General features: G+C 63.4%; 172 protein-coding genes, 1 tRNA gene and 3 pseudogenes. 66 read left to right on the top strand and 110 right to left on the bottom strand.

Going from position 1 to position 214,021, the window contains the following annotated elements:
* Positions 1 to 72: 72 nt before the first annotated feature.
* From hisC to IAE39_RS01645, 10 genes are all read right to left on the bottom strand, one after another.
* On the bottom strand, positions 73 to 1,119 hold the full coding sequence (hisC, locus tag IAE39_RS01690) for a histidinol-phosphate transaminase (protein WP_201198805.1): 1,047 nt from the start codon (positions 1,117 to 1,119) through the stop codon (positions 73 to 75).
* 2 nt (positions 1,120 to 1,121) lie between these two features.
* Positions 1,122 to 2,447 carry a histidinol dehydrogenase gene (gene hisD / locus IAE39_RS01685; RefSeq protein ID WP_201198804.1) on the bottom strand — a complete coding sequence of 442 codons (1,326 nt, stop codon included), beginning with the start codon at positions 2,445 to 2,447 and terminating at the stop codon, positions 1,122 to 1,124.
* A gap of 126 nt (positions 2,448 to 2,573) precedes the next feature.
* Entirely contained in the window at positions 2,574 to 3,209 is a 636-nt protein-coding gene (gene hisG / locus IAE39_RS01680) for an ATP phosphoribosyltransferase (RefSeq protein WP_201198796.1), read from the bottom strand.
* A 93-nt stretch (positions 3,210 to 3,302) separates the two neighbouring features.
* Positions 3,303 to 4,568 (bottom strand): UDP-N-acetylglucosamine 1-carboxyvinyltransferase, encoded by a 1,266-nt coding sequence (gene murA, locus IAE39_RS01675; RefSeq protein ID WP_201198789.1) that lies wholly within the window; start codon positions 4,566 to 4,568, stop codon positions 3,303 to 3,305.
* A gap of 23 nt (positions 4,569 to 4,591) precedes the next feature.
* Positions 4,592 to 4,831: a BolA family protein gene (locus tag IAE39_RS01670; RefSeq protein ID WP_003255121.1), complete on the bottom strand. Its 240-nt coding sequence runs from the start codon at positions 4,829 to 4,831 to the stop codon at positions 4,592 to 4,594.
* Between the two features lie 117 nt (positions 4,832 to 4,948).
* Positions 4,949 to 5,251: an STAS domain-containing protein gene (locus tag IAE39_RS01665; RefSeq protein WP_201198778.1), complete on the bottom strand. Its 303-nt coding sequence runs from the start codon at positions 5,249 to 5,251 to the stop codon at positions 4,949 to 4,951.
* Complete coding sequence (locus tag IAE39_RS01660; RefSeq protein ID WP_201198775.1) at positions 5,248 to 5,895, bottom strand: MlaC/ttg2D family ABC transporter substrate-binding protein; 648 nt, start codon at positions 5,893 to 5,895, stop codon at positions 5,248 to 5,250. Before IAE39_RS01660 ends, IAE39_RS01665 begins: the two co-directional genes overlap by 4 nt.
* A gap of 9 nt (positions 5,896 to 5,904) precedes the next feature.
* Positions 5,905 to 6,390 (bottom strand): outer membrane lipid asymmetry maintenance protein MlaD, encoded by a 486-nt coding sequence (mlaD, locus tag IAE39_RS01655; RefSeq protein ID WP_201198762.1) that lies wholly within the window; start codon positions 6,388 to 6,390, stop codon positions 5,905 to 5,907.
* A complete protein-coding gene (gene mlaE, locus IAE39_RS01650; protein WP_201198760.1) occupies positions 6,390 to 7,187 on the bottom strand; it encodes a lipid asymmetry maintenance ABC transporter permease subunit MlaE in 798 nt (265 codons plus the stop codon). Before mlaE ends, mlaD begins: the two co-directional genes overlap by 1 nt.
* Positions 7,187 to 7,996 carry an ATP-binding cassette domain-containing protein gene (locus IAE39_RS01645; protein WP_201198759.1) on the bottom strand — a complete coding sequence of 270 codons (810 nt, stop codon included), beginning with the start codon at positions 7,994 to 7,996 and terminating at the stop codon, positions 7,187 to 7,189. The genes mlaE and IAE39_RS01645 overlap by 1 nt, the downstream gene beginning before the upstream one ends.
* Before the next feature lie 246 nt (positions 7,997 to 8,242).
* On the opposite strand from IAE39_RS01645, the gene IAE39_RS01640 reads away from it, so the two are divergent.
* The 10 genes from IAE39_RS01640 to IAE39_RS01595 all read left to right on the top strand — a co-directional run bounded on the left by IAE39_RS01640 (position 8,243) and on the right by IAE39_RS01595 (position 15,242).
* Entirely contained in the window at positions 8,243 to 9,217 is a 975-nt protein-coding gene (locus IAE39_RS01640; protein WP_236548340.1) for a KpsF/GutQ family sugar-phosphate isomerase, read from the top strand.
* Positions 9,217 to 9,741: a KdsC family phosphatase gene (locus tag IAE39_RS01635; RefSeq protein WP_201198754.1), complete on the top strand. Its 525-nt coding sequence runs from the start codon at positions 9,217 to 9,219 to the stop codon at positions 9,739 to 9,741. The genes IAE39_RS01640 and IAE39_RS01635 overlap by 1 nt, the downstream gene beginning before the upstream one ends.
* 8 nt (positions 9,742 to 9,749) lie before the next feature.
* On the top strand, positions 9,750 to 10,322 hold the full coding sequence (gene lptC / locus IAE39_RS01630; protein WP_201198750.1) for an LPS export ABC transporter periplasmic protein LptC: 573 nt from the start codon (positions 9,750 to 9,752) through the stop codon (positions 10,320 to 10,322).
* Positions 10,309 to 10,833 (top strand): lipopolysaccharide transport periplasmic protein LptA, encoded by a 525-nt coding sequence (lptA, locus tag IAE39_RS01625; RefSeq protein ID WP_029887549.1) that lies wholly within the window; start codon positions 10,309 to 10,311, stop codon positions 10,831 to 10,833. Before lptC ends, lptA begins: the two co-directional genes overlap by 14 nt.
* The gene (gene lptB, locus IAE39_RS01620) at positions 10,834 to 11,559 is read left to right on the top strand and encodes an LPS export ABC transporter ATP-binding protein (RefSeq protein ID WP_027595607.1); all 726 of its coding nucleotides are present in this window, start codon (positions 10,834 to 10,836) and stop codon (positions 11,557 to 11,559) included. It abuts the gene before it with no gap.
* A gap of 175 nt (positions 11,560 to 11,734) precedes the next feature.
* On the top strand, positions 11,735 to 13,228 hold the full coding sequence (locus IAE39_RS01615) for an RNA polymerase factor sigma-54 (RefSeq protein ID WP_201198748.1): 1,494 nt from the start codon (positions 11,735 to 11,737) through the stop codon (positions 13,226 to 13,228).
* A gap of 79 nt (positions 13,229 to 13,307) precedes the next feature.
* Entirely contained in the window at positions 13,308 to 13,616 is a 309-nt protein-coding gene (gene hpf, locus IAE39_RS01610) for a ribosome hibernation-promoting factor, HPF/YfiA family (RefSeq protein ID WP_003255135.1), read from the top strand.
* 12 nt (positions 13,617 to 13,628) lie between these two features.
* Positions 13,629 to 14,093, top strand: coding sequence for a PTS IIA-like nitrogen regulatory protein PtsN (gene ptsN, locus IAE39_RS01605; protein ID WP_201198746.1), 465 nt, complete (start codon positions 13,629 to 13,631; stop codon positions 14,091 to 14,093).
* 2 nt (positions 14,094 to 14,095) lie between these two features.
* On the top strand, positions 14,096 to 14,950 hold the full coding sequence (gene rapZ, locus IAE39_RS01600) for an RNase adapter RapZ (RefSeq protein WP_201198743.1): 855 nt from the start codon (positions 14,096 to 14,098) through the stop codon (positions 14,948 to 14,950).
* 19 nt (positions 14,951 to 14,969) lie between these two features.
* Positions 14,970 to 15,242, top strand: a complete 273-nt coding sequence (locus tag IAE39_RS01595) for an HPr family phosphocarrier protein (protein WP_056795941.1) — start codon at positions 14,970 to 14,972, stop codon at positions 15,240 to 15,242.
* 158 nt (positions 15,243 to 15,400) lie between these two features.
* Here IAE39_RS01595 and IAE39_RS01590 read toward each other — a convergent pair whose 3' ends face one another.
* The 6 genes from IAE39_RS01590 to pmbA form a co-directional block, all read right to left on the bottom strand.
* Positions 15,401 to 16,294 carry a ZIP family metal transporter gene (locus tag IAE39_RS01590; protein WP_201198814.1) on the bottom strand — a complete coding sequence of 298 codons (894 nt, stop codon included), beginning with the start codon at positions 16,292 to 16,294 and terminating at the stop codon, positions 15,401 to 15,403.
* Positions 16,295 to 16,305: 11 nt separating this feature from the next.
* Positions 16,306 to 16,917: a superoxide dismutase gene (locus tag IAE39_RS01585; protein WP_201198740.1), complete on the bottom strand. Its 612-nt coding sequence runs from the start codon at positions 16,915 to 16,917 to the stop codon at positions 16,306 to 16,308.
* Position 16,918: 1 nt separating this feature from the next.
* Positions 16,919 to 17,380 (bottom strand): hypothetical protein, encoded by a 462-nt coding sequence (locus IAE39_RS01580; RefSeq protein ID WP_201198738.1) that lies wholly within the window; start codon positions 17,378 to 17,380, stop codon positions 16,919 to 16,921.
* 27 nt (positions 17,381 to 17,407) lie between these two features.
* Positions 17,408 to 18,784, bottom strand: coding sequence for a class II fumarate hydratase (locus tag IAE39_RS01575; RefSeq protein ID WP_201198736.1), 1,377 nt, complete (start codon positions 18,782 to 18,784; stop codon positions 17,408 to 17,410).
* A complete protein-coding gene (locus tag IAE39_RS01570) occupies positions 18,777 to 19,178 on the bottom strand; it encodes a FagA protein (RefSeq protein ID WP_201198733.1) in 402 nt (133 codons plus the stop codon). Before IAE39_RS01570 ends, IAE39_RS01575 begins: the two co-directional genes overlap by 8 nt.
* 242 nt (positions 19,179 to 19,420) lie before the next feature.
* Positions 19,421 to 20,767, bottom strand: a complete 1,347-nt coding sequence (gene pmbA, locus IAE39_RS01565) for a metalloprotease PmbA (protein ID WP_201198731.1) — start codon at positions 20,765 to 20,767, stop codon at positions 19,421 to 19,423.
* 90 nt (positions 20,768 to 20,857) lie between these two features.
* Here pmbA and yjgA point away from each other — a divergent pair, with 90 nt between their 5' ends.
* A complete protein-coding gene (yjgA, locus tag IAE39_RS01560; protein WP_201198730.1) occupies positions 20,858 to 21,379 on the top strand; it encodes a ribosome biogenesis factor YjgA in 522 nt (173 codons plus the stop codon).
* 57 nt (positions 21,380 to 21,436) lie between these two features.
* Here yjgA and tldD read toward each other — a convergent pair whose 3' ends face one another.
* The 8 genes from tldD to mreB form a co-directional block, all read right to left on the bottom strand.
* On the bottom strand, positions 21,437 to 22,876 hold the full coding sequence (tldD, locus tag IAE39_RS01555; protein WP_201198729.1) for a metalloprotease TldD: 1,440 nt from the start codon (positions 22,874 to 22,876) through the stop codon (positions 21,437 to 21,439).
* A gap of 2 nt (positions 22,877 to 22,878) precedes the next feature.
* The gene (locus tag IAE39_RS01550; protein WP_201198723.1) at positions 22,879 to 23,730 is read right to left on the bottom strand and encodes a carbon-nitrogen hydrolase family protein; all 852 of its coding nucleotides are present in this window, start codon (positions 23,728 to 23,730) and stop codon (positions 22,879 to 22,881) included.
* Positions 23,731 to 23,744: 14 nt separating this feature from the next.
* Positions 23,745 to 27,566: a YhdP family protein gene (locus IAE39_RS01545; protein ID WP_201198721.1), complete on the bottom strand. Its 3,822-nt coding sequence runs from the start codon at positions 27,564 to 27,566 to the stop codon at positions 23,745 to 23,747.
* Between the two features lie 88 nt (positions 27,567 to 27,654).
* Positions 27,655 to 29,112 carry a ribonuclease G gene (gene rng, locus IAE39_RS01540; RefSeq protein WP_201198720.1) on the bottom strand — a complete coding sequence of 486 codons (1,458 nt, stop codon included), beginning with the start codon at positions 29,110 to 29,112 and terminating at the stop codon, positions 27,655 to 27,657.
* A gap of 54 nt (positions 29,113 to 29,166) precedes the next feature.
* Positions 29,167 to 29,778: a Maf family protein gene (locus tag IAE39_RS01535; protein ID WP_201198719.1), complete on the bottom strand. Its 612-nt coding sequence runs from the start codon at positions 29,776 to 29,778 to the stop codon at positions 29,167 to 29,169.
* A gap of 32 nt (positions 29,779 to 29,810) precedes the next feature.
* Positions 29,811 to 30,299 (bottom strand): rod shape-determining protein MreD, encoded by a 489-nt coding sequence (gene mreD, locus IAE39_RS01530; protein ID WP_201198718.1) that lies wholly within the window; start codon positions 30,297 to 30,299, stop codon positions 29,811 to 29,813.
* Entirely contained in the window at positions 30,299 to 31,291 is a 993-nt protein-coding gene (gene mreC / locus IAE39_RS01525; protein ID WP_236548339.1) for a rod shape-determining protein MreC, read from the bottom strand. The genes mreD and mreC overlap by 1 nt, the downstream gene beginning before the upstream one ends.
* Positions 31,292 to 31,517: 226 nt before the next feature.
* Entirely contained in the window at positions 31,518 to 32,555 is a 1,038-nt protein-coding gene (gene mreB / locus IAE39_RS01520; protein WP_003255163.1) for a rod shape-determining protein MreB, read from the bottom strand.
* Between the two features lie 205 nt (positions 32,556 to 32,760).
* On the opposite strand from mreB, the gene gatC reads away from it, so the two are divergent.
* The 5 genes from gatC to IAE39_RS01495 all read left to right on the top strand — a co-directional run bounded on the left by gatC (position 32,761) and on the right by IAE39_RS01495 (position 37,578).
* A complete protein-coding gene (gatC, locus tag IAE39_RS01515; protein ID WP_201198716.1) occupies positions 32,761 to 33,048 on the top strand; it encodes an Asp-tRNA(Asn)/Glu-tRNA(Gln) amidotransferase subunit GatC in 288 nt (95 codons plus the stop codon).
* Positions 33,049 to 33,063: 15 nt separating this feature from the next.
* A complete protein-coding gene (gene gatA, locus IAE39_RS01510) occupies positions 33,064 to 34,515 on the top strand; it encodes an Asp-tRNA(Asn)/Glu-tRNA(Gln) amidotransferase subunit GatA (protein ID WP_201198714.1) in 1,452 nt (483 codons plus the stop codon).
* Between the two features lie 11 nt (positions 34,516 to 34,526).
* Positions 34,527 to 35,972: an Asp-tRNA(Asn)/Glu-tRNA(Gln) amidotransferase subunit GatB gene (gatB, locus tag IAE39_RS01505; protein ID WP_201198712.1), complete on the top strand. Its 1,446-nt coding sequence runs from the start codon at positions 34,527 to 34,529 to the stop codon at positions 35,970 to 35,972.
* Positions 35,973 to 36,099: 127 nt separating this feature from the next.
* Positions 36,100 to 36,474 (top strand): septal ring lytic transglycosylase RlpA family protein, encoded by a 375-nt coding sequence (locus tag IAE39_RS01500; RefSeq protein ID WP_201198710.1) that lies wholly within the window; start codon positions 36,100 to 36,102, stop codon positions 36,472 to 36,474.
* Positions 36,475 to 36,534: 60 nt separating this feature from the next.
* Positions 36,535 to 37,578: a calcium/sodium antiporter gene (locus IAE39_RS01495; RefSeq protein ID WP_201198811.1), complete on the top strand. Its 1,044-nt coding sequence runs from the start codon at positions 36,535 to 36,537 to the stop codon at positions 37,576 to 37,578.
* Between the two features lie 122 nt (positions 37,579 to 37,700).
* Here the strand turns inward: IAE39_RS01495 and IAE39_RS01490 are convergent, their stop codons facing one another.
* The 4 genes from IAE39_RS01490 to IAE39_RS01475 all read right to left on the bottom strand — a co-directional run bounded on the left by IAE39_RS01490 (position 37,701) and on the right by IAE39_RS01475 (position 42,090).
* Complete coding sequence (locus IAE39_RS01490) at positions 37,701 to 39,059, bottom strand: amino acid permease (protein WP_201198708.1); 1,359 nt, start codon at positions 39,057 to 39,059, stop codon at positions 37,701 to 37,703.
* A gap of 56 nt (positions 39,060 to 39,115) precedes the next feature.
* Positions 39,116 to 40,057 (bottom strand): AEC family transporter, encoded by a 942-nt coding sequence (locus tag IAE39_RS01485; RefSeq protein WP_201198706.1) that lies wholly within the window; start codon positions 40,055 to 40,057, stop codon positions 39,116 to 39,118.
* Between the two features lie 216 nt (positions 40,058 to 40,273).
* Entirely contained in the window at positions 40,274 to 40,834 is a 561-nt protein-coding gene (locus IAE39_RS01480) for a response regulator transcription factor (protein ID WP_201198703.1), read from the bottom strand.
* The gene (locus IAE39_RS01475) at positions 40,834 to 42,090 is read right to left on the bottom strand and encodes an ATP-binding protein (RefSeq protein WP_201198700.1); all 1,257 of its coding nucleotides are present in this window, start codon (positions 42,088 to 42,090) and stop codon (positions 40,834 to 40,836) included. The genes IAE39_RS01480 and IAE39_RS01475 overlap by 1 nt, the downstream gene beginning before the upstream one ends.
* 202 nt (positions 42,091 to 42,292) lie before the next feature.
* On the opposite strand from IAE39_RS01475, the gene IAE39_RS01470 reads away from it, so the two are divergent.
* The 9 genes from IAE39_RS01470 to IAE39_RS01430 all read left to right on the top strand — a co-directional run bounded on the left by IAE39_RS01470 (position 42,293) and on the right by IAE39_RS01430 (position 54,078).
* A complete protein-coding gene (locus IAE39_RS01470; RefSeq protein WP_201198697.1) occupies positions 42,293 to 43,009 on the top strand; it encodes an SIMPL domain-containing protein in 717 nt (238 codons plus the stop codon).
* Between the two features lie 420 nt (positions 43,010 to 43,429).
* Entirely contained in the window at positions 43,430 to 45,055 is a 1,626-nt protein-coding gene (locus IAE39_RS01465; RefSeq protein WP_201198686.1) for an ABC transporter substrate-binding protein, read from the top strand.
* A 146-nt stretch (positions 45,056 to 45,201) separates the two neighbouring features.
* The gene (locus IAE39_RS01460) at positions 45,202 to 46,794 is read left to right on the top strand and encodes an ABC transporter substrate-binding protein (RefSeq protein WP_201198684.1); all 1,593 of its coding nucleotides are present in this window, start codon (positions 45,202 to 45,204) and stop codon (positions 46,792 to 46,794) included.
* A 229-nt stretch (positions 46,795 to 47,023) separates the two neighbouring features.
* Positions 47,024 to 48,403 (top strand): OprD family porin, encoded by a 1,380-nt coding sequence (locus tag IAE39_RS01455; RefSeq protein WP_201198682.1) that lies wholly within the window; start codon positions 47,024 to 47,026, stop codon positions 48,401 to 48,403.
* Positions 48,404 to 48,481: 78 nt separating this feature from the next.
* Positions 48,482 to 50,092 (top strand): ABC transporter substrate-binding protein, encoded by a 1,611-nt coding sequence (locus IAE39_RS01450; protein ID WP_201198681.1) that lies wholly within the window; start codon positions 48,482 to 48,484, stop codon positions 50,090 to 50,092.
* Between the two features lie 91 nt (positions 50,093 to 50,183).
* The gene (locus tag IAE39_RS01445; RefSeq protein WP_201198680.1) at positions 50,184 to 51,194 is read left to right on the top strand and encodes an ABC transporter permease subunit; all 1,011 of its coding nucleotides are present in this window, start codon (positions 50,184 to 50,186) and stop codon (positions 51,192 to 51,194) included.
* Positions 51,195 to 51,204: 10 nt separating this feature from the next.
* Positions 51,205 to 52,131, top strand: a complete 927-nt coding sequence (locus IAE39_RS01440) for an ABC transporter permease subunit (protein WP_201198679.1) — start codon at positions 51,205 to 51,207, stop codon at positions 52,129 to 52,131.
* A 10-nt stretch (positions 52,132 to 52,141) separates the two neighbouring features.
* Positions 52,142 to 53,110 (top strand): ABC transporter ATP-binding protein, encoded by a 969-nt coding sequence (locus IAE39_RS01435; RefSeq protein ID WP_201198678.1) that lies wholly within the window; start codon positions 52,142 to 52,144, stop codon positions 53,108 to 53,110.
* Positions 53,110 to 54,078: a peptide ABC transporter ATP-binding protein gene (locus tag IAE39_RS01430; protein WP_201198677.1), complete on the top strand. Its 969-nt coding sequence runs from the start codon at positions 53,110 to 53,112 to the stop codon at positions 54,076 to 54,078. Before IAE39_RS01435 ends, IAE39_RS01430 begins: the two co-directional genes overlap by 1 nt.
* 51 nt (positions 54,079 to 54,129) lie before the next feature.
* Here the strand turns inward: IAE39_RS01430 and IAE39_RS01425 are convergent, their stop codons facing one another.
* Together IAE39_RS01425 and IAE39_RS01420 are read right to left on the bottom strand one after the other, a co-directional pair.
* Positions 54,130 to 54,390 (bottom strand): hypothetical protein, encoded by a 261-nt coding sequence (locus IAE39_RS01425; RefSeq protein ID WP_201198676.1) that lies wholly within the window; start codon positions 54,388 to 54,390, stop codon positions 54,130 to 54,132.
* A gap of 32 nt (positions 54,391 to 54,422) precedes the next feature.
* Positions 54,423 to 55,322: a hypothetical protein gene (locus tag IAE39_RS01420; RefSeq protein WP_201198675.1), complete on the bottom strand. Its 900-nt coding sequence runs from the start codon at positions 55,320 to 55,322 to the stop codon at positions 54,423 to 54,425.
* 212 nt (positions 55,323 to 55,534) lie between these two features.
* Between IAE39_RS01420 and IAE39_RS01415 the strand changes: the two genes are divergently transcribed.
* From IAE39_RS01415 to IAE39_RS01400, 4 genes are all read left to right on the top strand, one after another.
* A complete protein-coding gene (locus IAE39_RS01415) occupies positions 55,535 to 56,335 on the top strand; it encodes an AraC family transcriptional regulator (protein WP_201198673.1) in 801 nt (266 codons plus the stop codon).
* 64 nt (positions 56,336 to 56,399) lie between these two features.
* Positions 56,400 to 57,806, top strand: a complete 1,407-nt coding sequence (locus tag IAE39_RS01410; RefSeq protein WP_201198671.1) for an NAD(P)/FAD-dependent oxidoreductase — start codon at positions 56,400 to 56,402, stop codon at positions 57,804 to 57,806.
* 33 nt (positions 57,807 to 57,839) lie between these two features.
* Positions 57,840 to 58,181: a cupin domain-containing protein gene (locus IAE39_RS01405; protein ID WP_201198669.1), complete on the top strand. Its 342-nt coding sequence runs from the start codon at positions 57,840 to 57,842 to the stop codon at positions 58,179 to 58,181.
* A gap of 52 nt (positions 58,182 to 58,233) precedes the next feature.
* Positions 58,234 to 59,313 (top strand): polyamine ABC transporter substrate-binding protein, encoded by a 1,080-nt coding sequence (locus tag IAE39_RS01400; protein WP_201198667.1) that lies wholly within the window; start codon positions 58,234 to 58,236, stop codon positions 59,311 to 59,313.
* Positions 59,314 to 59,450: 137 nt separating this feature from the next.
* Here IAE39_RS01400 and IAE39_RS01395 read toward each other — a convergent pair whose 3' ends face one another.
* Entirely contained in the window at positions 59,451 to 61,034 is a 1,584-nt protein-coding gene (locus tag IAE39_RS01395; protein ID WP_201198665.1) for a peptide chain release factor 3, read from the bottom strand.
* 548 nt (positions 61,035 to 61,582) lie between these two features.
* Here IAE39_RS01395 and IAE39_RS01390 point away from each other — a divergent pair.
* From IAE39_RS01390 to IAE39_RS01375, 4 genes are read left to right on the top strand one after another with little or no spacing between them, the layout of a single operon-like run.
* Positions 61,583 to 62,296 carry an ABC transporter permease gene (locus tag IAE39_RS01390; protein WP_043196954.1) on the top strand — a complete coding sequence of 238 codons (714 nt, stop codon included), beginning with the start codon at positions 61,583 to 61,585 and terminating at the stop codon, positions 62,294 to 62,296.
* Between the two features lie 13 nt (positions 62,297 to 62,309).
* On the top strand, positions 62,310 to 63,224 hold the full coding sequence (locus tag IAE39_RS01385; RefSeq protein ID WP_201198663.1) for a glycine betaine ABC transporter substrate-binding protein: 915 nt from the start codon (positions 62,310 to 62,312) through the stop codon (positions 63,222 to 63,224).
* Positions 63,221 to 63,874 carry an ABC transporter permease gene (locus IAE39_RS01380; protein ID WP_201198661.1) on the top strand — a complete coding sequence of 218 codons (654 nt, stop codon included), beginning with the start codon at positions 63,221 to 63,223 and terminating at the stop codon, positions 63,872 to 63,874. The genes IAE39_RS01385 and IAE39_RS01380 overlap by 4 nt, the downstream gene beginning before the upstream one ends.
* A complete protein-coding gene (locus tag IAE39_RS01375; protein WP_201198659.1) occupies positions 63,871 to 65,028 on the top strand; it encodes an osmoprotectant ABC transporter ATP-binding protein OsmV in 1,158 nt (385 codons plus the stop codon). The genes IAE39_RS01380 and IAE39_RS01375 overlap by 4 nt, the downstream gene beginning before the upstream one ends.
* A 109-nt stretch (positions 65,029 to 65,137) precedes the next feature.
* Here the strand turns inward: IAE39_RS01375 and IAE39_RS01370 are convergent, their stop codons facing one another.
* The 3 genes from IAE39_RS01370 to IAE39_RS01360 form a co-directional block, all read right to left on the bottom strand.
* Complete coding sequence (locus IAE39_RS01370; RefSeq protein WP_201198658.1) at positions 65,138 to 67,567, bottom strand: TonB-dependent siderophore receptor; 2,430 nt, start codon at positions 67,565 to 67,567, stop codon at positions 65,138 to 65,140.
* Between the two features lie 108 nt (positions 67,568 to 67,675).
* On the bottom strand, positions 67,676 to 68,638 hold the full coding sequence (locus IAE39_RS01365) for a FecR family protein (protein WP_201198656.1): 963 nt from the start codon (positions 68,636 to 68,638) through the stop codon (positions 67,676 to 67,678).
* Between the two features lie 20 nt (positions 68,639 to 68,658).
* On the bottom strand, positions 68,659 to 69,156 hold the full coding sequence (locus IAE39_RS01360; RefSeq protein WP_201198654.1) for a sigma-70 family RNA polymerase sigma factor: 498 nt from the start codon (positions 69,154 to 69,156) through the stop codon (positions 68,659 to 68,661).
* Positions 69,157 to 69,650: 494 nt separating this feature from the next.
* Between IAE39_RS01360 and IAE39_RS01355 the strand changes: the two genes are divergently transcribed.
* Entirely contained in the window at positions 69,651 to 70,814 is a 1,164-nt protein-coding gene (locus IAE39_RS01355) for a type III PLP-dependent enzyme (protein WP_201198652.1), read from the top strand.
* Between the two features lie 32 nt (positions 70,815 to 70,846).
* On the opposite strand, the gene IAE39_RS01350 is transcribed toward IAE39_RS01355, so the two are convergent.
* The 3 genes from IAE39_RS01350 to IAE39_RS01340 all read right to left on the bottom strand — a co-directional run bounded on the left by IAE39_RS01350 (position 70,847) and on the right by IAE39_RS01340 (position 72,950).
* Positions 70,847 to 71,404 (bottom strand): hypothetical protein, encoded by a 558-nt coding sequence (locus IAE39_RS01350; RefSeq protein WP_201198650.1) that lies wholly within the window; start codon positions 71,402 to 71,404, stop codon positions 70,847 to 70,849.
* A 112-nt stretch (positions 71,405 to 71,516) separates the two neighbouring features.
* The gene (locus IAE39_RS01345; protein ID WP_201198648.1) at positions 71,517 to 72,266 is read right to left on the bottom strand and encodes a tetratricopeptide repeat protein; all 750 of its coding nucleotides are present in this window, start codon (positions 72,264 to 72,266) and stop codon (positions 71,517 to 71,519) included.
* Between the two features lie 3 nt (positions 72,267 to 72,269).
* Positions 72,270 to 72,950, bottom strand: a complete 681-nt coding sequence (locus IAE39_RS01340) for a Fe2+-dependent dioxygenase (protein WP_201198646.1) — start codon at positions 72,948 to 72,950, stop codon at positions 72,270 to 72,272.
* A 222-nt stretch (positions 72,951 to 73,172) separates the two neighbouring features.
* Between IAE39_RS01340 and IAE39_RS01335 the strand changes: the two genes are divergently transcribed.
* Both IAE39_RS01335 and IAE39_RS01330 read left to right on the top strand, forming a co-directional pair.
* Positions 73,173 to 75,413 carry a TonB-dependent receptor gene (locus IAE39_RS01335; RefSeq protein ID WP_201198644.1) on the top strand — a complete coding sequence of 747 codons (2,241 nt, stop codon included), beginning with the start codon at positions 73,173 to 73,175 and terminating at the stop codon, positions 75,411 to 75,413.
* Positions 75,414 to 75,515: 102 nt separating this feature from the next.
* Positions 75,516 to 78,071, top strand: coding sequence for a PepSY domain-containing protein (locus IAE39_RS01330; RefSeq protein WP_201198642.1), 2,556 nt, complete (start codon positions 75,516 to 75,518; stop codon positions 78,069 to 78,071).
* Positions 78,072 to 78,179: 108 nt separating this feature from the next.
* Here the strand turns inward: IAE39_RS01330 and IAE39_RS01325 are convergent, their stop codons facing one another.
* From IAE39_RS01325 to trmJ, 21 genes are all read right to left on the bottom strand, one after another.
* The gene (locus IAE39_RS01325) at positions 78,180 to 78,971 is read right to left on the bottom strand and encodes an amidohydrolase (protein WP_201198640.1); all 792 of its coding nucleotides are present in this window, start codon (positions 78,969 to 78,971) and stop codon (positions 78,180 to 78,182) included.
* On the bottom strand, positions 78,959 to 80,107 hold the full coding sequence (locus IAE39_RS01320; protein WP_201198638.1) for a pyridoxal phosphate-dependent aminotransferase: 1,149 nt from the start codon (positions 80,105 to 80,107) through the stop codon (positions 78,959 to 78,961). Before IAE39_RS01320 ends, IAE39_RS01325 begins: the two co-directional genes overlap by 13 nt.
* A 211-nt stretch (positions 80,108 to 80,318) precedes the next feature.
* On the bottom strand, positions 80,319 to 81,782 hold the full coding sequence (gene der, locus IAE39_RS01315) for a ribosome biogenesis GTPase Der (RefSeq protein ID WP_201198636.1): 1,464 nt from the start codon (positions 81,780 to 81,782) through the stop codon (positions 80,319 to 80,321).
* A gap of 116 nt (positions 81,783 to 81,898) precedes the next feature.
* On the bottom strand, positions 81,899 to 83,041 hold the full coding sequence (bamB, locus tag IAE39_RS01310; RefSeq protein ID WP_201198634.1) for an outer membrane protein assembly factor BamB: 1,143 nt from the start codon (positions 83,039 to 83,041) through the stop codon (positions 81,899 to 81,901).
* Positions 83,042 to 83,683, bottom strand: coding sequence for a tetratricopeptide repeat protein (locus tag IAE39_RS01305; RefSeq protein WP_201198632.1), 642 nt, complete (start codon positions 83,681 to 83,683; stop codon positions 83,042 to 83,044).
* A 38-nt stretch (positions 83,684 to 83,721) separates the two neighbouring features.
* Complete coding sequence (hisS, locus tag IAE39_RS01300) at positions 83,722 to 85,011, bottom strand: histidine--tRNA ligase (RefSeq protein WP_201198630.1); 1,290 nt, start codon at positions 85,009 to 85,011, stop codon at positions 83,722 to 83,724.
* A gap of 25 nt (positions 85,012 to 85,036) precedes the next feature.
* Positions 85,037 to 86,146, bottom strand: a complete 1,110-nt coding sequence (gene ispG / locus IAE39_RS01295; RefSeq protein WP_201198628.1) for a flavodoxin-dependent (E)-4-hydroxy-3-methylbut-2-enyl-diphosphate synthase — start codon at positions 86,144 to 86,146, stop codon at positions 85,037 to 85,039.
* Between the two features lie 3 nt (positions 86,147 to 86,149).
* Entirely contained in the window at positions 86,150 to 87,187 is a 1,038-nt protein-coding gene (locus IAE39_RS01290; protein WP_201198627.1) for a RodZ domain-containing protein, read from the bottom strand.
* A complete protein-coding gene (gene pilW / locus IAE39_RS01285; RefSeq protein ID WP_201198626.1) occupies positions 87,184 to 87,945 on the bottom strand; it encodes a type IV pilus biogenesis/stability protein PilW in 762 nt (253 codons plus the stop codon). Before pilW ends, IAE39_RS01290 begins: the two co-directional genes overlap by 4 nt.
* Positions 87,946 to 87,959: 14 nt before the next feature.
* Positions 87,960 to 89,105 (bottom strand): 23S rRNA (adenine(2503)-C(2))-methyltransferase RlmN, encoded by a 1,146-nt coding sequence (gene rlmN, locus IAE39_RS01280; protein ID WP_201198622.1) that lies wholly within the window; start codon positions 89,103 to 89,105, stop codon positions 87,960 to 87,962.
* 28 nt (positions 89,106 to 89,133) lie between these two features.
* Positions 89,134 to 89,559, bottom strand: coding sequence for a nucleoside-diphosphate kinase (ndk, locus tag IAE39_RS01275; protein WP_023533373.1), 426 nt, complete (start codon positions 89,557 to 89,559; stop codon positions 89,134 to 89,136).
* An 88-nt stretch (positions 89,560 to 89,647) separates the two neighbouring features.
* Positions 89,648 to 89,848 carry a Fe-S cluster assembly protein IscX gene (iscX, locus tag IAE39_RS01270; RefSeq protein ID WP_003248529.1) on the bottom strand — a complete coding sequence of 67 codons (201 nt, stop codon included), beginning with the start codon at positions 89,846 to 89,848 and terminating at the stop codon, positions 89,648 to 89,650.
* A gap of 10 nt (positions 89,849 to 89,858) precedes the next feature.
* Positions 89,859 to 90,200 carry an ISC system 2Fe-2S type ferredoxin gene (fdx, locus tag IAE39_RS01265; RefSeq protein WP_110735783.1) on the bottom strand — a complete coding sequence of 114 codons (342 nt, stop codon included), beginning with the start codon at positions 90,198 to 90,200 and terminating at the stop codon, positions 89,859 to 89,861.
* Positions 90,201 to 90,203: 3 nt separating this feature from the next.
* Positions 90,204 to 92,066 carry a Fe-S protein assembly chaperone HscA gene (gene hscA / locus IAE39_RS01260; RefSeq protein WP_201198614.1) on the bottom strand — a complete coding sequence of 621 codons (1,863 nt, stop codon included), beginning with the start codon at positions 92,064 to 92,066 and terminating at the stop codon, positions 90,204 to 90,206.
* A gap of 42 nt (positions 92,067 to 92,108) precedes the next feature.
* The gene (gene hscB, locus IAE39_RS01255) at positions 92,109 to 92,630 is read right to left on the bottom strand and encodes a co-chaperone HscB (RefSeq protein WP_003248535.1); all 522 of its coding nucleotides are present in this window, start codon (positions 92,628 to 92,630) and stop codon (positions 92,109 to 92,111) included.
* An 8-nt stretch (positions 92,631 to 92,638) separates the two neighbouring features.
* Positions 92,639 to 92,962, bottom strand: a complete 324-nt coding sequence (gene iscA / locus IAE39_RS01250; RefSeq protein WP_060511418.1) for an iron-sulfur cluster assembly protein IscA — start codon at positions 92,960 to 92,962, stop codon at positions 92,639 to 92,641.
* A 28-nt stretch (positions 92,963 to 92,990) separates the two neighbouring features.
* Entirely contained in the window at positions 92,991 to 93,377 is a 387-nt protein-coding gene (gene iscU, locus IAE39_RS01245) for a Fe-S cluster assembly scaffold IscU (RefSeq protein ID WP_003248539.1), read from the bottom strand.
* A 47-nt stretch (positions 93,378 to 93,424) separates the two neighbouring features.
* Positions 93,425 to 94,639 (bottom strand): IscS subfamily cysteine desulfurase, encoded by a 1,215-nt coding sequence (locus IAE39_RS01240; RefSeq protein ID WP_201198613.1) that lies wholly within the window; start codon positions 94,637 to 94,639, stop codon positions 93,425 to 93,427.
* Between the two features lie 45 nt (positions 94,640 to 94,684).
* Positions 94,685 to 95,176, bottom strand: coding sequence for a Fe-S cluster assembly transcriptional regulator IscR (gene iscR, locus IAE39_RS01235; protein WP_008092572.1), 492 nt, complete (start codon positions 95,174 to 95,176; stop codon positions 94,685 to 94,687).
* A gap of 179 nt (positions 95,177 to 95,355) precedes the next feature.
* Positions 95,356 to 96,141 carry a serine O-acetyltransferase gene (gene cysE, locus IAE39_RS01230; RefSeq protein WP_201198612.1) on the bottom strand — a complete coding sequence of 262 codons (786 nt, stop codon included), beginning with the start codon at positions 96,139 to 96,141 and terminating at the stop codon, positions 95,356 to 95,358.
* A gap of 3 nt (positions 96,142 to 96,144) precedes the next feature.
* Positions 96,145 to 96,900: a tRNA (cytosine(32)/uridine(32)-2'-O)-methyltransferase TrmJ gene (gene trmJ / locus IAE39_RS01225; RefSeq protein ID WP_201198611.1), complete on the bottom strand. Its 756-nt coding sequence runs from the start codon at positions 96,898 to 96,900 to the stop codon at positions 96,145 to 96,147.
* Between the two features lie 151 nt (positions 96,901 to 97,051).
* On the opposite strand from trmJ, the gene suhB reads away from it, so the two are divergent.
* Positions 97,052 to 97,870, top strand: a complete 819-nt coding sequence (gene suhB / locus IAE39_RS01220) for a type III secretion system regulator SuhB (RefSeq protein ID WP_003248548.1) — start codon at positions 97,052 to 97,054, stop codon at positions 97,868 to 97,870.
* Between the two features lie 168 nt (positions 97,871 to 98,038).
* Here the strand turns inward: suhB and IAE39_RS01215 are convergent, their stop codons facing one another.
* From IAE39_RS01215 to queA, 6 genes are all read right to left on the bottom strand, one after another.
* Positions 98,039 to 98,581, bottom strand: coding sequence for a glycine zipper 2TM domain-containing protein (locus IAE39_RS01215; protein WP_054887558.1), 543 nt, complete (start codon positions 98,579 to 98,581; stop codon positions 98,039 to 98,041).
* Positions 98,582 to 98,702: 121 nt separating this feature from the next.
* Entirely contained in the window at positions 98,703 to 99,611 is a 909-nt protein-coding gene (gene secF / locus IAE39_RS01210; RefSeq protein WP_201198610.1) for a protein translocase subunit SecF, read from the bottom strand.
* A gap of 10 nt (positions 99,612 to 99,621) precedes the next feature.
* Positions 99,622 to 101,484 carry a protein translocase subunit SecD gene (gene secD / locus IAE39_RS01205; protein ID WP_201198609.1) on the bottom strand — a complete coding sequence of 621 codons (1,863 nt, stop codon included), beginning with the start codon at positions 101,482 to 101,484 and terminating at the stop codon, positions 99,622 to 99,624.
* Between the two features lie 63 nt (positions 101,485 to 101,547).
* A complete protein-coding gene (gene yajC / locus IAE39_RS01200) occupies positions 101,548 to 101,883 on the bottom strand; it encodes a preprotein translocase subunit YajC (RefSeq protein ID WP_027595530.1) in 336 nt (111 codons plus the stop codon).
* Positions 101,884 to 101,925: 42 nt separating this feature from the next.
* Positions 101,926 to 103,041, bottom strand: coding sequence for a tRNA guanosine(34) transglycosylase Tgt (gene tgt, locus IAE39_RS01195; protein ID WP_014589748.1), 1,116 nt, complete (start codon positions 103,039 to 103,041; stop codon positions 101,926 to 101,928).
* 14 nt (positions 103,042 to 103,055) lie between these two features.
* Positions 103,056 to 104,105, bottom strand: coding sequence for a tRNA preQ1(34) S-adenosylmethionine ribosyltransferase-isomerase QueA (queA, locus tag IAE39_RS01190; RefSeq protein ID WP_201198607.1), 1,050 nt, complete (start codon positions 104,103 to 104,105; stop codon positions 103,056 to 103,058).
* Positions 104,106 to 104,211: 106 nt separating this feature from the next.
* Here queA and IAE39_RS01185 point away from each other — a divergent pair.
* Positions 104,212 to 104,296, top strand: a tRNA-Leu gene (locus IAE39_RS01185).
* Between the two features lie 408 nt (positions 104,297 to 104,704).
* Here the strand turns inward: IAE39_RS01185 and IAE39_RS01180 are convergent.
* The 5 genes from IAE39_RS01180 to IAE39_RS01160 form a co-directional block, all read right to left on the bottom strand.
* Entirely contained in the window at positions 104,705 to 105,202 is a 498-nt protein-coding gene (locus IAE39_RS01180) for a RidA family protein (protein WP_201198605.1), read from the bottom strand.
* A gap of 80 nt (positions 105,203 to 105,282) precedes the next feature.
* Positions 105,283 to 106,698 (bottom strand): NAD(P)/FAD-dependent oxidoreductase, encoded by a 1,416-nt coding sequence (locus tag IAE39_RS01175; protein ID WP_236548337.1) that lies wholly within the window; start codon positions 106,696 to 106,698, stop codon positions 105,283 to 105,285.
* Between the two features lie 538 nt (positions 106,699 to 107,236).
* Positions 107,237 to 109,759, bottom strand: coding sequence for a TonB-dependent siderophore receptor (locus IAE39_RS01170; protein ID WP_201198604.1), 2,523 nt, complete (start codon positions 109,757 to 109,759; stop codon positions 107,237 to 107,239).
* A gap of 74 nt (positions 109,760 to 109,833) precedes the next feature.
* Positions 109,834 to 110,775, bottom strand: a complete 942-nt coding sequence (locus tag IAE39_RS01165; RefSeq protein ID WP_201198603.1) for a FecR domain-containing protein — start codon at positions 110,773 to 110,775, stop codon at positions 109,834 to 109,836.
* Positions 110,775 to 111,281 carry a sigma-70 family RNA polymerase sigma factor gene (locus tag IAE39_RS01160; RefSeq protein ID WP_201198602.1) on the bottom strand — a complete coding sequence of 169 codons (507 nt, stop codon included), beginning with the start codon at positions 111,279 to 111,281 and terminating at the stop codon, positions 110,775 to 110,777. Before IAE39_RS01160 ends, IAE39_RS01165 begins: the two co-directional genes overlap by 1 nt.
* 525 nt (positions 111,282 to 111,806) lie before the next feature.
* Here IAE39_RS01160 and IAE39_RS01155 point away from each other — a divergent pair.
* Both IAE39_RS01155 and IAE39_RS01150 read left to right on the top strand, forming a co-directional pair.
* Positions 111,807 to 112,454 (top strand): trypsin-like peptidase domain-containing protein, encoded by a 648-nt coding sequence (locus IAE39_RS01155; RefSeq protein WP_201198601.1) that lies wholly within the window; start codon positions 111,807 to 111,809, stop codon positions 112,452 to 112,454.
* 175 nt (positions 112,455 to 112,629) lie between these two features.
* Positions 112,630 to 113,109 carry a GNAT family N-acetyltransferase gene (locus IAE39_RS01150; RefSeq protein ID WP_201198600.1) on the top strand — a complete coding sequence of 160 codons (480 nt, stop codon included), beginning with the start codon at positions 112,630 to 112,632 and terminating at the stop codon, positions 113,107 to 113,109.
* Here the strand turns inward: IAE39_RS01150 and IAE39_RS01145 are convergent.
* Positions 113,106 to 113,402, bottom strand: coding sequence for an addiction module antidote protein (locus IAE39_RS01145; RefSeq protein WP_201198599.1), 297 nt, complete (start codon positions 113,400 to 113,402; stop codon positions 113,106 to 113,108). The two genes, IAE39_RS01150 and IAE39_RS01145, sit on opposite strands and share 4 nt — an antisense overlap.
* Positions 113,399 to 113,692: a type II toxin-antitoxin system RelE/ParE family toxin gene (locus tag IAE39_RS01140; RefSeq protein ID WP_201198806.1), complete on the bottom strand. Its 294-nt coding sequence runs from the start codon at positions 113,690 to 113,692 to the stop codon at positions 113,399 to 113,401. Before IAE39_RS01140 ends, IAE39_RS01145 begins: the two co-directional genes overlap by 4 nt.
* 224 nt (positions 113,693 to 113,916) lie before the next feature.
* Here IAE39_RS01140 and IAE39_RS01135 point away from each other — a divergent pair, with 224 nt between their 5' ends.
* Positions 113,917 to 114,810 (top strand): bestrophin family protein, encoded by an 894-nt coding sequence (locus tag IAE39_RS01135; RefSeq protein ID WP_201198598.1) that lies wholly within the window; start codon positions 113,917 to 113,919, stop codon positions 114,808 to 114,810.
* A gap of 121 nt (positions 114,811 to 114,931) precedes the next feature.
* Here IAE39_RS01135 and phnE read toward each other — a convergent pair.
* From phnE to IAE39_RS01115, 4 genes and pseudogenes are all read right to left on the bottom strand, one after another.
* Positions 114,932 to 115,695: pseudogene (gene phnE, locus IAE39_RS01130) on the bottom strand (phosphonate ABC transporter, permease protein PhnE).
* A complete protein-coding gene (locus IAE39_RS01125; protein ID WP_201198597.1) occupies positions 115,692 to 116,519 on the bottom strand; it encodes a PhnE/PtxC family ABC transporter permease in 828 nt (275 codons plus the stop codon). Before IAE39_RS01125 ends, phnE begins: the two are co-directional and overlap by 4 nt.
* Entirely contained in the window at positions 116,513 to 117,322 is an 810-nt protein-coding gene (locus IAE39_RS01120) for a phosphonate ABC transporter ATP-binding protein (RefSeq protein WP_201198595.1), read from the bottom strand. The genes IAE39_RS01125 and IAE39_RS01120 overlap by 7 nt, the downstream gene beginning before the upstream one ends.
* Positions 117,319 to 118,173 (bottom strand): putative selenate ABC transporter substrate-binding protein, encoded by an 855-nt coding sequence (locus IAE39_RS01115; RefSeq protein ID WP_201198587.1) that lies wholly within the window; start codon positions 118,171 to 118,173, stop codon positions 117,319 to 117,321. Before IAE39_RS01115 ends, IAE39_RS01120 begins: the two co-directional genes overlap by 4 nt.
* Before the next feature lie 127 nt (positions 118,174 to 118,300).
* On the opposite strand from IAE39_RS01115, the gene selD reads away from it, so the two are divergent.
* Entirely contained in the window at positions 118,301 to 119,335 is a 1,035-nt protein-coding gene (selD, locus tag IAE39_RS01110; RefSeq protein ID WP_201198585.1) for a selenide, water dikinase SelD, read from the top strand.
* Positions 119,335 to 120,447 (top strand): tRNA 2-selenouridine(34) synthase MnmH, encoded by a 1,113-nt coding sequence (mnmH, locus tag IAE39_RS01105; protein ID WP_201198583.1) that lies wholly within the window; start codon positions 119,335 to 119,337, stop codon positions 120,445 to 120,447. The genes selD and mnmH overlap by 1 nt, the downstream gene beginning before the upstream one ends.
* A gap of 115 nt (positions 120,448 to 120,562) precedes the next feature.
* Here mnmH and IAE39_RS01100 read toward each other — a convergent pair whose 3' ends face one another.
* The 18 genes from IAE39_RS01100 to hmpA form a co-directional block, all read right to left on the bottom strand.
* Positions 120,563 to 120,949 carry a lysozyme inhibitor LprI family protein gene (locus IAE39_RS01100; protein ID WP_201198581.1) on the bottom strand — a complete coding sequence of 129 codons (387 nt, stop codon included), beginning with the start codon at positions 120,947 to 120,949 and terminating at the stop codon, positions 120,563 to 120,565.
* 20 nt (positions 120,950 to 120,969) lie between these two features.
* Positions 120,970 to 121,509 (bottom strand): hypothetical protein, encoded by a 540-nt coding sequence (locus IAE39_RS01095; RefSeq protein ID WP_201198579.1) that lies wholly within the window; start codon positions 121,507 to 121,509, stop codon positions 120,970 to 120,972.
* Between the two features lie 66 nt (positions 121,510 to 121,575).
* A complete protein-coding gene (locus IAE39_RS01090) occupies positions 121,576 to 124,101 on the bottom strand; it encodes a TonB-dependent siderophore receptor (RefSeq protein ID WP_201198577.1) in 2,526 nt (841 codons plus the stop codon).
* A 76-nt stretch (positions 124,102 to 124,177) separates the two neighbouring features.
* Complete coding sequence (locus tag IAE39_RS01085; RefSeq protein ID WP_201198575.1) at positions 124,178 to 125,149, bottom strand: FecR domain-containing protein; 972 nt, start codon at positions 125,147 to 125,149, stop codon at positions 124,178 to 124,180.
* Positions 125,146 to 125,673, bottom strand: coding sequence for a sigma-70 family RNA polymerase sigma factor (locus IAE39_RS01080; protein WP_201198573.1), 528 nt, complete (start codon positions 125,671 to 125,673; stop codon positions 125,146 to 125,148). Before IAE39_RS01080 ends, IAE39_RS01085 begins: the two co-directional genes overlap by 4 nt.
* Before the next feature lie 56 nt (positions 125,674 to 125,729).
* The gene (locus IAE39_RS01075) at positions 125,730 to 126,293 is read right to left on the bottom strand and encodes a GNAT family N-acetyltransferase (RefSeq protein WP_201198571.1); all 564 of its coding nucleotides are present in this window, start codon (positions 126,291 to 126,293) and stop codon (positions 125,730 to 125,732) included.
* 177 nt (positions 126,294 to 126,470) lie between these two features.
* Positions 126,471 to 126,722 (bottom strand): DUF3077 domain-containing protein, encoded by a 252-nt coding sequence (locus IAE39_RS01070; RefSeq protein ID WP_201198569.1) that lies wholly within the window; start codon positions 126,720 to 126,722, stop codon positions 126,471 to 126,473.
* Positions 126,719 to 126,940: a hypothetical protein gene (locus tag IAE39_RS01065; protein WP_201198816.1), complete on the bottom strand. Its 222-nt coding sequence runs from the start codon at positions 126,938 to 126,940 to the stop codon at positions 126,719 to 126,721. Before IAE39_RS01065 ends, IAE39_RS01070 begins: the two co-directional genes overlap by 4 nt.
* A gap of 430 nt (positions 126,941 to 127,370) precedes the next feature.
* Positions 127,371 to 127,754 (bottom strand): YkgJ family cysteine cluster protein, encoded by a 384-nt coding sequence (locus IAE39_RS01060; protein WP_201198567.1) that lies wholly within the window; start codon positions 127,752 to 127,754, stop codon positions 127,371 to 127,373.
* Between the two features lie 129 nt (positions 127,755 to 127,883).
* The gene (locus IAE39_RS01055; RefSeq protein ID WP_201198565.1) at positions 127,884 to 129,011 is read right to left on the bottom strand and encodes a hypothetical protein; all 1,128 of its coding nucleotides are present in this window, start codon (positions 129,009 to 129,011) and stop codon (positions 127,884 to 127,886) included.
* Between the two features lie 214 nt (positions 129,012 to 129,225).
* Complete coding sequence (gene alaC, locus IAE39_RS01050; protein WP_201198563.1) at positions 129,226 to 130,434, bottom strand: alanine transaminase; 1,209 nt, start codon at positions 130,432 to 130,434, stop codon at positions 129,226 to 129,228.
* Between the two features lie 336 nt (positions 130,435 to 130,770).
* The gene (cyoE, locus tag IAE39_RS01045; RefSeq protein WP_012270561.1) at positions 130,771 to 131,658 is read right to left on the bottom strand and encodes a heme o synthase; all 888 of its coding nucleotides are present in this window, start codon (positions 131,656 to 131,658) and stop codon (positions 130,771 to 130,773) included.
* Between the two features lie 11 nt (positions 131,659 to 131,669).
* On the bottom strand, positions 131,670 to 132,002 hold the full coding sequence (gene cyoD, locus IAE39_RS01040) for a cytochrome o ubiquinol oxidase subunit IV (RefSeq protein WP_003248599.1): 333 nt from the start codon (positions 132,000 to 132,002) through the stop codon (positions 131,670 to 131,672).
* Positions 132,002 to 132,628: a cytochrome o ubiquinol oxidase subunit III gene (gene cyoC / locus IAE39_RS01035; RefSeq protein WP_029886722.1), complete on the bottom strand. Its 627-nt coding sequence runs from the start codon at positions 132,626 to 132,628 to the stop codon at positions 132,002 to 132,004. Before cyoC ends, cyoD begins: the two co-directional genes overlap by 1 nt.
* Before the next feature lie 3 nt (positions 132,629 to 132,631).
* Entirely contained in the window at positions 132,632 to 134,650 is a 2,019-nt protein-coding gene (gene cyoB, locus IAE39_RS01030; RefSeq protein ID WP_201198561.1) for a cytochrome o ubiquinol oxidase subunit I, read from the bottom strand.
* Between the two features lie 3 nt (positions 134,651 to 134,653).
* Positions 134,654 to 135,595 (bottom strand): ubiquinol oxidase subunit II, encoded by a 942-nt coding sequence (gene cyoA / locus IAE39_RS01025; protein WP_201198559.1) that lies wholly within the window; start codon positions 135,593 to 135,595, stop codon positions 134,654 to 134,656.
* 559 nt (positions 135,596 to 136,154) lie between these two features.
* The gene (locus IAE39_RS01020; RefSeq protein ID WP_201198557.1) at positions 136,155 to 136,661 is read right to left on the bottom strand and encodes a disulfide bond formation protein B; all 507 of its coding nucleotides are present in this window, start codon (positions 136,659 to 136,661) and stop codon (positions 136,155 to 136,157) included.
* A gap of 460 nt (positions 136,662 to 137,121) precedes the next feature.
* Positions 137,122 to 138,300 (bottom strand): NO-inducible flavohemoprotein, encoded by a 1,179-nt coding sequence (gene hmpA / locus IAE39_RS01015; protein WP_201198555.1) that lies wholly within the window; start codon positions 138,298 to 138,300, stop codon positions 137,122 to 137,124.
* A gap of 154 nt (positions 138,301 to 138,454) precedes the next feature.
* Here hmpA and norR point away from each other — a divergent pair, with 154 nt between their 5' ends.
* The 15 genes from norR to IAE39_RS00940 all read left to right on the top strand — a co-directional run bounded on the left by norR (position 138,455) and on the right by IAE39_RS00940 (position 182,806).
* Positions 138,455 to 140,011 carry a nitric oxide reductase transcriptional regulator NorR gene (norR, locus tag IAE39_RS01010; protein ID WP_201198554.1) on the top strand — a complete coding sequence of 519 codons (1,557 nt, stop codon included), beginning with the start codon at positions 138,455 to 138,457 and terminating at the stop codon, positions 140,009 to 140,011.
* Positions 140,012 to 140,201: 190 nt separating this feature from the next.
* Positions 140,202 to 165,314, top strand: coding sequence for a BapA/Bap/LapF family large adhesin (locus IAE39_RS01005; protein ID WP_201198552.1), 25,113 nt, complete (start codon positions 140,202 to 140,204; stop codon positions 165,312 to 165,314).
* 63 nt (positions 165,315 to 165,377) lie between these two features.
* The gene (locus IAE39_RS01000) at positions 165,378 to 166,814 is read left to right on the top strand and encodes a TolC family outer membrane protein (protein WP_201198542.1); all 1,437 of its coding nucleotides are present in this window, start codon (positions 165,378 to 165,380) and stop codon (positions 166,812 to 166,814) included.
* Entirely contained in the window at positions 166,811 to 168,979 is a 2,169-nt protein-coding gene (locus IAE39_RS00995; RefSeq protein WP_201198540.1) for a type I secretion system permease/ATPase, read from the top strand. The genes IAE39_RS01000 and IAE39_RS00995 overlap by 4 nt, the downstream gene beginning before the upstream one ends.
* Entirely contained in the window at positions 168,976 to 170,160 is a 1,185-nt protein-coding gene (locus IAE39_RS00990) for an HlyD family type I secretion periplasmic adaptor subunit (RefSeq protein ID WP_201198538.1), read from the top strand. Before IAE39_RS00995 ends, IAE39_RS00990 begins: the two co-directional genes overlap by 4 nt.
* 214 nt (positions 170,161 to 170,374) lie before the next feature.
* Positions 170,375 to 171,274 carry a chemotaxis protein gene (locus IAE39_RS00985; RefSeq protein WP_201198536.1) on the top strand — a complete coding sequence of 300 codons (900 nt, stop codon included), beginning with the start codon at positions 170,375 to 170,377 and terminating at the stop codon, positions 171,272 to 171,274.
* An 88-nt stretch (positions 171,275 to 171,362) separates the two neighbouring features.
* Positions 171,363 to 171,674, top strand: a complete 312-nt coding sequence (locus IAE39_RS00980) for a hypothetical protein (protein WP_201198534.1) — start codon at positions 171,363 to 171,365, stop codon at positions 171,672 to 171,674.
* Complete coding sequence (locus IAE39_RS00975; protein ID WP_201198532.1) at positions 171,671 to 172,405, top strand: YkgJ family cysteine cluster protein; 735 nt, start codon at positions 171,671 to 171,673, stop codon at positions 172,403 to 172,405. The genes IAE39_RS00980 and IAE39_RS00975 overlap by 4 nt, the downstream gene beginning before the upstream one ends.
* Before the next feature lie 294 nt (positions 172,406 to 172,699).
* Positions 172,700 to 173,863: an efflux RND transporter periplasmic adaptor subunit gene (locus IAE39_RS00970; protein WP_201198530.1), complete on the top strand. Its 1,164-nt coding sequence runs from the start codon at positions 172,700 to 172,702 to the stop codon at positions 173,861 to 173,863.
* The gene (locus IAE39_RS00965; protein WP_201198528.1) at positions 173,860 to 176,952 is read left to right on the top strand and encodes a multidrug efflux RND transporter permease subunit; all 3,093 of its coding nucleotides are present in this window, start codon (positions 173,860 to 173,862) and stop codon (positions 176,950 to 176,952) included. Before IAE39_RS00970 ends, IAE39_RS00965 begins: the two co-directional genes overlap by 4 nt.
* Positions 176,953 to 176,961: 9 nt before the next feature.
* Positions 176,962 to 177,636 carry a heavy metal response regulator transcription factor gene (locus IAE39_RS00960; protein ID WP_201198526.1) on the top strand — a complete coding sequence of 225 codons (675 nt, stop codon included), beginning with the start codon at positions 176,962 to 176,964 and terminating at the stop codon, positions 177,634 to 177,636.
* Positions 177,611 to 179,014 (top strand): heavy metal sensor histidine kinase, encoded by a 1,404-nt coding sequence (locus tag IAE39_RS00955; RefSeq protein ID WP_201198524.1) that lies wholly within the window; start codon positions 177,611 to 177,613, stop codon positions 179,012 to 179,014. The genes IAE39_RS00960 and IAE39_RS00955 overlap by 26 nt, the downstream gene beginning before the upstream one ends.
* A 278-nt stretch (positions 179,015 to 179,292) precedes the next feature.
* Entirely contained in the window at positions 179,293 to 179,517 is a 225-nt protein-coding gene (locus IAE39_RS00950) for a hypothetical protein (protein WP_201198522.1), read from the top strand.
* Between the two features lie 205 nt (positions 179,518 to 179,722).
* Positions 179,723 to 181,057: an OprD family porin gene (locus tag IAE39_RS00945; RefSeq protein ID WP_201198520.1), complete on the top strand. Its 1,335-nt coding sequence runs from the start codon at positions 179,723 to 179,725 to the stop codon at positions 181,055 to 181,057.
* Between the two features lie 258 nt (positions 181,058 to 181,315).
* The gene (locus IAE39_RS00940) at positions 181,316 to 182,806 is read left to right on the top strand and encodes a sensor domain-containing diguanylate cyclase (RefSeq protein WP_201198518.1); all 1,491 of its coding nucleotides are present in this window, start codon (positions 181,316 to 181,318) and stop codon (positions 182,804 to 182,806) included.
* Here IAE39_RS00940 and IAE39_RS00935 read toward each other — a convergent pair.
* The gene (locus tag IAE39_RS00935) at positions 182,803 to 183,279 is read right to left on the bottom strand and encodes a ferritin-like domain-containing protein (protein WP_201198517.1); all 477 of its coding nucleotides are present in this window, start codon (positions 183,277 to 183,279) and stop codon (positions 182,803 to 182,805) included. The two genes, IAE39_RS00940 and IAE39_RS00935, sit on opposite strands and share 4 nt — an antisense overlap.
* Before the next feature lie 202 nt (positions 183,280 to 183,481).
* Between IAE39_RS00935 and IAE39_RS00930 the strand changes: the two genes are divergently transcribed.
* Positions 183,482 to 183,703, top strand: a complete 222-nt coding sequence (locus tag IAE39_RS00930) for a DUF3820 family protein (RefSeq protein ID WP_201198516.1) — start codon at positions 183,482 to 183,484, stop codon at positions 183,701 to 183,703.
* Between the two features lie 121 nt (positions 183,704 to 183,824).
* On the opposite strand, the gene IAE39_RS00925 is transcribed toward IAE39_RS00930, so the two are convergent.
* From IAE39_RS00925 to ptsP, 3 genes are read right to left on the bottom strand one after another with little or no spacing between them, the layout of a single operon-like run.
* On the bottom strand, positions 183,825 to 185,564 hold the full coding sequence (locus IAE39_RS00925) for a PTS fructose-like transporter subunit IIB (protein WP_201198515.1): 1,740 nt from the start codon (positions 185,562 to 185,564) through the stop codon (positions 183,825 to 183,827).
* Complete coding sequence (gene pfkB / locus IAE39_RS00920; protein WP_201198514.1) at positions 185,561 to 186,508, bottom strand: 1-phosphofructokinase; 948 nt, start codon at positions 186,506 to 186,508, stop codon at positions 185,561 to 185,563. Before pfkB ends, IAE39_RS00925 begins: the two co-directional genes overlap by 4 nt.
* Positions 186,509 to 189,361, bottom strand: a complete 2,853-nt coding sequence (ptsP, locus tag IAE39_RS00915) for a phosphoenolpyruvate--protein phosphotransferase (RefSeq protein ID WP_201198513.1) — start codon at positions 189,359 to 189,361, stop codon at positions 186,509 to 186,511.
* 284 nt (positions 189,362 to 189,645) lie between these two features.
* Between ptsP and cra the strand changes: the two genes are divergently transcribed.
* Complete coding sequence (cra, locus tag IAE39_RS00910; protein WP_201198512.1) at positions 189,646 to 190,641, top strand: catabolite repressor/activator; 996 nt, start codon at positions 189,646 to 189,648, stop codon at positions 190,639 to 190,641.
* Between the two features lie 2 nt (positions 190,642 to 190,643).
* Entirely contained in the window at positions 190,644 to 191,420 is a 777-nt protein-coding gene (locus tag IAE39_RS00905; RefSeq protein WP_201198511.1) for a TatD family hydrolase, read from the top strand.
* Between the two features lie 723 nt (positions 191,421 to 192,143).
* On the opposite strand, the gene ampE is transcribed toward IAE39_RS00905, so the two are convergent.
* The 3 genes from ampE to IAE39_RS00890 form a co-directional block, all read right to left on the bottom strand.
* Positions 192,144 to 192,974: a regulatory signaling modulator protein AmpE gene (ampE, locus tag IAE39_RS00900; protein ID WP_201198510.1), complete on the bottom strand. Its 831-nt coding sequence runs from the start codon at positions 192,972 to 192,974 to the stop codon at positions 192,144 to 192,146.
* Positions 192,971 to 193,543 carry a 1,6-anhydro-N-acetylmuramyl-L-alanine amidase AmpD gene (gene ampD / locus IAE39_RS00895; protein WP_201198508.1) on the bottom strand — a complete coding sequence of 191 codons (573 nt, stop codon included), beginning with the start codon at positions 193,541 to 193,543 and terminating at the stop codon, positions 192,971 to 192,973. The genes ampE and ampD overlap by 4 nt, the downstream gene beginning before the upstream one ends.
* A gap of 273 nt (positions 193,544 to 193,816) precedes the next feature.
* Positions 193,817 to 195,946, bottom strand: a complete 2,130-nt coding sequence (locus tag IAE39_RS00890; RefSeq protein ID WP_201198506.1) for a DUF1631 domain-containing protein — start codon at positions 195,944 to 195,946, stop codon at positions 193,817 to 193,819.
* Between the two features lie 242 nt (positions 195,947 to 196,188).
* Here IAE39_RS00890 and nadC point away from each other — a divergent pair, with 242 nt between their 5' ends.
* Positions 196,189 to 197,037 (top strand): carboxylating nicotinate-nucleotide diphosphorylase, encoded by an 849-nt coding sequence (gene nadC / locus IAE39_RS00885; protein ID WP_201198505.1) that lies wholly within the window; start codon positions 196,189 to 196,191, stop codon positions 197,035 to 197,037.
* 192 nt (positions 197,038 to 197,229) lie between these two features.
* Here nadC and trxB read toward each other — a convergent pair whose 3' ends face one another.
* Positions 197,230 to 198,192 carry a thioredoxin-disulfide reductase gene (trxB, locus tag IAE39_RS00880; RefSeq protein ID WP_201198504.1) on the bottom strand — a complete coding sequence of 321 codons (963 nt, stop codon included), beginning with the start codon at positions 198,190 to 198,192 and terminating at the stop codon, positions 197,230 to 197,232.
* Between the two features lie 321 nt (positions 198,193 to 198,513).
* Between trxB and cysZ the strand changes: the two genes are divergently transcribed.
* Positions 198,514 to 199,242, top strand: coding sequence for a sulfate transporter CysZ (gene cysZ / locus IAE39_RS00875; protein ID WP_201198503.1), 729 nt, complete (start codon positions 198,514 to 198,516; stop codon positions 199,240 to 199,242).
* A 166-nt stretch (positions 199,243 to 199,408) separates the two neighbouring features.
* Here cysZ and IAE39_RS30045 read toward each other — a convergent pair.
* A pseudogene (locus IAE39_RS30045) lies at positions 199,409 to 199,768 on the bottom strand (methyl-accepting chemotaxis protein); the annotation flags it as partial.
* Between the two features lie 228 nt (positions 199,769 to 199,996).
* Positions 199,997 to 200,596: pseudogene (locus IAE39_RS30040) on the bottom strand (PAS domain-containing protein); the annotation flags it as partial.
* 299 nt (positions 200,597 to 200,895) lie between these two features.
* On the opposite strand from IAE39_RS30040, the gene IAE39_RS00865 reads away from it, so the two are divergent.
* Positions 200,896 to 202,086 carry a glycosyltransferase family 4 protein gene (locus IAE39_RS00865; protein WP_201198501.1) on the top strand — a complete coding sequence of 397 codons (1,191 nt, stop codon included), beginning with the start codon at positions 200,896 to 200,898 and terminating at the stop codon, positions 202,084 to 202,086.
* Between the two features lie 64 nt (positions 202,087 to 202,150).
* Here the strand turns inward: IAE39_RS00865 and IAE39_RS00860 are convergent, their stop codons facing one another.
* Together IAE39_RS00860 and IAE39_RS00855 are read right to left on the bottom strand one after the other, a co-directional pair.
* Positions 202,151 to 202,633 carry a glutathione peroxidase gene (locus tag IAE39_RS00860; RefSeq protein WP_201198500.1) on the bottom strand — a complete coding sequence of 161 codons (483 nt, stop codon included), beginning with the start codon at positions 202,631 to 202,633 and terminating at the stop codon, positions 202,151 to 202,153.
* Positions 202,634 to 202,777: 144 nt separating this feature from the next.
* Positions 202,778 to 203,263, bottom strand: coding sequence for an FKBP-type peptidyl-prolyl cis-trans isomerase (locus IAE39_RS00855; protein WP_119368847.1), 486 nt, complete (start codon positions 203,261 to 203,263; stop codon positions 202,778 to 202,780).
* Here IAE39_RS00855 and IAE39_RS00850 point away from each other — a divergent pair.
* Both IAE39_RS00850 and pta read left to right on the top strand, forming a co-directional pair.
* Positions 203,262 to 203,564 (top strand): DUF3565 domain-containing protein, encoded by a 303-nt coding sequence (locus IAE39_RS00850; RefSeq protein WP_201198498.1) that lies wholly within the window; start codon positions 203,262 to 203,264, stop codon positions 203,562 to 203,564. The genes IAE39_RS00855 and IAE39_RS00850 overlap by 2 nt on opposite strands.
* Before the next feature lie 31 nt (positions 203,565 to 203,595).
* Positions 203,596 to 205,683 carry a phosphate acetyltransferase gene (pta, locus tag IAE39_RS00845; protein ID WP_201198496.1) on the top strand — a complete coding sequence of 696 codons (2,088 nt, stop codon included), beginning with the start codon at positions 203,596 to 203,598 and terminating at the stop codon, positions 205,681 to 205,683.
* A gap of 199 nt (positions 205,684 to 205,882) precedes the next feature.
* On the opposite strand, the gene IAE39_RS00840 is transcribed toward pta, so the two are convergent.
* The 5 genes from IAE39_RS00840 to IAE39_RS00820 all read right to left on the bottom strand — a co-directional run bounded on the left by IAE39_RS00840 (position 205,883) and on the right by IAE39_RS00820 (position 213,861).
* Positions 205,883 to 206,605, bottom strand: coding sequence for an OmpA family protein (locus tag IAE39_RS00840; RefSeq protein WP_201198494.1), 723 nt, complete (start codon positions 206,603 to 206,605; stop codon positions 205,883 to 205,885).
* A 108-nt stretch (positions 206,606 to 206,713) separates the two neighbouring features.
* Positions 206,714 to 207,358 carry an MBL fold metallo-hydrolase gene (locus tag IAE39_RS00835; RefSeq protein ID WP_201198487.1) on the bottom strand — a complete coding sequence of 215 codons (645 nt, stop codon included), beginning with the start codon at positions 207,356 to 207,358 and terminating at the stop codon, positions 206,714 to 206,716.
* 1,329 nt (positions 207,359 to 208,687) lie between these two features.
* Positions 208,688 to 209,380, bottom strand: a complete 693-nt coding sequence (locus IAE39_RS00830) for a sensor histidine kinase (protein ID WP_201198485.1) — start codon at positions 209,378 to 209,380, stop codon at positions 208,688 to 208,690.
* On the bottom strand, positions 209,377 to 210,984 hold the full coding sequence (locus IAE39_RS00825; protein WP_201198483.1) for a tetratricopeptide repeat-containing response regulator: 1,608 nt from the start codon (positions 210,982 to 210,984) through the stop codon (positions 209,377 to 209,379). Before IAE39_RS00825 ends, IAE39_RS00830 begins: the two co-directional genes overlap by 4 nt.
* A 159-nt stretch (positions 210,985 to 211,143) precedes the next feature.
* Positions 211,144 to 213,861: a LuxR C-terminal-related transcriptional regulator gene (locus tag IAE39_RS00820; RefSeq protein WP_201198482.1), complete on the bottom strand. Its 2,718-nt coding sequence runs from the start codon at positions 213,859 to 213,861 to the stop codon at positions 211,144 to 211,146.
* Between the last annotated feature and the right edge of the window lie 160 nt (positions 213,862 to 214,021).

The following is a 214,021-nucleotide window of genomic DNA, read 5'->3' as shown; positions in this document are numbered from 1 at the left end:
GGCCGCTTTGCGGCCCTTTCGCGACACAAGGCCGCTCCTACAAGGACCGCGTAACAGCAGTAGAGGTTGCCGTCAGTTCAATGCATCCAGCAGCGCCTGGTTCATCTCCGGCGTGCCGATGGTGATGCGCAGGAACTGGGCAATGCGTGCCTGCTTGAAGTGGCGCACGATCACGCCCTGCTCGCGCAGGCGCGCTGCCAGTTCGGCGGCGTCCTGTTGCGGGTGGCGGGCGAAGATGAAGTTGGCTGCCGATGGCAACACTTCAAAGCCCTTGGCCTGCAACTGCCCAACCAACGCCTCGCGGCTGTCGATCACCTTGCGGCAGGTGTCCTCGAAATACGCGCGGTCTTCGAACGCGACAGCTGCACCGACAATCGCCGCGCGGTCCAGCGGGTAGGAGTTGAAGCTGTTCTTGATCCGCTCCAGCGCCTCGATCAGGTCGGGATGGCCGACTGCCAGGCCAACCCGCAGGCCTGCCAGCGAGCGCGACTTCGACAAGGTCTGGGTAACCAGCAGGTTGTCGTAGCGGTCCACCAGGCTGATGGCCGTTTCGCCACCGAAATCGATGTAGGCCTCATCCACCACCACCACTGAATCGCGGTTGGCCTGCAGCAACTGCTCCACCGCCTGCAGCGGCATCAGGCAGCCCGTCGGCGCATTGGGGTTGGGGAAAATGATGCCGGCGTTGGACTTGCTGTAATCCTCAATGCGGATCTGAAACTGCTCGTCCAGCGCCACCTGCTCGAAGGCAATGCCGTACAGCCCGCAATAGACCGGATAGAAGCTGTAGCTGATGTCCGGGAACAACAGCGGGGCATCGTGCTGGAACAAACCGTGGAAGATGTGCGCCAGCACCTCGTCCGAACCGTTGCCGACAAACACTTGCGCCGGGGTTACGCCGTAGTACTCGGCCACAGCCTGCTTCAACCGGTCACCGTTCGGGTCCGGGTACAGGCGCAGGTTGTCGTTGAGCTCGGCACGCATGGCTTCCAGCGCCTTGGGCGACGGGCCATAAGGGTTTTCGTTGGTGTTCAGCTTGACCAGGCGGGCCAGTTTCGGCTGCTCGCCCGGCACGTAAGGCACCAGGTCCTTGACGAAGGGGCTCCAGAATCGACTCATGCTCAGTTCCCCTTCTCTTGGGTCAGGATACGGTATTCAGCGCTACGGGCGTGGGCAGTCAGCGACTCGCCCCGCGCCAGGACCGAAGCCGTGTGGCCCAGTTCGGACGCGCCCTGCTCGGAGCAGAAAATGATCGACGAACGCTTCTGGAAGTCATACACCCCCAGCGGCGACGAAAACCGCGCGGTGCCGGAGGTGGGCAGCACGTGGTTGGGGCCAGCGCAGTAGTCACCCAGCGCTTCGCTGGTGTGGCGCCCCATGAAGATCGCGCCGGCGTGGCGAATCTGCGGCAACCAGGCCTGCGGGTCGGCCACCGACAGCTCCAGGTGCTCCGGGGCGATGCGGTTGGCGACGTCCATGGCCTGCTGCATGTCGCGCACCTGGATCAGTGCGCCACGGCCGTTGACCGACTTCTCGATGATCTCGGCGCGCTCCATGGTCGGCAGCAGCTTGTCGATGCTGGCGGCAACGCGGTCGAGGAACGCGGCATCCGGGCTGACCAGGATGGCCTGGGCGTCTTCGTCGTGCTCGGCCTGGGAGAACAGGTCCATGGCGATCCAGTCCGGGTCGGTCTGGCCGTCGCACACCACAAGGATTTCCGACGGGCCGGCGATCATGTCGATGCCGACCTGGCCGAACACATGGCGCTTGGCGGTGGCAACGTAGATGTTGCCGGGGCCGACGATCTTGTCCACCTGTGGCACGCTTTCAGTACCATAAGCCAGTGCCGCCACGGCCTGGGCACCACCGACGGTGAACACCCGGTCGACACCGGCGATGCAGGCAGCCGCCAGCACCAGCTCGTTGACCTCGCCACGCGGGGTCGGCACCACCATCACCACTTCAGTCACGCCGGCAACCTTGGCCGGGATGGCGTTCATCAGGACCGAGGACGGGTAAGATGCCTTGCCGCCCGGCACATACAGGCCGGCACGGTCCAGCGGGGTAACTTTCTGGCCCAATACGGTGCCATCGGCTTCGGTATACTGCCAGGAATCCTGCTTCTGCCGCTCGTGGTAAATGCGCACACGGTTGGCGGCCTTTTCCAGGGCTTCGCGCTGGGTCGGGGTGATACGGGTCAGCGCCAGCTCCAGGCGCTCGCGATTGAGGATCAGGTCATCAATCGACTTGGCATCGACACCGTCGAAACGCTGGGTGAATTCCACCAGCGCCGCATCACCGCGCTCGCGCACGGCCTTGATGATGTCTAGCACGCGCTGGTTGACCGCGTCATCGGACACACTTTCCCAGCTCAGCAGATGATCCAGATGTCGGGCGAAATCCGGATCAGCAGCGTTGAGACGGGCAATTGCAGTGGACACGGTCATGGCGAGGGCCTCGATTATTAGCGAATGCTCAGGCGCCCTAGGCTACCAGTCCATCCGCGCGGGCACCCGAGAAAAATGGCTATGACGCGGATAGACGGGCGCGACAGCGAAGGCCGCGCGCAGGACTTAACCGCGGTGTCGCGAATCGACCGCTTTGCGCAGCGTGTCGATCAGGCTCTGGATGCGGGCGTGCTGCATCTTCATGGAGGCTTTGTTGACCACCAGGCGCGAGCTGATCGTGGCGATCAGTTCCTGGGGTTCCAGGCCGTTGGCGCGCAGGGTGTTGCCGGTGTCGACCACGTCGATGATCTTGTCGGCGAGGTTGATCAGCGGTGCCAGCTCCATCGAGCCATACAGCTTGATGATGTCGACCTGGCGGCCCTGCTCGGCGTAATAACGCTTGGCCACATTGACGAACTTGGTGGCGACGCGCAGGCGGCCCTTGGGCTCCGGCGCACCGACCGCACCGGCGGTCATCAGCTTGCACTTGGCAATCTGCAGGTCCAGCGGTTCATACAGGCCCTGGCCGCCGTACTCCATCAGCACGTCCTTGCCAGCCACACCAAGGTCAGCGGCACCATGCTCGACATAGGTCGGCACGTCGGTGGCACGCACGATCAGCAGGCGCACGTCATCCTGCGTGGTAGGGATGATCAGTTTGCGGCTCTTGTCCGGGTTCTCGGTCGGCACGATGCCGGCCTCGGCCAGCAACGGCAAGGTATCGTCGAGAATACGGCCTTTGGAAAGCGCGATGGTCAACATTGGAACGTCGGTCCTTAAGCGGCTACTGCCGGCCGGGCTGCTACAGCCCGACCGCATTCAATTCGAATGGCACATCCTTGTGCCAGCGGGCTACTAGCCCGGTACACGGCGGATTTTCGCGCCGAGCATCTGCAGTTTCTCTTCGATGCACTCGTAACCACGGTCGATGTGGTAGATGCGATCGATCAGGGTATCGCCTTCGGCAACCAGTGCCGACAGTACCAGGCTGGCCGAAGCACGCAGGTCGGTGGCCATGACCGGAGCACCCTTGAGCGTCGGGACGCCGGTGACGATGGCGGTGTTGCCTTCAACCTGGATCTGTGCGCCCATGCGGTGCATTTCGTAAACGTGCATGAAGCGGTTTTCGAAGATGGTCTCGATCACTGCGCCTGTGCCTTCGGCAATGGCGTTCAGCGAAATGAACTGCGCCTGCATGTCGGTCGGGAATGCCGGGTACGGCGCGGTACGCAGGTTGACGGCTTTTGGCCGCTTGCCGTGCATGTCCAGCTCGATCCAGTCTTCACCGGTGGTGATGTCGGCACCGGCTTCCTTGAGTTTTTCCAGTACGGCTTCAAGGATGGTCGGGTCGGTGTCCTTGACCTTCACGCGACCACCGGTCACGGCAGCGGCGACCAGGTAGGTACCGGTCTCGATACGGTCCGGCATCACGCGGTAGGTGGCCGAAGCCAGGCGCTCGACGCCATCGATGGTGATAGTGTCGGTACCCGCGCCTTGAACCTTGCCGCCCATGGCATTGATGAAGTTGGCCAGGTCGACCACTTCCGGCTCACGCGCAGCGTTCTGCAGCACGCTGCGGCCTTTGGCCAGGGCAGCGGCCATCATGATGTTCTCGGTACCGGTCACGCTGACGGTATCGAAGAAGAAGTGCGCACCGCGCAGGCCACCTTCAGGCGCCTTGGCCTTGATGTAGCCGCCTTCGACCTCGATCTTCGCGCCCATGGCTTCGAGGCCACGGATGTGCAGGTCGACCGGGCGCGAACCAATGGCGCAACCGCCAGGCAGGGCCACTTCGGCCTCGCCGAAACGGGCAACCATCGGGCCCAGCACCAGGATCGACGCGCGCATGGTCTTGACCAGTTCGTAAGGCGCGACCAGGGTCTTGATGGTGCGTGGGTCGATCTCCACCGCCAGCTTTTCGTCGATCACAGGCTCGATGCCCATGCGCCCGAACAGCTCGATCATGGTGGTGATGTCGTGCAGGTGCGGCAGGTTGCCCACGGTGACCGGGCCATCGGCCAGCAGGGTCGCCGCCAGAATCGGCAGGGCTGCGTTTTTCGCGCCCGAAATGCGGATCTCGCCATCAAGACGAGGGCCGCCAGTAATAATCAGTTTGTCCATTGGAGTCTCGCCGCCACGTTGGCTCAGGTGCGCTCAGCCCAGGCTGCGCTGCTGAAAAATTTCATGGTTACCGCATGGATGCTGCCATTGGCGATCCACGGATTCAGGTGAGCATAGATCGCCTGCTGACGTTTGACCGGGCTCAGGCCGGCCAACTCATCGCTGATCACGTTCAACTGGAAGTTGCAGCCTTCGCCTTCAACTTCGACCCGGGAACCCGGCAATTTCTCTTCAAGGAAGCTTTTAACTTCTACGGCCTGCATGCTCAACCTCAATCGGCGCCCGATGCGCACGGGTCGGCCATCATACAAAAAAGCCCCTCGCCTGCGAAGCCCAACGAGGGCTTCGCTGACCGAGGGGCCATCATCCGTGCCTAGCCATTAAGTTGCCAGCACTTCATCGAGGTCGTAGACCTCGGCAATTTCCCGCATGTCGTCAGGCATCCCGCGTACTTCGCACGCTTTGCCGGTGGCCAGGCCATCGCGAATGTACGCAAGCAACAACGACAGGCCGACGCTCGACGACTTTTCGACCGCCGAGCAATCAAGCACCAGGCGTGGCTCGCGCGAACTGTCGATCAGTGCCTTGCCCTGTTTGCGCAGGGCCGGGCCGCTGCGGTAGTCCAGCACACCGGCCAGGCGCAGCACGCCCGGCTCGGCCATGCTCACGGCGGCCTCACTCATTTGACGGTCTTCTCTGGCGAGCTGTCGGCAGCCTGCTTGGCCTTGGCCACTTCGCCGGCCCAGCCGTCGATGGTCTTGTCCAGGTTGTTGCCGTTGCGCTGCATGGCATCGGCGAACTGGTCGCGGAACAGCTTGCCGATGTTGATGCCGTTGACGATCACGTTACGCACTTTCCATTCGCCACCCAGGTTTTCCAGGGTGTACTGCACCGGGTACACGGCGCCATTGTTGCCGGTGACCTTCATGCCTACGGAGGCGCGCTTGCCGTCATCGGCCTTGGCCGGGTCGACGGTGATGCCCTGGTTGTTGTACTCCAGCAGCGCGTTACCGTAGAACTGGAACAGGCTGCGCTTGAAGTTTTCCTGGAAGCGCTGCATCTGCTCGGGCGTGGCCTTGCGCGAGTACTTGACGGTCATGATGCTTCTGGAAATACCGTCGGCATCGACCACCGGCGCGAGGATCCGGTCAAGGGTGTCGTAGAACGCTTGCGGGTTGGCCTTGTACTGTTCCTTGTTGGCCTTGAGCTCACCCAACAGCTCGGTGGTGGTGCTCTGCACCACGTCGTGCGGCGACTGCGCGGCCAGTGCCATCAAGGGGAAAGCCGCCAGCAGAACCAGCAGGCCACGTCGCAGGATCGAAATCATGGAAACTCCTTAATTAGCCGGTTGCGCTTCTTTCGGTTCCTTGCCAACGGAGTTGAGCAGGAACTTGCCAATCAGATCTTCCAGCACCAGTGCCGACTGGGTGTCATGGATGGTCGCACCCTCCTTGAGCACCTCTTCTTCACCGCCCACGCTGATGCCGATGTACTTCTCGCCAAGCAAACCGGCGGTCAGGATCGAGGCCGTGGAGTCGGTCGGCAGGTTGTCCACCGACTTGTCCAGCTGCAACGTCACCCGACCGGTGTAGGAATCACGGTCCAGATCGATGGCGGTGACCTTGCCGATGGTCACACCGGCCATGGTCACTTTAGCTCTGACCGTCAAACCGGCGATATTGTCGAAGTAGGCATAAACTTTATAGGTATCGCTGCTCGGGCTGGCCGACAGCCCGCTGACACGCAGGGCCAGCAGCAGCAGCGCCAGGATCCCGGCCAGGAGGAACAGGCCGACACCGATTTCCAGGGTGCGGTTTTGCATCAGAAATCTCCAAACATCAAGGCGGTCAGAATAAAGTCCAGACCCAGCACTGCCAACGAGGCATAGACCACGGTCTTGGTGGTGGCACGGCTGATCCCTTCTGAGGTGGGCTCACAGTCGTACCCCTGGAATACGGCAATCCAGGTCGAGACGAAAGCGAACACCAGGCTCTTGATCAGCCCATTGAGCACGTCGTCAGTGAAAGAAACACTGTTCTGCATGTTGGCCCAGAACGAGCCTTCGTAAACGCCCAGCCAGTCCACTGCGACCCAAGAGCCCCCCCAGATACCGACCACGCTGAAAATCAGCGCCAGCAGCGGCAGCGAGATGAAACCGGCCCACAGGCGTGGCGCAACGATGTACTTGAGCGGGTCGACGCCGATCATTTCCAGGCTCGACAGCTGCTCGGTGGATTTCATGTTGCCGATTTCGGCAGTCAGCGCAGAACCGGCACGGCCGGCGAACAGCAACGCCGTCACCACCGGGCCAAGCTCACGCAGCAGGGTCAGGGCAACCATCTGCCCTACTGCCTGCTCGGAACCGTACTTGGTCAGGATGCTGTAGCCCTGCAGCGCCAGCACCATGCCGATGAACACCCCGGACACGACAACGATTGCCAGCGACAGCACACCTACCGAGTACAGCTGCTTGGTCAGCAGCTGGAAGCCGCCGCCAATGCCACCGCGACCGACCAGCGCATGGAACAGGAACAGGCAGGAACGACCCAGCACCGCCAGCACGTCGATGGCCGAACGGCCCAGCAGGCGGACGCGTTCGAGTAAGGATTTTCTGCGCATCAACGCGCCCCCAGCAGGTCGGCGCGGTAATCAGGCGCGGGAAAGTGGAAGGGTACCGGGCCATCCGGGTCGCCCTTCATGAACTGGCGAATCCGTGGGTTGTCCGAGCCCATCAGCTCATCGGGCGTGCCCTGGCCCAGCACCTGGCCGTCACCTACCACGTAGATGTAGTCGGCGATGCTGGCGGTTTCTGCCAGGTCATGGGAAACCACGATGCTGGTGATACCCAGGGCATCGTTGAGCAGACGGATCAGGCGTACCAGCACCCCCATGGCGATCGGGTCCTGGCCGACGAACGGTTCGTCGTACATGAGGATCTGCGGGTCAAGCGCAATTGCCCGTGCCAGCGCCACGCGGCGCTTCATGCCACCGGACAGCTCGTCGGGCATCAGGTCGATAGCACCGCGCAGGCCCACGGCCTGCAACTTCATCAACACGATGTCACGAATCATTTCATCCGACAGCTGGGTATGCACGCGCAGCGGGAAAGCGACGTTCTCGAACACATCGAGGTCGGTGAACAGCGCGCCGCTCTGGAACAGCACCCCCATCTGCTTGCGGGCATCGAACAGGTCACTGCGCGACAGCGTCGGCAGGTTCTGGCCGGCAACCCATACCTCACCGCTGGTGGGGCGCAACTGCGCACCCATCAGGCGGAGCAACGTGGTCTTGCCGCAACCCGATGGCCCCATGATGCCGGTGACCTTGCCGCGCGGGATGCGAATGTCGACGTTGCTGAAAATGCTGCGCGAACCGCGTTTGAAGGTTACCCCCTTCAACTCGACCGCGTAGGCGCTATCCACACTCATCTAGACTCCTTGCTAATGCAGCCTCGTCCTTATGGACGCCGGCCTCCATCCGGAAGGCACACACGCCCCAGGCAGGCCGAATAGCGGCGAACTATAGCACCGCTCAGCACGCCTCCCCAAGGCCATGCAGGCTTCGTTCAGCTCTGAGACAGGCATTGGGGGCATTGCGAGGCTAATGGAAAAGGTGAGGGTTTCTTTCATTGCGGCTATAATCGCCGCCTTTTCATCAGGCATTGCTTTATCGACATGAGCCAATCCAGCGAGCTGATTCAATCCGCGCAGCGCACCGTGCGCCTGGAACTCGAGGCCGTCGAGGGCCTGCTGGCGCGCATCGACAAGCATTTTGTCAAAGCCTGCAAACTGATCCTGGCCAGCCAGGGCCGGGTGATCGTGCTCGGCATGGGCAAGTCCGGGCATATCGGCAACAAGATCGCCGCCACCCTGGCCAGCACCGGCACACCGGCATTCTTCGTGCACCCGGCCGAAGCCAGCCATGGCGACATGGGCATGATCACCCGCAACGATATCATCCTGGCGCTGTCCAACTCGGGCAGCACGGCCGAGATCGTCACGCTGCTGCCGTTGATCAAGCGCCTGGGCATCACGCTCATCAGCCTCACCGGCAACCCGGATTCCACCCTGGCCCAGGCGGCAGAGGTCAACCTCGATGCCCGGGTCGCACAGGAGGCTTGCCCGCTGAACCTTGCCCCCACCTCCTCGACCACCGCAGCTCTGGCGCTGGGTGACGCGCTGGCCATTGCCCTGCTCGAAGCCCGCGGCTTCACGGCCGAAGACTTCGCCTTTTCGCACCCGGGCGGTGCACTTGGGCGGCGCCTGCTGCTGAAGGTCGAGCATGTCATGCATGCCGGCGACGAGTTGCCCAAGGTGCTGCGCGGCACGCTGCTCAAGGACGCACTGCTGGAAATGTCACGCAAGGGCCTGGGCATGACCGCCGTCCTCGAAGCGGATGGCAAGCTGGCCGGGATTTTCACCGACGGCGACCTGCGCCGCAGCCTGGACCGCAACATCGACGTGCACACCACGCTGATCGACCAGGTGATGACCGTACACGGCAAGACTGCCCGCGCCGAGATGCTCGCCGCCGAGGCCCTGAAAATCATGGAAGACCACAAGATCAACGCACTGGTGGTCGTCGACCAGGAAGACCGGCCAACCGGCGCCCTGAACATGCACGACCTGTTGCGTGCCGGAGTAATGTGATGAGCCAGAACCTCATGCAACGTGGCAAGGCCATCAAACTGGCGGTGTTCGATGTCGACGGCGTCCTGACCGATGGCCGCCTGTACTTCCTTGAAGACGGCAGCGAGTTCAAGACCTTCAACACCCTCGACGGCCAGGGCATCAAGATGCTCATGGCATCGGGCGTGACCACCGCGATCATCAGCGGGCGCAAGACCCCGGTGGTCGAACGCCGGGCCAGAAACCTCGGCATCCCGCACCTTTATCAGGGCCGCGAAGACAAATTGGTGGTGCTTGACGGCCTGCTCGCTGAACTCGGCCTAAGCTATGAACAAGTCGCCTACCTTGGCGACGACCTGCCAGACCTGCCGGTGATTCGCCGGGTCGGCCTGGGCATGGCAGTGGCCAATGCCGCGCCCTTCGTTCGCCAGCACGCCCATGGCGTGACCCAGGCACGTGGCGGCGAAGGCGCTGCCCGCGAATTCTGCGAACTGATCATGCAGGCCCAGGGCACCCTGGATTCTGCCAACGCCAACTACCTGTAAGGCTGCCCATGTTCAGCAAGAAAGTCCGCAATATCGCGCTGCTGGCGGTCATCGCCGCCGTGCTCGCAGCCATCGGCTACTGGAATGTCAGCCCGGAAAGTTTCCTCGACCAGCCTGTGGCGCAGGTCGATGAAAGCGCCATCGACTACTATGCGATCAACGCGCATAGCGTGCAGTTCTTGCCGGACGGCAAGCTGCAGTACGAAATGACCGCTGACAAGGTCGAGCACCTGAAGGCCACTGAAGTGACCCTGGTGACCACGCCGAACCTGCACATGTACCGCGGCACCGAGTACCCCTGGCACGTCCAGAGCGAGCGCGCCGAGGTAAGCCCGGACGGCAGCGAAGTCGAACTGATCAACCAGGTACGCGTTGCCCGCACCGACGAAAAGCAGCGCGATACCATTATCACCAGCTCACGCATGACCGTATTCCCGCAGAAGCAATATGCGCAGACCGAGCAAGCCGTTAGAATCGACGGCGCCGGTGGCACAACCACGGGCAAGGGCATGAAAGCGTATTTGAAAGAAGGCAAGATGGACTTGCTCTCTAACGTAAGAGGACAGTATGAGGCTCGTTAAAACCCTCCCCCTTTTGCTCAGCCTGAGCGCAGCACTGGGAAGCGCGAGCGCCTTCGCCCTGCCGAATGACCGTGACCAGCCGATCCGCATCCAGGCCGACAACGCGCATCTGGACGACAAGCAGGGTGTCGCGACCTACACCGGTGACGTGATCATCACCCAAGGCTCGATGATGATCAAAGGCAACACCGTGACCATGACCCGCGCCGCCAACGGCGACATCGACGTGGTCACCTCGGTTGGCAACCTGGCCTACTTCGAGCAGCAGCAGAGCGCCGCCAAGCCCGACAAGATGAAAGGCTGGGCCGTGACCATCCAGTACCAGGCGCAGAAAGACACCGTGATCCTCACCGACCGCGCCAAGGTCGAGAACGAGGGCAACACCACCGAAGGCGAGAAGATCGTCTACAACACCAAGTCGCAGGTGGCAACCGCCGGCCGTGGTGGCAACGTGACCCAGCCACGTCAGCGTATCGACATGGTGATCCAGCCCAAGAAGAAGGCCGAGTAAATGGCAACCCTCAAAGCCCAGCACCTGGCCAAAAGCTACAAAGGGCGCCAGGTCGTGCGTGATGTCAGCCTGTCGATCGACAGCGGCCAGATCGTCGGCTTGCTTGGCCCCAACGGTGCCGGCAAGACAACCTGCTTCTACATGATCGTCGGCCTGGTCCAGGCCGAGCAGGGTCGCGTACTGATCGACAACCTCGACGTCAGCCACCAGCCCATGCATGGCCGCGCCCGCGCCGGTATCGGCTACCTGCCGCAGGAAGCCTCGATCTTTCGCAAGCTGTCGGTGGCCGACAACATCATGGCCATCCTCGAGACCCGCAAGGAGCTCGACCGCGACGGCCGGCGCAAGGAACTGGAAAGCCTGCTGCAGGAGTTCCACATCAGCCATATCCGCGACAACCTTGGCATGAGCCTGTCCGGTGGCGAACGCCGCCGCGTCGAGATTGCCCGCGCCCTGGCGACCGCACCCAAGTTCATCCTGCTGGACGAACCGTTTGCCGGTGTCGACCCGATCTCGGTCGGTGACATCAAGCAGATCATCCACCACCTCAAGGCCAAGGGTATCGGCGTACTGATCACCGACCACAACGTGCGCGAGACCCTGGATATCTGCGAAACCGCCTACATCGTCAACGATGGCCGGCTGATCGCCGAAGGTGACGCCGAAACCATTCTGGCTAACGAACTGGTCAAAGAGGTTTACCTGGGTCACGAGTTCCGGCTCTGACCCGGCACGCGCCTGGAGTACTGGCTAAAAGCCCCGACACCAGGGGGTAAAGTTGTTACGTACTCTAGGCAAACGCTACAATTTAAGGCATAAAACTTGCTTGATCTGGCGCTTCGGCGCCCTCGTGTAGTGGATGGCGCATGCGCGCCGGCGAACAAGGTATTAAGCCCCAGCCATGAAACCATCGCTCGTCCTAAAAATGGGCCAGCAACTGACGATGACACCGCAGTTGCAACAGGCCATCCGCCTGCTCCAGCTTTCCACCCTGGACCTCCAACAGGAAATCCAGGAAGCGCTGGAGTCGAACCCGATGCTCGAACGTCAGGAAGACGGCGACGACTTCGACAACAGCGACCCGATGGCGGACAACGCCGAGAACAAGCCGGCCGCCGAAGTCCAGGACAACAGCTTCCAGGAAAGCACTGCCAGTGCCGACAACCTGGAAGACGGTGAATGGAGCGAGCGCATCCCCAACGAGCTTCCGGTCGATACCGCCTGGGAAGACATCTACCAGACCAGCGCCAGCAGCCTGCCGAGCAACGATGACGACGAGTGGGACTTCACCACCCGCACATCGGCCGGCGAAAGCCTGCAAAGCCATCTGCTGTGGCAGCTGAACCTGGCGCCGATGTCCGACACCGACCGCCTGATCGCCGTCACCCTGATCGACAGCATCAACGGCCAGGGCTACCTCGAAGACACCCTCGAGGAAATCTGCGCCGGCTTCGACCCGGAGCTGGATATCGAGCTGGACGAGGTCGAGGCAGTACTGCACCGCATCCAGCAGTTCGAACCGGCCGGTGTCGGTGCCCGCACCCTCGGCGAATGCCTGTTGCTGCAACTGCGCCAGCTGCCCGCCAGCACCCCGTGGATGGCCGAGGCCAAGCGCCTGGTCAGCGATTTCATCGATTTGCTCGGCAGCCGCGACTACAGCCAGCTGATGCGCCGCATGAAAATCAAGGAAGACGAGTTGCGTCAGGTCATCGAACTGGTGCAAAGCCTCAACCCTCGGCCCGGCTCACAGATCGAATCCAGCGAACCCGAGTACGTGGTGCCTGACGTCATCGTGCGCAAGGATAGCGAGCGCTGGCTGGTGGAGCTGAACCAGGAAGCCATCCCGCGCCTGCGCGTCAACCCGCAGTACGCCGGTTTCGTGCGTCGCGCCGACACCAGCGCCGACAACACCTTCATGCGTAACCAGCTACAGGAAGCGCGCTGGTTCATCAAAAGCCTGCAAAGCCGTAACGAAACCCTGATGAAGGTCGCCACGCAGATCGTCGAGCACCAGCGCGGCTTCCTCGACCATGGCGACGAAGCAATGAAGCCGCTGGTACTGCATGACATTGCCGAAGCGGTAGGCATGCACGAGTCGACCATTTCGCGGGTAACCACGCAAAAATACATGCACACGCCGCGTGGCATCTACGAACTGAAATACTTTTTCTCCAGCCACGTCAGCACCTCCGAAGGCGGAGAATGCTCGTCTACGGCGATCCGCGCGATCATCAAGAAACTGGTTGCAGCGGAAAATCAGAAAAAGCCATTGAGTGACAGCAAGATCGCTGGTTTACTGGAGGCACAAGGCATCCAGGTAGCCCGTCGCACCGTCGCCAAGTACCGCGAGTCCCTCGGCATCGCACCGTCGAGCGAGCGCAAGCGACTGATGTAGCCCCTGAGATGTGCCACAGCGTTTGTGGGGCAGGTGCAAGACCTGCCTCTTTATGCACGGGCAACAAAGGAGAAGCTGTATGCAAGTCAATATCAGTGGACAGCATGTAGAAGTCACCCAGCCACTGCGCGATTACGTGCTTGAAAAGCTCGCCCGCGTGGAGAGTCACTTCGACAAGATCACCAACGTGCAGGTCATCATGAAGGTCGAGAAGCTGCAACAGAAGGTCGAGGCGACCCTGCAGATTCCCGGCGGCGAAGTGGTAGCCAACGCCGAACACGAAGACATGTATGCAGCGATCGACGCCTTGGCCGACAAGCTCGACCGCCAACTGAAAAAACACAAGGAAAAACAGCAAAGCCTGCTGCAAGGTGCAGCTGCCCGCTGATCCCCCTCATCCATGATCCGACTTGAAACCATCCTGACCCCCGGCCGTTCCCTCGTGAACGTGCCGGGCGGCAGCAAGAAGCGCGCCCTTGAAAAGGTCGCCACCGTCATCGCCGAACAAGTGCCCGAACTGGAGATGCAAGACGTCTTCGAAAAACTGGTCGCCCGGGAAAAACTCGGTTCGACCGGTTTTGGCAATGGCATCGCCATTCCGCACTGCCGGCTTGAAGGCTGTTCCGCGCCAGTCAGCGCCCTGCTGCACCTGGAAGCACCCATCGATTACGATGCCATCGATGGCGCACCGGTAGACCTGCTGTTCGTCCTGCTGGTGCCTGAAGCCGCCACCGATGCCCATCTGGAACTGCTGCGCCAGATTGCCAGCATGCTCGATCGCAAGGACGTCCGTGATCGCCTGCGTGCGGCCACCAGCAACGAGGCCCTGTTCCAGGTAGTCCTGGACGTACAGAACGAGCACTGAACATGCACCTGATCATCGTTAGCGGCCGGTCCGGCTCCGGCAAGAGCACCGCCCTCGATGTCCTGGAAGACAATGGTTTCTATTGCATTGACAACCTGCCCGCCGGGCTGCTGCCGCAGCTGGCGGAAAATGCGCTGATCAACACCGAACTGCTGCAACCCAAGGTGGCCGTCTCGATCGACGCACGCAACCTGCCCAGCCACCTGTCGCGCTTCCCCGAGCTGCTCTCGGAGGCCCGCGCCCGCCACATCAAGTGCGACGTGCTGTACCTGGATGCCGATGAAGACACCCTGCTCAAGCGTTTTTCGGAAACCCGCCGCCGCCACCCGCTGACCAATGCCGACCGCTCGCTGGCAGAGGCCATCCGTGTTGAAAGCGAGCTGCTGGGGCCGATCGCCGACCTGGCCGACCTGAAAATCGACACCACCAGCCTGAACCTTTACCAGCTGCGTGATTCGATCAAGTTGCGCCTGCTCAACAAGCCCGAGCCCGGCACCGCGTTTCTGGTCGAGTCGTTCGGTTTCAAGCGCGGGATGCCGGTCGATGCCGACCTGGTATTCGATGTACGCTGCCTGCCCAACCCGTACTGGAAGCCCGAACTGCGTGAACACTCCGGCCTGGAACAACCGGTGATCGACTACCTGGCCACGCAACCGGATGTCGAAGACATGTTCAACGACATTTCCAGCTACCTGCTCAAATGGCTCCCCCGCTTCGCCGCCAGCAACCGCGCCTACGTCACCATTGCCATTGGCTGTACCGGTGGCCACCACCGCTCGGTGTACATCACCGAACGCCTCGGCCAGTTGCTGCAACAGTCCCTGAAAAACGTCCAGGTTCGCCACCGCGACCTCTAGCCCAAGGATCCGCCCCACCATGCCCGCCCGCGAAATCACCATCATCAACAAGCTGGGCCTGCATGCCCGGGCGGCAGCCAAGTTCGTCGGCGTGGCCGGCCGCTTCCCCTGCCAGGTGCGGGTGGGTCGCGCGCCGGACAAACTGGTGGATGGCAAGAGCATCATGGCGGTGATGATGCTGGCAGCAGGCAAAGGCACCCAGGTGCACCTGCATACCGAAGGTGAACAGGACACCGATGCCATGGATGCGCTGGTCGAGCTGATCAACAACTTCTTCGACGAAGGCGAATAAAACCCTGCACGGTCCATGTAGGAGCGGCCTTGTGTCGCGATAGGGCTGCAAAGCAGCCCCAGGATTTCTGCAACAAATCACCTATTGCTGGGGCCGCTTTGCGGCCCTTTCGGGACACAAGGCCGCTCCTACAGGAAGCGCGCAAACCTGATGAAAAATCAGGACATCGCCGTATCCATCACCATCATCAGGCAGAAGCCGATACACAGCCCCAGGCTGGCCAGGCGGTGATGGCCGTTACTGCGCGATTCGGGGATGATTTCCTGGGTCACCACCAGCAGCATCGCCCCCGCCGCGCAGGCCAGGCCCAGCGGCAGCAAGAGCTCGGCAACATTCACCAGCCAGGCACAAATCACCGCAGCCACCGGCTCGACCAGGCCTGAAGCCGCGCCGATCAGGAAAGCCTTGAAGCGCGGCATGCCCGCCCCCGCCAGCACCAGTGCTATCACCAGCCCCTCGGGAACATCCTGCAAGGCGATGCCCATGGCCAGGCTGTCGGCGTCGGCCATGCCACCACCGGCCGACACGCCGATGGCCATGCCTTCGGGGATGTTGTGGGCAATGATGGCAATGACGAACAGCCAGATGCGCGCGGCAATCACCGGCTGGTTCTCGCTGCCGACCAGCGCTTCCGGCGAGGCGCCGGAGACCTTGAGGTCGACCAGGAACAGGCACAGTGCACCGAACATCAGGCCGAAACTGATCAGGCCACCCGCCCCCCATGGGCTGAAGCCGATGGCCTGGGCTGCATCCAGCCCCGGAATGATCAGGGAAAACGCGGTCGCTGCCAGCATCACCCCGGCGCCGAAGCCCAGCAGGGTATCGGCCAGCGCCACCGGCATGTTGCGAATTACCAGTACCGGTACTGCGCCCAGCGCCGTGCCCAGTGCGCATAAAGCGCCGCCCTCCAGGGCGCGCAGCATGCGCGGCTCCAGGTCCAGCCAGGCGAGGCCACGCGCCGCCAGCAGCGCGGTGCCAGCCAGCAACAGCAAAGTCCCAAGCGCCAGACGGAACAGGCGCACACTGCTGACAGACATCACCTCTGAGCGCATACCGGTCCGACTCACTTCAGGGCTTCGAGGTAACGGCGTTCCACTTCCGCCCAGTCAATGACGTTGTAGAAGGCGCCAATGTATTCCGGCCGGCGGTTCTGATACTTCAGGTAGTAGGCATGCTCCCAAACGTCCAGACCGAGGATCGGCGTGTTGCCATGCATCAGCGGGCTGTCCTGGTTGCCGCTGCTCTCCACCACCAGGGTTTTCTGCGGGGTCACGCTGAGCCAGGCCCAACCGCTGCCGAAACGCGTCAGTGCGGCCTTGGTGAAGGCCTCCTTGAATGCCTCGAAACCACCCAGTTGCGCCGTTACGGCTTGTGCCAGCTGACCTACAGGCTCACCGCCGCCCTGCGGCGACATCACGGTCCAGAACAGGCTGTGGTTGGCGTGCCCGCCGCCGTGGTTGGTCACCGCGCCACGGAGGTTTTCCGGCAGCTGTTTGACGGCACCAACCAGTTTTTCCACCGGCCATTCGGCCCATTCGGTGCCTTCGACGGCAGCATTGAGGCCGTTGACGTAGGTCTGGTGGTGCTTGGTGTGGTGAATTTCCATGGTCTGGGCGTCGATGTGCGGCTCCAGCGCGTCATAGGCGTAAGGCAATGCAGGCAAGGTATGGGGCATGTCAGTGAATTCCGTAGGTTTGGGTTCCAGGTGCCACACCCGGCTGGGCAGCGAGTTCGCTGGCCCCGGCACTGTGGCGGTTGAGCAGGCGTTCGGTACGCGGGTACTGGCCGTACTCGGCGATGAAACTGAGCAGTTCGGTGTAGGTACGCCCACTGTGGCGCAAGGCGGCGTCACGCAGCGCCTGCGGCAAGCGCGCCTCCTGGCTGGCCTGCAGCAGCCGCTGATGCGCGGCGCACAGGTAATCGGCGCTTTCCTGCGGCTGGTTGAGGCGCAGGTGCAGGTCGGCCAGGTTGTGGTGGGCGATGACGAAAGCCGCCACCGCTTCGTCGACGTCATGCCAGCGCTCGAACAACACCTGGGCCAGCGCCAGGGCTTGCAGGTAGTGTTCCCGGGCATCGACCAGCTCGCCCTGTTCGAACAGGCGATTGGCGGTTTCCGTGGTGCGTTTCCAGTGCTGCATGGTTGCCTCCTCAGCGGTGACGCAGGGTCAGATACCGCCGGCGGTGAGTTTCTCCGGGTCCAGCAGGGCTTCCAGCTGGTCACGCGACAGGTCGGTGTGCTCCAGCGCCACATCGATGATCGGGCGGCCCTGCTTGTAAGCGGTCTTGGCGATTTCGGCGGCCTTCAGGTAGCCGATGATCGGGTTCAGTGCCGTAACCAGGATCGGGTTGCGTGCCAGGGCTTCCTTGAGCTTGCCCTCGTTGACCTTGAAGCTGGCAATGGCCTTGTCAGCCAACAGGCGGCTGACGTTGGCCATCAGCTCGATGCTTTCCAGCAGGTTGCGGGCAATCACCGGCAGCATCACGTTCAGCTCGAAGTTGCCGGACTGGCCCGCAATGGCGATGGTGGCGTCGTTGCCGATCACCTGGGCGGCGACCATGGCGGTGGCCTCCGGGATCACCGGGTTGACCTTGCCAGGCATGATCGAAGAGCCCGGTTGCAGCCCTTGCAGTTCGATTTCACCCAGGCCTGCGAGCGGGCCGGAGTTCATCCAGCGCAAGTCGTTGGCGATTTTCATCAGCGCCACGGCGGTGGTCTTGAGCTGGCCGGACAGGGCCACGGCGGTGTCCTGCGAGCCGATCAGGGCGAACAGGTTCTGCCCTGGCGTGAACTCGACCTTGGTCAGGCCGCTGAGCTGGCGGGCGAAACCGGCAGCGAACTGGGGGTGGGCATTGATGCCGGTCCCCACGGCGGTACCACCCTGGGCCAGCGCCTGCAGGCTCGGCAAGGTGGCTTCGATATGTGCCTTGGCACCGTTGATCTGCGCTGCCCAGCCATCCAGCACCTGGCTCATGCGCACCGGCATGGCATCCATCAGGTGGGTACGGCCGGTCTTCACGTACTGATGTACCTGCGCCGATTTGGTCTCGATCACCTGTACCAGGTGGCTCAGCGCCGGCAACAGTTGCTCGTGCAAGGCCAGCGCGGCACTGACGTGAATGGTGGTGGGGATAATGTCGTTGCTGCTCTGGCCACAGTTGACGTGGTCATTGGCATTGACCGCCTCGCCCAGCACACGGCTGGCCAGGGTGGCGATCACTTCGTTGGCGTTCATGTTCGAGCTGGTGCCGGAACCGGTCTGGAACACATCCACCGGGAAGTGCTGGATGAAATCCTCGGCCAGCAGTTGCTCGACGGCCTTGACGATGGCCTGGCCCTGCCCGGCAGACAGTTGCTCCAGCTCAATGTTGGCTTTGGCCGCAGCGGCCTTGGCCAGCAGCAAGGCGCGAATGAACTGGGCCGGCATGCGCTGGCCGCTGATCGGGAAGTTGTCGACCGCGCGCTGGGTCTGGGCGCCGTACAGGGCCTGGGCCGGCACCTGCAGTTCACCCATGCTGTCGCGCTCGATACGGGTATCACTCATCATCAAATCCTTGCATCAGTTCATCGGGGGAAATCGACGGCAGCAGGCGGCAATTGGCCAACTGCAGGGCGTAGGTCTGCCAGCGGTCGTTCTGTTCCTGGCGGTCGAGGTTGCGCAAGTCCAGCAACGGGCGCCAGGCCTGGTCCAGGCACAGGCAGCGCCAATGCCAGGGCAGCATGCGGTCGCAGGCGGTATCCAGCAGCAGGCGGAAAGCGGTCAGTGCCACCGTCCATGGCGAGGTTTCGGTGCAGCACACCAGGTAGCGGCCTTCGGCCAGGTAATGCTCGATCAGGCGCGGCTCGTCGGGTTCGAGCGCGCAGCGGATGCGCCGGCTGAGCCAGCGCCAGTTTTCCAGGTAGGGCAGTTCGCGGAGGACGGGTTTCATGAACATCATCGCCGGGTTACTGGATAATGATATTCATTATTAAGTGATAAACAGAATCACTTCAAGAGAAAGGTGATGAATAAAAAACCCGGCGTGGGGGCCGGGTCTTCGATATTGCAGAAAAATTTGCGGTGTCAGTGCTGGCCTCTTCGCGGGTAAACCCGCTCCCACATGGGCCGCGCAAGGTCTGATGCCTGTGCGGTACCTGTGGGAGCGGGTTCACCCGCGAAGAGGCCAGAGCAGGTTAACGATCAGCTACCTGCCACCGTCATCCGCTCGATCAGGACCGAACCTGTATGGATATTGCTGCGGGTTTCAAGATCGCTGCCAATCGCGACAATCTGCTGGAACATATCCTTCATATTGCCGGCAATGGTCACTTCCTGCACCGCGTGCTGAATCTCGCCATTCTCGACCCAGAACCCTGCCGCACCCCGGGAATAATCCCCGGTCACCATGTTCAGCCCATGCCCCATCAGCTCGGTCACCAGCAGCCCTCGGCCCATGCGGCGGATCAGTGCAGCCTGGTCTTCGACACCATGGCTGACGAACAGGTTGTGCACACCGCCCGAGTTGGCCGTGCTCGGTAGCCCAAGCTTGCGCCCGGAATAAGTGCCCAGCAGGTACGACACCAGCTCGCCTTTGTCGACGAACGGCTTGGCGTAGGTGGCAAGGCCATCGCCGTCGAACGCGGCGCTGCCCAGCGCGCGCGGAATGTGAGGGCGCTCGTCGAGGGTCAGCCAGGAAGGGAACAGGCGCTGGCCAATGGTGCCCTCAAGGAACGACGACTTGCGGTACAGGTTGCCGCCGGAGATGGCCGACAGGAAGCTGCCGAACAGGCCACCGGCCAGCTCGGCCGAGAACAGCACCGGCACCTCGCAGGTCGGCACCGGCCGCGCGCCAAGGCGGCTGGCGGCACGCTGGGCAGCGCGCACGCCAATGCTGCGCGGGTCGGCCAGCAGGTTGCCCTGGCGGTTCACGTCGTACCAGTAGTCGCGCTGCATCTGCCCGTCGCCTTCGGCGATCATCACACAGCTCAGGCTGTGCCGGGTCGAGGCGTAGCCGCCGATGAAACCGTGGCTGTTGCCATACACGCGGCAGCCCTGGTGGGTATTGAGGGTGGTGCCATCGGCATTGAGGATGCGCGGGTCGGCGTCGAACGCCGCCGCCTCGCAGGCGAGGGCCATTTCGATGGCCTTTTCGGGCTCGATATCCCAATCGTGATACAGGTCCAGGTCCGGGATTTCACGGGCCATCAGTGCCGCGTCGGCCAAGCCTGAACATTCGTCCTCGGAGGTATGCCTGGCTATCGCCAGGGCGGCGGCGACGGTTTCGCGGATCGCTTCCGGGCCACTGGCCGAGGTGCTGGCCGAGCCTTTGCGCTGGCCAGCGTAGAGGGTGATGCCAAAGCCCTGGTCGCGGTTGAACTCGACCGTTTCGACCTCGCGCTGGCGTACCGTGGTGGACAGGCCCTGCTCCAGCGACACGGCCACTTCGCAGGCACTGGCCCCCTGGCGGCGCGCCTCGGCGATGATCGCCTCGACCTGCTCCTGCAATGCTGGCAGGTCTTTCGGACCTACGCTCTGGACTGCACTCATGGTTCTCTCCACTCAAATTCTGCGCTCGGCGGGCCGGACAATTGGCCCCCGACTGGTTATCATGGCGGCGATTTCTAGCGGACTGCCACCATGGTTGATTCAAACGACGACGCCTTCGACGGCGAAAAAAGCAAAACCCAGATCAAGCGCGAGCTGCATGCGCTGGTCGAACTCGGCGAGCGCCTTACCACGCTCAAGGCCGACACCCTGGCGCGCCTGCCGTTGACCGACGAGCTGCGCAAGGCCCTGGCCGAGGCCAGCAAGCACACCGCTCATGGTGCCCGCAAACGCCACATGTCGTTTGTCGGCAAGCTGATGCGCGTACAGGACCTGGATGCCATCCACGCCTTGCTCGAGCAGATGGACAGCTCGACCCGCCAGTACAACGAACGCTTCCACGGCCTGGAGCGCTGGCGCGACCGGTTGATCGACGGTACCGACGAAGACCTTGAGCGCTTCGTCAACGAGTACCCCGACACCGACCGCCAGCAGCTGCGCTCGCTGGTGCGCCATGCCCAGCACGAAAAGGCACGGAACAAACCGCCGGCTGCCGCGCGCAAGGTGTTCAAGTACATCCGCGACCTCGACGAGCTGCAGCGCGGCTTGCGCTGACAGACCGGGACCCTGTGGGAGCGGGCAAGCCCGCTCCCACAACGGCCCCCAGGATCATCACGCCCCGGTACCGCCCACGGTAATCGCATCCAGCTTCAAGGTAGGCTGCCCCACCCCGACCGGTACCGATTGCCCGTCCTTGCCACACGTCCCTACCCCGCTGTCCAGCGCCAGGTCGTTACCGACCATCGATACCCGGCTCATCGCCTCCGGACCATTGCCGATCAGGGTCGCGCCCTTCACTGGTGCGGTGATCTTGCCGTCTTCGATCAGGTACGCCTCACTGGTCGAGAACACGAACTTGCCGCTGGTGATATCCACCTGGCCGCCACCGAGGTTGGCGCAGTAGATGCCTTTTTTCACCGAACGGATGATTTCCTCCGGGTCGCTTTCGCCTGCACGCATGTAGGTGTTGGTCATGCGTGGCATCGGCAGGTGCGCGTAAGATTCGCGGCGGCCGTTGCCGGTGACTGCCATGCCCATCAGGCGCGCGTTCAGCTTGTCTTGCATGTAGCCCTTGAGCACGCCGTTTTCGATCAGCGTGGTGCACTCGGTCGGGGTGCCTTCGTCGTCCACGCTCAGCGAGCCACGGCGGCCTTCGAGGGTGCCGTCATCAACGATGGTGCACAGGCTCGATGCCACTTTTTCGCCAATGCGGCCACTGAACGCCGAACTGCCCTTGCGGTTGAAGTCACCTTCCAGGCCATGGCCGACGGCCTCGTGCAGCAGCACGCCCGACCAGCCCGAACCCAGCACCACCGGCAAGGTACCGGCCGGTGCCGGGATCGCTTCCAGATTCACCAGTGCCTGGCGCAATGCCTCGCGGGCATAGCCCATCACCCGCTCTTCGGTGAAGAAGCGGTAGTCGGTACGCCCGCCACCGCCCTGCCCGCCGCGCTCGCGGCGGCCGTTCTGCTCGACGATGACGCTGACGTTGAAGCGCACCAGCGGGCGCACATCGGCGGCCAGGCTGCCATCGGCGGCAGCAATCAGGATGCGCTCCCAGACCCCGGCCATGCTCACGCTGACCTGCTGGATACGTGGGTCGAGCGCGCGGGTGGCAGCATCGACACGCTTGAGCAGCTCGACCTTTTCGGCACGGCTGAGCACATCGAGCGGGTTGTCCGCGGCATACAGCGCGGTCACTTCCTGGCTGCGGAAAGCCTGTACCGTGCCATTCTGCCCGGCACGGGAAATCGAACGGGCAGCGCGGGCTGCCGAGGTCAGCGCTTCGAGGTTGATGGCATTGCTGTAGGCGAAGCCGGTTTTTTCACCGGACTGGGCGCGCACGCCAACGCCTTGGTCGAGGTTGAAACTGCCCTCTTTGACGATGCCGTCTTCCAGGGCCCAGGTTTCCGAGATCTGCCCCTGGAAATACAGGTCGGCAGCATCGATACCGGGGCCGGCCAACTCACCCAGCACGCTCTGCAGGCTGTCCAGGGTCAAGCCGCCTGGGGCCAGGAGCTGCTCACTGACGGTGGATAACATCTGGCTCATAGTCACTCCGAGGTGTGCGCAGGCCGCAACGCGCCCTGCGAGAAAAAGCGCCGGTGCGATACCACCGGCATGCGCGCCCGGATGGACGCCTGTTCATCAATGTCGCGCTCGGCGAGCAATACCGCTTCGCCTCGCGCCTGTTCTGCCACGATACGCCCCCAAGGGTCGACGATCGCCGCATGGCCATGGGTTTCCCGTGGGCCTGGGTGGGTGCCGCCCTGTGCCGCCGCCAGCAGGTAGCACTGGGTTTCGATGGCCCGGGCGCGCACCAGCACCTCCCAATGTGCCGCCCCGGTCACTGCAGTAAAGGCCGCCGGTGCGGTGATCAATTCCGCGCCGGCTGCACGCAGCGCGCTGTAAAGCTCGGGGAAGCGCAGGTCGTAACACACGCTCAAGCCCAGCCGCCCGACTGGCGTGTCCGCCACCACCACCTGCGCGCCATGGGCGTAGTCATCCGACTCACGGTAGCGACCGCGGTTGTCGGTTACGTCCACGTCGAACAGGTGCAGCTTGTCATAGCGTGCCACCACCTCGCCGTGTTCATCGATCAGCAGCGAACAGGCATGGGCCTTGGCGTCGGGCTGGCCGACCGGCGGCAAGGGCAAGGTGCCGGCGACTATCCATAACTTGAGGTCGCGGGCGGTGCGTTTCAACCATGGCAGGATCGGCCCTTCACCCAAGGCTTCGGCACGGCCTATGGCGGCGGCGTCCTTGCGGCCCATGGCGGCAAAGTTTTCCGGCAGCACCGCCAGCCGCGCACCGCCCAGTGCAGCCTGCTGCAACAGGGCGCCGGCACGTTGCAGGTTGGCCAGCACATCGTCCTGGCTGACCATCTGGATTACCGCTGCCTTCATGGGCGCTCCTGGCACTATTTCTCGAAAGGTTTCACAAAGGTGATTCTAGGCTCTTTCCACGGGCCTTCGACACGGTAGTGCACACTGGCAAAGCGCGACACACGGTCACCGATCAATCGGTCGACGAGGAACAACGCCCCGCCAACTGCTGGCGCGCCAACGATCAGCGCGGCCAGCGGCAGGTTGTTGGTCACCGGCAGGCTGACCTGCAGGTTGGCGTTGACCTGGTCACGCACCATGTCCAGCGTGCCCTCCAGCTCGAAGCTGCTCGACGGGCCGGTCATGGTGATGGGTTCGCGGGTCACGTAAACGCCATTACTGGCCACCAGCAGGCCTTTGACCCGGTCATAGGCCAGGCCCTTGTCGAACAGGTCGGAGAAGTCCAGGCGCAAGCGCCGGCCAATCGAGTTGAAGTTGAGCAGGCCGAATACCCGCAATGCCTGGGCGCTGCCCTCGACCTCGACAAACTGGCCGGTGCGCAACGCCGCATCCATGCTGCCCGAGAAGCGCGTCAGGCTCACCGCGGCCGGCGAACCTGGCCAGCGGCCGTCCACGTCCAGGCGGAAGTCACGGCTGGTCACGGTAGGCGCAAAGCCCCAGGCCTTGAGGACATCGGCGAGGTTCTTGCCGTCCAGGCGCCCTTTGTACCAACTGCTGGTCTTGCCCGTTTCGCCCTCCCAGCCACCGCCACCGTCAATGCGCAGGCCCTTGAAGTCGAGGTCGATATCGCTGGCAGCAACGCCACGGGCGGTTGGCCGCAGCTTGATCGAGGCACTGCCGAACAGGTCGTCACCGCGGTAGAGCTTGTCGATGCTCAGGTCCAGTGCCGGGACCTTGCGCGGGTCGAAGGAGGCCAGTGGATCAGGGCCGTCCTCAGCCCGCTCCTCGGCCTGTTTTTCGGCCGGGCTGGGCGCTGGCAGGCGCAGGGTCTGCATGCGCACCACCATTGGCGCGCCCTTGGCATCCGGCAACCGGGCATTGCCGATGACTTCCTTGCTGTCCAGGCGCAGGTCCCAGGCTGGGCCGCCTCGGGCCAGCCGCACCACAGCCTGGTTCAGGTCCATGCCAAAGGCTTTCAACTGGCCGATGCTCAGGTCGACGCTCTGCAGGTTCTGCCGTGCACTCCCGCCCGGGTCGTCACCGCCCAGGCGCGCCGCCTGTTCTTGCCACGGGGCCAGGTCCAGCGTGTCCAGACGCCCACGTACCCTCAGGCCCTGACCGGCCGGCACCTGGGCATCCCCTGCGCCCAGCAGCAATTCACCACGCCCCTGCAGCAACTTGTCGGCCGGCGCAGCGTAGGCAAAGCGGGCCAGATCGCTGTAACCCGCATCGAAACGCCGCTCCGGCCCCTGCAGGCTCATGCTGAAACGGCTGTCGCGGGTTTCTGCGGCAGCCTTGCCGAACGGCGCAGGCAGGTCGATGGCCAAGCCCTTGAGGCCGGAGGTGACGCTCAGGCGGTTGTCCCGGCTGCCCAGGCTCAGCTGCAACTGATACGGCAGGTCACCGGAAGCCGGCAGGGCCTGGTTGAACTGCAGCCACTCGGTCAACGCCTTGAGTGATACCTGGCCATTGGCATCGATGCGGGTCTGCATCTGCCCAGGCTGGCCTTCGGCAGTGATTTGCGCCGTTACCGGCTTGCCAAAGGCCTGCAGGCTGATGCCTTTGCCGCTCAGGCCCTTGTCGAAGTCGAAGCTGAAGTCACCCTTCAGGCGGCTCAACTCAAGGCTCGGCGGGGCAACCTTCAAGCGCGCATCCAGGGTGGCAAAGTCCACCTGCACTTTCGGCCGTTGCCCATGTTCCAGCGGGATATCGAGTTTGACCTTGCCCTTCAGCGGCCCCTCGCCCTCCCAGCCGGCGAATATTTCACCGGTGCCGATTGGCGCCTCCTTGAGAATTTTCAGGCCGTCGCCCAGGCTGCCATCGAAATCGCCATCGAGGAACAGGTGGCTGTGCTGGCCCTCGTCGACATGTGGGATATCAACCTTCACATCGCTGACCTTGGTGTCCAGTAGCACACCGCGCTGGGCCTTGATGCGCACGCCACTGTCTTCGATGAACACATCGCCATCCACATGCTGTACCTGCGGCCAGCCAGGCTGGAAGTCCAGCGCAGCGTCATGCACCTTGAAGAACAGGCTGATGCTGCGCGCCTCCGGTGCAGCGCCATGGTTCAGCGAGCCCTGGTACTGGAAGTAGCCTTCGTCCACCGCACCTTTGACGATGGCGCTGCGCAGCCACTCGTCAAGCGCCGGGCTGAGCACCTCGGGCAGGTATTTGGCGGTGTAGCGACCATCGCCGTCGGTCAGGCCGACGCGCAGGTCCATGTAGTCCTCGCGGCCTTCCTCGAACAACAGGCGGATCAGGAAGTCACCCGCGATCTTGCCCTCTTCGCCCAGCACCTTGAGGTAGGGCGCAACCAGGGTGAAACCCTCCTTGTCCAATGCCCAGGTCAGCCGAGCATTGGCCTTCTGGTAATGCCAGGGTTTGGCGAAGATCGGGTACAGGTGCAGCATGAACGCATCGGTATCCAGGCGCAGCTCGCCGTGGCCCAGGTCGCCACTGATGCTGCCACTGACGTTACCGGCTGCCGGGGCACTGTGATAGGCATCGAAACCGACCTTTTCCAGGTTGGCTTCGAACTGCAGGCGCTGGTCACCTTCGGCCTTGGGCCGGGCCTCCAGCCGCACATTGCGCAGCGCCCCCGTCACCTTGAGGCCATCGACCACGGCCATGACCTTATCCGGCAACGGCGCCAGGGCGTCGATCAACGGGGTCAGCGGCGTCAGGTTGAGCCGATCGGCCTGCACCTTCCAGCTTTCCTCGGCGGCGCTCTCGCCATTGCGCTGCTGCAGCTGCAGGTGCGATTCCCAGCGGGACTTGCCGATGTCCATGGCCAGGGAGTCGACAACAACATCGAAACCTTGCTCCCGACGCTGGAACCAGGCGCCCAGGGCCAGGTTGTTCAGGGTGGCGGCCTTGCGCCCACTGTAGGCGCCCTTCAGTTCAGGCGCATTGAGCCGGACCACGGCCTGCTGCAACTGCCCCTTGCCCCAGTCGACCCAGAACTCACCGCCGGCACGCAAGGCATCGGCGTGCCATTGCCCCAGCAAACCGGGCGGTAACCAGTGCGACCAGTCACTTTGCGGCAGGCTCAGGTAGGCCTCGACCTGGCCATCACGCCAGGCCTTGGCTGATACGCGACTGCGCAGGTTCAGCGCCAAGGGCTGGCCGTCGGGCAGGGTTGCCCGCAAGTCCAAAGCCTGGCGCGAAGCCCCGGCGTGCAGGCCGGCACTCACATAAGTCAGGGTCAGGGGATCGCGCTGCCAGGGATGCAGGGTGACCTGGCTGTCGAACACATCAACCCGGCCCAGCTGGCGCAGGCGCTGCAGCAGGTCGGCAGGGTCCAGCGGCGTGTCGTCCTTTTTCGGCAGCCCTTCAAGGTTCCAGGCGCCCTGCTCGTTCTCACGCAGAATCAGTTGCAGGCCGCCCAGCTGAATGCGCGCCAGGCGCACCTCACGGGCGGTAAGACTGGCCCAGACATCGGGGACCACCATGACCTCGTCCAGGCGCAGCGCTGTGGCACCCTCGCCCAATTGCAGGTCGCGCACTCGCAGCACCGGCGCCAGCCCGCTCCAGTGCCCTTCCAGCGCACCGACATGCACGGGCAAGCCCAGCGCCTGCTCGGCCTTGCTTTCTACGTCGGCACGGTACTCGGCGACCAGCGGCGCCAGTTCGCGGCCAAGGCTGACATACAGCGCCACCAATACCGCCAACAGGGCACATATGCCCAGCCCCCAGCGGGTCAAGGCGACAAGAACGCGGGTCAGACGTCCCATGGCCGTGGCCCTCCAAGTCGTTTATCCATGATGGCCCGTCGCGCAGGTTTTGCCAGCGCGACGATGCAGCAGCGTGTTTCAGAAGGCCTCAGAGCAGCACCACGTCGTATTGTTCCTGCGAATACATCGACTCGACCTGGAAGCGAATGGTTCGACCGATGAAGGCCTCCAGCTCCGCGACGTTGCCCGATTCTTCATCCAGCAGGCGGTCGACCACCTTCTGGTTGGCCAGCACACGATAACCTTCGGCCTGGTAGGCACGGGCCTCACGCAGGATTTCGCGGAAGATTTCGTAGCAGATGGTCTCGGGGGTTTTCAGCTTGCCGCGGCCCTGGCAGGCAAGGCACGGCTCGCACAGCACCTGCTCCAGGCTTTCCCGCGTGCGTTTGCGGGTCATCTGCACCAGGCCCAGCTCGGTAATGCCGATGATGTTGGTCTTGGCGTGATCGCGCTCCAGCTGTTTTTCCAGGGTACGCAGCACCTGGCGCTGGTGCTCTTCATCTTCCATGTCGATGAAATCGATGATGATGATGCCGCCAATATTGCGCAGGCGCAGTTGCCGGGCGATGGCAGTGGCGGCCTCGAGGTTGGTCTTGAAGATGGTCTCTTCGAGGTTGCGGTGGCCGACGAAAGCCCCGGTGTTGACGTCGATGGTGGTCATCGCTTCGGCCGGGTCGACCACCAGGTAGCCGCCGGACTTCAACGGTACCTTGCGCTCCAGGGCACGCTGAATCTCGTCTTCGACCCCATATAGGTCAAAGATCGGGCGTTCGCCAGGGTAATGTTCGAGGCGGTCGGCGATTTCCGGCATCAGTTCGCCAACGAACTGCGTGGTCTTCTGGAAGGTTTCCCGCGAGTCGATGCGGATCTTCTCGATTTTCGGGTTGACCAGGTCGCGCAGGGTACGCAGGGCCAGGCCCAGGTCTTCATAAATGACCGTGGGTGCACCGCAGGTCTTGATCTGGGTGCCGATCTGCTCCCACAGGCGACGCAGGTAGCGGATGTCCTGAAGGATCTCCTCGGCACGCGCGCCCTCGGCAGCGGTACGCAGGATAAACCCGCCAGCATCCTTGATGTTTTCGCTCTCCATGCAGTTGCTGACCACCTGCTTGAGGCGCTCGCGCTCGGCTTCGTCCTCGATTTTCAGCGAAATGCCGACATGGCTGCTGCGCGGCATGTACACCAGGTAGCGCGACGGGATCGACAGCTGGGTGGTCAGGCGCGCGCCCTTGCTGCCGATCGGGTCCTTGGTCACTTGCACCACCAGGGCCTGGCCCTCGTGCACCAGTGCCGTGATGTTCTCGACCGCCGAACCTTCGCGCTGGGAGATTTCCGAGGCATGGATGAACGCTGCGCGCTCCAGGCCAATGTCGACGAAGGCCGCCTGCATGCCTGGCAGCACACGCACCACCTTGCCCTTGTAGATATTGCCGACGATGCCACGGCGCTGGGTGCGCTCGACGTGCACTTCCTGCAGTACCCCGTTTTCCACCACCGCCACGCGTGACTCCATCGGGGTGATGTTGATCAGGATCTCTTCACTCATGGCAGGCTCTCGTCAAAGGTTTTTTCTAATGATGGATGGCGTAAGCAGTGCTGGCTACTGCGGGTTTGTTACCTCAGGCGTATGCACGAGCGACTGCCAGCAGGCGATGCCGAACTGGCCAAGCAAATCGGCCGTTTCACTGAGTGGCAAGCCGACCACCGCCGAGTAGCTGCCGACAAGGCCGGTGACGAACACCGCACCCAGGCCCTGGATGGCATAGCTGCCGGCCTTGTCGGCAGGCTCGCCGCTGGCCCAGTAGCGTTGCGCTTCGTCAGCGCCGATCGTGCGGAAACTTACCTTGCTGGTGACACACAGGCTGTGCACCCGCTGGCCATCGTCAAGGGCGACCGCCGTCAGTACCTGATGCTCACGGCCTGACAGGTCAGCCAACATGGCCAGGGCAGCTTCGCGGTTTTCCGGCTTGCCGAGAATACGACCATCGAGCACCACCGCAGTGTCTGCGCCGAGCACTACAGCCTGGCCAGCGAGGCTGGCCAGGCCGGCGGCAGCCTTGGCCCGCGCCAGGCGTTCGACGTACGCCGGGGCGCTTTCGCCGGGCAGTGGGGTTTCATCGATGGGTGCGCTGATGACACTGAACGGCACGCCGATCTGAGTCAGCAGTTCACGACGGCGGGGCGAGCCGGAGGCCAGGTATAGCGAATTCATGCAGACATCTCCCTGTCAGTGGCGCATCGCCGTCAGTTGATACGCAAGCGGCGGCGCAGGTCGCGCAGGGCGAAGCTGATCCACGGCCAGAGCAAGGCGCTGATCACCGCCGACCAGACCAGCGCCAGGGTCGGCAGGCGGTTGCCGGTCAGTGCGCTGAGCCACAGCTGGATCAGTTGGGCGATACCGAAGATCACCAGGATGACCAGGCTTTGCTGCCACATGGGGAACATGCGCAGGCGCTGCTGCAGCGACAACACCAGGAAGGTGATGAGGGTAAGGATCAGCGCGTTCTGCCCCAGCAGCGTGCCGTACAGCACGTCCTCGGCCAGGCCCAGCACGAACGCCGTGGTCATGCCGACCTTGTTCGGCAGCGCCAGGGTCCAGAACGACACCAGCAAGGCCAGCCACATGGGCCGGAACACTTCCATGAACTGCGGCATGGGCGAGACGCTGAGCAGCAGGCCGATGGCGAAAGTCAGCCAGATGACCCAGCCGTTGTTGCGGCGTGAAGCAGCCATCATTGTCTCCGAGGGGGAACGGGGGCAGTCGGTGCGGCAGCCGGGGCTGCGGGCTGCGCAGCGGGGGTAGCCGGGGCAACCGGAGCTGCCGGGGTGGCCGGCGCGGCAGGTGTAGCCGTCCCTGGCGTTGCCTGCTCGCCATTGGCGGCCGGCTGGCCGGCAGTCGTGGCGCCCTTGCGGTCGGCCTCTTCCTGGGCGATGGCCGCATCGGTGGCGCGCTGCTCCGGGGTACGCCGGTCACTGAACACCAGCAGCATGTAGCGGCTGCGGTTGAGCGCGGCGGTGGGGATGGCGCGAACGATGGCGAACGGCTGGCCGGAGTCGTGGATCACCTCGTTGACCGTGGCCACCGGGTAACCCGCCGGGAAACGCTGGCCCATGCCGGAGCTGACCAGCAGGTCGCCTTCCTTGATGTCGGCAGTATCGGCCACATGACGCAACTCCAGGCGCTCCGGGTTGCCGGTGCCGCTGGCGATGGCCCGCAGGCCGTTGCGGTTGACCTGCACCGGAATGCTGTGGGTGGTATCGGTCAGCAACAGCACCCGCGAGGTATAGGGCATCAACTCGACCACCTGGCCCATCAGGCCACGGGCATCGAGCACCGGCTGGCCGAGGAACACGCCATCACGCTCGCCCTTGTTGATCAGGATGCGGTGGGTGAACGGGTTGGGGTCGACACCGATCAGCTCGGCCACTTCGACCTTTTCGTTGACCAGGGCCGAGGAGTTGAGCAACTCGCGCAGGCGCACGTTCTGCTCGGTCAGGGCCGCCAGCTTTTGCAGGCGCCCCTGCAACAACAGGGCCTCGGTCTTGAGCTTCTCGTTTTCGGCGATCAGCTCGGTGCGGCTACCGAACTGGCCGGCCACGCCCTGCCAGGCACGCTGCGGCAGGTCAGTGATCCAGTACGACTCCATCAGCACCAGGCCCATCTGGCTGCGCACGGGTTTGAGCACGTCGAAGCGCGCGTCGACAACCATCAACGCGACCGACATCACTACCAGAACGAGCAGGCGAACGCCCAGCGAAGGGCCCTTGGAGAAAAGCGGTTTAATGGGCCGTTCCTCGTGGACGACTCAGGAGGTCATTGGACATGGAACAACGCACCAGCCTGGTTGCGGATTGATGGATACGGCGCCCGGAACGGGCGCCAGCCCGGCACATACAGGTAGCACTGTGCGTACTACCTGTAAACCGGGCGCTCGTGAACAGCGAGCGGGATCACTCGCTGGAGAGCAGGTCCATCGCGTGCTTGTCCATCATCTCCAGGGCGCGACCGCCGCCACGGGCGACACAGGTCAGCGGATCTTCGGCGACGATCACCGGCAGGCCGGTTTCCTGGGCCAGCAGCTTGTCGAGGTCACGCAGTAGCGCACCACCACCGGTCAGCACCAGGCCACGCTCGGCGATGTCCGAGGCCAGCTCTGGCGGCGATTGCTCGAGGGCGCTCTTGACCGCCTGGACGATGGTCGCCAGCGATTCCTGCAGCGCTTCGAGCACTTCGTTGGAGTTCAGGGTAAAGGCACGCGGTACGCCTTCGGCCAGGTTACGGCCACGCACGTCGACTTCACGGACTTCGCCGCCCGGGTAGGCAGTACCGATTTCCTGCTTGATGCGCTCGGCGGTGGATTCGCCGATCAGGCTGCCGTAGTTGCGACGCACGTAGGTGACGATGGCTTCATCGAAGCGGTCGCCGCCAACGCGGACGGATTCGGCATAGACCACGCCGTTCAGCGAGATCAGGGCGATTTCAGTGGTACCACCACCGATATCGACGACCATCGAACCGCGGGCCTCTTCAACCGGCAGGCCGGCACCAATGGCAGCGGCCATCGGCTCTTCGATCAGGAACACTTCACGGGCACCGGCGCCCAGGGCCGACTCGCGAATGGCGCGGCGCTCTACCTGGGTGGATTTGCACGGCACGCAGATCAGCACGCGCGGGCTTGGCTGCAGGAAGCTGTTCTCGTGAACCTTGTTGATAAAATATTGCAACATTTTTTCGCAGACGCTGAAGTCGGCGATGACGCCGTCCTTCATCGGACGAATGGCTGCAATGTTGCCAGGCGTACGGCCCAGCATGCGTTTGGCTTCGGTACCGACGGCGACGACGCTTTTCTGGTTGCCATGGGTACGGATGGCAACAACCGAGGGCTCATTCAGGACGATACCGCGCTCACGCACGTAAATAAGGGTGTTGGCAGTACCCAGGTCGATGGAAAGATCGCTGGAAAACATGCCACGCAGTTTCTTGAACATGGGAAAGTGACCCTGGGGAAAGCGTGGGTAAAAAAGTGCGGCAAACTCTAACAATGGCAGGGATTTTGGGCAAGGAGCCAATATGTTAAATTGGCTGTTTTTCCGAGCACGCCAGCAGGAATTCGCGGCCGTTAGACCGCCAGAAAGCTGACATGTTCCTCACCGCGGACCCAAATTCCGTTCTTTGTTTCCCTTGGAGATCCCCATGGCGCTTGAACGCAGCGACGTGGAAAAGATCGCCCATCTGGCCCGCCTGGGCCTGAATGATGGCGATCTGCCACGCATTACCGACGCCCTGAACAGCATTCTCGGGCTGGTCGACCAGATGCAAGCGGTCGATACCGCTGGCATCGAGCCCCTGGCCCACCCGCTGGAGGCCAGCCAGCGCCTGCGCCCCGACCAGGTTACCGAAAGCAACCAGCGCGACACCTACCAGGCGATCGCGCCATCGACCGAAAGCGGTCTGTACCTGGTTCCCAAAGTCATCGAGTAAGGGATAGAGCCTGCCATGCATCAATTGACCCTGGCCGAGATCGCCCGCGGACTCGCCGACAAGTCGTTTTCCTCCGAAGAGCTGACCGGCACCCTGCTGGCGCGCATCAAGCAGCTCGACCCGCAAATCAACAGCTTCATCAGCGTCACCGAAGACCTGGCCCTGGGCCAGGCGCGTGCCGCCGACGCCCGCCGCGCCGCCGGTGAGACCGGCGCACTGCTGGGTGCGCCCATCGCCCACAAGGACCTGTTCTGCACCAACGGCGTACGCACCAGCTGCGGCTCGAAGATGCTCGACAACTTCAAGGCGCCGTATGACGCCACCGTGGTCGCCAAGCTGGCAGAAGCCGGCATGGTCACCCTGGGCAAGACCAACATGGACGAATTCGCCATGGGTTCGGCCAACGAATCCAGCCACTACGGCGCGGTGAAGAACCCGTGGAACCTCGAGCACGTGCCAGGCGGTTCGTCGGGTGGTTCGGCTGCCGCCGTGGCTGCGCGCCTGCTGCCGGCCACCACCGGCACCGACACCGGCGGCTCGATCCGCCAGCCGGCAGCACTGACCAACCTCACCGGCCTGAAACCGACGTACGGTCGTGTTTCGCGCTGGGGCATGATCGCCTACGCCTCCAGCCTCGACCAGGGTGGCCCACTGGCCCGCACTGCCGAAGACTGTGCGCTGCTGCTGCAGGGCATGGCCGGTTTCGATGCCAAGGACTCCACCAGCATCGAAGAACCGGTGCCGGACTACAGTGCCAACCTCAACGCCTCCTTGCAGGGCCTGCGCATCGGCCTGCCGAAGGAGTACTTCGGTGCCGGCCTCGACCCGCGTATCGCGGAACTGGTCCAGGCCAGCGTCAAGGAGCTGGAAAAGCTCGGTGCCGTGGTCAAGGAAATCAGTCTGCCGAACATGCAGCACGCCATTCCGGCCTACTACGTGATCGCCCCGGCTGAAGCCTCCTCCAACCTGTCGCGTTTCGACGGCGTGCGCTTCGGCTACCGCTGCGAAGAACCGAAAGACCTCACCGACCTGTACAAGCGTTCGCGCGGCGAAGGTTTCGGTGCTGAAGTGCAGCGTCGCATCATGGTCGGCACCTATGCCCTGTCGGCCGGCTACTACGACGCCTACTACGTGAAGGCGCAGCAGATCCGCCGCCTGATCAAGAACGACTTCATGGCGGCCTTCAACGACGTCGACCTGATCCTCGGCCCAACCACGCCAAACCCGGCCTGGAAGCTTGGCGCCAAGAGCAGCGACCCGGTCGCCGCCTACCTGGAAGACGTCTACACCATCACCGCCAACCTGGCGGGCCTGCCGGGCCTGTCGATGCCAGCCGGCTTCGTCGACGGCCTGCCGGTCGGCGTGCAGCTGCTGGCGCCGTACTTCCAGGAAGGCCGCCTGCTCAACGTCGCGCACCGCTACCAGCAAGTGACCGACTGGCACACCCGTGCCCCCAACGGCTTCTGAGGAGTTCACACATGCAATGGGAAGTTGTGATCGGGCTGGAAATCCACACTCAGCTCGCCACCCAGTCGAAGATCTTCTCCGGCAGCGCTACCACCTTCGGCTCCGAGCCGAACACCCAGGCCAGCCTGGTTGACCTGGGCATGCCTGGCGTACTGCCAGTGCTGAACCAGGAAGCCGTGCGCATGGCGTGCATGTTCGGCCTGGCCATCGATGCCGAGATCGGCAAGCGCAACGTGTTCGCGCGCAAGAACTACTTCTACCCGGACCTGCCCAAGGGCTACCAGATCAGCCAGATGGACCTGCCGATCGTCGGCAAGGGCCACCTGGACATCGCCCTGGAAGACGGCACCATCAAGCGCATCGGGGTTACCCGTGCGCACCTGGAAGAAGACGCCGGCAAAAGCCTGCACGAAGACTTCAGCGGCTCCACCGGCATCGACCTGAACCGTGCCGGCACCCCGCTGCTGGAAATCGTCTCCGAGCCTGACATGCGCAGCGCCAAGGAAGCCGTGGCCTACGTCAAGGCGATCCACGCCCTGGTGCGCTACCTGGGCATCTGCGACGGCAACATGGCCGAAGGCTCGCTGCGTTGCGACTGCAACGTGTCGATCCGCCCGAAAGGCCAGGCCGAGTTCGGCACCCGCTGCGAGATCAAGAACGTCAACTCGTTCCGCTTCATCGAGCGCGCGATCAACAGCGAGATCCAGCGCCAGATCGACCTGATCGAAGACGGCGGCAAGGTTGTGCAGGAAACCCGCCTGTACGACCCGAACAAGGACGAAACCCGCTCCATGCGCAGCAAGGAGGAAGCCAACGACTACCGTTACTTCCCCGACCCGGACCTGCTGCCGGTGGTGATCGAGGACAGCTACCTGGCCACCATCCGTGCCGGCCTGCCCGAGCTGCCGCCACAGAAGGTCGAGCGTTTCCAGAGCCAGTACGGCCTGTCGGCCTACGATGCCAACGTGCTGGCTTCCAGCCGCGAACAGGCAGACTACTTCGAAGAAGTGGTGAAGGTCGGTGGCGACGCCAAGCTGGCCGCCAACTGGGTCATGGTCGAGCTGGGCAGCCTGCTGAACAAACTGGGCGTGGAAATCGACCAGGCGCCGGTTAGCGCGGCGCAACTGGGTGGCATGCTGCTGCGCATCCGCGACAACACCATCAGCGGCAAGATCGCCAAGACCGTGTTCGAGGCCATGGCTGCCGGTGAAGGCGATGCCGACAGCATCATCGAGAGCAAAGGCCTGAAACAGGTCACCGATAGCGGTGCGATCGACAAGATGCTCGACGAAATGCTGGCTGCCAACGCCGAGCAGGTCGAACAGTACCGTGCGGCTGATGAAGCCAAGCGTGGCAAGATGTTCGGCTTCTTCGTCGGCCAGGCCATGAAAGCCTCCAAAGGCAAGGCCAACCCGGGGCAGGTGAACCAATTGCTCAAGGCCAAGCTCGAAGGGTGATTGTTTTACCCCCGTAGCCCTGCGAGGGCTTTGCCCTCGTTCGCGGCTAAAGCCGCTCCTACAGGGTTGCGCTGTACCTGTAGGAGCGGCTTTAGCCGCGAATGGCCGCACCATGAGAGCACCTGACTTGCTAAAACGATCCCTCGGCACCCTCGCCCTGTTTTCCTTCCTGGCCGGCTGCGCCAGCCACGACATCGACCCGCGCGGCTACGACCGGACGGGCACCGCTTCCTATTACGGCTCGCGCCACCACGGCAAACGCACTGCCAGCGGCGAACCGTTCAACCAGCACGGTCTGACCGCCGCCCACCGCAGCCTGCCGTTCGGCAGCCGCGTCCTGGTTACCAACATGGCCAACCAGCGCAGTGTAGTGGTGCGCATCAACGACCGTGGCCCGCATACCCGCGGCCGCCTGATCGACCTGTCACGCGCTGCCGCAGAAAAAATTGGCATGCTCCGTAGCGGAACGGCGCGCGTGCGAGTACAAGGGCTTAGCGACTGACGCGACAGGAGTTCGACCATTTTCGACCTGGCCACCCTCCCCACCTTTAGCCTGCTGCAACTGGGCATTGCCCTGCTGTTGCTGGTCGGCGGCGCCGAACTGCTGGTGCGCGCCGCCTTGCGCCTGGCGCAGCGCCTGCACGTACGCCCGCTGATCATCGGCCTGAGCCTGGTGGCCTTCGGCAGCACCGCGCCACAACTGACCGTGAGCCTGCAAGCCGCCTACCAGGGCGCGCCAGATGTGGCGGTCGGCAGCGTGGTCGGCAGCAATATCTTCAACGTACTGGTCATTCTCGGCCTGGCCGCACTGATCATCCCCTTGCGGGTGTCACGCCAACTGGTACGCCTGGACATACCGCTGATGATCGTCGCCAGCGGGCTGGTCTATGCGCTGTCCGCCAACGGCCACCTGGGCCGGGTCGAAGGGGTACTGCTGCTGCTTGGCCTGGCCGGTTACCTGGCCATGCTCTGGCACCAGTCGCGCCACTATGCACGTACCTACCCTGCCCCGAATGCTGCAAGGGCCAGTGCCGGGCGTTTCTGGACTGGCACGCTGCTGCAGGTACTGTTCGGCCTGGGCCTGTTGAGCCTGGCGGGCCACTTGCTGCTGGAGGCCGCCATCGAAGTGGCCACCGACCTGGGCCTGTCCGAGCGCATCATCGGCCTGACGGTGGTTGCCATCTGCACGTCACTGCCGGAGCTGGCCGCCGCGCTGATCGCCGCTCTGCGCGGGGAACGGGAAATTGCCGTGGGTACGGTGATCGGCAGCAACCTGTTCAACTTGCTGGCCGTACTGGGCCTGACTGCACTGGTCACCCCCGAGCCGCTGTCGATTTCACCCAATGCGCTATCTTTCGATCTGCCAGTGATGCTCGGCGTTGCCGTGCTAAGCCTGCCGGTGTTCTATTCGGGTTACCGGATCACCCGGGCCGAAGGCCTGGTGTTCCTCTGCCTGTACCTGGCCTACGGGCTGCACGTAGCGGCGTTTACCATGGGCATGCCGCTGGCAGGCCGCCTGGAACGTTTGATGCTGTTCTACGTGCTGCCGGTGCTCGCAATGGTGTTGCTGTACACCACCGTGCGCGCTTGGCGGCGGCAGCACTAGACAAGTTGCCTGTACCGGCCTCTTCGCGGGTAAACCCGCTCCCACAGGGACCGCACTACCCTCTGGACTTGTGCAATACCTGTGGGAGCGGGTTCACCCGCGAAGAGGCCGGGCCTGCTTTACTACTTCGCCTGGCGGGCCTTTTTCAGCTTGAAGGCCACCCACAGCACGGCAATCCACGCCGGGATCAGCATCACCGAGATGCGAATCGGCGGGGTCAGGTACATCACCACCAGGATCAGCACGATAAAGGCCAGGCACAGGTAGTTGGTCAGCGGGTGCCCCAGGCTCTTGTAGAACGGGGTAATGCCGGCGGCCAGCTTGGCCTTGCGGAATTTCAGGTGGGTAATGCTGATGCTCGCCCAGTTGATCACCAGCGCCGACACCGCAAGCGCCATCAACAGGCCAAAGGCCTCACCCGGCATCAGGTAGTTGATCACCACACACAGGCCCGTGGCGAACGCAGACACACCCAGCGCGGTCAGTGGCACGCCGCTGCGGCTCACCTTCAGCAACTGGCGTGGCGCATCGCCCTGGCTGGCCAGGCCGAACAGCATGCGGCTGTTGGCGTACACGCAGCTGTTGTACACCGACAGCGCAGCGGTCAGCACCACGATGTTGAGGATGGTTGCCACCAGGTCGCTGTCCAGTTCATGGAAGATCATCACGAACGGGCTGCCACCCTGTACCACCTTCTGCCATGGGTACAACGACAGCAGTACCGCCAGCGCGCCGATGTAGAAGATCAGGATGCGGTACACCACCTGGTTGGTGGCCTTGGGGATGCTCTGGCGTGGGTTGTCGGCCTCGGCAGCGGTGATGCCCACCAGCTCCAGGCCACCGAACGAGAACATGATCACCGCCAGGGCCATCACCAGGCCGCTGACGCCGTTAGGGAAGAAGCCGCCGTACTGCCACAGGTTGGCCACGCTGGCATCCGGGCCGCCATGGCCGCTGCTCAGCAGCCAGGCACCAAAGCCGATCATGCTGACAATCGCCACCACCTTGACCAGGGCGAACCAGAACTCCATTTCGCCGTAGACCTTCACCTGGGTCAGGTTGATCAGGTTGATCACCACGAAGAAGATCGCCGCCGTGGCCCAGGTCGGAAACTCCGGCCACCAGTACTGCACGTAGATGCCCACAGCGGTCAGTTCGGCCATGCCGACCAGCACGTACACCACCCAGTAGTTCCAGCCCGAGACAAAACCGGCGAACTCGCTCCAGTATTGGTGGGCAAAGTGGCTGAAGCTGCCGGCGACCGGCTCTTCGACCACCATTTCGCCCAGCTGGCGCATGATCAGGAAGGCCATCAGGCCGGCGATGGCGTAGCCCAGCAGCACGGAGGGGCCGGCCAGCTGGATGGTCTGGGCAATGCCCAGGAACAACCCGGTACCGATGGCCCCGCCCAGCGCGATCAGCTGGATATGGCGATTCTTCAGCCCGCGCTGTAACTGCTCGGGCGTACTCTGGTCTTGCATGAAGTGTCCTTTGGCTCAGTGAGGCAATGTTGTTGCTGTTATTTGCAGTCAAGGATCTAGATCCATCCGCCCCACTGCAAGATGAAAATACCGATGTTGGTGGTGATCGCCGCCATTAGCGTGGTAATCACGATGATCGACGCCGCCAGCTGGTGGTTGCCGTTGGCCGCCCGCGCCATCACATAGCTGGCTGCTGCGGTCGGGCTACCGATGTACAGGAACAGGATGCCCAGCTCCGCACCGCGGAAACCGCACAACCAGGCGCCAAGGGTACCCACCAGCGGCAACCAGACCATCTTCACCAGGCTGGCATCGAAGGCGAGCCGGCCACTGTCACGCAGCGCCGCCAGCGACAACGTGCCACCGATGCAGATCAGCGCCAGCGGCAGGGTCATCTGCGCCAGGTAGTCGCCTGAAGTCAGCAGCCAGTTGGGCAGCGGCACCTGGCCGTAGGCCATTGGCGTGGCCACCAGCACGCTGATGATCAGCGGGTTGCTGAAGATGCTCTTGCAGATGCTCCACGGGTCGGACTTGAGGTCCGGGCTGTACACCGCCAGTACCACCGCCGACAGCGAGTTGTACATGAGGATGACCAGGCCGGCGAGCACCGCCCCCAAGGATATACCGTAGTCACCGTACAGGCTGGCAGCCAAGGCCAAGCCGATTACGCCGTTGTTGCCGCGAAACGCGCCCTGGGTATAGATGCCCCGGTCGGCCAGCGGGCTGCGCCAGATGGCCAGGCCCCAGGCGATGGCAAAGCCGACCAGGGTGGCGACGATGAAATAGAGGATCACCCCGGGTTTGACCGCGGCGGCCAGGTCAGCATGGTAGATGCCAAGGAACAACAGCGCCGGCATGCACACGTTGAACACCAGCTGCGAGGCAACGCGGTTGAAGTTGTCGTCGATCAGGCGGATGCGTTTGAGCAGTATGCCCATGAACAGCATGGCGAAGACCGGTGCCGTGATGTTCAGCGTCTGGATAAGAAGGGCGAGCATGCGCAAGCGATCCTGAAGGGGTTGCCGTTAGGGGGCTAATGATACGCCAACAGCCGGGATTTGCGGGGATCGCGGGGTGTTATGGAGAAATTTCTGTCAGTACCGGCCTCTTCGCGGGTGAACCCGCTCCCACAGTACCTTCACAAGGCTCAGGACCTGTGCAATACCTGTGGGAGCGGGTTCACCCGCGAAGAGGCCGGTACTGGCAGTTAAGATTCAGCGCCGAACCGGCCGCTTCTGCAGTTTGCGCTGCAAGGTCCGGCGGTGCATGCCCAGCGCCCGGGCGGTGGCCGATATATTACCCTCGTGCTCGTTGAGCACGCGCTGGATGTGCTCCCACTGCAGGCGGTCAACCGACATCGGGTTTTCCGGCACCAGGGTATCCAGGTCGGTGTGTTCCGACAGCAGCGCCGCCAGCACATCGTCAGCATCGGCCGGCTTGCACAGGTAATTGCAGGCACCGCGCTTCACCGCCTCCACCGCCGTGGCAATGCTCGAGTAACCGGTCAGGATCACCACGCGCATTTCCGGGTCCAGCTCCAGCAGCTTGGGCAGCAGCACCAGGCCGGAGTCGCCATCCATCTTCAGGTCCAGCGTGGCGTAGTCCGGCAGGTCCTGCTGGGCCAGGATCAAGCCTTCTTCGGCCGAACTGGCCGTGCTCACGCGGAATCCGCGGCGGCCCATGGCCCGGGCCATGACCCGGGTAAAGGTGGCATCGTCATCCACCAGCAGCAGGTGCGGCAGCTCTTCGCTTTCGACCTGGTTTTCTTCGCTCATCATTCATCTCCTCGCTTGCCATAGGGCAGGCGCAGTTCGGTCAGGGTGCCACCCTGTTCATGACTATAGAGTTTCACCGAACCGCCCGCACGGGTCACGCTGGCCTTGCTCAAGAACAGGCCCAGGCCGAAGCCTTTGCCTTTGGTGGTAATGAAGGGTTTGCCGATGGCTTCGGCAATGGCCGGCGGCACGCCGGGGCCATGGTCGCGGATACTGATGACGATGTCCTGGGCGTCCCAGTCCAGGCGCACTTCAAGGTCATCGGGGCAGGCATCGGCTGCATTGTTCAACAGGTTCAGCAGCGCCTGGGTCAGGTCGGGCGGCGGGGTCAGGCGTGGCACCTGGCCGTCGCGCAGGCGCTGGAAGCGGTAGCTGGCTTCCGGGCGCATCAGGTGCCAGCGGTTAAGCGCTTCGTCCAGCCAGGCGGTCACGTCCTGCTCCACCACCGCCAGGCGGCGGTTGGCTTCGGCAGCGCGCACCAACTGCTGCAGGGTCTCTTTGCACAGTTTTACCTGGTCCTGGAGGATCTGCAGGTCTTCTTGTAGCAGCGGGTCGGTGTGGTCCTGGCGCATTTCGTTGATCAGCACGCTCATGGTCGCCAGCGGCGTGCCCAGTTCATGGGCGGCGCCGGCGGCCTGGGTGGCCACGGCCAGCAACTGCTCGTCGCGCAGGCTTTCTTCACGCCGCTCGGAACGCAGTTGCTCCTGGCGGCGCAGCTCTTCGGCCATACGCGCGGCAAAGAAGGTGATCACCGCTGCAGCCAGGGCAATACTCAGCCACATGCCGTAGACCTGCATCTTGTCCCGCGCCATCGGCAGGCCTTCAAGCGGGTAGAACTGCACCAGCAGCAGGCTGTAGGCGGTCAGGGCGATGCCGGACAGGATCAACGAATACAGCCACGGCAGGGTTACCGCAGCAATCGCCAGCGGTACCAGGTAATACGACACGAACGGGTTGGTCGACCCACCGGAGTAATACAGCAAGGCACTGTGGATCAGCAGGTCGCAGGCCAGTTGCAGGGCGTATTCCATTTCGGTGACCGGCACCGACAGGCGCAGGCGCAGGGCCGTGAAGGCGCACAGCAGCGAAGACAAGGCCAAGGTGCCTGCCAGCGACAGCCAGGGCAGCGGCAGCAGTTCGGTCCAGTAGGCAACGCCCACCGAGCCGGCTTGGGCAGCCAGGACCAGAACCCGGATGACGGTCAGGCGCCAGAGGTTCTGGCGGGTAGCGGACAGCGGTTGTACGGCAGCGAGCATGAGCTCTCCTGATGAGTGCTCCAGAAAAATCGGCTGGAGTATACCGAAGCCGGGCGCCCTGCTGCAGCGATGCGGCAAAGCGCCACACTTTGTCACACAGTGATGATGGCACTTTTGAACCCACTACACTGTTCCCGGTCTGATGGGCCATGCGTGGCATGGATGACCAGTGCCCACGCCTTTTATTGCCAAGGAGTAACCCATGCAAATCCCACGTCGCGGCGCCGCCCTGATCATGTCCTGCGGCCTGCTCGCCAGCCTGCCGGCACTGGCTGCCGATGAACCGCGCTACAACCAGGTATCGCTGCGTGCCGAAGTCAGCAAGGAAGTGGCGCGCGACCTGATGGTCGTGACCCTGTACAGCGAAGCGCAGAACACCGACCCGGGCAAGCTTGCCAAGCAGATCACCGAAACCATGAACAAGGCCGTGCAGCAGTCGCGCCAGGTCAAGGATGTGAAGATCAGCCAGGGCAGCCGCAACAGCTACCCGGTGTATGACAGCAAAGGCCAGAAGATCACTGGCTGGCGCGAGCGTGCCGAGCTGCGCCTGGAAAGCGCCAACTTCCCGGCCCTGTCGCAGTTGACAGCCGACCTGCTGCAAGAGCTGAAAATGGGTGGCATGGACTTTTCCATCGCCCCCGCCACGCGCAAGTCCAGCGAAGACGCACTGCTCAAGGATGCAGTGGATGCCTTCAAGGCACGCGCGCAACTGGCCACCGAGGCGCTGGGTGGCAAGGGCTACAAGGTGGTCAGCCTGAACCTGAACAGCAGCGGTTACCCGCGCCCGTACATGCGTAGTGCGCCGATGGCGATGAAGGCCATGGGGGCGGATGAAGCGGCGCCGGCGCCGGATATCGAGGCAGGTACCAGCGAAGTCAGCATGAATGCTGATGGGTTGATTGAAGTGCAGATGCCTTAAAGCCACGAAGCACCTGTAGGAGCGGCCTTGTGTCGCGATGGGCTGCAGAGCAGCCCTGGGATTTCAGCTGTACCTGATAAATTGCCAGGGCCGCTGTGCGGCCCATCGCGACACAAGGCCGCTCCTACAGGGACCGCGTCAACGCCAAATCAAGTGCTTTCAGACCTTTCCTACGCACCACCAAGGTGCCTCCTACAAATATCCCCGCCTCGAAACATCCAGCAAAAAGCCATCATTTTGCCTGCGCAAACGTTTAACTTCGCCAAAAGTTACACCGATGCGACATCCATGTACGACCGTACCACTTTTCTGGCGCCAACTATCCTTGTGTGTATTGCATTGGGAACATCCCCTGCATAAGTATCCGCAGGTCGGCTCACGAGGCCACCTCATCCGAAAAATGACAACAATGAGGCCACCATGCTCAAACACGCAGTCATTCCGTTCCTGCTAGGTGCAGGTTTGCTCACCGGTGCACCGTCGGCCCTTGCCGCGTCCAACCTGGTGTTCTGCTCCGAAGGCAGCCCGGCAGGCTTCGACCCGGGGCAGTACACCACCGGCACCGACTTCGACGCCTCTGCCGAGACCGTGTTCAACCGCCTGACCCAGTTCGAGCGCGGCGGCACCGCAGTGATCCCGGGCCTGGCGACCAAATGGGAAGTGTCCGACGACGGCAAGACCTACACCTTCCACCTGCGCGAAGGCGTAAAGTTCCACACCACCGACTACTTCAAGCCGACCCGCGCATTCAACGCCGACGACGTGCTGTTCACCTTCAACCGCATGCTCGACAAGGACCACCCGTTCCGCAAGGCCTACCCCACCGAGTTCCCGTACTTCACCGACATGGGCATGGACAAGAACATCGCCAAGCTGGAGAAGCTGGACGAACACACGGTCAAGTTCACCCTCAACGAAGTCGACGCCGCGTTCATCCAGAACCTGGCCATGAGCTTTGCCTCGATCCAGTCCGCCGAATACGCCGACCAGTTGCTCAAGGATGGCAAGGCAGCCGACATCAACCAGAAGCCGATCGGCACCGGCCCGTTCGTGTTCAGCAAGTACCAGAAGGACGCGCAGATCCGCTTCAAGGGCAACAAAGACTACTGGCAACCGGCTGACGTGAAGATCGACAACCTGATCTTCGCCATCACCACCGACGCTTCGGTGCGCATGCAGAAGCTGAAGAAGAACGAGTGCCAGGTCACCCTGTTCCCGCGCCCGGCAGACATCGCGCCGCTGAAGGCCGACAAGAACCTGCAGATGCCGCAGCAAGCAGGCTTCAACCTCGGCTACATCGCCTACAACGTGATGGACAAGATCAAGGGCAGCAACGAGCCCAACCCCATGGCCCAGCTGAAAGTGCGCCAGGCGCTGGACATGGCCGTGGACAAGAAGAAGATCATCGAGTCGGTCTACCAGGGCGCCGGCCAGTTGGCGGTCAACGCCATGCCGCCGACCCAGTGGTCCTATGACGACAGCATCAAGGACGCCCCCTTCGACCCTGAGAAGGCCAAGCAGCTGCTCAAGGAAGCCGGCGTCAAGGACGGTACCGAAATCACCCTGTGGGCCATGCCGGTGCAGCGCCCGTACAACCCCAATGCCAAGCTGATGGCCGAAATGCTGCAGTCCGACTGGGCCAAGATCGGCATCAAGGCGAAGATCGTCAGCTACGAATGGGGCGAATACATCAAACGCTCAAAAGGCGGCGAACAGGGCGCCATGCTGATCGGCTGGAGCGGTGACAACGGTGACCCGGACAACTGGCTGGGCACCCTCTACGGTTGCGATGCCATCGACGGCAACAACTTCTCCAAGTGGTGCTTCAAGCCCTACGACGACCTGATCAAGCAGGCCAAGGCCACTTCCGACCAGGCCAAGCGCACCGAGCTGTACCAGCAGGCACAGCACATCCTCAAGGAGCAGGTACCGATCACCCCGATCGCCCACTCCACCGTGTACCAGCCCATGAGCGCCAAAGTGAAGGACTTCAAGATCAGCCCGTTCGCGCTGAACTCCTTCTACGGCGTCAGCGTGGACAAATAGGGTAGCCCCGGCACCCGTCAAGCGGCGGGTGCCCTTCACCCTCACCACCTCTTCATGTCGTCCTGCGGCCATCCGCTGCGGGGTAGGCGAACTGTTGCCGCCATTCGTACCCCGAAGCGGTGCAAACAGATGAAAAAGGATTTGCCATGCGCCACGCTACCCACCTTTCCGCCCTGCTGGCCCTGGGCCTGCTCAGCCAGTCTCCAGCCGTGTTGGCCAACAACCTGGTGTTCTGCTCCGAAGGCAGCCCCGCCGGTTTCGACACCGCTCAGTACACCACTGCCACCGACAACGACGCCGCCGAGCCCATCTACAACCGCCTGGTCGAGTTCGAGCGCGGCGGCACCGCCGTGCACCCTGCCCTGGCAAGCCGCTGGGACGTGTCCGACGACGGCCTGCGCTACACCTTCCACCTGCGTGAAGGGGTGAAGTTCCACAGCAACAAAATCTTTACCCCTACCCGCGACTTCAACGCCGACGACGTGCTGTTCACCTTCAACCGCATGCTCGACAAGGGCCACCCGTTCCGCCAGGCCTACCCCACCGAGTTCCCCTACTTCATCAGCATGGGCCTGGACAAGAATATCGCCCGGGTCGAAAAAGCCGACCCGCTGACCGTAGTCTTCACCCTGAACACGGTCGATGCCGCGTTCATCCAGAACCTGGCCATGAGCTTCGCCTCGATACTGTCTGCCGAATACGCCGGGCAACTGCTGGCCAGCGGGCGCCCCAGCGATATCAACCAGCAACCGATCGGCACCGGGCCATTCGTGTTCCAGCGCTACCAGAAGGATTCGCAGATCCGCTACAAGGGCAACAAGGCCTACTGGGCACCGGACCAGGTGAAGCTCGACAACCTGGTGTTCTCGATCAACGTCGACCCCTCGGTGCGCATCCAGAAGCTGCGCCGCAACGAATGCCAGGTCACCCTGCACCCGCGCCCGGCCGACCTGCCGGCGCTCAAGGCCGACAGCAAACTGCAGGTGCTGCAGCAACCGGGCTTCAACCTCGGCTACATCGCCTACAACACCCAGCATCCACCGTTCGACCGCCTGGAAGTGCGCCAGGCGATGGACATGGCGGTGAACAAGAAAGCCATCATCCAGGCGGTGTACCAGGACTCAGGCCAGCTGGCGGTCAACGCAATGCCGCCGACCCAGTGGTCCTATGACGAAAGCCTCAAGGACGCCCCTTACAACCCGGAAAAGGCCAAGCAGCTATTGCAACAGGCCGGGGTGAAACCGGGTACCGAGGTCACACTGTGGGCCATGCCGGTACAACGCCCCTACAACCCCAATGCCAAGCTGATGGCTGAAATGCTCCAGTCCGACTGGAACAAACTCGGCTTCAAGGTGCGCATCGTCAGTTATGAATGGGGTGAATACATCAAGCGCATGAAAAGCGGCGAGCACGACATTGCCCTGATCGGCTGGACCGGTGACAACGGCGACCCGGACAACTGGCTGGGCACGCTCTACAGCTGCGACGCCATCGGCAGCAACAACTACTCGCTGTGGTGCGACCCGCAGTACGACAGCCTGGTCAAACAGGCCAAGCAGGTCACCGACCAGGCGCAACGCAGCGCCCTGTACCAGCAGGCCCAGCAGCGGCTCAAGCAGCAGGTGCCGATTACCCCGGTGGCCCATTCCACGGTGAACCAGCCGCTTAGCGTCAAGGTTTCCCAGTTCAAGGTCAGCCCGTTTGGGCGCAATGATTTTTCCGGTGTGAGTGTTGATTAAGCGTTAACCGGTAGCGGCCTCTTCGCGGGTAAACCCGCTCCTACAAGGATCTCCACACGCCAGGGGCTACGCGGCCCCTGTAGGAGCGGGTTTACCCGCGAAAAGGCCGGCACAGCCAACACAACTCCCCCAATTTTGCCCGGCGATCCCGCGGCAACCCTGGCAACACCGCAGCAAGCACCCGGCCCACAAGGCCGGCCATAACTAGAAAAGAAAGGGAGCTTCAACCTTGAGAGTATTCACCTTGACCGCACTGGCCTTATCCATCAGTGCCTTATCCACCGTGGCCCAGGCCGATCCGCAAAGCCAGGCCTTCATCCCCATCACCCTCAAAGGCACCAGCGAACAAGCCCAGGCCAGCGGCTTCATCGACGGCCAGAGCCTGACCGGCAGCACCCGCAACTGGTACGCCCGTGAAAGGGCCGCGCGCGCCCCGCTGTGGAAGTACTACAAGAACGACGGCACCCGCCACGACACCCATAGCCGCGAGAACTGGGTGCAGGGCTCCATCCTCAACTACAGCTCCGGCTTCACCGAAGGCACCGTCGGCATCGCCGTCGAAGCCGCCGGCTATAACGCCATCGCGCTGCAGCAAAGCCGCCAGGCTATTGCCGGCCCCAACAACCGCACCCTGACCCACAGCGATGGCGACCCCATCGGCCAGTGGAGCAAGCTGGGCCTGGGCAACATCAAGGCGCGCGTGTCCAACACCACCCTTACCCTGGGCCGGCAATCGGTGGACACACCGATGATCGCCTACATCGGCAACCGTGCCCTGCCATCGAGCTTCCAGGGTGCGTTCCTGCACAGCGCCGAGTTCGACAACCTCAGCTTCGACCTGGGTACCTTCGACCGCGTCTCGCCACGTACCGAACAAAGCCTCAGCAAGTTCCGCAGCGAGTACAGCGCCACGGGCGTGGAAACCGACCGCGCCAGCACCGCCGGCATCAACTACCAGCCGCTCAAGAGCCTGAGCACCAGCCTGTACGCCACCAAGGTCGACGACTTCTGGAACCAGTACTACTTCGGCGCCAACCATGTGCTCGGCGACAGCGCAGTGCTCAGCCTGAGCACCGGCCTGAACTACTACAAGACGGTCGACGCCGGCAGCCAGAAGATGGGCAAGATCGACAACGACACCTACAGCCTGTCGCTCGACCTGACCCACCAGGCCCACACCCTCGGCGCCTCCTGGCAGCAGGTCAACGGCAACGAGTACTTCGACTACCTGCACGAAACCAACGGTATCTACCTGGCCAACTCGCTGCTGTCGGACTTCAACGGCCCCAACGAGAAGTCGCTGAAGATCTCCTACGTGCTGAACATGGCGCCCTATGGCGTGCCGGGGCTCAAGTTCAACCTGTACAACGCCCGCGGCTGGGGCATCGACGGCACCCACTACCGTGGCACGGCCTATGACGTGAAAGGCCTGGATGGCGAAACCCACTACGAGTGGGGCATCGGCACCAGCTACGCGGTACAGAGCGGGCCGCTGAAAGACACCAGTATCCGTGCCACCTACACCACCCACCGCGCCAGCAAGGCGCAGGGTGACGGCAGCCTGGATGAGTTCCGCGTGGTCACCACCATTCCATTCAACATTCTCTGACCGTTGACGCCACGGCCCGCTTCACCGCGGGCCGTGGCGGCTACGCTGAAACCCATGCAAGCAGGGAGACTTCACCCCATGCAGAGAGCTTTCATCAAACGGCTACCGCTACGCCTGGCACTGGCCGCACTGGTACTCGGCAGCGCCGCGCAGCTGGCGGCCAAGCCGCTGGTGGTGTGCACCGAAGCCAGCCCGGAAGGGTTCGACGTGGTCCAGTACACCACCGGGGTCACCTTCGATGCCGCCGCAGAAACGCTGTTCAACCGCTTGGTCGACTTCAAGCCCGGCACCACCGACATCGAGCCGTCCCTTGCCGAACGCTGGGACATTTCAGCAGACGGGCTGACGTATACCTTCCACTTGCGCCAAGGCGTGAAGTTCCATAGCACCGACTACTTTACCCCCACCCGTGAACTCAACGCCGACGATGTGTTGTGGAGCCTGCGCCGCCAGCTCGACAAGGCACACCCGTGGCACGACAAGACCAGCGTCGGCTACCCCTATTTCGAAAGCATGGCCTTCAGGGGCTTGCTCAAGTCGGTGGACAAGGCCGACGACCACACCGTCGTGATCACCCTCACCCGCCCGGAAGCGCCGTTCCTGCGGGACATGGCCATGGCATTTACCTCGATCTACTCAGCCGAATACGGCGACCAGCTGCTCAAGGCCGGCAAAACTGCCGAACTGAACAGCAAACCCATCGGCACCGGGCCGTTCATTTTCCAGCGCTACAACAAGGACGCCCAGATCCGCTTCAAACCCAACCCGGACTATTTCCGTGGCAAGCCACCCGCCGATGCCTTGGTGTTCGCCATCGCCACCGACAGCAATGTGCGGCTGCAAAAGCTGCGCGCCAACGAATGCCAGGTTGCCGTGTACCCCAAACCGGAAGACGTGCCGTCGATCAAGGCCGACGCCAGGCTCAAGGTTGCCGAGACCGAAGCACTGGTGACTGGCTACATCGCCATGAACACCCAGCACAAATACCTCAGCGACGTGCGCGTGCGTAAAGCCATCAACATGGCCTTCGACCGCCAGACCCACGTCGACCAGCTGTTTGGCAAAGGCAACGCGCTGGTGGGCGTAAACCCCTACCCGCCGACCATGGTCGGCTACAACAAGGCCAACCAGAACCCGCCGCAAGACCTCGACAAGGCGCGCGCCCTGCTCAAGGAGGCTGGCGTACCGGAGGGCACGGTCATCACTCTGTTCACCCGCAACGGCGGCGGCATGACCAACCCTAACCCGCGTCTGTCTGCCGAGATGCTGCAAGCCGACCTCAAGCAGATCGGCCTGAAGCTGGATATCCGCGTGATGGAATGGGCCGAAATGCTGCGCCGCGCCAAGAAAGGCGAAGCCGACCTGGTGTCCACCGGCTGGGCCGGCGACAACGCCGACCCGGACAACTTCCTCACCCCACTGCTCAGTTGCGAGGCGGCCAGGAACGGCGAGAACTATGCGCGCTGGTGCAACCCTAAGTTCCAGGAGCTGATCAGCCGCGCCCGCGAGGTGATCGACAACGACGAACGCGCAAGGCTCTATAGCGAGGCATTGAAGGTGTACGATGACGACCAACCCTGGATCAGCATGGCCCATCCGAAGATGTTCACCGCCATGCGTGACAACGTGGAGGGCTACGTGATCAGCCCTCTGGCCAAAAACAACTTCGCCACCACCAAGGTGAAGTAGAACAACAACGACCGCCGGCAACCCTCACGGGAACCGGCGGCATTGCCGTCGCGCGCTGTTGGCCGCACGGCCTGATGAGGTAACCCCGACAATGTTGAGTTTTATTGCCCGGCGCCTTGGCCTGCTGATACCGACCTTTTTCGGCATCACCTTGCTTACCTTCGCGCTCATACGCCTGATCCCCGGCGACCCGGTGGAAGTGATGATGGGCGAGCGCAGGGTCGACCCCGAAATGCATGCCCAGGCCATGGAGCGCCTGGGCCTGAACAAGCCACTGCCGGTCCAGTACCTGGACTACGTCGGCAAGCTGGCCCAGGGCGACCTCGGTGAATCGCTGCGTACCCGCGAAAGCGTGTGGACCGAGTTCCTCACCCTGTTCCCGGCCACCCTCGAACTGGCCTTCGCCGCCCTGCTGTTTGCCGGCATCGTCGGCCTGCTGGCCGGGGTGATCGCCGCGCTCAAGCGCGGTTCGCTGTTCGACCATGGGGTGATGGGCATCTCGCTGGCCGGCTACTCGATGCCGATCTTCTGGTGGGGCCTGATCCTGATCATGTTCTTCTCGGTGAGCCTGGGCTGGACCCCGGTGTCCGGGCGCATCGACCTGCTCTACGACATCGAGCCGAAAACCGGCTTCATGCTCATCGACACCCTGCTCAGCGATGAGGAAGGGTCATTCAAGGACGCGGTGATGCACCTGATCCTGCCGGCCATCGTGCTCGGCACCATCCCGCTGGCGGTGATCGCACGCATGACCCGCTCGTCGATGCTCGAAGTGCTGCGCGAGGACTACATCCGCACCGCCCGTGCCAAAGGCCTGTCGCCAGCCCGCGTGGTGTTCGTGCATGGCCTGCGCAATGCGCTGATCCCGGTACTGACCGTGTTCGGCCTGCAAGTCGGCACGCTGCTGGCCGGTGCGGTGCTGACCGAAACCATCTTTTCCTGGCCGGGCATCGGCAAATGGCTGATCGAAGCCATCGGCGCCCGTGACTACCCCGTGGTCCAGAACGGCATCCTGTTGATCGCCTGCCTGGTAATCCTGGTCAACTTCGTCGTGGACATCCTCTACGGCCTGGCCAACCCACGCATCCGTCATCAGCGCTGAGGCCTTTGCCATGACTAGCCCGATTCCAAAATCCGTGTCACCGGCCAGCCCGGTGGACCAGAGCCTGCTCTACCCCTCGCCGTACAAAGAATTCTGGCAAGCCTTCGCGCGCAACAAAGGCGCGGTAATGGGCCTGGCCTTCATGAGCCTGGTGGTGTTCTGCGCGCTGTTCGCGCCGTGGGTCGCCCCGCATGACCCAAGCGAGCAGTACCGCGACTTCCTGCTGACCCCCCCGGTGTGGCTGGAAGGCGGCACCTGGCAGTTCATCCTCGGCACCGACGAACTCGGCCGCGACCTGCTGTCGCGGCTGATCCAGGGCGCGCGGCTGTCGCTGCTGATCGGCTTGTCATCGGTGGTGATGTCGCTGATCCCGGGCATCCTGCTGGGCCTGCTGGCCGGGTTCTTCCCACAATTGCTCGGCCCGTCGATCATGCGCCTGATGGATGTAATGCTGGCCTTGCCGTCGCTGCTGCTGGCGGTCGCCATCGTCGCCATTCTCGGCCCTGGCCTGATCAACACGGTGATCGCCATCGCCATCGTGTCGCTGCCCTCCTACGTTCGCCTGACCCGCGCCGCCGTGATGGTCGAGCTGAACCGCGACTACGTCACTGCCGCCCGCCTGGCCGGTGCCGGGCTGCCACGGCTGATGTTCGTCACCGTGCTGCCCAACTGCATGGCACCGCTGATCGTGCAGGCCACCCTGAGTTTTTCCTCGGCAATCCTCGACGCCGCCGCGCTGGGCTTCCTCGGTCTTGGCGTACAGCCACCCACCCCGGAGTGGGGCACCATGCTGGCCTCGGCCCGTGACTACATCGAGCGCGCCTGGTGGGTGGTGAGCCTGCCCGGCCTGACCATTCTGCTCAGTGTGCTGGCAATCAACCTGATGGGCGACGGCCTGCGCGATGCGCTGGACCCGAAACTCAAGAACGCCGCCTGAGGAGAACGCCATGTCACTGTTGCAGATCAACAACCTGAACGTGCGCTTCGGCGACGCCAACGCAGTACCGGTGGTCGATGGCCTGGACCTGACGGTGGAGGCCGGCGAGATCCTGGCCATCGTCGGCGAATCCGGCTCGGGCAAATCGGTCACCATGATGGCCCTGATGGGCCTGATCGACGCCCCCGGGCGCATCACCGCCGATGCCCTTACCTTCGACGGCACCGACATGCTCAAGCTCAGCGGCCGGCAGCGGCGCAAGGTGGTGGGCAAGGACATCGCCATGGTCTTCCAGGACCCGATGACCGCGCTCAACCCCAGCTACACCGTGGGCTACCAGATCGAAGAAGTACTGCGCCAGCACCTCGGCCTGAAAGGCAAGGCTGCGCGCCAGCGGGCCCTGGAGCTGCTGAAAAAAGTCGAGATCCCGGCTGCGGAAAGCCGCCTGGATGCCTACCCGCACCAGCTGTCTGGCGGCATGAGCCAGCGCGTGGCAATTGCCATGGCGATTGCCGGCGAACCCAAGCTGCTGATCGCCGACGAGCCGACCACCGCGCTGGACGTGACCATCCAGGCGCAGATCATGGAACTGCTGGTGAACCTGCAGAAAGAGCGCAACATGGCGCTCATCCTGATCACTCACGACCTCGCCGTGGTTGCCGAAACCGCCAGGCGGGTGTGCGTGATGTACGCCGGCGAAGCGGTGGAAGTGGGCCAGGTGCCGGAGCTGTTCGACGTCCCCGCCCACCCTTACAGCGAAGCGCTGTTGGCGGCGATCCCCGAGCACAGCATCGGCGCCGAACGCCTGGCCACCCTGCCCGGCATCGTCCCCGGGCGCTACGACCGCCCCGTCGGCTGCCTGCTGTCGCCGCGCTGCCCGTATGTGCAGGACAATTGCCGGCGCCAGCGCCCGCCCCTTGAGCCACAGGCGCACAGCCTGGTGCGTTGCTTCTACCCGCTGAACCAGGAGGTGGCGTAATGGCCGTCGTTCTATCTGCCCGGGACCTGACCCGGCATTACGAAGTCTCCCGCGGGCTGTTCAAGGGCCATGCCCTGGTGCGGGCGCTGAATGGCGTGTCGTTCGAGCTGGAGGCCGGCAAGACGCTGGCCGTGGTTGGCGAGTCTGGCTGCGGCAAGTCGACCCTGGCACGCGCCCTGACCCTGATCGAAGAGCCTTCGTCTGGCTCGTTGCAAATTGCCGGCACCGAGGTGAAAGGCGCCAGCAAGGCCGAGCGCAAGCAACTGCGCCGCGACGTGCAGATGGTGTTCCAGAGCCCCTACGCCTCGCTCAACCCGCGGCAGAAGATTGGTGACCAGCTGGCCGAGCCGCTGCTGATCAATACCTCGCTGAGCAAGGCCGAGCGGCGCGACAAGGTGCAGAAGATGATGGAGCAGGTCGGCCTGCGCCCCGAGCACTACCAGCGCTACCCGCACATGTTCTCGGGTGGCCAGCGCCAGCGAATCGCCCTGGCCCGGGCGATGATGCTGCAACCCAAGGTGCTGGTGGCGGACGAGCCGACTTCGGCGCTGGACGTGTCGATCCAGGCGCAGGTGCTGAACCTGTTCATGGATTTGCAAAAGGAGTTCAACACCGCCTACGTGTTCATCTCGCATAACCTGGCGGTGGTGCGGCATGTAGCCGATCACGTGCTGGTGATGTACCTGGGGCGGCCGGTGGAGATGGGGCCGAAAGAGGACATCTACGAGAAGCCGCTGCACCCGTATACCCAGGCACTGCTGTCGGCGACTCCGGCGATTCACCCGGACCCGCTGAAGCCGAAGATTCGTATTGCCGGGGAATTGCCCAACCCGTTGAATCCACCGGCTGGGTGTGCATTTCACAAGCGTTGCCCGCATGCGACCGAGCGGTGTGCCAAGGAGGTGCCGGGGTTGCGGCAGGTGAGTAGCCGGCAGGTGGCTTGTCATTATGCCGAGCAGTTTCTCTAGGCTTTAGATCGCCGGGGCTGCTGCGCAGCCCATCGCGACACAAGGCCGCTCCTACAGGTGATCGCATTCCCCTGTAGGAGCGGCCTTGTGTCGCGATGGGCCGCAAAGCGGCCCCAAAAATCTCAATGCATAAACAACCAGATCAGGATGATCACCGGAATCGGTACCCCGATCATCCACAGCAATACCGAGCGCATGCTCTTCTCCTTCTGCCAAAAAGAAGTTAAGGGCGGCCAAAGCCGCCCCTACTTCAGTCAATGCATGAACAGTGCAATCAGGATGATCACCGGAATCGGTACGCCAATCATCCACAGTAATATCGAGCGCATGTCAGTTCTCCTTACTTAACGTTGAAGGGTGCGATGGGCCACGTAGTCGCCTTCAAGCCACTGCACGCGGTCGCGCTGACGACCACCGTAAAGGGCCGCCACACTGGCGAAGAATGCGCCGCACAGCAGGGCAATGAATGTCCACAGCGCCGTCCAGGCAGCCACCTTGGCAGCAGTGTCCGCCGCCTGCCTGGCCTCGGTTTTCAGTTGTTGCACCTGCGCCATCACCTGGTCGACGCGGGCTTCGGCTTCGGCCTGGGTCAAACGCGTGCGCTGGGCTACCAGCTGCGCCAGGTAGGCGCGGTCTTCCGCTGGAAGTGCGCCGTTGCCCGCAACGCCTTTGGCCAGAATGCGCGCGGCTACACCGTTGGCCGCATCGTCGCTGACCGGCGCCGGACCCTCGCCACGGAACAGGCTATCGACGAAATAGCCCATCGAGTCGTTATTGCCGCCCGCTGCCGCAGCACCGCCCGCCGCTACCGAAACGGTAGCCGCCTGGGAAGCGGCGCTGGCGCCGGCACCTATCAGGTTGCCCGCAGCACCGAGTACCAGCATCGCCGCGACCAAGGTCGCCACGGCCCACGACAGGAAGCCATGCGCGGTATCGCGGAAGTACACTTCATCGCCATGCAGGTTGGCCCATTTCACCCGCAACCGCCCGGCAATGTAGCCGCCCAGGCCCGAGGCGATGATCTGCGTCACCAGCAACCAGATGATGGTAGAAACGCCCAAGGCTTTTGCACTCGCACCCTCGTCAGCCCAAGGTGAGGTAGCCGCAAAGCCCAGCCCGGCACCCAATACCACAAGAATCAGGGACACCGACGCAGCGGCGGCCGCGCCAGCGAAGATTGCCGCCCAGGAAACACCTGAGCGGCTTTGCGTATCGACAACGGGATAATCGGCAGGGGTGATCATGATGTGTGCGCCTTATGTTGTGGGCGAGAATTCCATTCGCGCAGTAACCATTGCAGCGGCTGTGCCAGTTGTGACAAAAAATGACACCCTTGAAAATCAATGCCTTGGAAAACCTTGCTGATTCGGGACCGTGCAAAATGCGCGACTGCCGCCAATCCATCAGGTGTTCTGCATTCTTGTAACGGGGCCAGCCGGCAAGGCATGATTCGGTCATGACGCTTGCCGACGACGCTGCCCAGACACCCCTCACCGCCGACACCGTGCTGCGCTACCACCTGTGCTGGAAGCATCGCGACCTCGACGGCGTGATCGCGCTTTACCACCCCGATATCCAGTACCACGACTTTTTCCAGAACCGCGTGCTCGGTTACCAGGAACTGCGCGACTACGTACGCGCCTGCCTGCCCCATGAAGCTGGCGAAGACATCGTCCACAGCGACCGCATCCGCGTCGATGGCTGCACCGCGTTCATCCAGTACCAGGTCACGGTGCAGGGCGGCGACGGTCTGGTGGCGTTCCAGTCCAGCGAGGCGATCACCGTCAAGGACGGGCTGATCTGGCGGGTCAACGAATACGCCACCCTGGTGCGCCAGAACGGCAACGGCCGGGCCAGCAGCGGGCCGCGCCCGGCCACCAGCCGCCTGGGCCTGTCACCCCGGCAGCTGTCGACCATGGCCCAAGACCTGGAGCACTACTTCCAGCGCCAGCGCCCGTACCTGGACCCGGAGCTGGACCTGCAGCAGGTAGCAGCGGCCAGTGGCTATAGCCGTAACCAGATTTCCTACCTGCTGAACCAGGTGCTGGGGCAAAGCTTCTACCGCTACGTCAACCAGGCGCGCCTGCAGCACCTGATGGCCAGCCTCGACGATGACAGCGTCGAAGCGCCGATCGACGACCTGGCCTTCAGCGCCGGCTTCAACTCGCTGTCGGCGTTCTACAAATGCTTCCGCGAACACACCGGGCTCACGCCCAAGGCCTACCTGAAGCAAATTTCCCTGCGTGCACGCACGTAAGACAGCGGCCCACTCACACCACTAGGATCGCCCACAGACCTTGACGGATGTGGAGCCGAACCCGATGCAACCCCTGCGCACGCTCAGCTTGTGGATGGACCAGCTCGACGAGCCGTTGTGTGCCCGCCCGGCGCTGCGCGACGATCTGGACGCGGACGTGTGCATCATCGGTGCCGGCTACACCGGCCTGTGGACCGCCTACTACCTCAAGCGCCAGGCGCCACAGCTGAACATCGCGGTCATCGACGCAAACATCGCCGGCTTCGGCGCCTCCGGGCGCAACGGCGGCTGGCTGATGGGCAACCTGCTCGGCGAAGACCGCCTGCTCGCCAGCCTGTCACCGCAACAACGCCGCGCCAGCATCGACCTGCTGCACGGCATTCCCGATGAAGTGCACAGCGTGCTGCAGCGCGAAGGCATCGGCTGCGACTACCGCAAAGGCGGCGTGCTGTACTGCGCCGCGCGCTACCCGGAACAGGAACGCAGCCTGCGCGCCTACCTCGACGACCTGTATCGCCAGGGCATGACCGAGGACGATTACCGCTGGTTGCGCCCCGAGCAACTGGACGCCCAGCTGCGGGTCAGCAATGCCTATGGCGCCATCTACAGCCCGCACACCGCAACCATCCAGCCGGCCAAACTGGTGCGCGGCCTGGCCCGGGCGGTGGAAGCGCTGGGCGTGCCGATCTACGAGAACACCCCGGCCATCGACTGGCAACCCGGCGAAGTTCGTACTCCGCTGGCGCGCATTCGCTGCCAGTGGAGTGTGCCCGCCGTCGAAGGCTACGCCGCCAGCCTGCCGCCACTGGGCAAACATCAACTGCCGGTACAGAGCCTGCTGGTGGCCACCGAGCCGTTGCCGGAATCCACCTGGGAGCAGATCGGCCTGAACCAGGGCCAGGCCTTCAGCGAGAGCAGCCGCCAGGTCACCTATGGCCAGCGCACCGCCGACAACCGCCTGGTGTTCGGCGCCCGCGGTGGCTACCGCTTCGGTGGCCGCCTGCGCGAAAACTTCAACCTCGACGAGCAGGAAATCGAGCTGCGCCGCTACCTGTTCAGCGAGCTGTTCCCGCAACTGAAACACGTGCGCATTACCCACTCGTGGGGCGGCAACCTGGGCATGGCACGGCGTTTCCGCCCGCATATGCTCTGTGACCGCCAGCGCGGCATTGCCCTGGCCGGCGGCTACGGTGGTGAAGGTGTCGGTGCCACCAACCTGGGCGGGCGCACCCTGGCGGCGCTGATCCTTAACCAGCACAACGAACTGACCGCGCAACCCTGGGTACTCGACAACCGACCTGTTTCGAGCCTGGCCAGCTGGCCACCCGAGCCCTGCCGCTGGCTGGGCTACAACGCGATCATCCAGAGTTTCGTCCACGAGGACCGGACCCTCGCCAACCCCGCCAGTGCGCCGTGGAGGCGGCGGCTGGCCAGTAATCTTGCGGACTTCATGGAAGGCTTCATGCACTGACTTCCCTTTTTCCCGACACAGGATTTACCGGCCATGAGCATCACCCAGTTCAAGAACACCGACAGCGCCGTGCTCGATAGCTCCAACCCCGTTGCGGTACCGCTTGGCGAGCCCGTGGCAGTGACTTCGGTCACCTGCGTGGAACGCAGCGACGGCGTCGAAACCGGCATCTGGGAGTGCACCCCCGGGCGCTGGCGGCGGCAGATCGTGCAACAGGAGTTCTGCCATTTCATCAAGGGCCGCTGCACGTTCACCCCCGACGGTGGCGAGCCCCTGCTCATAGAAGCCGGAGACGCATTGATGCTACCGGCCAACAGCACCGGCACCTGGGACATCCAGGAGACCGTGCGCAAGACCTACGTACTTATCTTCTGATCCGCTGATCGCCTGCCTTCGATAACAACAGACAAAGCAAGGTAACCCCGACATGCGCACGCTTCTTCTCGCCCCCCTGATGCTGGCCGCAAGCTTCGCCGGCGCCGCCGAAACGGTGAAGATCTACAACTGGTCCAGCTATGTAGCCCCTGACACGCTGAAGAACTTCCAGCAAGCCAGCGGCATCGTGCCCACCTACGACGTGTACGACAGCAACGAAACCCTCGACGGCAAGCTGATGACCGGCAACTCCGGCTACGACGTGGTGTTCCCCTCCAACCACTTCATGGCCCGGCAGATCCAGGGCAAGGCCTTGAAGCGCCTGGACAAGTCGCAGCTGCCCAACTGGCACAACCTCAACCCTGTGCTGCTCAAGGCGCTGGAGGTGAACGACCCGGGCAACCAGTACGGCTTCCCGTACCTGTGGGGCAGCACCGGCATCGGCTACAACATCGACAAGGTCAAGGCGGTGCTGGGCGACAACGCGCCGCTGGATTCGTGGGACCTGATCTTCAAGCCCGAGTACATGAGCAAGCTGAAAAGCTGCGGCGTCGCCGTGCTGGACAACGGCCCCGAGCTGCTGCCGATCGCCCTGCACTACCTGGGCCTGCCACACCACAGCCAGAACCCGGCGGACTACGACAAGGCCAAGGCGCTGCTGATGCAGGTGCGGCCGTACATCAGCTACTTCCACTCATCGAAGTACACCGGTGACCTGGCTAACGGCGATATCTGCGTGGTGGTGGGCTTCTCGGGGGATGTGCTGCAGGCGAAGAACCGTGCTGAAGAAGCGAAGAACGGGGTGAAGGTGGGTTACTCGATACCCAAGGAAGGTGCGCCGATGTGGTTCGACATGGTCGCCATGCCGGCCGATGCGCCGGATGAGAAGGCCGGGTATGCCTACATGAATTACCTGCTGCAGCCGGAAGTGATGGCCAACATCAGCAACCACGTGCAATACGCCAACGGCAACCTCAAGGCGGACGGGCTGGTGGAGCCGGCGATGAAGGGTAATACGATGATTTACCCGAGCGAGGAAGTGATGGGCAAGCTGTATGCGCTGGAGGCAATGCCGGCGAAGATCGACCGCATCAGGACCCGGATCTGGACCAGTATCAAAGCAGGGAACTGAGCGCGGCCGTAGTGCAGTCCCTGTGGGAGCGGGTTCACCCGCGAATGCGTTGGTAAATTCAACATCGCATTCGCGGGTAAACCCGCTCCCACAGGGGTCAGGAGCAGGCCCTGAAAATCAGGAGCAGACTTCCCGAATCAGTGGTGCTCGCGGGTAGCGCGGAACTTGATGTCCGGCCAGCGCTCTTCCATCAGCGCCAGGTTGACCCGGGTCGGCGCCAGGTAGGTCAGGTGCCCGCCACCGTCGATGGCCAGGTTTTCCATCGCCTTGTTCTGGAATTCCTCAAGCTTCTTCTTGTCGTCGCAGCTGATCCAGCGCGCCGACCACACGGTGATTGGCTCGTAGGCACACTCGACCTTGTACTCTTCCTTCAGGCGGCTGGCGACCACGTCGAACTGCAGCACACCGACCGCACCCAGGATGATGTCGTTGCTGCGCTCGGGGAAGAACACCTGGGTCGCACCTTCTTCGGCCAGCTGTTGCAGGCCCTGGCGCAGCTGCTTGGATTTGAGCGGGTCTTTCAGGCGTACGCGGCGGAACAGTTCCGGGGCGAAGTGCGGGATACCGGTGAAGCCCAGCGCCTCGCCTTCGGTGAAGGTGTCGCCGATCTGGATGGTGCCGTGGTTGTGCAGGCCGATGATGTCGCCGGCAAAGGCCTCTTCCAGCTGCTCACGTTCGGACGAGAAGAAGGTCAGCGCATCGCCGATGCGCAGGTCCTTGTTCAGGCGTACATGGCGCATCTTCATGCCTTTTTCGTACTTGCCCGAGCAAATGCGCATGAAGGCGATGCGGTCGCGGTGTTTCGGGTCCATGTTCGCCTGGATCTTGAACACGAAGCCGGTGAACTTCTCTTCCACAGGCTCCACGGTACGCTCGTGGGCCACGCGGCCAAGCGGGCGCGGTGCCCAGTCGACGACCGCGTCGAGCACGTGGTCGACACCGAAGTTGCCCAGTGCAGTACCGAAGAACACCGGGGTCAGCTGACCGTTGATGAACTCATCCTGGTCGAACTCGTGGCAGGCACCCTGCACCAGCTCCAGCTGCTCAACGAACGCGTCGTACTGGTCGCCCAGGTGGGCGCGGGCTTCGTCCGAGTCCAGCTTCTGGATGATCTTGGCTTCGGTGCGCTCGTGGCCGTGGCCCGGGGTGTAAACGATGATGTAGTCACCGGTCAGGTGGTACACACCTTTGAAGTCGCGGTAGCAACCGATCGGCCAGGTGATCGGCGCGGCCTTGATCTTCAGCACGGCTTCGATCTCGTCGAGCAGTTCGATCGGGTCGCGGATGTCACGGTCGAGTTTGTTGATGAAGCTGACGATTGGCGTGTCACGCAGGCGGCACACGTCCATAAGGGCGATGGTCCGCGGCTCTACACCTTTACCGCCGTCGAGCACCATCAGCGCCGAGTCCACCGCGGTCAGGGTGCGGTAGGTGTCTTCCGAGAAGTCTTCGTGGCCGGGGGTGTCGAGCAGGTTGATCATGTGCTCGCGGTACGGGAACTGCATCACCGAGGTGGTGATGGAGATGCCGCGCTGCTTCTCCATTTCCATCCAGTCGGAGGTGGCGTGGCGGTCGGACTTGCGCGACTTCACGGTACCGGCGACAGCAATGGCCTTGCCCATCAGCAGCAGCTTCTCGGTGATGGTGGTCTTACCGGCGTCGGGGTGGGAAATGATTGCGAAAGTGCGGCGCTTCGCGACTTCGGCGGCCTGGTTGGTCATGGGAAATCGCCTGACTGGGGGATTTAAAAGGGGCGATATCATACCTGAAGTTGAGCCTGGACCAAAACCTGAGGAATGAATGGCGCCTGTACCGGCCTCTTCGCGGGTAAACCCGCTCCTACACAGATTGCGAATGCCATGCGGTCCTTGTAGGAGCGGGTTCACCCGCGAAAGGGCCGGACCTGCCGCAACAAATTCACCAAACAATCGCTTTATCACGATAAAAGGCCACAGGGCAGTTAATTCAACGCCTGCAGCGAATTAACCCGCTGTTTTTTCTCGCCAATTTCCCACCCGCCCAGTGATTAACGCTGGCCAAATGCCGCCTTAGATGGGAACCTTTACGCCCACGGAGACGTCCACTCCCCTGCAACCCGCTTCGGTTGGGGACTGGTTTCATCAGCAATTTCGGGCCCGACGGGGTTTGGCTCATGGCCTGATCGCAGCCTTCGGCATGCATCACGCTGCTACTCGCGAACACACCAACCGCCGCCAGCACTGGCCGGCAAAAAAGAAGTGTGCTCGCCGACAACACAAGGAGTCCGCCTGTGGCTAAACGCTACGGTAAAGGGCTGTTGGGATGCGCCACCGTGCTCGTCATCCTGGCCCTGCTGATCCACTGGATCGGCATCGACACGATCGCGCGTTATCGCGACGATCTTGGGTTCTATCTGCAAGCGCACCTGGTACTGGTGCTGGCTTCGATGGCGGCGGCGCTGGCCGTGGGCATCCCCGCCGGCATTGCACTCAGTCGACCGCACCGGGTCGACAAAGCCGAGCGCTTCATGCAGTTCTTCAACGTTGGCAACACCATTCCCCCCCTGGCCGTTCTGGCCATCGCCCTGAGTATCCTGGGCATCGGCGCCGGGCCTGCGATCTTCGCGTTGTTCCTCGCCTCCCTCCTGCCCATCGTGCGCAACACCTACGAGGGCCTGAAAAACGTCCCCGCCTCGCTCAAGGAAGCCGCCACCGGCATCGGCATGACCCCGCGCCAGCAACTCTGGCAGGTGGAGCTGCCCAATGCCGTGCCGATCATTGTCGGCGGTGTACGCGTGGCCCTGGCGTTGAACGTGGGTACCGCGCCGCTGGCATTCCTGATCGGTGCCAACAGCCTGGGTAGCCTGATCTTCCCCGGCATCGCCCTGAACAACCAGCCACAGTTGCTGCTGGGTGCCGCCTGCACCGCGCTGCTGGCACTGGTGCTGGATGCGGCGGTGAGTTTCTCCAGCAAGCGCTGGCTGGAACGTGGCCTGGCCCAATAAGGATAGGGAACGTATGAAGAAGAGAATCGCCTTGCTGCTGGGCGCGGCCCTGCTGTTTGCAGGAGTTGCCCAGGCAGCGGAAAAACCGCTGGTGCGCATCGGCGCCCGGGTATTTACCGAACAGACCGTGCTCGCCGAAATCACTGCGCAATACCTGCGTGCCAACGGCTTCGATGTGCGCGTTACCACCGGCCTTGGCAGCAACATCGCGCGCCAGGCCCAGGAAACCGGCCAGCTCGACCTGATGTGGGAATACACCGGCGTGTCGCTGGTGTCGTATAACCACATCGACGAGCGTATGCCCAATGCCGAAGCCACGTTCGCCCGGGTGAAGGCGCTGGATGCGAAAAAAGACCTCATCTGGCTGACCCCGTCGAAGTTCAGCAATACCTATGCGCTGGGCCTGCCCAAGCAGGTGGCCGAGGCCTACCCGCACATCAATACCATCAGCGACCTCAACCAGGTGCTGCGTGACGAAAGCCAGCGCACCCACCTGGTGGCGCTGGACACCGAGTTCGCCAACCGCCCCGATGGCCTGGTCGGCTTGCGCGAGATGTACGAACTGCCACTGGACCGGCGCAATATCCGCCAGATGGACGGCGGCCTGGTCTACACCGCCATGCGCAACAACCAAGTGTTCGCCGGCCTTGTCTACACCACCGACGGCCGCCTGAGTGCGTTCAACCTCAAGCTGCTGGAAGACGACAAGCACTACTTCCCCGACTACACCGCAGCGCCAGTGGTACGCAAGGCCGTGCTCGACGCCAACCCGCAACTGGCCGGCCTGCTCAAGCCGCTGGCCGAGCAGCTGGACGACGAAACCATGCGCCAGCTCAACGCCAAGGTCGATGTCGAGCACCAGAACCCGACCGCCGTGGCCGCCGCCTTCTTGCGTGAGCACCCATTGAACAGTGAGGGCCAGCCATGAACCTGATCGATACCTTCAACCACCTGGACTGGGCCCAGGTGCTGCACCTGACCTGGCAGCACATCATGCTGGTTGGCGTGGCCGTGGGCCTGGCGATTCTGGTCGGGGTGCCGCTGGGCATCCTCATGACCCGCTTCCCGGCCTTTGCCGGCCCGTTGCAGGCCAGCGCCACGGTGCTGCTGACCATCCCTTCGATTGCCCTGTTCGGCCTGTTGCTGCCGTTCTACTCGAAGTTTGGCCAGGGGCTTGGCCCGCTCCCGGCGATTACCGCGGTGTTCCTGTATTCGCTGCTGCCGATCATGCGCAACACCTACCTGGCCCTGACCAATGTCGAGCCCGGCATCCGTGAAGCCGCACGCGGCATCGGCATGACCTTCGGCCAGCGCCTGCGCATGGTCGAGCTGCCCATCGCCGTGCCGGTGATCCTGGCCGGCGTGCGCACCGCCGTGGTGATGAACATCGGCGTCATGACCATTGCCGCCACTATCGGCGCCGGCGGCCTTGGCGTGCTGATTCTTACCTCCATCAGCCGCAGCGACATGTCGATGCTGCTGGTCGGCGCCGTACTGGTCAGCCTGCTGGCGATCATTGCCGACCTGCTGCTGCAAACCCTGCAACGTGCCCTGACTCCAGAAGGACTGCGCTCATGATCGAACTGAAGAACCTCAGCAAAACCTTCAACGTCAACGGCAAGGACGTCAAAGCCGTCGACTCGGTAAGCCTCACCGTCAACGAAGGGGAAATCTGCGTGTTCCTCGGCCCTTCGGGCTGCGGCAAGAGCACCACGCTGAAAATGATCAACCGCCTGATCGCGCCCACCTCCGGCCAGGTCTTCATCAATGGCGAAGACACCACCGGCCTGGACGAAGTGACCTTGCGCCGGCACATCGGCTACGTGATCCAGCAGATCGGCCTGTTCCCCAACATGACCATCGAGGAAAACATCACCGTGGTGCCACGCCTGCTCGGCTGGGACAAGCAGAAATGCCACGAGCGTGCCCGCGAGCTGATGCACATGATCAAGCTGGAGCCCAAGCAGTACCTGCAGCGCTACCCGCGCGAGCTGTCCGGTGGCCAGCAGCAGCGTATCGGCGTGATCCGTGCCCTGGCCGCAGAAGCGCCAGTGTTGTTGATGGACGAGCCGTTCGGTGCGGTCGACCCGATCAACCGCGAGATGATCCAGAACGAGTTCTTCGAGATGCAACGGGCGCTGAACAAGACCGTGATCATGGTCAGCCACGACATCGACGAAGCGATCAAGCTGGGCGACAAGATTGCCATCTTCCGTGCCGGCAAGCTGCTGCAGCTGGACCACCCGGATACCTTGCTGGCGCACCCGGCGGATGAGTTCGTGAGCAACTTCGTTGGCCAGGACAGCACCCTGAAGCGCCTGCTGCTGGTACGCGCCGAAGATGCAGCAGACAACGCCCCGGCGGTAAGCCCGGAAACACCGGTAAGCGATGCGCTGGAGCTGCTCGACGAGCACGACCGCCGTTACGTGGTGGTGACCGATGCACAGAACAAGGCGCTGGGCTATGTACGCCGGCGTGACATGCATCGCCAGCAAGGCACTTGTGGCGATTTCCTGCGCCAGTTCAATGCCACGGCTTCGCACGATGAGCATTTGCGCATCCTGCTGTCGCGCATGTACGAGTTCAACCGCGCGTGGTTGCCCGTGCTGGATGCCGAGCAGGTGTTCCTGGGCGAGGTGACGCAGGAGTCGATTGCGGCTTACCTGAGCTCGGGGCGCTCGCGTGGGGCCAAGACCAGCATTGTCTCGCCGGCTGAGGCGGTCGTGTCCTGATCCGAAGGCCTCTTCGCGGGTAAACCCGCTCCCACAGGGTCTGCGCAAGGCTCAAGACCTGCTCGGTACCTGTGGGAGCGGGTTCACCCGCGAAGCAGGCGATACGGTGTCAGAACCCTACACTGGCCTGCACATAAAAGGTCCGCGGCTCACCCACATAAATGCCGGCATTGTTGTCGCTGGAGCGGGTGAAGTACTGCTTGTCGAACAGGTTCTTCACCCCCGCCGCCAGCTTCAGGTTGGACATGTCTGCCCCGAACTCATACCCACCACGCGCATGCCAGGTCACGTAACCCGGAATGTCACCATACTGCCCATCGGCACTCGGCTCGGTAATGTAGTCTCCATTGAAGCTGCCATCGGCATTGATCCCGGTCCCCGGCGCACGCTGCTTGGATTGGGCGTAGGCATCCAGGTTCCAGGTCCAGCGGTTGACCGCGTAACGCACCCCGGCAGTGGCCACCTGGCGTGAATAGAACGGCAGGTCACGGCCCTTGAAGCCCGGAATGTCCCCTTCATAAGTGGCACGGGTATAGGTGTAGCCACCGCTCACCGACAACCCGTCCAGGCGCGGGTCCAACCCGGCCAGGTCATAACGCACCGAGGCTTCGATACCCTGGTGCTTGGTTGCGCCAAGGTTGGTCCAGCCGACGTCGTTGCTGATGTATTGCAGCTCGTCATCGAAGTCGATGTAGAACGCAGTCAGCTCGCCGGCAAAGCCGCCATCGTCATAACGGGTACCGATTTCGTAGGTCTTGGCCTTCTCCGGCTCCAGGCCGTTGGCCGTACTGTCGCCAGCACCGCCCTGGCCCAGCTGGAAGTACTGCAGGCTGCCGAACGAAGTCTCGTAGTTGGCGAACACCTTCCACGCATCGGAGATGTGGTACATCACGCTCAGCGCCGGCAGTGGCTCGTTGCTGGTGATGCTGCGGTTTTTCTCCGGCACCGGGCGGTTGTTGGCGTCCAGCACCGGGCGGTCGCGCCAGTCGGTGTTGATGTGCTCGAAACGAATGCCCGGGGTAATGGTCCAGTTGCCGACGTCGATCTTGTCGTCGATGTAATAGGCGCTGGCCTCGGTGCCGCCACTGCGGTCCTGGAACACGTGGCCATCGGAAGTCGGGGTAGGCGTCGGTACGTTGTCGATCAGCGCCAGGCGGGTCGACTGCTCGCGCATCGCTTCCTTCAGGTAGCGGTAACCGACGCTGACTTCCTGGGTGGTCGGGCCGGCGAAAAAGATTCGCGACAGCCGTGGCTCGATGGCGAAGGTGTGGTAGTTGCGCGGGTACGACGACAGGGTCTTCATGTCACGCGCAGCAATGGCGCTGCCGCGGAAACTGTCGGTGTAGTAGGTCAGCACTTCGAACTGGGTGGCATCGTCGAGCTGGCGTTGCCACTTGAACGACACGTCCTTGCGCCGGCCAGCGAAGTAGTCGTAGTCGCGCAGCGACTGGTACGGGCTGCTGTCGTACTGGGCCTGGGTCAGGCCACCGGGCATGTCGGCACGGCCATCGTAGTAGTGGAAGTTGAGCCAGAACTCGTCGACATCCGTCGGCGCCCAGTGGGTCTTGAGGATGACGTCGTCGATGTCGTTGCCGTTGTTGCTTTCGCGGTAGCCGTTACCGTTCACACCGGTGTACAGCAGCGCCACACCCATGCCGTTGTCTGCCGTGCCGCCAACGAAGGCCGACTCGGTGTGCTTCCAGCCACCACGCTGAGACGTTTCCAGGGTGGTGGACAGTTCCGCCGAGGCTTTCTCAGGAATCGCCCGGGTAACGAAGTTGATCACCCCGCCGACGTTCTGCGGGCCATAGCGCACGGAGCCTGCGCCACGCACCACGTCGATGCTGTCGAGGTTGCCCGAGGAAATCGGCGCCATCGACAACTGCGGCTGGCCATACGGCGCGAAGGCGGCCGGTATGCCGTCGATCAGCACCGTGGAGCGCGGCGACAGGCGCGAGGTCAAGCCACGCACGCCGACGTTCAGCGACAGGTCGCTGCCACCGGTGCCGTTGGAGTCCTGCACCTGCACGCCCGGGATGCCGCGCAGCACATCGCGCACGTTCATCGCGCCCTTCTCAACCATCGCCTCGCGGCGTACCACGGTGCGCGCGCCAGGGTGGTTCTGCACCACGCTCTGCTGGGCATCGCCCAGCCAGTCACCGACCACCTTGATGTCGGTGGGCGCCAGTTCCAGGCTGCCGGTGGTGAGCGTGCCATCGGCCTGGGCCGGCTTGACCACCACGGTGCCCTGGGACATCTCGTAGGTCAGGCCGCTGCCTTGCAGCAACTGCTGCAGGGCCTGCTCGGGCGCCAGCTGGCCGGACACTGCCGGGGCCGGCTTGCCAGCCACCAGTTCAGGGCTGAAGAACAGTTGCAGGTTGGTCTGCTGGCCAAGCTGGTTCAACGCCGAAGCCAACGGCTGGGCCTGAATCTGGATGGTACCGGCGGCCTGCGCGGCCTGGCTGTTGACGGCAACGGCACTGACCGCCAGGGCCAGCGCCAGGGCGCGGAAGCGTGGGAAGGGTTTGTTGTTGTTCACGTCGTCAAAACATCCTGGAATGCGGAATAAACGCCAACCGCGTGCAAATGGAAATGCTTGGCAGTTGCAGCTGGCGAGGAAGACGAACGAGCGGAAAAAAACCTGAATCTATTTCGCAATTATTTCGCGAGAGCCGTCTTCATGGGCCTTGATGGCCACCGGCAGGATGCTCGGCAAGGCACGCAGCAGGGCGTCGGTGTCGTCGGTATTGAAGGTGCTGGACAGGCGCAACTGGGCAACCTTGCCCGGGGCGACCCGCAATGGCTGGCTGCGGTAGCGCGAGGCTTCTGCCACGACTTCGGCGAGGGTGGCGTTGTCGAACACCAGTTTGCCCTGGCGCCAGGCGGTCAAGGCGCCGGTATTGACCGGATACGGCGCAGCCACCAGGCCTTGCGCATTGATATGCGACCCCTGCCCTGCCGTAAGCTGCGCCAGCGAAGTGCCTTGGCCCTGTACCCGCACCGAGCCCTGCTCCACCGCCACCCGGGTGTTGGCCGGGTCCAGGCGCACGTCGAAGCGGGTGCCGGTGACGGTAACGCTGCCCTGGGCAGTATCGACCACGAAAGGCCTGCTGCTGTCATGGGCGACGCTGAACATCACTTCACCGGCGCTCAGGCGGATATGCCGCTGCCCGGCGCTGAAGTCGACCTGCAATTGCGTGCCGCCATTGAGCTCCAGGTGCGAACCATCTGGCAGTTCGACCTGGCGGCGCTCATTGAACGCGGTGTGCAAGCTGCCCTGATGGTTCAGTTGCTGATAGTGCCAGCCACCCCAGTCCAGGCCCAGCGCCAACATCGCCACACCGGCGGCCAGCGCCTGACGCAGCAAACGCCTGCGTGGCAGCTGCTGTACCGGGTCTGGCTGGCACAGCGCTTCCAGGCGCTGGCGTGGAATGAAGTCGGCGGCCTGCCACACGCGGCAAAGATGCGCGTACTCCTCGCGGTGGCGCTCGTCGCTGGCCAACCAGGCCCGCAACTGTTTCTGCAACCCGGCATCCTTGGGCGCATCCTGCATGCGGACGAACCATGCGGCCGCCTGCTCGCGGACGGTCTCGGTACCGTGCTGTTTCATCGAAAAGGTCTCCTGACTCGTCATGCCGACACGTCCAGCTGCTCACGCAGGTGCCGCAGCGTGCGGATCATATACTTTTCGACCATGTTCTTGCTCAACCCCATGCGCTCGGCGATCTCGGCCTGGGTCAGGCCTTCGAGCTTCTGCCAGATGAACACCTGCCGGCAGTTGAGCGGCAGCTCGGCCAGCGCCCGCTCGACGCTGTCGGCCAGTTCCAGGGCATGTACATACGCTTCCGGGTCGCCGCTGCCCGCCGCGCCGTCATCGAACGCTTCCAGCTCAAGCGCCTGTCGCCGGTCTTCACGGCGGAAACCGTCCACGGCAATGTTACGCGCGGTCTGGTGCAGGTAGGCGCGCGGCTGCTCGACCTGTTCGCGCGGGTTTTCCAGTACCCGGACAAAGGCATCGTGGGTGAGGTCCTCGGCCTGCTGACGACTGCGCAGTTTGCGCGTCCAGGTGCCGATCAGCTCATGGTAATGGTCGAGGAAGCCTTTGGGTCCGGACACGGTCGGGGTCATCAGGGAGGCAGATAAGGGTGCGAATAGTAATGGTTCTCATAAAAACCGGCAATTCCGCCAGTCGGTAACAAAAAATTTATGAGCGATTTCCTGTACGGGGGTACCAGGAAAATGTGGCCATAAATATGAACACCTCTGGCCCCTTCGCGGGTAAACCCGCTCCCACAGGAATAGTGAAAACCCTGTGGGAGCGGGTTTACCCGCGAAGAGGCCAACGCGGTCCATTCCACAATTTTTTACGCTTGAAACATCGCGGGGAACATCAGCCGGTCACACGAGTCGGTTATTCAAATGGCTGGTCGTCGATCCACGCCGATCACGCCCGGATTGCCTGTTGATTCTGCATTCTTCACGCCCTAAAGTGCGCGCCGAACGTCCATGCTGGAAACGATCCATCCGGCTCAAGTACTGAGTAGGCGAACCAAAGTGGGGATACGGAGGACGTTCAGTTTGCAGCCACTTAATCTTTTTGTTTGCCCATGGAGTCCCTGAGCATGTCGATCCAGGTCGAAGACTATTTCGCGCGTGACACCTTCCAGAAAATGAAGGCGTTCGCCGACAAGCAGGAAACCCCGTTCGTACTCATCGACACCCAGATGATCAGCCAGGCCTATGACGACCTGCGCGCCGGTTTCGAATTTGCCAAGGTCTACTACGCGGTCAAGGCCAACCCGGCCGTCGAGATCATCGACCTGCTGAAAGAGAAAGGCTCGAGCTTCGACATCGCCTCGATCTACGAGCTGGACAAGGTGATGGACCGTGGCGTCAGCGCCGACCGTATCAGCTACGGCAACACCATCAAGAAGTCCAAGGACATCCGCTACTTCTATGAGAAGGGCGTGCGCCTGTACGCCACCGACTCCGAAGCCGACCTGCGCAACATCGCCAAGGCCGCACCGGGCTCGAAAGTGTATGTGCGTATCCTGACCGAAGGTTCGACCACTGCCGACTGGCCACTGTCCCGTAAATTCGGCTGCCAGACCGACATGGCCATGGACCTCCTTATCCTCGCCCGCGACCTGGGCCTGGTGCCTTACGGCATTTCCTTCCACGTCGGTTCGCAGCAGCGCGACATCAGCGTGTGGGATGCGGCCATCGCCAAGGTCAAGGTGATCTTCGAGCGCCTGAAGGAAGAAGACGGCATCGAGCTGAAGCTGATCAACATGGGTGGCGGCTTCCCGGCCAACTACATCACCCGTACCAACAGCCTGGAAACCTACGCCGAAGAAATCATTCGCTTCCTGAAGGAAGACTTCGGTGACGAGCTGCCGGAAATCATCCTCGAGCCAGGCCGTTCGCTGATCGCCAACGCCGGTATCCTGGTCAGCGAAGTGGTGCTGGTGGCGCGCAAGTCGCGTACTGCCGTCGAGCGCTGGATCTACACCGATGTGGGCAAGTTCTCCGGCCTGATCGAAACCATGGACGAAGCTATCAAGTTCCCGATCTGGACCGAGAAGAAAGGCGAAGCCGAAGAAGTGGTCATCGCCGGCCCGACCTGCGACAGCGCCGACATCATGTACGAAAACTACAAGTATGGCCTGCCGCTGAACCTGGCCATCGGTGACCGCCTGTACTGGCTGTCGACCGGTGCCTACACCACCAGCTACAGCGCAGTGGAATTCAACGGCTTCCCGCCGCTGAAGGCTTTCTACCTGTAATGCACAACGGGGCCGCAAGGCCCCGTTTTTTTTCAATCTTCCCCGTTGCCGTCAGGCCCAATCAGCTCAAGGATGAACTCACTGGGTTCTGCCTCACTGGGTTCCAGCATTCTCAACAGGTCACTGGGCAAGGTTGCATAGTTCTCCACATCCTCGTAAGGGTGAATCGACCACCAACTGAATGCCTTCACCTTTTTCGTCGTTGATACGACTTCCCGCTTGTTTGCCGAAATGAAACGCGAGTCCAGGGTTTGCAACTTGATCCGGTGAAGGTTCGGGTAGCCTTCATAGTCCAGTTCTTCCCGTATGATGCGGTAGGCCGGCCCCGGTACGGGCATTTCCTCGGCAGCTTCACGCAGTACATTCTTGCCTGCACCGGTAATCTGCCGCCCGGCAGCCGAGCGAAACTCAAAAGCCGTTTCGCCACCGATGTCGGGGTGGGACAGCATGGTAATGGTGAAGCACTCCCCCTCTGTATCGCCGAAGAGCACCTGCAGATAGCCATTTTCATTGATACAGACCGGGTAACGCATAGGCCCCCGGATCAACCACAATCGGCCATGCAGTTGCCGCTCGCCAAAGTCGCTCATGTACTGTTCCTTGAGTTAAGCCATATTGGCTGCAATGAACTTACTCAAGGCAGGAAAGCTGTTTAAGCGGCTGACGCTTCCCAATCATTTGATGGCGCCCGCTTAGGTATCCTCACTCCCCGCGCCGTTCGATTTCCTCGGCATAACGCCCCGCAAAGCCCATGAGCACCGGCCCAGCCCCCTGCAAGGTCACCAACGCAGCACGCAGGAAGTTCATGTTCCCCTCGACCCGCGCCCGCTCCAGCCACTGCCCAGCTTCCACCAGCTGCCCGCGCTCGACCAGCACCAGCGCCAGGCTGAACATCCCACGAAAATCGCCCGCCTCAGCCGAACGCCGGTACCAGCGCACCGCCCGCGCCGGGCTGGGCGCCGTGGCAATGCCCTGCTCCAGGTAACGTCCGTACAAGTTCATCGACTTGGCATGGCCCAACTGCGCCGCCTGCTCGTAACACATCAGCGCCTGCGCCTGGTTGGCCGGCACCCCGCGCCCGGTGGCCAGCAGGTTACCGAGGTTGTACAGGCCCCAATCCAGCCCGGCATCGGCCGCACGGGCATAGTGCACGGCGGCCTGCGAAAGGCTCACCTCACCGCCCCAGCCATGCTCCAGGCAGCGCCCGAGCATGTTGTGCGCCATGGCACTGCCACCCTGTGCGGCAATGCCGAACCAGCGCCGGGCAACACCGGCATCCTCTTCGATGCCACGGCCATCAAGCAGGATCTGCCCCAACAGCAACTGGGCCTCGACCACGCCCTGCCCTGCCGCAGCCAGGATCGCCTGCGCTGCCTTGCCGGGGCTTTCTTCGAGCATCGCCTGCAGGCCGGCAACATCCACCACTTCTTCACGTCGCAACTGATAGGACACGGCTCAGACCTCGGCCCAGCGGCGCAACAGGTTGTGGTAGGTACCCGTCAGCTGCAGCAGCGAAGGATGGTCTGGCACATCGGCAGTCAGTTGCTGGATGGCATTGTCCATCTCGAACAGCAGCGCCCGCTGGCTGTCCTCGCGCACCAGGCTCTGGGTCCAGAAAAATGCAGCAAGGCGCTGGCCGCGGGTCACCGGGTTGACCTTGTGCAGGCTGGTGCCGGGGTACAGCACCAGGTCACCGGCGGCCAGCTTGATCTGCTGCACGCCATAGGTGTCCTGGATCACCAACTCGCCACCGTCGTAGCTGTCCGGGTCGCTGAGGAACAGTGTGGAAGACAGGTCGGTACGCACCCGTTCTGCGCTGCCCTTGGGCTGGCGCAGGGCGTTGTCGATGTGGAAACCGAAATTGCCGCCCTCGCGGTAGCAGTTGATCAGCGGCGGGAACACCTTGTGCGGCAACGCTGCCGACAGGAAGCGCGGGGTTTTCCACAGGCGGTCGATCAGCGCACTGCCGATTTCCTTAGCCAGTGCATGGCCTTCCGGCAACTGCAGGTTGTGCTTGGCCTTGGCCGACTGGTAGCCGGCGGTAACCTTGCCATCGGCCCAGTCGGCCTGCTCCAGCGCCTCGCGGATACGGGCCAGTTCATCAGCGTCGAACAGGCCTGGGATGTGAAGCAGCATGGCGGCAGCACCGTTAGGAAATGTAAAGGCGCCAATGATATTGATTCCCTTTTGCGTGGCACAAGCCCCATTCGCCGCTTAAGACGTTTCAGCTGTGTGAAACCGTAAAGGCAAACTGTAAAGATTGTAAATTCTTCACGAATGGTAACGAGTCTCAATTGTTAGTCACAATTGCTTACATTAAGATCCGCCGCCTCAACACCTTGGGGAAGGTCCTAAGCAATGCGCCAGTCCGTACCATCTGCAGTGAGTTCACCACGCCTGATCGTGTCTGCCATCGGTGTCGCTATCTCTGCTGCTTCCACTGCCCAATTTGCGTTTGCAGCAGAGCAGGCTGATGACTCTGTCATTCTCGACGCAACCAGCGTAAACGCGGCGCAGGATGTCACCAGCTACAAGTCGGACACCGCGAGCTCGAAGAAATACACTGCGCCACTGCGTGAAACACCGAAAAGCGTCACGGTAATCCCACAGCAAGTCATTCGAGACACCGGTGCGACCTCATTGGTGGATGCACTACGTACCACCCCAGGCATCACGTTTGGTGCAGGTGAAGGTGGTAACCCCGCAGGTGACCGCCCCATCATCCGCGGCTTCAACGCCGAGAGTGACGTGTTCGTCGATGGTATGCGCGACGTCGCTTCGCAAAGCCGTGAAATCTTCAACGTTGAATCCATCGAAGTCGCCAAGGGCCCGGGCTCGGCGTTTACCGGTGCAGGATCGACGGGCGGTAGCCTCAACCTGGTCACCAAGACCGCAAAACTTGGCGACAGCTACAACGGCGGATTCACTTGGGGTTCGGACCAGACCAAACGCACCACCCTTGATCTGAATAAACAATTGACGGACACCTCGGCCTTCCGCTTGAACCTGATGAAGCACGAGGCCAATGTTGCTGGTCGCGACGACGTGGATGTGAGCCGCTGGGGTGTGGCACCGTCGTTCGCATTTGGTTTGGGTACCGATACGCGGGTCACAGTGGGTTACTACCACCTGAAAACCGACGATATGCCTGACTACGGCATCCCGCTGAATCGCAGCGCCACGCGCAGCAAGTACGACGTAGACGGGCCCGCTCATGTTGACCGCGACAACTTCTACGGTTTGAACGGTCGCGACTATCGCAAGACCAGCAATGACAGCGGCACGATCCGCATCGAACATGACCTGAACGATAACCTGACCCTGTCCAACAGCTTCCGCATGTCACGTTCAACACTCGACTACATCGTGACAAACCCGGATGACAGCAAAGGTAACGTGGCCAACGGCACGGTCTACCGCGCGACCAAGAACCGTAACTCGACGTCCAAAGGCTGGGTGAACCAGACAGACCTGAGTGCCAAGTTCAATACTGGCTTCATCGAACACAGCCTGGTCACAGGACTGGAGTTCACCTATAGCGACACCCACAACCGTGGCTATGTCATTACCTCCGCCGCTGGTACAGGTACTGTTTGCAACCCGGCCTTGCTGGCTTCAGGCGACTGCACCAGCCTTTACGATCCATCGCCGGATGACGGCTGGTCCGGCACCATCACCGACAGCCAGGCATTCACCGACACCGATACCAAGACCAGCGCTGCCTATGTATTCGACACGCTTACCTTCAACGATCAATGGTCGCTCAACCTGGGCCTGCGTTACGACGATTACCAAACCAAATCAAGTGGATACAGCACGGGTGGCCGTGGCTCCGTTGCCGGGGACTTCTCTCGCGAGAACAATGCGCACCTGTGGAACTACCAGGTTGGCGTGGTTTACAAACCACTGCCCAACGGCAGCATCTACGCTGCATGGTCGACCTCCAGCAACCCGTCGGGCGAAACCGGCGGTAACGGAGGCCTGGAACTGGCAGCCAACAACAGCAACCTTGACCCGGAACGTAACCGCAATTACGAAATCGGCACCAAGTGGGACTTCTTCGACGATAACTTGTCGCTGACAGCTGCTCTGTTCCGCACCGACAAGACCAACGCTCGCGTTACCGATCCTGACAATGCCACCTATCAGGTCCTCGATGGCGAACAACGCGTACAAGGTGTGGAGCTGACTTACGCCGGTAACCTGACCAGCAAGTGGAAGGTTTACGGCGGCTACACCTACATGGAAAGCGAGATCGTGAAAACCTCTACAGCTGCGAACGAAGGCAACCATATGCCTAGTACGCCGCGTAACAACTTCACCTTCTGGTCAACCTACGACATCATTCCGCAGCTGACTGTAGGTGCCGGTGCGACCTTTGTTGACTCGCGCTTCGGGGACGAGGCCAACTCTGTTGAAGTGCCTTCCTACTGGCGCTATGACGCCATGGCTACTTATCGACTGACAAAAAATGTCGATTTGCAGTTGAATGTGCAGAACCTGACCGACAAGCGTTATTTCGATCAGGTATTCGCACCGCATTACGCTCACGTAGCGCCTGGCAGAACTGCACTTATGAGTGCCAACTTCCACTTCTGAGGAAGCTAGCCCGAGCCCCGTTCATTCCCATGAGCGGGGCTTTTGCGTATCAAGGCATAATGCACGCCGCGCAGGTAGCGGCAGCAACTCAAGGTGAAAGACGTGGTGAAGAAGACGCTGTTCCAATTGCACTGGTTCTTTGGCATCACCGCTGGCCTGGTGCTGGCCTTGATGGGCATTACCGGGGCGTTGTATTCGTTCCAGGAAGAACTGCTGCGCGCATTCAATGCCGATGTGCTCAAGGTCGAAGTACGCGCCGAAGGCGTGCTGCCGCCGGCCGAACTGGTGCAGCGGGTCGAAGCCCAGCAGCACGACAAGGTGTCGATGCTGTGGGTGGACGTACGCGAAGGCAACGCCGCACGCATCTTCTTCATGCCGGCACCGGGCGAGCGCCGCGGCCAACTGCGCTATGCCGACCCGTACACCGGCGAACTCAAGGGCGAAGTAGCCGGGCAAGATTTCTTCAACCTCATGCTCACCCTGCACCGCTTCCTGGCCATGGGCGACACCGGCCGGCAGATCACCGGTGCCTGCACCCTGATGCTGGTGTTCTTCTGCCTGTCCGGCCTGTACCTGCGCTGGCCGCGCAAGGCGTTGGACTGGCGCACCTGGCTGACCTTCGACTGGGCCAAGAAAGGCCGCGCCTTCAACTGGGACCTGCACGCCGTGGCTGGCACCTGGTGCCTGCTGTTCTATCTGCTGTTTGCCCTGACCGGGCTGTTCTGGTCCTACGAGTGGTACCGCGAAGGCCTGAACAAGCTGCTGGCCGACGCGCCAGCCGCTGGCCAGCAACAGAAGCGCGGCGAAGGCCGCGGGCGCCACGGGCCGCAGAAGCTCGACAAGGACGCCCCGCCACTGGTGGTCGACTACGACGCCATCTGGGCCAACCTCAAGGACGCCGCCGGCCCTGGCCTTGCTGCCTATAACCTGCGCCTGCCACCGGTTGGTGGCCAGCCGGCCAACCTGTTCTACCTGCTGGAAAACGCCGACCACCCACGCGCCTTCAATACCCTGGTGCTGGACCCGGCCACCGGCCAGGTAAAAAACCACGACCGCTACACCGACAAGTCCTTCAAGGCCCAGTTGCTGCAGAGCGTCTACGCCCTGCACGTTGGCGAGTACTTCGGCCTGCCGGGGCGCATCATTGTCACCGTCGCCAGCCTGACCATGCCGCTGTTCTTCGTCACCGGCTGGTTGCTGTACCTCGACCGCCGCCGCAAGAAGCGCCAGGTGCGTGCCGCCCGTGGCAACGTTGCCAGCAACGGTGGCAGCGGCGACAGCTGGCTGATCGGCTTTGCCAGCCAGAGCGGCTTTGCCGAGCAACTGGCTTGGCAGAGTGCCGGCCAGCTGCAGGCCGCTGGCCTGCCGGTGCAGGTACGCGCGCTGGCCGAGCTGGGTGAAGACGACCTGCGCCAGGCACGCCGTGCGCTGTTCGTGGTCAGCACCTTCGGCGACGGCGAAGCACCCGACAGCGCGCGAGGCTTCGAGCGCAAGGTGCTCGGCCAGCCGTGGGCGCTGAACCACCTCAACTACGCCCTGCTCGCCCTCGGCGACCGCCAGTACCCGCACTTCTGCGGCTTCGCCCGTCGCCTGCAGGCCTGGCTGGGCGAGCGCGGTGCCAGTAGCGCGTTCAGCCCGGTAGAGGTGGACAACGCCGACCAGGCGGCCCTGCAGCAGTGGCAGCAAGAATTGGCGCAACTGACCGGTGCCCAGCCGGTGGCCGCCTGGCAGCCGCCCAGCTTCGGCAATTGGTCGCTGGTAAGCCGCCAACTGCTCAACCCCGGCAGCCAGGGCCAGCCGGTGTATCTTCTGGGCCTCCAGCCGCAAGCGCCGTCCAGCTGGGAGGCCGGCGACTTGGTGGAGATCCTGCCGCTCAATGGGCAGCCGCGCATTGATGCATTCCTTACAGGCATGGCGCTGGACCCAAGTTCCCATGTGCAGGTGAATGGCCTGGACGAAACCCTCGCCCAGGCGCTGGCGGGTCGCCAGCTACCCGTGCGCCGTGACCATCTGATTGGCCTGCAGCCGCAAGCGCTGGTCGATGCATTGGTGCCGATCGGCAGCCGCGAATACTCCATTGCCTCGATAGCCAGTGATGGTGTGCTGGAACTAATCGTGCGCCAGGAACGCCATTCCGATGGCCACCTGGGCCTGGGCTCCGGCTGGCTGACCGAATATCTGCCGTTGAACGGCACGCTGAGCCTGCGCCTGCGCCGCAACAGCGGCTTCCACCTGCCGGAAAGTGCCGCACCGATGATTCTGATCGGCAACGGCACCGGCCTGGCCGGCCTGCGCAGCCTGATCCGGGCGCGGGTGAATGGCGGCGAGCAGCGTAACTGGCTGCTGTTCGGCGAGCGTAACCGGGCGCATGACCTGCTGTGTGGCGACGAGCTGCAAGCCTGGCTGGCCAGCGGCGACCTGGCGCGCCTGGACCTGGCATTTTCGCGGGATCAGGCCGAGAAGGTGTATGTGCAGGATGTGTTGCTGCAGCAGGCCGAGGAATTCAAGCGCTGGGTGGCCGATGGCGCCTGTGTGTATGTCTGCGGCAGCCTGCAAGGGATGGCGGCGGGGGTGGATGCGGCGCTCAACGGCATGCTGGGTGAAGCCGCTGTGCAGCAGTTGATCGAGGATGGGCGGTATCGGCGGGATGTGTATTGATCGGAAATTGATGTAAACAGTGCCGGCCTCTTCGCGGGTAAACCCGCTCCTACAATGATCGCGGTCGTTGTAGGAGCGGGTTCACCCGCGAAGAGGCCAGTCCTGGTTTCAATGCAACTCGAAGGTATCGGCATCCAGGTTTGCCGGGAACTTGGTGCGGTAGGCCGCCAGCTCCGCCGCACTCAACACCGCAGTAAACACCCCGTCCGCCTCCCCGGCACTGAGCAGGCTCTCACCCTGGAAGTCCAGCACCTGGCTGTCACCCGAATAAGCAAAGCCCTTGCCATCCGTCCCAACCCGGTTCACCGCCGCCACATAACACAGGTTCTCGATACCGCGCGCTGGCAGCAGGCGGTTCCAGTGCTGGCGACGTGCAGCCGGCCAGTTGGCGGTGTACAGCAGCAGGTCGGTGTCCTGGGCGTCGCGGCTCCACACCGGGAAGCGCAGGTCGTAGCAGATCAGCGGGCGAACCCGCCAGCCCTTGATCTCGAACTGCACCTGGCGCTCGCCGGGGGTGTAGTGCTTGTGTTCACCGGCCATGCGGAACAGGTGGCGTTTGTCGTAGTGCAAAATCTCGCCATCCGGGCGCGCCCACAGCAGGCGGTTGCGGTGGCTGCCATCGGCGGCCTGGATGATCACGCTACCGGTGATCACCGCGTTGTACTTCTTCGCCTGGGCCTTCAGCCATTTGTAGGTCGGGCCGTTCTCCGGCTCGCACAGGCTTTCCGACTGCATGGAAAAACCGGTGGTGAACATTTCCGGCAAAATCACCAGGTCCACTTCGCCCACCTGCTCCAGCAACACCTCGAAGTGCGCATAGTTGGCCTCGCGGTCATGCCAGGCCAGGGTGGTTTGCACCAGGGCGACTTTCAGGTTGGGCAGTGTGCTCAGATCGCGCATAGTTTTTCCGCTGCCTGACGCAGCGTCTCCTCTCGTTTGGCAAAGCACAGGCGCACCAGGCGTTGCTCGGGGATGGGTTGCTGGTAGAACACCGACACCGGAATGGTCGCTACGCCGTGCTCACGGGTCAGCCACAGCGCCATGTCGACATCATTCAAGTCCGGGCGGATCTGCGAATAGTCCACCAGCTGGAAATACGTGCCCGCCGTGCGGGTAAAGCTGAAACGCGAACCTTCCAGCAAGCCGCAGAACAGGTCGCGCTTGGCCTGGTAGAAGGCCGGCAACTCATCGATATGCTCGGGGTGCTCGGCCATGAAGTCGGCCAGCGCGCACTGCAATGGCGTCACCCCGCAGAAGTTGACGTACTGGTGCACCTTGCGCAGCTCGGCGCTCAGCGCCGGCGGGGCGATCACGTAGCCGGTCTTCCAGCCGGTAACGTGGTAGGTCTTGCCGAACGAGCTGACCACGAAGGCGCGCGAGTACAACTGCGCGTGGGCCAGCACGCTGGCGTGGCGCACGCCGTCGTACACCAGGTGCTCATAGACCTCGTCGCTGACCAGGTACATATCGCGGTCGGCGATCAACCGGGCCAACTGGTCAAGGTCTTCACGGGTGATCAGCGCACCGCTGGGGTTGTGCGGCGAGTTGAGGATGACCATGCGCGTGCGCGGGCTCAGGGCATCGCTGAACTTCTGCCAATCGATACGGAAGTCGCCGTCGCTTAGCTGCACATGCACGCAGCGGCCGCCGGCCAGTTCAACGGACGGTTCGTAGCTGTCGTAGCAAGGGTCGAAGACGATCACTTCGTCACCGGCATGCACCACCGCCTGGATGGCGCAGAAGATCGCCTCGGTGGCGCCGGGGGTGATGGTCACTTCCTGGTCGGCATCCACCCTGGCCCCGTACAGGCGCTCGACCTTGGCCGCCACTTGCTGGCGCAGGGCCGGCAGGCCGGTCATCGGCGAGTACTGGTTATGCCCGGCGGCCACATGCCGGCCTACTGCATCGAGTAGGGCCTGCGGGCCGTTGAAGTCGGGGAAACCTTGCGAAAGGTTTAGCGCGCCGGTTTGCACGGCAAGCTGGGACATGGTGGTGAAGATGGTCGTGCCGACATTCGGCAGTTTGCTGCGGATCATGGAGCCCTCTTTCCTGGGGTGTATCCGGCACGGGGTGGAGTCCGAGCATAGCGGATCGAGCAGTCAGGAAAAAGGTTGAAACAATAGGGGGATTGCGCTGGATCAAAGGGCCTCTTCGCGGGTGAACCCGCTCCCACAGGGACTGCACAGCAATTGAAATCTGTGGAGTACCTGTGGGAGCGGGTTCACCCGCGAAGAAGCAGACGCGGAATCAGCGCTTGTCGCGGCGCTTCTTCTCGGCCTTCTTGTGGTGCGACATCAAGCGGCGTTTCTTGTTGACCTGGCGGTCGGTGAGGGTGTTCTTCTTGCCCTCGTACGGGTTCTCACCGCCCTTGTACTCGATGCGGATCGGCGTACCGACCAGCTTCAGCACGCGGCGGTAGGTGTTTTCCAGGTAGCGCGAGTACGACTTGGGAATGCTCTCGGTCTGGTTGCCGTGGATCACGATCAGCGGCGGGTTGGCACCACCGAGGTGGGCATAGCGCAGCTTGATGCGGCGGCCGTTGACCAGCGGTGGCTGGTGCTCGCTGACAGCATCTTCGAGGATCTGCGTCAGGCGGCTGGTTGGCCAGCGGGTCACCGCCGAGGTGAACGCGGCCTGCACCGACTTGTACAGGTTGCCCACACCGGTGCCGTGCAAGGCGGAGATGAAGTGGATGTCGGCGAAGTCGACGAAGAACAGCCGGCGCTCCAGCTCGGTCTTCACGTAAGCGCGCTCACCCGGCTCCATGCCATCCCACTTGTTCAGGGCGATGACAATGGCGCGGCCGGCCTCGAGGGCAAAGCCCAGCAGGTTCAGGTCATGGTCCACCACACCTTCGCGGGCGTCCATGACGAAAATGACGACGTTGGCGTCCTTGATCGCCTGCAGCGTCTTGACCACCGAGAACTTCTCGACTTCCTCGTGGATCTTGCCGCGCTTGCGCACGCCGGCGGTGTCGATGAAGGTGTACTTGTCGCCATCACGCTCGAACGGGATGTAGATACTGTCACGGGTAGTACCCGGCTCGTCGTACACCACCACGCGCTCTTCGCCGAGCATGCGGTTGACCAGGGTCGACTTGCCCACGTTGGGGCGGCCGATGATGGCGATCTTGATGCCATCTTTCTCGCTTGGGCCAGGAATGCGCACGGCCTCTTCGCCTTCAGCGACGTTCAGCTCAAGCGCTTCTTCTTCGGCGTCACGTGGCAGGTGGCCGAGCAGCGACTCCATCAGGGCATTGATACCACGGCCTTGCGAGCCAGCCACCGGAATGGCGTTGCCCATGCCCAGCGGCGAGAACTCGGCACGGGCGATGTCCGGGTCGATGTTGTCGATCTTGTTGGCCACCAGGATGGCCGACTTGTTGCGCTTGCGCAGGTGGTCGGCAATCATCTGGTCGGCGGCGGTCATGCCGGCGCGGGCGTCGACCAGGAACAGCACGTAGTCGGCTTCTTCGATGGCCATCAGCGACTGCTCGGCCATCTTCTCGTCCATGCCCACTTCGTCACCGGTGATACCGCCGGTGTCGATCAGGATGAAGGAGCGACCCTGCCAGCTGGCATCACCATACTGGCGGTCACGGGTCAGGCCCGACAGGTCACCGACGATGGCATCGCGGGTCTTGGTCAGGCGGTTGAACATGGTGGATTTGCCGACGTTCGGGCGGCCCACCAGGGCAATTACGGGAACCATCGGCTCTCCACTCTCGAATTCTTGAAAATGCAAAGGCCGCTGCAAGGCAGCGGCCGGAGTACGGGCGGCGTGTCCTACGCCGCGGCTTGAAGCCCGCCAAGGCTTCAAGCATAGCTTCAGCGGATGGTCAGTGCCTCGAGCTTGCCGCTGTTGCCGAAGACATAGATAGTGTCGCCGACCACAAGTGGGCGGGCGCGCAGGCCATCGCTGTCGATACGCTCACGGCCAACAAAGCGGCCATCGACCTGGCTCAGCAGGTGCAGGTAACCTTCGAAGTCGCCTACTGCCACGTAGCTGGAGAACACTTCCGGTGCCGACAACTGGCGACGGGCCATGGTGTCGTTGCTCCACAAAGCGCTGGAAGAGCGCTCGTCGACGCTTTCGACGGTACCCGAGGCTTCGCTGACATACACGTTGCCGTAGCCCTGGGCGACGCCCACGTAGCTGGAGGCATCGCGCTGCCACAGCACACGGCCGCTTTCCAGGTCCAGGCCCGCGACGCGGCCCTGGTAGGTGCTGACGTACAGGGTTTCACCCGACAGCAGCAGGCCACCATCGATGTCGACCACACGGTCCAGCTCGGAACGGCCTTGCGGAATGGCCACACGGCTTTCCCACACTGGCACACCGTTGTTGATATCCACCGCCACCACCTTGCCGGTGGACAGGCCGGCAATGGCCAGGCGGTTGGTGGCGATCGGTGCACCGGTACCACGCAGGGTCAGTACGGCCGGGGTGTTTTCGTAGATCCAGCGGCGGTCGCCGGTGGCCGCATCCAGGCCAATCAGGCGGTCATCCTGGGTCTGTACCACCACCACGTCGCCGTTGTTGGCAGGCGGGGCCAGTACTTCACTGGTGACTCGGGAGCGCCAGCGCTCTTCACCGGTGCTGGAATCCAGGGCAATCACTTCGCCCTTGAGGGTGCCGAGCATGACCAGGCCGTAGCCCACGCCAACCGCGCCGGAAACCTGCAGCTCCAGGTCCTTCTTCCACACCACGTCACCGGTGATGCGGTCGAGGGCAAAGACTTCGCCGTTGACGTCAGAGGCGTAGATACGGTCGTTTTCGATGGCCGGTACCAGGGTGTTGTAGGTTTCACCCTGGCCGTCACCGATCGAACGGCTCCACTGCTTCTTCAGCACCACTTCCTCGGTGAACTTGGTCAGCTCGGCCGGGGGCAGTTCCTTCTTGCTGTTGCTGCTGCAACCTGCGGCCAGTACGGCCAGGGTCAGCACTGCTGCATGTTTCCAACCGATCACTTACGCGTCCCCTTTGGCCAGGTCATCCAGCTTCAATTGCAGGCCACCGACCGCCGCGTCATCGGACAGCGCAGCCTTGGCTTTCTCGTAAGCGCTGTGTGCGTCGTCGGCGCGACCCAGCTGTACCAGCAGATCACCCTTCAACTCTTCACGGCTGGCCAGGAAGGCTTTGTCGGCATCGCCGTCAAGCAGCTTGAGGGCATCTTCGGCCTTGTTCTGCGCGGCCAGCACACGTGCCAGGCGCTGGCGCGAAATCTCGCCCAGGGTCACATCGGCCGGCTTGTCCAGCACGCTTTTCAGCTCGGCAGCGGCGTCGTCGAGCTTGCCGCTGTCGACCGCGACCTTGGCCACGAACAGGCTGCCGTACTGGGCGTACGCGGTACCACCGAAATCGCTCTTGAGCTTGCCGGCCAGTTCCGCCACCTTGGTGGTATCTGGCTGGCCAGTCGGCGTCAGGCTGGTTTCAAGCAAAGCCTGATACAGCTGCGAGGCGCCTTGCGACTGGTTGTTCTGGTACTTGTGCCAGGTGTTCCAGCCCAGCACCACCACGCCAGCCAGCAATGCGCCGGTCAGCAGCGGCTTGCCGTTGCGGTTCCACCAGTCCTTGACCCCTGCCAGGTCATCATCATCGGTACTCGACACCCCAATACTCCTTTTCGCCTATTCGTTGTTGAACCGCGTTACGCCTGCGCGATCGCGGTTTCCAGGTGCCCTGCAAGAGCATCCCAGGCAATGTTCTGTTGTTCGCCCTGGCCACGCAGGGGCTTGAAGCCGATTTCCTGCCTGGCCAGCTCATCGTCACCGAGGATAAGGGCGAACAGGGCGCCGCTCTTGTCGGCCTTCTTGAACTGGCTCTTGAAGCTGCCACCCCCCGCGTTCACAGCCAGGCGCAGGCCCGGCAGGCGGTCGCGCAGGCTTTCGGACAGGCGCAGGCCAGCCAGTTCGGCCTGTTCGCCAAAGGCGCACAGGTAGACGTCGACAGTGCGGCTGATCGACTCGGGTACTTTACCCAGGGTTTCCAGCAGCAGGATCAGGCGCTCGATACCCATGGCGAAACCAACGCCAGTGGTCGGCTTACCGCCCATCTGCTCGACCAGGCCGTCGTAGCGGCCACCGGCACACACGGTGCCCTGGGCGCCGAGCTTGTCGGTCACCCACTCGAACACGGTCTTGCTGTAGTAGTCCAGGCCACGCACCAGCTTGGTGTTGATCACGAACGGAATACCGGCAGCGTCCAGGCGGGCCTTGAGGCCCTCGAAGTGCACGCGCGACGCTTCGTCCAGGTAGTCTTCCAGCTTCGGCGCGCCGATCAGCACCGCCTGGGTGTTCTGGTCCTTGCTGTCGAGGATGCGCAGCGGGTTGCTCTTCAGGCGGCGCTGGCTGTCTTCGTCCAGTTGCTCCAGACGCGCCGAGAGGAACTCGACCAGCGCGTCACGGTAGCGGGCACGGGCTTCGCTGGTGCCCAGGCTGTTGAGCTCCAGCTTGACCGCGTCCTGGATGCCCAGCAGGCCCCACAGGCGCCAGGTCAGCATGATCAGCTCGGCATCGATGTCCGGGCCGTCCAGGTTGAACACTTCCACGCCAATCTGGTGGAACTGGCGGTAGCGGCCCTTCTGCGGGCGCTCGTGGCGGAACATCTGGCCGATGTACCACAGCTTCTGCACCTGGCCGTTGCCGGTGATACCGTGCTCCAGCACAGCGCGCACGCAGGCGGCGGTGCCTTCAGGGCGCAAGGTCAGCGAATCGCCGTTGCGGTCCTCGAAGGTGTACATCTCTTTTTCGACGATGTCGGTTACTTCACCGATCGAACGCTTGAACAGCTCGGTGAACTCGACGATCGGCGTGCGGATCTGGCTGTACCCGTAGGTGTCCAGCAGGCCGGCCACGGTGCCTTCGAAGTAGCGCCACAGCGGCGACTGTTCTGGCAGGATGTCGTTCATGCCACGGATGGCTTGCAGCGATTTGCTCACGAATAGTCCTTACGAATTCTGTGTGTCAGCCACGGGCGATCAGCGCCGCGTCGGCTTCGGCCTTTTCGGCCGCTTTCTGGCGGATGAGCTTTTCCAGCTCATCGACCAGGTTGTCATTGGTCAGCTTCTGCGCCGGTTTGCCGTCGATGTAGATCAGGTTCGGCGTACCGCCGGTCAGGCCTACATGGGCTTCCTTGGCTTCACCCGGGCCGTTGACCACGCAACCGATCACCGCCACGTCCAGCGGCACCAGCAGGTCTTCCAGGCGCCCTTCCAGCTCGTTCATGGTCTTGACCACATCGAAGTTCTGCCGCGAGCAACTCGGGCAGGCGATGAAGTTGATGCCACGCGAACGCAGGTGCAGCGACTTGAGGATGTCGTAGCCGACCTTCACTTCTTCGACCGGGTCGGCCGCCAGCGAGATACGGATGGTATCGCCAATGCCTTCGGCCAGCAGCATACCGAGGCCGACGGCAGATTTCACCGTCCCCGAACGCAGGCCACCGGCTTCGGTGATGCCCAGGTGCAGCGGCTGTACGATCTGCCTGGCCAGCAGGCGGTAGGCTTCGACGGCCATGAACACGTCGGAGGCCTTGACGCTGACCTTGAAATCCTGGAAGTCCAGGCGGTCGAGGTGCTCGACATGGCGCAGGGCGGACTCGACCAGCGCGGCCGGGGTCGGCTCGCCGTACTTCTTCTGCAGGTCTTTTTCCAGCGAGCCTGCGTTGACCCCGATACGAATCGGGATACCGCGGTCGCGGGCGGCATCGACCACGGCGCGCACACGGTCTTCACGGCCGATGTTGCCCGGGTTGATGCGCAGGCAGTCGACGCCAAGCTCAGCCACACGCAGGGCGATCTTGTAGTCGAAGTGAATGTCGGCGACCAGCGGCACGCTGACCAGTTGCTTGATCTTGCCGAACGCTTCAGCAGCGTCCATGTCCGGCACCGATACACGCACGATGTCTACGCCGGCATCGACCAGGCGCTGGATTTGCCCCACGGTGGCGGCCACATCATTGGTGTCGGTGTTGGTCATGCTCTGCACCGCGATGGGCGCATCACCACCCACCGGCACATTGCCGACCCAGATTTTGCGGGATTCGCGACGTTTGATCGGAGATTCGCCGTGCATGACTTACTGTCCCAACTTCAGGCGAGCAGTCTCGCCACTGGTGAACGGGGCGACATCGACGGCCTGGCCGTTGTAGCTGACCTGGGCGCCACGGGCAAAGCCCAGGCGTACCGCGAACGGCGGCTTGCCGGTCAGCTCGAGGTTGTCCCCCTTGCGCTTGACGGCGCTGAACAGCACCTTGCCGTTGCCGTCGGAAACCTGGGTCCAGCAATCGGCGGTGAACTGGATGGCGACCTTGCCGCTGCCGGCCGGCACTGCGGCAGGCTCAGCGGCGGCTACGGCGGGCGCAGGCGCAGTTGGCGCGACAACAGCCGGTGCCGGGGTAGCCGGTGCTACCGGGGCAGGCATGGCCGCCGGTGCGCTGGCAGTTGGCTGTACCGGCGCCTGCTGGGCAGGTGCCGGCGTAGCGGCCGAGGCAGGTGCCGGGCTCGCCGCTACCTGCTCGCCAGCAGCGGCCGGTTGCTCGGGCGTGCCCTGTGCCAACGGCAGCGGTGCTGCCTCTGGCTGCTGGCCAGCGGTAACGGCTTGGTCTTCAGGCTCATCGAGCGGGTGAATCTGGGTGGTGCCGTCGGCGCTTTCGACCTCGACATGCTCCAGGGCGATCTTGGCCAGGTCCTTGCCACGCAGGCTGCCCTGGTCCTGCCACCAGACGAAGCCACCACCCACCACAGCTACCAGCAACAGCAGGCTGACGCCGCGCAGGATGTTGTGTGACAGGCGTACAGGCTCTTCGATACGGCCCAGCGAATGCACGTCGCTGCCTTTGGCGTGGGTACCGGTGTAGCGGTCGAAGGCATCGACCAGGGCGGCCTGGTCGAGGTCCATCAGCTTGGCATAGGCGCGAATGTAGCCACGGGCGAAAGTATGCCCGGGCAGCTTGTCGAAGGCGCCGGTTTCCACGTGGTTCAACGAACTGACAGTGAGGTTAAGCTTGCGGGCCACCTCGGCTTGAGACCAGTCCCGTTTCTCACGGGCCAGGCGCAAAAGCTCACCGGGGTTCTGGCCAGGCGCTACTGCTACTTCGGGATGCGCGGCGTTCATCGTTGCTCCGACAGGTATTGCTGATATTCCGGCGTACCGGGATAAAGTCGTTGTAATTGCTGGCCGGTTTCGGCCAGTGCGCCCTGCTCGTCGAACACCCTGGCAAGGCGGCTGCCCAGCAACAGGCTACGGGCATCGTGTTCGCTCAACTGGCTGAAACGATCGTAGTAGTCCCGGGCCGGCACATAATGCCTGTTTTCGTAGGACAACTCAGCCATTTCCAGCAACGCTTTCGGTTGCCGCTGGTTGAGTTGCAACGCTTTCAACAAATAGGCGTGCGCCTGAGCGCGGCGCTCGAGCCTCAAGGCGGTCAGGCCAAGGTTCTCGTACACGCGTGAGCGCTCAGGATACAGGGTATCGGCACTGGCCAGGCGAAACATCTGCTTGGCTTCGGCAAATCGCCCCTGAGCATAAAGGAAACTGCCGTAATTGTTGCGAATTCGCGTGTCGCCGCCGCTAATTTGCAGGGCTTTGCGAAAATGCGCTTCGGCCAGTGCCGGCTCGCCTTCGGCCTGGAACACCAGGGCCAGGGCGGCGTGGGCGTCGGCGTCGGTGCTGTTCAGGGCCAGGGCCTTGCCCAGTGGCGCCTTGGCCTGCTCGGTCAAACCCTGTTGCAAATAACCCAGGCCAAGCTGCACATAAGCCTGCCCCGCCTGCGCCCTGCCCTGGCGGTTGGCCAGGGGGTCGCTCGCACCGCCCGACACGCAGCCGGCCAGCAGCAAAAGCGCAAGGATCGACAGCGCGGCGCGCAGGCTCATGGGCAAGGTCCCGGTCAGTGGCTGGCGGCGCTGTCTTGCAGCTCGACGTCCGCAGAAAGCTGGCGCACGGCGATGTAGCGCTCGCTGCGGCGGGTACGGTCGTTGACCTGGCCAACCAGCTGGCCACAGGCGGCGTCGATGTCGTCGCCACGGGTGGTACGGGTGGTGACGTTGAAACCACCGTGGTGCAGCAGGTCCTGGAAGCGACGAATGGCGTTGTTGCTCGGCCGCTCGTAGCCCGAATGCGGGAACGGGTTGAACGGGATCAGGTTGATCTTGCACGGCACGTCGCGCAGCAGCTCGATCATCTGTGCGGCGTGCTCGGGCTGGTCGTTGACGTCCTTGAGCAGGGTGTATTCAACGGTCAGCACACGCTTGCCACCCAGGGTGGCCATGTAGCCCATGCACGATTCCAGCAGCACTTTCAGCGGGTACTTCTTGTTGATCGGTACCAGCTGGTTGCGCAGCGCGTCGTTCGGGGCGTGCAGCGACAGGGCCAGCGACACGTCGATGTGCTTGGCCAGTTCGTCGATCATCGGCACCACGCCCGAGGTGGACAGGGTCACGCGACGCTTGGAAATGCCATAGCCCAGGTCATCCATCATGATTTTCATGGCGGCGATGACGTTGTCGAAGTTCAGCAAGGGCTCGCCCATGCCCATCATCACCACGTTGGTAATCGCGCGGTCGACTTTGGCAGGAACGGTCCCGAAGGATTTGTTGGCAAGCCACACCTGGCCGATCACTTCGGCGGCGGTGAGGTTGCTGTTGAAGCCTTGTTTGCCGGTGGAGCAGAAGCTGCAGTCCAGGGCACAGCCGGCTTGCGACGACACGCACAGGGTGCCGCGATCGTCGGTAGGAATGTAGACGGTCTCGACGCAGCTGCCGGAGGCAACGCGGATCACCCACTTGCGGGTGCCGTCGGCGGAAATGTCTTCACTGACCACTTCCGGGGGGCGAATCTCGGCAACGGCCTCGAGCTTTTCGCGCAAGACCTTGCCAACGTTGGTCATGGCCGCAAAGTCGGACACGCCAAAATGGTGAATCCATTTCATCACCTGGCCGGCACGGAAGCGTTTTTCCCCGATCGAGTCGAAGAATTGTTCCATTTCCGGCTGGGTCAGGCCCAACAGGTTGATTTTGCCAGTAGATGTCGTCATGGATTCACCCTCACCCGTAAGCTTTCGCTTAGCGAGTGGTTACCTCGGTAGCAGCGAAGAAGTAAGCGATTTCGCGAGCAGCAGCAGCTTCGGAGTCCGAACCGTGAACGGCGTTGGCGTCGATCGACTCGGCGAAGTCGGCACGGATGGTGCCGGCAGCAGCTTCTTTAGGGTTGGTAGCGCCCATCAGCTCACGGTTCTTGGCGATGGCGTTTTCGCCTTCCAGCACCTGAACAACAACCGGACCGGAAGTCATGAAGGCAACCAGGTCACCGAAGAAGCCGCGCTCGCTGTGCTCAGCGTAGAAGCCTTCGGCTTCGGCTTTGGACAGTTGCTTGATTTTCGAGGCAACGATTTTCAGGCCGGCTTCTTCGAAGCGGGTGGTGATCTTGCCGATGACGTTTTTGGCAACTGCGTCAGGCTTGATGATCGAGAAAGTACGTTGAACAGCCATGGAAAACTCCAGAATATGAGTGTTACGAAAAATTAAACCCGCGAATTATACGCGGGTTTCAGGGGATTGCCTAACCTGCACATGACGCTTAGTCGGCTTCGTCAATCCAGGCAGCCTGGATAGCCTCAAGCACTTTCTCACCGCCGCGTGACGGATCGTCGCTGAATTCTGGCAATGCCAGCACCCAGCGGTGCAGGTCGACGAAATTCACATAACGAGGATCGACCTCAGGCTTGCTTTCTGCAAGCTGGATTGCGATCTCAAGTACATCAACCCATTTCAGACTCATGTACAGGCCCTCAGTGCGGTGCTTCGGCAGCGTGATTGAGCGAATACTTGGGGATCTCGATGGTCAGGTCTTCATCGGCGACCACCACCTGGCAACCCAGGCGCGACTGCGCCTCCAGGCCCCAGGCCTTGTCCAGCATGTCCTCTTCCAGCTCGTCGGCTTCTTCAAGCGAATCGAAACCTTTGCGAACAATACAGTGGCAGGTGGTGCAAGCCTTGACGCCGCCACAGGCGCTTTCCATCTCGATGTGATGGTCGTGGGCCAGCTCCAGGATGTTGGTCCCGGCTGGCACTTCCACGGTCAGGCCTTCGGGGCAGAACTTCTCATGCGGCAGGAACGTTACCAGCGGCATCGATTACTCCTCGATCTCATTCAGGTTGCGCCCGGCCAGTGCGGCTTTGACCGTCGAATCAAGGCGACGGGCGGCAAATGCGTCGGTCACCTGCGACAGACGCTTGGTCTGTTGCTCGATGGCTGCGCCATCGGTGCCCGTCAGCAAATCACGTAGTTCTTGCATCTGGAATTCGATGGCGTCTCGCTCGTCACTGCTGAGCAGGCGTTCGCCGTCGGCGTCCAGGGCGCCCTGTACTGCTTCGAGCAGGCGCTCGCCGTCCACCTGGTGCTCGCGCAACTGGCGGGCATGCTTGTCGGAACCGGCGTGTTCGAACGAGTCCTTGAGCATGCGGGCGATTTCGCCGTCGGTCAGGCCGTAGGACGGCTTGACCTGGATGCTGGCTTCCACGCCCGACCCCAGCTCGCGAGCGGCGACGCTGAGCAGGCCGTCGGCATCGACCTGGAAGGTGACGCGGATTTTTGCCGAGCCGGCGACCATGGCCGGGATGCCGCGCAGCTCGAAGCGGGCCAGCGATCGGCAGTCGCTGATCAGCTCGCGCTCGCCCTGCAGCACGTGGATCATCATGGCCGTCTGGCCATCTTTATAGGTGGTGAACTCCTGTGCACGTGCCACCGGAATGGTGGTGTTGCGTGGAATCACCTTCTCCATCAGCCCGCCCATGGTCTCAAGGCCAAGCGACAGCGGAATGACATCGAGCAGCAGCAGTTCGCCCCCTTCGCGGCGGTTGCCGGCCAGGGTGTCGGCCTGGATGGCGGCACCAATGGCCACCACCTGGTCGGGGTCGATCGAGGTCAGTGGGGTACGGCCGAACAGCGCGCCCACGGCTTCACGCACACGCGGTACACGGGTCGAACCACCGACCATGACCACGGCGCTGACTTCTTCCAGCTCCACGCCACTGTCGCGCACGGCGCGGCGGCACGCCTTGAGGCTGCGGGCGACCATTGGTTCGATCATGGCTTCGAAAGCAGCACGGCTCAGCTCGCCCTGCCAGGCGCCATGGCTGACACTGACCACGTCGGCGTCGGTCAGGGCTTCCTTGGCGGCGCAGGCCGTTTGCAGCAGAGCGCGCTGGGTAGCCGGGTCCAGGTCGGACGAAAGGCCGGCCTGCCCGATGATCCAGCCGGCAATGGCGTGGTCGAAGTCGTCGCCGCCCAGGGCAGTATCGCCACCGGTGGCCAGCACTTCGAACACGCCAGCCGTCAGGCGCAGGATGGAGATATCGAACGTACCGCCGCCCAGGTCATAGATGGCCACCACGCCTTCGGCGTTCTGGTCCAGGCCGTAGGCCACGGCAGCTGCAGTCGGCTCGTTGAGCAGGCGCAGCACGTTCAGGCCCGCCAGGCGCGCTGCGTCCTTGGTGGCCTGGCGCTGGGCATCGTCGAAATAGGCCGGCACGGTAATCACCGCCCCCACCAGTTCGCCACCCAGCGTTGCTTCGGCCCGCTCACGCAGCACCTTGAGGATGTCGGCAGACACTTGTACCGGGCTTTTCGGCCCCTGCACGGTGTCGATGAACGGCATGTGCGACTCACCGCCAACAAAGCGGTACGGCAGTTGCTCGCCCAGTTGCTTGACGTCGGCCAGGCCGCGCCCCATCAGGCGCTTGACCGACAGCACGGTGTTCAGCGGGTCGCTGGAAGCGGCGTCACGCGCGGCCTGCCCCACTTCGATGCGCCCGTCGAGGTAACGCACCGCGGACGGCAGAATGACGTTACCCTGCGCATCAGGCAGGGGCTCGCTGCGGCCGCTGCGCAATGCAGCGACCAGAGAGTTGGTGGTACCCAGGTCGATCCCCACCGCCAGGCGGCGCTGGTGCGGCTGAGGGCTTTGACCGGGTTCGGCAATCTGCAGTAGGGCCATGCTTATCTGAATACCTTAGGTGTCATCACGGGCGACACCGGGTTAATCGTCGAGGCGCTCTTCCAGTTGGCGCACTTCTTGGGCGAGCTTGTCGAGGAACTGCATGCGGCGCATCAGGCGCTCGGCCTTGTCGCGCTCGCCTGGGGCATCCCAGCAGGCGGCAAAGTCCTCGTTCAGCGTGTCCTGGGCGGCCTTCAGGCGCTTCTTGAACACGCCGACACCGTCAAGGTCGGCTTCGTCCTGCAACTCTTCGAGCTCTTCACGCCACTGCATCTGCTGCAACAGGAAGTCCGGGTCATGGACCGTGACTTCCTGAGGCACTTCGTGGCCGCTAATGGCCAGCAGGTAGCGGGCGCGACGCGGCGCACTGCGCAGGGTCTGGTAGGCATCGTTGAGGGCTGCGGACTTTTCCAGCGCTACCCGCTGCTCGCGCTCGGAGGCGTCGGCAAAGCGGTCGGGATGGACTTCGCGGGCCAGCTCGCGGTAGCGAGTGGCCAGCTTGTCGAGATCCAGGCGGAAGCTTGGCTGGAGGTCAAACAATGCGTAATGACAAGGAGTACCCACAGCCAGCCTCAAACGTTGAAGCTTTCGCCGCAGCCACATTCACCGCGCACGTTGGGGTTGTTGAACTTGAAGCCTTCGTTCAACCCTTCCTTGACGAAGTCCAGCTCGGTGCCGTCGAGGTAGACCAGGCTCTTGGGATCGATGATCACCTTCACGCCATGGTTCTCGAACACGGTGTCTTCGTCCGCCAGTTCGTCGACGAACTCCAGCACGTAGGCCAGGCCCGAGCAACCGGTGGTGCGCACGCCCAGGCGAATGCCCTCACCTTTGCCGCGCCCGTCGAGGGAGCGGCGAATGTGGTTGGCGGCGGCTTCTGTCATGCTGATAGCCATCAGGACTCCTTACCTTGCAACAGGCGACTTAGATCAAGCCTTTCTTCTGCTTGTAATCGCGTACAGCTGCCTTGATGGCATCTTCGGCGAGTACCGAGCAGTGGATCTTGACCGGCGGCAGCGCCAGTTCTTCGGCCAGCTGGGTGTTCTTGATGGTTTCGGCTTCGTCCAGGGTCTTGCCCTTCATCCACTCGGTGGCGAGGGAGCTGGAAGCGATGGCCGAACCGCAGCCGTAGGTCTTGAACTTGGCGTCTTCGATGACGCCCTGCTCGTTGACCTTGATTTGCAGACGCATCACGTCACCGCACGCTGGGGCGCCGACCATGCCGGTACCGACATCCGGGTCCTCGGCATTCATCTTGCCGACGTTGCGTGGGTTTTCGTAGTGGTCGATGACCTTTTCACTGTATGCCATGGTGCTATTCCTTCCTCATCAGGGGAGCCGCTCTTGCTGGCGACTGCTTAGTGGGCGGCCCACTCGATCTTGGAGATGTCAACGCCGTCTTTGTACATATCCCACAGCGGCGACAGTTCACGCAGTTTGTTGACGGCCTCGCAGACTTTCTGCGCGGCGTAGTCGACTTCTTCTTCGCTGGTGAAGCGGCCGAAGGAGAAGCGGATCGAGCTGTGCGCCAGCTCGTCGTTGCGGCCCAGAGCGCGCAGTACGTACGACGGCTCGAGCGACGCGGAGGTGCAGGCCGAACCGGACGATACGGCGATGTCCTTCAGCGACATCAGCAGCGATTCGCCTTCGACGTAGTTGAAGCTCAGGTTCAGGTTGTGCGGTACACGGGCAGTCTGGCTGCCGTTGACGTACAGCTCTTCAAGGTTGGAGACCTGCTTGAAGAAGCGGTCGCTCAGGGCCTTGATGCGCACGTTTTCCGCGGCCATTTCCTGCTTGGCAATGGCGAAGGCTTCGCCCATGCCGACGATCTGGTGGGTCGGCAGGGTGCCCGAACGCATGCCGCGCTCATGGCCACCGCCGTGAATGATGGCTTCCAGGCGAACGCGCGGCTTGCGGCTGACGTACAGCGCGCCGATACCTTTAGGGCCGTAGACCTTGTGCGCCGAGAACGACATCAGGTCGACCTTCAGCTTTTGCACGTCGATTTCGACCTTGCCGGCCGACTGGGCGGCGTCAACGTGGAACAGCACGCCACGCGAACGGGTCAGTTCACCGATGGCGGCGATGTCGTTGATCGAGCCGACTTCGTTGTTCACGTGCATCAGCGAAACCAGGATGGTGTCGTCACGCAGTACGGCTTCGACCATGGCCGGGGTGACGATGCCGTCTTCGCCTGGCTCAAGGTAGGTGACTTCGAAACCTTCACGCTCCAGCTGGCGAGCGGTGTCCAGGACCGCCTTGTGCTCGATCTTGGAGGTGATGATGTGCTTGCCCTTGGTCTGATAGAAGTGCGCGACACCTTTCAGCGCGAGGTTGTCGGACTCGGTAGCACCGCTGGTCCAGACGATTTCACGCGGGTCGGCGTTGATCAGCTCGGCAACCTGGCGGCGACCGTTCTCGACCGCTTCCTCGGCTTTCCAGCCGAAGACGTGGGAGCGCGAAGCCGGGTTACCGAAGTTCCCGTCAACCAGCAGGCATTCGGCCATCTTCTGGGCGACACGTGGGTCAACCGGAGTGGTCGCGGAGTAATCGAGGTAGATCGGCAACTTCATTTGTCTCTCCTATCAGGCGGTGGCGTCGCTCGTCGTCCCGGGGGATCAATCGACGGCAGACGTCTCAATCTTGTCCAGCTGGGCGGTTCGGCCTGCGACACGACGCAGGTCCTGGCGCTGGGCGACTTCCTGCACCTCACGGCGCATGACGAGGTCGGCCAGGCTGATGCCGCTGAGGAATTCATGGATCTGCTGGCTGAGGTCGCACCACAGGTGGTGGGTCAGGCAGGTATCACCGGCATGGCAGTCCCCGAGCCCCTGGCAACGGGTGGCATCGACCGATTCGTTGACCGCGTCGATGACCTGGGCCACCTGGATGGTTTCCATGCCCCGCGACAGCTGGTAGCCGCCACCTGGGCCGCGCACGCTGGAAACCAGGCTGCTACGGCGCAGCTTGGCGAACAGCTGCTCCAGATAAGAGAGGGAAATGCCCTGGCGCTCGGAAATGTCGGCCAAAGACACCGGCCCATGCTGCGCGTGCAACGCCAGGTCAAGCATGGCAGTCACGGCGTATCGGCCTTTGGTAGTCAGTCGCATGGCTATTGGGTACCACGGGAGTTTCGGGATGTGTGCGAGTATGCGATTCCCGAGCATTTAAGTCAACTATTAGACCTACTGCTTTAGTCGGGTTTGCATCGGGGAGGCGGGCGCGATTGTAGCAGACAAGGGGCGCGATCACACGCCCCGTATGTCACTATGATTTCACCGCGGCGCAATCAATGCGACTGAGTGTCGCGCTGAGCCACCTGGGCAACTTCGGTGAAGTCATCGTCCGGCAGGGCCGGCAGCTCTTTGGCACAGTAGTCACTGCCCATCTTGGTCAGCGCCCCACACATACCCTCCAACCGCTCGTCGACGGCCTGCAGGTGGTCGAGCATCTGGCCGATGGCACGCGCCACCGGGTCGGGCATGTCGCCACTGACACCGTAGGCGTCGAAGCCGATCTTCTCGGCCATGGCCTTGCGCTTGGCTTCGACTTCGCTGTCTTCGCTCTTGACGATGATCCGCCCGGGGATGCCCACCGCCGTCGCGCCTGCCGGCACCGCCTTGGTCACCACCGCATTGGAGCCGATCTTGGCCCCGGCACCGACGGTGAACGGGCCCAGCACCTTGGCCCCCGCCCCTACTACCACACCGTTTTCAAGGGTCGGGTGGCGCTTGCCTTTGTTCCAGCTGGTGCCGCCCAGGGTCACGCCCTGGTACAGGGTGACGTCGTCGCCGATCTCGGCGGTTTCGCCAATGACGATGCCCATGCCATGGTCAATGAAGAAGCGTCGGCCAATGGTGGCACCCGGGTGGATCTCGATGCCGGTCAGCCAACGGCCGAAGTTCGACACCAGGCGGGCCAGCCACTTGAAATCGCGCTTCCACAAGGCATTGCCCAGGCGGTGCAGCCAGATGGCATGCATGCCGGGGTAGCAGGTGAGTACCTCGAAGGCATTGCGTGCAGCCGGGTCACGGTGGAATACGCTTTGAATATCTTCACGCAGGCGTTCAAACATCTGTCAGTCCTTCCGTTTATGCGGCTCGCCCCGGACCACTTTCTGGGTCTCGGTCAGGATGCCGCGCAAAATGCTCATTTCCGTCCGCTCGACCGCCACCCGCCCATACAGCCGGCGCAGGCGCGGCATCAGGTGCTTGGGCTTTTCCGGGTCGAGGAAGCCGATGCCCACCAGGGTTTTTTCCAGGTGGTCGTAGAACAGCTCCATTTCGTCCATGGTCGCCAGCTCACTGGCGTCAACCTTCTCGACCTTGCCCGGCGCTGCACCGGCGGCCAACCAGGCCATGCGCACCTCATAAGAGAGCACCTGCACGGCAGCAGCCAGGTTCAGCGAGCTGAAGTCGGGGTTGGAGGGAATGTGCACGTGGAAGTGACATCGCTGCAGTTCTTCGTTGGTCAGGCCGGCGTGCTCGCGCCCGAACACCAGGGCGATTTCTTCGCCACCATTGGCATGCTCCACCGCCTTGTCGCCACACTCGCGCGGGCCGATCAACGGCCAGGGAATGCTGCGCTCGCGGGCGCTGGTGCCCATCACCAGGTTGCAGCCGACCAGTGCCTGTTCAAGGCTGTCGACCACCTGGGCGTTATCCAGCACATCGTCGGCGCCCGAGGCACGGGCACTGGCCTCCGCGGCGGGGAACTCTTTCGGCTGCACCAGCACCAGACGCGACAAGCCCATGTTTTTCATGGCACGCGCAGCGCCGCCGATGTTGCCGGGGTGGCTGGTATTGACCAGAACAACACGAATATTTTGCAGCAAGGTGTTGTGCTCACAGATGCAGGAATCAGGGCCTTCGATCTTACAGAACCGACAGACGTAACGCCATGAAAGCAAATGTGACACTTCTGCCGCCAAAGTTTTCTGCTAGAATGATCGGCTTTCTTCTTTAACATCTCCAGGTGACCCGCCCATGCAGCCTATGCTGAATATCGCCCTGCGCGCCGCTCGCAGCGCCAGTGAACTGATTTTCCGCTCCATCGAACGCCTGGATAGCATCAAGGTCGATGAGAAAGAGGCCAAGGACTACGTTTCCGAAGTCGATCGCGCTGCCGAGCAGAGCATCGTCAACGCCCTGCGCAAGGCCTACCCGAACCACTCCATCCAGGGCGAAGAAACCGGCCTGCACGCGGGTAGCGGCGAAGAAGGCAAGGATTACCTGTGGATCATCGACCCGCTGGACGGCACCACCAACTTCCTGCGTGGCATCCCGCACTTCGCTGTCAGCATCGCCTGCAAATACCGTGGCCGCCTTGAGCACGCCGTGATCGTCGACCCGGTTCGCCAGGAAGAGTTCACCGCCAGCCGTGGCCGTGGCGCTCAGCTCAACGGCCGTCGCCTGCGTGTCAGCTCGCGTACCAGCCTGGAAGGCGCCCTGCTGGGTACCGGCTTCCCGTTCCGTGACGGCCAGATGGCCGACATGGACAACTACCTGGGCATGTTCCGCGCCCTGACTGGCCAGACCGCCGGCATCCGCCGCGCCGGCTCCGCCAGCCTGGACCTGGCCTACGTGGCTGCCGGCCGCTTCGACGCCTTCTGGGAGTCGGGCCTGTCCGAGTGGGACATGGCAGCTGGCGTACTGCTGATCCAGGAAGCCGGTGGCCTGGTGAGTGACTTCAACGGTGGCCACGACTTCCTCGACAAGGGCCACATCGTTGCAGGCAACATCAAGTGCTTCAAGGCCGTACTGACCGCTATCCAGCCGCACCTGCCAGAAAGCATGAAGCGCTAAGCGCGGATTGCCGGCAAAAAAAAGCACCCCTCGGGGTGCTTTTTTTGTGCCTGATGTTTTTGCAGTGCCTGTGCCGGCCTCTTCGCGGGTAAACCCGCTCCTACATTGATCGCATTACCCTTGTAGGAGCGGGTTTACCCGCGAAGAGGCCGGCACAGGCAACCCAAATCACTGGCCGGCTTCGCTCAGGATCAGCTTGCCATTCTTGTCCAGCGGAATGGTCGACCCAGGCTCACGGTCCATCTTCACCTTGCCCACCTGATCACCGATGGAATAGGTCACGTTGTAACCCACCACCTTCTCGCTGATGTCGTTGACCGTATTACAGCGGGTTTGCGTGGTGGTATAGGTATCACGCTGCTGCATGCCTTCCTGCACCTTGTTGCCGGCATAGCCACCACCGACCGCACCGGCCACGGTGGCGATCTTCTTGCCGGTACCACCACCAATCTGGTTACCCAGCAGGCCACCGGCAATGGCACCTACCACGGTACCGGCAATCTGGTGCTGGTCCTTGACCGGCGCCTGACGCGTCACTGCCACGTCCTTGCACACTTCACGCGGGGTTTTCACCTGTTGCTTGATCGGCTGCACGTCGGTGACCTGGGCGTACTCAGGCCCCTTGTTGACCAAGCTGTAGGTCGCCACTGCACCTCCGGCGGTTACACCGACAGCACCCAGTACCGCGCCCACCAGCATTGATTTGTTCACGTGAACCTCCTGATCGTACCAGCGGGTATCAACCCGCGCTTCTCCCAGCCTTGGAGCAAAAAAAAAGGCGCGAGTTCAATACTCGCGCCTTTCGGGCCGCCGGGCGGCGATGGGCTAACCGTTATGGGCGGTCATCCACACCCTCTGCCTTGACCGGCGGGATCAGGTCTTCGCTGTTCAGGTTCAGCCAGATCAGTACCACGTTGGCGATGTAGATCGACGAGTAGGTACCGGCCATGACGCCGATGAACAGGGCCAGCGAGAAGCCGAACAGGTTGTCACCACCGAAGAACAGCAGCGCGGCAATGGCCAGCAAGGTCGAAACCGAGGTGGCGATGGTGCGCAGCAGGGTCTGGGTGGTGGAAACGTTGATGTTCTCGATCAGCGAAGCCTTGCGCATGACGCGGAAGTTTTCACGTACCCGGTCGAACACGACGATGGTGTCGTTCAGCGAGTAACCGATGATCGCCAGCACCGCCGCCAATACCGTCAGGTCGAAGGTGATCTGGAAGAACGACAGGATACCCAGGGTCACCACCACGTCGTGGATCAGCGAGATGATCGCGCCCACGGCGAACTTCCACTGGAAGCGGAAGGCCAGGTAGATAAGGATGCCGCCCAGGGCCAGGAGCATGCCCATGCCGCCCTGGTCGCGCAGTTCTTCACCCACCTGCGGGCCGACGAACTCGACACGCTTGAGCGTGGCCGGGTTGTCGCCGCCAGCCTTCTGCAGCGCGGCAGCTACCTTGTTGCCCAGCTGCGGGTCATCGCCCGGCATACGCACCAGCAGGTCAGTGGTAGCGCCAAAGCTCTGCACCACCGCCTCGTGGAAGCCGGAATCGACCAGCTCGGCACGTACCGCCTTGAGGTCGGCCGGGCGCTCGTAGGTCAGCTCGATCAGCGTACCGCCGGTGAAGTCCAGGCCGAAGTTCAGGCCCTTCTGCCACCAGCTGAACAGCGCCAGCACAGTGAGGAGCACGGTAATGGCGAACGCAACGTTGCGCACGCCCATGAAGTTGATGGTTTTCATCGCAGCTCCCTCAAACCCACAGCTTCTTGATGTCACGCCCGCCACAGGTCAGGTTGACCATTGCGCGGGTCACCATGACGGCGGTGAACATCGAGGTGAAAATCCCGAGGGACATGGTAACCGCAAAGCCCTTGACCGGGCCGGTACCCATGGCGAACAGGATGCCGCCGACCAGCAGGCTGGTCAGGTTGGCGTCGATGATCGCGGTGTAGGCGCGGTTGAAACCTTCGTGGATGGCGCGCTGTACCGACATGCCGGCTTTCAGCTCTTCGCGGATACGCGAGAAGATCAGCACGTTGGCGTCTACCGCCATACCCATGGTCAACACGATACCGGCAATACCCGGCAGGGTCAGGGTGGCGCCCAGCAACGACATCAAGGCCAGCAGCAGCACCATGTTGCCCGCCAGGGCGATGGTGGCGATCACGCCAAAGCCGCGATAGATGGCGATGATGAACAGCGAGACGAACAGCATGCCCCACAGCGACGCATCGATACCCTTGGTGATGTTGTCGGCACCCAGGCTTGGGCCAATGGTACGTTCTTCAGCGAAGTACATCGGCGCGGCCAGACCACCGGCACGCAGCAGCAGGGCCAGCTCGGACGATTCGCCCTGGCCGTTCAGGCCGGTGATGCGGAACTGGCTGCCCAGCGGCGACTGGATGGTCGCCAGGCTGATGATCTTCTTCTCTTCGACGAAGCTTTGTACGGCAACGTCCTTCTCGACGCCGTCGACGGTCTGCTTGACGTAGCGGGTAACCGGCTTCTGCTCGATGAAGATCACCGCCATGCTGCGGCCGACGTTGCTACGGGTAGCGCGGCTCATCAGCTCGCCGCCATGGCCATCCAGGCGGATGTTCACCTGTGGGCGACCGTGTTCGTCAAAGCTGGCCTGGGCGTCGGTAACCTGGTCACCGGTGATGATCAGGCCGCGCTCCACAGGGGCGGAACGGCCGCCCTCACGGAACTCGAACACCTCGGTAGTGGCCTTGGACGCGCCCGGCTCGGCACCGAAGCGGAACTCCAGGTTGGCGGTTTTACCAAGGATACGCTTGGCTTCGGCAGTGTCCTGCACGCCTGGCAGCTCGACCACGATACGGTTGGCGCCCTGACGCTGTACCAGCGGCTCGGCCACGCCCAACTCGTTGACGCGGTTGCGCACGGTGGTGAGGTTCTGCTTGATCGAGTATTCGCGGATTTCGGCGACTTTCGCCTGGGTCAGCGCCAGACGCAGCACCGCAAGCTCGTTGCGCTCGGTGGTGGTCAGGTCGAAATCATTGAAATTCTTGCGGATCAGGGCACGTGCCTGTTCGCGGGTGGCATCGTCAGAGAAGCCCAGCATGATGCCGCCATCCTGCTGAGGCAGGCTGCGGTAGCGGATGCGCTCTTTGCGCAGCAAGGTCTTGACCTCGCCTTCGTAGACTTTCATGCGGGCGCTCATGGCCTTGTCCATGTCCACTTCCAGCAGGAAGTGCACACCACCGGACAGGTCCAGGCCCAGCTTCATCGGGCTTGCACCCAGGTTGCGCAGCCATTGCGGGGTCGTCTGGGCCAGGTTCAGGGCCACGACGTAATCATCGCCCAGTGCCTTGCGCACGACATCCTTGGCAGGCAACTGGTCTTCCTGGTTGGTCAGGCGGATCAGCCCGCTGCCCTTCTCGCCCAGGCTGGTGCCCTTGACGGCGATCTTGGCATCGACCAGCGCCTTGCTGACGCGATCGAGGTCGGCCTGGTTTACCTGCAGCGCCGAGCTGGCACCGCTGATCTGCACCGCCGGGTCATCCGGGTACAGGTTGGGAGCGGAATAAATGAAACCGACCACCAGTACCAGCACGATCAGTGCATATTTCCACAGAGGGTATTTGTTCAGCATCACGCCGCCCGTTCAAGACGCGGGGCGCGTTGCGCGCCCCGACTGGAAAATAAAACCGGTAACTCAGATAGCCTTGAGCGTACCTTTTGGCAGGGTCGCAGCGATCGCGCCCTTCTGGAACTTCAGCTCGACAGTGTCGGACACTTCCAGTACCACGAAGTCATCGGTGACCTTGACGATCTTGCCGGCGATGCCGCCGTTGGTGACAACTTCGTCACCTTTCTGCAAGTTGCCCAGCAGGTTCTTCTGCTCTTTGGCACGCTTGGCCTGCGGGCGCCAGATCATCAGGTAGAAGATGACCAGGAAACCGACCAGGAAAATCCACTCGAAGCCGGTACCGGCTGGGCCAGCGGCAGGTGCTGCAGCGTCCGCGTATGCGGCGGGGATCAAGAAGCTCATTGGGCACTCCTAAGGTAATTTTCTAATAATGTGTGCGAACAGTCAGTCCAAAGGCGGTACGGGAAGCCCGCGCTTGGCGTAGAAGGCGTCGACAAAGGCGGCCAATTTACCCTGTTGAATAGCCTCGCGTAAACCGGCCATCAAGCGCTGGTAATGGCGCAAGTTGTGGATGGTATTCAGCATGCTGCTCAGCATTTCGCCGCACTTGTCCAGGTGATGGAGATAGGCGCGCGAGAAGTTGGTGCAGGTATAGCAGTCACAGGTCGGATCCAGCGGCGATTCATCGTGGCGATGGAACGCATTGCGGATCTTGATCACCCCTGTATCGACGAACAGATGACCGTTGCGCGCGTTACGCGTCGGCATCACGCAGTCGAACATGTCGACGCCGCGGCGCACACCCTCAACGAGATCTTCCGGTTTGCCTACCCCCATAAGGTAACGAGGTTTGTCAGCCGGCATCTGGCCCGGCAGGTAGTCCAGCACCTTGATCATTTCGTGCTTGGGCTCGCCGACCGACAGGCCGCCGATGGCCAGGCCGTCGAAACCGATGTTTTCCAGGCCTTCCAGCGAGCGCATGCGCAGGTCCTGGTACATGCCGCCCTGGACAATACCGAACAGCGCCGCAGTGTTGTCGGCATGGGCGTTCTTCGAGCGCTGGGCCCAGCGCAGCGACAGCTCCATGGAGGTGCGCGCCACATCATGCTCGGCCGGGTACGGGGTGCACTCGTCGAAGATCATCACCACGTCCGAGCCCAGGTCACGCTGCACCTGCATCGACTCTTCCGGGCCCATGAACACCTTCGAGCCATCGACCGGCGAGGCGAAGGTCACGCCCTCTTCCTTGATCTTGCGCATGGCGCCCAGGCTGAACACCTGGAAACCACCGGAGTCGGTGAGGATCGGGCCTTTCCACTGCATGAAGTCGTGCAGGCCGTTGTGCTTCTTGATCACCTCTGTGCCCGGGCGCAGCCACAGGTGGAAGGTGTTGCCGAGGATCATCTCGGCGCCAATGGCCTCGATATCACGTGGCAGCATGCCCTTGACCGTGCCGTAGGTACCCACCGGCATGAACGCCGGGGTTTCCACGGTGCCACGAGGGAAAGTGATGCGACCACGACGGGCCTTGCCGTCGGTGGCCAGCAGTTCGAAGGACATTCGACAGGTGCGACTCATGCTTGATCCTCGGGGCCGCGTGGCGCCGGATTGCGGGTGATGAACATGGCATCACCGTAACTGAAGAAGCGGTACCCCTGCTCGACCGCTGCCGCATAGGCGGCCATGGTCTCGGGGTAGCCGGCGAAGGCCGAAACCAGCATCAGCAGCGTGGACTCCGGCAGGTGGAAGTTGGTGACCAGGGCGTCGACCACATGGAACGGCCGGCCCGGGTAGATGAAGATGTCGGTATCGCCGCTGAAGGCCTTGAGCACGCCATCGCGCGCGGCGCTTTCCAGCGAACGCACGCTGGTGGTGCCGACCGCGATCACCCGGCCGCCACGGGCGCGGCAGGCCTCGATGGCATCCACCACGTCCTGGCTCACTTCGAGCCACTCTTTATGCATGTGGTGGTCTTCGATCTTGTCGACCCGCACCGGCTGGAAGGTGCCCGCGCCCACGTGCAGGGTGACGAAGGCGCGCTCGACGCCCTTGGCGGCGATTTTCTCGAGCAGCGCCTCATCGAAGTGCAGGCCTGCGGTAGGCGCAGCGACTGCACCGGCGCGCTGGGCGTACACGGTCTGGTAGCGCTCACGGTCGGCGCCCTCGTCGGGGCGGTCGATGTACGGCGGCAGCGGCATGTGGCCAACGCGGTCGAGCAGTGGCAGCACCTCTTCGGTGAAGCGCAGCTCGAACAGCGTGTCGTGGCGCGCGACCATTTCGGCCTCACCACCGCCATCGATGAGGATCACCGCGCCTTCTTTCGGCGCCTTGCTGGCACGCACATGGGCCAGCACCCGGTGGCTGTCGAGCACGCGCTCGACCAGCACTTCCAGCTTGCCGCCGGAGGCTTTCTGGCCAAACAATCGCGCCGGGATCACCCGGGTGTTGTTGAACACCATCAGGTCGCCGGGGCGCAGGTAGTCCAGCAGTTCGGGAAATTGCTGATGCGAGAGCGCGCCGCTCGGCCCATCGAGGACCAGCAGACGGCTGCCATGGCGCTCGGCCAATGGGTGGCGGGCGATCAGGGAATCGGGGAGTTCGAAGGAAAAATCGGCGACGCGCATGATGATGTTCGGTTCGGCAGGGCCGGGAAGTTTAGCCCAATGTGTGAAAATTGACCATGAAAGCCGATTGACCGACCAGCGGCACCTCTCTATACTGCGCGCCACTGCCCTGATGGCGGAATTGGTAGACGCGGCGGATTCAAAATCCGTTTTCGAAAGGAGTGGGAGTTCGAGTCTCCCTCGGGGCACCAAAATCCGGTAAAAAAACCGACCTTATGGTCGGTTTTTTTTCGTCTGCTAATCGGTGATCGCACCGCCGCCCCTCTTACACTCAACAGTAAGTTGCACAAAATGAAACTTTCTGTGCACCAATGTTGCTGCGGATCTACATTCGGCCCCAGCAGGCCCTGACCAACATTCCAGACTTCGCCTCGCGACAGCCTGCAGGTGTTCGGCTTCGGTTGGTTTTCGCCCATGAGATCGAGCGCCGCGCGGGCGGCGCTCGATGTCGGCAGCCCCACACGGCTAAAGCCAAACGCATGCAGGCCAAATCAACCCCCGATAACCCCCTTGCATCCAATGCGGATTAACTGACTGGCATTAACCTCATGATCATTTTTTTGTGCCCGACGATTTTGTCGGGCTGGGCACAAAATCTGTCAGGGACGAACCGCCGTCACCTCGATTTCAACACGCCAGGCTGGGTGCGCCAGGCCTGCAATCTGGAACGCCGAGCGCGCAGGAAGCACCGGCTGCTTGGCGGCTGGGCCAAAGAACTGGGTATAGCCGGCCATGAAACCGTCGAAATCCATCTTGCCGCCGTTCTCCGGCCCGCCCACCAGGAACACCTGCATCTTCACCACGTCAGTGAGGCCAAGACCCAGCGCTTTCAGTTGCTGCTGGATGCTTTCGAGCACATTGACGGTTTGTGCCTTGGTATCACCGTAGGCTTCCAGCGAATCCTTGGGCGCATCGGGATGGATCACCGACGGGACCGAGCCGCTCAGATAGACGACCGTTTTACCGGCTGGAATTTCTACCGCCGACGAGATCGGGAAGCTGCCTGCGTCATGGCGCACGATGTCTTTTGCGTGAACGCTGCCGGCAGCGGCTAAACCCAATGCCAATGCAGTAACGGTCTTGAAAGCGAATTTCATACTTTTCTCCTGATTGTTCATACAAGAATCTACACGCACCGATGATGCGCGTACGGGTCATTCCATTGCGGTATGTGTACTTAGAATCGGTACAGGCTGAACGGTTTGGGGTCCAGCACCGGCGCCTTGCCAAGCAGCAGGTCCGCCGTCAACTCGGACGACACCGGGCTCTCCGTCATGCCCCAACCGGTCGCGGTGTTGATGACCAGGCCTGGGTATTCGTTTACCTGCGAGATAATGGGGTTCTCATCCGGGGCGATGGCCATGGCACCGCTCCACTGATCGATCAACTTCGCATCCTTGAAAGCAGGGAACTCGACTTTGAGCTTTTCCAGTGACGCATCCAGCTCCGGAATATCCGGGGCCGCGGTCATCAGCCGGTTTTTCTCGAAGGGCGATACCTCGTCCAGCCGCCACTGCGTGGGCTGAGTGAACGAATCGATCAGTTGCCTGTTGAGTGAGATGTGCACCGGGAAGTCGGGGATGGCCAGCAACGGCAGGTATTTATAGCCATACATGAACGACTCTTTGACCACCGGAGCAACGACGACGCGCGGCGAGGTGGCGTATGTACCGTCGGCCTGCTCGCGGAAGTAGATGTTCCCGGGCAATGCAACGTTGCCCCCCGGTGCACGGGGTGCCGCGCTGATGATTTGCTGGGATTGGTAGGCGGGCAAGGTCGGCACATCGACCCCCAGGTTCTGCATGAACAGCCTGGACCAGGCGCCGCCGGCCACGACCACGCGAGACGTCCTGATGGCGCCCTTCTCGGTCACCACATCGGAGATGACACCGGCCTGGGTTTCCAGGCCCCTTGCGGCGCAGTGGGTGTAGATACGCACACCCACCTTCTTGGCGTACTCGGCCATGACAAACGATGCGCGCTCGGCGTCCAGGCTACCGGAGTCTTCCTCGAACCCTGCAACTTTCCAGCTCGACGACGCACCGCGCAGCCGCTGTTCGAGTTCACTACCCTGAATGATCCGGGTCTTGAAGGGATTGTCTGCGGCGACTTCACGGCTTTTGGCATCGATCCACTTTCTGACGCCTTCCAGGTCTTCTTCATCGAAAGGCACTTCAACCCGGCCTTGTGTGCGATAGCTGGTATCTGCACCCACTTTGGCATTCATCTCGCGCCAACGTTGCTTGGCAAGGTGGTGCAACTGGAACGTCGCATCCGGCATCTTGTAGGTCATGACCTGGCCGTAGAACCTGCAGGACTGCTCGCCGGCAATATCACCTTTTTCAACAACCACGACAGAGAGGCCACGTTCGACGAGATTGATCGCGGTCATGAGCCCCAGAATACCCGCACCAACCACTACCACGTCTGCCTGCTTGGGAAGTGCACCTTCGGTGCCTTCAACAAAGCCAAACCGCGGTTTGCCGGGGATCAACCTGCCTTCGCGGGTCAGCAAAGGGGTCAGAATGCCTGCGCCACCTGCGATAGCCACGACGCTGCCGCCGATCAAGAATTTACGCCTCGTCATTCCCATGACACTTTCCTTTCCTGGAGTTGCATGCCTGGCCGCCAGCCGCCGCAGTCAACTTTGCGGCCATCGCGTCAGGCGGATGGTTAACATTGAAGGGCGGCTATTTTGTTGATGACCCGGTGCCGGAAAAAGCGCTGAGGGCAAATACTTAGTTCAGCCATTTTGAAACTATCATGCAAGGGACATAAATAGTTGATATGGCGACACTCAATACGTGAAAGAGTGAAGTTGGTTTGGCGAGGAAGTTTTTTTAGTTTCGAAAGTTCGTAGGAGCGGCTTTTGCCGCGAACACCGGCGCAGCCGGTGCCATGCACCGCGGCGCCTGCTTCGCGGGTGAACGCGCTCCTACACAGACCGCGCTGGCCGTACATTCGGTGTGGGAGCCGCGCTTGCCGGCGATGGGCCGCGCAGCGGCCCCAACCTTACAAGTCACTGACAATCCGTCAAAATGGTGCCGCCTGTATTGGGGCTGCTGCGCAGCCCATCGCCGGCAAGCGCGGCTCCCACAGAGTCTTCATTTCTCGGGGAACCCGGCCAGCCGTTAGAAATCAGCCCGCAGGGTCACGCTGTAGTTGCGCGGATCACCGTAGTAGTTCGCCGCATACAACCAGCCGATACTGGAGTAATAGTTTTTGTCGAACAGGTTGTTGCCGTTCAACGAAACACTGAAGTTCTTGTTGACCTGATAGGCCACACGGGCATTCCAGATCGCATACCCGCCCTGCTCGATCTTCCCTACCCCATCGGTCCCACCGAAGTTGCCGTGATAATTGCGGCTCTGGATGTTGGCACCACCGCCCACGGTCCACGCGTCCAGCTCACCCGGCAGGTTGTAATCCGCCCAGAAGCGCAGCAGGTGCCGTGGCGTGTAGGTGTTGAAGGTACCGCCGGCTTCCGACTCGCCATCGGCCGGGTCGTTACGGAACTCGGTGTGGGTGTAGGTGTAGCCGGCAAACAGTTGCATGCGGTCCAGCACTTCACCACTGATCTCGGCGTCGAAGCCCTGGGTGCGGACCTTGCCGCCTGCCACGTAGCAGTTTTCACCGCCGTTATCCCCGCAAAGAGTGGCCTGGGCGCGGTTTTCCTGATCAACCTGGAACAGCGCGAAGCTGGTATTGACCCGGCCGTCGAACAGCTCACCTTTCAGGCCCATTTCATAGTTGGAACCGACAATGGGCTTCAGCGGCGCGTTATCCACACTCAGTTCGGTCTGCGGCTTGAAGATGTCGGCGTAGCTCACGTAGGCCGACCACTGATCGTTCAGCGCGTAGATCAGGCCACCATACGGCGTGAACTCGCCGGACTCGCGCGCGTGGGCCGGGGTTGGCGATGTGCCGTTGAAACGGTGCAATTCATAGTCGTAGCTGTAATTGCTGCTGCGCCCGCCCAGCACCAGGGTCAAGGGATCGCTGAGCTTGTAACGGGTTACCGCATAGATGCCGCTCTGACGGATCTTGCCCTTGGAGGTACCTGGGTAGGTGTTGGTGCCTTCTGCGCCCAGCAACTGATCCATGCTCGGCCGCTGTGGCGAGACTGGGTCATAGATGTTCATCGGGCCCAGGTTGATGAAACCGCCTTGCAGGTCATCCGTCTGCAGGTCGCTGGCGTTGGCCCCCACCACCACTTCGTGCTCACGGCCGAACGCGCGCCACTTGCCGGTCAGGTTGATGTCGCCGCCCTTGTTGATGTTTTCGAAGTCATACAGGTAGGCACGCGAACGCATGCCGTCGCCAGTGGCCGGGTCCACGGAGCCACGGCCAAAGCTGTAGAGGATGTAGTTGGTTTCCCGCATGTAGCTGCCAGAGGCTTTCAGGCGCCAGTCTTCGTTGAAGTCATGGGTAACATCAGCAAAGTACGTAGTCTGCTTGTTGTCCCACTTGTTCCAGTCCGCGCCGGTGAAGGTCGAACGGCTGACGTTGACGCCGCTGCCGTCCTTGTTGCGCGGCAGGCCGCTGAAGAATGGCGTGGAATGCAGGTCTTCCACGCTGGCGCCCGCCGCTACCGTGGTGGCATCGCTGAGGTCGTATTCAAGAATGCCGTAGAGCATTTTCTTGCGGCTTTCGGCGGTGTCATAGTAGTAGTTCTGGTCTTCATGGCCGGCCACCAGGCGGCCTCGCAGCGAGCCATCGGCATTGAGCGGGGCACTGCCATCGATGGTCTGGCGGTAGGTATCCCAGGAGCCGGCGCTGGCCGTTACCGACAGCGATGGCTCGGCTTTAGGCCGCTTGCGCACCAGGTTGATCGCCGCGCCGGGGTTGCCGCTGCCCTGCAACAGGCCATTGGCGCCGCGCAGGATCTCGACCCGGTCATACAACAGGGTGTCGGAGGTGAAGCTGCTGCCGATGGCGTAGTAGCGACGGTCGAGCGGCACACCGTCGTACTGGATGGTTTCCACTTCAAAGCCACGTGAGTAGATGTACTTACCGCCTGACGGGCTTTGCAGGGTGGTGATACCGGTGGTTTTTTCCAGCACTTCGTCCAGGGTGTCGAGACGCTGGTCGTCCATGGCCTTGCGCGTGACCACGCTGACCGATTGCGGGATGTCCTTGAGGCGGTGGGTGCCCTTGCCGATGGTAACGGCGCCGGCGGTGTAGCTGCCCGAACCTTCGGTGGTTGCGTTGTCCTGGATACCGTTGATGTTCAAGGGCTCCAGGTTCAGGGCCTCACCACCGGAAGCGGCGCTCAGCGGCAGTGGCTGCAGGCCGTAGACGTTGTTGCCGCGACGCACCGCTTGCAGGCCGGTACCCGCCAGCAATTGCTGGAAACCTTCCTCGATAGCGTACTGCCCCTGCAGCCCCGGGCTGGACAGGCCACGGGTAAGCTCCGAGGTGTATTGCAGGGTAAATCCTCCCTCACTGGCAAAGCGAGCCAGTACCTGGGCCAGGCTGCCGGACGCGATGCTATAGGCCTGCGGCGCCTGCACGGGCGCGGCCAGGGCATGCACGCCGGCACCTTGCAACGCGATAGCCAGTGCACTCAAGGCGAGTACACGTCGGTAACCCGGCACACGCGCTTTGCCGATGCCGAAATCGGTCGTGGCGACCGGTGAAGAAGAGCGGATCATTGAGAAATTGTCCCTTTATGTGTGGCAGTTCCACAGGTAAGGACTGATGAGTTGCGAAAACGGGCCAATTCTCATTAACGTTGTTTTACCGTGACCCAGTAGCGGGTGCGGTAATCCACTTGCACCGGCAATGTGGCGGGCAGCGCAGCGAGAATGGCGTCGGTGTTTTCCAGCTGGAAGGCGCCACTGATCAGCAATTGCGCCGCATCGGGCTGGCAGCGCAGCCAGCCGGGTCGATAACGCCCCAGCTCGCCAAGGAACTCGCGCAAGGGCATCTCGTCGACCACCAGCTGACCGCGAGTCCACTGGCTGTCCTGCTCACGCGAAGGGGCAACGGCGCCCTCCCCGCTGCCATCGAACGTGACCTGCTGGCCGGCGGCAAGGATTTGCCGTGGCCCATGGTTTGGCGTAACCAGCACCGCGCCCTCAAATACGGCCAGCTGGGTCGCGCCCTCGCGCTGGCGGACCAGAAAACGAGTCCCCATAGCTTCCATCAGCCCCTGTTCGCTGGTAACCCTCAGTGGCCGATGCCGGGGGCTGCTGGTGTCCGGCCCACTTTCGATCAGGATCTCGCCACGGCGCAGGCTGATCAGGCGTTGCCGGGCATCGAAATCCACATCCACAGCGGTATCGGTATTCAGGTCCAGCAATGTGCCATCGGCCAGCGTCAGCTGTTTGTGCTGGCCAACACCGGTCGCGTAGGCGTACTGAGGCACGACCTGGCGATAACCCACGTAGCCAAGGGGCGCGACGATGGCCAACGCCAGCATCTGCTTCATCACCTGGCGGCGCTCGCGGTTCAAGGTGCCCATGGCCAGTTGTTGCGGCAGCAGGCCCAGCTGCGCTTGCACACGCAAGGCTTTCTGCCAGGCCCGTTCATGCTCGGGTGCGGCGGCACGCCAGCGGCTGCAAGCATCACGCTGGGCCGGGCTGACAGCGGCGTCGAGCATCAGCATGTGCCAGTTGGCGGCTTGCCTGGCCACCTCCGGGGTAATGCGCGGCTGCGGGCTGGCCATCAGACGTCTTCGTCGAACAGGATGCAGGCTTCCAGGGCGTTGGCCATGTGCCGCTTGACCGTGCGTTCGCCAATGCCCAGGCGGCGCGCCACCTCGATGTAGGTCAGGCCCTCCAGTTGCACCAGCAGGAACACCGAACGCACCACGGGTTTGAAGGTGTCGAGCAGTGCGTCCAGCTGCTGCAAGGTTTCGCGCATTTCCCATTGGTCTTCGGCGGACAGCGCGAACAACTCAGGCAATTGCGCGAGCATTTCCAGGTAGGCGCGCTCCAGTGACTGGCGGCGGAAATGGTCGTAGACCAGGCGCCGGCTGACCGTTGCCAGGTAGGCCCGGGGGCGTTGCAGGCTGAGGCTGGCGCCCGCCTTCTGCTGGGCCTGGAGTATGCGCAGGAAGGTGTCCTGTGCCAGGTCAGCAGCTTGCGCCGAACAGCCCAGCCGGCGGTACAGCCACTGCTTGAGCCACCCATTGTGCTCGGCATAGACCTGACTCAGATCGTCGTTAATCACGGGCATCCCTCCTGGCAAGGCTGGCACCTTAGATGATAACGATTATCAGATCAATTGTTCCTGTGCTGCCCCTATCGCCGGCAAGCCAGCTCCCACAGGGAACGCGCTGGGCCTAAGGTGTATGCGGTCGATGTGGGAGCGGCCTTGCGTCGCGAAAGGGCCGCATAGCGGCCCCAGAGATTTCAGCGTTGACCTCAAGACCGTGGGGCTGCTGCGCAGCCCTATCGCGACACAAGGCCGCTCCCACAAAGACCACATCGGCCATGAGCCTTGTGCAGTACCTGGGGGTGACTTGCCGGCGATAGGGCCAGTACAGGGAAAATTTGGCGGCACACCAATGGCTACAAGCGCTGCAGCCATATCCGCATTCTATTGGCCGCCCACCTGACTAGCACTTAAGCTGTCATTCGTCGGATATATGCCGAAAGTATTGTTAGCGTAATAGCACTTAGCCATAGTTGCGCTCCCATCCCACCACGCCCTGTGTGACACATGAAAACAACCGCGCCCTGTATGGCGGCAATGATGCTGCTCAGTGGGTGCAATGGAGTGCCAACGTCGTACGTTTCAGATCCCGTCTACAGCCAGGCTTTCGTGGTTACCTCCGGTGCCCCGCTGCCCATGTTGCTGATGGCCAGCGCCATCCAGTGGAACGAGGATTACGCAGTAACCGCCAAACACACCCCCTTCCTGCGCAACGTAGTCCACGAGGGCCTCGGTGACGTGGTGTTCTTCAAACACAAGGCAAGCAACGTGCCGCTCTGGCGCCAGTACGTGCCGGGGGAAGCCGTGACGGCGGTGGGTTTCAACAGCTTCATGATGCCGATGCAAGGCAAGGGCCATGCAATGCCAACGCTGGTAAGGCTTGAAGGCACGCCAGGCAGCGTCTTCTACTCGGTGCACGACGGCCCGATCACCAAAGGCATGTCGGGTGGGCCAGTGTTCGCCGATGACGGCAAAGTGGTCGGGATCAATGTCGCCATCATCCCTACGAGCGAAATCGATGCCGGCAAGCGCCCGGACCTGGCCGGCAAGGAGCGCATCAGCGTGTTCATGGCGTTCAACGAGATCGACAAGGAATGGCGGCGCTTCCAGTACCTGACAGCGCACAAGGGCAAGCCTCAGGCACCGGCTTCGGTCAAAGGCTACGTGGCGGTTGCCGCCAAGCCGTGAGGCAGGCCGGGTCGCGTTTGTGGATGGAAAGCGGCTTATGATGTGAGGCTGATGGCCTCTTCGCGGGTGAACCCGCTCCCACAGGTAGTGCACAGGCCTCAAATCCTGTGCAGGTCCTGTGGGAGCGGGTTCACCCGCGAAGAGGCCCTGACAGCCAGCGCAAGAAGGACCTGCCATGCACCTGAGCCACCGCCCCGTCCAGCCAGACGACATCCCCGCCATCTGCAGCTTCCCGCAAAGCCCGGACGAGCTGTTCTACATGTTCCCCAAAGCCACCTACCCCCTCACCCCGCCCCAGCTGAGCGAGGCCATCGCCCAACGCAGCGGCTCCACGGTGGTTGAAAGCAACGGCACGCTCCTGGCCTTCGCCAACTTCTACAAGGCCGAACACGGCGGCGTGTGCGCCCTCGGCAATGTCGTCGTGGCCCCCGCCGCACGCGGCCATGGCGTGGCGCGCTACCTGGTATCGGCCATGATCGACCTGGCCCGCCAGCAATACGCTGCCCGGGAGGTGTGGGTGTCCTGCTTCAACCACAATACCGCCGGCCTGCTGCTTTATCCGCAACTGGGCTTTGTGCCGTTCGGCATCGAGGAGCGGCAGGCCTGGGATGGCAAGCGGGTGGCGCTGGTGCAGATGAGGCAGGTGTTCAGCTAACGGGGCACGGCATGCGGCTGGACGAGAAGGTCGACACCCAAGGCTCGAATGACTTTCAAGACAGTGTCAAACCGCGGCTTTGCGCCAGGGCTCAGAGCCTTGTAAAGGCTTTCTCTGCCCAAACCGCTTTCAGCAGCGATCTGGGTCATCCCTCGTGCACGCGCGATATGCCCCAATGCTCGAATGATTTCCTCGGTATCACCATCTGATAGCACCTGGCTAAGGTACTCACTGATAGCCTCATCACTGCCCAACAGCGCTGCAATATCAAACGGAATCAGTTTTTCGCTCATTTCATCTCCTTCAGCAGCTTTCTGGCCTTGAGAATATCGGCAGCTTGTGTGGACTTGTCGCCGCCAACCAGCAAAACAACCAGCTTGTTTCCCTTTTGCGTGAAATAGACGCGATACCCGGCTGCCACATCGACACGCAGCTCACCAATACCGCCTCCAAGCCATTTGAAGTCACCTAGATTGCCCATCGCCGCTCGCTCCAGCCTGCGACCAATCGCAAGCTGAGCCCTTAAATCTCTCAAGCTGGACAGCCAAGCTGCAAAACTCTCCGTCTGTTCTACGAGAAACACCAAGCGCTCACCCAATCGTATCCGTACGGATACACCCTTTTCAAGTATTGAAGTGTTCAACTCTGTCGTTCCTCAGCCGTGATGGGAATTCAGGCACTTCTCATAACTCGGTCAGACTTTTCTTTTCACATAAGCGCCTAAATCCCTTGCAACATTCGGCATCCGAACCTTCGACGCCCCTCGACGTCCGATCCTGCATCCCCTGCATTCCGAGGTACCCCCGCGTGAAAGACGTCATCGCCCGCAAGTACCGCCTGGTGGTCAAGACCATCGGCTACATCGGCTGGTCGCTGTTCTGGCTGCTGATCTGGGATGTGCTGGTCACCATCGACTTCATGCTGTTCTTCAACAGCAAGTTCACCTTGCCGCTGATCCCGTTGACCTTGCTGGGCTCGGCGCTGGTGGTGCTGGTGAGCTTTCGCAACAGCAGCGCCTACAACCGCTGGTGGGAGGCGCGCACGTTGTGGGGTGCGCTGGTGAACAGCTCGCGCAGTTTTGCGCGGCAGACGCTGACCCTGATCGATGACCCTGACGACGGCCTGAACCCGGTCAAGGCCAGCCTGCTGCGCCGGCATATCGCCTATGTGAATTGCCTGGCGGCGCACCTGAAGGGTGAACCCTGCCCGGACGAGCTGATGGCCTTTATCCCGCCTGCGGAGTTCGAACGGCGCAACCGCTCGAACAACTTCGCCAACGACATTCTCGGTGGCTCGGCGGCCCTGTTGGCGCGGGAATACCAGGCCGGGCGGCTGGACAGCATTCGCCTGGCACGGCTGGAGTCGACGCTGGTGGACTTGTCCAATGCCCAAGGTGGCATGGAGCGGATTGCCAATACGCCGCTGCCCTATCCCTATGTGTATTTTCCGCGGCTGTTCATTACCCTTTTCTGTTTGATCGTGCCGGTGGGGCTGGTGGAGTCGCTGGGCTGGTTCACGCCGCTGGCTTCGACGGTGGTGGGGTTCATGTTGCTGGCCATTGAGCGGATCGGCACGGATTTGCAGAGCCCGTTCAGGTTCAGTGAGCACCAGATCCAGATGGACACCATTTGCGAGACGATCGAGCGCAACCTGGAGTCGATGCAGCGGGAGGCGCAGTGTGCCGAGGTTGTGGGGGCCTGATGGATTTTGGGGCTGCTTTGCAGCCCTTTCGCGACACAAGGCCGCTCCTACAGGGGATCGCGATCTCTTGTAGGAGCGGCCTTGTGTCGCGAAAGGGCCGCAACGCGGCCCCGGCTATCGGTCAGGCCCGCACATAACGCTGGCGCAACACATCACTCAACATGTCCACCAGCAACACCAGCACCAGCATGCCGATGATCACCGTACTGGCCTGGGCCTCCTGGAACAGGCTCAAGGTGGTGTACAGCATCTGCCCCAACCCGCCCCCACAAACCCCAGCACGCTGGCCATGCGGATGTTGTTCTCCCAGCGGTACAAGCTGTAGGCCAGCAACTGCGGCCACAGGTTGGGCAAGGTACCAAAGCAGAATGCCGCCACCTGGCTACCACCCTGTAACCGAATTGCCGCAGCAGGCTCCGGCGGCGCGTTCTCCAGCGCCTCGGCAAACAGCCGCCCCAGTACCCCGGCAGTGTGCAGCGCCAAAGCCAGGGTACCGGCATTCGGCCCAAGCCCGGCAGCCAGCACGGTCAGCGCCGCCCACACCAGCTCCGGAATGGCCCGCAAGGCATTCAGCAGCAAACGTGCAGCCCCCTGCAATGGCCAACCGAAACGGCCCGCCGCCGGCAGTGCCAGCAACATCCCCAGCACCATCGCCAGTAAAGTGCCCAGCCCGGACATGGCCAGGGTTTCCAGCGCCCCACGCCACACCGCCTTCAAGTGCCCGGCAGACAAGTCCGGGTGCAGGAAGCGCGCAGCATACTCGCCCATCTGCCCCAGCCCACCGTTACCGACCAGCGCGTGCAAGTCCAGCTCCAGATAGGCGAACGACGCCACCACCGCGACCACGATGGCGCCCAGCAGCAACAGGTTGATCGCCCGGTTCATGCCAGCCTCCAGCGCAGCAGGCGGCTGAGCAGGTCGGCCAGGATCACCAGCAGCAGGAAGGTCAGCAACATGCTCGCCACCTCCGCACCCGCAAACATGCGCATCGACAGGTCGATCTGCTGGCCCAGGCCGCCAGCGCCGACAAACCCCATCACCACCGAAGCCCGCACCGCGCATTCCCAGCGGTAAACGGTGTATGACACCACTTCGGAGGCGGCATTGGGCAGGATGCCGTAGAGAAATGCTGCCAACCGACCACTGCCCGCCTGCAACAAGGCATGTGCCGGGCGCTGGTCGACCGACTCGAATATTTCCGCGTAAACCTTGCCCAGCATGCCGCTATAGGTGATGGCGATGGCCAGTACACCCGCCGTCGGCCCCAACCCCACTGCTCGCACGAACAGCAACGCCCAGACAATCTCGGGCACGCTCCGCAGGAAAATCAGCAGCCCGCGCACTGGCAGGCGTAACACGCGTGACCACAACCCGGCTCGTCCGCCCCGGGAGGCGGCACGCAACGACAAGGCACGGCTGGCCAGCAGGCCGGCCGGAATCGCCAGCAACAAGGCCAGCGCCATGCCGGCAGTCGCCACGGCCAGGGTCTGCAAAGTGGCTTCGTACAACAGCGCAAGGAAATCGGCATCGTGTGCCGGTGGCCAGAAAGCGCTGGTGAAGCTCGCGATCTGCTGCCGGTTCTCCGCCTGCAGCAGTACACCGGGGTTCAGCTCGCTGAGCTGAATACCGGGCCACAACACCGCCACAGCCAGCACGGTCAGCAGCAACCGCGGCAATAAAGCCGGGTCGCGGGTATCAGCACTCAGCATCGCGGAATCTGCACGGTCAGGGTTGGCCCCTGGGTTGGCGGCGAAGCCAGTTTTTCGTTGGCGTACAGCGCATCCAGCATCTGCCTGGTCACCGCGCTGGCCGGGCAGTCGAACGCCACCTGCCCTTCGCGGACCCCGACCACACGCGGGAAATGCGCCAGTGCCAGTTCAACCGCATGCAGGCTGGCCACCAGGGTCACACCATTGGCCTGGGCATGGCGGTTGAGCAAGGCCAGGCTGTGGTCGGCCAGCACTGGGTCCATGGCTGACACCGGCTCGTCGGCAAGCAACAGCTGCGGCTGCTGATACAACACACGGGCAATACCCACCCGCTGCAACTGGCCACCGGACAATTGCCCACATTGCACGAACAGCTTGTCGGCCAGGCCCAGTTCGGCCAACACCTGACGCGCGCCTGCTACATCGCTGGGGTACAGCAGATTGAGTAAACCGCGCAGTACACCCCACTGCCCCAGGCGCCCGGCCAGCACCGCCGTGACCACCCGCTGGCGCGGCGGCAAGGGCGGCGCCTGGTGCACCAGGCCAACCCGCGCGCGCAGGCGTTGGCGCGCCCGGGCAGACAACGCCCAGGGCTGTTCACCCAGCAATTCCAGGCGCCCACTGCTGGGCTGGACAGCGCTGGCCATCAGGTGCAGCAAGCTGGACTTGCCCGCCCCCGACGGCCCGATGATGGCGACGCGTTCGCCCTGCCCGATGCGCAAGTTGACCGCGTCAAGCGCGCGCACCTGGCCATGGCGCAGGCTGGCGCCGTGCAGATGGATTGCCGCGTTCGAAGCGGTCACTTGAGCAGGCCGGCCTCGCGCGCAGCCTGTTCGGTGCCCACATAGTTCTCAGGCTTGGTCTCGATGAAACGGCTCGCGGCCTGCAGGTCAAGGATTGCCTTGTGCTCGGGGTTGGCCGGGTCGAGGTCAAGGAAGGCTTTCTTGATCTTCTCTTTCAACGCAGGGTCCATTTTGCCGCGCACGGTCCAGTTGTAGTCGAAGTAGGTCGGGGTGGTGGCGAACACCCTCACCTTGCTGGTATCGACTTTGCCGGCATCCACCAGCTTCTGCCACACGCTGGCATTCAGCACGCCGCCATCAACCTTGCCCGCCTGCACCCAGGCTACGGTAGCGTCGTGCGCGCCGGAGTAGGCCACGCGGCTGAAGTAGTCCTCAGGCTTGATATTGTCCTGCTTGAGCATGAAATAACGCGGCATCAGGCTGCCCGAGGTAGACGAAATGGAACCGAAGGCGAACGACTTGCCCTTGAGGTCGGCCAGGCTCTTCACATCGGGGTTGGCAGTGATGAACTTGGAGGTGAACTGCGCGTCTTGCTCACGCTGCACCAGCGGCGTGGCCGTCGGGTCTTTCAGGTGTACCTGGACAAAAGTGAACCCACCCAGCCAGGCCAGGTCCAGGCGGCCGGCAGCCAGCGACTCGACCACCGCCGGATAATCGGCCACCGGCACGAACTTCACCTCCATGCCCAATTGCCTGGCCAGATACTCGCCCAACGGCTTGAACTTGCGCTGCAACTCGGTCGGTGCTTCGTCAGGGATGGCGCTGACCCGCAACACTTCAGCAGCCTGGGCGACAACGGCACAGCAGGACAGCACGAGGCTGGCGGCGAGCGCCAAGGGGCGTTTGAGCATGGGTGGTCTCCGGTCCAATAGCGGGGGAATTGCCAACGAATCCGCCGGCATCTGGAATTATAAGAGGCCAAGGCCCAAAGGCCAGCTTTGCTACAATCGCGCAACAATTTGACCTGCCGAGGTACGTATGAGCGAGCCGATTCGCCTGACCCAGTACAGCCATGGTGCCGGCTGTGGCTGCAAGATTTCCCCCAAGGTGCTGGACGTGATCCTCGCCGAAAGCGGTACCCAGGCCCTGGACCCGAAACTGTGGGTCGGCAACGCCTCGCGTGACGATGCTGCCGTGTACGCGCTGGACGACGAGCGCGGCGTGGTCTCGACCACCGACTTCTTCATGCCGATCGTCGATGACCCGTACGACTTCGGCCGCATCGCCGCCACCAACGCCATCAGCGACATCTACGCCATGGGCGGCGACCCACTGATGGCCATCGCCATCCTCGGCTGGCCAGTCAACGTACTGCCACCGGAAGTCGCCCGCGAAGTGATCCGCGGTGGTCGCGCGGTGTGCGCCGAAGCCGGTATTCCACTGGCCGGCGGCCACTCCATCGACGCCCCCGAGCCAATCTTCGGGCTGGCCGTCACCGGCGTGGTCAGCAAGCGCCACCTCAAGCGCAACGACACTGCCAGCGCGGGCTGCCAGCTGTACCTGACCAAGCCACTGGGCATCGGCATCCTTACCACGGCCGAGAAAAAGGCCAAGCTGCGGGAACAGGATCAGGGCCTGGCCCGCGACTGGATGTGCACCCTCAACACCCCCGGCAGCCGCTTTGGCAAACTGGACGGGGTCAAGGCCATGACCGACGTCACCGGCTTCGGCCTGCTCGGCCACCTGGTCGAGCTGGCCGAAGGCAGCGGCCTTACCGCGCACCTGGACTACGCCGCCGTTCCGCGCCTACCCAGCGTCGACCACTACCTGGCCGAGGGTTGCATCCCGGGCGGCACCCTGCGCAACTACGACAGCTACGGGCACAAGATCGGCGCGCTCAGCGACGAGCAGAAACACCTGTTGTGCGACCCGCAGACCAGCGGTGGCCTGCTGGTGGCGGTTAGCCCGGAAGGTGAAGCGGAGTTCCTGGCCGTGGCCGCCGAGCTGGGCCTGCAACTGGCGCCGATCGGCAAACTGGTCGAGCGACAGAGCCACGCGGTCGAGGTGATCTGATGCGCCCCGACTGCACCGACTTTCGCCAGCTGTTCCTCGACGACGTGCCGATGATGGACATGCGCGCCCCCGTCGAATTCGCCAAGGGTGCCTTCCCCGGCGTGGTCAACCTGCCACTGATGAACGACCAGGAGCGGCAGAAGGTCGGCACCTGCTACAAGCAGCAGGGCCAGGTCGCCGCCATCGCCCTGGGCCACCAGTTGGTCAGCGGCGCCACCAAACAGGCTCGCCTGGAGGCCTGGGCGGCGTTCGCCCAGGCCCATCCTGAAGGCTACCTGTACTGCTTCCGTGGTGGCCTGCGCTCGCAGATCGTGCAGGGTTGGCTGCGTGAAGAAGCCGGTATCCAGTACCCGCGCATCAAAGGTGGCTACAAGGCTATGCGTACCTTCCTGCTGGAGACTACCCAGCAGGCGGTAGAGCAATGCGATTTCGTGCTGGTGGGCGGCCTGACCGGCACCGGCAAGACCGATGTGCTGCACCAGTTGGGCAATGTGCTGGACCTGGAAGGCCATGCCAACCACCGCGGCTCCAGCTTCGGCAAGCGCGCCACTGCGCAACCGGCGCAGATCGATTTCGAGAACCAGCTGGCCATCGACGTGCTGAAGAAGCGCGCCCGTGGGGTCGAGCAGTTCGTGCTGGAAGATGAAGGCCGCATTGTTGGCAGCTGCACGGTGCCGCTAGAGCTTTACCAAGGCATGCAGCACTACCCTTTGGTGTGGCTGGAAGACAGCTTTGCCAACCGCGTGGAGCGCATCCTGCGTGATTACGTGGTCAACCTGAGTGCCGAGTTCGTCAGCGTGCATGGCGAGGAAGACGGCCGCCGCTTGTTTGCCGAGCGCATGTTGCAGAGCATGGCCAACATCTACAAGCGTTTGGGCGGCGAGCGTTATCAGCGCTTGTCGCAGATCCTGCGCGAAGCCCTGGACGAGCAGCAGCGCAGCGGCGCGGTGGACCTGCACCGGGGCTGGATAGAAGGCTTGCTGAACGAGTATTACGACCCGATGTATGCCTACCAGCGGGCAGCCAAAGTCGAGCGCATCGAGTTTGCCGGGGATGCCGTGGAAGTGCGCGAATACCTCAAGGCCCGGGCGCAACGGGAGCGTCATCTTTAACACCGCGTGGTCTTCTTCGCGGGTAAACCCGCTCCCACAGGTATCGCACTGCCCTCAAGCGCGGTGCGGTCCCTGTGGGAGCGGGTTTACCCGCGAAGAGGCCGGTACAGACAACTCACTGCCCCGGGCTAAGCACCCGCTCCAGCTCCGCCGCGCGGTCGCGCGTCATGTCCATCAGGCAACTGCCACCTTCCAGCTGCGCCATGGTCCCGCCACTGGCCTGCACATGGAACTGGCAATTGCCATCGCGGTACGCCAGCCACTTGCGCTGCACATCGCGCAGGCTCTTCTGCTGCCCGGCATCCAGCTTGCCCATCAGTTGCTTGTACACCCGGTTCAAGCGCTGGTCCTGCACCTGTGTCTCGGCCTTGATGCAATCACTCATGTCTACCGTAGTGGAGGCCTTGTCCATGCACTGGCCATAGGCCGGTGTGTAGTCGTCCGCCACCGCCATTGGCAGCACGCAGGCCAGTGCCAGACCTGTCAGGTAATGCTTGATCATGCGAATCCTCCTTGTGGATATCACAGCATCTGCGGCTGTTCAGGCGGCATCAGCACCTTGCCCGGTTCGAAGCGTAGCGAGGGCATCTGCGTCGCCGTATACAAGGCCACACCCAGTGCCGCAATCAACGCCACGTCCAGCCAGCTCCAGCCCGGCATGTCGTCGGCGCTACGCGCCTTCCAGCAGTGCCACGCCTGGCCCATGCAGAACACCACCATTGCCGCCAGCCACAGGTAGAAGCCGGCACCGAAACCGGTCAAATCGTGGAATTCATACGTCTGGTTATCCGGCAAACGCGTGATGCCGAAGCTGCTGGCCGCCAGGTACACCGCCGCCAACCCGGCCAACAATGCCAGCCGGCGAAAGCGCCGATGGGCAAGGATAGCCATGGCCAGCAGCGGGTTGGCAAACCATTGGTGCAAACCGAAGGGCACGCCCCATGGCCCGTACAGCAACATCTGCAGGGCCGGCATGTGGCGATCGCCGCTCATCAGCGCGCCGTCGAAGAACAGGGCGAGCAGATACAGCAGCAGGCTGATGCTCAGGTAGAAAACAGGCAAGGGCTATTCCTGGGGAAACGGGACAGCCTACGACCTTAACCCAGGCCCTGCCCCGCTTCCAGCGCCTCAGTAGGTGCCGCGCAGGGTCACCATGAAGTTGCGGGGTTCGCCATAGTAGTTGCCATAGGTCGAAGTCCCCACGGTTTCGTAGTACTTCTTGTCGAACAGATTGTTGCCGTTGAGCGTGACGTTCCAGTGGTCATCGACGCGGTATTCGACCAATGCATTCCAGATTGCATAGCCGCCCTGGTCAAAATCAAAGGGCACGTTCTGCTGCACCAGCCCGCCATTGCTGTCGTAGCGGTTGACCAAGCCGGACGCGTAGGTAGCGCTTTGCACCTGCACGCCGCCGCCGACCTTGAAGTCGCTAAAGATGCCCGGCAGGCGGTAGGTGCTGTACAGCTTGAACAAATGCTTTGGCATCACCGTACTCAGCGGCGTATCGGCACTGCGGTTGCGGTTGAGGTTGAAGGTGTAGCCCCCCACCAGCATCCAGTCCGGCAGCAGCTCGCCGGACAGCTCCATGTCGATGCCCTTGCTCACTACCTTGCCGTTGGACACGTAGCAGCAGCTACCGGAGAAGCCGGCACTGGTCGCCGGGAAGTTCGGGTCCTGCACTGCCTCGTTTTCGCGGGTGGTGTAGTACAGCGCCACGCTGGCATTGAGCGCGCCGTTGAACAGCTCGCCCTTGAGGCCGGTTTCGTAGGTTTTGCCGGTCATGGGCTCCAGCGCCGTGCCGGTTTCGGCAGGGCCGCTGATCCTGCTGGACTGCGGTTTGTAGATTTCCGAGTAGCTGGCATAGGCCGACCATTGATCATCCAGGTCGTAGACCAGGCCGCCGAACGGCGTGACCTTGGTGCCGATACGTTGCTCTGGGCTGGAGATGCTGGCCGGCGTCGTCAGGTTGTTGGTATAGGTCTGCCAGAAGTGGAAGCGCTGCGCCCGCGCGCCGACTATCAGGTGCAGCGGCTCGGCCAGCTGCAGGCGCAGGCTGCCGTACAGGCCGTACTGGCGCTGCGAGTTGGGGCTGTAGTCGCGCTTGTAGTCACGCCCGTTGCCCGGGTCGCCGAACGGCGTGCTGTCGGGGTCGAACAGGTTGGCCGGCGCGCCCGATGCGGCGAAGGGTGCGGTCCCCAGCCAGCGGCTGTCGATCTTCTGGTAGTCGGCACCGAAGACCACTTCATGGTCCAGGCCAAAGGCCTGGAAGTGGCCGGAGACGTTAGCGTCATACAGGTGCTGCTCGTTCTCCTGGCGGGTCGAGGTGCCGTACCAGGTCGCGCCGGTGTTGGTTACCGGGTCAACCGCGTTCAGGGTAGTGGCGGTCTTGAACAGCCCGAGGTCCCAGGTGTTGGTGTAGCTGACGTTGAGCTTCCAGTCGTCGTTGAAGCGGTGGTCGACCTTGGCGAAATACTCACGCGCGGTGGCATCGACATAGGCCCATTTCTGCGTCAGGCCGGTGTGTCGCGGCAGGTTCAGGTCAGCACCGTCGCTGTAACGAGGCACCGAGCTGTTGCTGCCGGTTTCGTGGGACTTGTTGTAGCGGGCACCGAAGGTGAGCATGGTGTCGTCGGTAACGTCCGCCTCCAGCACGCCATACACCAGTGGCCGCTCGGTGGCGCGGTTGTCGGTGAAGTACTGGCGATCGGTGTTGGACATCACCAGCCGCCCGCGCAGGCGGCCATCCCAGCCCAGCGGGCCGGACAGGTCGAACTCCTGGCGGTAGTTGTCCCAGCTGCCGGCCGACAGGGTCAGTTTCAGCTGGTTAAAAGAAGTGGGCCGCTTGCGCACCATGTTGATGATGCCGCCCGGGTCGCCCGAACCACCGTACAGCGCAGCGGTACCGCGCAGCACCTCGATATGGTCGAACTCGGCCAGTTCGAAGATGTTCGACGAGTAGAACGAACCCATGGCGGTACCCAATGCCTGGGGCGCGGCGCCGTCGATCTGCAGGTTCTGGATGCTGAAGCCGCGCGAGAGAAAGTCCTGGGTACGGAAGGTGGTGCTCTGGGTGACGATGCCGGGCGTCACTTTCATCGCCTGGTTGATGTCGGTGAGTTGCTGGTCTTCGATCAACTGGCGGGTCACGGTGGACACCGACTGCGGCGTCTGGCGAAGGCTGGTCGGGGTCTTGGAGCCGACGCTGAGCAGGCCCGGGGCATAGGAACCGGTGTTTTCAGTACTCTCACCCATACCCTGCCCGGCTACCGTGGTCACGCCCAGCTCCAGCGCGTCACCGCTCACGGCCGCCTGCGGCTCGGCCACCAGCCGGTAGCCATTGTCGCTACGCTCCACTCGGTAGCCACTGCCGGCCAGCAGCACGGCAAAACCGCTGTCCACCGAGTACAGGCCGTGCAGGCCGTTGCTTTGCAGGCCAGCCAGCATCTGCGGGGTGAACGCCAGCGACACGCCGGCTTGCTGGGCATAGCTGCCAAGCGCCTGGGCCAGGTTGCCGGCGGGCACCTCGAAGCTACGGCGGGCGGCTTCCTCGGCCACGGCCGGCAGGGCCGCAACGGATAGGGCCAGCCCGGCACAGGACAGGCGCAAGGCCAGGGCTAGCGGGCTGAGGACGGGGTGGCCAGGGAATCGGCGCATGGTGGATCGGCTCCTTGTTCTTGATCGGTTGGCCTCTTGTTTGACGGGCCACTGCGCAGAAGCGGAACCACCTTGTTCAATTTTCTCGTGAAACGGGCTCGACCGTGGTCCACCAGCGGCCAACGCCGCCGATACGAATCGGCAACGCCTCGGCCAACAGGCGCAAGGCGCGTTCGCTGTCATCCAGCGGCAGCACTGCCGATACCTTGATCGCCTGCATCGCCTGGCGGTCGAAACGCAGCACGCCACGGCGTTGCTCGGCCAAGGCATCGAGCACCTGGTCGAGCGGCACGCCATCGGCCACCAGCTGGTGATGCTGCCAGGCCTGGTCGACCCGCGCCGGGTCAATGGCCGGCAGTTGGCCAAGCCCGTCGCGCGCCACCCAGGCCCGCTCGCCACGCCCGGCGACCAGATGATCGCCAGACACGGCGCTGCGCGCCTCCACACGGGACTCAAGCATGGTCAGTTCACTGCGGGCGTGCCCTTGGCTGACCACAAAGCGCGTACCCAGGGCCTTGAAGCTGCCCTCGTCGGTCTGCACCACGAACGGCCGCGCCGGGTCGTGGCTGACATCCACCAGCACCTGGCCCTGCAGCAGGCGGATGCGCCGCTCACCGGCACTGAACTCGACATCCACGGCAGAGTTGCCCGCCAAGGTCAGCTGCGAGCCGTCTTCCAGGGTTTCGCTGTGCCACTCGGCCGGCGCCGTGTGCAGGTCGGCCAGCCAGTGCTGCGGCGAGACCCCGGCAAACGGCAAGGCGCCAAGTAACGAAGCCGCCAAGGCCAGGCCAAGCAGCGTGCGCCGTGCAGCCGAGCGTGGCACCGGGGCCTGCATGGCGGCGCGCAAACCGGCGCCCACCGGCCCGCGTTGCTGGCGCAGCGCCTGCATCTGGCTGATCACCCCTTGCATGCGGCGCAAGGTGGCACCGTGGCGCGGGTCGGCCTGCAGCCAGGCATCGAACTCCCGCGCCTCGTCGGCATCAAGTTCACCCTCGCCCAGGCTCAGGGCCCATTCGGCGGCTTCCTGTTCGATACGCGACGGGTTCACGGTGCAGCGATGTCCAGCGTACGGTGGCAATGGATCAGGGCCTGGGCCAGGTACTTGCGCACCATGCGCGGGGAAATCTGCAGGCGTTCGGCGATCTGCGGCTGGGTCAGGTCGTCGAGGTAATAACCGACGAAAGCTTCGCGTGCATTTACATGCAGGCCTTCGAGCAGGAACGCGATCTGCTCCAGTGCTTCCAGGGTGATGAGAATGCTCTCGGGGGACTGGTGCCCTTCCAGCGCCTCGGCGGCCAGGGCCAGTTCACTGAGGTAGGCCGCTTCGATCTGTTGCCGGCGCACCCGGTCGATCAGCAGGCGCCGCGCCGTGGTGCTGAGGTAGGCGCGTGGCTCGCGCATGCCCAGCAAGGCATCACGCGAGGCCAGGATGCGCACAAAGGTGTCCTGGGCCAGGTCGGCTGCGCTGTGCGAGCAGCGCAGCTTGCGGCGTAGCCAGCTGAACAGCCAGCCGTGGTGCTCGCTGTACAGCTGTTCAAGCGGGTACTGGCTCGGTGAGTCGGCTACGGGCATGGGGCACCGGGACACAAGTGAGAATTGTTCCCGAATAGTAGCTATTCGCCGTAATACTATGCAACAGGTGGTTCCAGCAACAGGCCATAGATGCCCGAGTCGGACAGCTCACCGGCCACGCACCAGCGTGCCCGCAGGGTGCCTTCGAGCACAAAGCCCTGGCGCTCCAGGGTACGTGCCGAGCCTTGGTTACGCGGGTCGATTTCGCCTTCCAGGCGGCGCATGTGCAGGGTGTGGGCGAGGTAGTCGATGAAGCAGGTGAGCGCTTCATCCATGTAGCCCCTGCCCTGCACAGCGCTGGCCAGGCAGTAGCCGATTTCGCCGCGGCGGGACATGTCGTCGATGTTGAACAACTGGACCATACCGATCAGCTCGCCGTTGTCGCGGCGGTACATGCCGAGCTTGAGCTGGTCGCCATTGGCATAGGCTTCGCGGTCGGCGGCCAGGGCGCTTTCGGCCTCGGCCAGGTCTTGCCAGGGTGCATGGTGCCAATAACGCATGACCTCTGGGTCGGCCATGATCGCCAGCCATTGCGCAGCATCGGCATGGCGCATGGGACGCAAGTGCAGGCGCGGGCTGTCGAGGCAGAGGTCACTGGGGAAACTGCGGGGTGGGGTCACGCCGGATCTCCTGTCCATTGCTGGGGAGATGACAGTTTAACTTCATGTGCATGGTTCCGGCATCCCGGGGCTGCTTTGCAGCCCATCGCGACACAAGGCCGCTCCTACAGGGGATCGCGTACTCCTGTAGGAGCGGCCTTGTGTCGCGATGGGCCGCAAAGCGGCCCCAAAAATCGATCAGGCGCCGCGGTTCAAACCCACTTCCATATCATTGATCAGCGCCTTGGCCATGGCGCTCAGAATCCGCGCCGCACTGCCGGCAATCTTGTCGCCTTCCATCTCGGCCTCTTCATTCAGGTGCTTGATACAGCCGATCAGCACCGACAATTCATCGAACGCCAGGTCGAGTGGCACGCCCGGCTCTACCCGGTACAGCTCGAGGAATTTCTCCACGCCAGCGGTGGTGCGGGATTTCAGGGGGTCGCTCATGCCTTGGCCTCCTGCGCTTTCATGTGGGCCAGCAGGGCTTGTAGCAGGTCGGTTTGGGCTGACATCGCTTCCAGCAGGCTGGAGCGCAGGGCTGGAGCTTCGGCGTCGAGGTATTGGAGGATGGTGCCGGAGAGGTTGTCCATGACCTGGGTGGCTTGGGACTTGGCGGCTTGGTAGGTAAGTTCGGTAATGGGTGGATCAGGTAGAAGCTGTTTCATAGTCACCTCAAAATGTTTAGAGGCAACCACACTTATCCTTCTCACAGATTAGGTGGCAGCCGTACGCGAGGTGAGAAGACCGTTGAGGTACCACGGCCAGACCGAAGTCTGCGCGCGCACGGCTGCCATAGCTGGCAAGCCTCCTCATAAACCGGGCTTCTCACACCCGGTCGCCAATTGTGGCGACGCTGAAACGTTATCTCTGAGGTTCCTACTTGCCTATCAGACGCCATCCGACTGAGGTCGTAGGATAATTCCTAATCCCTGGCAACCTGAAGCATTTGGTTTCAGGTTCAGAATCTTCTTACAGCTGATGGCCCTTTCGCGGGTGAACCCGCTCCCACAGTGATCCCACAATGTTCAAACTGGTGCGGTACCTGTGGGAGCGGGTTCACCCGCGAAAGGGCCAGTGCAGGCGAGCAAAAATGCCTCAGGCCACCTCAGCCCCATCATCCGGCCAATGCGGCTCATTAGCCCCAGGCGGCGTCAGCGGTGGCAGCCCATACGCCGCCCGCGCATCATCACAGCTGGGGTTATGCACCCCACCCTCCCACGAGGCATCAAACTCGCGGCACGGGCTGGAACGGTTGGCATAAATGGTACAAGCCACCTCTTTGCCGATCTCGCCCTCAAGGCTGACACAGCGGCAGGGCTTGGCATCGGTGCCGATCATGGCAACGCGGGTGGGGTTGATCTGTACCACCAGGTCGTCCGGCACAACGCCCCCGGCAGACTGGCATTCGCCCCAGAAGAAGGACACACGGAAGTACCCGCAGCAGGCGCCGCAGTCAAGGCAAGGGTTATATTCAGACATGATGCCACGGAGGGGAAAGGTTGTTGTTATCGGGGCTGAGCCCGCGGCGCCATTTTTAATCCAAGCAGGGGCGGCTGGATAGAGGGGCAATGCAAAAAAAATCGCCGCTGATCCGGCCTCCTGCCATGGCTAGCAGATCGCGTTGTAAGTAGAGGCATCCCAACGCTGCAAAGCAAGGCCCGCGCTCGGGTCGTAGTCATTGCCCTGCACCTTGCTGAAGTGCGTACGGGCTTCGCCACAGTGCACCAGCCGATCGTGCTTTTCACCCTCGGTGAGTACGGTGTAGGACTCACTGCGCATGGCCTGATACTGCTTGTCAGCCGCCGCCATGAGTTGGTGATACTTCATCAACTGGCCGTCACCCAGGGCCAGCCGCTTGTTCAGCTGTACGCCCCAGCGCGCCAGGCACACTTCGGCAAAATGGCGAACGATCAACCCTGGTTCCGCCAACACCTTTCCCTCACCGGCGCCATCCGCCGAAGCATTGCCCACCAGCGTGGCATGCCGGCCCGGCATGGGATACACGCATATCCGCGTCTGTTGCGCGACGGCGGGGATTACGCAGGCAAACCCTTTGGAACGCTCATCGCGCGAGTAGAAGCCAACGTATTCCTTGACGTTATCAGCCAACGTGACACGTTCGCTTTGCACATTGCCCACCCCTGGTACCGGGTCAATGGCAAAGATGTTCACCGGTATGTCCCGCAATACCGGGTCTTGAGCCATGGCATTGGCCAGCATGTGGCAACTGATCCCTCCCCTGCTCCAGCCCACCAGGTTGACCTGGGTGGGCAGGCGCGGCTTGCGGAACATGCTGATGATGCGCTCCTGCAGCTCCTGCGGCGTTGGGTGGCGATCGCCGTAGTCATAGGTGCGCCAGAACCAGGAGGCGGTTGAAGAGGCGTCCGGGATGGGCACTCCAGCATCTTTCAGCCGCTGGTACTCCTCCTCGCTCAGCTTGGTGCGCTGCCAGCTGCTTTCGCCCTTGATCACCTGCAGCACATGGTTGACGTTTTCTTCCCAACCGCGGCCAAACAGTTGGCCGGTCCAGTTGAAATAGCCGCCGGGTTCGACGAACAGGTTGTCATCCTGCAGGTTGCCGCTGCCGGGGCCGTCGACGGCGATCCAGTGGGCGAATTCGCGGCCTTGGTCGTTGCTGGCCAGGGTCGAGACCAGTTCGCCATTCCAGAAGTTGGGGTTGGCGTCGTCGAAGCGGTGCGAGCCGGTGCCGCAGAAGTAGGCGGTGAAGACACTCATGGGGGATATCTTTGGTGAGAAATGAGTGCTGAAGGTAGGTTGGCTTTTAGGTGGAATGCAGACGGAAATGTAGCCTTTGAATCCGTCGGGGGCTGCTTTGCAGCCCATCGCGACACAAGGCCGCTCCTACAAGGGACCGCGTAACATGCACTGACGCGGTCCCTTGTAGGAGCGGCCTTGTGTCGCGATGGGTCGCAAAGCGGCCCCCATGGCCTTACTTGCGGGCCAGGCCGTCAGCCCGGAACATCTGCCGAATGCCGCGAATCGCCTGGCGGATACGGTCCTGGTTCTCGATCAGGGCAAAGCGCACATGGTCATCACCATAGTCACCAAAACCAATCCCCGGCGACACGCACACCTTGGCCTCGGCCAGCAGCTTCTTGGAGAACTCCAGCGAGCCCAGGTGTGCATACTCCGGCGGAATCTTCGCCCACACGTACATCGATGCCTTGGGGTTCTCGACCATCCAGCCAAGCTCGTGCAGGCCCTTCACCAACAGGTTGCGGCGCTGGCGATATTGCTCGGCAATGTCGCGCACGCACTGCTGGTCGCCTTCCAGCGCAGCAATCGCAGCCACCTGCAGCGGGGTGAAGGTGCCGTAGTCGTGGTAGCTCTTGATCCGCGCCAGCGCGCTGACCAGCTCGGGATTACCGACCATGAAGCCGATCCGCCAGCCCGCCATGTTGTAGCTCTTGGACAGGGTGAAGAACTCCACCGCAATATCCTTGGCGCCTGGCACCTGCATGATCGACGGGGCTTTCCAGCCGTCGTAGACGATGTCGGCATAGGCCAGGTCGTGAATCACCAGCACGCCGTACTGCTTGGCCAGCGCCACCACCCGCTCGAAGAAGTCCAGCTCCACGCACTGCGCGGTAGGGTTGGACGGGAAGCCGAGGATCATCATCTTCGGCTTGGGGATCGATTCGCGAATGGCCCGCTCAAGCTCGTTGAAGAAGTCCACACCCGGCACCAGCGGCACGGAACGCACCTGGGCGCCGGCAATCACCGCACCGTAGATATGGATCGGGTAGCTAGGGTTGGGCACCAGCACCGTGTCGCCCTGGTCGAGGGTGGCCAGCATCAGGTGGGCCAGGCCTTCTTTGGAGCCGATGGTAACGATGGCTTCGCTTTCCGGGTCGATGTCGACCTCGTAGCGTTCCTTGTACCAGTTGGAAATGGCCCGGCGCAGGCGCGGGATGCCGCGCGAGGTGGAATAGCCGTGGGTGTCTTCACGCTGGGCGACCTGCACCAGCTTCTCGACGATGTGCGGCGGGGTGGCGCCGTCGGGGTTGCCCATGCTCAGGTCGATGATGTCCTCGCCACGGCGGCGGGCAGCCATCTTGAGCTCGGCAGTGATGTTGAAGACGTAAGGGGGGAGACGATCGATGCGCGCAAAGCGGCGCGGCGAACCTGGGTTGGCCATGGCTTCCTCTGAGTACGTAAGCGCCCGGAACCGTCCGAGCGACGTTGGCCGATGTGGCGGCCTGGATCAGAAGATAGTGCTGAAACAGGATGCCTGTAAAGGACAATTTCCTGTTTTGTTAGAATTTTTCAGATGTATTTTTTGAAAATCAGGGATTTATATTTTCAGGCTTGGCTTCTTCGCGGGTGAACCCGCTCCCACAGGAACCTCCACAGGTTTCGAGGGTTGCGCTGTACCTGTGGGAGCGGGTTCACCCGCGAAGAGGCCGGCACAGGAAAACACCCATAAAAAAACCCCGACACAATGGCCGGGGTTTTCGTGAAACAGGCAGCTATTTCAGCGTGCGTAGGTCATCAGCACGTCCGCAGCGGTCTGGCTGTCCACACCCATCATCACGCTCAGGGCAGTGACGGTGAGGATGGAGAAGCCGAACACCTTGCGGGCCCACTTGCTGTCGTCCTCGGCCTTGTAGCCACCCCAGGCCATGTACAGCCAGTACAGGCCCATGGCAGCTGCCACGGCCAAGTAGCCGAGGCCGGCGTAACCGCCGAGGGTAAGCATCAAGGTGGCGAGCACGAAGGCCAGTACGTACAGCACGATCTGCTTCTTCGCCGCAAGCACACCACGTGCCACCGGCAGGACCGGAATGTTGGCAGCGCTGTAATCCTTGAAGCGGAAGATGGCGATGGCAAAGCTGTGCGGCATCTGCCACAGGCTGAACATCACCAGCAGGGTCACTGCAGCCAGGTCGAAGCTGTTGCTGACGGCGCAGTAGCCGATCACCGGAGGCATGGCACCGGACAGGCTGCCGACCAAGGTGCCGTGCACCGATTTACGCTTCAGCCACAGGCTGTAGAAACCGACGTAGACAATGAAGCCAATCAGCGCGCAGAACGCCGACAGCGGGTTGGCCTGGACATACAGCAGGCTGAAACCCGCCACCCCGAGCAGGGTGGCGTAGATCAGCGCGAGGGGCAGCGACATGCCGCCCTGCACCATGACGCGGTTCTTGGTGCGCTCCATCTTGTGGTCGATGTCACGGTCGATGCAGTTGTTGAACACGCATCCGGACGCAACCACCAGCGAAGTACCGATCACCACCGCCAGGAACAGGGCGAAATCCACATGGCCCTTCGAGGCAAGGAAGAAACCGCCTGCCACGGAAAGCACGTTACCGAAAATGATCCCCGGTTTGGTGATTTGGATAAAGTGCTTAACGGACATGCAGTCTTACCTCACTTGGCCAACATTTCGAAGTGGATGCTGAACATGATCCACAGCGACAGGCCGACAAGCAGAGCGATCACCAAGGTGGTGAACAGGAACGTCGATACGTTGTTGCGTTGCTCTTTCGAGCGGTCCATGTGCAGGAAGTAGACCAGGTGGACAACTACCTGGATCACGGCCATGGCAACAATGATCAGAACGGTCAGGTTCTTCGGCAGGCTGGCAGTCATGGCCAGGCCGAACGGGATCGCGGTCAGGATGATCGACAGTACAAAACCGATCATGTACGACTTGACGCTGCCGTGATTACCTTCGTGATGAGTGTCGTGTGCGTTAGCCATTACAGAACTCCCAGCAGGTAAACGACGGTGAATACGCAGATCCAGACCACGTCCAGGAAGTGCCAGAACAGGCTCAGGCAGCTCATGCGGGTCTTGGCGGTCGGCGTGATGCCGTGCTTGTTGATCTGGTACATCATGATTGCCATCCAGATCAGACCAGCAGTCACGTGCAGGCCGTGGGTACCTACCAGGGCGAAGAAGCCCGACAGGAAGCCACTGCGCTGCGGGCCGAAGCCCTCGCCGATCAGGTGATGGAATTCATAGATTTCCATCGCGATGAAGCCTGCACCGAACAGGAAGGTCACAGCCAACCAGCCCAGTACGCCTGCTTTCTTGCCGTCGAACATCTTCAGCATGGCGAAGCCGAAGGTGATCGAGGACAGCAACAGGAACAGCGTTTCAACAGCTACGAAATCGAGCTGGAAGATGTCGTGACCCGACGGGCCGCCGGCAAAACTGCCGGACAGCACCGCGTAGGTGGCGAAGAGCGACGCAAACAGGATGCAGTCGGTCATCAGGTACAGCCAGAAGCCCAGTACGGTCATCTGGCCCGAGTCGTGGTGGTGGTCGTCATGCCCATGGTCGTGACCATGAGCAGCGCCGCCGTGCATTACTTGACTGGACATTGATTACACCCGTTCAAACGATTCGACACGTGCGCCGGCAGGCAGAGCACCTGCTGCGGCCAGCGCTTTCATACGCTCGCCTTCGATGCGCGCCACTTCTTCGGCCGGAACCATGTAGCCCTGGTCGTCACGTGCAGCGTGGCGAACGAAGACTGCGATGGTTGCCAACAGGCTCGCGCCCACCAGCCACCAGATGTGCCAGATGAAGGCGAAGCCGAACACGGTCAGGAACAGGCCCATGAACAGACCGGTAGCAGTGTTGCTCGGCATGTGGATGGCTTCGTACTTGGCCGGGGCCTTGTACGCAACGCCTGCTTCCTTGGCTTCGTGCCAGCAGTCCAGGCCAACTTTCTCAGGCATGTGAGCGAAGTTGTAGAACGGAGGTGGCGAAGAAGTCGACCATTCCAGGGTACGGCCGCCCCATGGGTCGCCGGTCACGTCCAGGTTCTGGTTGCGGTCGCGGACCGAAACGAAGATCTGGATCAGCTGGCAAGCGATACCGAACAGGATCAGCACGGCGCCAACAACGGCTACGTACAGGTAGGGTTCCCACAGTGGGTTGTCGGAGTGGTTCAGACGACGGGTCATGCCCATGAAGCCCAGGGCGTACAGCGGCATGAACGCAACGTAGAAGCCCGACAGCCAGAACCAGAAGGCAGCTTTGCCCCACTTCTCGTTCAGGGTGAAGCCGAAGGCTTTCGGGAACCAGAAGGCGAAACCGGCGATGTAGCCGAATACCGCGCCACCGATGATCACGTTGTGGAAGTGCGCAATTACGAACAGGCTGTTGTGCAGGACGAAGTCAGCACCCGGAACGGCCAGCAGTACGCCGGTCATGCCACCGATGGAGAAGGTGACCATGAAGCCCAGGGTCCAGAGCATCGGTGCGGTGAAGCGCACACGGCCTTGGTACATGGTGAACAGCCAGTTGAACAGCTTCACACCGGTCGGGATGGAGATCAGCATCGTCGCCAGGCCGAAGAAGGTGTTGACGCTGGCGCCGGCACCCATGGTGAAGAAGTGGTGCAGCCATACTGCAAAGCCGAGAATGGCGATCGCGCCCGATGCGTAGATCATCGAGTGGTGGCCGAACAGGCGTTTGCCGGAGAACGTCGAAGTCACTTCCGAGAACACACCGAAGGCCGGCAGAATCAGGATGTAAACCTCAGGGTGACCCCACGCCCAGAACAGGTTGACGTACATCATCGGGTTCCCACCAAGCTCGTTGGTGAAAATGTGGAAGTCCAGATAACGGTCAACAGTCAGCAGCGCGAGTGCAGCAGTCAGGATCGGGAACGAAGCAACGATCAGTACGTTGGCCCAGGTGCAGGTCCAGGTGAAGATCGGCATGTCCATCAGCTTCATGCCAGGTGCGCGCATCTTCATCACGGTGACGAGGAAGTTCACGCCGGTAAGTGTCGTACCCAGGCCGGATAGCTGTAGCGCCCAGATGTAGTAGTCGACACCCACCCCAGGGCTGTACTGAATGCCCGCGAGGGGCGGATAGGCAACCCAGCCGGTCTTGGCGAATTCACCAACGCCCAGCGAGATGTTGACCAGCAGCACGCCTGCCAGCAGCAGGTAGAAGCTCAGGGAGTTCAGGAACGGGAAGGCAACGTCACGTGCACCGATCTGCAGAGGAACCGCCAGGTTCATCAGGCCGGTGAAGAACGGCATCGCCATGAAGATGATCATGATCACACCGTGGGCGGTGAAGATCTGGTCATAGTGTTCAGGCGGCAGGTAGCCTTCGGAGCCACCGGTTGCGGCAGCCAGCTGGGTACGCATCATGATGGCGTCGGCAAAGCCGCGCAGCAGCATGACCATCGCGACGATGATGTACATCACGCCGATCTTTTTGTGGTCGACCGTAGTCAGCCACTCGCTCCACAAGTAGGTCCACTTGCGGAAATAGGTGATAAGACCGACGACAGCGATACCGCCGAGCGCGATCATGGCAAGCGTCACCATGACTATCGGCTCGTGATAGGGTATCGCCTCCAGGCTTAGTTTACCGAACATCTCTTACTCCTCTGCACCGGCAGCTGGTTGCATACTCGATTCCACACCCTTGGTTGTGGCCAGATCTTTGCTGCCTGCTTCTTCGTGGCTACGACCGCGGTTCATGCCTTCGTACTTGTCGACGATCAGCTGGAACTGCTCTGGCGAGGCCTCGCTATACAGCGCGACTGGGTTGTTTTCGCTTGGTTTGGCCAAGGCGTCGTATTCGGCCTTGTCCAGCTTCTTCGGCGACTGCTTGACCTCGGCGACCCACTTGTCGAAGTCTTCCTGGGAGGTAGCAGTAGCCTTGAATTTCATGCCGGTGAAGCCAGCACCGCTGTAGTTGGCGCTGATACCGTCGAACTCGCCGTTTTCGTTGGCGATCAGGTGCAGCTTGGTGGTCATGCCGGCCATGGCGTAGATCTGGCCGCCCAAGCCCGGGATGAAGAACGAGTTCATCACGGCGTCGGAAGTGACGCGGAAGTTGACCGGGGTGTTAGCCGGGAAGACGATCTTGTTGACCGTGGCAATGCCCTGCTCCGGGTAGATGAACAGCCACTTCCAGTCCAGCGCGACCACGTCGATCTGAATCGGCTTCACGTCCGAATCCAGCGGGCGGTAAGGATCCAGCTTGTGGGTGGACTTGTAGGTGACGTAACCCAGGGCGATGATGATCAGGATCGGGATGATCCACACCGCGGCCTCGATCTTGGTCGAGTGCGACCAGTCAGGGGTGTAGGTGGCTGCCTTGTTGGAAGCACGGTACTTCCAGGCGAACGCCAGGGTCATGATGATGACGGGAATCACCACCAGCAGCATCAGGCCGGTTGCGATCAGGATCAGGTTCTTTTGCTCAATGCCGACCTGGCCCTTCGGGTCGAGCAGGGTCCAGTTGCACCCACTGAGTAAAAGCATGCCTAAAACGGGCAATATGCCAAACAGTCTGGGGTAACGCTTTTTACTCATCTCACGACCTCTAGATCAGCTTGCTTCAATGCAATTTGTGTTTTGGTAGCCAACACTTCGTCCTGCCAAGTGAGGCATTTCGCGCCCGTACTCGCTCCGGCCTGGGGTCCGACTGCAGGACCTTGGCTTCAAGCGTGTTAGCGGTGCTTATGGTTTCGTAGGCAACAGGCCTGTACTTCAGACCAAGTCCATTTGGTGCGGGAAAACGCGGAGGGGTGTCCGCCCGGTATCGCCGTTGGGCGAAACTTGACGAAGTCAGCAAAAAGGAGCGCTGGGGCTTCCTTCAATCCTGCGACTCGCAAGCAGTGCCGAACGGAAATTGGGGGCGATTGTAGTGAGGTCGCCAACCCTTGACTATGACTTATTGAGCAACAGTCTTTTACAGAATGCGTAACAATAGGACTGAAAAACTCAACTTCGCGACAGTTTGTCGCACCCCGCTTGCTAGCCCTCAAAGCCGCATTCTACAAGGCTTTGTGGTTGATCTGGATCAAGCGGAGGGCAACTTTTCGCTCTTCACATGCGCTGCAAAAGCCCCCATGCAATTCGGGACTTTTGTCTAAGCCTGGCGCCGGTTGCGGTAGATGCCGAGCGGAACCAGGATGGCGGTCAGCACGAACGCCACAAGCGCCCATTGAGCCAACGACAAGCCGAGGATCGGCGGGTACGGCGTGCTGCAGAAGCCATCGACCTGGAACGCCAGCGGCCACAGCTTGGCCAGCGGCAGGTCATCGACGATCGGCTGCAGGGTATCGATGCCGCAACTGACCATGGGGTTGGCGAGTATATACACATGGTTGCCGGCCGCAACGATTCCGCCAATGGCGCTGAGCACCACCAGTGCTTCGAAGAAGGTCAGGCTGCGGCGCCCCGGCATGGCGGCGGCAAGGAAGGCGAATACGGCAATGAACAGCAGCGCGTAACGCTGCAGGATGCACAGCGGGCAAGGGGCCTCGCCCAGCACCACCTGCATGTAAAGGGCGCCGCCGATCAGCGATATGCAGATCAGGCCCAGCAACACCAGAAAGCGCCGTTCCCGATTCAGGCGCGATGTTTGTTCGTTCATTACCGGTTCCTTCGATGGATAGTGGCAGCGTGGTCCGCCTGCCTTGGCGCAAGTCTACACGTTGGGGCAAGGCCAGTGAGTGTGCCGAGGAAGCGGCGAGATAGCGCTGCGCTGGGCTATCCGGTGTGGCTGAGACCGGCCGCAACGACGTCGGTTCAACGCCGGGCGGCAAAAAAGCGGCTGCCCGGCTGCCGCGCAGGGGCAAGCCCCTCGACACCCGGGAGTGAAGGATACCGTGATTAAAGGAGGATTAACGATGAAAGCTGCGCAGGTGCTTTCGTCCCTTCTTTATATATAGGCAGGAAGGTGTGCTGCGGCCCAGTGGGTGAGATGATTGCTTATGCTTGTACCGGCCTCTTCGCGGGTAAACCCGCTCCCACAGGTATTGCACCGGTTTTGAATGTGGTGCGGTCCCTGTGGGAGCGGGTTTACCCGCGAAGAGGCCAGTACAGGCGCTACATCACTCCAAGGCAGCCGCCGGCCCGAAGAACTCGTAACGGCTCTGCTGCTCCGGCACACCCAGGCCCTTCAGCTGGCGCTTGACCGCCGCCATGAACCCCTTCGGCCCAAGGAAGTAAGCATCCACATCCCGCTCACGCGGCAGCCACTCGGCCAGCAGGTCTTCGCTCAGCAGGCCCACGGCATCGGCCGCAGCGCCACCTTCCGGCTCGGCATAGCAATAAAAGCGCTTGAGTTGCGGATGACGCGCCGCCAAACCATCGATCCAGTCGCGGAAGGCATGCACAGCACCATTACGCGCGCAGTGAATGAAATGCACCTCGCGCCGGGTTTGCAGTGCTGCCTGCAGCATCGCCAGGGTCGGGGTAATGCCCACGCCACCACTGATCAGCACCAGCGGCTTGTCACTGCCCGCCAGGGTAAAGTCACCCGCTGGCGGGAACAGTTCCAGGGTATCACCCACCACCAGTTCATCATGCAGGTAGTTCGAGACCTTGCCGCCCTCTTCACGCTTGACGCTGATGCGGTATTCCTTGCCGTCGCACAATGCCGACAGCGAATAGTTGCGGCGCTGCTCGGCACCGTCGATGTCCAGCTTCAGGCCGATGTACTGGCCAGGCTCGGCCTTGAGTACCGGCTTGCCATCGACCGGGGCAAAGTAGAACGAAACGATTTCGCTGCTTTCCTGCTCGCGGCGCACCAGCCGGAACTCGCGCGTCCCGCGCCAGCCACCCTCGGCCTCTTCCTTCTGTTTATACAAACCTTCTTCAGCACCGATCAGGATGTCGGCCAGCTGACCATAGGCCGCCCCCCAGGCCTCGATGACCGCAGGGGTGGCGATTTCCTTGCCCAGCACTTCCTCGATGGCGCGCAGCAGGCAGGTGCCAACGATCGGGTAGTGCTCTGGCAGAATCTGCAGGGCAACGTGCTTGTTGATAATCTGCCCGACCAAGCCGCCCAACTGCTCCAGCTGGTCGATGTGGCGGGCATACATCAACACGCCGTTGGCCAGGGCACGTGGCTGGTCGCCGCTGGCCTGGTGGGCCTGGTTGAACAGTGGGCGTACTTCTGGGTACTCGCTGAGCATCATCTTGTAGAAGTGGGTGGTCAGCGCTTCGCCGCCGCTTTCCAGCAGGGGGACAGTGGCCTTGATGATTGCACGTTGTTCGGCATTGAGCATTGCAACAACTCCTGAGCCTGTGGCTTCAAATGACTGCCCTGGCTATTACAGCAATCGTGCCAACTTTTATCGCCAGCAAAATCAGGGGGTTGACCCAGGTCATGTCAAAACGACCTACCCCGGCGTATAGTCAAATCGACTTACAGGAGTCCATATGACCACAAAGCCGCTGCTCACCACCTTGCTACCGCTGGTTAGCGACCTGTCCCGCGATTTGCCTGATCAGGAACGCTACCGCCGCCTGTTGCAGGCCATGCGGGGCTTGCTGCCGTGCGACGCCGCCGCGCTGTTGCGCCTGGACGGTGAATGGCTGGTGCCGCTGGCTGTGGATGGCCTGAGCCCCGATACCCTCGGCCGGCGCTTCCGGGTCAGCGAACACCCGCGCTTCCAGATTCTGCTCAGCCGCCCGGAGCCCACCCGTTTCGCCAGCGACTCCGAATTGCCCGACCCATACGATGGCCTGGTCAACGCTCCGGATGCCGACCTGGAAGTGCATGACTGCATGGGCTGCCCGCTGATGGTCGATGAGCGCCCCTGGGGCCTGGTCACCCTCGACGCCCTCACCCCCGGGCAATTCCAGAGCATGGAGCTGGATGCCCTGCAGGCGTTTGCCAGCCTGGCCGCCGCGACCGTGACCGTGGCCGAGCGCATCGAGCACCTGGCCCTGCGCGCCGAAGACGAACACCACCGGGCCGAGATCTACCGCCAGGCCAGCGGCCAGGACAAAGAGCTGATTGGTCAGAGCCCTGCGCACAAACGCCTGGTGGAAGAAATCCGCCTGGTCGGCGGCAGTGACCTGACCGTGCTGATCACCGGCGAAACCGGTGTCGGCAAGGAGCTGGTAGCCCAGGCCCTGCACCAGGCCAGCAGCCGTGCCGACAAGCCGCTGGTCAGCCTCAACTGCGCCGCCCTGCCCGATACCCTGGTGGAAAGCGAACTGTTCGGCCATGTGCGCGGGGCCTTCACCGGCGCGCATGGCGAACGCCGTGGCAAGTTCGAGTTGGCCAACGGCGGCACGCTGTTCCTCGACGAAGTCGGCGAGCTGCCACTGACGGTGCAGGCCAAGCTGTTGCGCGTGCTGCAGAGCGGCCAGTTGCAGCGCCTGGGTTCGGACCGTGAGCACCGCGTGGACGTGCGCCTGATCGCCGCCACCAACCGTGACCTGGCAGCAGAGGTGCGCAACGGCAACTTCCGCGCCGACTTTTATCACCGCCTCAGCGTGTACCCGCTGCATGTACCGCCGTTGCGCGAACGTGGGCGCGACGTGCTGCTATTGGCTGGCTACTTCCTCGAACAGAACCGTTCGCGCCTGGGCCTGAACAGCCTGCGCCTGAGCAGTGAAGCCCAGGCCGCACTGTTGGCCTATGACTGGCCGGGCAACGTGCGCGAACTGGAACACCTGATCGGCCGCTCGGCGCTCAAGGCGCTGGGCCAGCACCCCGACCGGCCACGTATCCTCACCCTGGAAGCCATCGACCTGGACCTGCGCGTGTCGTCGCCAGGCACCGGCGCCCTGCCCTCCCCCATAGCCCCGCCACCGGTGGCCAAGCTGCCCGAGGGTGGCCTGCGCGAAGCCGTCGATATCTACCAGCGCCAGGTGATCGAAGCCTGCCTGCAACGGCATCAGGACAACTGGGCGGCAGCGGCGCGAGAGCTGGGTCTGGACCGTGCAAATCTGAGCCGTTTGGCCCGCCGGCTGGGGCTTCGCTGAGGTCTACCTACAAAAGGATTAACCCAGAAAGCCATCTGGTTGCTTCCCGCCTGGCTGCTATATCTCCCTAACCACCCAATTCTCGACTGCCTGGTCGAGACTGCGCGAAACACCCCTGCAAGGGCTCTGTTACGGCGGTTGTGGCCCGAACTGTTCGGGCGGGGATTCTGGATACCAGCAGGGAGCATCCATGGAAAACATCGTCGTCGCCGATAAACAATCCGAAGTCGCCACTCAGAGCGCCTGGGGCAATATCAACCTGAAAGGCCCAGGCGTCGTGCAGATGCCGGTGGCCCCCGACCAAGTGGCCACGGTCACCCAGCGCGGGCAAGACCTGATCATTACCCTGAAGTCCGGTGAAAAAGTCACCGTTGGCAACTTCTTTGCCGTGGACCAGGCCGGGGTCGGCAGCGACATCGTCTTCGTCGGCGAAGACGGCACCCTGTGGCACGCCCAGTACGATGCAGCGGCGTTCACCGGTTTCACTTTCGAAGACGTGGCCTCGCTGGATGAGCTGGTTGCCGGTATCGGTACCGCCGGTAGCGCCATGCCGACCTGGGCCATTGCCGGGCTCAGCCTGCTCGGCGTCGGTGGCGCGGCAGCGGCAGCCAACAACAGCAGTGGCGGCAGCAGCGGTGGCTCGGACCCGGACACTACCGCACCGGCCACGCCGATCGACCTGCTGGTGTCGCCAGATGGCCTGCGCCTGACCGGCCGCGGCGAAGCAGGCGCCACAGTGAATATCCGTGACGCCGCCGGAAACATCATCGGCAGCGGCACCGTGGCGGCCGATGGCAGCTTCGACGTGACGCTGAACCCGCCGCAGGTCAACGGCGAACAACTTGAAGTCACCCTGACCGATGGCGCCGGCAATGTCTCGGCCCCTGGCACTGTCACCGCACCGGACATCGACACCCCCGACACCACCGCCCCTGACCAACCGACCGACCTGGCCCTGGCCAACGGTACAACCCTCACCGGTCGCGGCGAACCGGGCGCTACCGTGCAAGTGCGCGATGCTGCCGGCAACCTGATTGGCAGCGGCGTGGTCAACGCCGACGGCAGCTTCAGCCTTACCCTTGCCCCGGCCCAGGCCAATGGTGAGCACCTGGATATCCGCCAGGTGGATGCCGCCGGCAACAGCTCGGTGCCGCTGGAATTCACGGCCCCGGACATCACCCCGCCCGATGCCGTTACCAATATCCTGGTCGGCCCGGGTGGTACAGCCCTGAGCGGTCGTGGCGAACCGGGCGCTACCGTCGAAGTGCGCGATGCCAACGGCAACGTGATCGGCACTGGCGTGGTGAGTGCCAATGGCACCTTCCTGATCGACCTTGACCCTGCCGTGCAGTCGGGTGAGCACCTGAGCCTGGTGCAAACCGACCCGAGCGGCAACATTTCGCCAGCGACCGAATACGATGTGCCGCTGACCAGCGCTCCGGACAGCCCGAGCAACCTGGCCATCGATGCTGACGGCACCACCCTCACCGGTACTGCGCCAGCCGGCAGCCGCGTGGAAGTGCATGACGCCAACGGCACCTTGATCGGTAGCGGTATTGCCAATGCCGACGGCACCTTCAGCATCGAGCTCGAACCGGCCCAGGCCAACGGCGAGTTGCTGGACGTGGTCGCGATCGACGACAGCGGCGTCTCCTCGCTGCCGGCCCAGATCACAGCCCCGGACATCACCGCCCCTGCCGCACCGACCGACCTGGCTGTCAGCGCCGACGGTACCGTACTTACCGGCCGTGCCGAGCCGGGCAGCACCGTGCGCATTGTCGCAGCCGACGGCACCGAACTGGGTACCGCCGTGGTTGGCCCGACCGGCGTCTTCACCATCGAACTCAGCCCGCCACAAGTCGACGGCGAGGTGTTGCAAGCCACTGCAACCGATGCCGCTGGCAATACCTCTACCGCCAGTTCGGTCACTGCGCCGGATATCGATGGTGGTGACACCACGCCACCCGATGCCCCTGTCGATCTGGTGATCGGGCTGGCCGGCAGCCAGCTCAGTGGCCGCGGTGAGGCCGGTACCACCGTGCAGGTGCGTGACGCCGCCGGCAACATCATTGCCACAGGCACCGTCGGCGCGGATGGCACCTTTGCTGTCACCCTCGACCCTGCTGTAAAAGACGGCAGTACCCTGCAAGTGACCCTGACTGACGCTGCCGGCAACGTGTCGGAGCCAGGTTCGGTCACCTCGGCCGACTTGCTGCCGCCTGCTCAACCCACCGACCTGGCCCTGGCAGACGGCGTGACCTTCACCGGTCGCGGCGAACCGGGCGCTACCGTGCAGGTTCGTGACGCTGCCGGTAACCTGATCGGCTCTGGCGTGGTCAATGAAGACGGCAGCTTCAGCCTGACCTTGTCCCCTGCCCAGGCCAACGGCGAAGCGCTGGACGTGCGCCTGGTCGATGCGGCCGGCAATACCTCGGCACCGCTGCAGTTCGATGCACCAGACATCACCCCGCCTGACGCCGTGAGCAACATTCTCGTCGGCGCCGGTGGCCTGGCCCTGAGTGGCCGCGGTGAACCGGGTGCCACCGTTGAAGTACGTGATGCCGATGGCAATGTGATCGGCACTGGTGTGGTGGGTGCCAATGGCACCTTCCTGATCGACCTCGACCCGGCCGCACAACCAGGCGACCAACTGAGCCTGGTGCAGACCGACCCAAGCGGCAACGCGTCCGTGGCCGTCGAGTACGACGTACCGCTGACCACAGCTCCTGATAGCCCAAGCAATCTGGCCATCGATGCTGACGGCACGACCCTCACCGGTACTGCGCCAGCCGGCAGCCGCGTGGAAGTGCATGATGCCAACGGCATCCTGATCGGCAGCGCCATCGCCAACGCTGACGGCAGCTTCAGCATCGAACTGAACCCACCTCAGGCTAATGGCGAACTGCTGGACGTGGTCGCCATCGATGACGGCGGCGTCTCTTCGCTGCCCGCGCAAATCACCGCCCCGGACATCACCGCGCCTGCCGCACCTACCGACCTGGCCGTCAGCGCTGACGGTACCGTACTGACTGGTCGTGCCGAACCCGGCAGCACCGTGCGTATCGTCGGTGCCGATGGCACTGAGCTTGGCACTGCAGTAGTGGGTGCCACCGGCGTGTTCAGCATTACCCTCAATCCGCCTCAAGTCGACGGCGAGGTACTGCAAGCCACCGCGTCCGATGCCGCCGGTAACACCTCTACCGCCAGCTCGGTCACCGCGCCGGATATCGATGGTGGTGACACCACGCCACCTGATGCCCCTGTCGACCTGGTAATCGGCCTGGCCGGCAGCCAGCTCAGTGGTCGCGGCGAAGCCGGTACCACCGTGCAGGTGCGTGACGCTGCCGGCAATATCATCGCCACCGGCACCGTCGGCGCCGATGGCACCTTTGCTGTCACCCTCGATCCCGCCGTAAAAGATGGCAGTACCCTGCAAGTAACCCTGACTGACGCTGCCGGCAACGTGTCGCAGCCAGGTTCGGTCGCCTCGACCGACCTGCTGCCGCCAGCGCAGCCAACCGAACTGGCTCTGGCCGATGGCGTGACCTTCACCGGTCGCGGCGAACCGGGCGCCACCGTACAAGTACGCGATGCCGCAGGCACCCTGATTGGCACGGGTATCGTCGGCGCCGACGGGCTGTTCAGCCTCACCCTGTCCCCTGCCCAGGCCAACGGCGAAGCACTGGATGTGCGTCTTATCGACGCTGCCGGCAACACCTCGGCCCCACTGCAATTCGATGCACCAGACATCACCCCGCCTGACGCCGTGAGCAACATCGTCGTCGGCGCCGGTGGCCTGGCCCTGAGCGGCCGTGGCGAACCGGGTGCCACCGTGGAAGTGCGTGATGCCGATGGCAATGTGATCGGCACTGGCGTGGTCGGTGCCAATGGCACCTTCCTGATCGACCTCGATCCGGCTGCTCAACCTGGCGACCAGCTTAGCCTGGTGCAGACCGACCCAAGCGGTAACGCCTCCGTGGCCGTCGAGTACGACGTACCGCTGACCACAGCTCCTGATAGCCCAAGCAATCTGGCCATCGATGCCGACGGCACCACCCTGACCGGTACTGCACCAGCTGGCAGCCGCGTGGAAGTGCATGATGCCAACGGCACCCTGATCGGCAGCGCCATCGCCAATGCCGACGGCAGCTTCAGCATTGAACTGAACCCTGCCCAAGCTAACGGCGAACTGCTGGATGTGGTCGCCATCGATGACGGCGGCGTCTCTTCGCTGCCCGCGCAAATCACCGCCCCGGACATCACCGCCCCTGCCGCACCAACCGACCTGGCCGTCAGCGCAGACGGTACCGTACTGACTGGTCGTGCCGAACCCGGCAGCACCGTGCGCATCGTCGGCGCCGATGGCACCGAACTGGGCACTGCCATCGTCGGTGCCACCGGCGTGTTCAGCATTACCCTCAATCCGCCTCAAGTCGACGGTGAGGTACTGCAAGCCACCGCGTCCGACGCCGCCGGCAACACCTCTACCGCCAGTTCGGTCACCGCTCCGGATATCGATGGTGGTGACACCACGCCACCACTGGCACCTACCGACCTGGTCATCGGCCTGGCCGGCAGCCAACTCAGTGGTCGCGGCGAAGCCGGTACCACCGTGCAGGTGCGTGACGCTGCCGGCAACATCATCGCCACCGGCACCGTCGGCGCGGATGGCACCTTTGCTGTCACCCTCGATCCCGCCGTAAAAGACGGCAGCACCCTGCAAGTGACCCTGACTGACGCTGCCGGCAACGTGTCGGAGCCAGGCTCGGTCACCTCGGCTGACTTGCTGCCGCCAGCTCAACCCACCGACCTGGCCCTGGCAGACGGCGTGACCTTCACCGGTCGCGGCGAACCGGGCGCTACCGTGCAGGTGCGTGACGCTGCCGGTAACCTGATCGGTTCTGGCGTGGTCAATGAAGACGGCAGCTTCAGCCTGACCTTGTCCCCTGCCCAGGCCAACGGCGAAGCACTGGACGTGCGCCTGGTCGATGCGGCCGGCAATACTTCGGCACCGCTGCAATTCGACGCACCGGATATCACCCCGCCTGACGCCGTGAGCAACATCGTCGTCGGCGCCGGCGGCCTGGCCCTGAGTGGCCGCGGTGAACCGGGTGCCACCGTTGAAGTGCGTGATGCCAATGGCAATGTGATCGGCACTGGCGTGGTGGGTGCCAATGGCACCTTCCTGATTGACCTCGACCCGGCCGCACAACCAGGCGACCAACTGAGCCTGGTGCAGACCGACCCAAGCGGTAACGCATCTGTTGCCGTCGAGTACGACGTACCGCTGACCACCGCACCCGACAGCCCAAGCAATCTGGCCATCGATGCCGACGGCACCACCCTCACCGGTACTGCACCCGCCGGCAGCCGTGTTGAAGTCCACGACGCCAACGGCACCCTGATCGGCAGCGCCATCGCCAACGCCGATGGCAGCTTCAGCATCGAACTGAATCCTGCGCAGGCCAACGGCGAACTGCTGGACGTGGTTGCCATCGATGACGGCGGCATTTCCTCGCTGCCGGCGCAAATCACCGCCCCGGACATCACCGCCCCTGCCGCGCCAACCGACCTGGCCGTCAGCGCAGACGGTACCGTGCTGACCGGTCGTGCCGAACCCGGCAGCACCGTGCGCATCGTCGGTGCCGATGGCACCGAGCTTGGCACTGCCGTTGTTGGTGCCACCGGTGTATTCAGCATCACCCTCAATCCGCCTCAAGTGGACGGCGAGGTACTGCAAGCCACTGCATCCGATGCCGCCGGCAACACCTCTACCGCCAGCTCGGTCACCGCGCCGGACATCGACGGCGGTGACACCACCCCGCCAGATGCCCCGGTCGATCTGGTGATCGGCCTGGCCGGCAGCCAACTCAGTGGCCGCGGCGAAGCCGGTACTACCGTGCAGGTGCGTGACGCAGCCGGCAATATCATCGCCACTGGCACTGTCGGCGCGGATGGCACTTTTGCTGTCACCCTGGACCCTGCCGTAAAAGACGGCAGTACCCTGCAAGTCACCCTGACCGATGCCGCCGGCAACGTGTCGCAGCCTGGCTCGGTGACTTCGGCCGACCTGCTGCCACCTGAACAACCTACCGAGCTGGCCCTGGCAGACGGCGTGACCTTCACCGGTCGCGGCGAACCTGGCGCTACCGTGCAGGTACGTGATGCCGCCGGTAACCTGATCGGTACCGGCATCGTCGGCGCCGACGGGCTGTTCAGCCTCACCCTGTCCCCAGCCCAGGCTAATGGTGAAGCGCTGGACGTGCGTCTGGTCGACGCTGCCGGCAATACTTCGGCACCGCTGCAGTTCGATGCACCGGATATCACCCCGCCTGACGCCGTGAGCAACATCGTGGTGGGCGCCGGTGGCCTGGCCCTGAGCGGCCGTGGCGAACCCGGTGCGACCGTCGAAGTGCGTGACGCCGATGGCAATGTGATCGGCACTGGCGTGGTCGGTGCTAATGGCACCTTCCTGATCGACCTCGACCCGGCCGCACAACCAGGCGACCAACTGAGCCTGGTGCAAACCGACCCAAGCGGTAACGCATCCGTGGCCGTCGAGTACGACGTACCGCTGACCACCGCACCCGACAGCCCAAGCAATCTGGCCATCGATGCCGACGGCACCACCCTCACCGGTACTGCACCCGCCGGCAGCCGCGTGGAAGTGCATGACACCAACGGTGTCCTGATTGGCAGCGCCATCGCCAACGCCGACGGCAGCTTCAGCATCGAACTGAACCCACCTCAGGCCAATGGCGAATTGCTGGACGTGGTCGCCATCGATGACGGCGGCGTCTCTTCGCTGCCGGCACAAATAACCGCCCCGGACATCACCGCCCCCGCCGCACCCAGCGAGCTGGCGGTCAGCGCTGACGGCAGCGTCATCACCGGCCGTGCCGAACCGGGCAGCACCGTGCGTATCGTCGCGGCCGATGGCACCGAACTGGGCACCGCCGTGGTCGGCCCGACCGGCGTGTTCAGCATTGCCCTCGCCCCACCACAAGTCGACGGTGAGGTGCTGCAAGCCACGGCAACCGATGCCGCTGGCAACACATCGCCCACCAGCGTGGTGACCGCGCCGGATATCGACGGCGTCGATACCACACCACCCGCAGCCCCGACCGATCTGGTCATCGGCCTGGCCGGCCAGCAGTTGAGCGGCCGTGGCGAGCCGGGCACGACCGTGCAGGTGCGCGATGCCGCCGGTAACGTACTGGCCACCGGCACCGTTGCGGCTGATGGCAGCTTCGCCATCAGCCTGGACCCTGCCGTGAACGATGGCAGCACCTTGCAAGTCACCCTCACCGACGCCGCCGGCAATGTATCGCCACCCGGCTCGGTAACCTCACCAGACCTGCTGCCGCCAGCGCAGCCAACCGACCTGGCCTTGGCAGATGGCGTAACATTCACTGGTCGCGGCGAACCGGGTGCCACCGTGCAGGTCCGCGATGCCGCCGGCACAGTCATCGGCACGGGCGTGGTGAATGAAGACGGCACCTTCAGCCTCACGCTCAGCCCTGCCCAGGCCAATGGCGAAGCACTGGACGTACGCGTGGTCGACGCTGCCGGCAATACCTCGGCACCGCTGCAGTTTGATGCACCAGACATCACCCCGCCTGACGCCGTCAGCAACATCGTCGTCGGCGCCGGTGGCCTGGCCCTAAGTGGCCGCGGTGAACCGGGTGCCACCGTGGAAGTGCGTGATGCCGATGGCAATGTGATCGGCACCGGCGTGGTCGGTGCCAACGGCACCTTCCTCATCGACCTCGACCCGGCTGCTCAACCTGGCGACCAGCTGAGCCTGGTGCAGACCGACCCAAGCGGCAACGCTTCGGTTGCCCTGGAATACGACGTTCCGCTGACCACTGCCCCGGACAGCCCAAGCAACCTGCTCATCGATGCCGACGGCACCACCCTGACCGGTACTGCACCAGCCGGCAGCCGCGTGGAAGTGCATGATGCCAACGGCACCCTGATCGGCAGCGCCATCGCCAACGCCGACGGCAGCTTCAGCATCGAACTGAACCCTGCGCAGGCCAACGGCGAACTGCTGGACGTGGTTGCCATCGATGACGGCGGCGTTTCCTCGCTGCCAGCACAAATCACCGCGCCAGACATCACCGCCCCTGCCGCACCAATCGACCTGGCTGTCAGCGCCGACGGTACCGTACTGACTGGTCGTGCCGAACCCGGCAGCACCGTGCGTATCGTCGGTGCCGATGGCACTGAGCTTGGCACTGCGGTAGTGGGTGCCACCGGTGTGTTCAGCATTACCCTCAATCCGCCTCAAGTGGACGGCGAGGTATTGCAAGCCACCGCTTCCGACGCCGCAGGCAATACCTCAACCGCCAGTTCGGTCACTGCGCCGGACATCGACGGCGGCGATACCACGCCACCGGAGGCCCCGACCAACCTGGTCATCGGCCTGGCCGGCAGCCAACTCAGTGGCCGCGGCGAAGTTGGCAGCACCGTGCAGGTGCGCGATGCTGCTGGCAACATCATCGCCAGCGGCACCGTCGGTGCAGATGGCACCTTCGCCGTTACCCTGGACCCTGCCGTGAAAGACGGCAGCACCCTGCAAGTCACCCTTACCGACGCTGCCGGCAACGTTTCGCAGCCAGGCTCGGTCGCCTCGCCAGACTTGCTGCCCCCTGCCCAACCCAGCGAACTGGCCCTGGCCGATGGCGTGACCTTCAGCGGTCGCGGCGAGCCGGGCGCCACCGTGCAGGTGCGCAACGCCGCCGGCACCCTTATCGGTAGTGGCCTGGTCGGCGCCGATGGCCTGTTCAGCATCACCCTCGCCCCGGCGCAGGCCAACGGCGAAGCGCTCGACGTGCGCCTGGTGGATGCCGCCGGCAACAGCTCCGCACCGCTGCAATTCAACGCCCCGGACATCACCCCGCCAGACGCCGTGAGCGACATCCTGGTCGGTGCGGGCGGCACAACCCTGAGTGGCCACGGCGAAGCCGGTGCCTCTGTGGAGGTGCGCGATGCCGATGGCAACCTGCTGGGCCGTGGCGTAGTCACCGCCAACGGCACCTTCCTGATCACCCTCGACCCGGCCGTACAGCCCGGCGACCAACTGACGCTGTTGCAGGTGGACCCAAGCGGCAACGCGTCGGTGGCCGTCGAATACGATGTGCCGCTGACCACCGCCCCCGTCAGCCCGAGCGGGCTGACTATCGATGCCGATGGCACGACCCTCACCGGTACAGCGCCAGCCGGCAGCCGCGTGGAAGTACACGATGCCAGCGGCGCATTGATCGGCAGCGCCACCGCCAATGCCGACGGCAGCTTCAGCATCGAACTCAACCCTGCCCAGGCCAACGGCGAGCTGCTGAATGTAGTGGCCATCGACGCCGATGGCGTTTCCTCCACCCCGACGCAGATCACCGCGCCCGACATCACCGCCCCGGCCGCGCCAAGTGAGCTGGCGGTCAGCGCGGACGGCAGCGTGATAACCGGCCGCGCCGAGCCCGGCAGCACCGTGCGCATCGTTGCCGCCGACGGCAGCGAACTGGGCACTGCCGTGGTCGGCCCGACCGGTGTGTTCAGCATCGACCTGAACCCGCCACAGGTAGACGGTGAAGTGCTGCAAGCCACCGCCACCGATGCCGCTGGCAATACCTCACCGACCAGTGCGGTCACCGCGCCAGACCTCGACGGTGTCGATACCACACCGCCAACAGCGCCTACCGACCTGGTCATCGGCCTGGCCGGCAGCCAACTGAGCGGGCGCGGCGAGCCTGGCGCCAACGTAGAAGTGCGTGATGCGGCGGGCAATGTGCTGGCGACCGGCACCGTAGGTGCAGACGGCAGCTTCGCCATCACCCTGGACCCGGCCGTGAACGACGGCAGTGCCCTGCAAGTCACCCTGACCGACGCCGCCGGCAACGTTTCGCAACCTGGCTCGGTGACCTCGCCAGACCTGCAACCGCCTGCGCAGCCTACCGACCTGGTGCTGCTCAATGGCGTCACCTTCAACGGCCGCGGCGAACCGGGTGCTAGCGTGCAGGTGCGCGATGCCGCCGGTACCGTGATCGGTACCGCCATCGTCGGTGCCGACGGGCTGTTCAGCCTGTCCCTGTCGCCCGCCCAGGCCAACGGCGAGGCGCTGGATGTGCGCCTGGTGGATGCCGCCGGCAACACCTCGGCACCGCTGGAGTTCACCGCCCCTGACATCACCCCACCGACCGCTGTCAGCAACATCGTGGTCGGCGCTGATGGCCTGGCCCTGAGCGGTCGCGGCGAAGCCGGCGCCACCGTCGAAGTACGCGATGCCAATGGCACCGTGATCGGCACGGGTGTGGTCGCGGCCAACGGTACCTTCCTCATCGACCTCGACCCGGCCGTGCAGCCTGGCGAGCAACTGAGCCTGGTGCAGACCGACCCGAGCGGCAATGCCTCCGAGGCACTGCAGTTCGAAGTACCCGCCACCACTGCCCCGGCCAGCCCGAGCGACCTGGTGGTCGCCGAAGACGGCAGCAGCATCAGCGGTACCGCACCAGCCGGTACCCGCGTGGAAGTGCATGACGCCAACGGCACGCTGATTGGCAGTGTCGTAACAGGTGCCGATGGCAGCTTTACCGTCACCCTCGACCCGGCCCAGGCCAATGGCGAACTGCTGGACGTGGTGGCCATCGACGGCAACGGCACCTCGTCGCTGCCAGTACAAGTCACAGCGCCGGACATCACCCCACCGGTTGCCCCAAGCGAGCTGGTCATCAGTGCCGACGGCAGCGTGGTCACCGGCCGCGCCGAAGCGGGCAGCACCGTGCGCGTGCTGGCCGCCGACGGCACCACCGTGCTCGGCACCGTGGTGGTGGGCGCCACCGGCAGCTTCAGCATCACCCTCGACCCGCCACAAGTGAATGGCGAGGTGTTGCAAGTAACCGCCACCGATGCCGCCGGCAATGCCTCCACCGCCGGCAGCGTCACTGCACCGGACATCGACGGTGGCGACACCACGCCACCGGAAGCCCCGACCGGCCTGCTGGTCGGCCAGGCCGGCAGCCAGTTGAGCGGCCGTGGCGAGGCAGGTGCCACCGTTCAGGTACGCGACGGCGCAGGCAATGTGATTGCCAACGGCACCGTCAACCCGGACGGCACCTTCACCCTTACCCTTAACCCGGCCGTCAATGATGGCAGCACCCTGCAAGTCACCCTGACCGACGCCGCCGGTAACGTTTCGCAACCAGGCTCGGTCACCACCCCCGACCTGCAGGCCCCGACCCAGCCAACCGAGCTGGCCCTGGCCGACGGTGTCACCTTTAGCGGCCGTGGCGAACCTGGCGCCACCGTGCAAGTGCGTGATGCCACCGGTACAGTCATCGGCAGCGGCCTGGTCGGTGCTGATGGCCTGTTCAGCATCACCCTGGCGCCTGCCCAGGCCAACGGCGAGGCGCTGGACATCCGTGTGGTCGACGCCGCCGGCAACAGCTCGGCACCGCTGGAGTTCACCGCCCCGGACATCACCCCACCCACCGCCGTCAGCAACATCGTGGTCGGCGCCGATGGCCTGGCCCTGAGCGGTCGCGGCGAAGCCGGCGCCACCGTCGAAGTACGCGATGCCAATGACACCGTAATCGGCACTGGTGTGGTCGCCGCCAACGGCACCTTCCTCATCGACCTCGACCCTGCCGTGCAACCTGGCGAGCAATTGAGCCTGGTGCAGACCGACCCGAGCGGCAATGCCTCCGAGGCACTGCAGTTCGAAGTACCTGCCACCACTGCCCCGGCCAGCCCGAGCGACCTGGTGGTCGCCGAAGACGGCAGCAGCATCAGCGGTACCGCGCCTGCTGGTACCCGCGTGGAAGTGCATGATGCCAATGGCACATTGGTTGGCAGTGTCGTCGCAGGTGCCGATGGCAGCTTTACCGTCACCCTCGACCCGGCCCAGGCCAATGGCGAACTGCTGGACGTGGTGGCCATCGACGGCAACGGCGTTTCGTCGCTGCCAGTGCAAGTCGCCGCGCCAGACATCACCCCGCCGGTTGCGCCAAGCGAGCTGGTAATCAACGGTGACGGCAGCGTGGTCACCGGCCGCGCCGAAGCGGGCAGCACCGTACGCGTGCTGGCCGCCGACGGCACCACCGTGCTCGGCACCGTGGTGGTGGGCGCCACCGGCAGCTTCAGCATCACCCTCGACCCGCCACAAGTGAATGGCGAGGTGTTGCAAGTAACCGCCACCGATGCCGCCGGCAATGCCTCCACCGCCGGCAGCGTCACTGCACCGGACATCGACGGCGGCGACACCACGCCGCCGGAAGCCCCGACCGGCCTGTTGGTAAACGCTGCAGGCAGCCAGCTGAGCGGTCGTGGCGAGGCAGGTGCCACCGTGCAGGTACGCGATGGCGCAGGCAATGTGATTGCCGATGGTTCGGTCAACCCGGACGGCACCTTCACGATCACCCTCAGCCCGGCCATCACCGATGGCAGCGCCCTGCAAGTGACCCTGACCGACGCCGCCGGCAACGTTTCGCAACCTGGCACGGTCAATGCGCCAGACCTGCAGGCCCCGGCACAACCGACCGAACTGGCCCTGGTCGATGGCGTCACCTTCACCGGCCGCGGCGAACCTGGCGCCACCGTGCAGGTACGCGATGCCACTGGCACCGTAATCGGCAGCAGCCTGGTCAACCCGGACGGCACCTTCAGCGTCACCCTGTTCCCCGCCCAGGCCAACGGTGAAGCGCTGGACATCCGTGTAGTGGACGCCGCCGGCAACAGCTCGACACCGCTGGAATTCACCGCGCCTGACACCACGCCGCCAACGCTGGTCAGCAATATCGTGGTCGGCGCCGATGGCTTGGCCCTGAGTGGCCGTGGCGAGGCCGGTGCGACCGTAGAAGTACGTGATGCCAATGGCAACGTCATCGGCACCGGCGTAGTCGAGGCCAACGGTACCTTCCTGATTGACCTCGACCCTGCCGCGCAACCGGGGGCTCAACTGAGCCTGGTGCAGACCGACCCGAGCGGCAACGCTTCCGAGGCCCTGCAGTTTGAAGTCCCGGTCACCACCGCACCGGCCAGCCCGAGCGACCTGGTGGTGGCGGCGGACGGTGCCAACATCACCGGTACAGCCCCGGCCGGCAGCCGTGTAGAAGTACACGATGCCAACGGCACACTGGTAGGTAGCGTGGTGGTTGGCGCCGAAGGCACCTTCACCGTCATCCTCAACCCGGCCCAGGCCAACGGCGAACAGCTGGAAGTGGTGGCCATCGATGGCAGCGGTGCGTCGTCGCTGCCGGTGCAAGTCACTGCACCGGACATCACCGCGCCGGTTGCCCCGAGCGAGCTGGTAATCAATGCCGACGGCAGCGTGGTCACCGGCCGCGCCGAAGTGGGCAGCACCGTGCGCGTACTGGCCGCCGACGGCACCACCGTGCTCGGCAGCGTGGTAGTGGGCGCCACCGGCAGCTTCAGCATCACCCTCGACCCGGCGCAGGTGAACGGTGAGGTGCTGCAAGTCACCGCCACCGACACCGCCGGCAACGCGTCTACCGCCGGCAGCATTACCGCACCGGACATCGACGGCGGCGACACCACGCCACCGGACGCCGCCAGCAACCTGGTCGTCGGCCTGGCCGGCGCCCAGCTCAGCGGCCGCGGCGAAGCCGGTGCCAGCGTGGAAGTGCGCGACGCCCAGGGCAACGTACTGGCCAACGGCACGGTCAACCCGGACGGCACCTTCCAGGTCACCCTCGACCCGGCAGTCAAGGACGGCAGCACCTTGCAAGTGGTGCTGACCGATGCCGCCGGCAATGCCTCTACACCGGCTTCGGTGGTAACCCCGGACCTGCAGGCACCGACCCAGCCGACCGGGCTTGACCTGGCCGACGGCGTGACCCTGACCGGTAGCGGCGAACCGGGTGCCACCGTGCAGGTACGCGATGCCGCGGGCAACCTGATCGGCACCGACGTCGTCAACCAGGACGGCAGCTTCAGCGTCACCCTGTCGCCGGCCCAGGCCAATGGCGAAGTGCTGGACATTCGCCTGGTGGATGCTGCCGGCAATGTCTCCACCCCGCTGCAGTACACCGCGCCGGACATCACCGCGCCTGAGCTGGTCAGCAACATCGTGGTCGGCGCCGATGGCCTGACCCTGAGTGGTCGCGGCGAAGCCGGTGCCACCGTCGAAGTGCGTGACATCACTGGCACGCTGATCGGCAGTGGCGTGGTGACCGCGAACGGCACCTTCGTGCTCGACCTCGACCCGGCCGCGCTGCCGGGCGAACGCCTGAGCCTGGTGCAGACCGACCCAAGCGGCAACACCTCGCTCGCGCTGGAATACGACGTGCCGCTGGTGACCGTACCGGCCAGCCCAAGCGACCTGGTGGTCGCCGAAGACGGTACCAGCATCAGCGGTTCCGCCCCGGCAGGCAGCCGCGTGGAAGTACATGATGCCGATGGCACCCTGGTCGGCAGCATCGTGGTTGGCGCCGAAGGCACCTTCACCGTGGTGCTCACCCCGGCCCAGGCCAATGGCGAACTGCTGGATGTGGTGGCCATCGACAACAACGGCGTTTCGTCGCTGCCGGTGCAGGTCACCGCGCCCGACATCACGCCACCGGTGGCGCCAAGCGAACTGGCCATTGCCCCCGACGGCACCGCGGTCAGCGGCCGTGCCGAACCGGGCAGCACCGTGCGTGTGCTGGCCGCCGATGGCACCACGGTGCTCGGCACCGTGGTAGTGGGCGCCAGCGGTGCCTTCGAAATCACCCTTACCCCTCCGCAAGTGGCGGGCGAGCAGTTGCAAGTCGTTGCCACCGACGAGGCCGGCAATGCCTCGCAAGCCGGCACCATCACCGCACCGATCGTCGACAACGGCGGCGATACCACGCCACCGGAGCCGGCCACCAACCTGGTGATCAGCAACGACGGGCGCACGGTATCTGGCCGCGGCGAAGTCGGCGCGACCGTTGAAGTGCGTAATGACCAGGGCGAAGTGCTGGTAAGCGGCACCGTGCAGGCCGACGGCAGCTTCAACGTGACACTGCCGACCCCGGTGGTGGATGGTTCGTCGCTGCAAGTGACCTTGACCGATGCCGCCGGCAACGTGTCCACCCCAAGCCCGCTGACCGCACCGGACCATGTGGCACCGCTGCAGCCGTCCGGCCTGGCACTGGTCGATGGCGTCAGCCTGACCGGCAACGCCGAGGCAGGTGCCCGGGTAGAGGTTCGCGATGCTTCAGGCAACCTGATCGGCAGCACCCTTGCCGAAGCCGATGGCAGCTTCAGCCTCACCCTCGACCCGGCCCAGGCCAACGGCGAGACCGTGACCGTGCGGGTGACCGATGCGGCAGGCAACACCTCGGTGCCGCTGAGCTACGTAACCCCTGACATCACCCCGCCAGCCATCATCAGCAACGTGGTGCTGGGTGCCGGCAGCCTGGTCGTCTCCGGCCGCGGCGAAGCCGGTGCCACAGTGGAAATCCGTGATGCCAATGGCACTGTGATCGGCAGTGGCGTGGTGGCGGCCAATGGCACCTTCCTGATCGACCTCGACACCCCGGTTGCGGCTGGCGACGCCATAGCGCTGCAGCAGACCGATGCCGCCGGCAACCCGTCGGTTACCCTCACGGTCATCGTACCGGCCGTTGCCGTGCCGGAAAGCCCGGCTGGCGTGGTCGTGGCTGCCGATGGCAGTTCGGTCAGTGGCACGGCCCCGGTGGGCAGCCTGGTGGAAGTGCGTGATGCACAAGGCAATGTGGTAGGCAGCGTGCAGGTCGGCAACGACGGCACCTTCACCCTCCCGCTCACACCTGCCCAGGCCAACGGCGAACTGCTGGATGTTGTGGCGATCGACGCCGATGGCAACAGCTCGCTGCCAACCCAGGTCAACGCACCGGACATCACCCCGCCCAACGAGGCCAGCGAGCTGCAACTGAGCAACGATGGCAGCGTGCTGACCGGCCGCGGCGAACCAGGCACCACCGTGCAGGTGGTCGATGCCCAGGGCAACGTGCTGGGCAATGCCCAGGTCGGTGCCGACGGCGTGATCAGCGTGGTCCTCAACCCACCGCAAACCGACGGCCAGGAGCTGGACGTGGTACTGCGTGACGCGGCGGGCAACAGCTCGACTGCCACCATCATCGCGCCAGACCTGGACGGCCCGCTGCAACCTTCGGGGCTGGCCATCGACACGGCAGGCATCCACCTGACCGGCCAGGGCCAGAGCGGCTCGACCATTACCGTGCGCGATGCCGACGGCAACGTGCTGGGTACGGCCACCGTGGGCGGCGACGGCCGCTTCGACGTGACCCTCAACGCGCCACAGCGCAACGGTGAAAGCCTGACCGTGGATGCCACCGACAGCCAGGGCAACAGCGCCGGGCCGGTGGACTTCACCGCGCCAGACCACACCCCGCCGCAAGCAGTGACCAGCCCGGCCATCGACGGCGACGGCATCACCGTCACCGGCAACGGCGAACCGGGTGCCACCGTGACCGTGCGCGGGCCGGACGGCAGCGTACTGGGCAGCGTGGTGGTCGGCGCCGAGGGTGCGTTTGAAATCACTCTCGATACACCTCAGACCAACGGCCAGGCACTGACCGTCGAGCAACGCGACCCAAGCGGCAACCTGTCGGCAGCAGTCGACCTGGCGGCACCGGATACCCAGGCGCCTGATACCCCGACCGGCCTGACCCTCGCCGGTGACGGCGCCAGCCTGAGCGGTAGCGGCGAGCCGGGTGCGCAAGTGACCGTCACCGGCACGGGTGGCACCGTGCTGGGTACTGCCACCGTACAACCCGATGGCACCTTCCAGGTCGCCATCGACCCGCCGCAACTCAATGGCCAGACCTTGGCCGTCACCCAGGCGGACGCTACCGGCAACACCTCCACTGCCGGCAGCGTAACCGCACCGGACCTTGAGGCGCCGGTACCGGCACAGGGCCTGGGCATCAACGACACCGGCACGGCGCTCACCGGCCAGGCGGAACCGGGCAGCACGGTTGAAGTGCGCAACGGCGCCGGCGACCTGCTGGGCTCGGCGGTGGTGGAAGAGGACGGCAGCTTCAGCGTGCCGCTCGCCCCTGCACAAACCAACGGCGAAACCGTGTCGGTGGTGGTGATCGACGCTGGCGGCAACACGTCGCCGTCCACCGCCTTCACCGCCGACGACACCACCGCACCCGACGCGCCGGCCGGCCTCACCATTACCCCGGGCGGCAACGCCATCCAGGGTACGGGTGAAGCAGGCAGCACCGTCGAGGTACGCAACGCCGCCGGCGACTTGCTCGGCAGCGTGGTGGTGCCGGCTGGCGGCAGCTTCACCGTGCCGATTGCCCCGGCGCAGCTGGACGGCCAGGCACTGCAAGTGACCTTGAGCGATGCGGCGGGCAACCAATCGGGCAGCACCCCGATCACTGCACCGGACATCACCCCGCCGGCACTGCCAACCGAAGTGGCAGTCAGCGAGGACGGCACCACCGTCAGCGGCAACGCGCCGGGTGCAGAAACCGTGACCGTGCGCGACGGCGCAGGCGTGGAAACCACGGTGCCGGTCAACCCCGACGGCAGCTTCAGCGTGACCTTGCCAACCCCGCAGAACAATGGCGAAACCGTGACCGTGACCGTCACCGACCCGGCTGGCAACAGCTCGGCACCGGTTACCGCCACCGCCCCGGACACCACCGACCCGGAACCTGCCACCGGCGTGACCGTGAGCCCGGATGGCAGTACCGTCGGCGGTACCGCCGAGCCGGGTAGCACCGTGGTCATCCGCGACCCGGTCACCGGCGACGAACGCGGCACCACTACTGCAGGCCCCGACGGTACCTTCGTGATACCGGTCAACCCGCCGTTGACCGCGGACGATGAAGTCAGCGTGGTGGTCATCGACCCTGCCGGCAACGAGTCCGACGGCGTTACCCTGACCGGCCCGACCGGCACCGAAGCGGCAACGCCTGCGGGCCTGGCCATCAGCGCCGACGGCTTCGTGCTGACCGGCACCGGCACCGCCGGCTCGCTGATCACCGTGACCTCCGGCGGTACCACGCTGGGCACCGCGACGGTAGGCAGCGATGGCACCTTCCGGGTGTTCTTCGGCAACGCCCAACTCAACGCACAAACGTTGCAGGTCAGCGCACGGATCGGCGCCGACGGCCAGCCATCGGTGCCTGCCACCGTGGTCGCCAACGACACCACTGCACCTGACGCGCCGAGCGCCACCATCGACCGTACCGGCAGCACGCTGACCGGCCAGGGCGAAGTAGGCGCAACCGTGCGGGTCACCGACGCCCAGGGCACGCTGCTCGGCAGTGCCGTGGTTGGCAGCAATGGCTTGTACAGCGTCAACCTCTCGCCGGCTGCGGCCAACGGCCAGAACCTGATCGTCACCCAGGCTGACGCCGCCGGTAATACCTCGTTGGCCGCCAGCGTGCAGGCACCCGACCTGCAGGCACCACTGGCCGCCAGCAACCTCAGCCTCAACGGTGCGGCCACCGTGCTCAGCGGCCAGGGCGAAGCCGGCGCCAGCGTCACCGTACGCGATGCCAGTGGCGCCATCCTGGCCACCGGCACGGTCAACCAGAGCGGCCAGTTCCAGATCACCCTGCCTAGCGCGCAGGTCACCGGCAGCCCGCTGCAGGTCACCCTCAGCGACGCGGCCGGCAACGTTTCCGGCCCGGCCAGCCTGGCCACGCCAGACCGCACACCACCCGCGGCTGTCAGCAACCCGGTATTGAGCCAGGACGGCCGACAGTTGTCCGGTAGCGGCGAAGTGGGTGCCACCGTCCAGGTGCGCAATGGATCGGGTGCTGTACTGGGCACGGCAACAGTGGGTGCAGATGGTCGCTTCACGGTGACCTTCGACACGCCACAAGTCAGCGGCCAGGCCATCGGCGTGACGCAAGTGGATGCCGCCGGCAATACCTCGCCAGCGATCAACGTGGCGACCCCGGACCTGACCCCGCCAGCACCGTTGACCAACGTGGTGCTGAACAACAACGGCCTGACCCTGACCGGCCTCGGTGAAGCCGGTGCCAGCGTGACAGTGCGCGGCCCGGACGGCACCATCATCGGCACCGGCCTGGTGGCGGCCAATGGCAGCTTCAGCCTCACCTTGACCACGGTGCAGCTCAACGCACAGCAACTGGGCGTGACCCAGACCGACGCGGGCAACAACACCTCCGCTTCCGTGGCGGTGACCGCACCGGACTTCACGCCACCGGCAGCGCCGACTGCACTGACCCTTTCGGCTACCGGGCTGCAACTGACCGGTAACGCCGAAGCCGGCAGCACCGTGACCGTGCGCGATGCCAGCGGCAACGTGCTGGGTACGGTGGTGGCCAGCAGCAACGGCACCTTCCAGGTCACCCTGGGCAGTGCCCAGACCAACGGCCAGACCTTGCAGGTAACCGCCACCGATGCGGCGGGCAACGTGTCGCAGGCTGCGCCTTACACCGCAGCCGATACCACGCCGCCAGCCGCGGTCAGCAACCTGGCGGTGTCCGCCGACGGCGCTACGCTGACCGGCCTGGGTGAAGCCGCAGCCACGGTCACCGTGCGTGCGCCGGACGGTACCGTGCTGGGCACCACCACCGTCGCTGCCGATGGCAGCTTCAGCGTGACCTTGTCGCCTGCAGCGTTCACCGGTGAAAACCTCAGCGTGGTGCAGGCCGATGCCGCACAGAACGCCTCGCCTGCGCAAAGCGTTACCGCGCCGGGCGTGCTGGCGCCAGCCACGCCAGACAACCTGGTGCTGGCCGCCGACGGCTTGTCGGTAACCGGTACTGCCACAGCGGGTAGCACGGTCAACGTGTACGGCCCGAACGGCGTATTGCTGGGCAGCAGCCCGGTGGCCAACGACGGCACCTTCACCGTCAACCTGGGCAATGCCCAGGCCAACGGTGAAGTGCTGCATGTAAGCGCGACCGGCAGCGATGGCACCGTATCGCTGCCGGCCACCTTGCAGGCGCCGGACACCACCGCGCCACAACCGCTGACCAACCTGGTGCTGTCCAGCGACGGCCTGGTCCTTACCGGCCGCGGCGAGCCTGGCGCCACCGTCACCGTGATCGGTGAAGGCGGTATCGACCTGGGTACCGCCCTGGTCGATGCCAACGGCAACTTCAGCGCCAACCTGAGTGCCGCGCAAATCAACGGCGAACAGCTCAGCGCCAGCCAGGCCGATGCGACCGGCAACGAGTCCAACAGCGTCAGCCTCACTGCGCCAGACCGCGTGGCGCCAGATGCGGCTGAGAACCTGGCATTCGCCGGGGGTGGCAGCCTGCTCAACGGTAGCGGCGAAGCCGGTGCCAACGTCTGGGTAATGGCCGCCGATGGCAGCGCGCTGGGCAGCGGCGTAGTCCGCGCCGACGGCACATTCCAGGTGAACCTCAATGCACCGCAGGCCAACGGCCAGCAGGTGCATGTGATACTGACCGATGCGGCCGGCAACCAGTCTGCTTCCAGCGCCATCACTGCGCCAGACACCACGCCACCGGTGGCGCCGAGCGAACTGGCGGTTTCCGGGGATGGCGTCACCCTCACCGGCCGCGGCGAAGTCGGCGCCCTGGTGACCGTGACCGACCCGAGCGGTGCAGAAATCGGCAGCGCCACTGTCGATGCCAGCGGCCACTTCACCATCACCCTCAACCCTGCCTTGGGCAACGCCGAACTGCTCAGCTTCACCCAGGCCGATGCCGCCGGCAACGTGTCGGCAGTGGCTACCCTGCTGACCCCGGACTTCACCCCGCCAGCCCCGCTGACGCAAGTGGTGATCAACGCCGACGGCAGCGTGGTCAGCGGCCTGGGCGAGGCCGGTGCAACCGTGATCGTCAGCAACGCTGCAGGTGTGGTACTGGGCACGGGTACCGTGCTGGCCGATGGCAGCTTCCGCGTCGAACTTACCCCTGCGCAAATCGACAACCAGGTGCTGTCGGTGCTGCAGGCCGACCCACCCGGCAACGTCAGCGAGCCGGTCACCGTACTGGCACCGGACCACACGCCACCGGCTGCGGCAACCGGGCTGCAGCTCAATGCGGCGGGCGATGTACTGGCCGGTACCGGCGAAGCGGGAACCACCGTGCGTGTGTACGTCGGTACCACTGAAATCGGCACCGCCACAGTCGCCGCAAACGGCACCTTCACGGTCAACCTGGACGCAGCCCAGCTCAACGGCCAGGTGTTGCAGGTAACCCTGACCGACGGCAGCAACAACGTGTCGCCGATCAGCTCGGTCACGGCGGTGGACATCACGCCACCGGCAACCGTGATTGCCACCATCAACGACAGCGGCACCCAGCTGATCGGTACCGCCGAGGCCGGCACTCGGGTCACCGTGATCAACAACAATGGCGACCTGCTGGGCCAGGTGACGGTCGACCCGGACGGCACCTTTGTCGTCGACCTGAGCAGCCCGCAGATCAACGGCCAGCAACTGACCCTGATCGCCCAGGACACCACCGGCAACCCATCGTCGCCATTGCTGGTGACCGCGCCAGACCTGACGCCACCGGTGCAGCCGAGCAACCTGCTGCTGCTTGGCAATGGCACGTCGATGACCGGTACCGCCGAAGCCGGCAGCTTCATCACCGTGCGCGGTCCGGACAACGCCATCGTGGGCCAGGTGCAAGTCGGTGCAGACGGCCAGTTCACCGTGCCGATCAGCCCGGCGCAGAACAACGGCCAGCTGCTCAGCGTGGTGTCCGCAGACGCGGCCGGGAACGTTTCGGTGCCTGCGCCTTACCAGACCGCCGACACCTCGCCGCCCGCCGTGGTCACCAACCTGGCGATCAACAACACCTTCAACGTGCTGACCGGCAAGGGCGAGGCCAATGCTTCGGTCACCGTCAGCCTCGCAGGTACGGTGATCGGTACCGGCACGGTGGATGCCGCCGGCAACTTCCAGATCACCCTTTCGCCGGCAGCAGGTTCTCTGGCAACCCTGGCAATCACGCAGTCCGACGGGTTCAACACGTCAGCAGTGGCGACCTATATCACCCCACTGATCGCACCGCCGGTACCACCGACCAACGTGATTCTGGGCAGCGACGGCCTTACCCTGTCGGGTAATGCGCCAAGCGGCGTCGGCATCCGCGTCTACGACGCTGCCGGCAACCTGATCGGCACCGGTGGCGCGACGCTGAACGGCACCTTCACGCTCACGCTCAGCGCAGCGCAGCTCAACGGCCAGCACCTCTCGGTAACCGCCGTGGCGCTGGTGGGTGGCGAATCGCAACCGACCTTCGTGCAGGCAGCCGACATCACCCCACCGGCCAACCCGGTGGTGACCAGCCTGTCGGCCAACGGCCTGGTGCTGAGCGGTACCGGCGAGGCCGGGGCCACGGTGACCGTGCGCGATGCCGGTGGCAACGTGCTGGGCAGTGGCCTGGTGAATGCCGGTGGCGTGTTCACCGTCAACCTCAACGCCGCACAGCTCAATGGCCAGGTACTGGGGGTGAGCCAGGCCGATGCCGCGGGCAACAACTCCGGCAGCACCAGCTACACCGCCGCCGACCTGCAGCCACCTGCGGTACCGACCAACGTCACCATCAACGGCACGGGCACCGTGCTGACCGGTAATGGTGAAGCCGGCGCCACCGTCACCGTGCAGGGCCCGAACGGCCAGGTCGGTAGCGGTGTGGTGCAGGCTGACGGCACCTTCAGCATCACCTTGACCTCGCCACAGAACGACGGCCAACTGCTGGTGGTGCGCCAGGCCGATGCGGCCGGCAACCTGTCTGCCAGCACCAGCCTGACCGCGCCAGACACCACCCCGCCAGCCGCACCGCTGGCCACCATCAACGCCAACGGCACCTCGGTCAGCGGTTCTGGCCAGATCGGCAGCACGGTCACCGTGCGCAACAGTGCCGGTACCGTGCTGGGTACCGCGACGGTGGGCAGCAACGGCCTGTTCGTGGTCAGCCTGACCGCCGCGCAGATCGACAACCAGGCGCTCAGCGTCACCCTCACCGACAGCGCCGGTAACGTGTCCACCGGTACAACACTGACCGCACCGGACCTGACCCCGCCTGCCGCGGCCGGCAACCTGGTGTTCAGTGCCGACGGCGGTACCCTGACCGGTACCGGCGAAGCAGGTGCCACCGTGACGGTGCGCAGCGCCAGCGGTACCGTGCTGCAAACCGCAACGGTGCAGCCGAACGGCACCTTCACCGTCACCCTGAGCCCGCCTCAGGACAACGGCCAGATCCTGTCGGTGACGCTTGCCGACCCGCGCGGCAACGTGTCGGGCAACGTCAACGTCACCGCGCCGGATGTAGATGCCAACGCGCCGGTCATCGCCAGCGACAACCTGGCCACGGCCACGGTCAACCTGGCACCGGTCACTGCCAGCAAAACCTATACCGACAGCTTCACCACACTGTTGTCGGGCTTCAGCAAGACCTACACCTGGACAGTGGCAGCCGGCACCACGGCCGACCCGACCCTGACGCTGACCACCAACAGCGTGCTGGCCCTGCTGAACAACACCAGCTTCGTCCTGCAGGTGAAAGACGCCAGCGGCGCCTGGGTCACCATCGCCAACGGCAACACCCAGGGGCTGCTTGACCTGATCGTGCTGCCAATCGGCCTGCAGGTGGACATCGGCGTGCTGCAAGCCGGTGACTATCGCCTGACCGTGGGCAGTGGCGGGATCGGCCTGATCACCAACGTGACCACCACGCTGGACATCACCTCCAGCAGCCTGACCCAGTTCACCGGTACCGGCACCGCCACCTCGGGCAACGTCATCACCGATGTGGGCACCGATGGCACCGTGGATGCCCGTGGTCCGGACAGCGGCGCCGTGCTGCAAGTGCTGAAAAACGGCAGCTACGTTGCCGCCGGCACCGCCACCACGGTGCAGGGCCAGTACGGCACTCTGGTGATCCATGCAGACGGCAGCTACACCTACACGCCGAACGGCAGCCCGAGCAGTGTCGGCAAGGTCGATGTGTTCAGCTACCAGCTGGTGCACCCGAACGGCGCGTCCGACACCGCCAACCTGTACGTGCGCATCGACAGCCCGCAGGCCAACGAAGTGTGGAGCAACATCAACTACGGCGCGCCGGCGACAGTGGTCGACGCCGTCAACGATGTCGGCTTCAGCCACCTCACCCTGGCCAACCGTGTGGATACCAGCAGCAGTACGCTGGGCTCGCTGACCCTGCCATTGATCGGCAGCCGCCAGGCCACCTACACCACCACGGTGGCGGCCGATACCACGGCCAACCTGCAGGTGGTGGTCAACTCCACCAACCTGCTGAGCCTGCTCAACGGCACCACCATCGAGCTGCTCAAGCTCAACCCGACCACCGGCCAGTACGTGCTGGTGCAAACGGTAAACGGTGGCTCGCTGATCAGCCTGCTCGGTGGCGGCGCGGGGTATACCTTCCAGAACCAGGGGGCCGGTACCTATCACGTACGTGTCACCGCCGGTGGCATTGGCCTGGCCAGCTCGATCACCACCAGCCTCAATGCCACCACCACGCACCTGACCGAGTTTGTGGTCAGTGGCGCGACGGCGGCGACCGGCAACCTGCTGGCCGACGACAACGTGGGCTCGGCACTGACCGTGCTGAGCGTGCTGACCGCGGCCAACACCTACACCATCCCGGGCTACAACGGGGTGACCGTGGCAGGCACCTACGGCAACCTGCTGGTGCACGCCGACGGCAGCTACACCTACACCCTCAAATCGGGCCTCACCTCGGCGGCGGTCGGCCAGCACGACACCTTCACCTACGAGCTGACCCACCCTAACGGCACCACCGACACGGCAACGCTGACCATCAACCTGGACAACGCTGCCGGCCTTACCACCTTCACGTCGCTGGTGGCTGACAGCGGTGACGAGGCGGTAGCACTGGCCAGCGTGGCCGCCGCCAGCGACGTCATCGCCGGCACCGACGGCAACGACCACCTGGTGGGCAGCCAGGGCGGGCACATCAGCCTGGAAGGTGGCGCGGGCGACGATACCCTGGTGATCGTCGACCAGAACTTCGCCAGCGTCGACGGTGGTACCGGCACCGACACCCTGCAATGGGGTGGCGGCGATGCCAGCATCGACCTGGGCAACCTGGTCGGTCGTGTACACGACATCGAAATCATCGACCTCAACGACACCAGTTCGGTGGCGCTGACCCTGAACCTGGCCGACGTGGTGGCCATTACCGAAACCGGCAACAACACACTGATCATCAAGGGGGACGAAAACGACTCGGTGCACATGACAGACAACTGGAGCCTGGTCGGGAACCAAACTGCCGACGGGATCGACTATAACCAATATACGGCGCAGGAGGATCCGAGCCACCAGCTCTGGGTGCAGAACGGTATCCACGTTGTCTGAGGCCGCTGCAAACCCGCCGGGCAAACGCCCGGCGGCATGGACGACCAGCAGTAAGGGAACTATGTGAAGCGAAGCAGTCCGCTGTCACCGCTGTTGCTGGGAGCCTTCGGGCTCCTGGCCCTCAACTTCCACCCGGTTGCCCACGCAGCCGATGATATAGACCCCCAACTGCGCCACATCGGGCCCTCGCTGTTACGCGATGCGCCCGACGCGGTGCCTGCCCGCCCCGCCATTGGCATGGCCCCGGTCGCCAGCGGCGAACGCCTGGGGCTGGCCGACGCGGTGCTGCAGGCCGCGCAATGGCACCCCAGCATCGCCGAAGCCATCGGCAACCTGTACAAACAGGGCGAAGGTATCAACGTCGCCCGCGCGGGGTACTACCCGCAGATTTCCGGCGGTATCCGCACCGGTTATGACACCGGCTATGGCGGCGACCGCAACAGCCAGGCCCTCAACCTGTCGCTCAAGCAGATGCTGTACGACTTCGGCAAGGTCGACAGCGCCGTCAGCGCAGCCCAGGCCGCCGCCGCCCGCGCCCAGGCCAACATCCTGCTGGTAGTGGATGACCTGGCCCGCGACACCGCCTACGCCTGGATCGAGACCCGCCGCTATGAACAACTGATGACCATTGCCCGCGACCAGGTCCGCGGGGTCGGCGACATTGCCGGCATGGCCCGCCAGCGCAGCGACATGGGCGCCAGCACCCGCTCCGACGTGGTACAGGCCGAGTCGCGGGTGGAAAGCGCCCGCGCCACGCTGGAGGAGTACCAGTCGCAATACGAGCGCTGGCGCTCGACTCTGGCGGCGCTGATGGGGCGCGTCACCCCACCGGCGCTGGCCGAAGAGTCACCCCCGGCATTGAACCAGGCCTGCAAGCGGCCCTCGCAAGGCGATGACCGCCTGCCTGCCGTGCTGATGGCCCTGGCCCAGCGCGCCCAAGGCCAGGCCGAACTGGCCCAGGCCAAGGCCGAGGCCTACCCGACCGTGTCGTTGCAACCGCAGGTCAACCACTACCTGGACAACGACTACAACCGCGACAACTCACGCATGGACCGCACCCAGGCGGGCATCTACCTGAATGTCGAGGTGCCGATCTACCAGGGCGGCGCCATCAGCGCCCGCAGCCGCGCCGCCGGTCATGCCCTGACGGCTGCCGACTCCGCCGAAGATGCCGCCCGCCTGCAAGCCCGTCGCGGCCTGGCCGAGGCCAAGGCGCAAACCTCCGGGCTGGGCCGCCGGCTGAGTTCGCTGGAAGCGCGCCAGGTCAGCATCCAGGAAGCGCGCATGCTGTATGGCCGCCAGTACCTGGACCTGGGCACGCGGCCCCTGCTCGACCTGCTCAACGCCGAGCAGGAGATCTACCAGTCACGCTTCGAACTTGCCGGCACCCGTTCCGACCTGCTGCGCCTGGATGTCGACTGCCTGTACAACACCGGCGCCCTGCGCACGGCCTTTGGCCTTGACGGGCGCAACCTGCAAGGTGTGGAGATCCAGCCATGAGCGATTCGATCAATGTAAGCCTGCCCAGTCAACCTGCGGCTCCCGCGGCCGAGCAGCCGCACCGGCCAGACCTTGGCCCCTGGCTGGAAGTCATGCTGCAGGTGGCGCACCACTACCGCCTGGACGTGTCGCCCCAGCGCATTCGCCTGGCTGCCGTCGAAGACGCTCGCCCGCTGGACGAAATCCTTCGGCACATGGCCCGCCAGGCTGGTCTGGCCCTGCGCTTCGTGCGCTTCGACGCCAAGGGCCTGCGGCAATGGCGCACGCCGCTGGTGCTGGAGCTGGACGATGGCCAACTGGCCGTGGTCGAGTCGGTTACCGAGGAAGATGACCTGGCAGTGGTGTTTGCCGGTGATCAGGGCCTGACCTCGCGCCTGCCCCGTGACAGCCTCAAGGGCCGCATCAACCGCGTTGCCCTGCTGCGCCCGGCGCGGCCGCTACGCGATGTGCGCACCGACGACTACACCGCGCCTTACGACCGCCACTGGTTTGCCCGTATCGTGCTGCGCGACCTGCGCCCGTATGGGCAAGTGATGGTCGCCTCGCTGGTGGCCAACGTGCTGGCACTGGCCGGGGTGTTGTTCTCGATGCAGGTGTACGACCGGGTGATCCCGGCCGAATCGCTGCCCACCTTGTACGTGCTGTTTGGCGGCGTGGTGCTGGCGCTGGTGTTCGACTTCAGCATGCGCCTGCTGCGGCTGAAGGTGACCGACCTGCTGGGCAAGCGCGCCGATTTGCGGGTGAGCGACCTGGTCTACGGCCATGCCCTGCGCCTGCGCAACTCGGTGCGGCCCAAATCTACCGGCTCGTTCATTTCGCAACTGCGCGAGCTGGAGTCGATCCGCGACCTGATCACTTCCAGTACCGCCACGGCCCTGGCCGACTTGCCGTTCTTCCTGCTGTTCCTGTTCGTGTTCTGGCTGATCGGCGGTGTGCTGGTGTTCATCCCGCTGGTGGCGCTGCTGGCCATGGTGCTGCCCGGGTTGCTGGCACAACGGCGCCTGGCGCGGCTGGCCAATGCCTCGATGCGCGAATCGGCGCTGCGCAACGCCATGCTGGTGGAAAGTATCCAGGGCCTGGACGAGATCAAGGCGCTGCAGGCCGAAGCGCGCTTCGAACGCCAGTGGAATCAGTACAACGCTGCCTGTGCACACACCAACCTGCGCCTGCGCACCCTCACCAACGGCCTGGTGACCTGGACCCAGAACGTGCAGGGCGCGGTATTTGCCGTGGTCATCGTGATCGGCGCGCCCATGGTGATCGCCGGCGACCTCACCACCGGTAGCCTGGTGGCGGCCTCCATGCTGTCGTCGCGGATGATGGCGCCGCTGGCCCAGCTGACCCACGTGCTGACCCGCTGGCAACAGGCCAAGGTGGCGCTGCAGGGCCTGGACAAGCTCATGCAGTCGCCGGTCGACCACCCCGAAGGTGAAGCCCGCGTTCACCTGCCGGCGATTCGCGGCGAGTACCGCCTGCGCCAGGCCAACTTCCGCTACAGCGAAGAGTCCCCACCGGTGCTCAACATCGGCCAGCTGGATATCCAGCCGGGCGAGCGCATTGCCGTGCTCGGCCGCAACGGCGCCGGCAAGTCGACCCTGCTGCAAGCGCTGGGCGGGGCCATGGACCTGGTGCAGGGCGAGGTCAGCCTGGACGGCATCGCCATGGCCCACCTCGACCCTGCCGACCTGCGCCGCGATGTCGGCCTGCTGCCGCAGTACGCGCGGCTGTTCCATGGCACCCTGCGGGAAAACCTCACCCTCGGCGCGGGCCAGGCCAGCGACCAGGAACTGGTGGCCGCGCTGGCCGCAACTGGCGCGCTGGACTTCGTCCGCCGCCTGCCAAAGGGCATGGACCATTTGATCCTCGAAGGCGGCCTGGGCCTGTCCGGTGGCCAGCGCCAGGCGCTGGTGCTGTCGCGCCTGCTGGTGCGTCAGCCGCAGGTCCTGCTGCTGGACGAGCCGACCGCATCGCTGGACGACATGACCGAGCGCAAGCTGCTGGATAACCTGGAGCGCTTCTGCCAGGGCCGTACCCTGGTGATCGCCACCCACCGCCTGAGCGTGCTGCAACGGGTGGACCGCATCGTGGTGCTCGATGGCGGGCGCATCGTCATCGACGACACGCGTGATGCCGCAATGGCCAAACTGCAAGGAGCGCAGGCATGAGCAACCATGAACTCCCGGCCTCCTACCTGGACGGGCAGGACGACCAGGCGGTATTCCGCGCCGGCCGCATCATCACCATCTGCGCGCTGATGCTGGCGGCGTTCCTCGCCTGGGCGGCGTGGTTCGAGGTCACCGAAGTGTCCACCGGCACCGGCAAGGTCATCCCCAGCTCGCGCGAGCAGGTGATCCAGTCGTTCGAAGGCGGCATCGTCGCGCAGATGAGCGTGGCCGAAGGCGACCTGGTCGAGCGCGGCCAGGTGCTGGCCCAGCTCGACCCGACCAAGACCGCCTCCAGCGTTGGCGAAAGCGAAGCCAAGTACCGCGCCGCCAAGGCCAGCCAGGCACGCCTGCAGGCCGAGGTGACCGGCAAGCCGCTGACGTTCCCCGAAAGCCTGCGCGATTCGCCCGACCTGATCGATGCTGAAACCGCCCTGTACCAGACCCGCCGCCGCGGCCTGGAACAGACCTTGGCGGGGATCCAGGACTCGCTGCAATTGGTGCGCAGCGAACTGAAGATCACCGAGAACCTGGCGAAGATGGGCGCGTCCAGCCGGGTCGAGGTGATCCGCCTTAACCGCCAGCGCTCGGAGCTGGAGCTGAAAGCCAACGAAGCCCGCTCCGACTACCTGGTGCGGGCCCGCGAAGAGCTGGCCAAGGCCAGCGCCGAGGCCGACAGCCTGTCGGAGGTGATCCGCGGGCGCAGCGACTCGCTCACCCGCCTGACCCTGCGCTCGCCGGTGCGCGGCATCGTCAAGGACATCGAGGTCAACACCCTGGGTGGCGTGGTGCAGCCCGGCGGCCAGGTGATGAAGATCGTGCCGATGGATGAGCGCCTGCTGATCGAAACCCGCATTGCCCCGCGCGACATTGCCTTCATCCACCCGGACCAAGCGGCCAAGGTCAAGATCAGTGCCTATGACTACTCGGTGTATGGCGGGCTGGATGGCAAGGTGGTGGGGATTTCGCCGGATACCCTGCAGGATGAGGTGAAACCGGAGATCTATTACTACCGGGTGTTCATCCGTACCGAACAGGACAGCTTGCAGAACAAGGCCGGCAAGCATTTCGCGATCGTGCCGGGGATGATTGCCACGGTGGATATCCGTACTGGCGAGAAGACCATCCTCGATTACCTGATCAAACCGCTGAACCGGGCCAAGGAGGCCCTGCGCGAGCGCTGACGGTTGGCCTGAGATAGAAATCCCTGTGGGAGCGGGTTCACCCGCGAAGGGGCCTGGCCTGCGATATGCATTGTCTGGCCCGGCCTCTTCGCGGGTGAACCCGCTCCCACAGGGGTCGGGGTGGCCTTCTTGATTGGCAACAGATCTTGCGCCCTAAAGCCCAGCCCGAACAGGCCGATAACCGGTTATCCCCAGTTCCCCACCGAAGGTCACCATGGCCACGCAAAAAGCCCGCGCGGACTCGCTGTCGCTGCTGCTGTTCACCCTGCGCAGCGGCAAGCTGATGGCAATCAACCTGCTCAAGGTCAGCGAGATCATCCCCTGCCCGCCACTGACCAAGCTGCCCGAGTCGCATCCGCACGTGAAAGGCGTAGCCACCCTGCGCGGCCATTCGCTGTCGGTCATCGACCTGTCCCGCGCCATCGGCGAGCGGCCGCTGGAAGACCCGCAAGGCGGCTGCCTGATCGTCACCGAGATCAGCCGTTCGCGCCAGGGCCTGCATGTGCAGGCGGTCAGCCGCATCGTGCATTGCCTGAGCACCGACATCAAACCGCCGCCCTACGCCTCGGGCAACCGTTCGTTCATCACCGGCGTGACCCGCGTCGACAACACCCTGGTGCAGGTGCTGGATATCGAAAAGGTCATTCACGGGATTGCCCCACCCGCAGCCGAAACTCATCACAGTGGCCTGAACGAAGAGGACGCCAGCCTGCTGGCCGCCAGCAACATCCTGGTGGTGGACGACAGTAACGTGGCCCTGCAGCAGTCGGTGCATACCCTGCGTAACCTGGGCATCGAATGCCACACCGCGCGCAGCGCCAAGGATGCGATCAACGTGCTGCTGGAGCTGCAAGGCACCGCGCAGGAGATCAACATCGTCGTCTCCGACATCGAAATGAGCGAGATGGACGGCTATGCCTTCACCCGCACCCTGCGTGAAACACCCGACTTCCAGCACCTGTACGTGCTGCTGCACACCTCGCTGGACAGTGCCATGAGCAGCGAGAAAGCGACCCAGGCCGGGGCCAATGCCATCCTCACCAAGTTCTCCTCGCCGGAACTGACCGATTGTCTGGTGGTGGCGGCGCGTACCGTGGTGTTCGCCGAGCACTGATATATTCGGTGACATAGTCCCCGGCTTGCCGCCGGGGGTGAGTCGGGCATAATTCGCGCCCCTCGGAAGAAAACTGCCGGAACCGCGTATGAAGTTTCTCAGCTCCATCCTGATCAGCTGCGCCCTCTTCAGCAGTGTCGCCCAGGCTTCCAGCAGCCAGGCCTGGAACGAGCAGCGCCAACAGATGCTCAAGGCCTGCCTGGCCGCCAGCCAGTTCAAGGACGCCCACGCCCGCGGCAAACCCGCCGAATTCGATGACCAGGTGGGCATGAGTGCCCTGCTGATCGAAGGCGTGTACCCGCAAAAGCACATGCAACAACGCACTGGCACCGAGCTGTGCCTGTATGATCGCCAGCACCAGCGTGCCTTCGTCAGCGAATGGAGCCCGGAGGCCAAGTGACCGACAGCTTGCGTTTTGGCTGTACCGGCTGCGGCAAGTGCTGCACCGGTCACCATGTGCCGCTGACCCTGGACGAAGCCCGGCGCTGGGCGGCTGACGCCGGCCAGGTGATCGTGCTGATCGAAGCGTTCGTCACCGATGGCCCGGGCATGCCGCTGGAGCAGCGTGAACATGTGCTGCGCCGCTCGCACCCGGTGCAGTGCGGTGAAGGTGAGGCGCGGGTGTCGGTGACCTTTGCCGCCTTCAACCCAGGGCGTTGCCGCAACCTTGACGACAACGACCTGTGCACCATCTACGAACAGCGACCGTTGGTTTGCCGCATCTACCCGGTTGAAATCAACCCGCATATTCCGCTGCGGCCCGAGAGCAAGGACTGCCCGCCGGAAGCCTGGCAACAGGGGCCAGCGCTGATCCACGGCACGCAGTTGGTCGATGCCGGGCTGGAAGCGTTGGTGCAAGCCTCGCGCCAGGCCGACCGGAACGACATTGCTGCCAAGGTGGCGGTGTGCCAGGCGCTGGGCATGACCACCAGTGCGCTCAAGGGCAACGGGTTTACTGCCTACTTGCCGGACATGGGCGCGTTTGCCGGGGCGCTGGCACAGGTGCCCGTGGATGACCGTACGCCGTGGAATCTGCATGTAGAGGATGAAGCGCTGGTGGCGAGCTTGCAGGGGCATGGTTTGCGCACTACCAACGAGGCCCCGTTGTACTACGCCTTTATCGGTTTCTAGCCATCTCTGCGCGACGCACCTGTTTTACGCGAAAATCTGCAACTGACGCGATCCCTGTGGGAGCGGCTTTAGCCGCGAACACCGGCACAGCCGGTGCCATGCACCGAGTTGGATTCTTCGCGGGTAAACCCGCTCCCACAGGAGCCGCAGCGCATTTACAGACTTCGTTGTCTGCGCGAAGGGCGAAACTGACACGGCTGTCAGCCAGCGGTCACGCTGCCGACCCGGTTCGGGGGCTATAAGATTGAATACTGACCACCCTTCCCTCTTCCCCTGGCCAAGGTGCCCGCACCGATGCGACGTCCGTCCCGTTCCGCTCTCCTCGCCGCCCTGGCGCTCTTCATCCTGGCGGTAGCAGGTGTCTGGTTCGCCCAGCGCCAGCCTGCGCCAACCACCCGCGCGCAAACGGCGGTGCCGGTGCGGGTGGTCAGCGTTGCCCAGCAGGACGTGCCGCGCTACGCCAGTGCCATCGGCTCGGTGCTGTCGCTGCACAGCGTCGAGATACGCCCACAAGTGGAAGGCGTGCTGACCCAGGTGCTGGTCAAGGAAGGCCAGTGGGTGAAGGAAGGCGACCTGCTGGCTACCCTCGACGACCGCGCCATCCGCGCCAGCCTCGACCAGGCCCGGGCGGAACTGGGCCAGAGCCAGGCGCAGATCCAGGTCGCCAACGTCGACCTGCAGCGCTACCGCCTGCTGAGCACCGACAACGGCGTGTCGAAACAGACCCTCGACCAGCAACAGGCACTGGTCAACCGCCTGCAGGCCACGGTCAAGGGCAACCAGGCGGCCATCGACAATGCCCAGGTGCAGCTGTCGTACACGCAGATCCGCTCGCCCGTCACCGGCCGGGTAGGCATCCGCAACGTCGACCCCGGCAACCTGGTACGCACCAGCGATACCCAGGGCCTGTTCAGCGTCACCCAGATCGACCCGATTGCCGTCGAGTTCGCCCTGCCGCAGCAGATGCTGCCTACCCTGCAGAGCCTGCTGAAGGCGCCGACCCCGGCGCTGGTGCAGGCCTACATGGACGCCGACGGCGAACGCAGCCTGCTGGGTGAGGGCCACCTGGCACTGATCGACAACCAGATTTCCGCCACCACCGGCACCGTGCGGGTCAAAGCCGAATTCGACAACAAGGACGGCCACCTGTGGCCGGGCCAGTTGGTCACCATTCGCCTGCGTACGGCGGTGGAAGAAAACGCCCTGGTGGTACCGCCGCCGGTGGTGCAACGCGGCGTCGATGGGCATTTCGTCTACCGCCTGGACGGCGACAAGGTCACCAGTGTGCCGGTCAAGGTGCTGTACCAGGACAGCGGCCTGAACATCATTGCCGGGGTCAAGCCGGGCGAACGGCTGGTGCTCGATGGCCAGTCGCGGCTCAAGCCGGGGGCGCGGGTCGAAGTCACCCCTGACGCCCCTGCGCCATCGGAAATGGCCGACCGCCGGAGCCAGCCATGAATACGCGCAACGGTGTTTCGGCCTGGTGCATCGACCACCCCATCGCCACCTTGCTGCTGACCTTTGCCCTGGTGCTGTTGGGCGCCATCGCCTTTCCGCGCCTGCCGGTGGCGCCGCTGCCCGAGGCGGACTTCCCGACCATTCAGGTAACTGCCCAGTTGCCCGGCGCCAGCCCGGAAACCATGGCCTCGTCGGTGGCCACACCGCTGGAGGTGCAGTTCAGCGCCATTCCTGGCATGACCCAGATGACCAGCAGCAGTGCGCTGGGCTCGACCACCCTGATTCTGCAATTCACGCTGGACAAGAACATCGACACCGCCGCCCAGGAAGTGCAGGCGGCGATCAACACCGCCACCGCGCGCCTGCCCCAGGACCTGCCCAACCCGCCGACCTGGCGCAAGGTCAACCCGGCCGACAGCCCGGTGCTGGTGATGACCGTCAGCTCCAGCCAGATGCCCGGCAACGACCTCAGCGATTACGCCGAAACCCTGCTGGCCCGTCAGCTGAGCCAGATCGAAGGGGTCGGCCTGATCAACATCACCGGGCAACTGCGCCCGGCGATCCGCGTGCAGGCGCAACCCGAGAAGCTCGCCGCCATCGGCCTGACCCTGGCCGACCTGCGCCAGGCCATCCAGCAGACCAGCCTGAACCTGGCCAAGGGCGCGCTGTACGGTGAGCACAGTGTGTCGACCATCGCCGCCAACGACCAGTTGTTCCACCCCGAGGACTACGCCCAACTGATCGTCTCGTACCGCGACGGCGCCCCCGTGCATTTGAAGGACGTGGCCAAGGTCATCAACGGCGCGGAAAACGCCTACGTCAAGGCCTGGTCCGGTGACCAGCCGGGGCTGAACCTGGTGATCTTCCGCCAGCCGGGCGCCAATATCGTCGACACCGTGGACCGGGTCATGGCCGCCCTGCCCAAGCTGCAGGAGATGCTGCCGGCCTCGATCGAAGTGTCGGTGCTGCAGGACCGCACGCAAACCATCCGCGCCTCGCTGCATGAAGTGGAGCTGACCCTGATGATCGCCGTAGCCCTGGTGATCGGGGTCATGGCACTGTTCCTGCGCCAGTGGTCGGCGACCATGGTGGTGTCCAGCGTGCTCGGCGTGTCGCTGATCGCCAGCTGCGCGCTGATGTACATCCTCGGTTTCAGCCTGAACAACCTGACCTTGGTGGCCATCGTCATTTCCGTGGGCTTTGTGGTGGACGATGCCATCGTGGTGGTGGAGAACATCCACCGCCACCTGGAGGCCGGCGACGACAGCCGCACGGCGGCGCTCAAGGGCGCCGGGGAAATCGGCTTTACCGTGGTGTCGATCAGCTTCTCGCTGATTGCCGCGTTCATCCCGCTGCTGTTCATGGGCGGCGTGGTGGGCCGGCTGTTCAAGGAGTTTGCCCTTACTGCCACCTCCACCATCCTGATTTCGGTGGTGGTTTCGCTGACCCTGGCGCCCACCCTGTGCGCGCTGTTCATGCGCCGCCCGCCGGGCGAGCACAAGGGCGGCTTTGGCGAGCGGCTGGTCAAGTGGTACGAAAAGGGCCTGAACCACGCCCTCGCCCACCAGCGCCTGACCCTCGGTGTGTTCGGGGTGACCCTGGCATTGGCAGTGGCCGGATACGTGGCCATCCCCAAGGGGTTCTTCCCGCTGCAGGACACCGGTTTCATCCTCGGCACCAGCGAGGCGGCGGCGGATGTGTCGTACCCGTCGATGATCGAGAAACATCAGGCGCTGGCAAAAATTATCGAAGCCGACCCGGCGGTGCGCGCGTTCTCGCATTCGGTGGGCGTGACCGGCAGCAACCAGACCATCGCCAACGGCCGCTTCTGGATCGCCCTCAAGCCGCGTGGCGAGCGTGATGTGTCGGCCAGCGAACTGATCGACCGGCTACGGCCCAAGCTGGCCCAGGTGCCGGGCATCGTCCTTTACATGCGCGCCGGCCAGGACATCAACCTCAGTTCCGGGCCTTCGCGCACCCAGTACCAGTATGTGCTCAAGAGCAACGACGGCGAGGCACTGAACCTGTGGACCCAGCGCCTGACCGAGCGCCTGCGGGAAAACCCGGCCTTCCGGGACCTGTCCAACGACCTGCAACTGGGCGCCAGTGTTACCCGCATCGACATCGACCGCCAGGCTGCAGCGCGTTTTGGCCTGACCACCACCGACGTCGACCAGGCGCTGTACGACGCCTTCGGCCAGCGGCAGATCAGCGAGTTCCAGACCGACACCAACCAGTACAAGGTCATTCTTGAACTGGATGCGCGCCAGCGCGGTAAGGCCGAGAGCCTGAACTACTTTTACCTGCGCTCGCCGCTAACCAGCGAAATGGTGCCGCTGTCGGCGGTGGCCCACGTGGCGCCACCCGGCACCGGTCCGCTGTCGATCAGCCACGACGGTCTGTTCCCGGCCGCCAACCTGTCGTTCAACCTGGCCCCCGGCGTGGCCCTGGGCGATGCGGTGAGCATCCTTGACCGCACCCAGCGCGAACTGGGCATGCCCGACTCGATCAGCGGCAACTTCCAGGGCGCGGCGCAGGCCTTCCAGAGTTCGCTGTCGAGCCAGCCGTGGCTGATCCTGGCAGCGCTGGTGGCGGTGTACATCATTCTTGGCGTGCTGTACGAAAGCTTCGTGCACCCGCTGACGATCATCTCCACCCTGCCCTCGGCCGGCCTCGGTGCGCTGATTCTGCTGTGGGCCATGGGCCAGGACTTCAGCATCATGGGGCTGATCGGCGTGGTGCTGCTGATCGGCATCGTCAAGAAGAACGGCATCCTGCTGATCGACTTTGCCCTCGAAGCCCAGCGCCACCACGGCCTGACACCTGAGCAGGCGATTCATCAGGCGTGTCTGACGCGCTTCCGGCCGATCATCATGACCACGCTGGCCGCCCTGCTCGGCGCGGTGCCGCTGATGTTCGGCTTTGGCACCGGCGCCGAACTGCGCCAGCCACTGGGCATCGCCGTGGTCGGCGGCCTGCTGGTGAGCCAGGCGCTGACGCTGTTCACCACCCCGGTCATATACTTGGCCCTGGAGCGCCTGTTCCACCGCCGCCAGGCTGCCCGTGCGGCAGCGCCAAGTGCCAGTTAGGACAAGACCATGCGTGTGCTGATCATCGAAGACGAAGAAAAAACCGCCGACTACCTGCATCGCGGCCTTACCGAGCAGGGCTTTACCGTCGACCTGGCGCGCGACGGCATCGACGGCCTGCACCTGGCCCTGGAGGGCGACCACGCGGTCATCGTGCTGGACGTGATGCTGCCGGGCCTGGACGGCTACGGCGTGCTGCGTGCCCTGCGCGCGCGCAAGCAGACCCCGGTGATCATGCTGACCGCCCGCGAACGGGTCGAAGACCGCATCCACGGCCTGCGCGAAGGCGCCGACGACTACCTGGGCAAGCCGTTCTCGTTCCTTGAACTGGTCGCCCGCCTGCAAGCCCTGACCCGCCGCAGCAGCAGCCATGAACCGCTGCAGGTGCAGGTGGCCGACCTGTGGATCGACCTGATGGCGCGCAAGGCCACGCGTGCCGGCCAGCGCCTGGACCTGACCGCCAAGGAGTTCTCGCTGCTTAGCGTGCTGGCGCGTCGGCAAGGCGAGATCCTGTCGAAGACGGCGATTGCCGAGCTGGTCTGGGACATTAATTTCGACAGTGACGCCAATGTCGTCGAAGTGGCGATCAAGCGCCTGCGCGCCAAGCTCGACGGGCCGTTCGACAACAAACTGCTGCACACCATCCGAGGCATGGGCTATGTCCTGGAAAACCGTGCGGGGTAACTCCATTGCGCTGCGTTTGTCGGCGCTGTTCATCCTGGTCGCACTGGGCGTGTTCCTGCTGATCGGCTCGGCGCTGTACCGCCAGGTCGACCGCAGCCTCGACCTGCTGCCGCAGGCAGAGCTGGATGCGCGCTTCAGCGTGCTCGAATCCACCCTCAACCGCTTTGGCACGCCCGAGCACTGGGCCAAGATCAACAACAAGCTCAACCTGCTCAGCGAGGAAGACAAGCGCATTCGCTTCTGGGTAGTCGGCAGCAACCCGGCTTATGAATACGGCCAGCCCAGCGAGCTGGTGCGCGCCTTCGCCGAGGGGCCGCAAGGCATGCGCGACCTGCGACTGCCCGACCACCCGTACCCGTACAAAGTGCTGGTCAGTGAACTGCCGGCCCTGGGCGAGCGCCCGCCACTGCGTTTTCTGATCGGCATCGACACCGAAACCTTCTGGCAGGCCCAGCACAGCCTGCTGGTGGCGATTGTCGGGCTGGCGGTACTCGGCGTGCTGCTGGCCTCGCTGCTGGGGTACTGGGTGGCGCGCATTGGCCTGCGCCCGCTGCTGGCGTTGTCCAACGAGGCCCAGGCGCTGGCACCGCCACGCCTGGACGGGCGCCTGCAAACCCAGGCGCTGGCCCCGGAGCTGGCGCAATTCGCCGGCGCCTTCAACGCCGCGCTCGACCGGGTCAGCCAGGCCTATTCGCGGCTGGAGGCGTTCAACGCCGACGTAGCCCACGAACTGCGCTCGCCGTTGACCAACCTGATTGGCCAGACCCAGGTGGCGCTGACCCGCGGGCGCAGCGCCGAGCACTACTTCGAAGTGCTGCAATCGAACCTGGAAGAACTGGAGCGCCTGCGCAGCATCATCAACGACATGCTGTTCCTGGCCAGTGCCGACCAGGGCAGCAAGGCCACCGCCCTGACCCAGGCTTCGCTGGCCGAAGAAGTGGCGACCACCCTCGACTACCTGGACTACATCCTCGAAGACGCGCAGGTCAGCGTAAGCGTCAGCGGCGATGCCCAGGCGCCGATCGAAAAAGCCCAGTTGCGCCGGGCCTTGATCAACCTGCTGAACAACGCCGTACAGCACACCGCGCCGCACCAGGTGATCCGGGTGCAGATCGATGCCGGGGCGGAGCAGGTCAGTATTGCCGTGAGCAACCCGGGGCCGGCGATTGATGATGAGCATTTGCCGTTGCTGTTCGAACGCTTCTACCGCGTGGATGCGGCGCGCAGCAACAGTGGTGGTGGTAACCATGGGTTGGGGTTGGCGATCGTCAAGGCGATTGCGCTGATGCATGGGGGTGAGGTGTTTGTGCGCAGTGGGGCGGGGTTCAATACCTTTGGTATCCAGTTGCCGATCCTGAGGGTTACGCGGTCCCTGTAGGAGCGGCCTTGCGTCGCGATGGGGCGCGCAGCGGCCCCAAATTCTGTGCAATAGCATCAATAGCCGGGGCTGCTGCGCAGCCCATCGCGACACAAGGCCGCTCCTACAGGGACTGCGTCTAGCACAAGGGTTTGCGGCGAAAGTACTATTGCTTTCTCAAGGATCGTTACCTTTTGCGCAACAGTGCTTATCGCACTTCGCTCTGTTTCCAGTGCATTGAAAGGACTAACTTTACCCCTGTCCTCATTAGCACTTGCACAGCAAGAAGGTAGTTTCAAATGTCCAACAGTATGGGTATTGCCAGCGTTTTCGTCCTGTCGTCCCTGTTGTTGTCGCCCCTGGCCATGGCCGAAGAATCCCCGGCTTTCGTCGCCCGTAATGCAGAGTTCGCCGCGGTCCATCAAGACGCCCGCGAAGCCGTAGCCGCACAGAAGGCCGATGCCGTAAAAGACGCAAACCAGACCGCTTCCAAGGTCTCTGTCGATGCCAATGCCGACAGCTGATCATACGCTGTTACTGCTCCCGTTTTCCCTTGGCTACGCCATGGGCACCACCGGTGCCGATATGTTAGCCTTTTAAAGCCGCTGCCGATCAGCGGCTTTTTTTATGTGCTGTAACTATCAGCCCGGCTGTAACGTTCACCTATAAGAAAGACGCACATTCAAAAATAAAAACTGCCCCACCGTCAGACCAAAGGAGCTAGTACCGGTGCCTTCCGCGTTTCGTTTTACCCCGCTTTTCATTGCGTTGACTGCAACGATCCCTTTCGCCGCCCAGGCAGATGAAGACAAGGCTGATGGCTTCATCGAAGGCTCGTCCTTCAACCTGCATTTCCGTAACGCCTACTTCAACCGCGACAACCACAACGCCGGCGTGCGCGACACCCGCGAGTGGGGCCAGGGCGCAGTGGCGCGCTTCGAGTCCGGCTACACCCCGGGCACCGTCGGTTTTGGCCTGGACTCCCATGCCATGCTGGGCCTGAAGCTCGACGGCGGTGGCGGCCATGCCGGCACCAGCATCCTGCCCGAGCACATCAAGGACGACGGCGAGCTGGGCGCTGCCCCACACGCGTTCTCCACGGCCGGTGCCGCGGTCAAGCTGAAGGCCTTCGACACCGAACTGAAAGCCGGTGACCTGTTCCTCACCAATCCGGTGATTGCCGGCGGTGAAACGCGCATGCTGCCGCAGACCTTCCGCGGTGTGAGCCTGACCAACACCAGCGTCGACGGCCTGCTGCTCGAAGGCGGCCAGGTGAGCTTCACCCACCCGTACAACCAGAGCGGCCACCGCCGTATCGACACCTACTACGGCTCGCTGGACGAGCACGACAAAAGCAAACACCTGAACTGGGCTGGCGCGTCGTGGAGCGGTACCCCGAACATCACCGCCAACCTGTACGCGGCCGAGCTGAAGGACATCTGGAACCAGTACTACGCTGACTTCGACTACACCTACGTGGTCAACGACCTGGTCAGCCTGAACCCGGGCGTGCATTTCTACCACACCCAGGACACCGGCCAGGCCCTGCTGGGCAAGATCGACAACAACACCTACAGCGTGCACTTCACCGTCAACGCCGGGTACCACAGCGTCACTGCCGCCTACCAGCGGGTCAACGGCAACACGCCGTTCGACTACATCAACCTGGGCGACAGCGTGTACCTGGACAACTCGCGCATGTACTCGGACTTCAACGCCCCGAACGAGCGGTCGTGGAAGCTGCAGTACGACTATGACTTTGCCGGTGTCGGCGTGCCTGGCCTGACCAGCTCGCTGTCGTACTCCCGTGGTGAAGCGGACCTGACCAAGGCCACGCAGAACACTGACCACTACGACTACTACCGTGCCGATGGCAAGAACGCCATGCACTGGGAGCGCGACCTGGACGTGAAATACGTGTTCCAGGAAGGTGACCTCAAGGACCTGTCGGTACTGGTGCGTTATGCCACCCACCGTGGCAGCCAGGGTTATGCCTCGATCGACAGCAACAGCGACAACGACGAAGTGCGGGTGATCGTCGATTACCCACTGAATGTGTTCTGATCCTCATCTGTAGGCAGCACACATAAACCCCCGTGGGAGCGGCTGTGGGAGCGGGTTCACCCGCGAAGAAACCAGCGCGGTGTTGGCACCGGCTTCGCCGGTGTTCGCGGGTGAACCCGCTCCCACAACCCGCTCACAGGGTTCGGCGTGAATCCAAAATGCAGCACAGCGTGATTCCGTCGGACAAATCTTGTCCGACAATCCCTGCTTCCCTAGAATGTCGCCGCCGCGAATGGCCCTGCCCTTGCAGTAGCGAGCATGCCCACCCAATCCCCGCGTTCAGCACTCTACAGGTCGCACCCCGAGCTGATCCTCAACCTGGGCAGCTGCCTTGCCGTGCTCGCGATCGTGGCCATCGTCAGCTACCTGCTGGCCCGTGAGCGCGATAGCGTCGAGCAGTCGGCGGTGCGCGCCTCGAACAACATCGTGCAGCTGATCGAAAGCGACATCCTGCGCAATGTCGAACTCTACGACCAGTCGCTGCAAGGGTTGATCTGGGCGGTCGGGCGCAAGGAACTGCCGGAAATCCCCGGCCCGCTGCGCCAGCGGCTGCTGTTCAACGAAGCCTTTGTCGACCGCAAACGCGGTGATGTGCTGTGGCTGGACCCGCAAGGCAACGTGGTCGGCGACTCGAGCAGCAGCGTGCCGCGCAAGGCCAACTTCGGCGACACCGGTGTGTTCAAGGCGCACCGGGACAATGCCAACCTTGGCCTGCTGGTAGGCCCGCCGTTCAAGGCCAGGCTCGGCGGCCTGGACTGGTGCATCAGTTTCAGCCGGCGCATCTCCGGCCCCCATGGCGAGTTTGCCGGGTTGGCCGCCGGGGCGCTGCGCCTGTCGTATTTCAGCGAACTGTTCAGGCGCCTGGACATTGGCGACGACAGCAGCATCAACCTGTTCAATACCGACGGGCAGTTGCTCGCCCGCCAGCCGTCCCGCGCGCAAGACCCGCTGATCGGCACAAACTACGCCGAACGGCCGAACTTCAAGCGCATCCTCAACGAGCAAAGCGGCAACTTCACCGCCCGTTCCACCAGCAGCGGCAAGCCGCGCATGTACACCTTTGCCCGGGTCGCACAGCTGCCATTGATCGTATTGGTGGTGCACTCGGCCGACGAGGTGTTCCAGTCATGGCGCCGCACCGCCATCCTGGTCAGCGTCGCCACCGGCGTGCTGTGTGTGGGCATTCTCTGGCTGACCTTGCTGCTGGGCCGCGAGTTGCGCCGCCGCCATGAAGCCGAACAAGGCCTGGCGACGTTGGCCGCCACCGACAGCCTGACCGGCCTGGCCAACCGTCGCCGGCTGGACCAGGTACTGCGCCAGGAATGGGCGCGTGCCCAACGTAACCGCAAGTCGCTGGCAGTGCTGATGGTGGATATTGACCATTTCAAGGCGTTCAACCAGCGCCATGGCCATGCCGGAGGCGACCATGCCCTGCGCGAAGTGGCCAAGGCGATCGAGGCGTGCATTCGCCGCCCGGCCGATCTGGCTGCGCGTTATGGTGGGGAAGAGTTCCAGGTGGTGTTGCCAGAGACTGACCTGGCTGGCGCCCAGCTGTTGGCCGAACGCATACGTGTTAGCGTCGAGGCTCTGGCGCCGTTTGCCGATGATGCCCACGCGGTCACGGTGAGCATCGGTATCGGCCTGTCCGGCACCCAGCACGACCTGAGCAGGCTGCTGGGTGCCGCGGACGAGGCGCTCTACCGGGCCAAGGCCAAGGGCCGTAACCGGATAGAGGGCCCTGAAGCTTAAGAGCGGGCGCGGGCGGCGTTGCGCAGCGCCTTGACCTGGTCGTGGTTGCGCTGCACGCCTTGCAGCTGTTTTTCCACCAGGCTGTAGCTGGTGTCGCTGGCGGTGCGGCCCAGTTTCACCAGTTTTTCGCGGGCTTCCTTATAGGCCTTCAGGGCGTGGTCTTCACCGCGCTCCACTTCGTTGAGCACCGCTTCTTCGTCCTTGCCGGTGACCATCGACTTGAGGTTGACCCAGCCGCGGTGCAGGTCGCCGCTGATGCTGGTGGAAGTTTCCGGGTCGCCACCCAGGCGGCGCACTTCGCTCTGCAGTTCACCGGCAGCGTTGGCGCATTCGCCAGCGCGCTGAACGAAGAACGCTTTCAGCTCCGGGTTCTTCACATCATCGGCCGAGGCCTTGAAGCCTTTCTCGCCATCCTTGCTGTACTCGATCAGGTCGTTGAGCACATCGATCACGTCTTTGTTGGGATTGCTCATGGTACAAACTCCTTGGCAGGTGATAGTCATCTGTAAGGGAGCAGTGATCGTGCCAATCCTGACATAAAGTAAAAATGCTTTTAAATCAGATAGTTATGAAGAATCAAGCGAAGCCTGATCGAGGCTTTCTGCATGATTGCCGCTTGGGGCTTCGTGCAGATTGCAGTATGGTCGGCGCTTTTCCACTACCAGATGCGCGAAGATGAAGCCGGAAACCCTCGAACTGCTGGTGACCCGCAGCATGCCGTTCGGCAAGTACCAGGGGCGGATCATTGCCGACCTGCCGGGGGATTACCTGGCTTGGTTTGCACGCAAGGGTTTCCCGGCCGGGGAGCTGGGTGGGTTGCTGGCGTTGATGCACGAGGTCGACCATAACGGCCTGGGTGACCTGCTGGTGCCGTTGCGGCAGAAGCATGGGCGTTGAACTGTTCCGGCCTCTTCGCGGGTAAACCCGCTCCCACAGGATTACCTCAGGTTCGAGCCCTGTGAATTCCCTGTGGGAGCGGGTTTACCCGCGAAGAGGCCAGTGAAGCCAGCTGAAATCGCTAACCTTTCACCGGCGCCACGGCCAACTCCACCCGCTCACTCTTCTTGATCACCGCATACACCACCGCCGTCAGCAAACTGCCCGCCACGATCGCCAGCAAGTACAGCAACGCATGGTTGATGGCATTGGGGATCAGCAGCACGAACAACCCGCCATGCGGCGCCATCAGCTTGCAGCCGAAGTACATCGACAACGCCCCGGTCAACGCACCACCGACGACACTGGCCGGGATCACCCGCAGCGGGTCCTTGGCGGCAAACGGGATCGCCCCCTCGGAGATGAAGCACAGCCCCAGTGCCAAGGCCGCCTTGCCCGCCTCGCGCTCACTCTGGGCGAACTTGCGCCGGGCCATGAACGTGGCGATGCCCAAACCGATCGGCGGCACCATGCCGGCCGCCATGGTCGCCGCCATCGGTGCATAGCTCGACGACGCCAGCAGGCCCACCGAGAACGCATAGGCAGCCTTGTTGATCGGTCCGCCCAGGTCGACGCACATCATGCCGCCCAGCAGCAGCCCCAGCAGAATGGCATTGGTGGTGCCCATGCTGTCGAGAAAGTGAGTAAGGCCTTCGAGCATCGCCGCCACCGGCTGGCCGACCACGTAGATCATCACCAGGCCGGTGAACAGGCTGGCCAATAGCGGAATGATCAGGATCGGCTTCAGCGCCTCCAGGCTGCTGGGCAAACGCGCCCAGCGGGCAATGGCCTTGGCGCTGTAACCGGCGAGGAAGCCGGCAATGATGCCACCGATGAAACCGGCACCCAGGGTACTGGCCAGCAGGCCGCCGATCATGCCGGGGGCCAGCCCTGGGCGGTCGGCGATCGACCAGGCGATATAGCCCGCCAGCAGCGGCACCATCAGTTTGAACGCCGCTTCACCACCAATCTGCATCAGCGCCGCCGGCAAGGTACCGGGCTCTTTGTAGGCTTCGATGCCGAACACGAACGACAGGGCAATCAGCAAACCGCCAGCCACCACCATCGGCAGCATGAACGACACGCCGGTCAGCAGGTGCTTGTACACCCCGGTCTTCTCACCCTTGGCCGCCGTGGTTGCCGCTGCGGCGTCGGCGCTGCTTTCCACCTTGGCTTCGGCCAGGGCCTTGTCCAGCGTGGCGCGGGCCTGCTTGAGAGCGATGCCGGTACCGCAACGGTAGATACGCTTGCCCGCGAAGCGCGCGGTGGGCACTTCGATGTCGGCGGCCAGCAACACCACATCAGCCTCTGCGATGGCTTCGGCCGACAATGGGTTGCGCGCACCGACCGAGCCCTGGGTCTCGACGGTAAGCTGGTAGCCCAACTGTTGGGCGGCCTGCTGCAAAGCTTCCGCCGCCATGAAGGTATGGGCGACGCCGGTCGGGCAGGCGGTGACTGCAACAATGCGCGCGGCTGAGCGGTCAGCAACCGCAGGGCTGTTCGGCACATCGGCCAGCAAGCGGGCGTTGGCCGCGGCTTCATCAAGAAAGCCCTCGCGGTCCGCCAGGGCCTGCGACGGCGTGCTCTGATACAGGCGCTTGCCGACAAAGCGGGCCAGGTCCACCGGGCCGGTGCTGACCACCAGCACCCAGTCAGCCTCGGCGATCTGCGCAGCGCTCAGTTGCCGTTCGGGGTGTTCGGCATCCTGCACCTCGACGCTGGTACTCCAGCCACGCCGCTGGGCAGCGGCAGACAGCAAGCGGGCACTCAGGACACTCGACACCTGCCCATTGGGGCAGGCGGTGACAATGGCAATGTTCATCGGCAACCCTCTTGTTGTTCTGTCAGTTGCACAGCGGCCTCCAGACGCGCCAGTTGTTCGCGGTCGCGGATGCCGAAGCCGACCTGGGTAACGGCCTGGGCGGCGATGGCGGTGGCGCGGGTCAGGGTTTGCGCGGGCGCTTCGCCCAGCAGCAGGCCATGGACCATGCCGGCCACCAGCGAATCCCCCGCCCCGACCGTGCTGGCGACCCGTACCTTGGGCGGGCTGGCATGCACGCCCAGGTCGCGGGTGAACCAGCTGACCCCCTGCTCGCCCGCCGACACCACCACGTGCTCGACGCCACTGGCCAGCAGGCGCTCGGCAGCGGCACGCTGTTGCGCCGGGTTATCCACAGCCAGGCCAAGCACCTCGCCCAGTTCTTCGGTATTGGGCTTGACCAGCCAGGGCACGCACTGCAGGCCGGCACGCAGGGCTTCGCCGCTGCTGTCCAGGGCCACCTTGAGGCCTTGGGCCTTGAGTTGTTCGAGCAACTGGCGGAACCAGTCGGCACTCACCCCGCGTGGCAGGCTGCCAGCCACCACCACGGCATCGTGGCCTGGGGCGACCTGCTGCAGCCTGCGCAGCAAGGCACTGCGGGCGGCCTCGTCGACTTCCGGGCCTTGGCCGTTGATGTCGGTGACGCGGCCATCGGCCTCGACCAGCTTGATATTGCTGCGGGTTTCGCCCGGCACGCGGACAAAGCAGTCGGCAAAGCCGCGCCATTCAATCAGCGCCTCGAACGGTTGCAGGTTGTCGCAACCGAGGAAACCGCCAACGGTCACGCTGTGCCCCAGGTCGGCCAGCACTTGGGCAACGTTCAGGCCCTTGCCGGCGGCGTGGCTGTGCTGCGCCTGGCTGCGATTGACCTGCCCTGCGCGCAAGGTGTCCAGGCCGATGGTGATATCCAGCGCCGGGTTCAGGGTAAGGGTGAGGATCTTGGCCATTCAGTAACGCTCCACCAGCGCGCGTACCGCCGCGGCGCTGTCCTGTTGCAGGGCCTGGCGCGCCAGGGCGCGGGCCGTCTGGTGATCGGCCTGGCGGACCAGGGCCTTGACTTCGGCAATGCTGCGCGCGGCGACGCTGAGTTCGTCGACGTCCAGGCCCAGCAATACGGCGACCGCCTGCGGGTCGGCGGCCAGCTCACCGCACACGCCAACCCATTTGCCATGGGCATGGGCGGCGCGCACGGTCATGTCGATCAGGCTGAGCACCGCCGGGTGCAGGCCGTCGGCCTGGGCCGAGAGGCTGGGGTGACCACGGTCAATGGCCAGGGTGTATTGGGTCAGGTCGTTGGTGCCGATGCTGAAAAAGTCCACTTCGCGCGCCAGTTGCGGCGCCAGCAGGGCCGCCGAAGGGACTTCAACCATGATGCCCAGTTGCAGGTCGGCTACCGGGGTATCGACACGCAGGCGTTCGACCATCGCCCGCGCCGCGCGCCACTCGTGGGCCTGGCCAACCATCGGGAACATGATGCGCAGCGGGCGCCCTTCGGCAGCCCGCAGCAAGGCGCGCAGCTGGTCTTCCATCAACTGTGGGCGCTGCAGGGTCAGGCGTATGCCGCGCACGCCCAGGAAGGGGTTTTCTTCAGCGGCGATCGGCCAGTATGGCAATGGCTTGTCGCCACCGACATCCAGGGTGCGCACCACCAGCGGGCGCCCGTCGAGGCCGTCGAGCACGCGGCGGTACTCGGCCTCCTGGGTGGCTACATCCGGGGCTTGCGGGTGGGCCATGAAGATCAGTTCGGTGCGCAGCAGGCCCACGCCTTCGGCGCCCTGCTCCACCACCTTGGCGATGCCGCTGCTCTCGCCGATATTGGCAAACACTTCGACCGCGTGCCCATCACGGGTAACGGCAGGCTCGAAGCGATTGGCCCAGGCTGCCTGCAAGCGTTGCTCTCGCAGGTCGCGCTCGGCCAGCGCCCGTTGCAGTTCATCTGCTGGCGGCGCCACGCTGACCACACCGCGCTGGCCATCGAGCAGCAGCGGCGTGCCGCTTTCCAGCAACAGTATCGCGGCACCCGCACCGACCACGGCCGGGATACCCAGCGCGCGGGCAACGATGGCGCTGTGGGCCGTCGCGCCGCCCTGGGCGGTGACGATACCGGCGACGCGCGCCGGGTCCAGCCGGGCGACATCGGACGGGCCGACCTCGGCCATCACCAGCACGTAGGGTTGTTCGGGCTCCACCTGCGCTTGCACACCGCACAGCTGCACCAGCACGCGCCGGCCAATGTCGCGCAGGTCGGCGGCGCGCTCGGCGAGCAAGGCATCGTGCAACGACTCCTGCTGACGGGCCGCGGCTTCGATCACGGCCATCCACGCGGCCGCAGCGCTTTCGCCCTGGGCCAGGCGCTGCTCCACATCGTCGCCCAGGGCCGGGTCGGCGAGCATTTCCTGATGCGTGACGAAGATCTCGCCGATGGCCTTGTCGCTGCGCTGGATTAACGCCTGCAGTTCGCCGTTCACGATAGCCAGGGCTTCGCGCAGCTTATGCCGCTCCTGCGCGCAGGACTCGCCGCGCAGGGGGTAGTCGAAGTCACGCTCGACACACACGTGCGCCGGCCCGCTGGCGATGCCGGGGGCGGCGCCCACGCCCTGAATGCGGCTGCCGGTTTGCGGGGCTTGCAACACGTCGGGCGCTTCGCGGGCTTCAACGGTAGTGCTCTCCGGCAGCGGCTCCACTTCCTCGCCCAAGCCCTGTTCAATGGCGGCCAGCAGGACCGGCAAGGCATCGGCGGCAACGCTTGGCTCGGCCAGCAATTCCAGCACCTGGCCACGCCGGGCGCCGAGGCTGAGCAGCTTGCTCAGGCTCTTTACCGACACGGCCGGCTGCGCGCTGTCGAGCAGGCGCACACGGATTTCTCCGTCAAACCCTTTGGCCAATTGCGCCAGCACCTTGGCCGGGCGGGCATGCAGGCCATGGGGGTTGGCCAACACGATACGCGCGCTGGGCCAGTCTGCCGGTGCCTCGCCGCCCAGCACTTCCAGCACCGCACGGCTGCTGGTGGCCTGGTAGAGCATCTGCCCGCGGCCTTCGATCAGTACTTCGCACAGGCGCTCGAGCAGGGCCTGGTGGGCAGCCCCCAGGCTGGCCAGGCAGAACAGGCCATTGAGCGGCTGGTCACGGTAACGCAGCGGCTGCTGCGGCGTAATAAAGGCCAGGCCCGGCTGACGCACCTGGCGCTCGCTGTGCAGCCACCACAGGCCCTCGCCCAGCGGCAGCGGTTCGGCCTGCTGCAGTACCGCGGCAAAACCGCTGTCGACACAGCCGGCGCGCTGCAACAGGCGCGCACCGCGCCAGGCCAGTTCGTCAAAATCTTCAGCCGGCAGGTTCAGGCCGACCAGTTGCGCGTCCAGCGCCAGCGCCTGTGGCGCGCCTTGTAGCAGCTTGAGCATCGCCTCGGCGGAGCTGGCCCGGCGCAGTGCTTCGGCCAGGTCGGTCTCGCCCAGGGCGCGGGTCAGCAGTTGCAGCAGGCGCAGGTGTTCGTCGGAACGGGCGGCAATGCCGATGGCCAGGTAGACCCTCTGCCCATCGCCCCAGTCCACGCCCTCGGGGAACTGCAACAGGCGCACGCCAGTGGCATACACCAGGTCACGGGTTTGCGGCGTGCCATGGGGGATGGCAATGCCCTGGCCAAGGAACGTTGAGCCTTGCGCCTCGCGGGCCTGCAGCCCTTGCAGGTAACCGTCGGCGACCAGGCCATCGGCGACCAGTCGCTCGGCCAGCAGGCGCAGTGCCTCGGCTTTGTCGGCGGCCACCTGGCCCATGGCTATCTGCTCCTTGGCGAGCTCGAGCATGACCTTCTCCTTTTGCAGTTCCCGGTCGGGTACTGGAGTATTTTTGTGAAATTCACAGGAAAGGCCAGTCATTCAGCCGTGCACGGAGCGCAGCCGAGGCAGAAAATTCGGCAGCTGAAACGTTTAATCTGACCAAGCGGCCACGTTACTCGATAATCTTCCGGTTAAAAAGCCCCATCCTGTCGGACAATTGCGACAATGGTCGTCTGCGCGTACAGCCTGTACCGGGTCAAACTACCCGGTCCGGCTTTACAGCCAGCCCCGGAAATAACAAGGAAAATTCGGTGAAACTCAGCGATATCGCCCGTCTGGCCGGTGTGTCCGTGACCACTGCCAGCTACGTCATCAATGGCAAGGCTGAACAGCAACGCATCAGCAGCAGTACTGTCGAGCGGGTACGCGCGGTGGTCGAAGCACACGGCTTCACCCCCAACCCGCAAGCAGCTGGCCTGCGCAGCCGGCATACCCGCACCTTGGGCTTCATTCTCCCGGATCTGGAGAACCCCAGCTACGCCCGCATTGCCAAGCAACTGGAGCAAGGCGCCCGCGCCCGCGGCTATCAGTTGCTGATCGCCAGCAGCGACGACCAGCCCGACAGCGAACGCCAGTTGCAACAGCTGTTCCGCGCGCGCCGTTGCGATGCACTGTTCGTTGCCAGCTGCCTGCCGCCAGAAGACGACAGCTACCGCGAGTTGCAGGACAAAGGCCTGCCGGTGATCGCCATCGACCGCCGCCTTGACCCTGCGCACTTCTGCTCGGTGATCAGCGACGACCGCGATGCCAGCCGCCAACTGGCCGCCAGCCTGCTCAGCGCCGCCCCACGCAGCATCGCCCTGATCGGCGCCCGCCCGGAGCTGTCAGTCAGCCAGGCGCGTGCCGGCGGTTTCGACGAAGCCCTGCAAGGCTATGCTGGCGAAGTACGCCGCTACCAGGGCGAAGCCTTCAGCCGCGAGTGCGGCCAGCGCCTGATGCAGCAACTGATCGACGACCTCGGAGGCCTGCCGGATGCCCTGGTGACCACTTCGTATGTGCTGCTGCAAGGGGTGTTTGATACCCTGCAGGCGCGCCCTGCCGACTCGCGCCAGCTGCAGTTGGGTACCTTTGGCGACAATCAGTTGCTCGACTTCCTGCCACTGCCGGTCAATGCCATGGCCCAGCAACATGGCCAGATCGCCGCCATCGCGCTGGAACTGGCACTGGCCGCCATCGAGGAAAAACGCTACGAACCCGGTGTGCATGCAGTCGGTCGAACCTTCAAGAAACGCATTCCAATGGCCTGAACATGCGCCTGATCGACACCCACACCCACCTGGACTTCCCTGACTTCGACGCCGACCGCCCACGCCTGCTGGCCAACGCGGCGGCACAGGGGGTGGAGCGGATGGTGGTGCTGGGGGTGTTCCAGGCCAATTTCCAGCGGGTATGGGACCTGGCCTGTGCCGAGCAGCACCTGTTCGCCGCGCTGGGCCTGCACCCGGTTTACCTCGACCAGCATCGCCCGGAACACCTGACGCAATTGCGCGAGTGGCTGGAACGCCTGCACGATCACCCGCGGCTGTGTGCCGTGGGCGAGTTCGGCCTGGACTATTACCTGCAAGACCTGGACAAGGCACGGCAGCAGGACCTGTTCGAAGCACAACTGCAGATGGCCTGCGACTTCGAATTGCCGGCGCTGCTGCACGTACGCCGCAGCCATGCCCAGGTCATCGCCACGCTCAAGCGCTACAAGCCGGCGCGGGCGGGGGTGATTCATGCGTTTGCCGGCAGTTATGAAGAAGCCCGCGAGTACATCAAGCTGGGCTTCCGGCTTGGCCTGGGTGGCGCGGCAACCTGGCCGCAGGCGCTGCGGCTGCGCAAGACCTTGGCGCGGCTACCGCTGGACAGTGTGGTGCTGGAGACCGATGCGCCAGACATGGCGCCAGCGATGTACCCGGGGGTAAGGAACAGCCCGGAGCATCTGCCGGAGATTGCCGCAGCGCTGGCGCAGGTGATGGCCGTAGAGGTTGGCGAACTGGCGCAGGCCAGTACCCGCAATGCTTGCGAGTTGTTTGGCTGGTAACCGCCAGGTGACCGCGCCCCTGCCCTGCTTTTGATCTGGCTTTTGATCTTGATCTTGATCTTGATCTTGATCTTCGCGACTTCAGGAGGCCGAACGCAGGCCTTGCGGAGGGAGGTGACGGGCATGGATGCCCGTCAAGCGCTGGGCCCCAGGATGGGGCCTGCAGCGCGGTCCTGCCGGGAGCAAGGCCGGAGAGAGGGAACCCCGGAGCGCAGCGTAGGGGCCGGATGACGGGAGCGCAGCGTTTTTTGGTTACTTTTTGCCGCGTTTGGCAAAAAGTGACTCGCCGTAAGGGCGAAAAGGTGAGTAAGCGTCGCCATCGCAAATGGAGTTTTCGCTACATCAAAACCGGCGCCCAAGCTTCACAGCCTTGAAGGATGTGGGCATTCACACCGAGCAGGTATTCGTACGCGCAGGTGGCGCACAGTCACCTTTCCGCCCTTACGGCGGGTCCCTTTTTGTCGTGGCAAAAAGGAACCAAAAACCGTCGGCTCCCATCATCCGGCCCCTGCGCTGCGCTCCGGGGTCCCCTCGCTACGGGCATGCTCCCGGGAGTACGCGCTGCAGGCCCCATCCATGGGGCCTCAGCGCTTGACGGGCATCCATGCCCGTCACCTCCCTCCGCAAGCCCTTCGCTCGGCCTCCTGAAGTCGCAATCTGCGTCGCCTGGACTATCGCGCGCTTAGAAGCAAAATCAAAAGCCAGGCAAAGGCTAAGGATGGATCAGACCAGCACCGTCCACAGCGCAAACCCGGCATACCAAAGCACCGCACAGCGCAGCAGCAACTCCCACAGGCTGTCCAGCCGCCCCAGCCCGCGCTGGCTGTCTTCTTCTTCGGGAATGTCGTCGGCAATGCGCCCGACACGCGCCACCAAGTGCGCGGCGCTGATGTGCCAGTTGAGCACTTCGTGCAGCATCACCCGCGTTACTGCCAGGAAGTTGCCCACCAACGCAAAGCTCAATGCCAGCACCCGCACCGGCAGCCAGTCCATGATATGCCGCAACTGTTCCGCCCGCGCCTTGAGCGCCGGTTGTTTACTGTACTCACCGGTCAACGCCAACAGCCGGTAAGCCAGCGCCGCCCCCGGGCCCAGCACGAAGTACCAGAAAATCACCGCGAAAAAGCCCTGGTACACCTGCCACAGCAAGTTACCCTGCACCCGTACCAGCAGGCTATGTGGCTCATCGGCGGCAAGGCCCAGGTCACGCTCGGCCACGTGCAGCGCGGCCTGGTCATCACCACGCCGCCAGGCATCGCGGAACGGCCCCAGCGAGGCGTTGGCATCACCACGGCCGAGGCTGTAGATCAGCACCAACAGGTGCACCGGCAAGGCCAGCAGGCCGTAGGCCACTGGTTCCAGTACATGCAGCAGCAACACCAGCAGCGCTACCGGTGCCAGTACCAGGATGGCCAGCGTCCACCCAGGGTGCACCTTGCCACTGCGCTCCAGGCGCACCAGTTCGCCAAGGAAGAACCCGTCACGCTGTACCTGATGGCGCAGGGCCGAGAACTTCTCGACCCACAGCGCCAGCAACAACACCAGAAAACTCATGCCTTGTCCTCGTTGTGCTGCAGCGCTTGGCGGTAGCGCGGCCAGTCGAAGGCCGGGCCAGGGTCGGTCTTGCGCTGCGGGGCAATGTCGCTATGGCCCTGGATACGGCGCTGGTCGATGGCCGGCCAGGCATCGCAGATGTGCCGGGTGAGTTTCTCCAGCACCGCATACTGGGCATCGGTGTAAGGCAGCTCGTCGGTGCCTTCCAGTTCGATACCGATGGAAAAGTCGTTGCAGCCTTCACGCCCGTCGAAGCTCGACACACCCGCATGCCACGCGCGGTCGCACAACGACACGAACTGGGTTACCGCGCCGGTACGCTCGACGAACAAGTGCGCCGAAACGGTCAGGTGGTTGATGCTGGCAAAGTATGGGTGTTCATCGGGGTCCAGGCGGTTCTGGAAGAACTGCTGGACTTTGCCGGTACCAAAACAGGCCGGCGGCAGGCTGATGTTGTGGATCACCAGCAGGGAAATCGATTCGCCTTCGGGGCGGGCATTGAAGTTCGGCGAGGGGCAGTGGGTGATTCCGATTCCGTGGAACCAGCCAGTGGCACGGTCCAATTGCATGGGGCAGATCCTGAAAACGCCGTTAACAGAGCAACAGTATGCCTTGTGGCCAATGTGGTGTGCATGTGAATCATTGTAATGCGTGCGACCAGAGGTTCTTCACATCCTCCTGATTAGCGCTGCCCCTGTGGGAGCGGCTTTAGCCGCGAACACCGGCAACGCCGGTGCCATCCACCACGCTGGATTCTTCGCGGGTGAACCCGCTCCCACAGGTATCCCGAGTTCTGCATGAACTCCCACAGGGGTCCGGGGTTCTGCATGAAACTGTTGCGGCTATGCGCGCAGGCCGTCGAGCACGGCCTCCAGCGCCCGCTCGAACAACAGCCCGTCATCCAGCACCCGCACTTCACCGCGTTGCAGTGCCTGGGCCAGGCTGGTGCTGCTCCACTCGCGCACTTTCATGCCGGTGCGGTTGGCGAACACCAGCCTGTCGCTACTGTCGATACGCGCCACCAGCTTGCAGCGCAGCGGTTGGTCTTCGTCAAACACCTCGACCCAGGTGCCGATGCGCAGGCGCTGCGCCTGAAGCAACGCCGCAGCTTGCCCATCGTCTTGCCACAGCGGTGCGCAGCCTGGCTCTTCGGCGATTGCCAGCACAATGTCATCGGCCACCAGCACTTCAGCCAAAGGCGGCCCTTCGCCACCCGCGCAAGCGCGCAGGTGCAACTGCTCAAGTTGCAGGAAGAATTCACGGGTCGCCAGCGAATCCTGTGCCACGCCGGCCAGGCCATCACGCAGAGCCTTGAGCAAACCCGGCACTTGCTGCAGCAGGGCTTGCGGCTCATGGGGCGGGGTGATGCTGAACAGCAGTGCGTCCATGGCCTGCACCGCATCGCACCAAGCCTGGGACCCTTCGCCCTGCTTCAACCAGGCCAGCAACAGCACCTGGCTCCAGGCCTGCACCAGCATCTGCACCACCACCTGTGGCAATACTCGGCCACGCAGGCGCTGGTTAAGCAGCTGCTGAACCTGTTGCCTGGCCTGCAGGGCGCGGGCCCGGCCTTGTTCGGCGTCGCGGGTGCGTTGTTCGAGCAACTCGTTGCGCCGCTGCTCGTCCTGGTTGAAGGCGAGGAAGTCGTCGAGCAGTTCGGCAAACAAGCCGGCATCTTCGGCAAAATCGTTGAGCAGCCGCTGGACGATACGCTCTACCCGCAATTGCAGGCTGTCACGCACGCCATCGCGGCTGCACTCCCAGCCAATCGCTGCGCCGGCAAGCTCGTTGAGCAAGCGGCGCGCCGGGTGGCTGGCCCGGCTGAACAGCCCTTTGTCCAGCAGTGCCACCTTGAGCAGGGGAATCTGCAGGCGGGCAATCAGCGCCCGCAGGCTGGCGGGCAGGTTGTCATCGCGCTGGATATACGCGAACAGCAGCCCCACCAGGTTGATCATGTCTTCGTCGGCCACCGCGATGCGCCGACGTGTACCGCTGCGCACGCTGACCCGCAGCAGCAATTGCTCAAGCTGTTGGCCAAGCTCGAAATCATCCGCCTCATGGGTGGCGGGCACGTAGTGCTGCAAATGCGAAAGCAACCGCAGCAGGTCGGCGGTACTGATCGGCTGGGCAGCTGTCACCGCCTGCAAACGCGGGGCGAACTGCCCTCGCACCGGCGCCAGCAACGTTTGCAACGAAGTAAAGAAAGCCTGCCCCGCCGTGTCCGCGCCCAGTTCCCCGCCAAGCTTTGCCGGGCCACGCCGTGCGCGCATGCGCCGGTCCTCGGCGCGCCGGCGCGGTGCTGGTTGCAGCTCGGGCAGTACCCCGGCGGCGGCCAGCAGTTGGTTGGCCTCGCCATAGATCACGTCGGCATCGCGAAGCACATAGCGCTCGAACAGCTTGAGCAGCACCAGCTTGACCCGCAGGCAAACCCCCAGGTTGCGCCCGGCATCGAGGAAATAACCACACAATGCCGCCGGCCCCAACGGGTTGTGCTGCTCGTACAGCGGGCGGTCGAGCAACGCCTGCAAGCGCAGGCTCAGTTGCTGCAGGGCCATGCCGTCGCGGGACAGTACGCGCCCCACCATGCCTTCGACAGCGACTGCGCGCTCTATCTGGGCCTTGCCACCCGAGTTGTCCGGCTCAACCAGATGCGCCAGCAGGTCAACCTGGCCAATGCGCGCGAAGGTTTCATGGAAGGTATCCAGAAAGCCACGCTCGATACTCTTGCGCTTGAGGCGCAGGTCGCGCATGGCTTCAAAGTACAGGCTCTGGTCACCCCGGTCCAAGGCCTTGTCGGCCATTTCAAAAAGGGTGTCGTCGGCGTTGTCGAACAAGTCCTGCAAGCCTTGGCGCAACTGCAGCGCGGCCTTGTCGCGGACCTGCAGGAGCAATACCGGAAGGCAAGGCAGGGGCGCACGCCCGCCCCGGTCGATGGCCGCCGCCAAGGGCACCACCTTGCCTTCTTTTTGCATCCTGGACTCCTTGCAGGGTGTGTTGCCGGATGAGGCAGCATTCGTCAAAGCTATGACGCCAAATACTGGGCGCCATTATCGGTAAAAATTCGCAGCGCTGCCAGCGCCGTTTCACCGACGGGTTAATGACCCTGAATCAGGCCGATTGCTCACCACACTCCGACCAAAGGTCATCGCCAAGGCGGCTGTACACACCGGCCCCCTGCCCTATAATCGCGGGCATCTAGCTTGTGGAGCCAACCATGCCGAACCTACGCCTTGCCGACCTGACCGCTGAAATCGAAGCCAACGTGCGCCGTGCGCTGTTGGAGGACATCGGCAGTGGCGATATCACCGCGCAGTTGATCCCGGCCGAGCGCCTGGCCAAGGCGACCATCATCACCCGCGAAGACTGCGTGATCGCCGGCACTGCCTGGGTCGATGCCGTATTCCGTCAGCTCGACCCGCGCGTAGCAGTGCACTGGCAGGTAGCTGATGGCGAGCGTGCCACCGCCAACCAGCCACTGTTCCACCTGGAAGGCCCAGCCCGTTCACTGCTAAGTGGTGAGCGCAGTGCACTGAACTTCCTGCAGATGCTGTCGGGGGTCGCCACCCGTGCGCGCTTCCTTGCCGACCTGGTGGAGGGCACTCAGGTACGCCTGCTGGACACCCGCAAGACCCTGCCGGGCCTGCGCCTGGCACAGAAGTATGCGGTGACCTGCGGCGGTTGCGACAACCACCGCATCGGCTTGTATGACGCCTTCCTGATCAAGGAAAACCACATTGCCGCCAGCGGCGGCATAGCAGAGGCGGTGGCGGCAGCACACCGTATTGCGCCGGGCAAGCCGGTAGAGATCGAAGTGGAAAGCCTGAGCGAACTGCGCGAGGCGCTGGCGGCGGGTGCCGACATCATCATGCTTGATGAGCTGAACCTGGATGAAATGCGCGAGGCAGTGGGCATTACTGCCGGGAAAGCCAAGCTGGAAGCCAGTGGCGGGGTTAACGAGAGCACCTTGCGGGTGATTGCCGAGACGGGTGTGGATTACATCTCGATCGGGGCCATGACCAAGGATGTGAAAGCGGTGGATTTGTCGATGCGACTGAGCCTGTGAGCAGATAGCAGACAACAGAAAACCGGCCATTGAGCCGGTTTTTTTGTGCAGATCTGTGAGGTTTTCTTAGCCAGTTCCGGCCTATTCGCGGGTAAACCCGCTCCCGCATGTCCTCCGTTTCCCCAGGGAACGTGCTATCCCTGTGGGAGCGGGTTCACCCGCGAAGGGCTGCGAAGCAGCCCCTGCTGGAGATCAAAACGAGGCGTTGGCCAGCCCGTCCAGGTAGCGCTCGACGTCCAGCGCCGCCATGCAGCCGGCACCGGCCGAGGTAATGGCCTGGCGGTAAACGTGGTCAGCCACGTCACCGGCAGCGAACACGCCTTCGACGTTGGTGGCAGTGGCGTTGCCTTCGCGACCACCATGGACAACCAGGTAGCCGTCCTTCAGGGTCAGCTGGCCTTCGAACAGCGAAGTGTTCGGGGTGTGGCCGATGGCAATGAACACGCCGTCGACCTTGATTTCGTCGCTGCTGCCGTCGTTGTTCTTCAGGCGCGCACCGGTCACGCCCATGTTGTCGCCCAGTACTTCGTCCAGGGTGGCGTTGAGCTTGAGCTCGATCTTGCCTTCGGCCACGCGGGCGTTCAGCTTGTCGACCAGGATCTTCTCGGCGCGGAAGGTTTCACGACGGTGTACCAGGGTTACCTTGCTGGCGATGTTGGCCAGGTACAGTGCTTCTTCCACGGCAGTGTTGCCGCCGCCAACCACGGCTACCGGCTTGTTGCGGTAGAAGAAACCGTCGCAGGTCGCGCAGGCCGAAACGCCCTTGCCCATGAAGGCTTCTTCCGACGGCAGGCCCAGGTAGCGGGCGCTGGCGCCAGTGGCGATGATCAGCGCGTCGCAGGTGTACTTGCCGCTGTCACCCTGCAGGGTGAACGGCTTGTTGGCCAGGTCAACGGCGTTGATGTGGTCGAAGACGATTTCGGTTTCGAAACGCTCGGCATGCTCTTGCATGCGCTGCATCAGGGCCGGACCGGTCAGGCCGTGGGGGTCGCCCGGCCAGTTGTCGACTTCGGTAGTGGTGGTCAATTGGCCACCGGCCTGCATGCCGGTGATCAGCAGCGGCTTGAGGTTGGCACGGGCGGCATACACCGCGGCGCTGTAACCGGCAGGGCCGGAACCGAGAATGATGACGCGCGAATGACGTACTTCAGACATGTCGAACTCCTGTCGGGCGGGCCGGTATGGGTACACCGGCGGCGCCAGCTGGAAAATAAAAAGGACCCACGCAGCACTTGGGGAAGGCTACAACGCGCAGGCCCAGAAAGCGGAAAGTTGAGCGCACTGTAGCGAGGTCGCAAAGATTAAGGAAATATCCTTCGACAATCCACCTCATAGGCATCGTCTATGCTGCGATTTCATCGGCAGCCAAGCTGCGGGTGCTTTTGTTACAGCCGGTTTCGCGCCCGCCAGGCGCCTTTCGTCGGCGCGACAAACTCGGTAAGGTCAGCGCGTTTTCCTTGTCTGCGGAGTACCTCGATGCAAGCCCCTGTCCTCTCTGGCCCCCAATACCTGCGCGAAGGCCTGAAACTGGTGCTGAGCCCCAACCTGCGCTTGTTCGTGCTGCTGCCGCTGGCGGTCAACCTGCTGTTGTTCGGTGGCCTGATCTACTTCGCCGGCCATCAGTTCAGCCTGTGGGTAGATGCCCTGATGCCAAGCTTGCCGAGCTGGCTGAGCTTCCTTACCTACATCCTCTGGCCGCTGTTCGTCGCCTTGGTGGTGTTGATGGTGTTTTTCACCTTCACCCTGGTGGCCAACGTCATTGCCGCACCGTTCAACGGCTTCCTGGCGGAAAAGGTCGAAGTGGTGGTACGCGGAGAAGACACCTTCCCGGCCTTCAGCTGGGGTGAGCTGGTGGCCATGGTGCCGCGCACCCTCAGCCGTGAAATGCGCAAGCTGGGCTACTTCCTGCCCCGCGCCATCGGCCTGTTCATCCTGTCGCTGATCCCGGTGGTGAACGTGGTGGCGGCGCCCCTGTGGCTGGTTTTCGGCGTGTGGATGATGGCCATCCAGTACATCGACTACCCGGCGGACAACAACAAGATGAGCTGGCAGGACATGCTGGCCTGGCTGCGGCAGAAGCGCTGGCAGTCGATGGGGTTTGGCGGCATTACCTACCTGGCGTTGATGATTCCGCTGGTGAACGTGCTGATGATGCCGGCGGCGGTGGCGGGGGCTACGTTGTTCTGGGTGCGGGAGCGCAACTGATCCCTGGGCGTTGCGCGATCGCTGTAGGAGCGGCCTTGTGTCGCGATAGGGCCGCAAAGCGGCCCCAACAATTTGTGCATTTACTTTGAGATCCTGGGGCCGCGTTGCGGCCCCATCGCGACACAAGGCCGCTCCTACAAAAAGCAGACCAGGTCAGGTTTGGGCTTTATTGCCCCAACCGGCTGGAAAACTGCCCCACCACATCCACCACCCGCTTCGCCCCGTCCTGGATCTCGACAATCACGCTACCCGTCTCATCCGCCAGCGCCAGCCCCTGTTCGGCCTGGCGCTTGCTGGTGTCGATGATCGCCACCGCCGCCTGGGCCAGTTGCTCGTTCTGCTGCACCACCCGGGCGATTTCCTCGGTGGCGGTGCTGGTGCGCGAGGCCAGCTGGCGCACTTCGTCGGCCACCACGGCAAAGCCACGCCCCTGCTCGCCCGCGCGGGCTGCTTCGATGGCGGCATTCAGCGCCAGCAGGTTGGTCTGCCCGGCAATGTCGCTGATGGTCTTGATGATCGAGCCGATCACCCGCGACTGGGTATCCAGTGCCTGAATACCCTCGGCCGCCTCTTGCATCGAGGCCTCCAGGCCGCGCATCACGCTGACGCTCTGGGTCACCACATCGGTGGCCTTGCGGGCGCTGGCATCCGTCCCCAGTGAAGTGGTGTAGGCAACATCTGCCGCCTCGGCCACCGCCTGCTCCTGGTTGACCTGATCGGTGATCACGGTGGCGAACTTGACCACTTTGTACAGCACGTCATGGGCATCGAAGATCGGGTTGTACGAAGCCTCCAGCCAGATCACCCGGCCATGGGCATCGATGCGCTTGAAGCGCTCGGCCACGTACTCGCCCCGGCGCAGCTTGTCCCAGAACGCCTGGTAGCCGGTCGAGTTGGCCTCTTCCGGCTCGCAGAACATGCGGTGATGCTTGCCGCGAATCTGCTCCAGGCGGTAGCCGACGGTGGCCAGGAAACGGTCATTGGCGGTGAGAATATTGCCATTGAGGTCGAACTCGATCACCGCAGTGGAACGCATCAGCGCCTTGATCAGGCTTTCATGTTCGCGCGAGGCCTCGATGGTGCGGGTGAGGTCGCTGGAGTGCAGGGTGAAGTACTTGATGCGCCCTTCGCTGTTCTTTACCGGTTGCAGGATCGACCGCAGCCAGGCTTCCTGGCCATTGCCGCGCAGCAGGCGGAACGCGCCGTTCAGGTGCTCGCCACGGCTGATCGCGCTTTTCATGCGCTGGTAGAAATCCAGTGATTTGACATGAGCAGGGACGATGTCCTCGATGTTGCGTCCAAGCAATTGTTCGGCACGGTAGAGCATCTCGCTCTCAAAGTTGCCATTGACCATCTCGATCCGTCCCTGGGGGTCGAGTTGCAGTACCAGCATCTCGCTGTCGAGGCTGCTCTTGACCTGTTGAATAGACAACAGGTCTTCGCGCAGTTGCCGGATTTCTTGCTTGAGCTTGTTGTTGAACATCACCGCTCTCCTATGGAGCGCATCAGCTAGTCGAATGCATCTTCATCGGCTGCCGGTGACACCTTCTTGAGTGCCGTGCCAGGAAATATTCGTGGGTCGGTGGTCAGGCGTCATCTGTACGTCACATGGCAGTCATATTGGCGCAACCGAGCAGGCGGAAACTTTTTGTCATGAATACACCCGCCCTACGCATCACCCTGGTCAGCGAAACCTTCCCACCCGAAATCAACGGCGTGGCCAACACCCTTGGCCGCCTCAGCGAAGGGCTGCGTCAACGTGGCCATGAAGTTGAAGTGGTGCGCCCGCGCCAGGCCGGCGAAGGGCCGGTGCACAGCGACCCGCAGCTGATGCTGTGCCGGGGCTGGGCCTTGCCGGGCTACCCCGGTTTGCAGTGGGGCGAGGTGTCGATGCACAAGCTGTTGCGCCGCTGGCGCCGACAGCGCCCGGATGTGCTGTACATCGCCACCGAAGGGCCGCTGGGGCTAAGTGCTTTGCGTGCGGCGCGGCGCCTGGGTGTGGCGGTGGTCAGTGGTTTCCATACCAACTTCCCGCAGTATTCCGGCCAATACGGGCTGGGCCTGCTGGCGCGCATGCTCACCCACTACCTGCGCTGGTTCCATCGGCGCACGGCGATCACCCTCGTCCCTAGCCTCAGCCAGCGCCTGGAGCTGGAGCGGCGTGGTTTCGAACGCCTGGAACTGCTGGCCCGGGGTGTCGATGCCTGCCTGTTCAACCCGGCGCGGCGTAGCCAGGCGTTACGCGATAGCTGGGGGCTTGGGCCGGACGATATCGCCGTGCTGCATGTCGGCCGGCTGGCGGTGGAAAAGAACCTTGGCTTGTTGCGGCCCTGCCTTGAGGCACTGCAAAAGACTTACCCACAAAAGCGCCTGCGCCTTGTTTTTGTCGGTGACGGCCCACAGCGCGCCACCCTTGAGCAACAGTTGCCAGGCGCGGTGTTCTGCGGCGCCCAGCGCGGCGAGATACTGGCTGAACACTATGCCAGCGGAGATCTGTTCCTGTTCCCAAGCCTGACCGAAACCTTTGGCAACGTGGTACTCGAAGCCATGGCCTCGGGGTTGGCGGTAGTGGCTTATGACGAGGCCGCTGCAGCGCAGCATATTCGCCATGGCCATAGCGGCGCGCTGGCCATGCCGGGGGACCAGGCGGCGTTCATTGATGCGGCTTGCTGGTTGCTGGAAGAGGAAGAGACGCTACGCCGGGTACGCTTGAATGCTCGCCAGCATGCCAGCCGCCAGGGGTGGGCGGCGATTGTCGAGCAGTTTGAGGGGTATTTGCATAGTGCCTGCCGGCAAATCGGGGGCGCGGCTGAGGGTTCGACGCAATATGTGCAGCGCCTGTGAGATCGAGCGCCGTGCGCGCGGCGCTCGATCTAACAGGCGCTGAAAATACTGTGCCAGGCACTACTCAGGCCAGCGCCTTCTCGATTGCCTGCACCACCGCCGGGTCATCCGGCGCCGTACGCGGCGAGAAGCGCGCCAGCACCCGGCCATCCTTGCCGACCAGGAACTTCTCGAAGTTCCAGCTGATGTCACCCGGGAACTCCGCGCCCTCGCCCGCCAGCAGGCGATACAGCGAATGGCGCTGCGGCCCGTTGACTTCCAGCTTGCCACCCAGCGGGAAGCTCACCCCGTAGTTCAGACTGCAGAAGTCCTGAATTTCCTTTTCGCTACCCGGCTCTTGCCCGGCAAACTGGTTGCACGGCAGGCCAAGCACATTGAAGCCCTTGTCCTTGTAAACCTGATAGAGGTTTTCCAGGGCCTTGTATTGCGGCGTGAGACCACACTTGGAAGCGACGTTGACCACCAGCACCACTTGGCCCTTGAACGGTGCGAGGGGCAGTTCCCCGCCGTTCAGCGCGTCCAGTTTCAGCTCGTGAAATGCACTCATGACGAATCCCCTCTCAGCTTCCCGGGTGCCTCACAGGCGAATTACGCCCACTAAAAAGGCGCTCGTCCAAACCGTTCACCTCCCGTAGGAAGGCAAATCGGTTTGCCCGAGCGCCTGGCGACTTTCTGAGCTTAGCGCAGAAAATCAGTGGTGATGGCCACCTTCACCGTGGATGTGACGGTGAGCGATTTCTTCGTCGCTGGCGTCACGCACGTTGACCACCTTGACCTGGAAGGTCAGGCGCTGGCCGGCCAGCGGGTGGTTGCCGTCAACGGTGACGTCGTCGCCGTCGATGTCGCGGATGGTGACGATCTGCATCTGGCCGTCCGGCGCCGAAGCGTGGAACTGCATGCCGACTTCCAGCACGTCAACGCCTTCGAACAGGCTGCGGTTCAGGGTGCTGACCAGCTCGGCCAGGTATTCGCCGTAGGCGTCTTCCGGCTCGATGGAAACGTTCAGTTCGTCACCGGCTTGCTTGCCTTCCAGGGCTTTTTCCAGGCCCGGGATGATGTTGCCGGCACCGTGCAGGTAAACCAGCGGCGCACCACCGGCGGAGCTGTCGATGGTCTCCCCGGCGTCGTTGGTCAGGGTATAGTCGATGGAGACAGCCTTGTTGGCGGCGATCAGCATGGGGCAAGACCTTTTGCAAAAGAATGTAGAGCGCACAAGTGTAACCAAGCCATCGCCCGATTGCGAACGCACTGGGGACCAGCAGCGGCCCATCAGTCGGATCACCGGCTTCCATCAGGACGAAGAAGGCCACTGGGTGGCCGAACTATCCTGCGGCCACACCCAGCACCTGCGTCACCAGCCACCGTGGCAGTCACGCCCCTGGGTGCTTGACCCGGTACAGCGCGCACAACGCATCGGCCAAGCTTTCGCGTGCGGCTGGTGCGCACAAGGGGCCGATAGCGCTACCCTTGGCCGTTAATTTCTTGCACCGCTTATTTCGAGAAGCACGCATGCAGACATTTTTCATTGCGCCGACCGACTTTGGTGTCGGCCTGACTTCGATCAGCCTGGGCCTGGTGCGCACCCTTGAGCGCGCCGGCCTGAAAGTCGGCTTCTTCAAGCCGATCGCACAGCCTCACCCGGGTGACACCGGCCCCGAACGCTCCAGTGAACTGGTCGCCCGCACCCACGGCATCAAGCCGCCCGTGCCATTGAGCCTGGCCCAGGTCGAACGCATGCTCGGCGACGGCCAACTGGACGAGCTGCTTGAGGAAATCATCCGCCTCTACCAGCAAGCCTGCGTCGGCAATGACGTGGTGGTGGTTGAAGGCATGGTGCCCACGCGCCACGCCAGCTATGCGGCGCGGGTCAACCTGCACCTGGCCAAAAGCCTGGATGCCGAGGTGATTCTGGTCTCCGCGCCAGAAAATGAAGTGCTTAACGAGCTTTCCGGGCGCGTGGAGTTGCAGGCCCAGTTGTATGGTGGCCCACGCGATCCGAAAGTGCTTGGCGTCATTCTGAACAAGGTGCGCACCGACGAAAGCATGGCCGATTTCGCCACGCGCCTGCGGGAGCACTCGCCCTTGCTGCGTGGCAATGACTTCCGCCTGCTGGGTTGCATCCCTTTCCAACCGGAGCTGAACGCACCGCGCACACGCGATGTGGCCGACTTGCTCGGCGCCCAGGTACTCAATGCCGGCGATTACGAGCAGCGGCGCATGAGCAAGATCATTATTTGTGCGCGTACGCTCGCCAATACCGTGCCGCTGCTCACCCCCGGGACTCTGGTGGTGACCCCGGGCGACCGGGACGACATCATCCTTGCCGTGAGCCTTGCCGCTATCAATGGTGTGCCGCTGGCGGGGTTGCTGCTGACCAGCGATACCAAGCCCGATGCACGCATCCTTGGCCTGTGCCGCGGCGCGCTGCAGGCTGGCCTGCCGATCCTGTCGGTCAGTACCGGCTCGTACGACACCGCCAACCAGCTCAATTCGCTAAACCGCGAAATCCCGGTGGATGACCGCGAACGTGCTGAGTTCATCACCGACTTTGTCGCCAGCCACCTCGATGCGGCCTGGCTGCACCAACGCTGCGGCACGCCGCGTGAACTGCGCCTTTCACCCGCGGTGTTCCGCTATCAGTTGATCCAGCGTGCGCAGCAGGCCAACAAGCGTATCGTCCTGCCAGAAGGCGCCGAGCCTCTGCTGGTGCAGGCTGCGGCGATTTGCCAGGCCCGTGGCATTGCCCGCTGCGTGCTGCTGGCCAAGCCCGAGGATGTCGACGCCGTAGCCCGCGCCCAGGGCATCACCCTGCCGCCGGGCCTGGAAATTCTCGACCCAGAGCTGATTCGCCGGCGCTACGTAGAGCCGATGGTCGAGCTGCGCAAGAGCAAGAACCTCAATGCACCGATGGCCGAGCAGCAACTGGAAGACCCGGTGGTGATCGGCACCATGATGCTGGCCCTGGATGAAGTGGACGGGCTGGTTTCCGGCCTTGTGCACTCCACCGCCAACACCATCCGCCCTGCCCTGCAACTGATCAAGACTGCACCGGGTTCGAGCCTGGTGTCGTCGGTATTCTTCATGCTGTTCCCCGAGCAGGTGCTGGTGTACGGCGACTGCGTGATGAACCCGCACCCGAGCGCCGCCGAACTGGCCGAGATTGCCCAGCAGAGTGCCGAGTCGGCGCAGGCTTTCGGCATTGCGCCACGGGTGGCGATGATCAGTTATTCAAGCGATTCAGCCAGCGATGAAGAAGTCGGAAAAGTGCGCGAAGCGACACGCCTGGCACAGGGCGCGACGCAGGGGCTGCTGATCGATGGGCCGTTGCAGTATGACGCGGCGGCCAACCCGGCGATTGCCCGTGAGTTGGCGCCGGGCAGCCCGGTGGCCGGGCGAGCCACGGTGTTCGTGTTCCCCGACCTGAACACCGGCAATACCACGCACAAGGCTGTGCAGCGCAGTGCCGACGGGGTCAGCCTGGGGCCGATGCTGCAGGGGTTGCGCAAGCCGGTGAACGACCTGCCGCGCGGGGCTCAGGTGGACGATATCGTGCACACTATTGCCCTGACGGCGATTCAGGCAAGCGTAGCGCGCTGAAAAACCGGGACTGCGTTGCAGCCCTGTGGGGGCGGCTTTAGCCGCGAAGAATCCAACACGGTGCATGGCACCGGCTACGCCGGTGTTCGCGGCTAAAGCCGCTCCCACAGTGTCCGTGCCAATTCAATGAGTTATGTGCATTTCCATGAGAGCGGGCATGCCCGCTCCCACAGGGCCGCAAGGCGGCCCCGGCGGTCAATCAGGGATACTGCTGAACCTGGCCCTGCTGCTGGTCATATTGCTGCCCCGGAATAGGCTTCAGGTTCACTTCCACACGGCGGTTCTGCGCACGGCCATTGGCATCGGCGTTGCTGGCGATCGGCTGGTCCGGGCCCATGCCACGTACCGACAGGCGCGAGGCGTCCACACCCTGCGAAGTCAGGTAGGTGCTGACTGCCTGTGCCCGGCGCTGGGACAGGTCCATGTTGTGCTGGCGGCTGCCGGTGCTGTCGGTGAAACCAACCACTTCGATGGTGTTCTGGTTGAACTGCTTGAACGACCCGGCCAGGTTGTTCAGCGGCTGGTAGAAGCTCGGCGCGATGTTGGCCGAGTCGGTAGCGAAGGTGATGTTGCCCGGCATGATCAGTTTGATCTGGTCACCCTGACGCTGCACTTCCACACCGGTGTTGGCCATTTGCGCACGCAGTGCGGCTTCCTGCTTGTCGGCGTAGTAGCCGTAACCGGCAGCCGCTGCACCCACTGCGGCAGCGCCGATCAGTGCACCCTTGCCACGGTTGTTGTGGTCGATGGCGGCACCGGCGACAGCACCCGCCAGCGCACCCAGGCCGCCGTACTTGGCAGTCTTGCTCATCCCCGTGGAGCCCTGTGCCTGACCCTGGTTGTCATAAGGGTTCTGGCCGGCACAGCCGGTCATCACGGCAGCGGCAGTTGCGACGATAATCAGACGACGCATGGTGAACATGGACAAGCTCCTACTGAATTCATGAATGCGGCAGATCACAAAGGGATCTATGCCAGCCTTGGAACACGCGGGCAATGAAAAATTCCATGAAAGTGCCTTCATGTGCCATCAGGCCCGCACGAAGGGGTTTTCGCGCATTTCGTCACCCAGGCGGGTATCAGGCCCGTGGCCGGTCACCACGATGGCCTCCTCGTCCAGCCGGTACAGCCGCTCCTTGATGGAACGCACGATAGCCCGCTGGTCGCCACCCCACAAATCGGTGCGGCCAATACCACGACGGAACAGGGTGTCACCGGCGATCAGCAGCTTGGCATCGGCAAACCAGAAGCTCATGGAGCCTGGCGTATGCCCCGGCGTATGCAAGGCTACGCCGCAACCGCAGGCCAGTGCTTCGTCGTCACCCAGCCAGCGATCAGGAGCCGGCACCGGGGTGTAGGGCACGCCGAACATCTGGCACTGCATTTCCAGGTTGTCCCACAGCACCTGGTCATCCTTGTGCAGGTGCAGCGTGGCGCCCGTCAGTTCCTTCAGCTTGCCCGAGGCGAGGAAGTGGTCGAAGTGCGCGTGAGTGTGGATGATGCTTACCAGCGTCAGGCCGTGGGCCTGCAGGCGCGCCAGGATCTTGTCCGGGTCCCCGCCCGGGTCGACGACGATGGCTTTTTTGGTCAGCGGGTCGCCGATGAGTGTGCAGTTGCACTGCAAGGGGCCTACGGGGAAGGTTTCGCGGATGAGTGCTGGCGGGGTTTGGGTCATTACACGTCTCATGGGAATAGCGAAGAGCACAGGTAGTTTTGAGCCTGCCTGTTTGATCAAGCATACGTACAAGCTCGCACTCTTATACAAGCGGAAAACCGGCCAGTTGGCCGGTTCTCAGAGTAATACGAGCGTACCGTAAGGCGCTTTGGATTCCGAGCTGCTAACCCTTAGGACGCAGCGCCTGCAAGAGGACCTGCCGGCTCGAACTCTGCCCCCTTTGTCTTCGCAACCTGTAGGAAGCGCAGCTGGTTACTGGAGACTCGACCTGCAAGGCGTCTTGCTTCAGCCTCGAATCTGGCGATAGCAAGCATCTCCACTTGTCTCGTTTTGGATCGCATGGTCACCTCCAAAGCTTGATCAATTATCGATCGATGTTATTAGGGATCAACCTGAATCACAAGCCGCCCTTCTGCAGTCCAGGTGAAGCCAAGCGCCTCATATACGGACCTCGCCCCCTCCAGAGGGTCTTGGATTTCAATCTGTTTACATTCCAACATGCGAGCGTAGAAGTCTACCGATGTCAGCGCCAAAACCGCGACCTCTCCCCTGAGTGGATGCGACTTGCGAGGACTACCTTGTAGCAGTATGACCTTGATACATAGGCGGCTCTTTCTAGGGCTTGCATAGCAGAGGCCACAAAGCTCGCCTCCGTACCAGATGGCAACATCGATCCCCTTGGGGTCGGCATCCTTCCACCCGACAATCTCCTCCCATGGAAACTGACAGCTACTTTCTGGCCATTCAAGGCATTCGGAGATGGCTTCGTGCGTTATCGGTTCTATCCGTACCTGACCCGCCTCGACACCCCCTCTCAACAGATCTGGCTGGCGACAGAGCAACTCATGCGTGAGGATCCGGGCCTGCGAACGAAAAATCTGATATCGAAGCTTGCTGATGCGCCTTCTCATGCCGGGACCGCATTCAAAATGAAGTCTCCCCCCATTCAGAACTCACGACCCACCGGCCGCATGAGGTCCCACGCCTGCAAGTCTCTCGGCTGTGGAGCGCTGAAGTCGCACAGAGCGAGGAGCGATGCAAGGTCATGGCGCTTTACGCCGGCACCTGCTTCTGGCTGAAGCGCATCCATTCGTAAGCTTTCAGCGGGTGAGAGGTGTTTAGAGTTCGGGGTAGATGTCTTCATTGCTGTGCATGCCAGTAGTCGGTGAATACCTCATAACTACCAGCATGAACAGCAATGAAAAAGAGCTCAGCAGCTCATTTGGCGGTCATCAGACGGCTCCTACAACACACAATGAACTTCCGCTCCCCAACTGGGCATAAGCGTTGCGCAATGTGTCAATCCGCACTGTGTTCTGCACGCTTATCTCAAGGCAGGAACAACCTGAACAACCCTCCCCCAAGCGCCCCGCCGTTGGAAATTTCGATCCGCCCGCGCACCCCGCCGCTTTCATGCAGCGCCGCAATCCGCGCCGCAAAGTACAGCCCCAAGCCGGTACTGCCACTGGTCGAATCGATGCCCTGGATGTACTCCTGCTGGCGCTCGAGCATGCGTTGTGGGTAACCTGGGCCGTCATCGTTGACGCAAATGGCCAGTTGGTTGTCAGCCTCTTCAATACTGATCAACAAGGCGTGCCCGGCAAAGCGGGTAGCGTTGGTGATGACGTTGGCAATCACCGAGGCCACCAGTTCGCGGTCGAAAAAGCCCAGCGGGTTGTCGGTGTCGATGCGCCAGGTGGCGAGGATGTCGTTGTGCTTCAGCACTTCTTCATGCGCGGCCAGTTGCGCTTCGATGAAGTCATCCAGTTCATGGTAGTCCGGGCATACCGGCAACTGGTTCACACCGAGTTTGTACAACCCCAGCAACTGCACCAGCATGCCGTTGAGGTGGCGAAACTCGTGCTCCATCATCCCTTGCTCGGCACCGCCGCGCAGCTCTTCGGGCAAGCGTTCCACCCACTGGCTATGGGACTGGATCAGCGCCGCCAACGAACTTTTGAGGTCGTGCACGGTGGAGGCGATCACCGTGGAAAAATCCAGCCCCTGATTGTCTTGATTCATGCGCCGAACACTCGGATGTGCAGTTTGCGGTAACGGTCATAGCGATTGTCGCTGACAGGGATACCAGCCACGCTGGTCAAGGCGTCGCGGCACTCCTGCATGATCGCGGGCTGAGGGTTCTCACCACCAATGCGCAGCAGCGCCTGGGCGGTGTTGAGGGCGATGCTGATGTTCTTCGGCTGTAAACCCAATGCCTTGCGGAACAATTGCAACGCCTCGCCGAGCTGCCCTCCCTGGTAACTGCGCACACCCTGGCGATTGAGGGTGACCGCTTCGGTAATGGCGTTGAGCACGCTGGGGTCGTCGGTCAGCTTGCCCACTTTCTCCATGACCTTGGGGTCATCGCCATAACTTTCCACACAGCTCTTCAGTACGCCGATGGCGGCGGCGTCCTGGCCCATTGCCTGCAACTGCGCGGCAACGGTCAGGGCCGAATCGACCGAGAAGAACTGGTTCATCTTGTCCAGGCGCTGGATCGCCTGCTCGGTCAGCTTGGCTGCCGTTTCCGGGTCGCCGGCCTGCTGCAGGCTGGCGGCTTTCATCATCCGCGCACGCACCTGCAGGCCCTGGTCCTCGGGGTTTTCCTTGGCCACTTCACTGAGCGTGGTGTTGATTTCGACCCGGGTACGGGCGTCCAGGCCAAAGCCTGCGTTCTTGCTCATCAGCGCCTGCACCAGGCCAAGGTTGTTTTCGGCATCCTTGTAACGCGAGCTCTGCCCTTGGTTCACTGCATGGCGGAAGGCTTTCGAGGCGCTCTCGAAATCTTCGTTTTCCAGCGCCAGCTTGCCCAGCGTCGACTGCCTGCGCACCGACAGTGGCGACAGGCGTACGGCCTCTTCAAGCAGGCTCTGCGCGCGCTTGGTTTCGCCTTGGGCGACCAGCACTTCAGCCATACCATCGTACAGACTCGGCATGATCGGGAACGCCTTCAGCGCTTGCTCGTACACACCCTGTGCCTGGGCATTCTGCCCACGCTTTTGCATCAGCGCGCCCAGTGCGGCATACACCCACGGCTGCGGGCGGCTGGCCAGGATGGCCTTGAGGAACTTTTCCAGTTCGTCGAAGCGGTTGAGGTTGCGCAAAGCATCGGCCCGATAGCGCAGGCACAGCGGTGCCAGGCGCGGGTCCTTCTTGCACAGCTCGGCGCACGCCGCCAGTACTTCGGCCGGGCGGTTACGGTCCAGGGCCTGCAGGATCGGCTTGAGCAGCGTCTTGCGCTGGAACAGTTTTTCGACGCGCTGGGCCAGCCCGACCCGGTTGAACGGTTTGGTCAGGTAGGCATCGGGCTCGTGCTCGATGGCACTGAGGACAATGGCCTGGCTGCTCTCGGCAGTGACCATGATGAACACGCACTCATGGCTGATGTGCTTGTCGATGATCAGGTCTTCGAGTACCTGCTGGCCGTTCTTCTTGCCGTCGCCCAGGTGGAAGTCCTGCAGGATGAAGTCATAGCGCTTCTGCGCGCACATGCGCAGCGCCTGCTCGCCGCTGTCAGCGGTGTCGACGTCACGCACACCCAGCTCGCGCAACATCGAACGGGTCGACGTGCGAAAGTCGGTAAAGTCGTCGACGATCAGAAAGCTCTTTTGCCCGTACTGCAGCATCAACACGACCTGCCTTGGAATGATTGAAAAATCGCGCGAGGCGATGCCACCGATCGCTGTATCGGCAGCCGGTCGGGAAAGATGAGGGTAGAGCATTACCGGCCACAAACCATGGCCTCAGGCCATTACTTTAACGGGCCAGGAACGCCAGGGCCAGCCTCATGCCAGCAACCCCAGGGATTTGGCCTTGGCCACTGCCTGGGTACGCCGCTCTACCCCCAGTTTGCTGTTGATATGGCTGGCGTGGGTTTTCACCGTATGCAGCGAAATGAACAGGCGCTCGCTGATCTGCTGGTTGGAGCAGCCTTGGGCAATCAGTTCCAGCACCGCCAGTTCGCGACCACTCAGCGCCTCGCCGCTGCCCATGCTGGCGCTTGGCAGCGGCGGCAGGCGCCTGAGCAGTTCGGCCTGAACCGGGCTCGCAGCAGCTGCCTGTAATTGATCGTGAAGCCACTGCGGGTGTTGCTCCAGCAGCGGCTGGAACGGCTGCAGCACACCGCCCGCCGCGGCCTCCAGCAAGCCGGGCAGCAACTGCGCAGCCTGCCCTTCCCGGCCTTCGTGCAGCAGCAGGGCAAGCCACTGGCACAGCGCGTTGACCGTGAGCATCATGCCGCCACTGGCACGGCCACGCTCGACCAGGCCGGCCAGGCGCTGCACGGCGGCGTCACCCTGCAACTGGATGCGTTCGAGCTGTGCCTGCTGCAAGGCAATGTGCAGCGGCAGCAGCGGGTGGAACTCTGGCGCCGCCGCCGGCTGCTCGCCGCCATAGGCCTGGCCCAGGCGCAGCAACCAGGACTCGGCCAGGTCGATGCGGCCCTGGGCCAGCCACAGTTCGCATTTGACCAGGGTGATCATGGCCAGGTAATAGACCGGGGGCACGTCCCAGATGTGCATCAGCCGTTCCGCCTCGGCCAGCTCGGCAAACGCCTCGGCAAAGTGCCCTTCCCGGCCATCGAGCGTGGCTATCACGCAATGGCCGATAAGCACGCTGATATCCCGGCAGGCACGCGCTTCGCCCAGCCCTGCGCGCAAGCGCGCGCGGCCCTGGGCCGGTTGCAGGCGCGAGACCAGCAGGTAGCCTTCATACAGCGTCAGGCGTGCACGTACCGCATACAGCCGCTGCGCCGAAAGCCCTTGCAGGCGCTGCAGGCCCTGACGCACTTCATCCAGTGCGCGCAATACCTCGCCACGGGCGTGCAGCACACGTGCCCGGTCGTAATGGGCCAATGCTTCGAACAACGGGTTGCCGACCCGCTGGGCCAGTTCCAGGGCCTCACGGTTCCAGCCACGGGCGCGCCAGAAGTCGCCATCGGCAATGGCCAGGTTGGACAACGTCGACAAACACACCAGGCGCTGGCCATAACGCTTGCCGGGCAGGCTCTGCAGCGCTTCACCGCAATAGGCCAGGGTGCGCTCGCGGTCGCCACGGCCCCGGGCAATGACCCCGCTCAGCGCCAGCCACTGGGCCAGCATGGACTTTTGCGCAGTCGCCGAGGGCGCGGGCAGGAAGCGGCTGAGGTAACCCGCCAGTTCTTCGGCCGCATCCAGCTGGCACGCCAGGCCCAACGCCCAGCTGTACAACACGATCAGCCGCGGCGTGCTGATCAGCAGGCTGTCGGGTAGGTCCATCTTCCAGCGCAGCAGCATGCCGACATTCTGCTCGGCCAGTAGCTGCTCCTCGGACAGGCTCTGTACCAGGTCGGCGGCCACATCGAGATGGCCGGCACGCAGCGCCTGCTCCACCGCCTCATCCAGCAGGCCCTGGCGCTGGAACCAACGGCAGGCACGCAGGTGCAGGCCCGCCAGCGGCTCACTGGCCTGGCGGCTGCGCAGCAGGTCGGAGAACAGGTGGTGATAGCGAAACCAATGGCCATGCTCGTCCAGCGGCACCAGGAACACCTGGTGCGCCTGCAGGAAACGCAAGATCGAGGCGCTATCATGGCGACCGCGCACGGCATCGCACAGCGAGGCGCAGAAGCGCTCCTGGCAGGCGGTTTCGTACAGAAATGCCTGTACATCGGCGGGCAACATGTCGATGACTTCTTCAAGCAGATAGTCGCGGATCAGGCCTTCACCACCGTGCAACGCCTGGGGCAAGGCCTGCTCGTCAGCGCTCTCGCTGGCGGCCAACTGCCAGAAGCGCAACCCGGCCACCCAGCCATCGCTGCGCTGGATCAGGTTGTCCAGGGCCTGGCCACGCAGCGCGGTGGGCTGGCGACCGATCACCGCCAACGACTCTTCGGCAGTGAGGCGTAAATCCTGTTCGTTGAGCTCGACCAACTGCCGTGACAGGCGCAGCCGGGCCAGGTGCCAGTCCGGCCGCTGGCGACTGGTGACCAGCAGCACCAGACCAGGGGGTAAATGATTGAGGAAAAACTGCAAGCAACGGTCGAGCACCGGCCCCTGGGCAAGGTGATAGTCGTCCAGCACCAGCAGCAAGGGCGTGTCGGCACGCAGGTACAGCGCAAGCTCGTCGAGCAAGCCATCCAGCCACTCTTCAAAGGCGAATGGCTGATGGCGCTGGCGCATTTTCAAAAGGCCCATGGCCTGGCCGCCCAAGGCCGGGCAGTACTGCTGCAGGCCCTCGAGCAAGCGCTCGAGGAAGCGCCCAGGGTCGGCATCGCGCTGGCTCAGGCCCAGCCACAGGCTGCGCCAGTGCTCTGGCAGTGCTTCGCAAAACTCGATGGCCATGGAGCTTTTGCCGAAACCTGCCGGGGCATTGACCAGCAGCAACCGCCCGCCAAGGCCGGCGTGCAAACGCTGGCACAAACGCAGGCGCGGCACGTGGCCGTCCGGTAGCGGCGGCCGGAAGAAACGCCCGTCCAGCAGGCCAAGGGCCTGGGTCGCGAATCCATGCGTACGGGACAGATCTGTCATGGCCGGCTCGTTCTGGGTGGAAGACTACGGCGATATGGATGATTGCGAGACTAGCCGGTAACGCTGCGCATTTGAAGATGATGGGCACAATTGCCGTGGAAAAGACTGCGACAAAAAGCAACATGGCTGATGGACAGGGGCTGGGGCGGGGGTTTGGGGA

The organism is Pseudomonas sp. S37 (genome assembly GCF_016658545.1).
Classification (GTDB): domain Bacteria; phylum Pseudomonadota; class Gammaproteobacteria; order Pseudomonadales; family Pseudomonadaceae; genus Aquipseudomonas.
The sequence above is the reverse complement of the archived record's forward strand: the minus strand, read 5'-3'. Positions and strand labels throughout refer to the sequence as shown.

Coding starts and splice junctions, on each gene's coding strand:
- tgt (WP_014589748.1), bottom strand. CDS start 103,041: ATGTCCTTCGAACTGCTGGCCACCGACGGCAAGGCCCGTCGTGGTCGC.
- cysZ (WP_201198503.1), top strand. CDS start 198,514: ATGCAAGCCCCTGTCCTCTCTGGCCCCCAATACCTGCGCGAAGGCCTG.
- IAE39_RS01660 (WP_201198775.1), bottom strand. CDS start 5,895: ATGATTTCGATCCTGCGACGTGGCCTGCTGGTTCTGCTGGCGGCTTTC.
- IAE39_RS01575 (WP_201198736.1), bottom strand. CDS start 18,784: ATGAGTGATACCCGTATCGAGCGCGACAGCATGGGTGAACTGCAGGTG.
- trxB (WP_201198504.1), bottom strand. CDS start 198,192: ATGTCTGAAGTACGTCATTCGCGCGTCATCATTCTCGGTTCCGGCCCT.
- murA (WP_201198789.1), bottom strand. CDS start 4,568: ATGGACAAACTGATTATTACTGGCGGCCCTCGTCTTGATGGCGAGATC.
- IAE39_RS01320 (WP_201198638.1), bottom strand. CDS start 80,107: ATGATCCGCAGCAAACTGCCGAATGTCGGCACGACCATCTTCACCACC.
- IAE39_RS00860 (WP_201198500.1), bottom strand. CDS start 202,633: ATGAGTGCATTTCACGAGCTGAAACTGGACGCGCTGAACGGCGGGGAA.
- iscR (WP_008092572.1), bottom strand. CDS start 95,176: ATGCGACTGACTACCAAAGGCCGATACGCCGTGACTGCCATGCTTGAC.
- IAE39_RS01400 (WP_201198667.1), top strand. CDS start 58,234: ATGCGCACGCTTCTTCTCGCCCCCCTGATGCTGGCCGCAAGCTTCGCC.
- cysE (WP_201198612.1), bottom strand. CDS start 96,141: ATGTTTGAACGCCTGCGTGAAGATATTCAAAGCGTATTCCACCGTGAC.
- pta (WP_201198496.1), top strand. CDS start 203,596: ATGCAGACATTTTTCATTGCGCCGACCGACTTTGGTGTCGGCCTGACT.
- mreC (WP_236548339.1), bottom strand. CDS start 31,291: ATGTCGGTCGCGTTGATGGTTGTCGACGCGCGCTTCGACGTGCTCAAA.
- IAE39_RS01150 (WP_201198600.1), top strand. CDS start 112,630: ATGCACCTGAGCCACCGCCCCGTCCAGCCAGACGACATCCCCGCCATC.
- IAE39_RS01645 (WP_201198759.1), bottom strand. CDS start 7,996: ATGAGTGTGGATAGCGCCTACGCGGTCGAGTTGAAGGGGGTAACCTTC.
- hmpA (WP_201198555.1), bottom strand. CDS start 138,300: ATGCTCAATGCCGAACAACGTGCAATCATCAAGGCCACTGTCCCCCTG.
- IAE39_RS01545 (WP_201198721.1), bottom strand. CDS start 27,566: ATGGGACGTCTGACCCGCGTTCTTGTCGCCTTGACCCGCTGGGGGCTG.
- IAE39_RS01055 (WP_201198565.1), bottom strand. CDS start 129,011: ATGAGTGTCTTCACCGCCTACTTCTGCGGCACCGGCTCGCACCGCTTC.
- hpf (WP_003255135.1), top strand. CDS start 13,308: ATGCAAGTCAATATCAGTGGACAGCATGTAGAAGTCACCCAGCCACTG.
- IAE39_RS00985 (WP_201198536.1), top strand. CDS start 170,375: ATGGCCACGCAAAAAGCCCGCGCGGACTCGCTGTCGCTGCTGCTGTTC.
- gatC (WP_201198716.1), top strand. CDS start 32,761: ATGGCGCTTGAACGCAGCGACGTGGAAAAGATCGCCCATCTGGCCCGC.
- mnmH (WP_201198583.1), top strand. CDS start 119,335: ATGCGCCCCGACTGCACCGACTTTCGCCAGCTGTTCCTCGACGACGTG.
- ispG (WP_201198628.1), bottom strand. CDS start 86,146: ATGCACGGCGAATCTCCGATCAAACGTCGCGAATCCCGCAAAATCTGG.
- secD (WP_201198609.1), bottom strand. CDS start 101,484: ATGCTGAACAAATACCCTCTGTGGAAATATGCACTGATCGTGCTGGTA.
- IAE39_RS01375 (WP_201198659.1), top strand. CDS start 63,871: ATGATCGAACTGAAGAACCTCAGCAAAACCTTCAACGTCAACGGCAAG.
- IAE39_RS00835 (WP_201198487.1), bottom strand. CDS start 207,358: ATGACCCAAACCCCGCCAGCACTCATCCGCGAAACCTTCCCCGTAGGC.
- mreD (WP_201198718.1), bottom strand. CDS start 30,299: ATGGCTGCTTCACGCCGCAACAACGGCTGGGTCATCTGGCTGACTTTC.
- IAE39_RS01410 (WP_201198671.1), top strand. CDS start 56,400: ATGCAACCCCTGCGCACGCTCAGCTTGTGGATGGACCAGCTCGACGAG.
- IAE39_RS00865 (WP_201198501.1), top strand. CDS start 200,896: ATGAATACACCCGCCCTACGCATCACCCTGGTCAGCGAAACCTTCCCA.
- ptsN (WP_201198746.1), top strand. CDS start 13,629: ATGATCCGACTTGAAACCATCCTGACCCCCGGCCGTTCCCTCGTGAAC.
- IAE39_RS01445 (WP_201198680.1), top strand. CDS start 50,184: ATGTTGAGTTTTATTGCCCGGCGCCTTGGCCTGCTGATACCGACCTTT.
- IAE39_RS00940 (WP_201198518.1), top strand. CDS start 181,316: ATGCCCACCCAATCCCCGCGTTCAGCACTCTACAGGTCGCACCCCGAG.
- hscA (WP_201198614.1), bottom strand. CDS start 92,066: ATGGCCCTACTGCAGATTGCCGAACCCGGTCAAAGCCCTCAGCCGCAC.
- IAE39_RS01490 (WP_201198708.1), bottom strand. CDS start 39,059: ATGCAAGACCAGAGTACGCCCGAGCAGTTACAGCGCGGGCTGAAGAAT.
- IAE39_RS01460 (WP_201198684.1), top strand. CDS start 45,202: ATGCGCCACGCTACCCACCTTTCCGCCCTGCTGGCCCTGGGCCTGCTC.
- IAE39_RS01020 (WP_201198557.1), bottom strand. CDS start 136,661: ATGAACGAACAAACATCGCGCCTGAATCGGGAACGGCGCTTTCTGGTG.
- IAE39_RS00970 (WP_201198530.1), top strand. CDS start 172,700: ATGCGACGTCCGTCCCGTTCCGCTCTCCTCGCCGCCCTGGCGCTCTTC.
- pfkB (WP_201198514.1), bottom strand. CDS start 186,508: ATGGCCAAGATCCTCACCCTTACCCTGAACCCGGCGCTGGATATCACC.
- IAE39_RS00925 (WP_201198515.1), bottom strand. CDS start 185,564: ATGAACATTGCCATTGTCACCGCCTGCCCCAATGGGCAGGTGTCGAGT.
- lptB (WP_027595607.1), top strand. CDS start 10,834: ATGGCAACCCTCAAAGCCCAGCACCTGGCCAAAAGCTACAAAGGGCGC.
- IAE39_RS01570 (WP_201198733.1), bottom strand. CDS start 19,178: ATGATGTTCATGAAACCCGTCCTCCGCGAACTGCCCTACCTGGAAAAC.
- mlaD (WP_201198762.1), bottom strand. CDS start 6,390: ATGCAAAACCGCACCCTGGAAATCGGTGTCGGCCTGTTCCTCCTGGCC.
- IAE39_RS01100 (WP_201198581.1), bottom strand. CDS start 120,949: ATGATCAAGCATTACCTGACAGGTCTGGCACTGGCCTGCGTGCTGCCA.
- IAE39_RS01395 (WP_201198665.1), bottom strand. CDS start 61,034: ATGACCAACCAGGCCGCCGAAGTCGCGAAGCGCCGCACTTTCGCAATC.
- IAE39_RS01290 (WP_201198627.1), bottom strand. CDS start 87,187: ATGAACGCCGCGCATCCCGAAGTAGCAGTAGCGCCTGGCCAGAACCCC.
- IAE39_RS01485 (WP_201198706.1), bottom strand. CDS start 40,057: ATGCTCGCCCTTCTTATCCAGACGCTGAACATCACGGCACCGGTCTTC.
- IAE39_RS01450 (WP_201198681.1), top strand. CDS start 48,482: ATGCAGAGAGCTTTCATCAAACGGCTACCGCTACGCCTGGCACTGGCC.
- IAE39_RS01175 (WP_236548337.1), bottom strand. CDS start 106,698: ATGGGAATGACGAGGCGTAAATTCTTGATCGGCGGCAGCGTCGTGGCT.
- lptA (WP_029887549.1), top strand. CDS start 10,309: ATGAGGCTCGTTAAAACCCTCCCCCTTTTGCTCAGCCTGAGCGCAGCA.
- IAE39_RS01165 (WP_201198603.1), bottom strand. CDS start 110,775: ATGGCCAGCCCGCAGCCGCGCATTACCCCGGAGGTGGCCAGGCAAGCC.
- IAE39_RS01335 (WP_201198644.1), top strand. CDS start 73,173: ATGCGCCAGTCCGTACCATCTGCAGTGAGTTCACCACGCCTGATCGTG.
- IAE39_RS01475 (WP_201198700.1), bottom strand. CDS start 42,090: ATGCTCGCTGCCGTACAACCGCTGTCCGCTACCCGCCAGAACCTCTGG.
- IAE39_RS01355 (WP_201198652.1), top strand. CDS start 69,651: ATGTCGATCCAGGTCGAAGACTATTTCGCGCGTGACACCTTCCAGAAA.
- IAE39_RS01535 (WP_201198719.1), bottom strand. CDS start 29,778: ATGAATTCGCTATACCTGGCCTCCGGCTCGCCCCGCCGTCGTGAACTG.
- IAE39_RS01435 (WP_201198678.1), top strand. CDS start 52,142: ATGTCACTGTTGCAGATCAACAACCTGAACGTGCGCTTCGGCGACGCC.
- IAE39_RS01155 (WP_201198601.1), top strand. CDS start 111,807: ATGCTGCTCAGTGGGTGCAATGGAGTGCCAACGTCGTACGTTTCAGAT.
- IAE39_RS01145 (WP_201198599.1), bottom strand. CDS start 113,402: ATGAGCGAAAAACTGATTCCGTTTGATATTGCAGCGCTGTTGGGCAGT.
- gatB (WP_201198712.1), top strand. CDS start 34,527: ATGCAATGGGAAGTTGTGATCGGGCTGGAAATCCACACTCAGCTCGCC.
- pilW (WP_201198626.1), bottom strand. CDS start 87,945: ATGAGCCTGCGCGCCGCGCTGTCGATCCTTGCGCTTTTGCTGCTGGCC.
- IAE39_RS01430 (WP_201198677.1), top strand. CDS start 53,110: ATGGCCGTCGTTCTATCTGCCCGGGACCTGACCCGGCATTACGAAGTC.
- IAE39_RS01635 (WP_201198754.1), top strand. CDS start 9,217: ATGAGCCAGAACCTCATGCAACGTGGCAAGGCCATCAAACTGGCGGTG.
- IAE39_RS01670 (WP_003255121.1), bottom strand. CDS start 4,831: ATGCAGGCCGTAGAAGTTAAAAGCTTCCTTGAAGAGAAATTGCCGGGT.
- mlaE (WP_201198760.1), bottom strand. CDS start 7,187: ATGCGCAGAAAATCCTTACTCGAACGCGTCCGCCTGCTGGGCCGTTCG.
- IAE39_RS00855 (WP_119368847.1), bottom strand. CDS start 203,263: ATGCTGATCGCCGCCAACAAGGCTGTCTCCATCGACTATACCCTGACC.
- IAE39_RS01090 (WP_201198577.1), bottom strand. CDS start 124,101: ATGCGCCGATTCCCTGGCCACCCCGTCCTCAGCCCGCTAGCCCTGGCC.
- IAE39_RS01325 (WP_201198640.1), bottom strand. CDS start 78,971: ATGCGCGATCTGAGCACACTGCCCAACCTGAAAGTCGCCCTGGTGCAA.
- hisD (WP_201198804.1), bottom strand. CDS start 2,447: ATGACCGTGTCCACTGCAATTGCCCGTCTCAACGCTGCTGATCCGGAT.
- IAE39_RS00930 (WP_201198516.1), top strand. CDS start 183,482: ATGAAGCCGGAAACCCTCGAACTGCTGGTGACCCGCAGCATGCCGTTC.
- IAE39_RS01465 (WP_201198686.1), top strand. CDS start 43,430: ATGCTCAAACACGCAGTCATTCCGTTCCTGCTAGGTGCAGGTTTGCTC.
- IAE39_RS00850 (WP_201198498.1), top strand. CDS start 203,262: ATGGGGCAAGACCTTTTGCAAAAGAATGTAGAGCGCACAAGTGTAACC.
- IAE39_RS01590 (WP_201198814.1), bottom strand. CDS start 16,294: ATGCGCTCAGAGGTGATGTCTGTCAGCAGTGTGCGCCTGTTCCGTCTG.
- iscU (WP_003248539.1), bottom strand. CDS start 93,377: ATGGCATACAGTGAAAAGGTCATCGACCACTACGAAAACCCACGCAAC.
- IAE39_RS01115 (WP_201198587.1), bottom strand. CDS start 118,173: ATGCTCAAACGCCCCTTGGCGCTCGCCGCCAGCCTCGTGCTGTCCTGC.
- der (WP_201198636.1), bottom strand. CDS start 81,782: ATGGTTCCCGTAATTGCCCTGGTGGGCCGCCCGAACGTCGGCAAATCC.
- IAE39_RS01385 (WP_201198663.1), top strand. CDS start 62,310: ATGAAGAAGAGAATCGCCTTGCTGCTGGGCGCGGCCCTGCTGTTTGCA.
- queA (WP_201198607.1), bottom strand. CDS start 104,105: ATGCGCGTCGCCGATTTTTCCTTCGAACTCCCCGATTCCCTGATCGCC.
- IAE39_RS01615 (WP_201198748.1), top strand. CDS start 11,735: ATGAAACCATCGCTCGTCCTAAAAATGGGCCAGCAACTGACGATGACA.
- IAE39_RS01440 (WP_201198679.1), top strand. CDS start 51,205: ATGACTAGCCCGATTCCAAAATCCGTGTCACCGGCCAGCCCGGTGGAC.
- IAE39_RS00830 (WP_201198485.1), bottom strand. CDS start 209,380: ATGAATCAAGACAATCAGGGGCTGGATTTTTCCACGGTGATCGCCTCC.
- alaC (WP_201198563.1), bottom strand. CDS start 130,434: ATGGCCAACCCAGGTTCGCCGCGCCGCTTTGCGCGCATCGATCGTCTC.
- iscA (WP_060511418.1), bottom strand. CDS start 92,962: ATGGCTATCAGCATGACAGAAGCCGCCGCCAACCACATTCGCCGCTCC.
- IAE39_RS01060 (WP_201198567.1), bottom strand. CDS start 127,754: ATGTCTGAATATAACCCTTGCCTTGACTGCGGCGCCTGCTGCGGGTAC.
- IAE39_RS00980 (WP_201198534.1), top strand. CDS start 171,363: ATGAAGTTTCTCAGCTCCATCCTGATCAGCTGCGCCCTCTTCAGCAGT.
- cyoB (WP_201198561.1), bottom strand. CDS start 134,650: ATGTTCGGTAAACTAAGCCTGGAGGCGATACCCTATCACGAGCCGATA.
- IAE39_RS00890 (WP_201198506.1), bottom strand. CDS start 195,946: ATGCAAAAAGAAGGCAAGGTGGTGCCCTTGGCGGCGGCCATCGACCGG.
- IAE39_RS01340 (WP_201198646.1), bottom strand. CDS start 72,950: ATGCTGCTTCACATCCCAGGCCTGTTCGACGCTGATGAACTGGCCCGT.
- IAE39_RS01585 (WP_201198740.1), bottom strand. CDS start 16,917: ATGCCCCATACCTTGCCTGCATTGCCTTACGCCTATGACGCGCTGGAG.
- cyoA (WP_201198559.1), bottom strand. CDS start 135,595: ATGAGTAAAAAGCGTTACCCCAGACTGTTTGGCATATTGCCCGTTTTA.
- IAE39_RS00960 (WP_201198526.1), top strand. CDS start 176,962: ATGCGTGTGCTGATCATCGAAGACGAAGAAAAAACCGCCGACTACCTG.
- ndk (WP_023533373.1), bottom strand. CDS start 89,559: ATGGCTGTTCAACGTACTTTCTCGATCATCAAGCCTGACGCAGTTGCC.
- fdx (WP_110735783.1), bottom strand. CDS start 90,200: ATGCCGCTGGTAACGTTCCTGCCGCATGAGAAGTTCTGCCCCGAAGGC.
- rapZ (WP_201198743.1), top strand. CDS start 14,096: ATGCACCTGATCATCGTTAGCGGCCGGTCCGGCTCCGGCAAGAGCACC.
- rlmN (WP_201198622.1), bottom strand. CDS start 89,105: ATGACGACATCTACTGGCAAAATCAACCTGTTGGGCCTGACCCAGCCG.
- IAE39_RS00935 (WP_201198517.1), bottom strand. CDS start 183,279: ATGAGCAATCCCAACAAAGACGTGATCGATGTGCTCAACGACCTGATC.
- ptsP (WP_201198513.1), bottom strand. CDS start 189,361: ATGCTCGAGCTCGCCAAGGAGCAGATAGCCATGGGCCAGGTGGCCGCC.
- IAE39_RS01405 (WP_201198669.1), top strand. CDS start 57,840: ATGAGCATCACCCAGTTCAAGAACACCGACAGCGCCGTGCTCGATAGC.
- cyoD (WP_003248599.1), bottom strand. CDS start 132,002: ATGGCTAACGCACACGACACTCATCACGAAGGTAATCACGGCAGCGTC.
- nadC (WP_201198505.1), top strand. CDS start 196,189: ATGCCGAACCTACGCCTTGCCGACCTGACCGCTGAAATCGAAGCCAAC.
- yajC (WP_027595530.1), bottom strand. CDS start 101,883: ATGAGCTTCTTGATCCCCGCCGCATACGCGGACGCTGCAGCACCTGCC.
- IAE39_RS01125 (WP_201198597.1), bottom strand. CDS start 116,519: ATGCTGAGTGCTGATACCCGCGACCCGGCTTTATTGCCGCGGTTGCTG.
- tldD (WP_201198729.1), bottom strand. CDS start 22,876: ATGAGCCAGATGTTATCCACCGTCAGTGAGCAGCTCCTGGCCCCAGGC.
- secF (WP_201198610.1), bottom strand. CDS start 99,611: ATGAAAACCATCAACTTCATGGGCGTGCGCAACGTTGCGTTCGCCATT.
- IAE39_RS00990 (WP_201198538.1), top strand. CDS start 168,976: ATGAGCAACCATGAACTCCCGGCCTCCTACCTGGACGGGCAGGACGAC.
- IAE39_RS01365 (WP_201198656.1), bottom strand. CDS start 68,638: ATGAAACAGCACGGTACCGAGACCGTCCGCGAGCAGGCGGCCGCATGG.
- IAE39_RS01480 (WP_201198703.1), bottom strand. CDS start 40,834: ATGAGCGAAGAAAACCAGGTCGAAAGCGAAGAGCTGCCGCACCTGCTG.
- gatA (WP_201198714.1), top strand. CDS start 33,064: ATGCATCAATTGACCCTGGCCGAGATCGCCCGCGGACTCGCCGACAAG.
- IAE39_RS01080 (WP_201198573.1), bottom strand. CDS start 125,673: ATGCCCGTAGCCGACTCACCGAGCCAGTACCCGCTTGAACAGCTGTAC.
- lptC (WP_201198750.1), top strand. CDS start 9,750: ATGTTCAGCAAGAAAGTCCGCAATATCGCGCTGCTGGCGGTCATCGCC.
- IAE39_RS00905 (WP_201198511.1), top strand. CDS start 190,644: ATGCGCCTGATCGACACCCACACCCACCTGGACTTCCCTGACTTCGAC.
- iscX (WP_003248529.1), bottom strand. CDS start 89,848: ATGAGTCTGAAATGGGTTGATGTACTTGAGATCGCAATCCAGCTTGCA.
- IAE39_RS00825 (WP_201198483.1), bottom strand. CDS start 210,984: ATGCTGCAGTACGGGCAAAAGAGCTTTCTGATCGTCGACGACTTTACC.
- IAE39_RS01415 (WP_201198673.1), top strand. CDS start 55,535: ATGACGCTTGCCGACGACGCTGCCCAGACACCCCTCACCGCCGACACC.
- IAE39_RS00820 (WP_201198482.1), bottom strand. CDS start 213,861: ATGACAGATCTGTCCCGTACGCATGGATTCGCGACCCAGGCCCTTGGC.
- IAE39_RS00950 (WP_201198522.1), top strand. CDS start 179,293: ATGTCCAACAGTATGGGTATTGCCAGCGTTTTCGTCCTGTCGTCCCTG.
- ampD (WP_201198508.1), bottom strand. CDS start 193,543: ATGCAATTGGACCGTGCCACTGGCTGGTTCCACGGAATCGGAATCACC.
- norR (WP_201198554.1), top strand. CDS start 138,455: ATGACCACAAAGCCGCTGCTCACCACCTTGCTACCGCTGGTTAGCGAC.
- IAE39_RS01550 (WP_201198723.1), bottom strand. CDS start 23,730: ATGAAGGCAGCGGTAATCCAGATGGTCAGCCAGGACGATGTGCTGGCC.
- yjgA (WP_201198730.1), top strand. CDS start 20,858: ATGGTTGATTCAAACGACGACGCCTTCGACGGCGAAAAAAGCAAAACC.
- IAE39_RS01595 (WP_056795941.1), top strand. CDS start 14,970: ATGCCCGCCCGCGAAATCACCATCATCAACAAGCTGGGCCTGCATGCC.
- suhB (WP_003248548.1), top strand. CDS start 97,052: ATGCAGCCTATGCTGAATATCGCCCTGCGCGCCGCTCGCAGCGCCAGT.
- IAE39_RS01170 (WP_201198604.1), bottom strand. CDS start 109,759: ATGATCCGCTCTTCTTCACCGGTCGCCACGACCGATTTCGGCATCGGC.
- IAE39_RS00965 (WP_201198528.1), top strand. CDS start 173,860: ATGAATACGCGCAACGGTGTTTCGGCCTGGTGCATCGACCACCCCATC.
- IAE39_RS00955 (WP_201198524.1), top strand. CDS start 177,611: ATGTCCTGGAAAACCGTGCGGGGTAACTCCATTGCGCTGCGTTTGTCG.
- IAE39_RS01070 (WP_201198569.1), bottom strand. CDS start 126,722: ATGAGCGACCCCCTGAAATCCCGCACCACCGCTGGCGTGGAGAAATTC.
- IAE39_RS01380 (WP_201198661.1), top strand. CDS start 63,221: ATGAACCTGATCGATACCTTCAACCACCTGGACTGGGCCCAGGTGCTG.
- IAE39_RS01180 (WP_201198605.1), bottom strand. CDS start 105,202: ATGAAATTCGCTTTCAAGACCGTTACTGCATTGGCATTGGGTTTAGCC.
- ampE (WP_201198510.1), bottom strand. CDS start 192,974: ATGAGTTTTCTGGTGTTGTTGCTGGCGCTGTGGGTCGAGAAGTTCTCG.
- mreB (WP_003255163.1), bottom strand. CDS start 32,555: ATGTTCAAGAAACTGCGTGGCATGTTTTCCAGCGATCTTTCCATCGAC.
- selD (WP_201198585.1), top strand. CDS start 118,301: ATGAGCGAGCCGATTCGCCTGACCCAGTACAGCCATGGTGCCGGCTGT.
- IAE39_RS01360 (WP_201198654.1), bottom strand. CDS start 69,156: ATGACCCCGACCGTGTCCGGACCCAAAGGCTTCCTCGACCATTACCAT.
- IAE39_RS01065 (WP_201198816.1), bottom strand. CDS start 126,940: ATGAAACAGCTTCTACCTGATCCACCCATTACCGAACTTACCTACCAA.
- IAE39_RS01240 (WP_201198613.1), bottom strand. CDS start 94,639: ATGAAGTTGCCGATCTACCTCGATTACTCCGCGACCACTCCGGTTGAC.
- hisC (WP_201198805.1), bottom strand. CDS start 1,119: ATGAGTCGATTCTGGAGCCCCTTCGTCAAGGACCTGGTGCCTTACGTG.
- rng (WP_201198720.1), bottom strand. CDS start 29,112: ATGAGTGAAGAGATCCTGATCAACATCACCCCGATGGAGTCACGCGTG.
- cyoE (WP_012270561.1), bottom strand. CDS start 131,658: ATGTCCGTTAAGCACTTTATCCAAATCACCAAACCGGGGATCATTTTC.
- IAE39_RS01580 (WP_201198738.1), bottom strand. CDS start 17,380: ATGCAGCACTGGAAACGCACCACGGAAACCGCCAATCGCCTGTTCGAA.
- IAE39_RS00840 (WP_201198494.1), bottom strand. CDS start 206,605: ATGTTCACCATGCGTCGTCTGATTATCGTCGCAACTGCCGCTGCCGTG.
- IAE39_RS01640 (WP_236548340.1), top strand. CDS start 8,243: ATGAGCCAATCCAGCGAGCTGATTCAATCCGCGCAGCGCACCGTGCGC.
- IAE39_RS01420 (WP_201198675.1), bottom strand. CDS start 55,322: ATGATCACCCCTGCCGATTATCCCGTTGTCGATACGCAAAGCCGCTCA.
- IAE39_RS01470 (WP_201198697.1), top strand. CDS start 42,293: ATGCAAATCCCACGTCGCGGCGCCGCCCTGATCATGTCCTGCGGCCTG.
- cyoC (WP_029886722.1), bottom strand. CDS start 132,628: ATGTCCAGTCAAGTAATGCACGGCGGCGCTGCTCATGGTCACGACCAT.
- IAE39_RS00995 (WP_201198540.1), top strand. CDS start 166,811: ATGAGCGATTCGATCAATGTAAGCCTGCCCAGTCAACCTGCGGCTCCC.
- IAE39_RS01665 (WP_201198778.1), bottom strand. CDS start 5,251: ATGAGTGAGGCCGCCGTGAGCATGGCCGAGCCGGGCGTGCTGCGCCTG.
- pmbA (WP_201198731.1), bottom strand. CDS start 20,767: ATGAGTGCAGTCCAGAGCGTAGGTCCGAAAGACCTGCCAGCATTGCAG.
- hisG (WP_201198796.1), bottom strand. CDS start 3,209: ATGTTGACCATCGCGCTTTCCAAAGGCCGTATTCTCGACGATACCTTG.
- IAE39_RS01350 (WP_201198650.1), bottom strand. CDS start 71,404: ATGAGCGACTTTGGCGAGCGGCAACTGCATGGCCGATTGTGGTTGATC.
- IAE39_RS01005 (WP_201198552.1), top strand. CDS start 140,202: ATGGAAAACATCGTCGTCGCCGATAAACAATCCGAAGTCGCCACTCAG.